A 230,686-nucleotide genomic window follows, 5' to 3' on the forward strand; every position below is an offset into this window, starting at 1 on the left:
AGTTCGTGTGACGCGTGCGAAACGAAGCTGCGCTGCGACACAAACGCATCTTCCAGCCGGAACAGCATCTGGTTAAACGTCATGGCAAGCTGGGCAATTTCGTCGCGCCGGTTGCCTTCCTGTACGCGCTTGTGGAGGTGCGTAGCGGTTATCTGCTCCACTTCGTCCACGATCTGGGAGATAGGTTTCAGCACCCGGCCCGAAAAATACCAGCCCGCCAGCACGATCAGCGCAAACCCCAGCAGATTGGCCAGCATCAGAATCTGTTGGAGCGTACCCAGCTTGGCAAAGCCGATGCGGTCGTAGCCCGACGCAAAAATATAGAACAGCTGCCCCCGGTCCCGATACGGAATCAGGATAGACTCCAGCCGACCGCTCTTGAATTCGAAGGGAACGTTGGAGGTCAACTGGTCAATCTGGCCCTTGTAGTAATCTGACCCCTTTAGATTCCGGTTGGTAAATACCAGGTTCCGGCGGCTGTCGTAAATGCTGAGCTGCTCGTCTACGATGGTGAGCAGGTCGGTGCGCACCATGTTTTCGAAGAAGTCGTCGTGCAGATGCCGGCGCGAAATCAGCACCCGGCCTGTTACCCGCGCCTTTCCTTCCAGCTTATTGTAAAACTCCTCCTGCCGGTACAGCGAATAGAAGTACCAGACCAGCAACGACAGGGTAATCTGGATGGCGGTGGCCAGTAGGGTAAAGCTGATCGTCAGTCGGTTCCGGATGAGCATGGAGGTAGTTGGGCAATGGGCAGGTCTGTGTTACGGCATACGTGTCATCACCTGTCGGCCGCCATCAGTCTTCCCGGAGAACATAGCCCATACCCACAATGGTATGCAGCAGGCGGGGCGAAAAATCTTTGTCTATCTTCTTCCGCAGATAACTGATGTACACGTCGATAACATTGGTGTTGCTATCAAAATTCAGATTCCAGACGCGCTCGCTGATATCGACCCGCGAAATGATCTTTCCTTTGTTGAGCATCAGGTACTCCATCAGGGCGTATTCGCGGGTGGTCAGGTCGATCCGTTTGCCGGCGCGCGTAACGGTTTTGGTATCCAGGTTCAGTTCGAGGTCGGCCAGCCGCAGCACTTGCTTGGGTTTGGGGCCGTTTCGGCGAGTCAGCGCCCTGAGCCGCAGCAGCAGCTCCTGAAACTCGAACGGTTTGGCCAGATAGTCATCGGCTCCGGCGTTGAACCCATCGGCTTTATCGGCCAGGCTATCCAGCGCAGTCAGCATCAGTACGGGTACGGCCTCGTTTTCGGTCCGGATCAGCCGACAGAGTTCAAACCCGTTGATCTGCGGCAGGTTGACGTCCAGGATGATGATATCGTAACTATCCTTGCGAAAGAGCGACAGGCCGGTTCGCCCGTCAAAAGCCACGTCGACGTCGTAGCCCTCGGCCGATATGCCTTTGCGGATAAACGAAACCACCCGCTCCTCGTCTTCAACCAAAAGGATTCTCATGAACGTTATTCATTGAGCCGCACAGGACCCGGTTGTTGCTGGCAACGGCTTCTCGTACAGACACGGCAAAGATACCAGTAGATTCATTCATATCCGGCGTGTATAATCCGCGCCAACGCCCCCTCCACGGCTTTATTCAGGGCTGATCGCCCACGACGCGCAGCCGGACTGACAATCAGCCCGGATGAGTTGTGTTATTCGGCGAAAGTTCTGGTATTCCGGTGAAATTAGTGGCTTGGCTAAACCAGGGCTTGCCGACTTGCGTTGGGTACGTATGTCTATTCTCCTTTCTCCCCTGCAACTCCGCAGCATTCGGCTCCGGAACCGGATCGTTGTCTCGCCCATGTGCCAGTATTCGAGCGTCGATGGGTTTGCCGACGACTGGCACCTGGTACACCTCGGCAGCCGGGCCGTGGGCGGGGCGGGTCTGATCATTACCGAAGCCGCGGCCATATCACCCGAAGGCCGCATCAGTCCCGACGATCTCGGCATCTGGTCCGACGACCACATACCTGCCCTGCAACGAATCACCCGTTTCATCAGCCAGCAGGGTGCGGTAGCCGGTATTCAGCTGGCCCACGCCGGTCGGAAGGCCAGCCATCGCCGACCCTGGGACGGCGGTACAGCCATTGCGCCCACGGAGCCACGCGGCTGGCAGACCGTAGCGCCCAGCGCCCTTCCGTTCAACAACGGCGAGCCCGAACCGACAGCCCTCGATGCCGCCGGTATCGAAACCGTACTGGCCGACTTCCAGGCCGCCACCGAGCGAGCGCTCAGGGCGGGTTTTCAGGTCGTTGAAGTACACGCGGCCCACGGGTATCTGCTTCATCAGTTTCTATCGCCGTTGAGTAACCAGCGGACCGACCACTACGGCGGCTCGTTCGAGAACCGGATTCGCCTGCTGGTTGAAGTCATCGGGCGCGTTGGGGCGGTCTGGCCGGCTGAGCTGCCTTTGCTGGTTCGTATCTCGGCAACCGACTGGACCGAGGGCGGCTGGACACCCGACGATTCGGTAGCGCTGGCGGCCGTGCTGAAACAACTCGACGTCGACCTAATCGACTGCTCAACGGGTGGTAACGTGCCGCGCGCATCGATTCCGACCGGGCCGGGCTATCAGGTATCGTTTGCCGACCGGGTCCGGAACGAGTCGGGTATACCGACCGGCGCCGTCGGGCTGATTACCTCGCCCGAGCAGGCAGAAGCCATTCTGGCCAGCGAACAGGCGGATTTGATTTTACTGGCCCGCGAGTTTCTGCGCGATCCTTATTTTCCACTTCATGCCGCCCATGCCCTGGGCGACGACATGCCCTGGCCCGTGCAGTACGAACGGGCTAAACCAAGACAGTAATCGTTATGATGACATTTGCATCCAACCAACCCGAAGATCTATTTTTCGATGCCGCCCGCCGGGGCGATGTGGCTTACCTGCGCGAACAGATCAGCGCGGGCTTCGACGTTAACCAGCAGAACGGCAAAGGTTTTACGCCCCTGACCATTGCGGCCTACGACGGACAAGTCGAAGCTACCCAGCTTCTGCTCAACGCCGGGGCCGATCCCAATATACAGGACGTGAGCGGCAACACGGCGCTGATGGGCGTAAGCTTCAAAGGCTACGCCAACATTGCTCAACTGCTGATAGCGGGTGGTGCCGATCTGAACCTACAGAATGGCAACCAGGGTACCGCGCTGATGTTTGCCACGATGTTTGGGCGCAATGCGCTGGTAAAGCTGCTGCTCGACGCGGGTGCCGACATCACCATCCGCGACGTCCGCGGCCACACGGCGCGCGACCTGGCCATTCAGCAGGGCAACGAAGAAGCCCTGGCCTTGCTGGGTTAAGGATTCATCGGCATCAATGCGGGTCCGAAAACAGGGCCATCGGCATGAATGCCGATGCTAGTCATGGATCGCCCGGGAAAGGACCCGGACCGGGGACGGATCATGCATAGGCCCGGCATTCATGCCGGGATACCAATGCGAATCGGATTCATCGGCATCAATGCCGATGCAATCCATGGGTCGTCCGGGGCGGGGTCTGAACCGGGGCGGATCATGCATAGGCCCGGCATTCATGCCGGGATATCAATGCGGGGCCGGAAACAGGGTCATCGGCATTCATGCCGATGCAATTCATGGGTCGCCCGGGAAAGGACCCGGACCGGGGACGATCTATGAATAGGCCCGGCATTCATGCCGGGATATCAATGCGAATCGGATTCATCGGCATCAATGCCGATGCAATCCATGGGTCGCCCTGAGCAGGATCCGGACTGGAGACGATCATGCATAGGCCCGGCATTCATGCCGGGATACCAATGCGAATCGGATTCATCGGCATCAATGCCGATGCAATCCATGGGTCGTCCGGGGCGGGATCCGGACTGGAGACGAATCATGAATAGGCCCGGCATTCATGCCGGGATATCAATACGGGCATACATACCGACATACAAATCCCGCGAGGCTGGCCGTTCATCAGGAGCGGAAGCCTCGCGGGAGTAAAGGGTATTGGTTTGCTTAGTTGCCTTTCTTTTTGTCGGCTGGCGGAGTCGATGACCCCATTTTGGCGGGGGCACTGGCCGGAGCGGTAGCGGTTACGATGGGTTCGCCTTCTTTGTCGAGTTCAACCAGTTCGTAGCCGAGCTTCGCCAGACCGGGCTTGATCAGCTCTTTATTGCCGACCACCGTAATGATCATGTTGTTGACCGGCAACCGTTTCTTCGCAATGGCGTCGATCTGCGCTTTGGTGATGTTACGCAGGATCTCGCTTTGCTGCTCGACGTAGTTGCGGGGCAGGTCGTAGTCGATGATCCGGCTCAGGAAATACGCTTTCTGGAGCGATGTCTCGTACCGCAGCGCGTCGACCTGGCCGAGCGAGCTTTTCACGAAGGTCAGCTCCTGGTCGGTAATGCCCGTCTTGCCGTAGTTGGTGATCTCTTTGATGAATTCAACCACCGAGCTATCGGTAGCGGCCGCTTTCACCCCCGCCTGTGCCGTAAACGGACCCGGCGTTTTGGTACTCGAGAAGCCCGATCGAGCCCCGTAGGTCCAGCCTTTATCTTCGCGCAGGTTCATGTTGATCCGGCTGCTGAACGCACCGCCCAGCATGTAGTTGGCCAGGCTCGTCTTGTAATACTCACCCGTCGCGTCGTAAGGCATGTCGGTCAAATATCCGACCCGAATCTCCGACTGAGCCGCCCGTTCCTTGTCGATCAGGTAGATCCGGGTTTTGTCGATTTTACGGCTGACGGCGGTTTTCGGCATGGCGACGGGCTTGGCCGCCCATTTGTTCAGGAACGCCAGCTTCGGCATCACCCCCGTCTGCTCGACATCGCCCACGATGATCAGGTTCGTCACCGACGGCGACAGGTACTTCTGGTAAAACGCCTTCACGTCGTCGAGTGTAATGGCCTCAACCGTTTTGGCCGTCCCGCTTACGGGCACCGACCGGATGTTGGATGCGCCATAGAGCAGTTTGTTGTAAGCCTTGTTGGCAATCACAACCGGCTGGGTGCTCTGGTTGGCAATCAGCTCCAGCTGCTGCTTCTTGAGCCGGTCAAAATCGTCGGCGGCAAACTTGGGCCGGAATAGTTTCTCTTCGACCAGCGCCAGGGTCGAGTCCAGATTTTTGGTCAGCGACTCGACCGATACGCTGATATCTTCGGTGCTGGCCCGGATGTCGATACTGGCGCCCAGCTTTTCGAGTTTGGTATTCAGCTCTTCGTTCGAGAACCGTTCGGTAGCCTCGTTCATCAACGCGGCTGTCAGTTGCGCAATACCGGCTTTCGATGGGTCATTGGCCGACAGCAGGTGACCGCCTTTAATGGTGAACAGCATCGTTACGGACGGAATCTCGTCGTTGCGCGTTCCGATCACTTTCAGGCCGTTGGGCAGTTTATCGGTCCAGAAGGGCGGCACTTTCAGCGCCGGGTTGGCGCCGGGGCCGGGTTTCACGCTCCGGTCGAAGCTATCTTTCGCTTTGGCGTAGGTCAGCGATTTGTAGCCGTAATCGGGTGCCTGATAGCCAGCCGTCGAGATCGTATAGTTGTCGGGTTTGGCCACAATATCGGCTTTGCCTTTCGGATATACCGTCAGCAGCACCGCATTCTTACCTTTCACGTACTGGTTATACACCCGCATCACGTCGGCTTTGGTAACCTCGCGGTAGCGTTTGAACTCCTGCGGCAGGTAGTTGGGCGTACCCAGATACGTCTGGAAAGCGGCCAGCTGCGACACCTTGCCCGACACGCTCGACAGGCCGTCGATAAGCTGGGCCTCGCGGGTAGCGGTGAACTGCGCAATGTCATCGTCGGTAACGCCCCGGCGCTCAAACTCGGCCAGTGTCCGCCGAACGATGGCTTCGGTACTATCGAGCCGTTTGTCGGGAAAAGGCAGGATCGTCATCGTCAGCTGACCCGCCAGTTCGGTAGCCGGATGGCCGGCGTTGGCCTGCACCGCCAGCTGCGGCTTCACCAGGTTTTTATAGAACAGGGAGTTTTTACCACCGCCCAGAATTTCGGCCAGCGCGTCGAGCGGAGCTTCGTCGGGGTGGTAGTTCGGCACCGTCGGGAAAACGATCTGCAGCATCGGGAAACGTACATTGTCCTCGTACGAAACATACCGATCTTTGTCCAGGACGGGCGTAGGCACCTTGGTTTTGGTCACTTCAGGACCACGCGGGATGGAGCCGAAATATTTCTCGGCCATAGCCACGACCTGTTTGGGCGTTACGTCACCGCCTACCGTCAGTACTGCGTTGTTGGGTCCGTACCAGCGCAGGAAGAAGTTTTTAAGATCGTTAACGTCGACCCGGTTCAGGTCTTCGATGTAGCCGATGGTCAGCCACGAGTACGGGTGGCCGTAAGGAAAGAGGTTTTTAGCCACGTATTCGCTGGCCAGGCCGTAGGGCCGGTTGTCGTAGTTCTGGCCCCGTTCGTTCTTGACGGTAGCCCGCTGAATCTCGAATTTTTTCTGGGTAACGGCATCCAGCAAAAAACCCATGCGGTCGGCTTCGAGCCAGAGCGCGCGTTCCAGCTGGTTGCTGGGCAGGGTTTCGTAGTAATTGGTCCGGTCGCGGTTGGTCGATCCGTTGAGCGTTCCGCCCGACTCGGTAACAATTTTGAAGTGTTCGTCATCGGCTACGTGGTCGGAGCCCTGAAACATCATGTGTTCGAAGAAGTGCGCAAAGCCCGACTTGCCGATCTCCTCGCGGGCCGACCCTACGTGGTAGGTAACGTCGACATGGACGATTGGGTCAGAATGGTCTTCGTGGACAACCACCGTCAGCCCGTTGGGCAGCACGTACTTTTCGTACGGAATCAGGAGTTCCTTTCCCTGCCGGGTGACTTTCTCCACGAGTTTCGTTTGCGCACTGGCTGGGTCGGTCATTAACCCAGCCAGCAGCAACGAAAGGTAAACTGTAGCTTTTTTCATGTAGAGTACTAACAGAAGTAAGCTTCTAATTTACATAGAGAAGTCAACTCGTTAGGTACTCCTGGCTATTTTTTTGTCACTTATTTGCCACCCGGTCGGGATGGGCGTACTTCTACCTTGCTGGGCAGCGTGCGGGGATGCATTTTCAGCAGATCATAGACGATGTTGCCGATATCTTCGGGCTGTATTTTCCAGGCGTCGGCATCGCTGGGCTGGTGGTCGGCAAACTCCGTGGCTACCGAACCGGGCATAATGGTCGACACCTTGATGCCTTCTCCGCGCAGATCGAGCATGATGGCTTGCGTAAAGCCCACCAGCCCGAATTTGCTGGCGTTATAGGCCGATCCTTTCTCGAAGAAATTGGCCCCGGCCAGGCTGGCAATCGAGATAAAGTAGCCCTGGGTCTTTTTCAGTTCAGCAATGGTGGCCTTGGCAGTGTTGAAGACGCCGGTCAAGTTGATATCGATGGTTTCGCGCCACTGGTCGGGCGTCAGCTCCTGAATCGGCGCAAAATGCCCTACGCCCGCGTTGGCAATGACGTAATCGAGTCGCTCCCACTGCTGAACGATCGTGTCGACCGCGCGCTGCTGCGACGCCAGGTCACGCACGTCGGCTGCCAGTCCCAGCGCGTGGCCGGGCCTGATCTCGTTCAGTTTGGCCGCTGCCAGCTCGGCCGCCACCGACGACCGGCTTGTGATGGCCACCTTGATGCCCTGTTTGATGAGTACTTCGGCCACGCCGTACCCAATACCTTTTGAACCACCCGTAATCAGCGCGGTTCTGATGTGATCTGCCATGAACTATAGAATCGAAATAATGAAAACTGTCTGTGCCGATAACCGCGTATCAAGGCCGAAGGTTTTACCGGAAAAGCCCGGCCCCGCACCGCTGACAACCGCTCGACCCACACCCGCGGGAAACATGACCCGGTCTGCCCTACCGCTTTTGCGTCAGCTGCAGCGAGCTGTCGTTGATCTCGAACTGCTGCTTTTTCAGGAGATGAATCACCTCCGCGCCGGCCAGCAGCACCGGGCCGTAGCCGTGGGCCGCGTACAGGTTGATCGGCCGGTGGTAATAAAACGCCGGATCGAAGCCCATACCCGTACCGACGCAGGTTCCCGCCACCTGCCCTTGTTCCGTCACTTTGGTCGCCACGGCGTTCCAGCCCAGCAGAACGGCCGGTGCGTAGGCCAGCGGGTCGATCCAGCCCCGGTTGATAGCCCGGGCCATCGAGTACACATAGATTGCCGTAGCCGAGGTTTCCAGATACGAGTCGGTGCGGTCGAGCAGCTGGTGCCAGAACCCCGACCCCGACTGGCAGGCGGCCAGCCCCCGTACGTGGGTCCGCAGCAGGTCGAGCACAGCCGCCCGGCCCGGGTGGTTTTCGGGTAATACATCCAGCAGTTCAACCGCCGTCATGACCGCCCAGCCGTTGGCCCGCGCCCAGTGAAACTCCGGGTGAACGCTCATGCCTTCGACCCAGCCGTGCATGTAAAGTCCTTTCTGACGGTTGAACATCCGATTTGAGAATTGCAGAACCTGCTTTACGGCTTCGTCGTAGTAGGCTCCGTTGCCCGTCAGCTTCCCCATCTGCGCCAGGGCCGGCACGCTCATGAACAGATCGTCGAGCCAGAGGGTGTTGGGTTGTGGGCGATTACGGGCCAGGGTTCCGTCGGCCAGGCGGTGTTCTCTGGTCTGGATATACGACAGATAGGTGTCGATCTGCGGGCGCAGGTCAGCTTTGACGCGACCGGTTCGGGTGGCTTTGATCATGGCCGCGGCCATGGCGCCCGCATCGTCGAGGGCATGGGGTGCCAGCATGGGCCGCAGCGAGGTGTTGGCCTGCGGGTTAGCCCGCACCTGCTCGCGGAAGTACGGAATCAGGTTGACCAGAAACGCCAGCCGCTGGTTGGTATACTCGGCATAGCGCGGATCGCCGGTGGCTTCGGAAGCCAGCAGCATACCCGCGTAGGTAACGCCCCATTCGTAGCTGGTCAGCCGGAAATCGCCGGGTTTCAGCACCGCGTTGGGGTTGAACGTACCGAAGCTGGTAATGGGCTGGCTGGTCTGCTTGTCGATGACCTCCATCGGCGTCACACCGGCCAGGTAGGTATAGACCCGATCCAGCACCTTCGTTACGTCGGCAACGGCGGGCTGACCATACGGAACGGGATAATCGGGCTGGAGCAGATGCAGGGGCGTGGTCGAGTCGTTGGCTTTGGGCGGAGTCGACTGCCCCGACGACAGCGAAGCGGTAGCGGCCCAGCATACGGTCAGGGCAGCGCGAAGAAAAGCAGGAGAGATGGGCATAGAAGTGTCTGTACGGAAAACAGGTACGCTGCCGTCAAAAGACCCCGTCGGGCCGCGGCTACTGTGCCGCCCGCTCTACGGTTTAACTCCGACAAACCGAAGCAGACTCTGGTAGATCACGTTGTTTTTCCAGTACAGCTGCGTTACCATGCCTACGTGCTTCTTACCGGGCAGGGTAGTATACTCGTGTCGGATACCCAGCGCCTGCAGCCGCTCGTGAAACCGACGGCTGCTGCTGGTAATGCTCGGATACGTTTCGCCACCCACAAACAGCAGCATGGGCGGATTGCCAGCCCGGACGTGGTACATCGGCGACACCGCCCGCCAGAAGGCCGGGTCTTTACCGAACGGGATCAGGTACTGCTCGTCGTTGGGGTACTCCAGCTTCGTCAGGTAATCAAACATATCGAGACCGGCCGGGTCATCGAGAATGGCCCCTTTAACGGGATTTGTTGACCGGCCCAGTCCGGCAAACAGCTCATCCTTTACCGCCAGCAGAGCCGCCAGCCCGGCCCCGGCTGAGTGCCCCATGGTAAACAGCCGGTTCGGGTCGCCCCCGTAATCGGCAATGTGCCGCGCAGTCCAGTCGACGGCGCGGGCACAGTCGGCGGCCATATCGGGCACCCGAACGCCGGGCGAAAGCCGGTAGTTGATCACCACCGCCACTACCCCCTGTTTAGCCAGCCGCCTACCCACGAAACTGTACAGGTTTTTGCTGCCACTGTTCCAGCTTCCGCCGTGGATGAACACCACCACCGGCCGCAAAGTCGATGATGTTGTCCTCGGCGCATACACATCGAGCCGATGCCGGGCCGCATCGAAATCAGGGGCCGTTGCGGCCACATAAGCAACATCTTTGGTTCGGCGGCTGGCGCGGGCGGTAGCGTATTCGCTGGCGACGAGCAGCACCAGCGCCAGGGTAAGCAATAGCGCCGGCACCAGCCAGAGCAAACGGGGGATCAGCATAATCCGGTGGGAGTCAGTATACGATAACAGCCGCGCTTCTGTTGTAGAAACGCGGCTGTTGTACATACGCAGTCGGGCCCGTTTGGGTTCAACCCGCTAGTAAGTGATCTTCTGTATTTTGCCGTCGGCCAGGCTGTTGATGTAGTAGGTATTGGCCGCATTTCCCAGCTCGATATCGGTTGGCAGGTTCAGGCCTTCCAGCAACGTGGTGGCCTGTCCATTCACTGACCGAATCAGTTTTCCGGTTTTGGGCGTCAGCCCCTGGGGACCAAACTGGGCAATCTCCAGAATAAGCGGGTTCTGGTCGGGCGCAAACAGCACATCGACCAGGCTCGTGAAGCCATCCTGATAGAGCGATACGTTACCGGCCACATCGATCTGGAACACACGGGCTTTACCCACCGGAAATGGAAAACCCGACAGGGTGGAGACCAGGAACCGCTTGCCATCGAACGTAATACCGGTTGGTACCGCCTGGATGACAGGAGGTCCTACCTGTGTTGGATTGGGCAGACCCGGCAGCGTAGCAAAAACGCTCAGCGCCCCGTTTTTGGCCCGGCGGATGATGGCATTGGCACCCGCATCGGCAATGAACAGGTCGCCGTCGGGTCCGAACGTCAGGTTATAAAGGTTCGAATCTTCCGTATCGTCGGTGAACTTGTAATCGAGCACAAACTGACCGATGGCTTCGCTCTTCAGCGTGTTGAACGAAACCGGTGCGTCGCCGGGTTTGAACGACCCTACATTGGCGATGTACATTTTCTCATCGATGCCATGCAGGATATACAACATCCCGTCCTTGTACAGCAGGTGGTTGAGCCCATCGGGGGTATTTTCGGGGCTGATGCTAACACTAAACCCGGTAATGACGGGGTATTTCTGGCCGCCGGGCATGATAACGGATACCATACCGGCTGCCGTCTCGGCAACCCAGATACGCCCCTGATTGTCGGCCGACATTCCGATCGGGAAAGCCAGCTGGGTGGCTACATCATCGACCCGTAACCGGCTGGGGCCGCTGGGTACCAGGTGGTCCTGACAACTGTTGAGCAGAAGTAGTGTGCATACAGAAAGAGCAGCAAGTAATGAGGTACGCATACGTTTGGTTGTTTTTGGAAGGAAAAAAAGAAGATATGAGCGTAGAACAGCGATATTGAGAATACGGGCAAAAGTTAGAAACAGCTCATTGGCGCCCTTCTTTTTAGTTAGGCAGCGGTACAACGATTTATTAATAGGTAGTTTACTGATTACCAACAAATAGATACCAGCCAGTTGGCCGCGGCCAGGCCGGATTCTGACCGCGCAGACCATCGGCTCCTTAACCTGCCGTACCTTTGTTACTTTACGACGATCAGCCCATGCAAAACCTGCAACCCACCTCCGCCAGCGGGCCTGTTACCGATGAACAGCGAGCCTACGCCCTCGACGCGCTCAACGCCACCCGCATCAGCCTGCGCCAGTCGCTGGAAGGCCTGACCGATGCGCAGCTTTCCTACAAACCGGCCCCCGATCGCTGGTCAGTAGCCGAGTGTACCGAACATATCGCGTTGGTTGAACGAGGTATCTTCGGCGGCATCCAGAAAGGGATGAGTTACCCAGCCGACCCCGCCAGGCGGGCCGAGGTGCGGCTATCCGATGTCGACGTGATCAAGGCTGTTCGCAGCCGCGCCGTAACGCTGCCGGCACCCGATCCGTTTATACCGACGGGGCGGTTTGGCTCAACCGCTGCGGCCCTGCTGGATTTTGAGCAGCAGCGCGACGTAGCCATTGCCTACGTACAGGCCCAGACAGACGACCTGCGAACGCACTACTTCCGCCATATAGCCCTGGGGTGGCTCGACATCTACCAGGCCGTTCTGCTCCTGTCGGCCCACGTGGAACGGCATCGCAAACAGATCGACGAACTCAAAAGCAGCCCCGACTTTCCGGCATGATCGATCCAGCCAGCCGGGCGCTGCTGCCCGTTCTGTACCAGTCCAGCGAGCTGGTAGCTATCAATAAACCGCATGGGCTGCTGGTCCACCGGTCGCCCATTGCCAGCGACGCCAGCGAGTTTGCGGTACAGCTGCTACGCGACCAGCTGGGGCAGCGCGTCTACCCGGTGCATCGGCTCGATCGGAAAACGGGGGGCGTCTTGTTGTTTGCGCTGGATGAGGCCATGAACGCGGCCATGCAGCAACGGTTTATGGACGGGCTTATGGACAAAACCTACGTTGCTATTGTGCGGGGCTTTACCGACGATGCGCAAACCATCGACTACCCGCTCCGGCGCGACGATGGGGTGGTGCAGGAAGCTGTCACGCACCTGAAAACGATTCGTCGAACGGAGATCCCGCTGGCCGCCGGGAAACATGCCACATCGCGGTATTCGCTGGTCGAGCTAACCCCCACCACCGGCCGGATGCATCAGCTGCGCAAGCATATGGCGCACATTCTTCACCCCATCATCGGTGATCGGCCCCATGGCTGCAACAAGCAGAACAAGCTTTTTCTGGAACATTTTGCGATGAATACGATGCTGCTGCACGCCCGGCAGCTCCGGTTTGAGCACCCCATCACCGCCGAACCCATCGACATCACCGCCCCTTTCCAAACCGAGTTCACCCGTATGCTGGCCACCTTGTTTGGCCGTACGGAATGACCTGCCTGAATAGCATAGCTGACGCATGAATGGCCCGCGAGGACACGGCCCGCGATGCAGGAGTCGGACTGCGCGTCCCGGTGCAAACAGGGACTACGGTTTGGAAACGCGAGCCTTCGGACCGTAGAGACGCGACCCATCGCGTCTCAGACGCGTCAGCCAAAGTCCTATCCCAAGATCCGTGTCCCCATAGCCCCTGACCGAAGGGTCTGTTGCTGATGTCAGTCAAACGCAATGGGTTGTGTCTCTACGAACCGGTAGAGCATTACAAATTCTTCTGCCAGATCTCGCGCAGCTTCAGCTGTTCGGGCGTGGCCTGGGGATTGACCTGGAACGCGAACCGTTTAACCTCGTCGATTTCGACCATGGCGTTTTTGATGGTCAGCTCCTGCCCATTTCGGCGAATGGTCATTTCGTAACTGTCGGCCGGGGTAAGCTGGCTCATCTGTTCGACAACCGCCCCCGCGTTGCCCATCGACAGCGGCTGCCGATTGTAGCCAATCCATTCGTCGTTTTCCTGCAAACCGGCTTTGAGAGCAGCCTCGCTGAGCTTGCTGAGTATCAGCTTGCCCTCTACCGGCCGCACGCCATAGCCGCGCGACACCGTTTTGCGGCCCGTTGCCAGCGCCGGACTGTAGTTGATGCCCAGCTTACCGTAGTACTCGGTAAACGGCAGCGGCTCGGCGGCCTTGACGTAGCGGTTGAAGAAGTCGGCAATTTCGGGGTAGGTCTTCTGGGTGAAGATGGCAAAGAACTCTTTCTCCGGAAACGCTTTGTTGGGGCCATAGGTCGTAGCCAGTTCGTTGACCACCTCGCGCAGACCACGCGTTCCCTTCGATAGCTCCAGCAGCCGAATGTCGAGTAGCCCCGCTACCAGGGCGCCCCGGTTGTAGATGTTGAAATACTGTTTCTGACCTTCGTCGGTGAAGCACGTCAGGCCCAGCTGGCTCAGGGTGTAGGTCGTATCGAGCTGTTTGTCGATGCTGATTTTCTTACTCTGCTGGTCGAGGTATGTCGGCAGGTCCATGATCTGGCCGCGCAGCTGCATCGCGTTGCTGGCCCATTCGGTTACGCCTTCGTACAGCCACAGATGCTCCGATGGCGTCGGCGTCACGAAGTTGAACTGCTCGATCAGTTCGCTGTGGATGTTGAGCGGGGTTACTACGTGGAAGAACTCATGGGCCGCAATGGAGGTAACCTCCTCCCCCACCTTCTTCGAGAACTCATCTTCTTTGAGCACGTACTCCGAGCTGTACGAATGCTCCCAGGCACCCCAGCTCTCGTCTTCGAAGTGGTACAGGAACGTATATCGCTTTACGGGCAGCTGCTTCAGAAACTGACCGGCCGCGTTCAGCATAGCCTGCATACTACCCAGCAGCTGTTCCGACCTGATCTTGTCCGTCTTCGAGTAGGTATAGACGTCGATCTGCGCCCCGGCCACGGTCGTGGTAGCCTTTGTTAGCCGACCGAGCAGAATGGGCGAGTCAACGATGCGGTCGTAGCTGGCCGCTACGAAGTTACCTCTGGCATTTTTGTCCAGGGCCGTTCCTACGCTCCAGTCGGCGGGGTAGTTGAGTTTCACCTCCAGCGGAGCCGCCTGCATACCCGTCGGGAAACCGAATACGCCCTGTCCGTTGATCAGCACATGGTCATTTTCGATGGACGTGCCGCACATGTTGTACGGCTTATGCTCGGTAACCGGCGTATCCCAGGTTTCGGCAATGCTGTACTGAACGGTTCGCACGTTCTGCGGCTCGGCAAACTTCCACTGGTTGGTAGATACCTGCTCGGTTTTCAGTTCGCGGCCCTTGCTGTCGAACGCTTTGAAGGCGCGCACGTACCGGCCCATGTCCATGATCTGGTACGTGCCCGGGGCGGTGGCGGCAAACTGGTATACAGCATTGTCGGCGGTGAGGCCGTTTACGCGCAGGGTCACCTTGAACTGGTCATCGGCGCGATTGGTGAGATCGATTTCGTAGACCAGCGGAGTCGCCGGTTTAGTGGCGGCCATCGTTTCCTGGCCCAACAACAAAGCAGCCAGCAGGCCTGCCCATCCAAAACGCTTCATAGAATTTCTAGCTGGTGAAAACACGATGAAGCAAGTTACCGCAATTTGCCGACCCCGGAAACCGGGCCGTTTTTGGCGGAATGATTCGAGGATAAGCGGTTGGTTGACTACACTAGTACCCCATCAGATCCAGTTCGTCGGTGGGGCGTATCTCAACCCGCTTTCCCATCTTTTTCTGGATAATTTTGAAGTGGTGCTCATCGTCGGGGGTTATGAGCGAGATCGCTTCTCCGGAGGCTTCGGCGCGTCCCGTACGCCCGATCCGGTGGATGTAATCTTTAGGCGAGCGGGGTAGTTCGAAGTTGATCACATGGGGCAGAAACTGAATATCGATACCGCGCGCAATCAGGTCTGTAGCCACCAGCACCGTCAGCTTACCCGACTTGAACTGCCGCAGCGCTTCCGTGCGGGCACCCTGCGTTTTGTCGCCGTGGATAGCCATGGCCTGGATGCCGTTTTTGCTCAGTTTCCCGACCACGTTATCGGCCGTTCGGGTCGAGGATACGAACACGAGTACCTGCTTCATCTGGCCCGTTTTGATCAGATAGCGCAGCAGAGGCCCTTTCCGTTCGGGATCGACCCGGTACGCCAGCTGCCGGATCTGGTCGATGTCCTGCGGCTCTTCGGCAATCTCGATTTTGGTCGGGCTCCGCAGCAGGCTGGTGTTGATATCCTGAATGGCGTCGCCCAGGGTTGCCGAGAACAGGATGGTTTGCCGGTTTTTGGGCAGTCGCGCAAAAATGGCGTCCATCTCCTCCGCAAAACCCAGCTCCAGCATTTTATCGGCTTCGTCGAGCACCAGCACCTCTACCCCCGACAAACGCAGCGCATTACTGCTGAGCAGGTCGAGCAGCCGCCCCGGCGTAGCCACCACGATTTCGGCGCCGTGAACGGCAATCATCTGCGGGTTGATCGACACGCCCCCGTATACCGCTACCGTTTTCACTTTGGGAAACAGGTGGGCACCGAGCATCTCGAAGACTTCGGCCACCTGTACGGCCAGCTCGCGAGTGGGTACCAGCACGAGCACGGTAGCCGACTGGCTCTTGGCCGTTTTTGTGCGGTGAAACAGCTCCAGAATCGGCAGCACGAAACTGGCCGTTTTACCCGATCCGGTTTTGGCGATGCCCAGAATATCTTTTCCGCGCAGAATGGCCGGGATAGCTTCCTGCTGAACGGGGTAAGGTTTGGTATACTGCTGATCGGCAACGGCCTTCAGCAGGGGGTCGGACAAGCCGAGTGATGAAAATGACATAGAGGTTGCTTGATTACTTTTTCCCACTCCGCTTGATGGGTCGGCCGTATTTGATCCGTTTCTCGGCGGCATAGTCGCGCCGGACGTTCACCTTCTGATTCTTAGCCGCTTTCTCATGAAAGGCCGGGCCAACATCCTCGCGTTTGGGCGCTTTGGGCTCAACGATCTTCATGTACACCTTCGGCTGTTCGTCGTCGGTCAGCTCGTCCGAAATGGCCAGGTCGTCGGGTAAGGGCAGCATCGGAATGGTGTAGTTCATCAGCTGTTCGATAGCCGCCTGCTGGGGTTTCTCTTTCTCCGTAATGAACGTGATGGCAATACCGGTTTGGTCGGCCCGGCCGGTGCGTCCAATCCGGTGAATGTAACTCTCGGGTTCGGCCGGTACGTCGAAGTTGATCACGTGCGATACTTCGGCCACGTCGAGGCCACGCGCAATGATGTCGGTCGCAATCAGGATGCGGTAGGTTCCGGCCTTAAACCGCCTGACGGTCTCGAAGCGCTGATTCTGCGCCTTGTTGGAGTGGATAACCCCGATCTGATCCGGAAAGTCGTCGTCGATCTGGTCAAGCAGCTGATCGGCCAGGGCTTTCGTGGCCACAAAGATCATTACCCTGGTCATGTCGGCCTCCTGCCGGAGCAGATCGGTGAGCAGGTTGACCTTGGTATAAAAGTTGGGAACCAGATAGGCCGTCTGCTGAATGTTCTCCAGCGGAGTACCCACTGGAGCCGCTTCTACCCGGATGGGGTTGTTGAAATAGGTCTGGATCAGCTGTTCCACATCGCCGGTGATGGTGGCCGAGAACAGCAGGTTCTGCCGCTTGGGGGGAAGCAGGTCCAGGATATTTTTCAGCTGGGTCCGAAACCCGAGGTTCAGCATTTCATCAACCTCATCGATCACCATGCGCCGGATCGATTTGGTCTTGACGGCACCGTTCAGGAGCAGATCGGCCAGCCGACCCGGTGTGGCGACCAGCACGTCGGCGCCTTTCTGCACCTCGGCCATCTGCGGCTTCATGTTAACGCCCCCGTACACGCCTACCGTTACGACGTTCATGTAGGCGGTCAGCTTGTTGACGGTTTCTACCACCTGCACTACCAGCTCGCGGGTAGGTACCAGTATCAGCACCTGCGGCTGTTTATCCTGGGTAAACTGGAACTGACGCAGACAGGGCAGCAGATACGCCACCGTTTTACCGGTTCCGGTCTGGGCAATACCGCATACGTCGCGTCCCGACATAACCACCGAAAATACATTCTGCTGAATGGTGGTGGGCGTCGTGTAGCCGAGGTCGGCAACCGCCTGCAGCAGCGGCTTGTTCAGATTCAGTTCCTCAAACGTCATGGCTCTTGTGCTAACGAAACCACGAAGGTACGGCTAATCTGCCGAATGCCCGGCCGGCGATGAAAAAGACCCCGCTCCGGGCAGGGCGACACCGGCCCATACCCTAGGGTTCGCGGGTCCAGACCTCGTCGACTTTACCGCCGGTAGAACTCTGACCAGTATGCCGCCATTCGCTGCCGGACACGGTATCGGTGAAGGTCAGCGACCGGCCAACACGGCTGTTATCGCGGGAGAAGAAATCGATGGTTTCGGTATACTGCCCATCCGCGAAGCGATAAGTGCCGCCACCCGTCCCGGAAAACTGCCGCGTTTGCGGGTTGATGGCTGCCCACTGAAACCGGGTGCCGGTCAGCAGCTTGATGGTTTTGCGCGCACCCCGCTGCATGGTCATGATTTGTCCGGCGTCGTTGGCCCGCCCCGTAATGCGCCACAGGCCTGCCAATGGTGTTTTATCGGATGGCTGATCCAGGTTCGCGAAGGTCCGTACACCCGCCGGGCCGCTGAGCGTCAACTGCCCGTTCTTTAGCATGACTGAGTACGACTCAACCTGCCCCACCCGGCTGCTGTCGGCCGTATCGAACTCGACCGACAGGCTCAGCTTATCGCCCGACCGCTGCCAGGCTCCGCCCCGGGTACTGACAAACCGGCTGGCTTCATAAGTGGTCTGCATCAGGTAGTTGTCGACGATGGTCAGCATGACCGTTGCGTTGGCAGAGCCGGTCTGTTTCCAGGCGCCGTCCAGGTCGGTGCGGGCCGGGCGGGTGGCCAGCAGAATTCCGCTGGCCATGATGGCGAAGCTAATCAGAAGCGTTTTCATAAGAGGGTTTACTTTGTTTATTTCCTTGGCATTATTTTCCCCGGCATGAATGCCGGGGCTAGTCATGGGTCGTGCTCCATGTGAATCCGGCCCGGTTCAGTCAATGAATAGCTCCCGCATTTATGCCGGGGAATCCGAAAATCACCGGCATGAATGCCGGGGCTAGTCATAGGTCATACTCCATCCAAATCCGGCCCGGTTCAGTCAATGAATAGCTCCGGCATTTATGCCGGAGAATCCGAAAATCACCGGCATGAATGCCGGGGCTAGTCATGGGTCGTGCTCAATGGGAATCCGGCCCGGTTCGGTCAATAACTAGCTCCGGCATTTATGCCGGAGAATCCGAAAATCACCGGCATTTATGCCGGGGAAACTTCAATACCGGAGAAACCAAGAATCCCGTACCCGATTACTGCTTTTCCAGCTTTTTGAGGGCCTGCTGTAGGTAGGCTTTGGATAACCAGTTCGTGCCGATCATAACCCCTTCGATGTTGCGGGTCTGGTTGATATCGGCCAGGGGGTTACCGCTCAGCAGGACCAGGTCCGACACGTTTCCGGTTTTGATAACGCCCGAGTCCGGTTTGTTCAGGTACGAGGCCACGTTGACCGTACCCGTCCGCAGCGTCTCGTAGGGCGTAAGTCCGGCATCGACCATGTAGTTCATTTCGTGATGGATGGAGAAACCGGGCACGTTGAAAATCTGGGGCGCGTCGGATCCCAGCAACAGCTCGACCCCGTTTTTCTGGCAGGCGTAGATGAGCTTCCGGCGGATGTCGATCAGCTTTTCAGCGTGTTCTTTCGAGAAGTTCGGGTTGCTCGTATAGCTGGTCTTGGCGTTGACCCAGTTCTGCACGTCCTGGGGCTTCATGTATTTCATCTCCGGATCGCCGGTGAAAGCCTCGGCGGGCTTGGGGGAGAGCCATCGCTCGGCCAGCGCCTGCGTCGGCACCACCCTTATTTTCTGGTCACGAAGCGCACGGACGAGTTTCGGAATGCGGGCGGCATCGGCCTGCCAGGCTATCCAGGAGCCAAATAGTCCTGTTTCGGGTTCGGCCAGGGTATCGCTCCCCGGCGTGATGGCTTCAATGAATCCATCCAGATGATCGATCGAGGAGTACCGCGCGTCAATGGCCCGCCATACGCCGACATTGAACGAAACATGACCGACAAACGGAATACCCACCTCCTGCGCAGTTCGGGCAATGGCCGGAAAGGTTTCTTTGGTCAGACCGGGGTGTAGCTTCAGAAAGTCGTACCCGGCGGCTTTCTGCTCCCGTACCATTTCGGCCCCGCGCCCGGCGGTTTTTACGGCCTGTCCGTTAAACGAGGGACCTGTCGCATAGAAGTGCGGTCCCAGCACGTCACCGCTATTGATCATCCGGCGCAGTTCGAGGTGTCTGGGATGGCCGAGCATACCACGTATTGTGGTGATGCCGTTGGCCAGGTACAGCGTCAGCACCTCTTTCATCGGCTCCAGGTTATCGATCGGCGGAACGTGGGCGTGCATCTCTGCCCAGCCGGGCGTCAGGTACTTACCGGCCGCATCAATGATCAGCGCCCCGGGAGCCACCTTCACGCTGCCGTCGTTTCCCATGGCCGTGATCCGGCCGTTACGGACAACGACCGTCTGGTTAGTCAGCACCCGTTCCCGATCCATCGGAATCACATGAACTGACCTGAACACCACGTCGCGCTGGCGATTGCTGATCACCTCCTGCGCCAACCCGGCAGCAGGCAGAACCGTGAGGATAAAGAAAAGGAAGCGTAGCATAGGTATAAAGAAAAAGGACCGGACAAAAGTACCCCTGATGCCTGCCGGAATCAGGGGTTAGCGGCAATGATCAGGCTGCCAATCAGGCAACCTGAACGTTCATTCGTAGTAATCAACAACGGGCGGGCCGGCAAAATAAGCACTCCTCTCGCGTAGACTAGCCAGGAACTCGTCGAGTTGCCAGGAGATGGTCTGGGGAAGCCGGTTACCCCGCCCCCTAAGTTATCCGGCCTGCTTCCGGTAGCTAATCACGAAAAAAAAGCTTACTTCTTTCAACTCGGTTACCAAACCCTTATCCAGAGGTCTACTCGCTTGACCGCTAAAAAAATATATCCCGCGCATCAGCACGTTGCCGAACCAACCCGTCGGGTGTATGAACCTATTTGGGCCCGTTCGGATTTTGGCTAATGATACGCTGGGCCGATCAGGCTGTCCTGTCGGCCTCCATGATAGCCTGATCGGCCCGGTGCTCAATATAACTAACCCATGAAGGTAAACGCAATTATTACAGGGGCCACTGGCATGGTTGGCGAGGGCGTACTCCATGAATGTTTACAGGACGCCGATGTAGAGCAGATTCTGCTGCTGAACCGTAAACCAACCGGAATTTCGCACGCCAAAGTACGTGAACTCATTCACGACGACTTTTTCGATCTGACACCTGTGGCGGCTCAGCTGACGGGCTACAACGCCTGCTTCTTCTGCCTGGGTGTATCGTCGGTAGGCATGACTGAAGCCGATTACTATCACCTGACCTACGATCTGACCATTCATGCGGCCCAGTTGATGGCGCGGCAGAATCCAGACATGACGTTCTGCTATGTTTCGGGCAGCGGCACCGACAGTACGGCGCAGGGGCGGGTGATGTGGGCGCGGATCAAAGGGGCTACCGAGAACGCACTGCGGCTGTTGCCATTCCGGAAAACATACATGTTCCGGCCCGGTTTTCTGCTGCCGACAAAAGGACTCAAAAACGTAAAGAGTTATTACCGGTATATTGCCTGGCTGTATCCGGTATTCCGGCTGGTACTGCCGAGCTTCGTTTCTACGTTGCAGGAACTGGCCAAAGCCATGATCAAAGCCACCACCAAAGGCTACGACAAGTCGATTCTGGAAGTCAACGATATCGTGAAGCTCGCCAAGTCCTGATGCGGGTGCGACAGTCGTCTTGCTACCAGGGTCCGCGTCCGTACCGGGACGAGCAGCCGGACAACCTGTCCGGACCACTTATGCGTCAACAAAACCATCCGGTCAGGGGTCCGTGGGGACACGGACCTTGGTAGCAATGGGCACGCAGCCGCACCACGGTGGAAACGGGGGCGTATCGGTCACACATAACCATTTTACGGGCGGGGTACTTCCGCTATGTCGAGTTGCTGAATGAGCGCGGGGTTTTCGGGGGTAAGGGTGAAAAACACTTCGATGTTGGCGTTCTCGCCTTCGATGATGAAATGGCCGCGCAGCTGGTTCTCGGGTACCATCGCCCCAACCCGTTTGATTTTTCCGGCTTTGGCATACAACGTCTGCACCGCTTTCCGACGGGTATCGACCGACTGATCGGGAAAGAAATTCTCGGCGAAGATGCCGCTCGATTCAGCGTTGGTCCAGTCGGGCAGGAGTTTGACCAGTTCGGCTTTGCGCTGGTTCAGGATGGGCGAAACGGGCAGCTGCCGGGGCATCAGGCCAGCCTGCGATACCAGTGTATCGAGCACGACTGAGTTGATGGTTCCCAGCCCCGCATACGTCAGGTTTGCATAGGCAATGACAGCGATACCGTGGTTGGGTAACATGCGCCACTGACTACCGAAACCGGGCAAACCACCGCTATGGCCAACGCTCACCCGCCCCTCGCAGTTCTGCGACCAGCCGAGTCCGTAGCCATAGCTGCTGGTAACGGGACAGGGTTTACCGGCCGAGGTTTTTGCCTGGGTGGCCAGTCCCGAAAACATCCAGGGTTGCTGCATCTCCCGCACAGAACTGCGCTTCACAGGTCCGCGGTCAGCCTCGCTCCGCGGAGGCCACGCAGCCAGATGAAACGCGACGTACTTACTAAAATCTTCGATCGAGGTGATCAGACCACCCATCGCCCCGTACGAACCGTCGTGCAGCAGTGGCTCCTCAACCCATTGTCCGTCCTGAGCCCGGTAGCCGTGCGCCAGCAGGTTGGCCGGTACGCTGGTGTATTCCCAGAGCGTCTGATCCATACCGAGTGGCTTCAAAATGGCATCGGTGATGTACTGCTGATACGGCTTGCCCGACACCTTCGTGATGATGTTACCCAGCATGGCGAAACCGAGGTTACTATACTCGTAGGCCACGCCCGGCGCATTGGCACTGGTCAGCCCACCCTTAATGAGGTTGATCAGGTCGGCGTCCGAATCGGCCAGCTGGCGATCGCCCCAGGGGTTATCTTCCGGAAAGCCGGCCGAGTGGGTCATCAGGTTACGGATTGTGATCAGGGGCGCGTCGGCGGTGACGTACGCTATGGGTTTCAGTTCCGGGATGTACTGTTGCACCGGGTCGTCGAGCCGGAGTTTGCCCTGATCGCGCAGGTGGAGAATAGCCAGGGCGGTCAGACTTTTGGTCATGGACGCAATCCTGAACAGCGACTTAGGGGTGGCCGCCGTTTTCTTCGCCACATCGGTATAGCCCGTGCTGCCGGCATAAACCAGCTTTCCGTCGACCACGACACCGTAGGCCAGGGCCGGAAAATTACGTTTGACGGCATAGTCTTTATAGAGCTTATCGATCGTTGGCGCGAGGGCCTGTATCTTTTTCAGCCGGTCAGGGTCGGTGAAAACCGGGGGTTCGTAGGTCTTCACCGACGCTACAGGTGAGCCCACTGGCTGGGCATACAGGCTGGTCAGGGTAGAAAGCAGAAAACAAACAGGAATAAGTCGCTGAAGCATGGCTATGAGGGAATGAAGCCCAAGATACGGCTTATCAGAAAAAGACGAGTGTAGACTCCGAAATCACGTATCGACCACGCCCCCCCGATTCCGAGCCGCCCGAAACGAGCCGTCAGCCGACCTTTCGCAACAAATAGATACCGGCACTGTCCCTTCACGAAAAACCCGCTGGTACTCTTGGTCATTTCGGCGTACTTACCAACACGGATTTACGGGTGCGGCCGTTGGTGTGCCGTACCCGGCGAGATCGCCTGGTGATCATACCAGGTCTTCTTATCTGAACCAATACACGCGCGGTAATGCAGGCGCTTATTTCTATGGACACATCAACACTGCCGCGCTGGGCCACGGTACTGATTGGGCCCGAACTGGTATGGCTGCTGGTCTACGGAGCAATGACCTTGCTGGCCAGGGCGAACCAGCCGCCCAACCCCCGTATCGACGATTTTATCGAGAACCTATGGATACTCATCCCTGCGCTGACGGCGCTGATTTTCCTGCTCTGGTTTGTTCCTGACGTGGAAAAGCGTGGGCTCCTGCTACGGGTATGGGTGGCAGGGATAGTTGGCGCTCACCTGGCCCTCGACAAAGGAATGTCGGCCTTCAGTCAGCAGGGACCCGGTATCGGAACGGCCTACCTCGTTGGCATGATCCTGGTCTTCGTGGTGCTTGTAATCGGCAGCATAGTCGTCTTCATCCGATACCGCTGATGACCAGTCGGCAAAGACGGCAGGTCCGTTACCAGCCCAACCGGGGCCATAACGGACCTGCTCTATGTTCATGATTTGTTGTTGACTGCTATTAGCGCGGCCCCCGCGAGCCCCCACGCCCAGCCGGAAATCCGCCCTGGGGCATCTGTGGCTGGCCAGTCGGTACGGGTTGCCCCTGGCCGCGTGACTCGAACCCACCCGACCGCTGCGGCTGAACGGGGCTGTTGTCCCGTTGCGGGAACGACTCGACCCGCCCACCCCGACTCTGGGGCATCGACTCGCGCTGGGTCGGAATCTGTCCCTGACCGCGCGATTCGAAGGTGCCGCGCGACTGGCCACTCTCACGCTGCGGAAACGATTCGCGCCGACTCGGCTGCGGAAAGCCCGATCCCGTTTGTGGCGCCGGCTCAGTCGACTGAGCCTGGGGTTCATACCGGGGTGTGCGTCCCGAATAGTCGGACGACTGACCCCGTGGCGAATAGCGGGGGCTATCGTAGCGTGGTCCATCGGTACGGGATGCCCCCGAACCGCGTGACTCTACCCCTGGTATGGAGGTACCGGGAGCCTCCACACGGGGAGATTCGACACCGGTCGCACCCGTATAGGCCCCTGAATTGGTTCGATAATCGCGACGACCGTAGTCTGGCCGACTATTGGTGTAAGCCGGGCGATCGTTGGTATAAGCAGGCGCACCACCTCGCGAGCCCCGACTGGCCTCGGGCCGGTAGAAGCCGACGGTGTTGTCGCGCACAACCGTTCGTCCCGGGCGACCTGCGTTTTCGACCCGGTATACCGGCACGCTCCGTCGGGTTACGTATTCGATTTCTTCCCGGCGCGGTCCGTATGCATAGGCCCGGTTGTTAACCCGGTATACGTTATTGATAATGGTTGTATTGTGGTAGATATTCACCACACGCGGCCGGGGTACGCAGTAGTTGTACAGGCGCGGGCTGGTGATGTACACCTGCGGCACGAATACCCAGTAATCGGCTGGAATGTTGATGTTCACGTTGATGTTGATACCTGGTCCGAGCGGAGCCCAGCCGTAGTAGCCGCCCCCCGATCGCCACGATACCCAGGCCGGTCCCCAGTCGTAGCCCGGCACCCAGGCCCAGCGCCGATAGCGGTCGAGGTACCACCGTCCATAGTGAAACGGTGCCCAGCCCCAGGCGTAGTCGGACACCCAGGTGTTTCCATATTCCGTTACGACCCAATGGCCGTTGGTAGCGTAAGGCTGAAAGCCCGGCTCGACATTCGGAATCCAGACCCGGCCGTATTCGGGCGTGTTGACCCACTGCCCGTAGGGCCCCAGATCGTTATAAAAATCCTGCGACGGAACGGGACCACCCGGCTGGTTATACGGTTGACCATAGGCCTGATCATAGCCCGGCTGGTTATAATCCGGCTGTCCATAGTCCGGTTGACCATATCCGCCTTGTGCCAGCGTCGTCGTTATGCCAGCCAGGCTCAGCGCCATGCCGACAATCATTGTCCGGAAGTTCCCTGTCGTTTTCATCGCCTTGTGTTTGGCTTATAGCCATTAGATATCACTGATCGCGAAACGTTTAATCCGGGACGGATTATTTATTTCTCCGGCATGAATACGGATTAGTTACCCCGGCATAAATGCCAGGGCTAGTCATCGACCGAACCGGGCCGGATTTACATGGAGCACGACCCATGACTAGCTCTGGCGTTCATGCCAGAGGAATCCGAGATATTACATTACCCCAGCATAAATGCCGGAGCTAGTCATTGACCGAACCGGGCCGGATTTATATTGAGCACGACCTATGACTAGCTCTGGCATTCATGCCAGAGAAATCCGAGATATTACATTACCCCGGTATTCATGCCAGGGCTAGTCATCAAACGAACCGAGCCGGATTTACATGGAGCACGACCCATGACTAGGACCGGCATTCATGCCGGGAAAAATGAGGGGTATATGTATTGCCCGGTACGAATACCGGGCAATACATATACCCCATTAAAAATTCTTCCTCACGAACCTTATCCTTTCTGGCTGGTCATACCGGGCTGGCGTTTGCCTTGCAGCCTGGGCCGGGAATCTTTGGTATTGTTCAGTTTGGAGAGGCTGCTTTCGAAAGCAACAGACAGACTCCCGGCATCGTCGAACTGGCAGGTTACGGTTTCGTAATGCGCCGTTTCAATGAACCGCCACGTCATCAGGAACGTGTTGGCATCGGTCCAGGTGCCCGTACCCGCTACCCGCGTCTGGGTTTCGCCGGGAACGGGGGTGGCAACGAGTTTGAGCGGAGCCGTCGGGAAGGTCGTTTCGGACTCGACCCAGCGGTTCAGGCCGCACGTCACCTGATGGGTTCCCCGATCGTCACGCAGTTTGAAGATACAGCCATCCTTTCCAAACGTCAACGAAGCCGTAGTTGCTTTAAGGTTATTATCAGCCAGGGCAAAGGTGTGGCCACTGATGGTAGCGGCCCGTAGCGAGGTCGTATCCTGCTTCGGGAACGGCAGGGCCAGGCTTTTAAGTTTGCGGGTCAGGGGGTCGGTATCGGCTTTCCCGGCCGCCAGTCCTTCACCCCGCAGGGCAGGCAGGATATGGGTCCAGACGGCATCCAGAATAGCCTGCATATCGCCGGTTTCGGACGTGATCGCCACCACCGCATCCTCCTTCGGCAGCACGATGCAATATTGTCCGAAGGCTCCATCGCCCCGATACGCATCATGCCGACACCGCCAGAACTGGTAGCCATAGCCCTGTAGCCAGTCGTTCTCTTCGGCTTTTCGTTTCCCGCCGGCCGACATCACCTGCGAGCGGGTAGCGTCGGCAATCCAGGCTTCGCTGATGAGCCGTTTCCCGTTCCATAGGCCTTTTTGCAGGTAGAGCTGGCCAAACTTGGCAATATCTTCGGTGCGGACCCGCAGGCCCCAGCCGCCCGTATTGATCCCGTTCGGGTCCACCTCCCAGTCGGCCCCTTCGATGCCCAGCGGATCCAGCAAACGCGGTTTAAGATAAGCCAGTACCGGCTGACCGGTCAGCTTCTGCACAAGGGCCGAGAGCATGTACGTTGCCCCGCTGTTGTAGACAAAGTGCGTACCGGGCTTGTGGTCGACGGGTTGCGCCAGAAAGGTCCGAATCCAGTTCGTATTCCCGTCGGCGCGCATGGTGGCGGTCGTGTCTTTATCGTGGCCGGTCGACATGGTCAGCAGGTCTTTGACCCGCATAGCCGCCAGGTTCTCGCTGACCGTAGCCGGCAAATCGGCCTTGAAAAACGAAACCACTTTATCGTCGACAGACAGTTTCCCCTCCGCCACCGCCATACCCACGGCCGTTGAGGTAAAACTTTTGCTGAGTGAATACAGCGTATGTTTCAGCTGCGGAGCGTAGGGAGCCCACCAGCCCTCGGCCACGACCTGTCCGTGCCGAACTACCATCATGCTGTGGACATGCAGCTTCTCCGCTTCTACGGCATTGAGGAAGTTCAGCAGACCCGTGGGCGAGACGCCCTGGAGGCCAGGCAGACTACGGGGCAGTTTGAGGGTACGGGCGGGTGCGCCCCAGCCCCAGCTCGTGTGGGCAACGCTCAGGCTCACGGCACCCAGGCCCAGCTGTCTCAGAAAAAGTCGGCGAGATGATATCACAACAGTAGATGAGTAGATGTGCCTGTGAAAGAACCACCCGCCCCAATTATACTTTGGTCTGCGCATCGGCAGCCCCTTGCTTACCAGCCGGTCTACGGTCGGGCATGTCGCATTTCCAGGCCTACCGACGTGCGGGGCTTAAAGCCCGTCCAGAGCTTGGTGTTCGAGTTTTCGTTCAGCTCAAAATAGCGGGCGTAATCCTGCTTTTTGAGGTGCATACCCAGAAAAGCCGTCACGAAATGCTGGTTGATGTTGTTGATACGCCGTTCGTTCCAGGCCGGTTCGGCGTAGCGCAGGTATTCATCGAGCGGCAACCCGGGCTTCAGCGACTCGGCCGGCGGGGGATTGGGGGCTACGTTATGCCGGGCGTTGAGGTAGGTCAGCAGATACCGGTCGGCGTTGACGGCTCCGTCGTAAATTGCCTTGATTCCTTTCTCATAACCCGATATGTCGTCCTGACTACCCGCCACGAAGAGCGTTGGCCGGGTCAGTCCCGCCAGACCCTCGGCATCCCAGACGCCCCGTTCCATGCCCCAGGGCGCAAACGCAACCACGGCTTTGATGCGCGGATCCTGCGAGGCTTTGTAGGCCGGCGAGCTGGTCGTGCGCGCTTCCAGCGCCGTACTGCCACCGGCCAGCTGGCTGAAAAACTTGGCGGCCTGCGCGCTGTAACCGGCTCCGGCAGCATTGAGGGCGCCGTAGCCACCCATCGAATACCCAATCAGGGCCGTGTTGCTGGCATCGAGCAGTCCGGCCAGAAAGGTCTTGCTGGTCTTGGCACTCAGCCGGGCCATTTCGTTCAGCACAAACAGGTCATCGAGTGATCGGTTCAGCAGTGTACTCGGAAAACCGGCCGCATCGCGAAAAGTCGATTCGGCATGGTCGATCGAAACCACGACGTAGCCTTTCGAGGCCAGATTTTCGGTCAGGTAGGTGAACAGCAGGCGTGACCCCAGGTATCCGTGCGACACGATCACCAGCGGATACGCGCCCGTTCCGGGATCAGGGTCGGCATCGCGCAGAGCCCGCCCGGCAAAGGTGAACGGGATCAGCGGCCGCTTGGGATCGTTGGCACTGCCCATTACCTGCTCGTAGACCACCCGCTCGGCCTTCCCCGCCGGAATCCGGGCCGGGTACCAGATCTCGACCGTAAGCTGGCGATCATAACGGGGCGTCTGGCCTTCTTTGGTGCGCAGTACGTCGGCCTGATCGGTATTGGTTAGCGTCATGGTACGCACCCCAACCCCGTACGAACCCCGCGCAGCCAGTTCGGGCGCGTCGGGAAGCAGGTCGCCAAAGACAAAGCCATCCGGCGCGGTCTGGGCTGTCAGGCTGGATGGAACGAAGAGAAGGACAAGGAGGACAGCAGTGAGAAAACGGTACACGGATAACATACGATGGCAGGGGTTTAGGAACGGTCGGCCCCGGCACAGGCCGGCGTCGGGCGGCCAATATACAGAGAAAAGGCAGCTCCCAACCGACCTATCGGACAATCGGGGGCAGCCGCGGACGGTTTGGCGCTGGTAACGGTGTCGGCTCCGTCATTTCGGCGTACTTTTGAGGTATGCTTACTCCCGAACAGTCGGCGCAGCTCCTGGCGAACCTGGGCATCACCGCCCTCAACCCCATGCAGGAAGCTGCCCAAGCCGCCATCCAGCCCGATACCGACACCTTTCTGATTGCCCCCACCGGCTCGGGCAAAACGCTCGGGTTTCTGCTGCCCATCTGTCAGCTCCTCGACCCCGCCCGCCCCGGCGTACAGTGTCTGATTCTGGTGCCGGCCCGGGAACTAGCCCTGCAGATCGAACAGGTCTGGAAAAAGATGGGAACCGGTTTTAAGGTTAATGTCTGCTACGGCGGCCATTCGATGGAGACCGAGCTGAAAAACCTCAGCAACCCGCCGGCGCTGCTCATCGGCACCCCCGGCCGCATCAGCGACCACATCGACCGGCAAACGGTTACCCTCGACGGGATTCATACGCTGGTGCTCGATGAGTTCGACAAGTCGCTGACGCTGGGGTTTCACGAAGAGATGGCCTTTATTGTCGATAGCCTTCCCGCCCTCCGCAACCGGGTGCTGGTATCCGCTACGGCCGGCATTACCGTTCCCGATTTTGTCCGGCTCAACAACCCGACGAAGCTTAGCTTTGCCGCACCCGACGATACCGAAACAGGACTGGCGATCAAGCTCGTAAACGCCCCGGCGCGCGACAAAATCGATACGCTGTTTCGGCTGCTCTGCTCCTTCAACTCCGAAGCCGCACTTATTTTCTGTAACCACCGCGATGCCGCCGAACGAACCAGTGAGCTGCTGGCCGACAGGGGCATCTACTCGCTGGTGTACCACGGCGGTCTGGAGCAGGACGCCCGCGAACGAGCCCTCATCCAGTTCCGAAACGGCAGTGTCCGGTACCTGATCACGACCGATCTGGCGGCCCGCGGCCTCGACATTCCGGAGATGAAACACGTAGTCCATTACCACCTGCCGGCTCACCAGCACGAGTTTACCCACCGCAACGGCCGCACCGCCCGTATGCACGCGTCCGGTACGGCCTACGTCATCCTGCACCCGGCCGAAGACAGGCCTGCCTGGCTCCCCGCCGACCTGGAGGAGATGCCCCTGCCCACCGACGGCCCGCTGCCCCAGGCGCCCGAGTTTCAGACTCTGTACATCAGCGGAGGCCGCAAAAACAAGCTCAACAAAGTGGATATCGTAGGCTTCTTTTCGCAGCAGGGCAAGCTCGCCCCCGGCGACCTGGGCCTGATCGAGGTAAAAGATTTTATGTCCTTTGCCGCCGTCAAAACAGCAAAAGTCGGCGCCCTGCTGACGCAGATCCGGGACCTGAAAATGAAAGGTCGTAAATACAAAATCGAACTCGCCCGCTGATGGCCGAACACGTACCCTTTGGCGACCCTACCCTGCTGGTCGAACTGGTCGATTATAAAATGCCGTTCGGCAAATACAAGGGCGTGCTGCTTCGTCACCTGCCCATGGCGTATCTGGAGTGGTTCGCGCAGAAAGGGTTTCCGGCCGGCAAGCTGGGGCAGCTGCTCCAGACGCTGTACGAAATCCGGCTCAACGGACTCGACTATCTGCTCGACGGGCTAAAGCCAACCCGGCGGTAAGGCTGGCCCGGCTACTCGTCGGTCGGCTCGGGACGGGGTCCGTATTTGGCGTCCCGGATAGCGATCCAGTCGCGGGCGGTGCCGCCGGCCGAGAAATGATCATCTTCGTCCTGTATTTCCTGATCCCAGCTAAAATCGGCGGTAAACTGCCCCTGCGCACTCAGATCGATCTGCAGGTAGTTGGCGGGGGGCTGGCCTTCCTGCTTCCGCCGGATAAACAGCGCCTGCACGGCCTGCGTCACCTCGTCGGGCAGATCGGTGGAGAGCGGTTCTTCTTCGCCCGCCGGGGTTAGGTAGGTGCCGTCATACTCAATATCCTGCCCATCGCTCAGGGCCTGTACGTTCAGTCGGGCAATGGTCCATTCGTCAGGAATAGCGCGGCTGATGGCATCGGTCAGCAGGTCGTAAATTTCGTTGGTTGTCATAACGGAATAAATTGCGGTGCAGTTACGGCTCAGCAACGCCGAAGCGCCGGATTCAGGAGCAAAAGTAATCGGTCTGCTCCCGAACCCGGCGCTTCGGCGGTATATAAGTCGACCGGCGGTCTAGACGGCGTTCCCGATCTTCATCTTGACGGGGTCCCAGCTCACTACTTTTTTCTGGAACAGGCTCATGTTGCCACACTGGGTGGGTCCGCAGGCCCGCAGCCCGAACGTAGCATCTTCGATGTTGGGTTTCTTGTCGCGAACCGAGTTAAAGAAATTCACGAAGTGCTCGTACCGGTCGCCTTTGTAGTCTTTGGGCACCGTATACTTAAACTCCTTCGGTCCTTCCATCTCGGGCACCGACGGGTACATTTTGTTGTACTCCGCCACGAACAGCTCTTTCTGATCTTTCGGGAAGTTATCGACCGACATGCCGGGTGCTTTTGGAAACTTGTTCTTGCGAACGGTCAGGCTATCCCAGCCGATAGACAGGTCGCCCTCGGTACCGACCAGCCGCACCAGATACGCTCCACCACCGCCATCGACGAAGTTAGACCGGGTGGTCAGGTTGAACTCCGGATGTTCGGCGGTTTTGGGGTAGTCGTAGATGCTGAGCTGAATATCGGGCACGTCGCGGCCGTCTTTCCAGTAGCGCGTTCCTCCGCTCGAATACACGCGGTTGGGACCGAGCGATCCGGTAATGGTATGCAGGCTCGTGAGCAGGTGTACGTACAGGTCGCCCGCAATGCCGGTACCGTAGTCCTGGTAGTTGCGCCAGCGGAAGAACCGGAGCGGGTCCCAGGGGCGCTTGGGGGCGCTGCCCAGGTACGTATCCCAGTCAACGGTCTGGGGCGATGCATCGGGCGGAATCGAGTACTGCCAGGCGCCCATCGCGCTATGCCGGTCGTACTGGGCTTCGGCAAAAACCAGCTCGCCAATGTCGCCCGCCTTCAGCAGTTCTTTGGCTTTGCTGATGATGATCGACGACGCAAACTGGCTGCCCACCTGGAATACCTTGCCCGTATCGGCGGCTACCTTGATGAGCGTATGACCGTCTTCTACCTTCTGCACCATCGGCTTTTCGCAGTAGACGTGCTTGCCTTTCCGCATGGCGTCTGACGAAATTTTCTCGTGCCAGTGGTCGGTGGTAGCGTTGATCACCACGTCGATGTCGGAGCGGTCGAGCAGCGTGCGGTAGTCGCGGGTAACGGTCAGGCCATCGCCCCACAGTTCTTTGGCCCGGCGCAGACGGCCGTCGTAGAGATCGCAGGCGGCTACCATTTCAACCCCGTCGACCATAAGGGCGGTCTGCGTGTCGCCAATGCCCATGCCGCCCGTTCCGATCAGGGCCAGCCGGACCTTGCTGTTGGCCGAGGTGCTGGCGTGATTTTTTACCAGGTTCAGGTACTGGGTGGTGGGAGTGCTGGCCGCTTTCGTTTCAACCAGCGCCGTCGGAGCCGTTGCAGCGGCTACTCCGAGGGTCTTGAGAAATGTACGTCGGGATTTACTACCCATCGACTCCTGACTGTTGTCTTTCATCATGAATTGAGGTTAACGATTGGCTCAGGGTCGGTATGTGTTCTGGACTGCCGATCCACTGAGCGTATACAAAGTAACAAATTTTTAGAACGGTGCCGAAGCAAATGACAGGCATTATGTAGGGAACATTGCCTTTTTTACCCGATTATAAAAGGCGGGCACTTTCTGGCGCGGGTCGCCTTTGCCCAGCGTCTCGATGGGTAGATACCCTTTATAGCCGGACGCGCGAACCAGGCGGGCTATCCGGTCCAGATCGGTATCGACTTCGTTCCCGTCAACGAACAGCTTCTCCTTGATCTGCCAGGTAGCCGCCAGTGGGGCCACCCGGGCAATCTGCGCATACGGATCGCCGATGCGGAAACTGCCGATGTCCAGGTTGACGGCCAGCCAGTCGGACTTGACATGTTGCAGGATGTCGAGCAGCTGATCGGCCGTTTCGATGAAGTCAGCGTGATTTTGCAGCACCAGAATGATGCCCTGTTTCGCGCTATAGTCGACGCACTCGCCCAGGGCATCGACCAGCCAGCCCGTCACGGTTTCGCGGGTATGTCCGGCCGGCACCCCCTTCCCCGAAAAGATCCGCAGCACCGGAGCGCCGAGCCGGGCCGACACATCGACCCATTGTTTGACCAGCCCAATGTCGGCTTTTCGTTTGGCCGGGTCGGCCAGTGTAAAATCGTTGCGTACGCCCGTCCCGCTGATGTCGAGCCCCAGCCGAAACGCCCGACGCTTGATCTCGTAGAGGTAGCTGGTATCGGGTACGGCCGGATAGCCCGGAAAGTAGTAGCCGGTTGGGTCGACGGCATCGAATCCGACGGCCGAGCAGAACGCCAGCACTTCCTGGAGGGTCATCTGCCCGCTCATCAGCGGCTCGTTGAAGGAGTACAGGTTGCAGCTGAGCCGCAGCGGCCCACCGGCTTGTGGAGCAGCCACCGCCCGACCTGCCGACTCGATACCGCCTGCGGTCATCATTGGCATAGCTGCCGCTACCGCTTTGACAAACAGGCGCCGACTGGGTTGTTGATGAGCCATAAGTGAGCTGAGGGTAGGTCCTCTCCCATAAAGAAGCCGCCATGACCCGATATACCCACCCCAGGGTGCGACGACCAGCCGGGTCGAAGCCGGTAGCCAGGCCCACAAAAAGGGGAAGATGTTGGTAACACCTTCCCCAAATCAGTCATGCGCGGTATGGTACGTGATTACAACCGTACCACCTGACCCGTCCGGACGCTTTCGTCGCAGGCGAAGGCGATGCGGAGGCTGTTGACGGCGTCCTGCAGATGGTCTGTCAGGTCGAGGTTTTCCTGGATAGCACGCCGGAAATAACGCTGTTCGCGGTTGCAGAGCTCCTGATGGTCGGGTTCGTCGTGCATATCGATCCAGGTATCGGGTTGCGTAAACTGATCGTCGGCGGTGAGATCGGCCCGGTGAACGCGCAGCGATTCGGTCTTGGTGTGCGCATCGACATTGTCCGACTGCCCGGTATTGCCGGCGTTTTTGGCTACGATCGACACACAGCCTTTGGGGCCGATCACATCTTTGACGAAGAAAGCCGTTTCGCTCATCATGGGGCCCCAGCCCGCTTCGTACCAGCCTACGGACCCATCTTCGAACCGAATCTGGAGCTGGCCGTAGTTGTAGTTATCGGCCGGGATATCGTCGGTGAGCCGGGCGCCGATGGCCGTTACCTGAACCGGTTTGGAGCGGGTCATCTGGCACATGACATCGATGTAGTGAACGCCACAATCGACAATCGGGCTGAGCGACTTCATCAGGTTGCGGTGTACCGTCCACATCTGTCCGTGGCTCTGCTGGTTAAGGTTCATCCGCATCACGAGCGGTTTGCCCAGCTGCTGCGCTTCGGACACGAACCGTTCCCAGGATGGGTGAACGCGCAGGATATAACCGACTACTACTTTTTTATCGGCTTTCCGGGCCGCAGCCACCACCCGCTCAGCGCCTTCAACGGTATCGGCCAGGGGTTTTTCGATGAAAACGTGGCAGCCCTGCTCGAGCGCCATCAGCGCAAATGACTCATGCGTGTCGGGGTAGGTGGAGATGCAGACCGCATCGGGTTTGGTTTCGGCCAGGGCCGTGGCGTAATCGCTGAACAGCGGATACCCTCCGCCGAGTTTTTCGTTGAGAATGTGTTTGCTGTTCCCGGTCGAAACGATGCCGCAGATATCAAATCCGTCGAGCGTCTGGTACGCACTGGCGTGCGACGCGCCCATATTGCCACAACCGACAACCAGTACGCGAATAGAAGGAGTAGTCATCCGGCAAAGATAAAGCAAATGCCCCACCGCCCGACCGCCGTATGCGGAACGCCTGTACGGACCACGTAGAGACGCGATCCTTCGCGTCTCACGCGCGTCAGCAACAAACCATCCGGGCGGGAGACGCAAGGGCCGGGCCGCCGGGCGATTGCGTCTCTACATGCCGACAGCAAAACCATCCGGGCAGGTGGTCCGTGAGGACACGGACCATGGTGAAGTGAAGGTCCGACTGCGCATCCCGGACTACGCGTCTCGGTGAGGACACGGACCACGGTGGAAGAACGCCTGTACGGACCACGTAGAGACGCGATCCTTCGCGTCTCACGCGCGTCAGCAACAAACCATCCGGGCGGGAGACGCAAGGGATTGCGTCTCTACATGCCGACAGCAAAACCATCTAGATAAATAAATGGTCCGTGTCCTCACGGACCACGGTGCAAGGGCAACCCCCGTCTCTTACTCTCCTAATCCTTTCAGTTTCTGCTTCGTATCGGCGTCGGCGGGGTCGAGCAGCAGCGCCTGGCGGAACGCATCGACGGCCCGCTGCTTCTCGCCCCGCAGCTGGTAAAGGTCGCCCAGACGTGCGTATACGATGCCTTCTTTGGGATACTGCTCGCGGGCCAGCTCCAGGATAGTCTCGGCAGCGGGCAGATTGGCCGGTCGGCTCAGCGCAAAATCATAGGCCATGTACGTCAGCTGATACACATTGAGCTTAAGCGCCCGATAGCCGGTAACCGCATCGGCCAGGCGATTCATACGGATCAGCTCGTTGGGTAGGTAAACGTCCTCGGGTAGTCGAGGCCAGGGCTTCCGGTCCCACTCGATGCGTAGCGAATCGATACGCCCCGTCTGACCCCGGCTAAAGTAAGCTTTGGCGGTATAGTCGGTCAGGGCGATGGTATCGGGGCCCACGGGTACACAGATGATGTCGCTGCCGTTGTTGATTTTTTCGATGAGCAGGTTCCCGGCGCGCCGAATCGACACAACCTCGTCGGGACCGCGCCGGTAACGGCCTACGTAAGCATCCAGCAGGGTATCGGGCAGGACTTTGGGAACGAGCGGCTTCGGCAAAAAATCGGTCCAACGGTAGACCTGCGCCACCGCCCGCCGAATTTCTTTACCCAGTTCAGACGCGCCATTGTTGTTGTTCATCATCACCACCATGCCGTTCCCGCCTTCTACGCTGCCGATGGCGTAGGCAATAAAGCCCGCGTTGGTGCCTGTATGCTCAAAATAGCGCCCGCGTTCGTTGGTGCTCAGCGCACTTTGCAACAGAAACGCGCCCAGCCCGATCTGCTCCCGCATGAAGCCTTCACTGATCACAGCCAGCGGCTGCATCATGGCCCGCGCCGACGCCTGGCTCAGCAAACCGCCCCGACCCCGATAGCTGTTTTGCAGGTCGATCATGAGCCGGGCCAGCTCGGCCGGGGTGGCATATAGACCGGCGGCAGCCTGTTGCGGATACACGTAGGGCATCCCTTTGAACCAGCCGTTCGACGAATAAGCCCCCGAGGCATAGGGAGCCAGCGCAGGCGGCAGCGGCTGCGCGAAGGTAGTGCGGGTCAGCCCCAGCGGTTTGAACAGCAGCGTTTCGGTCAGGGTCGCAAAATCCTGCTTCATCACGTCCATCAGCGCCATCTGCACCACCAGATACCCTCCGCCCGAGTACCGAAACTCCTTACCCGGTTCGCTGTTTACGACCACCGGACGGCTTTCAGTACCCGGCTTCCCGGCCAGAATATCCGGCACGGACGGCCATGAACTCCGGTCGGGCGTATACCCGAAGTAGGACGACTGGCTCGTACCACCCCGGTGGCTCAGCAGCATACGGAGCGTGATGGGCGTTTTTCGCGTGTAGTCGCTCTCGGCCAGTTTCCAGGACGTCAGGTATTGGTTGATGGGCGTGTCGAGGTCGAGTTTGCCCTGATCGACCAGGCGCAGCGCGGCCATGGCCGTCACCAGCTTGGAAATCGACCCCGCTGAAAACATGGTTTCGGCCGTAACCGGCTTACGGGTAACCGTATCGGCCAGCCCGTACGATTTCTGCCAGTCCAGTTTATAGTCACGAATGACCGCCACCGTCAGGCCGGGTACCTGATGAAAGCGCATCCGTTCTTCGAGCGACCAGCCGTTCAGCCCGGCCACCGGCACGTAGGGAATAAGATTATTTTCGACGGCGGCAATCCGGTCGGCCAGCCGGGCGGGGGGTTGCGCCCAGGCGTTATTGACAACGGACAGGATGAGCCAAAGAGCAGGCAACAGGGTTCTGACAGTCATAGTCGGGTGATTTTTGGCTCAAACATCCGACTCCTGGAGGTCTGCGTCGTCCCGAAGTGTGATTTGGGACATCTTCAGATACGCTTTTGGGGTATATCCGGTCTGTTCTTTGAAAACTCGGTTGAAGGTTGTCTTCGACGAAAAGCCCGCGTCGAAGGCCAGCGCCAGAATAGTCAGTCGCTCGGTGTCGCCGGCGGCCAGGCGTCGTTTTACCTCACCGATCCGGTAGGTGTTGATAAACTCGTTGAACGACTGGTTGAAGCCGCCGTTGATGATGCGCGACACGGCGTTTGGCGTTTCGCCCAGGTGGCGGGCCAGCGAGGCCAGGGTCAGCTCCGGGTCTTTGTAGAGTTCCTGCTCCCGGATCGCGTCGAGCACCTGCCTGCGCTGATCGGCCGAAACGGGTAATAGCCGACCAGCTTTTTCGATCTTCTGCAACCGGTCATAGAGCAGTCCGATCAGCGCCAGTACGTACACAAAAACGGGCAGTATCTGCGAGGTCAGATAAAAGCGGGGCCACCGCGGGGGCAGGTAGGCCTGATTTACCAGCGGCTCAACAACGGCTATGCCGTAAAATACGGTCAGTCCGTTCAGCAGAATCCGCACCCACCGTTCCGATGCGTAGGGCCGACTTCGGTAGATGGCGTACAGCACCATCAGGCAGGTTCCGTAATGGTCTACGTAGCGGGTATAGGGTTTGTGGACGTTCAGCCAGAACCAGGCTTTGGTATCGAGCGACTGTACCATCAGTACCGTATAGAACAGCCCCTGCACCGCGACCGGCACCCAATACCAGCGCAGCCCCGGAACCGCCTGCCCCGCCCGGGACCGCACGTATCCGTACAGCAGCGGCCCGAAACTCCAGGAAAAGAACAGCGGGGAGAAATACAGCCAGCGGTGGTAGTAATACACGCCCGAACGGCTCAGAAAGTAATCGACGACCTGTAGGGTAAGCCCGCCAATGAGCCAGGCCAGCCAGCGGTTAGACGCCCGGTCGGACCGGACAAAGAGCAGAATGGCCGTAGTGACGCCCTGTACGATGCAGAACAGATCGAACAGGTTTCTCAGGTCCAGATAAACGGTCATACGGCGAGGGAGGATTACCGGCCTAATCTACACCGATTTTCTGATTCTGGTGTCGCCTTGTTGCTCTTAATACGTGATCTCGCTGATCTGGAGCACGTCCTCGCCCTTCATGGTCCGGACCGCCACCAGATCGCCGGTTTTCTTTCCCTGCATGGCGCGGGCAATGGGTGCGGTAAAGGCAATCAGCCCCTGGGCAGCATCGGCCTCATCCACGCCCACCAGCGTAAGCCGGCGTTCGGGCGGGGTGGTTTGGCCGGGGCGGGGTTTGAGCGTAACGGTGGCGCCGAAGCGGACCTCGTCCGTAGCCGCATGATCGTGCGGATCGACAACCCGCGCGCTGGCAATACGCTGGTTCAGCAGCCCGATGCGCCCGTTCAGTTCGGCCAGCTGGCGCGTCCGCTCGCTGTCGTCGGCCGACCGGGCGGCAACCTGAGCGCGTTCCGTTTCCAGCCCGGCCAGTTCGGCCCGGAGCAGCGCCAGGCCCCGGGGCGTAACGTAATTGGCAACACCCGGCGGCAGCGGTGCCCGCGCCGGAATCACGACCGGATCATCGGCCGACTCGTTTTTCAGGAAAGCCCGGCTCATCGCGTTGAGGTTTGTTTACAGCATAACCACCCAGACAAGCCGATGTTTGTCACAACCGGAGCTGACCCGCCGAATCAACCTTTCCGGCTTTAACGGATCAGGCCGGGCCAGTCCCCCTATGCAAACGTAGCTGGCGGGAACCGGCCGAACGCTCACAGCGGGATAGCACGCTCGGTCAGGTCTTCGACGGGGATCGTCCAGGCGCAGCGGAAATGGCCGAGGGGACAGGCCGGCCGACCGTGAATACCGCAGGGTTTACAATCGAGGAGTTCGGGCGTCTGCACAACAACGGCGTCGTTGGCCAGCGGGCCGAAGCCAAATTCAGGAACCGTTGAGCAGAAGACGGCCGTGGTGGGCGCGTTCATGGCCGAGCACAGGTGCAGCGGGGCCGAGTCGTTGACGTAATTCATGATAGCCCCTTCCACGAGGGCGGCCGACTGAAGCAGCGTCAGCGTGCCCGCCAGGTTTTTCACCCCGTTGCGCCCGCTGTCCTGCCCAATCTTCTCACAGACAGCCGCATCGGTGGGCGCGCCCAGCAGATAGACCGTCAGGTGGCGGGGCAGCGACTGAATCAGTTCGACCCACCGTTCGGCCGGGTATTGCTTGGTGAACCAGACCGAGGTGGGTGCGATACACACGTACGACTGGCGCTGCAGGGGCTGAACCGTGTCGTAGTCGACCTGCGACGGGTAGAGCCGGGGGCGGGTCCGCACGTAAGAGAGACCCAGCGGTTTCAGCATCCAGGCGTTTCGGTTTACCTCATGTACCCCCGGCATGAACTTATGGGTAATGCGGTGGGTAAAAAAGCGCGAAAACGGATTTTTATCGAAGCCTACCGTGACGCTGGCGTTCGACAGGGCCGTCAGCAGGCCGGTGGCCCCGAAGCGCTGCAGGTTCAGCACGGCATCGTACCGACGCCCGCGGATGGTCTTCAGCAACGCCCACAAGCTACCGTATTTGGCCCCTTTCTTATCCCAGATCAGTACTTCGTTGAGGAAGGGATGATTGGCCAGCAGACTCTCGTTACCTTTCCGAACCAGTACATCCAGTACCGCCTGCGGACGAGCGCGACGTAGTTGTTCCAGCAGAGCGGTTGCCAGGATTACGTCGCCGATGAACGCGGTTTGAATAATCAGGAACCGGGGCGGATTACTATCGGTTATCATGAGTACGCTGGTCTACGTCAGGTGGACGGCGTTTATGGCTTAGAATGGAAGATTACGAAGTTTATACCCTGCCCAACGGTATTCGGATTGCGCATAAGCAGATGCCCCATACGCAGATCGCTCATTGTGGTATTATGCTGGACATCGGCAGCCGCGACGAACAGCCCCATCAGCAGGGACTTGCTCACTTTTGGGAGCATATGGCTTTCAAAGGTACGGAGAAACGAAAATCCTACCACATCATTACCCGACTCGAGACCGTAGGTGGCGAACTGAATGCCTATACTACGAAAGAAAAAGTGTGTTTTCACGCGTCGGTGCTGGGTGCGCACTTCGAAAAAGCAACCGAATTGCTCGCCGACATCACCTTTCACTCGGTTTTTCCGGAAAAACAGATCGAACGGGAACGGGGCGTTATCCTCGAAGAGATGGCGATGTACTATGATTCGCCCGAAGACGCCATTCAGGATGACTTCGACGAGCTGATGTTTCCGAACCATGCGCTGGGCGGCAACATCCTCGGCACCACCGAAACGGTTGGCTCGTTCCGGCGCGAAGACCTGCAGCGGTTCATAGGCGAAAATTACGACACCCGCCGGATCGTGTTCGCATCGGTCAGTAACCTGCCTTTCAAACAGGTGGTGAAGGTGGCCGAGAAGTACCTGCGCGATGTGCCCGAACAGCACGCTATCCGCCAGCGAAAAATTCCTACCGACTACGTGCCGCGCCAGACCCGGGTTGAACGACCCATTACGCAGGCCCAGTGTGCGCTCGGACGCCCCGCCTACGGGCTGACCGATCCGCGCCGGCTGCCGTTTTTCATGCTCGTCAACCTGCTCGGCGGGCCGGGTATGAACTCGCGGCTGAACCTGAACCTGCGCGAAAAGAACGGCCTCGTTTACTCCATCGACGCCAGCTACACCCCTTTTCTGGACACGGGCTTCCTCGGTATTTACTTCGGCACCGACCCGCGCAAGGTAGACCGGGCGTGTACGCTGATCATGAAAGAGCTGAAACGACTGCGCGAACAGCCCCTCACGACCCTGCAACTGCACCAGACCAAAGAGCAGCTGGTTGGTCAGCTGGCTATGGCCGAGGAAAGCAACAATAGCTTCATGCTGATGATGGCCAAAAGCCTGCTCGACATCGACCGGGTAGAGGCTCTCAACGATATCTTTAACGACATCAAAGCGGTAACTGCCCGGGAACTACAGGACCTGGCGCAGGAAGCCTTCGTGGACGATCAGTTTTCGTCGCTCACCTTTGTTCCGGAAAAAGAGTAGTTCCTGTAGCCCTGACGGGTTTGGAGGGTGGCCGTTGGCTGCGCCGGCCTGTTTTCTACCTTGTTTTTCGGCATGGTCTTTACGAGCGTCTTCTGGCTTAAAATCACCCTGATTCCGTCTATCATTGCCCTCATCACGCTGGTTGCCCGGCGGTGGGGCAACCAGATCGGCGGGCTGATCGGGAGCATGCCGTGGGTGGCGGGCCCGATTCTGCTATTCTTCATCCTGGAGCAGGGAACGCCGTTTGGCATCCAGTCCATTCAGGGTGTCATGCTGGGTATCCTGGCCCTGATCAGTTTTTCGTTCACGTATGCCACCCTGTCGCAGCGCCGAAGCTGGCTGCCGACCCTGCTGATTTCGTACGGCATCTACGCCATTACGGCCGTGGGGTTCAACGCGCTCCGGCCCAATCTGTGGGTCGGCTACGCGCTGGTGCTGGGTAGCGTATGGCTGGCCCTGCGCTTTTTCCCGCGCCCGGCCGCACAAACGACCTCGGCCCGGCGACTGCCCTACGAGATTTCGATCCGCATGGCCGTGGCCACGGTTTTTGTGGTCGTTATTACGGGGCTGGCCAGCGTGCTGGGACCGACCTGGAGCGGTATTCTGACGCCCTTTCCGATCCTGACGTCTATTCTGGCCATTTTCTCGCATACGCTGCAAGGCAGCAACGCTACGATCTCTACCCTACGCGGGCTGGTTATGGGTCTGTTTGGCTTCAGCACGTTTCTGTTCATGCAGGCCTTCTTACTGCCTCACTTCCCGATTGCCATCTCGTTTGGCGTGGCGCTGCTGGTCAACGCCCTGATCAACCTGCTGGCCAGCCGCTACGGACAAACCGCCTTCAGCAGAGCCATGGACAAAACCGACTCATAGCAATCTGATCATCCGCAACAGAACCGTTCATACTTCCCGTTAGTACCGACTCACTTACAGCACACACTATGACCCTCGAAGCAGCCCAGCGCACCGTCGACGAATGGATAAAAACCGTTGGCGTCCGGTATTTTTCAGAACTTACGAACATGGCCATGCTGACCGAAGAAGTCGGTGAGGTAGCCCGCATCATGGCCCGTCGCTACGGCGAGCAGTCGGAGAAAGAGTCGGATAAAAACAAAGACCTCGGCGACGAGATGGCCGACGTGCTGTGGGTGTTGATCTGCCTCGCCAACCAGACCGGCGTAGACCTGACGGAGGCTTTCCGGAAAAATCTGGAGAAGAAAAACAGCCGCGACGCCACCCGCCACCTCGACAACGAGAAACTTCGGTAAACCCCCTACTACCGAGACGACTGGCTGAGATAGCCCGACCCGTAATAAAACTCCATCCGCTGCGTCTGGCCGTTTTTGTGCCGGATCAGCCGAACCGTTTCGCCGGGTTTGGCGCGGGCGGGTTTCTGAACAATACGCGGTTTCAGCAGCTGTACCGGGCCGTTGTTGTTCGACGCCAGATACCACACGGCCGACCCCGTAGACAGAGCCGCGAGCGCTTTGGCATCGCCATCGACAGCCAGACCAGCCTCGGCGGGCATTACCGCCCGGAAACCGCCCCGCCCGTTGCCCAGCAGCAGGCAGCCCCGCCCGGCATCGTACCAGCCCGTGTAGGTTTCGGGGGCGTAGGAGTTCCCAACCAGCAGCGCGTCGGGCAGGCCATCTCCGTTGAAATCGCCGGTCTGAACCCCGAATACGGGCGAGGCCTGCGCCAGCGTCGGCAGCGGATGAACCGCGAAGCCCTCTTTCCCCTTGTTTTCGAGGTAGCACGACCGCAGTTCGCTGGCCGTCAAGACGGTAGCTCCGTCGAGGTCATCGTCCGTAAACGCGTCGGCAAACGATTTGTCGGCGTACTGCTGGAAGCTAGTGAAGCGTTTCCGGGCAAAGGTCGGCATCTGGTCGTTCAGCACGTCGCGGATGGGAACGAGCTGTTCACGTCCCTGGAGATAGTACGTCAGAATGGGGTCCATCTGGCCGTTTTTGTCGAAGTCTTTGGCGTATACCCGCAGCGGCTCCTGCGCCGACACCCGGTAGCGCGTATTCAGCCCCAGATTACCGGCTATGTAGTCGATATCGCCGTCGCGGTCGAAGTCGGCGCCGGTGAGCGAGTTCCAGAGGCCGGTTGGCAGGCCGGTGTCAGCTGCCCTGAACGTTCCCTGCTGGTTCGTGTAGATCGTGATCGGCATGAATTCTCCCGCCAGCATGAGGTCGGGGTCACCGTCGTTGTCATGATCCGTCCAGAGGGCCGCGCAAACCATACCGGCCTGCCTCAGCCCGGGCGCCAGCTGGTCGGTTACATCGGTGAAGCGCGGGGGACCGCCGGGGGTTTTGTCGTTCCGCAGCAGGTAACAGCGGGCCGCCAGCGGGTACTGCCCCACCCTGACCCGACCGGCCCGGAACAGATCGAGATCGCCGTCGCCGTCAAAGTCAGCGGCCACGACGCACGCGCCCGACGAGGTCGTTGGCGGCAACACACCCTCCGACCGGGTCAGCGCCCCCCGGCCGTCGTTGAGGTAGAGCCGGTCCTGGTAGATACCGCTACTGTCGGGCTGGGCGCTGCCGCCACTGACGACGTACAGATCCTGATCGCCATCGGCGTCGACGTCGAGAAAGAGGGCGCCCATGTCTTCGAGGTCGTTGGCGCCCTGTTTGTGTTCAGCAAAGCGGCCGGGCGCGGTCTGCAGGAACAGGCTCCGCGTTTGCCCCGGATCGGCCCCGATAAATACATCGTCGAGTCCGTTGCCGTCGGCGTCGGCAATGGCAATGGCCGGGCTGTTTCGGGCGTATACCTGCGGCAACAGGGGGGTACGCTCCAGATCGTTGAGCGGGGCTTCGCTGTGCCGGAAGGTCAGTCCGGCCGTGCTGCCCGCCACAGTATCGAAGAAGGGAGAACGATCGGCCCCGGTTGCCGGACTAAAAGCCTGGGCGTTGGGCTGATAGGTGATCCGGTGCAGCCGGTCGGCGGAGAGCGCACCCAGCCGCTGAAACGTACCGTCGGCCCAGCGCACTTCTACCTCGGCGCGGGTGTGTTTGCCAACGCCCACATGCACGAACGGCTCCACCGACGATGCGTACCCACGTACCGGATGCACCACTACCGACTGGGTTTGCCCATCGGCGGTACGGACCCGCAGTTCGGCCCCCAGTCCGCGGGCATCGGCAGGCAGATGCAGCCGGAGCGCGTGACTAACAATAGGCTTACCGGGCTGGTTGGTTTCGTTGCGATACAGCCCGGCTTCGGCATCCATGTTGTTGATAACCAGGTCGAGGTCGCCGTCGTTATCCAGGTCGGCATAGGCTGCTCCGTTGGAGTAGGTCGGTTCGCCCAGGCCCCAGGCTTCGGACTTGTCTTCGAAAAGCGGAGGTCCCGATGGGCCCGCGCCCGTATTGCGGTAGAGGTAGTTATGCAGTTTGGCATCGGGCAGTTTATACAGTTCTTCGAGGGTTTTGCTGACGGAGCCGTTGCTGGCGTTGGCCATACCGAAGCTCGAAGCCTGGTTGTTGAGGTAGGCGATGTAGTCGAGGTTGGTAATGTCGCGCCGGTAGCCGTTGGTCACAAACAGATCCTTATGGCCATCGTTGTCGTAATCGGCCAGCAGGGGTGCCCAGCTCCAGTCGGTCCGGAATACGCCCGCCAGCTGACCGATTTCGCTGAAGGTGTTGTTGCCCATGTTCAGCTGCAGCGTGTTGCGCACGTACTGATCCTGATACCCCTGCTGCCGGGCCAGATGAAAAAACTCCCAGCTGGTTTTGATCAGCATCATTTTCTGCCGGGCGTTGGTCTCAGGCAGCATGTCGAGCACCATGATATCGGGTCGGGTGTCGTTGTTGACGTCCTGAATATCGACCCCCATGCTGTTATAGCTGGTGTGTTTGAAGTAGTCGGCCGCCCGATCCGTGAAGCCCCCGTTTCGGTTGTTGATGTAAACCAGATCGTTCGACAGAAAGTCGTTGGCGCAATAGACGTCCAGCCAGCCGTCCTGGTCGATGTCCGCTACGGCGAGTCCGAGTCCATACCCTTCGGCCAGGATGCCGGCCTGCCGGGAAACGTCCCTGAAAACGGGCGATTGCTGGTCCGACCCGTCCGGACGTCCGGTCGTACCGCGCTGCTGAACATTCTGGTACAGCCGATCGGTGCTGAGACCTTCGCCGTTGATCCGTTTGGGGCGGATGGAGTTTCGGCCGGTGCGCTCCATGGCGTTGTTCAGTACGTAACAGTCGAGGTCGCCGTCGCGGTCGTAATCGAAAAAGGCCGCCTGTGTGTTCATACCGCTATCGGCCAGGCCGTATTCGCTTGCCAGCTCGCGGAAGGTGGGCACCTGACCGGGCCGGGTTTGCTGATTGATGAAAAGCAGGTTATGCCGTACGGCTCGGTTCGTATCGGGACCGGCCACGCTGACATAAATATCGGGCCAGCCGTCCTGGTTGACATCGGCCACGCTGACGCCGGTACACCAGGCCCGGGTCGTGACGCCTGCCTGGGCCGTTACATCAACAAAGGTAAAGTCGCTCCGGCCCGGCTGCGTCCGGTTCATGTAGAGCCGGCAGGTTACGTTGTTGCCCGCAAAAAACAGATCCATACGCCCGTCGCGGTCGAAATCGCCGATGCCTACCCCGGCCCCGTTGTACATCGGATCGTAAGTATTGGCGTTGAGCGAGTCACTCTCGAACGGCTGCATAAGATTGTTAAACGTCACGCCCGACTCGGCCGAACGGATGGGGGTGAACAGGGCACTGGCCGGCGGGTTGGGTTTGCACCCTACGAATCCGGCCAGCAAAAACAGCAGCAGAACAACACGAACAGACATAAACTGGACCGAAACGAATCCGGCCAAAACAAGCAAAGAGTACAGACGTTTCTTCTTTATCAATAGTAGTATAAAAGGAAGAAGTAGTAAAAATACGGAGAAAAGGGCAGAAGTTTGTGCATACCTTTTTTGTAGATTTACTAGTCAATCTCCTATCGCGTAGACTGTGGACGGCTTACTCAACTATCATCAGGCGACCGATGCCCAGATCTGGGATGATTTTTTGCTGGGTAGTCAGCCGGCCTATTCGTTCATGTATGAGAAGTACGCCCGGATGCTGTACAACTACGGCTACAAGATTGCCCAGAACCGCCAGCTGACCGAAGATTGCCTGCAAGACCTGTTTCTGACAATTCTGGAAACCCGCGAACGGCTGGGCCATACCGACTCGATCAAGTTTTACCTGATGCGTTCGCTCCGGCGCGAGATTGTCCGCAAGCTCAACGCCCAGCACCGCTTTGCCGATAACGCCGAGCACGATGTCGATTTCAAAGTCGAGTTTCTGTACGAGCCGACCTGGCTCGATTCGCAGATCAGCAAAGAGCGGTCGGAGGCTGTGCTGCGCGAGTTGAACCAGTTGCCCGCCCGCCAGAAAGAAGCCCTGTTCCTGAAGTTTTTCGACAACCTCAGTTACGAAGAAATTGCGGGCATTATGGGCATCGAAACAACCTCGGCCTACAAAGTCATCTACAAAGGCATTGCCGCCCTCCAGAAACGGATGCCCGTCGACCTGCTGTCGGTTATACTGCTGTAGAGACGCGATCCTTCGCGTCTCCTGTGCGTCAGCAATGGACCATCTGCACAGGAAACAAAAAACCATCCGGACAGGAGACGCAAAGGATTGCGTCTCTACAAGCGTCAGCAGAAGACCATCCGGACTACGCGTCCCGGACTACGCGTCCCGGTGCAGACACGGACCATGGTATGGGCCTGTAGAGACGCGATCCTTCGCGTCTCTTATGCGTCAGCAACAGACCATCCTATGCGTCAGCAACAGACCATCCAGGCTGCCGTCGCGGTTGCGTCTATACATAGCATTATATCCGTAAAAATTTTCCCGATTCCGGGGGATAATTAGCCAGGAAGTGCTCTTCTGGTGGTAGTGTGTTTTGTACCGCCTGATGAAACAGCCTTACTCCGACTATACCGTCCGCGATTTTGTACTCGACGATGCGTTCCGCCGGTGGGTTTTCGAGCCCAACGAGCAGAGCATGACCTTCTGGCATACGTTTATGCTCAAACACCCTGAGCAGCAACCGGCCATCGACGAAGCCTCGTCGCTCCTGCTGCACCTGCAGGCTAACTACGACGACCTCACCGACGCCAGCCAGCAGCGAATCGGACAGGTGCTGGAACAGGCGTTTGCTCAGCGCGCCCGCCCGGAGCCGGTGGCGCCTGTTGTACGGCCCCTCTGGCAGCGAAGAACGTTCATCGGCCGAGCCGCTGCCTCACTTGCGGGGGTCATTGTGCTGGCTGGCGCGGTACTATGGTATAGCCTTCAGCCGAGTCAGCAACGCATACAGACCGCTTTTGGGGAGAACCGCACCGTTGCCCTGCCCGACGGCTCGACGGTCCTGCTCAACGGCAACTCCAGTCTGACGTTTACCGACAACTGGGATACCGAAGCCACCCGCGAAGTCTGGCTCGAAGGCGAAGGCTTTTTCAAGGTGGCTAAAAAACAGACCCCAACCGGGCGACTCAAATTCGTCACCCATACGCCCGGCCTCGACATTACGGTGCTGGGCACGCAGTTTAACGTGAACACCCGCCGGGGCAGTACCGCCGTTACGCTGGTAGAGGGTCAGGTGCGGCTTAGCAAGCCCGGAGCAGCCCGGCAACAGGTTATCGACCTCAAACCGGGCCAGTTTGCCACCACCCAGCCCAGTATCGAGAAAGTAGAGGTACGCACCGAAAAACCGCAGCTGCATACCGCCTGGACCCAGCGGCAGTTTGTCTTCGAGAACACCGCCCTGAGCGATATAGCCCAGCAACTGAACGACACCTACGGTCTGGAAGTGGTCTTTGAAGACAGCGATCTGGCCAGCCGCCGGTTTACCGGAAACCTGACCAACGAAACCCCCGAAACCCTGCTGACTACCCTTTCCCTAACTTTTGATCTAACCGTTCGGCGCGATAGTAACCGCGTTGTTCTCCAGCGAAACCCATAACCCGTACCGGTCGGCCCGATTGATTACCTCGTCGCACGAAGGCCAGCCCCTCTTTTTTTGTAAAAACCAACTTGATCGCCCGAATTACCATACATCTATTCCGCTTATGAAAAACAAGTATATAGTCCTCTCGCTGTTGCTGACGGGGGTCGGGGTGTATGCATTGCCGCAGCCAGCTGCTGCGCAACTGCTGAGCCGTGCCCACGCCAGCTATGCCGGCACGAGCTACCAGGCCCCAACGCCTGCCGAAACCACGCCCGGCCGCAACCAGGCAGGCCGCTCGCTCAAACGAGCCCTGTCTGAGCTCGAAAAACGGTTCGGTATCAGTTTTGCCTACGACGAACAGCTGCTGGCCAACCGCCGGACAGAGGTCGAGGTCGATGGCCTCTCGCTCGAACAGGCGCTCACCCAGCTCATCGACGCGCAGGGCCTACGGTACCGGAAGGTGAAAGCCAGCCTGTATGTTATTCAGCCGGCCCAGCCAAAAAACGGCGCGGCCGGCCCCACACCCCCGGCCACCGCCCTACCCGACCGCCCGGTCAATGAACTCTCGACCGGCCTGACCGAAGCCCCGCAGGTGAAACGCATCACGGGCCAGGTGACCGACGAGAACAACCAGGGCCTGCCCGGCGCCAACGTTATCGAAAAAGGAACCAGCACCGGTACCAGCACCGACGCCAACGGCAATTTCGTTCTGAACGTATCGGACGCGGCCACGACGCTCACCATTTCCAGCGTGGGCTACATCAGCCAGGACGTGCCGATCGGGAATACGGCCGTCGTGAATGTAAAGCTCGCGCCCGACGACAGAACCCTGAATGAGGTCGTCGTTATCGGCTATCAGGCGGTGCGGAAGCGGGACGTAACCGGCGCCAACGATGTCATCAGCCCCACGCAGGCCAACAAAGTGACGGCCAACTCACTGGCCGAGTCGATTCAGGGTCTCTCGCCGGGCGTCACGGTACGCAATACGGGCGTGCCAGGGCAGCAGGCGTCGATTCAGATCCGGGGGGTAGCCAGCTTCCTCAATACCGACCCGCTCTACATCATCGACGGGATGATTGCCGATGCCAACCCGACCATCAACAACGACGATATCGAGTCGATCCAGGTGCTGAAAGATGCGTCGGCAGCGGCTATTTACGGATCGCGGGCGGCCAACGGGGTCATCATCATCACCACCAAACAAGGGAAAGAAGGCCCTATCCGCGTATCGTTCTCGGGCAAATACGGCGTCCAGCAGGTTTACAGGCGCTGGGATGTGATGGATGCTGCCGGTTTCGCGGCCCTGCAACGCACACAGTACCAGAACGCCGGCCAAACGCCACCCGCCAGCGTGGCTACGGGTACGTTTAACCCCAACATCAATACCGACTGGCAGGATCAGGTGCTCCAAACGGGCAATCTTCAGGATTATAACCTGACGCTCTCAGGCGGCTCCAAAACCGGCACCTACCTGATATCGGGCAGTTACTTCGGCAACAAAGGCTACGTCATCGGCAGTGGGTTCGACCGGGCCAGCCTGCGGATCAACACCCGCAGCACCGTGGGTCGGTTCACGTTCGGCGAGAACGCGCTGCTGACCAACTCGAACATCGAGAACTTCCCGGCGGGTAATCCCATCTACGACATGGCCGGTATGCTGCCCGTCATTCCCGTACAGGACCCGCGCTATGTCAACGCCAGCAACCCCGGCGGCTACGGCATCGGCACCAACCCCGACGCGGTCACCTACGCCTTCAACCCGGTAGCGGTTCGAAACCTGGCCAGCAATAAAAGCAACTTTGCCAAGCTGGTCGGTAACGCCTACCTCGATGTAAAACTGGCCGACTGGCTGACCTACCGCGCCAACGCCGGACTGGAAGTCAGTTTCGACTACACCCAGAACCTGCGCCGGATCGGTACCTACCAGTACAGTGCCTCGCCGGTACTCAGCTCGGTTGCCGAAGACCGGTCGCGCTACCTGAGTCTGCTGTTCGAGCACACCCTGAATTTTGATCGGGTATTCGGTAAACACAGCATCAACGGGGTGGTCGGTATCAGCCAGCAAACCGCCCGGCGTGATGTCACCTCGGGTTCGCGTACCAACCTGGGCTTTGCGGGTGGTCAGTATTTCAACACCATCAACGCAGCTACCGGGGTATCGAACTCGGCGGGTGGCACGCCCGACGACTACCGGATTCTGGGCTACCTGGGTCGGGTCAATTACACCTACAACGACAAATACCTGCTGACGCTGACCGGCCGTGTCGACCAGGATTCGCGCTTCGGAGCCAACTACCGGACGGGCTTTTTCCCGTCGGTAGCCGCGGCCTGGCGCATCAGTCAGGAGAAGTTTTTTCAGGTCGACTGGATCTCCGACTTGAAGCTCAATGCCTCTTATGGCAAGCTGGGTATTGTTGTGCCGACGCTGGGGTCGTTTCCGTATACGGCTTTTATCAACAGCAACCCAAGAGCGATTTTCGGAGTCGACCAGACGGCTGTCGTAGGCGCCTACCAGGCTCAGCTGGCCAACCCCGATCTGCGCTGGGAAGAGCGGCTTCAGCAGAACTACGGCGTATCGGCCAGTTTTCTCAACAACCGCATCAGTACCGAGATCAACGTGTACAATTCGCTCTCGAACGATGCGATCCTGAATCTGGCCGTACCGGGCTACCTGGGTAACCTCCGCGGCAATCCGTATGTCAACACGGCCTCGATCCGCAACCGGGGGGTCGAATTCTCGGCTACCTACCGGAACAACAAAAACGCCCTCAAGTGGGACGTATCGGGGAACTTCACGACCATTAAGAACCAGGTCGAGAATGTGGGCAATCAGGGCCAGAACATCAACTACATCCAGAGCGGCAACACCCGCTCGCAGGTGGGGCTGGCCGTGGGGCAGTGGTACGTGCTGAAGACGGCGGGTATTTTTCAGAGTCAGGAAGAGATCAACAACTACCGGGGTCCCAACGGCCAGCTGATCCAGCCCAATGCCAAACCCGGCGACATCCGCTATGTCGATGCCAACGGCGACGGGCAGATTACGCAGAACGACGACCGCCAGTTCGTGAGTTCGCCCTGGCCCAGGCTACAGGCGGGGGCTCAGTTCAACGCATCGTACGGCCCGTTTTCGCTGAACGTGCAGCTGACCGGCGTCTTTGGCTACACCGTCTACAACGACGTACGGCGCGGGCTCGACAGCTACCAGCTGACCAATTTCCGCCGGGACATCAGCCCCTGGTCAACGACCAATACCAACACGACCGATCCGCGGCTTGGCCTCGAAGCGGGTGATCAGGGTATTATCTCGAACAACTTCCCGTATACGGACCGCTGGCTCGAAGATGCCTCCTACGTTCGGATGCGCAACGTAGAGGTCGGCTATACACTGCCTAAAGCCTTGCTCAACCAGCTCAGAATCCGCAATGCCCGCGTGTTTGTCAGTGGTCAGAACCTGTTCACGATCACCAGCTACTCCGGACTCGACCCCGACGTAACGGGAAGCGGTATTCAGGAGCGGGGTGTCGACAACGGTCACTGGCCTTCGCCCCGGGTAATTTCGGCGGGTATCAACTGTGATTTCTAAGCTAACCCAACGCGCCGGGACCGGGCCAGTCAGGATCGAGTCCTGCCAAACCCGGAACCGCTCTTTCGTTCATCCATTCTTTCGCTTTTTCTTCTACGATGAAACATAGATTCATTCTCCTCAGTCTGGCCGCCACCGTCGCCCTGACGGCCTGCGACCGGAGCCTGGACATCGTCAACCCGAACCAGGTAACGACCGAATCGTTCTGGAAAACGTCCGACGATGCGCTGGCGGGGGTCAACGCCGTCTACAGCACCACCCACCGGGGCGGTATCTCACGCTGGCTGCCCTTCTACTACATCATCCGGTCCGACGAAGGCCGTAGCCAGAGCCCGGCTACCGACATTGTCAATAACATGGATCAGTTTCTGGTGACGGACTATAACTACGGCAATGCCTACTCGATCTGGAACGACAACTACATTGGCATCAACCGCGCCAATCAGGTAATCAACAATGTTCCGACCATTCAGATGGACGCTGCGCTCCGGGACCGGTACCTGGGCGAAGCCAAGTTTATGCGGGCCCTGTTTTATTACCACCTCGTCACGCTCTGGGGTAACGTGCCCCTGGTTCTTCAACAGTCGGTGGTGGGTGATAAACCCAATTCAGCTACCAGCGCCGAGGTCTGGGCCCAGATCGAGAAAGACCTGACCGAAGCGGCAACGGTGCTTCCGACTACCTACGGTTCTACGGAGCTGGGGCGGGCCACACGGGGCGCAGCCTACGCCCTGCTGGCCAAAGCGCAGATGCAGCAACGGAAGTACACCGAAGCCCTGACGCCCCTGCAATGGCTGGCCGACGGCGAAGGCAAAAGCCTCTATGCACTCGTGCCCAACTACCGCGACAACTTCCTGATCTCGACCGAAAACAACCGTGAGTCGGTCTTTGAATGGCAGTTTGAGGAAAACCCGGCCGAGTTTACCGACGACGATACCGAAACGCCGAACCAGAACTACGGCACATCGATTGCCCAGTTCTTCGGGCCGAGCAGTATTGGCTGGTCAGATGGGGAAGCGCACCGCTGGCCTATCTACGAATTTACCGAGCGAACCACCGCCGGGGCTCGTGACCCGCGTCTCGAAGCGTCGTTCCTGTTCGACTCCACCGATGTGCGGGGGCCTAACTTCACTCAGATTTACGGCGAGACATTCACCCAGCGATACGGCACCGGCAACAAACGGGTCTGGTTCCGGAAGTTTCAGAACGACCACTGGAAAATTGAGGAAGGCTACCGCTCGCCCAACAACTGGCGCTACATTCGGTATGCCGATGTACTGCTGATGTATGCCGAAGCCCTCAACGCAACCGGCAAAACGAGCCAGGCTTATCCGTATGTCGATCAGGTACGTCGGCGGGCGGGGCTGCCCGCGCTGTCGGTAGCCAGGCCCGGCCTCAGTCAGGAGCAGTTTCTGGCTCAGCTCAAACACGAGCGGGTTACCGAACTCTCGGGCGAAGGCCACCGCTGGAACGACCTGGCCCGCTGGGGTGATCTCGGCCCCCAGCTCGCGCCCCGCGACCCGGCTTTTTCTACGTTTGTACGCGGAAAGAGTGAACTGCTCCCCATTCCGCAGCTGGATCGGGACCTGAATCCCAACCTACAGCAAAACCCGAACTACTGATCGTTCTGACAGAACTGACCCGATAAGCAGGTTTGTTATAAAGCCTGTTCATCCGGTCAGTTCTGTCAGCTTTTTACCTCAACGATGAAAAACCTCCTGTTTGTTGTCCTGTCGTTGCTACTGGCCTGCCAATCGGCCAAACAACCGGACCCCGTACCTACCCCGCCCGTAACCCCGGTCGATACCGTTGGCCGCTTCGCCAACCCGCTGCTGACAGCCGCGCCAGATCCCTGGGTGACGCAGAAAGACGGGTTCTATTATGTCATGCATACAACAGGAGCTAACCTTCGTATCTATAAGACATCGGCCATGAGCCGGCTCGGTCAGGCCCGGCCCGTTACCGTCTGGACTCCACCCGCTACGGGGCCTAACTCGCGTAATATCTGGGCACCCGAGCTGTTTAACGTCAATGGGGTCTGGTACATCTATTATGCCGCCGACGATGGTAACGACCGGAACCACCGCATGTTCGTTCTCGAAAATACGGCGGCCGACCCCACCACCGGCACCTGGACCGATCGCGGTCGGCTGAACCTGCCCGAGAACAAATGGGCTATCGACGGTACGCTGCTGCAACGAAACGGCCAGCTCTACTTTGCCTGGTCAGGTTGGGAAACGGATCTGGGCGGCTCCCAGCACCTGTACATCTGCCGGCTCACCAATCCGTATACCGCCGAGGCCGCCACCACCCGCGTTCGTCTGTCCTCGCCCGACTTTGCCTGGGAAAAAGAAGGCTTTGGTGTCAACGAAGGGCCCGAGTTTCTGACCCACGGCAACAAGGTATTTCTGGTATATTCGGCCAGCTTCTGCGGGACCGACCTCTACGCCCTGGGCCAGCTCTCGGCCGACAGCAGCGCCAACCTGCTCGATACCAGGTCGTGGACCAAATCAGCTACCCCGGTGTTTGGTCCCAATGCGGGTAATGGCACCTTCGGCGTAGGCCACAACGGCTTTTTTACGTCGCGCAATGGTCAGGAAAACTGGCTGGTTTATCACGCTAACGCGGCTCAGGGACAGGGCTGTGGTGATCTGCGTTCGATACGGATGCAGCCGTTCAGCTGGAAACCCGACGGTTCGCCCGACTTCGGCCCGCCCAAACCCCTGGCCGAACTACAGAAACGACCCGGTGGCGAATAGACCGGGCTGATTCTGCTTCGTAGTTATAAAAAATCCCCCTTGACTGCGTCGAGGGGGATTTTTTAATGTGTATTTATTGCTGACGCGGGTAGAGACGCAACCCTTTGCGTCTCTACCAAAGGCCGGGGCGATTGCGTCTCTACTTTTGGAATGATCCGAAGATGTAATCCCACATGGGGGTCGAAACGCCGTAGTTGCTCTCGGGGTTTTTGTAGTGGTGAACGCTGTGGTTTACCCAGAGTTGCTTGAAGAAATTCTTCGGGGGGGCGTAGGCATGCACAATGAAATGCACGGCCAGGTAGCCCGAGTAGCCAACCAGAAATCCGGGGAAGAACGCATAGGCCGCTTCGCCCATCATCAGGAAGAACAGGCCAAAGAAAGCACCTGCCACGACGATAGCCAGCGCGGGCGGCATGGCCAGACGGGTTTTGTCTTTCGGGTATTCGTGGTGAACGCCGTGGAATGTGTACTGGATTTTAGCCCGCTGGGGTGTGCTGGGCGCCAGGTGATATAAGTAACGGTGTAACACGTACTCGAACAGGGTGAATACAAACAGCCCCGTAAAAAAGAGGGCAGCAATCATCTGCGTACCCATGTCTGTATACGTAAAGGCATACCAGCCCAGGAATACAGACAGTACCAGCCACATCGAGATCGGGATCATGATATGCGTCCGCGAGAGCGCTTCCAGGATTGGGTTATCGAACAGTTTTTTCGTACCGCTGTTTTTGGGGCGCGTTCTGCCGTGACCGGCCATTGTTTGTAATGTATCGTTCGGCTTTTCCATAATAAGCTTCATTCGGTTGATGAGGCAAAAATACAACGAAATCCGGGTTTATAGACCTCATGTAGTAAACCCTCTTTACTATATCCAATTAGGTTTTGCTTACTTCCAACTGGTCGGACAGCTTTTCCTGCATGGCCGAGAAATCACCCTTCGGCATCTTCTGCCGGATGATCAGCCGTAACGAATTATTATACGTCAGGTAATTGAACATCCAGTTGATAAAGATAGCCAGTCGATTCTTAACGCCAACAATGGCCATTAAGTGCACAAACAACCAGGTTAACCACGCCAAAACGCCCTGAAATTTCAGGAAAGGCAGGTCAACCACGGCCAGTCCGCGGCCAATAGTAGCCATCGTTCCCAGATCGCGGTAGGTAAACTCCTCCGGCGCCTGGTTTTTCAGCCAGCGGGTCATGTTCTTAGCCAGCAGCCGCCCCTGCTGAATGGCGGGCTGCGCCACCTGCGGGTGACCGTTGGGCCACTTCTCTTCGCTCATCAGCGCTACATCACCAATGGCAAACACGTCTGTAAAGCCCTGAACCTGGTTGTAACGGTCAACGATGATCCGCCCCCCGCGACCGAGCACCTCGGGTGGCAGGCCCGCCAGCGGGCTGGCTTTGACCCCCGCAGCCCAGATCAGGTTGTTGGTGCGCAGGGTCGAGCCGTCGTTCATGGTAACGATACGGCCATCGAAATCCTTGACGCGGGTATTTAGCCGGACGTTTACACCCAGCTCCTGCAGATACGCCAGCGAGTGCTCCTGCGACTGTTTCGACATCGGCCCCAGTAGCTCCCCACCCGATTCGATCAGGTAGATGTCCATCTTCATGAAGTCGAGTTCCGGGTAGTCGCGGGGTAAAACCGTCCGGCGCATCTCGGCCAGCGTACCGCACAGCTCGACCCCCGTTGGCCCCCCGCCTACCACCACCACGTCCATGAACCCTTCGCGCTCATCTTCCGACTCGACACTGAGGGCATCCTCGAAGTTCTGAAGCATCCGGTTGCGGAGCGCAATGGCTTCGGCCACCGACTTCATGGGCAGCGCTTTCTCGATGATATTCTGCTGGTTGAAAAAGTTGGTATCTGCACCGGTGGCAATGACCAGCCAGTCGTAGGTGATTGGGCCCAGCTCGGTATCTACCGTTTTATCGGCCGGCCGGACGCCGGTCACGTTGGTAACCCGGATATGTACGTTTTTGCAGTTGCCAAACACCGCCCGCAGCGGAAACAGGATGGAGTTGGCCTCCAGGCCTGCTGTGGCCACCTGGTAATACAGCGGCTGAAACTCGTGGTAGTTCTGCCGATTGAGCAATACCACCTGAAAATCAGAGCGGTTGGCCAGCTTCCGGGCCAGCTTGAGCCCCCCAAAACCAGCGCCGACGATGACCACGCGTTTCCGATCCGTTTGCGGTATGTTTGGATTCATAGGATAGTTGGTTTATCAATAATGATCCGTAGCGCTCATTATTCCTGATTCCTTATTCATTATCTATTCTCAACGCGACATTGTTCAGCATCGGATGGTCATACGTTATCCATCACCTGCTGCAATACCCGTTCATAATGGGCCTCGTAGCGGGGCACGACCCTCGACAGCTCGAACTCGGTGGCGCGGGCCAGCGCATTTTCCTGAAAGGCAGGCAGGTTGGCGTCGTCGAGCACGAACAAAGCGTTGCGAACCATATCGCTGACATCGCCCACGTTGCTCAGGAAACCCGTTACGCCGTTTACGTTCAGCTCGGGCAGACCGCCCACATTAGACGAGATAACCGGCACCTGGCAGGCCATGGCTTCGAGGGCTGCCAGGCCAAAGCTTTCGTTTTCTGACGGCATCAGAAACAGATCGGCCACCGACAGTACCTCCTCTACGGCGTCCATCTTACCCAGAAAACGCACCTGGTCGTAAATGCCCAGATCGCGCACCAGTCGTTCGATACGCGCCCGTTCGGGGCCGTCGCCCACCAGCAGCAGCTTGGCAGGGACCTGTTGCTGCACATGGTAAAACACCATCACCGCATCGTCGATGCGCTTGACGCGCCGAAAGTTGGACGTATGTACAATCAGCTTTTCGCCGTTGGGGCAGATCGCTTTCTTGAAATGCTCTTTCTGCTGCCGCTTGAACCGCGACAGGTCGATGAAGTTCGGAATGACTTCGATGTCGCGGTGTACCTTGAAATGCTTATAGGTGTCCTGCCGAAGGTCTTCCGACACGGCCGTAACCCCGTCAGATTCGTTGATGCTGAAAGTAACTACGGGTTCATAGGAGGCATCTTTCCCGACGAGCGTGATGTCGGTTCCGTGTAGCGTCGTCACGACCGGCACCGACCGCCCCTGCGACCGCAGAATCATTTTAGCCATGTAGGCAGCCGACGCGTGCGGTATGGCATAATGCACATGGAGCAGATCGACATTTTCGTTCGTCACCACATTGACCATCTCGCTGGCCAGCGCCGACTCGTAGGGCGCGTACTGAAACAGCGGATAAGACGGGATGTTTACTTCGTGGTAGAAAACGTTTTCATTGAAGAAGTCGAGCCGGGGTGGCTGCTGGTAGGTAATAAAATGGATCTGGTGACCATTTTTGGCCAGTGCCTTACCAAGCTCGGTAGCCACCACACCACTGCCCCCAAAGGTTGGGTAGCACACTATGCCAATTTTCATGCGAATGGAGCCACGAAGGCCGGAAACAGTTTGTAGGTCAACAACAAAACAGGAGCAAAAGAATCCCGAAGCGGGCGGAAAGAACGAACGATGCGTATACCCTCGCTCGGACCCCCGGTTTTGGCCCCGCTTCGGCCGGCGCTTAGCCAGGCTACGATTGGCCCGGCAGCCTTACCCCTAGCCGCCCTGTTTTCCCTATTTTTCGCGTACTTTTAGGCGAAAATCGGTCATGGTCGTGCGTCAGCCTATTCCTTTCTCGGCCTTTGTGGGTGGCTTTCTGCGGCTGATCCGGGTGCAGAATCTGCTCATTGTCGTGCTGACCCAGTTCCTGGCCCGTATCGCTCTGGTGGGGCCGCGCGAGCAGTGGCTCCGGATCCTGGTCGACCCAACGATCTGGTTGCTCTCGTTCTCGACCGTCTGCATTGCGGCTGCGGGTTATATCATCAACGATTACTTCGACATCAAAATCGATCTGGTCAACAAACCCGATCGGGTCGTGATTGGCCGTTACCTGAAACGTCGGGTAGCGCTCGTCGCACACCAGAGCCTTAACGTCATTGGCTGTCTGATCGGGTTGTACCTGAGCCGCTGGGTCTTCGTGGTCGATGTGGTGAGCGTGTCGCTGCTGTGGTTTTACTCCGCCAACCTGAAGCGGCAGCCCGTAACCGGCAACGTCGTTATTTCGCTGCTGACGGCCCTGTCGCTGATTGTGCTGGCGGTCTATTATCGACAAAATGCCGATATGCTGCTCATTTACGCGCTCTTTTCGTTCGGCATTTCGCTCGTTCGTGAGATAATCAAAGACATGCAGGACATCCGGGGCGACGCCCGCTTCGGTTGCCGGACCCTGCCGATCGTCTGGGGCCTCCGCCGAACCAAATACCTGCTTTATGTCCTGATCGCATCGTTCATTACCACGCTGTTTCTGATTGCCGACTCGCTCAACAACTGGCACCTGGAGGTAATCTTCCTGATCCTGCTGGTTCCCATCACCTGGCTTACCTACCGGCTCGTCTACGCCGACAAACGCAGCGATTTCGGCTATCTCAGCACCCTCTGCAAGTTGATTATGCTGATGGGCGTGCTGAGTATGATCTGGGCCTGACGCCCATCAACAACCGTTTGCTCAAGGACTTAGCCGTCCAGTTGCCGCCATACGTACATTTGTCTTGTATTAACCTACTTGCTTCTGTTCGTATGAAACTACACGGATTTCTTTTAGTGCTGGCGGTCATGCTGTCGACCACTGTAAAGGCGCAGAACTGCCTGGGCGTTCCGCTGAAAACTGGCCAGGCGTTTGAGATGTCGATGTTCAACGCCAAAGACAAATCTACCGGCAAAGTAACCTATCAGGTAACCGACATGCGCCGGGAGGGCAGCCAGACGCTGGTCGATATGAGTGTTCAGATGACGGACGAAAAAGGTCGGCAGCAGGCTCCGTACACCGTTCGCTACACCTGCACGGGCACCGAACTCCTGGCCGATCTGTCGGGGCTGGCGCAGACCATGCAGAACGCCGGCATGAAAGACACCCAGATCAAGCTCAAAATGAATCAGCTCGTTTATCCCGGCAAGCTGACCGTTGGCCAGAAACTGTCCGATGGCCAGATGGAAGCGGATATGATCACGAATGGCAGTACCCTGATGGAAATGTCGCTGGTGATGAGCAACCGGCAGGTAGAAGCCCAGCAGCCCGTAACCACGCCCGCCGGTACCTTCGACGCCTATAAGATCAGCTCGGACCTTTCGCTCACGAACCGGGCCATGGGTATCCCGATCCGAAGCACAATGCGCGTAGTCAGCTACCGAACCACCGATCAGCTGCTGGACATCCGGTCCGAAACCTACAACAAAAGCGGCAAGCTGATGGCCTACACCCTACTGAGCCGAGTGAACTAAGGTCCTTTTTCTAATTTTTCGCAACTTTGTTGCAAGAAATCGGGTTGGATTGAAATACGGTTGCCGAACGCGTCGTATTTTTGCTCCTGCTTATGAAGACAGATCTGTTATCCAGCAAAGCCGACTACATCGGCATCACCGGCTCGGTGCTGTGTATCATCCACTGTTTAGTAACCCCTGTGCTTTTGATGACTACCGCCGTGTTTCAGGACGAGCAGCTTCGGGTTGGTTATCTAAGTCTGGATTACGTCTTTATCGGCGTTAACATCATGGCCGTTTTCTTTGCCACCCGCCATCATGTACAACCCACCACCAAACGGGCGCTGTGGGGCTTTTTGCTGCTGTTCGCAACGGGCATCATGCTCGAAGATGTCAATGAATTCTTTGAATACGTAGGCTACGCAGCCTCAGCGGGTCTGGTCATCAGCCACCTCATCAACATTCGTCAGCACCGGCTGAACCACGCTCACTAGTTGGGAGCGCTGAGCCGACGATCGGCTATGTAGTCCGTGTCGGTTAGCGTCCGCAGGAAGGCTACCAGCTGTTTTTTCTCCGTGTCGGTCAGGGGCACCCCCGGTTTGCCGTTTATCCGCAAGGCCGGGTCGAGTTCGGGCACATCCTGCATGTTGGTACTGTAGTGATTCATCACCTCTTCGAGTGTCCAGAACCGGCCGTCGTGCATGTATGGGCTGGTCCGCTCCACATTACGCAGGCTGGGCACCCGGAACCTAAACCGATCTTCGGGCCGGAGCGTAATCAGCGACCGGCCTTCATCGTTGTTATTGGCGCGGCTCAGTCCGTTGTTGCGGTACGACTGGTCGGTAAACAGCTCACCCGCGTGGCAGGTGCTGCATTTCTGTTTGAACAGCGTGAGCCCAGCCAGTTCGTCGGTCGATAGCTGCCCCCCGGCCTCGTTGCGGACGTATTTATCGTAGCGACTGTTGGCCGATACCATCGTGAGCATGAACTGCGACAACGACTTCAGAAACCGGTCGGTCGTGATGGAGTCGGTTCCGAAAGCCGCCAGGAACATGGGACGGTACCGGGGCGACTGCCGCACCGCGTTCAGCAGAGCCGGCATCGAATGGCCCATCTCGACCGGATTTTCGATCGGCGCGATGGGCAGCAGATCCAGATCCTGTACGCCCCCATCCCAGAAAAAAGATTTGTAGAACGCCATGTTCTGTAGCCCCAGGTTATTCCGGGTGCCTATTTTATCGTTAATGCCGTGGCTCAGGGCGTGGTCGGTATGGGCAAAAGCGGCCCCCTGCTGGTGGCAGAACGCGCAGCTGACCGTCCCGTTCACCGACAACATATCGTCATAGAACAGAGCCCGGCCCAGCGCTACGCCCTCCAGCGTCAGTGGATTTTTCGAGAACGCGTAGGTTGGCTCGGGGAAATTGGCCGGTTTTTTCCAGGGGTAGGGCGTGGTCTGGTACTCGATGGGTTTGGGGCCCGTCGGTTCCGGATCGGTGGTAGGGTCGGACCCGCCGGGCTGGCACGACACCACCGCCCCGAACAGGGCGACACTGATCCATACTCCAAAAAATTGCCAGCGCTGCATAGTCTTAGTTTAACGTAGCCGTTGTTTTACCCCGGTAAGCGAACATCTGTGCGTAGTTGTTCGCAATGCTGCTCGAAAAAGGCGATATCATCACTTCCGGGTTGGTCTTGATACTGAGCAGGGTTGGTCCGTCGAAGATTTTGAGCACATCGGCCTGCAGCAGCACCGTTGGTACCTTCTCCGCATCGACCTGCGCCACGTCGGTACCGAACAGGACCGGTATCGTTTTCAGGTTATTGATGGTGCGGGTATCGCGCCCGCCAAAGAACCCGATGTGGTACCGAAACGTATTGCTGCCCGTAGCATCGACGGGGGCGCTGGGCGAGGTGCCTTCCAGCTTCATGAAGATATAGCCCGAATTCCAGGACCAATACATCCCGTTCGCGCCGGTATGATCGCTGCCGGGGTCGAGCGCACCCGTTCGGCGGCTGATGTCCATCGTACTCCGCAGACTATCGACGCCCAGTACGAATGAAACCCCTTTGTAATCGCCGTAAGGCACATTTTTGAGGGTGATCCGCTGGCTGGCCGGATCGGTTTCCCGCACCAGAAAGTAGCTGCTGTCCTGCGGCACCACGTAGTCCTCACCGTTGGTGCGGATCAGCCGGATATTGCTGACGAAGTAATTGAAAGCCGTTGGCGTAAACGACTCACCCAGCGCATTGCGGTAGGTGCCGGTATTGAGCTGGAGGTTCTGATTCCCCGCCACGTTGTCCAGCTGAATCACGAACGTACCCGTAACCGCTTCGGGGTCGGGCGTATCGCAGGCCAGTAAACCGACCGTCAGGCCCAGGCCGGTGAGGAATACATACAGGAGTGAACGGTACATAGTGTCATCAATCAGTTAAATCGGTTCCGACCATATAGGGTGATGAGCGTTACAATACCCGCGCTGACCAGCAGCAGAAAGAGCCACACAACGGCATTGGTTACGCTGAATGGCTGCTGGAGAAATTCATTCACTAGCCCAGCCGCTGTTCCCAGACAGATACCGATCATGCTGACGTAGATAAACTGAACAATAGGCGGCAGTCGTCGGAACATCGGGTCGTGGGTTTATGGTAAAAGAGTAACGAACTGTTCCGGAAAATCGTTAGTCCGGTTCGGGCTTTTTTAGGGGTACCGGCGCGGTTGTGACCAAACAACCGCGCCGGTTGTTACGGTTGTTTGCCTAGAAAAGCGTTGGCGTCGGCCATACTCCGGCGCATCTGGTCGCGTACCTGGTTGACTTTGTTTTGCTGATCGCTCAGGTAGTCGAGCGCTTTGGTCTGATCGAGTTTGCCGAGCGTGTCGCCGTTGTACTGGTTCATCCAGGTCATCATCGCATCGTCGGCCTCGCCGAGCCGTCGGCTGATTTCGGTGCCCTGCCCGTTGGCAGCCGGCGCTGCGGCCTTAGCCGAAACTGCCTTTTTCAGCCGCATCAGGTCACTCATCTCGGCCATCAGGCTGTCATGAACGGCAAGGATTTCCTGTTCTTTTTTCGCCACCGGGCCGGCAGCAGCTGTTTCGGACGATTGGGCATGATCGGCATGGTCATCGCTTTTTTGGGCCTGCTGACAGGCGGCTGTGGTCAGCAAAGCACCAATCCAGATCAGGTGTATGAGTCGCATATGTGAAGGGGTTTGCCCGGTAGGTTCCGGGTCGGTTTATGGTTTATTACGTTTCTTCAGGCGGTACTGGTTCCAGTTCGTCAGTTCTGCTCCGCCGGTTTCATAACCAGACCCGTTTCGCCGGTCAGGCGCTGGAAGGCTATGGTCACATTGGCTCCTTCTTCTTTCCGTTCATAGGCCAGCAGCAACCCTTTTTTCAGCGGCAACACGACCGGATACGTAGCGAGTACGGATGCGGGCGTTATGAATGTCGTTGCTGCGTTGGCCCCTACCCGCATCGCGATCCGCTGATCATAGACTGGCATGGGTTCATCATCGGGCTGGTCGGGCTGGCGCACCGACTCGTCCCAGACCCATACCAGCTGGTCGTGCAGGGCGGTCACCTGCGGATGCCGGGCCCGGTTCGACAGCACCACTGCCACCGGAGCAGCCGCGCCGGGCTGGGCCAGCCGCAGACCAACGGCGTCTTCTTTCCCCGAAAACCAGCTCACCAGCAACGCGCTGCCTACCTCCGTTACCGACGGCCCCGCGTGTGGGCAGGCGTTGACCCGCCAGTTGTCGGCCAGTACCCGCTTGGGTGGGCCGAAACGACGCCCCCCGTCGGTCGAAACCACCTGGCTGATGTCCCGGATGCCAGTTTCACCGGCTTTGGCCGGCAGCAGATCCCGGTACGTCAGATGAATCCGCTGCTGACGATCGACAAAGATATTGGTCCGGCAGCACTGGCAGGCGTTTTCGTCGACAATCTGTTCGCGGCTGAACCCACCACCCGGCAGCGTTTGCCGAAACTTCACCGACCGACCCTCCCGGCCGGGCAGTTTATCATCGAGCCAGACCATACCGATTTCGCCGTTGGGCAGGCGGGTCAGATCCGCGAACGAATGACTTTTTCCGGGGGCGGTGTTGTCGTGAATGGCGTTCGGCTGCGTCCAGGTCCGGCCCTGATCCGTCGACATAACGTACAGCAGATCACCGGCAAAGCGCGACTCGCCGACCGGCCGGGGTACTTCAAACAAGGCCAGCAGCGTACCATCGGCTTTCTGAGCCAATTTGGGCATTCCTTCGGCATGAACCGCTACCGACGGCGGCACAGGAACCCGAATTTTTGGCCCGAACGTCTGCCCGTCATCGGTCGAGATGGCGAAGAAAAAAGCGGCCTTGTTGTCTGTTTCTTTCTCAACCCAGCTCAGCAGCGGGTTGCCGTGGCGGTCGGTGGTCAGGCGGGGCGTCGCTGCCGTGGCGCGGGGGTCCGACACAACGGTTTCCTGCACCGGGAGCGCTGGTGTAGCTGCCAGTAAAGCCAGCACAAATACGATATGTTTCATGGTATAATGTCTGAAAAGCCGAACAACGGTCTGCCCCGCGGGCAACCCAGCGGCATACGTCCCGCTGTTCGGCGCTGGTTTTCGTTTATTTTCCGGAGAAGGTGTACTGAAGCCCGACAACCAGGGTACGCGGGGCCGCTGGCGTGTAGGTAGTTCGGTCGGTCGGGTTGTTACCCCGGGTAGCGTTGGTGGCGTAGAGCGCGTTGGCCGCGTTCAGCCCGTTGACATACAGCTCGATGCCTTTCCACTCGTACCCCACCCGAACGTTGACCAGGTCGTAGCCATCGTACCGGACCGTGTTGATCTGGTTCTGGTACCAGCCCGACACATGCTGCCACTCGACCGACGTGCGGAAATTCTTCAGCCAGGCCGGATAATAGCTGACCTCGGTGTTCCAGAGCGTTCGGGGCGCCGATGGCATATCGTTACCGTCGACGTTCTGCACAACGTCAGAAACCCGCTGGCTGAGCGTAAACGCCACAAACCGATGGATGGCATGGGTACCCCCGAACCGAAACGACAGCTGCCGCGACGGTCGATAGGTCAGACCCAGTTCCACCCCCCGGTGCAGGGTCCGGCCGGCCGACTGGTAATCAAACGAGTTGTCGGGCTGGCGGATGTTGAGCAGTTCATTGGCCCCGTTCATCTGGTAGATCGCGCCGTCCAGATACAGGGTATGGTTCAGCAGCGACGCCCAGCCGCCCACTTCCATATTCTGAAACCGGGCCGGTTCGAGGTTATAATAAAACAGCTCGCCCGAGGGCGTTGGGGTGGTTCGCCGGAGAAAGATCGCTGTCAGCGCCGGGGGCGAAAAGCCGCTGGCATAGTTGGCGTAGACACCCAGGCTGGCGGGTCCGCCGGCTTTGCTGAGATCGTACGTCAGCCCGATTTTAGGCGTTGCCTGGCGGTAGTCTTTCTGGCCCGTGCTCTGACTGAGGCTGTTGGTATAATCGAACGCCATCCGGTCGAACCGCAGCCCGGCCGAAAGCCGCAGCCTGGGCAGCGGCTCCAGATCGTACTGCACATAGGCCGCCGTATTGTGGATGTCAGCCTGATAATCGGCCAGTCGAAGGTCCGGTCGTTCGCGCAGCTGCGTATACCGTAATACAGATCGTTTGTCGGGCCGTAGTTCGGCAGCCAGTTCCGTCTGGTAGGCGTAATACGTATTCGGCGACCAATCGAGCGTGGCCCCGACCATCAGCTTACTGCTCAGGAAGCGAAACCGCTGGGTATGCTGCGCAATGACGCCAAAACTCCTGAAATCGTTGCTGTTGACCTGCCCCGTGGCCGTCGGCGAACCGACCGTCCAGCGGATGGAGTAGGCCGGGTTCTGCCCCAGGCGGTTGTCGCGCACAAAGGCGGTAATGAACGACTGGGCCGATGACGTAGCGCTCCTGGTTTTCCAGTCGTGCTCAAGCGTTAGCCGACTGCGCAGGGAAGAGGTTTTGCGGTACGTAAAATCGGTCGTGCTGACGTACTGCCGCGCAAAAAAAGCCGCGCTGTCGACGCTTCCGCTGGTCTGCGAATCGTAGTTATTGTACGAAACGGTGCCGGTCAGGCGCGTCTGGGACGTAAACGCATACTCGAGCCGCGCAAAATACGACGACTTATCGTAGTCGGAGCTGGCCAGCCACGCGTTGCGCTGCCGCGAAACCAGCCCACCGACATACACACCGAATTTACCCTGCCGACCACCAGCCCCTACCTGCAGCCGCTGGTAGCCCCACTGGTCGAGGTGAACACCGGCGCGGACGGTAGGTACGGCCGTGGGGCGCTGGGTAATAAAGTTAACCGCTCCACCCACGGCTTCGGGCCCGTAGATCGACGAAACCGGTCCTTTAACGATCTCCAGCGAACTGACCGTGAACTGGTTCATCTCCAGCAGCGCATTGTGGTTAAACACGCCCATCGGCCGAATCGGCACGCCATCTTCCAGGTACAGGAAATAAGCGTTGGTCGTCATAGGCTGCCGGATCGCCATCATGTGCTGCTCGTTGTTGAGGTTCACCATCAGCACCCCCGGCGTCTTGTTGATGACCTCGTGAATGCTGGTCGGCTTTGTCTCGCTGATCAGCCGCGACGACAGTTTCGAAATGGCGATGGGTGCTTCGGTCCGCAGCTGGGCCTCCCGGCTAGCCGTTACGACTACCGTTTGCAGGTTTTGCTCGGCGGGTACCAGCGCCACCCGCACCGCCCCCGCTCCGACCGATATGGTCTGGTCGGCATAGCCCACGCTGCTCAGCCGCAGCTGACTGGCCCCCGCCGGTATACTGAACTCACCCCGTTCGTCGGTCGTCAGGCCGGTTTTTGTACCGGGGATCAGTACGGTAGCCCCGATGATTGGTTCGTTGGTTTGGGCATCGAACACACGCCCCTTTCTCAGGTCCTGTGCTGCAACGGCGTAGACACACGCCAGCCACAGACCACAAGTCCTGAGGACTGTATGGATATTCATGAAAAGTGTTTAAGTCAAGAAGTGAGCAGGACGTTCCGATTCCGGCTATAAACCGGTCTGCGTCAGCTTGCTGGGCAGGCAGCACCTGACCGTTATGCCGAACACTAGCCGGACAACAGCAGATCACTGGCCGGAACAGCCACTGCATAAAAAGAAAAACGGAAAGCGGACCCGGCTCAGACGCGGGGCGGGCGGAAGAGTTCAGACAGCGGGGCTGTCGTGGCCGCGGCCTGATACGATGGAAAGCCGGTAGTCAGGACCAGGGGCCAGGCTGAGGCAAAGGCAAAGTCAGCGACTTCGTTACAGAACAACGCAATAGTGGGCAGGTTCTGCACCCGTTCTGTCGTTTCCTTGTCCTGCCGTTCCTGCGAAGCCTTCAGCCGTTTGGCCAGGTAACAGCTTCCGTCGCAGTGGAGCTGAGGCCGGTCGCGGTTCTCGCACAGGACCCTGGCAATGTAATCCTTGTTGGCATGATAATACGCGATAACGCCCCACTGGCTGAGCGAAGGCATCAGCGTAGCAATCAGGAGCAGATAAATAACGGCGTTTCTCATGACCGCTGCAAAGGTACGAGCGCCGATGAAATGGCGCCAGCAAACACAGTAAATTAATAGGGTAGCCGTCATCGCCAGCCGGCGTAAAGTACCCCCCGTCCGGAGCCGTTGAGTATTTTTAAACCGGTTCGGGCTTGAAGCAGGTAATGAGATCGTTTACCCGTTTTGCCTTATTGCTGGTCGGTCTATGGCTGGCTATGGCTTCGTTATCCGCATCGGCTCAGTCGCCCGCCAGGTCGGCCAAACCCTCAACTACCCGACCCTGGACGTACTGGTGGTGGATGGGCAGCGCCGTCAGCGAAGCCGACATTTCGCGGCAACTCGATCAGTTTGCCAAAGCCGGACTGGGGGGCGTTCATATCATCCCGATCTATGGCGTGCGGGGCTACGAAGCGCAGTCGATTCCATTTTTGAGTCCGCGCTGGCTGAGCGTTTTTGCGCATACCGTCCGCGAAGCCCACCGGCGGGGCCTGGGCGTCGACCTGACAACCGGAACCGGCTGGCCCTTCGGTGGCCCGAATGTAACGCCCGACATGGCGGCCCGGCAATGGCAGCTACAGGCGGGGCAGCTGGTTAGTAAGCCCACCCGGCAGCAGGTCAAACGAGCCGCGCCGGGGGGCGAAGGCCCCGTTATCGATCCGTTCAGTCAATCAGCCATGCAGCAGTACCTGCGCCGGTTCGATTCTACCCTGGCGACCCTGCCAACCCAGCCCCGCGCCGTGTATAACGATTCGTATGAAGCCTACGGCGCCAACTGGACAACCGACTTCCCCGCCGAATTTCGCCAGCGCCGGGGCTACGACCTCAGCAGCCAGCTGGCGGCTTTCCTCGACAGCACCAGTACCGATGGGCTGCGGGTCCGGCAGGATTATCAGCAAACCCTGGCCGAGCTGCTGCGCGATGCATCGGCCGGCACCTGGACCCGCTGGGCGGCTCAGCGAGGTTACCAGACGCGCTACCAGGCCCACGGGTCGCCGGGCAACCTGATCGATCTCTACGCGCTGGCCAGCATTCCCGAAACCGAGTCGTTCGGCAGTAGTCGTTTCCCGATTCCCGGGCTTCGGGTTGACGAGAACTACGAAATCGATCGGTTCGGAACGCCCCACCCGCTGGCCATGAAATTTGCGTCGTCGGCCGCCAACCTGACCGGCAAACCGCTCGTCAGCTCCGAAACCGGCACCTGGCTGGCCGATCATTTCAAGGTGAGCCTGTCGCAGATCAAGCCGCAGGTCGACGAGCTGTTTACGGCCGGCATCAACCATATTTTTTACCACGGCATTACTTATTCGCCCGCTGGCCAGAACGGATCGAACCCGTCCTGGCCGGACCAATCCTGGCCGGGCTGGTTGTTTTACGCGTCGACCAACTATGGGCCGTCGTCCCATTTCTGGCCGCAACTCCCGTTGCTGAATCAGTACATCGACCGCTGTCAGAGCCGCCTACAGACATCGCACCCCGACAACGACCTGCTGGTTTATTTCCCCATGCACGACCTGTGGGCTACCCGCGCCCGATCGGCCGGGGGGCTGCATATGCTCGAGGTTCACCACGTTGACCGCTGGCTGCTGCCCCTCCCCTTCGGACAGTTATGCGACAGCCTGCGCCTGCGCGGCTATGCCTTCGATTACGTATCGGATCAGCTGCTGAGTACCCTGAAAACCGACCGGCAGGGTCGTATTATGGCCGGCAACGCCAGCTACCGCGCGGTTGTTATTCCGCGCTGTACGTACCTGCCCGAAACGACAATGGCCCAGCTCAACCGGCTGGCCCGACAGGGTGTTCGGGTCATCTTTGAAGGTGGCTTACCCGAGCAGGTACCCGGTTTTTACCAGCATCAGGCGCGCTCGCAGACCCTCCGTCAGCTGGGGGCAGGCCTGCGTCGGCTACCGGTCGTTTCGGTCAGCCGGGACGTAGTAGCTACGCTCGGCACCATCGGAATCCGGCGCGAAGCCTGGGCCAGCCGGGGTTTGTTATTCATCCGCAAGCGGCAGGGCGACAGTGTTCAGTATTTTATTACAAACCTGGGAAATCAGTTTCGGGCCGGGTGGATAACCCTGGCAGCTTCGGGCGGCCCGGTCATTCGCTACGACCCGCTGACGAACCAGCAAAGCACCCTACCCGACCGGCGTTTACAATCGACCCGCTCGGTCTGGCTCCGGCTGGAACCGGGGCAGTCGTGCTTTCTGACCGTATCGCCAGCCGCCCCCCGGCCCGATCGGTCGCCACCCGTTGCATCGGTCGGGCCCGGCCAACCGATGGCGCTGCCGATCGGTGGTCCCTGGCAGCTGACGTTTATGACCGGCCAGCCAGCGCTCAACCTCAGCCGCCAGGTTCCGGAGCTGACCTCCTGGACAACCCTGGCCGATTCGGCCGGTTACTTCTGGGGCACCGTTCGGTACGAAACCACGTTCGACCTGTCGGCCAGTATAGACCCGGCGGCTGTTTATGAACTGGACCTGGGTTCGGTACGCGAGGTAGCTGCCGTCCGGCTCAACGGCAAGCCACTCGGTACGGCCTGGTGCTTACCGTTTCGACTAACCATACCGGCCGGGCAACTGAAGCCGGGCCGCAACCGACTCGACATCGACGTAACGAACCTGTCGGCCAACTACATGCGCCTGTACGATCGGCAGCAGCCCGGCTGGAAGAAATTCCACGATATCAACATCGTCGACATTCGCTACCGGCCCTTCGATGCCAGCCGCTGGCCGGCTGAACCCTCGGGTCTGCTGGGTCCGGTACGAATTGTGTCGTACCAATAATCAGGTATTCTGGCGGGTGGGGAGTGCTTGACTATCAAAAAGTACCCAATCATCTGTGAAGCCTTCAGCCACTCACCCACCCGCAACGAGAATGTCGATTCGGTAGCGGAACCGCGATCCGTTCCGCACCTGCTTATTCCCAGACCGGGAACGGATCGCGGAAAGCGCCACCTGATTCCATATGTTTCAACTCCAGTTCGGTACAGAGGCAGTCGTTTAGTTCGGCAGTAATCTGCTGCTGATCCAGATCCTGCCCTATGATAACCAGCTCGTTTTGCCGATCGCCAAACCGTTTGTGCCAGCGCGCTTCGATCTCCGACTGATTGTCCAGAAACGACCCGTAACGCACCCGCTGCTGAAACGGCATCGAGGCCCACCAGACCCCAGCCGCTTCGGCCCGCAGGCTGCCCCCAGCCTGACTGAAATTCAGCGCGTCGGCTGGGCGCGACGCCAGCCAGAACAACCCTTTGCTCCGCAGAATCCCGGCCGGAAAATTTTCGCTCAGGTAGTCCCAGAAGCGGGCGGGATGGAAGGGCCGCCGGTCGCGAAATACAAACGATGAAATGCCGTACTCCTCGGTTTCGGGCTTGTGTGCTTTTCCGGCCTGCTGATTCTGTAACTCCTGAATCCAGCCGGCCGACTGCGAGACGACGTCGAAATCGAAACGGCGGGTGTTGAGCACCTCGGTCAGATCGACGCGGCTGAACTGACTCTCGACCAGCCTGGCCCCGGGGTTGAGCGTGTGCAGTATGGCCTTCAGCTCGCCCGTTTGCTGCCGGCTGAGCAGGTCGGTTTTGTTCAGAATCAGCACATCGGCAAACTCAATCTGATCGGTCAGCAGGTTCACGATGGTGCGCGTGTCACTGGTGTCTTCATTGAGCGCCCGGCCGTGTACGGTGTCGATACTGCCAAAATCCTTGGGAAAGTTGAGCGCATCGACCACCGTAACCAGCGTATCGAGCCGCGCGAACCGAGACAGGTCTACCCCGCCCGTCTCTGCATCGGCCGACTGGAACGTAAACGTCTGGGCCACTGGCAGCGGCTCCGAAATTCCCGACGACTCGATGATCAGGTAGTCGAACCGGCCTTCGCGGGCCAGCTTTTCGACCTCAACGATGAGGTCTTCGCGCAGTGTACAGCAAATACAGCCGTTCGACAGCTCGACCAGCTTCTCTTCCGTACGCGACAGTCCGCCTTCCTGCCTGACCAGCTCGGCATCGACGTTGATCTCGCTCATGTCGTTCACGATGACCGCTACCCGCAATCCCTGCTTATTCCGCAAAATGTGGTTCAGCAACGTTGTTTTACCCGCTCCCAGAAAGCCGCTCAGTACCGTGACCGGCAACCGCCGATCGGCCCTTATGTGCTGGCTAACAGACCCCTGTATCTCTTTTGTCGTGCTCATAGTCCGGCAAAAGTAAGATCAGATTTCATAAATGCAACAATGTTGCATAAATAAATATTGGCTATTACCGATCTGATATGGTTATTTCGGTATGCCACATACACACGCTCACGGGCCAGCGCATGATCACAGCCATGCGGGGCATTCGCACGGGCCGGTTACGCTGACGCACGTGAACCGGGCGCTGATTGTCGGCGCAGTGCTCAATACCGTTTATGTCGTTGCTGAATTTAGCCTGGGGGTCTACTACAACTCGGTAGCGCTCATTGCCGATGCGGGTCATAACCTCAGCGACGTAGCCGGGTTACTGCTCTCGCTGCTGGCGTTTCGGCTGGCGCGGGTGCGCACCTCGACCAACTTCACCTACGGGTTCCGGAAAAGTACGGTGCTGGCATCGCTCGGTAACGCCGTCATTCTGCTCGTAACGATCGGGGCTATTCTCTGGGAGAGTATTGGCCGTTTCTATCGGCCCGAACCGGTGGCGGGCGGACCGGTCGCCTGGGTAGCGGGCGTCGGTATTGTGGTCAATACGGTATCGGCGCTGTTATTTTTTCGGGATAAAGATCACGATCTGAACGTTCGGGGGGCTTACCTGCACCTGCTGGCCGATGCGCTGGTATCGGCGGGGGTTGTGGTGGCGGGGGTGCTGATCAGCTATACGGGCTGGGTCTGGCTCGATCCGGTCATTGGCATTATCGTAGCCGGGGTCATTCTGCTCTCGACCTGGCGGCTGCTGACCGAAAGTCTGCGGCTCTCGCTGGACGGGGTTCCGGCGGGGATCGATCTGGCCGAGGTGGTTCGCGATCTACAGACGGTACCGGGTATCAATGCGGTTCACCATGTGCACGTATGGGCGATGAGCACGACCGAAAACGCCCTCACTGCCCATCTGGTTCTGGAACCGGACCTCAGCGATATACAGATCACTACCCTGAAAGAAGAAGCCCGGCATCGATTGTTGCATCAGAACATCAGTCACGCCACGCTGGAAACCGAAGCCATTACCAGTCCCGGTCACGACCCGATTACCTGCTGATGCACGATGTTTACGCAATCAAATGCCCCACCCCGCCGGGGTTCGGGTGTATAGAGCAGGTATTTTGGGCTTCCAGTGGCTCGAAGGACAGGGCTTTTTACCCCCCAGCCCCCTGAAGGGGGAGCCCATTCGGCGGGGTTACCTCCGGCAGCGGCCGAACGTCCCTTCAGGGGGCTGGGGGTGTAAAATCTGACTTCCCCAAACAACCACTAAGCCCCGACGGGGCGACAGGTTCTATAACCAGCGAGACTAGTCAATTCACTTACTGACAATCGCCATCAGGTGTGCAGGTCTGACCCTGCGCCACCGCCAGGGCCGACGCGCCCGCTTCCTGTTTCCACTCGCCAAAGGAGGTTTTGATAGCCTCCAGAAACGTTTGACTTGGCTGCGCGCCCGACACGGCATACTTCCGGTCGAAGACAAAAAACGGCACGCCCTGCACGCCAAACTGCCGGGCTTCGTAGATGTCGTGCCGAACGGCATCCGTGTGCTGGTCGCTCTCCAGGACTGAACGCACCTCGGCGGGGTCGAGGCCAATGGCCTGGCCCAACTCGATCAGGGTAGCCCGATCGGCAATGTTCCGTCCCTCGGTGAAATAAGCCGCAAATAGCCGCTCCTCGGCTTCGTTCTGACGGCCATGCTGTTTGGCCAGGTGCAGCAACCGGTGCGCATCGAACGAGTTGGCCGTAACCGATTGATCGAAGTGGAAAGTAAGCCCAACCTGGCTGGCTACGTCGGTGACGTGGGCCGTCATTTGGCGAGCCTGCGCAACCGACATTCCCTTGCGTTCGGCCAGGTATTCATAAATCGTTTTGTCGGGAAGCGTCGGCTGGTCGGGGTCGAGCTGAAAACTTTTCCAGACAACTTCTACCGAATCCCGATCAGCAAACTGGTCGAGGGCCGCTTCGAATTTTCGCTTGCCGATGTAGCAGAACGGGCACATCACATCCGACCAGATCTCTACCTGCATTTTCGTTTCCTGAGCAATCATTGGCTTTTCTAGTTAGTAAAAACAATTGGTTTCGGCTCGTCAAGCGCCCCGGTTTCAATCCGTCTGGCCATGCCCGATGAGTCCGTTAGTAGAACCTTACGGCAGCAGCAGCAGCTTTCCGGTGGTGCCTCGTCCTTCCAGGTCACGGTGCGCCTGCGCGGCATCGGCCAGGGCGTAGGGCGGCTGAATACGCACGTTCAGCTGGCCCGAACGCACCCAGTTCAGCACGGCAGTAGCCCGTTCGAGCAGGGCCGCGCGGGTCAGGATATAATGGCCCAGCGAGGGACGGGTGAACATCAGCGACCCTTTTGTATTCAGGATAGCGGGCGCAAACGGTGGCACGGCCCCGCTGGCGTTCCCGAACGATACCATGGTACCCAGCGGTCGCAGACTATCGAGGCTGCCTTCAAAAGTCGATTTCCCGACCGAGTCGTAGACCGCATGAACGCCCTGCCCGCCCGTTAACCGACGTACTTCGGCGGTGAAGTCGGTCTGGGTATATAAGATAACTTCGTCGGCTCCGTTCTGGCGTGAGAGTTCGGCTTTTTCTTCAGTCGATACGGTGGTGATAACGCGGGCGCCCCGCATCCGGGCAATCTGGGTCAGCAACAGGCCAACGCCCCCGGCGCCCGCATGTACCAGCACCGTATCGCCCGGCCGGATCGGGTAGGTCGTAAAGGCCAGGTAGTGCGCCGTCATGCCCTGCAGGAGCACAGCCGCGGCCTGCTGATCAGTAATCTCTTCCGGTACGGGAACAAGCTTATCGGCCGCAACGACCACGTATTCGGCATACGAACCGGGGGCCATGCTGTAGGCTACCCGCTGCCCGACCGACAAGTCCGTTACGCCTTCGCCGACGGCCTCGATCACGCCCGCCCCTTCGGAACCGGGTATGTAGGGCAGCGGCACCGGATACAGACCGGTGCGGTGGTAGGTATCGATGTAGTTGATCCCAATAGCCGTCAGCCGGATCAGCGCTTCGCCGGGGCCGGGTGTCGGTGTCGGCCGATCGACCAGCGTCAATACGTCCGGTCCGCCGGTCTGAGTAAATTGAATGGCACGCATACAAAAGACGTTTGCCCTCCTAACCAAGCGACCACGCGTCCGCGTTCAAAAACAAATCTAAATTTCTCGATCCATCAGTCGCCCAAAAACTTGCGGCCCGGCTACCGTCCGACACAGCGGAGGAGCCAGCCAACGCTCATCGAAGCGAACCCATCCTAATAAAATAGGGCGAATTCATGGATTAGTAGTATTTATTTCTAAATAACAGACCATTTGCCACATAGTATAGGGAAAGAGGTAGCAGTCAGTTAGTTTAGCCTATCGGACCAACCGGCTGAGTATATGCTACCTTACTTCCCCTTCGGCAATGAATTTGACCATCGTATGGGTACCGCTCTCCTGCGACCCGACGAAACCCTGGTTGAAGTAGATGAACATTACCCGACCGAAATTGCCCGAAAACGAGCGCTACTCACTCAGGATCACCGGTATTACTTCCAGGCGCGGCCCGGTACCGAACAGGCGCAGTGGGATGTGCTGGAACGACTGCTGACCGAGGCCGCCACGCATTACCCGGACCACTTCAGCCTCACGCAAAACGGCCCGGACTGGCACTGGCAAAACCACCTCCTGAACGAAGACCAGCACTTCACCTTTGGTCAGCCCGATACGTTGCCGCTGGCCCCCCTCGACTGGGTTGGCCGTCAGGTACAGGAAGACCTGCTGATTCTGAGCGCCGAAGAAGGGGCCGCGCTGGTAGCGGGTCAGCTCTGTTTCCCGAACGGCTGGTGCCTCGACGACAAGTTTGGCCAGACGTTCCTAGGCATTCACAAACCCGCCCCGGACGCGGTACAACCGACCCTGCAGGCGGCTCAGAAACTCCTGGAACGCATCCCAACCCACCGACCCGTCTGGCGGGCCAGCTGGAACTTCAAGATCACCGACCAGCTGGATCTCTCGACCCGGTATTCAGCGTCCTACAACGACGACCTCAGCCAGCGCGCGCCCGATATGGCCGCCGATACCATTGGCGATCAGCTGTTTATCCGGATAGAACGCCAGACCTTTACGAAACTACCCCGCTCGGGAGCTATCCTGTTCGGCATTCACACCTACCAGAATCTGCTCGCCCACGAAGCGTTTCGATACGATCGGGCCCGGCGGATGCTCAACACCCTCCGCACAACGCCCCGCGATATGCTGACCTACAAGGCCATTGCGCCGTTCGAACGCCCGCTCCTTGAATTTCTGGAACAGCAGGTCGCCAATGGTATAGGGCTCTAATTGGGCGACGACCTACCGTTTTACGTATTTATTGAACGCAATCAGTACCGACCCGGCCACAACGACGTGCATCAGCTCCAGTACAACCACCATACCGACCGGCACGTTGGGAATGGAGAACGGTGAGGCAAACGACAGGAGCAGCACGATAGCAGCTACCCAGTTGAAAATCCGGAGCGGGTTTCGGGTAAACCGAATCAGGAGAAAAAAGACGAGTCCGGCCACCAAAGCCGGTAGTACAGAGCTGATAATGACCGGCACGATGGTAAGCGGCTGCCCGGCATTAGGAATAATCAGATCAGCCGGAACAGCCCCCGTTGCCGAGCCAATCCAGAATAGAACCGCGTTTATCACAGCTGCAACCAGGCCAGCTGCCAGGGCTGGATACAGGACTTTTTGTACACGAACAGGGGTAGTCACTTGAGATTCCATAGGACAAATTGGTTTGAGATGGATACTGGATTTGGGGTATTTGGGTAAAAGGACAAACGACTATCGACGCAGGATCAGCCAGGGGTCAGAGCTCCGCTACAACTATTCTACATCATCGATATATTTTATAACACTGTTTTAGATAAAGCAAAAAATAAAAGGCTACAAGCCTTTTATAAACCGGCTCACGGCCTCGTCGACAAGCTGTTCAAATCGATCAGCGTGGCAATCGTGCAGGGCCAGGGCCACAAACCCCTGCATCATGGCAAACCAGTGCATGAGTACTGATTCTACGTTATCGGCGGTAAGCTGCTCTACAACCGACTGAACCTGCCGCATGCTCACCAATGCTTCTTCCGACGCATCGCCATGACAAACGGCGCCGTTGAGATTGAACATCAAGGCGTACCGCTCCGGGTTTTCCTTCGCAAACCGTAACATAGCCAGCGACACGGCTTTCAGCTGTTTCTTCGGTTTTCCGTCACGAGTAGCCAGAGCCGCTTCCTGAACAGCAGCCAGCTGGCGAAATCCTTCCCGCTGCAACTCGACCAGAATAGCATCTTTGCCACCAAAATAATGGTAAATAGCCGTAGTACTGGTCTGAAGCCGATCCGCAATCTTTCGTGTCGAAACCCCCGGCCATCCTTCTTCGCTGGCCAATGTTAGCGTTTGATGAAGAATATCCTGCTTTAACGACTCCTGGTACTCCGCTTTACGTGACATATTTATCCTGTAACAGTGTTACATAAGAAAAGTTCACAGACGATCGAATGCATACGCCCGCTCTACCCGACAGATCCGAACCGTGTAGGATTCATACCAGCGCTGGCGACCCTGTTGCTGAGCCAGGCGGTGTTCGGCATGTTGCTTCCACTGACGAATCGCGTCCAGGCTATCCCAGTACGAGACCGTAATGCCTACCTCCTGCCGGGCCGACTCGACCCCCAGGAAGCCCGGCTGTTCGTAGGCCAGTTCAACCATGCGAGTTGCCGTATCGCCGTACCCATCGGTCTCACTGGTCCGAAGGGAGCTGAAAATGACGGCGTAATAAGGAGGTTGGGGCGTTTGAGCGAGCATAGAATTGTATCGATGGGCATACTATAAACTATTCCGTTGCTTCTGCAATAATACGATAGCCGTCGGAATAACCGTTTGACGCTATCGGCAGGACGTCTATCTTTAACGCCCTAAAACAACCCTGGCCGTATGCGTACTCTTTTTTTATGTCTGCTTATCGTGATAGTCAGTCTGGGGCCTTCGGTAGCCCAGTCGCCAGCCAGCCGGCCCATCGGCTCATCGGCGCGTACCTACTGTAATCCAATGGATATCAGCTACCGGTACAATTTCGAACAGCTGAACGAACGAATATCGTATCGCTCGGGAGCCGATCCGGTCATCATCAACCACAAGGGTGAGTACTACCTGTTTGTCACGATTCAGGGCGGCTGGTGGCACTCCAAAGATCTCTCGAACTGGCAATACGTGGTACCCGACAAGTGGCCGATGGAAGATATGTGCGCGCCCGCAGCGCTGTCGGTACGCGATACGCTTTATCTGTTCCAGAGCACCTTCGAGCAGCGGCCCATCTTTATCTCGACCGAGCCCGAGAAAGGAAAACTGAAATTCTATAACCGCTGGTTACCACGCCTGCCCAAAGACATTGGCCCCTGGGACCCGGCTCTTTTCCACGACGAGGACACCGATAAGTGGTACATGTACTGGGGATCGTCGAACGTTTATCCGCTTTTTGGCGCCGAGCTGGACAAGAATCGCAACCTGACCTACGCCGGAAACAACCCGGCCGAAGCGTACAAAGCGATGCTCTGGCTCGACCCCTACAAACACGGCTGGGAACGCTTTGGCCCGAACCATTCCGATCCGTTCAAACCCTTTGTCGAGGGGGCCTGGATGACCAAACACAACGGTAAATATTATCTGCAATACGGCGCCCCCGGCACCGAATACAACGTCTACGGCAACGGCACCTACGTGGGCAAAAGTCCGCTGGGACCCTTCGAATACGCGCCGTATAACCCCATTGCCTACAAACCGGGCGGGTTCGCAACGGGCTGTGGACACGGCAACACCTTTCAGGATGTGTATGGCAACTACTGGAATACCGGAACCACCTGGATCGGGGTCAACTGGGGTATGGAACGCCGAATCGTGATGAACCCGGCGGGCTTCGACAAGGACGATCAGCTCTACGCCGACACCCGTTTTGGGGACTATCCGCACTTCCTGCCCACCAAGAAACTGGATACCCGATCGGGGCCAGGTCGCGAAGACCTGTTCACGGGCTGGATGCTGCTCAACTATAAAAAACCCGTTACGGCCTCGTCTACGCTCGGTACCGGTCCGGCCGATACGGTCAGCGTTGATCGCGTAGCCGACGAAAATCCCCGTACGTTCTGGGTGGCCGGCCAAAACCGGGCGGGCGAAACGCTCACAACCGACCTCGGAGCAGAGCACGACATCCGGGCCGTACAGGTCAATTATTTCGACTACAAACTCGCCATTTTCGATTCTGACTCGACGGTCTACACCCAGTTCAGGATTCTGACCTCGACCGATGGGAAGAAGTTCGAGGTGGTGGCCGACCTGACCAAAGAGCCGAAAAAAGATCACGCCTGTGCCTATGTAGAGATTCCTGCCCGGGCAGACGGCAGGCCGGTTCGGGCGCGCTACGTACGGTACGAACACGTATACACCGCGGGCAAACATCTGAGCATTAACGCGTTCCGGGTATTTGGCAACGGACTGGGAAAAGCACCCGCCCCCACGACCCTGACCGCCAAACGCCAGACCGATCAGCGCAACGTTGACCTGAGCTGGAAAAAAGTGGCCAATGCTACCGGCTACAACATCCGCTGGGGCATTGCCCCCGATAAACTTTACCAGACCTACCAGTTCTGGAACGATGCGCCGGGGACCTTCGAGCTGCGGGCGCTGAACGTGGGGGTTCCCTACTACTTTGCGATCGAGTCGTTCAACGAAAACGGGGTGTCGAGTCTGAGCGAAGTGGTATCGATCAAGTAAACGGGCTGCTGCTTACAGCAAATCTTTAACGGCCTGCCGGATATTGGCCGACATCCGGTCGGTGGGCAGGTCGTTGTCATCGGTACCAAAGGGGTCCTCAATCTCTTCGGCGATCAGTTCCAGACTGGTCAGTACGTAAAACACGATCAGTACGACCGGGATGACCCAGTAATGCAGCGACAGCACGTAGCCGATGGGGAGGGTGAGGCAGTACAAGGCGACAAACTTCTTCAGAAATGAGGAGTACGAGTACGGAATCGGCGTCGTATGGATCCGTTCGCAGATGCCGCAGATGTCGGTAAACGACTGAAATTCAGCGTTCAGCACCAGCAGATGTTCGGGGCGTAACACCCCCCGCTGGTAGAGTTCGTCCATTTTGCCGAAGAGCCGGGTCGCGATCTGGTTGGGCTGGTGCCGCTTCGGGTCGACCGTAGCCGGGTCGAAGCCGGGGCAGGCTTCCCACTCTTCGGGTTGCGCTATGCCGCGCAGGTGATTCTTCAGCGCGTAGGCGTAGTTCGGAATCATAGCCTTGAAAAAGAGCCGGTCTTCTGCCTGCTCGGCCAGGATATGCGCCAGTTTGATGGCCAGGTTCCGGGAGTTGTTGGTCAGGCTCCCCCAGGCCTTACGGCCTTCCCACCAGCGGTCATAAGCGGTGTTGGTGCGGAACACCAGCAGGGTCGAGATTACGAACCCCAATAGCGAGTGCATGATCGCGATGTTCTTCAGATCGGATTCGGGACCGGGATGAACGTATTCGATGATAAAGTAGGCCACCGCGCTGCAGTACACCAGCATACCAAGGAGCGTAGGACCCAGCTTCCGGGCCGTATCGCCCCTGTGCATCGAAAAGATGGCATGAAGCCAGTCTTTGGAATTGTAATCAACCATATGGCAACCAACAAAAAGTGCCCTTAACTTGCAACTATGACCATTACCTTTCGCAACGACCGACTTGACGATTTTCTCGCCATCCTGCACGAAGTGGGCCAGTGGATCATCGATACGGGCCAGGAAATGTGGCAGTTAGACACGCTGACCATAGACAACTTAGTCGATGAGTACACTCGAGATAATTGTTACGTTCTTTACGTCGACCAAACGCCCGCGGCTACGTTTATACTGCAATGGAAAGACCCGCTCTACTACCCCGATGTACCCGACAACACGGCGGGCTTCATTCATAAGCTGGCCATCCGACGCCCGTTTGCCGGTCAGGATCTGTTCACTGCCATACTGGACTTTTGCCGGTCGCAATGCCTGGCCCGCAACATTTACGAGATTCAGCTCGAAACCGACGCCACCCGTCCTGCCCTCCTGCGTTTTTACGAGCGTCACGGATTTCAGCCCACCTATCAGAAACGCATCCACGAGTTCGGCCAGTCCTTCGACTGCCAGTATTACGTTCTGCCCCTCCCGTAGAGACGCAACCCTTTGCGTCTCCTGTGCGTCAGCAATCCCTTGCGTCTCCTGTGCATCAGCAATCCCTTGCGTCTTACTCGCGTCAGCAACCGCCCGGCGGCCCGGCCCTTGCGTCTCCTGTGCGTCAGCAATCCTTTGCCGTTAGCACGCGGTAAAGGATGTTGATATTGCTGACGCAAAATTGTTGCTGACGCGAGGGCCGGGCCGCCGGGCGGTCGCGTCTCTACCGGGGGCGTTACCCAGTTTGTCGGATGCCGTCTGTAGCCATAAACGATGCAGGAAAATCTGTTTGGCGGACGGCACCGGATCGAGTCAACTCGCCTGGCCAGCTACGATTATGGGTCGAACGGTATGTATTTCATCACCGTTTGCACCCGCGACAGAGCCTGCTGCCTGGGCGAAGTGAGCGTCAACCCAGCGGGCGAATGCGTCGTAGAACCGACTCTGCTGGGCCAGCGGGTTATTGAGGGTTGGCTGGCCATCACCCACTATCACCCCTACGTATTTCTGGATGCGTTTCAGCTCATGCCGAATCATGTACACGGTGTTTTGTGGATCTGCAAACCCGATTACACCGACTGGCAACCGAATACGTTCGGACCGCAACGCCAGAATCTGGCTTCCATAGTCCGGGGTTTTAAATCAGGCGTCAAGACGTTTGCCACCCGAAACAAGATTCCCTTCGATTGGCAGCCTCGGTATTATGACCGGGTGATCCGGAACACCAACGAACTGGATCGCATTCGCCATTACATCGAAGCCAACCCCTCGACCTGGCACCTGGACCGCGACAACCTCGAGAATCTATATATGTAGAGACGCGATCCCTCGCGTCTCCTAGGCGTCAGCAAATTAGTAAAGGTTATTGATAGTACTGTCTTGTAAGAGACGTGTAATTGCTGACGCGCAGGAGACGCGAGGGATCGCGTCTCTACAGGGTTCCCGTTGCTTTTCGTAGCTGTAGCTGGCCGCGCAGGACGTCATATACGGCGCGGAGGTAGTTGTTCTCGGCGGTTTGCAGGGCGTACTCGCTGTTACGAAAATCGGCCAGCAGCAGCGTGCCTGCGTCGAAGCGAACCCGGTCGATGGCTACGATCTGCTGCGCCTGAACGATATTTTTACGGCTCTCGTCGAGGTTTTCGCGGGCTTTTACCAAGGTGTTCTGAGCCGATCGGGTCTCGTAGTCGAAATCGTTCCGGAGTCGTTGCAGCGTATTCTGGTTGATTTGCGCCCGGCGCACGTAATCCTGTCGGTTAATACGCGTTTGCCGCCCGTCGAAGATAGGGACGCTGACCCGAACTCCTACGTAGTTGTACGGAAACCACGTACCAGCCGCAAAGGGACTGAACGCATCGGCAAACTGCTGCGCGAAGTAGGCACCGTAGGCCGTCACGACCGGTGCCAGCCGGGCCTGCTCCCGGCGCTGGTTGAGTTCGTTTACCTGCCGGTTCACCTCCTCCTGCTTTAGCTCCACCCGGTTTCCACCAGCCGGTTCCTGGGCCTGAAATGAGGTAAACAGCGCAGTCAGCGAATCGGCGGGCTCTACGGCCTGGCTGCTGCTGATCCGGTAGCGAAGGGTTTCCAGACTCAGGGCGTAGTCGCGCTGGTCGTTGCGGTAGGCTTGTTCGGCGTTGCTCAGGTCGAGCGCAAAGCGATCGAGGTCGGTCTGGAGCAGGGTACCGCTCCCGAACCGCGTACGAGCCTGGTCGAGATACCCCTGGGCCCGCAGCCGCGCCCGCTCCGACAGCCGGATTTTTTCGCGATCGAATACGGCCTGGTAATAAGCTTCCGTTACCTGCTGGCGCACGTCGACCCGCACTTTTTCGAGCAGGGCCTGCTGACCGTCTGCATTCAACTGGTTGATCTGCCGATCGATACGGCTCGTGGCGTCATAGACTTTCTGTTCGGCCTGTACGTTCAGCACGTTATTGACACGGGTGCCGAACCGAAGTACCAGATCCTGTCCATTGGCAAACGGTGCATTCTTGATCACGCTCTGCTGAATCTGCGTGTTCCACCGAAAATCACCGCTGGCGCTGACCTGCGGCTGCCAGCGGGCCCGTCGGCGGGCTTCGTCACTTTCCGTAAGCTGGGTCTGTAGCTGCTCGTTTGCCAGCTCCAGCCGGTTTGCCTGCGCCTGTTGAAGCGCCTGGGGCAGCGTAATCTTCGCGGGCGACTGAGCGAATGAGTGATTGAGTACCAGTAGCCCAATCAGTATAAACATGGATTTCATGAGCATTCGTGAGGAGGAGCAATTGAACAATCGAGTGCATAAACACCGCATCATTCAGTCACTCAATGAAACTTATCGTCTGAATACAGATGCGGGCTCCAGCGAGGTGATGCGCCGGATGGCGAACAGGCTGCCGCCCAGGGCGATGAAGAGCGTGATGCTGATGAAGCCAACCTCGAGCCAGGCCGAGAACGAGAAGTTGGAGCCGATGGACATAAGCAGCAGCCGGAAACCTTCGACAAAAATTCGCCCGATGGCGTAGCCGATAACGGCCATGAGCATCGCCTGGAGCAGAATAAGCCGGGTTATGTAGCCGTTGGCCGCGCCGATGGCCTTGAGGGTGCCATAGTCCTGAATCCGCTCGTTCGCAGCCGAGTACAGGGTCAAGCCGATGATGACGAAGCCCGCAATGATGGCGAATATGATCAGGAAACCAAACGTAGCCGCAAAGCCACCCGATACCACAGCCTGCGTAAAGGTGCTGTCGGCAAAAGCGTCGCCCGTCCAGGCCCGTACACCTGCTATCGACCCGTTGATGCGCTTGACCACGGCCGCCGGATCGGCACCAGGCTGGGCCTCGACCAGGAAGAAACTTACCTTGTTGGGCGAGAAGCCGGTCAGGCTACGGGCCCGCTCAATCGTCGTGAAGGCGTAATCGATACCCAGGCCCTGCGTACCCCGGGTCTGCCCTGCTTTATAAACCCGTTTACCGTTGAACTCGAACGTCTCCCCTGTTTTCACATCGCCGAGGTTCTCCGAAAAGACGTCCATAAACAGCGCGCCATCGGTGAGCAGCCGGGCGGGCGACACGCCCGGTTCGAGGTTCCATAGGCCAACGTAGGTCGGGGCCTGCACGCCAATGAGCGACAGCCCGGCGGTTTTGCCGTTGAGCCGCTTGACGGAACCCGCCGAGATAACCACTTCATGCACCCGCCTGACCCCGGCGATGCTGGTTACCTGCCGACCGATCCGAACATCGAGCGGCACCGTCTTGTTAGCGTCGGTGGTGCTTTCGTCAACCAGCCAGATGTACTGCTTATTGCTGTTCACGACGTTGATGATCGAGTTAGTCAGGAACAGGAACACCCCCGACTGCTGACCGACCAGAAACACCGACAGCGTAATACCAACCACGGTCCCAATCGACTTGGCCTTGTCGTATTTCAGGAATCTGTATGCCGTTCGAAACATGATGAGAAAGAGAAAAAAGATGGAGAAGCAACCGCACGGCTTACTGCCCGTTGCCGACCTGGATGATGCATTCGACCCGCGCGCCGATAATCACATTGGCCGGATTGTCGAGCTGTACCCGCACTTCGCGGACGCGCCGGTCTTCGAGGTTCGATGCGTTGTCGGAGAAGAGCGATTTTTTGCGGAGGTAAGGCGATGCCAGCACCACCGTTCCCGTAGACAGTTGCTCGTTGCTGCCCTGGGGCCGTATGTAGGCTTTCTGCCCTACCCTGACCCGAAGCGCGAATAATTCATCGATTTCGGTCAGGGCTACCAGCGGACCGGCGGGCGCAAAATCACCGATCGACTGGTTCGTAGCCAGAAACTGCCCCACCTTGGCGTCGAGGCTCAGCAGCGTTCCGTCGACCGGCGCCTTCACGGTCTTCAGGCCCGCCACGGTTGACGCGTAACGGATGTCGGCGCGGAGTTCGCCGATCCGGCCCTGGGCCTGCTTCACCTGCGCTTCTGATGCTTTGATCTGCTGCTGGAGGTTCTGAACCGCATAGCGGGCGTCGTCGAGTTCTTTTCGGGTCAGCGCATTACCGGCAAAAAGCTTGTCGCTGCGGATCAGGTCGGCTTCGGCTTTCTGGAGCTGCACCCGCAGCGTCTGCACCTGCTGACGGGCGGTTTCGATAGCGTCCTGCTGGGTGTTGATCTTGACCGCAGCCTGTCGCAGCTGGGCCGACTCCAGGGCGTTCTCCATCGTCAGGATCACCTGCCCTTTCCGGAGCTGCTCGCCAATGGTTACGTTGACCCGCTGGACAACGCCCCCCGTTTCGGCCGAGAGCTGGCTGATGCGGGCAGCCGGTTCGATGACCGCTACGCCCATCACTTCGCTGATGCGTTTCGGCGCCTGTACCGTTCGGACCGAATCGGCCTGCTGTTCAGACGTCTTTTGCTTGTTATCCGAACAGGCGTTCAGCAACACAAGAGTAAGTAGTATATATAGGGCTTTCATGGATTGGATGGTAAAATTTTTCGTGGATCGGTAAGGCCTAGGTGCAGCGCTTCGGCAATTTTCAGCGATCGGTCGATGCGCTTGTCTGTCGATTTGACCGCCGTAACCAGGTAGATAAGACTTCGCTGACGGCCGGGCGTTAACGCGTGAAAGACGTCGTTCGCTTTGGGATCGGTGGCCAGCACTTCGGCCAGTTCGTCGGGCATATCGCACCCATACCGGCTCGTATCGGGAGACAGGGTTATCGTGACCGCACTTCCTGCCGAAACACCGGCCGCATCGCGGGCTTTCTTGCCGATGATCAGCTGATAGCCGCCAAGACCATTGTGGATGAAGCCGCCGTGATACAACTCGCCGTCGAACAGTTTGTACAGGCAGCGTTTGCCGTTTACGGGCAGCCAGGCTTCGGCCACGTCGGCCGGAATCTCGACCACCTGCATGGGGCCGGGCACGGTATGAATGCGGGTTTCAAACGTGATCATACAGCGGTGTTTATATCGGTTTCGGTTACTATCCCATTGTCTACTTCCACAATGCGGTGGGCGTAGGGCTTCAGCCGCGGGTCGTGGGTAACGACGGCTACGGACTTGCCCCCGTCGGCCAGCGTCCGCAGCTCGCGCATGACGACGCCAATCGAGTCCTTATCGAGCGAGGCCGTCGGTTCGTCACACAGAACCAGCTTGGGGTTGGTTACCAGCGCGCGGGCAATGGCGATGCGCTGCTGCTGCCCACCCGACAGTTGGCGGGGCAGGTTGAGCCGGCGATCAAGCATGCCTACTGTCCTGAGCGCCTGTTCGGTACGGTCGCGGGCTTCGGTCCGGTTCACCCCCTGAAGCTGCAGCGGCATCATCACGTTCTCTTCGGCCGTGAGTGGGGCCAGCAGGTTGAAGTTCTGGAATACGAAGCCAATGGTGTTGAGCCGCAACGTAGCCAGCGCCTTCTGACTCAGCTGATTCACATGCTTCCCGTCGACCCACAGATCGCCGTAGCTGGGGTAGATGACGCAGCCCAGCAGCGACAACAGCGTTGTTTTTCCCGAGCCGGACGGCCCGATGATCAGCAGCAGTTCGCCCTCGTTGAGCCGGAGCGAGGCAGGCTGCAACGCCACAATAGTCTGATCGCCGGTTTTGTACTCTTTACCAGCTCCTTTCAATTCTGCAATCATAAGCGTCGGTGCGTGATGGGGTCTACTAAAACGATCATTTTATTATTATACCGTAATTTATTTTCTATATCGACAGCAATATTACTACGAAATCGTAATTAATGTTATGACTTGCGTAAAAAAAAGTTTAGTTTCGTAATGAGTTGCGCCAAAAAATGTGTTGATCTGTACGAAAGCACAGTAAAATGGATAGAGGAGAACAGAATCTGGTTGAGCTGGTAAACCAATGGGCGGCCTATAGTGCCAACACCCCGAATGCTGATCTGGCGGGCTTCTGCCTGCATTACCTGACCGAGCAGGCCAGCAAACCGGTCATGGCAGCCGCTGAGCCGGTTATAAACGAAAAGGGTGAGGTTAACCAGCACTGGGCCGAGAGCCTGACGGGCGACATAGACTGGACGATGGTTCCTGTCAGGCCCGAAGCAAGGCTGGGTGCGCTGGTTGGGCGACTGGCCAAGTATGCTTATTTCTACTCGAAAAAGGCCATGCAGGATCTGGCCATCAAAGGCCTCGACGACCCGCTCTATCTGCTGGTGGTCATTCAGATGGGCACGCCCAAGAAAAGCGAAGTGATTTACGAAATGATGGCCGAATTTGCCTCGGGCATCGACGTCATCAACCGGCTGATTCGCATGGAGCTGATCGAAGAGTTTCCCGATGAGCAGGATCGGCGGTCCAAGCGGCTGCGCATCACGCCGAAGGGGATCGCGCTGATTCAGGAATGCTTCCCGGTTATGAACAAAGTGGCCGATGTGGCCTACAGTTCGCTGACCGAAGGCGAGAAGACCATGCTGGTTCAGATCCTGGACAAACTCGACCGATACCACGCTGAGCACTACAAACAGAGCCGCCATTGCGAATTTGACGAGGTCTATGAACGAATGGTAGGGTAACTTTGCAGCATGTCTACCCCACCTCCCGTGCGCGACCGCCGACTCATTCATATTTACGCGATTATTTTCATCGACGTGGTGGTCGGGTCGGCAATCGGACCGGTGCTGCCCGAGTTTGTGAAAGGACGCCCGCAGCCGCAGCTCTGGCTGGCGCTCGGTACGGCGCTCTTTCTGGGCGTGCAGCTCTTTTCGGCCCCGCTGCTGGGCAAACTATCCGACGGCTACGGACGACGGCCGATCTTTATCGTGTCGGCCGTGGGTACGTTTCTGGCCGACTGTCTGCTGATTCCCATCACCCTGGGTTCTCAGCTGGCCAACCGGTTCAGCGACGGCCTGACCAACGGTATGTATGCCACGGTGCGCTCGGCCATTACGGATATTTCGCCCAAAGAAGAGCTGTTCCGGAATCTGGGCATCGAAGGAGCTATCCTGTCGCTGGGGTTCGTGATCGGGCCGGCCGCGTCGGGTCTGCTGCTGACCAGCTTCGACGTGGTCGAAGGTGATCAGGCGCGGGTGGTGGTCATCATGGCGGTCGTTCTGTCGGCGGTGAATATGCTGCTCAGCTATACCCTGCGCGAAACCCACACCAACCCATCGGGGGTATCGACCGAGGCCCTGAAAACGGAACTGATCAACTCGCTCAACGTGTGGCGCATCTGGTCGCGGCTGACGGAGAAAGACCGGAAGTACCCCGGCCTCAAGCGGCTGGTGCTGATGCAGCTGGCGCTCACCATGAGTACGGGCTACTACTTCTATTTCGTAACCTTTGCCAGCTTCGGCGCCCTCCAGCTCGATGCCAAGGGAATTTCTTATTTCTTTATGTATTTCGGCGCGCTGAGCGTGGGGATCAACTATGTGTTCTACACCTACTTCGCCGACCGCATCAACCAGCGCCGGGGCATTATCTGGTTTGCCGTGCTGGGCGCACCGGTCCTGGCCGGCTACGGCTTTATCGGCGATTCGGTATTGTGGCTCTACATCCTCGTCACGATCGACTGCCTGACGCTTTCGCTCATTCAGGGCCTGATTGAAGGGCTGATGGCGCAGCGCACAACCGACGAAGACCGGGGCGAAGTGTTCGGCATCAACCAGGCGTTGCAGGGGCTGGCCAGTTTTGGCACTACGGTAGTTTTCGGGGCGTTGTCGCTGCTCGATTTGCGGCTCCCGTTTGGCTGGTTCGCCATCTGCCTGGCGCTGGTGGCCTGGCTGGCGTGGCAAACCCGACCCACCCCGGCACCCAAAACCAGCCCAAATTAACCTTACTGCACCTGAATGAGTTGCGTAGCCGCTACCGGCCGACCGTCCTGGGTTATGCCCTGAACCGTTACCCGTACCGTTCGAACCACATCCGAGAGCGGGAACAGCAGGCGCGTTTGCCCGTTGCTGTCGGTCTGGGCAATGGGTTTCCAGTAGAGCACATCCCGCCGGTCAACGGGGCTACCCTCGGCGGGTGCGACGCCAGCCTCGTAACGCGGCACGGTAAACGCCGGCGGCACAGACGGGTAGCCGATCAGCTGGAGCGATTGCGCGGTCGTTTGCCGACCCGGCCCGCTGGGTTCCGAAGCGCTTCGTTTGGAGTAGAACGCAATGACCCCGTTGCCGCCCCGAACCCCGTACATCCCTACCGACCCCGCGTTTTTCAGTACCTCAATCCGTTCAATATCGTTCGGGCTGAAGCCAAACAGCGCAGTGGATGGGTCGCCGGTAATGGGCATGCCGTCCATCAGATAGAGCGGTTCCGTACTGCTCTGCAGGCTGTTGATACCCCGTATCGTAACGGCATACCCATTGGACGACTCGCTGGATGCCAGCTGCATGACCGACACCCCCGACACCTGGCCGCGCATCATCTCGTACAGGTTCGAAAACTGGGTAGTATTGCCCGAAAACGTAACGGTAGCGTCGGCTTTTCCGTGCAAGCTCATGCCCCGAACCGCATCGCGGGGGTCGGCCTGCTTCCGCGCGCTTACGTTCACCTCGGCCAGCTGACGGGCTGCTTTCTGCCGATACCGGCCCGGATCGGCCTCCTGCCGGAGCCGGGCCGCAGCCAGTACCGCCGACAGCCGTCCCCAGTCGACGAGCGTATCGGCGCTGGTTCGCGGCCAGATCATGCCGGGGCGCTGTAGTACCAGCCGGGTATCGGTAACGGGCAGACTTTTGAACTGCCGGTCGGTAAACTGCACCAGTACCGGCAGGGTATCTCTAACGGCCAGCCCCGCCAGCCGGAAACGCCCCTGCTGATCGGCGCCCACCGAGTTGACAAAATATTGGGCCGCACTGGTTGATGCCACGACCAGCTGTGCATCGGGTATCGGCAGACCGGCCGCATTCAGCACCTGTCCCATTATCGATACCCCGCCCAGCCAGCCGGCGTCGTGGATGCCCCCCATGCGTCGCCACTGTTGCCGCGCCAGCTGCTGGCTGAGCCGCTGGCGCAGGTCGGGCCGGTTCGTTTTCAGGTAGTCGTTGGGCAGCCGGATGGGTTCGCTCAGCTCACCGGTGAGAAACAGATGGGTGGGCAGATCGTCGGCAGCGGTATCGGGCGGAACCTGGTCGGCGTCGGTGATCGACACGGATAAAGCGGCTACGGCCGGCCGACCACCGTCGTTGAGCGAAATGGTGAGCGAAACCGACTCGCGGGGCTGGTAGCGGGCTTTTGGGGTCGTCATGGTCACGGCCACGGGCGGCAACCGATCCGGCACAACGACCAGCCGTTCGGCCTGCAGGCGGGCCACATCGTTGTACAGCCGCAGCTGAACCAGCCCCGGCGGCAACCGAAGAACGGGTATGCTCAGCTGCGCACGGCCGGCCTGTAACAGCACTTTCTGCTGATAAACAAGCTGTCCGCGTTGCTGAACGAAGAGATAGACCGAATCAGCCCGCTGTTGCGCGCCCCCGTCGATGGTAATGGCGAGTCGGCTGGTATCGGTACTGAGATCGGCCGCTAGGCTCAGTCCACTGGTTCTGGCGGGCTCGGCCGCTGCCTGTTTTGCCACCGGGGTTCCCCGGGCGGGTCCGGCCGAGCGGTCGAGCGCATTATAAATAGCGACCGAGCGCTCGAAGGCGGGCCGAAACTGCCTGTCATCTTCGTCGGTATAGACGCGCAGCCGGTACAGGCCCGACCCCAGCGTATCCGACAGCCGGAAGTTACCCACGCCCCGGCCCTCGGCTACGTGGAGCCACTGATGCTGTACGAGCTGTCCGGAAGGGGTCAGCAAATCGGCCTGAGCGGCTGTTTCGCCGGCCGGGCGTCGATGGGTGGGTGTATCGAGCAGGTAGACGCTGAACCAAAGGCGGTCGCCAGTCAGGTAAAACGGCTTGTCGATGTGGGCGTAGGTCGTCGGACCCAGCTGCGCATAGTGGCTCGTGAAGTCGGTGGCAATCCGCTCCAGTCGCTGATCAGGTGGCAGCAGCTTCCCCTGCGCGATAAAGGTCTGGCTGGCTTCATCACCTGGCTGGGTTTGGCCCGGCAGGCCGGTTGGTTTCCAGTCGGCGGGCATCTGGGTCGACAACCGATCGTCGGCGAGGGAGCCGGAGGCTTCCAGGCCATTGGGAACGGTGATCAGCCCATCGGTCGTCAGCTGGCTCCATCCCTGGGGCAGGGTCAGCTGCGAGTAGGCGTAGCGGGCATCGCGATAGGGCGAAAAGGTAGAGGTAGCCCGCGTATAAAAAACGACCAGCGGGCGGGCCGTTTCCAGCCGCCGTTCAAACGGCAGCCTGCCGGGCTGAATCAGGGTAGCCACCGTAACGGGCGTTAGCCGTTTGTATTTGTGTATGGCCTCGTACAGCAGCGGCTGCCCATTGATGGGGCCCATGGGTTTGGTAATATCTTCGTAGTAGACCTGAAAGTCGTTCTGTTCGTGCGTACCGCTGATGAGGCTGGCCATCAGATGCCGCAGCGACCCCAGGTAAGCCTGCATCCGGTTCCGGCGGTAACGCTCGGCCTGTCGGTCGTCGGCGGGGGTCAGCGGCTCGAAGCGGCTTGCGCCGGCATAATACACCTTGACCAGACTTCCGTCGAAGCGCTGAAGGTCGTAATAGAGCCGGTAGCCCAGCGCCTGGTTCTCGATGATGAGCGGTGCGGTAGCGGTAGCGATCAGGTGTCCTTTTTCTTCCGTAAACGACAGCACGAAGCTATTGGTGATCTGGCACTGGCTGCCGAACGGATCGCCCAGAAGCTGCCGCCTAAACTGGCGAAACTGCCGCTCCCAGGTCCGGTCCTTGCGGTTGGCCCGCACCGTTACATCGGCCAGCACCCGGCTGTCGGGCGTGAGCGCAAAGGCGAGGGTAGCCGGTCTGGGCTGATCGAGCCGCAGCGTTTGCCGGGCCGTCTGATAGCCCAGAAACGACGATACGACCTCAATGGTACCGAGCGGCACGTTCTGCAGATCGAACCGCCCCTGCTCGTCGGTGGTGGTGCCGCGCGTTGTTGCGTTCAGGTACACACTGGCAAACGGCAGAGGCTTGCCGGTAGCCGCATCGGTTACGCGGCCCGACAGGCTGGTTGTCTGCGCCAGTCCCGACCTGATCAGGAGCAGCAGGCTAACCGCCAGGAAAGCAATGGTTCTCAAATAAGGGTGCCCCGCCATACGAATAAACTGCTGGTAAACTGCTGGTTATTCTCAAAAGTACAGCGGGTAAGTATTTTTACTTAACACCGGATAGTCAGGGCAGTACTTCCAGCTTTTCGCCCGAAAAGGCCAGCGCTTTTTCGGCGAAGAGGGCTTTGGTAGCAGCCCAGGTCGTGCGGAACAGCTCGCTCTGCCGGTAGGCCTCCAGGGCATCGGCAGAGTCCCAGAGGCTGTAGGTCATACGCACCGCGGGATGGTCAGGGTCGCGCAGGAGCTCGAGGTGGCGGTTGCCGGGAAAAGCCCGGATGTGGTGTTTCGACCGATCGAAGATGGCGTGAAAATCGGGCAGGGCCTCTTCCCGAAAGGTCATACGGACAAAGCGAACAAGCATAGCGTATCTGTGACGACAGCCCCCCCCGTACCGGTTATTCCAGCTGGACAGTACCGGGTGGCCGTATTTTTTCAGCTTGCAAGGTAACACCTCTGTGCCAACGCTGCCAGTATTACCGGTCTGTATGTCAGCTACCGCGGCCCGGTGGCATGCGGCTGGCCAGCGCCGTTTATGGCTGTACTTCACTACCTCCGGGCGTACCCCGTTACAGGCCCGGCACTGTTTTTGTACACATCATCTTGTATCCATATAGAATAACCTCACTTCAAGCGCATCTTTTTCCGTTTCAGCCGACCAGCCATTGCCAGCGACCGGCCCGCAACGGACTTTTGCCAGCACTAACACAACCCGAAACTGACTACTACGATGCCATTCACCTACCCGCATTCCATTGAAAACAGTACTGGCGAAACGCTCATTTTTTACCAGGTCATTCCCGAACCCGATGGCGACCGCGTGGTTGGGGAGAACTTTGTAGCCCCGGGCTCCGGCCCACCTATGCATGTTCACTGGCTACAGGATGAAGGCTTTACGGTCCTTAGCGGAACCATTGGCTACCAACTGGCCGGCCAGAAAGAGCAGTATGCGCAGGCGGGTGAGACTATCGTGTTCAAACGCGGTGTGCCGCATCGATTCTGGAACGCGGGTACCGACCCACTGCACTGTAGTGCCTGGCTCAAGCCTGCCCACTCGATTGTCTTTTTTTTATCGGCCCTTTTTGCCGCCCAGAAAAAATCGGGTAACGCTCGCCCGGAAGCCTTCGACGCGGCCTATCTGCTAACCCGATACGCCGACGAATACGCCATGCCGGAGATTCCCTGGTTAGTCAGGCACGTTCTGATGCCCATTACGTACCGGCTGGGAAAACTGCTGGGCCGGTATGATCACTTTAAAGACGCCCCGGAACCGCTGAAACGGGCAACCAGTCTCCGGCAGTCGGCTGTTTCAGGCGCTGCTGTCCAGTCGGAGCAAACGCTGACGGCTACGCATTAGCATTAGTCTCTACAGGGCTGAGGCCGGGTAATGCCTGGGGCCAACCACGGCTGATGCATAATAAATAAAGCGTTTTCGGACCCACGGTGTTGTACAGGAAAACCAATCATCATGGCTCATCAGGAAAAGACCAACAAAAACAGTAAGAAAGCGGCTACCAAGCCTGCTAAAGTAGCCGGTCACCCAGTCCTGCCCAAGTATGCCCAGAACGATGCCCTTGTCGCACCGTTGGATCTTTCTCCAAAGGCCAAGAAAGGCCGGAAATAAACCCGCTTCAGTATCCCGGCCTACGGGTTATTATCCCCTCCTGAACAGGGGCTCGCTAACAGCCCGTAGGCTGATTTTTTTAACGGACAGGATCGACTCCATAGAGCGGCTCTTACGAACCTGTCCGGGCGTTTGCGAACGCCACAAGGTCATCAACCCCCGTACAATTTCTTGTACCAGCGGGAAAAATTGGTGGCTACGGAGACGTAAAGTCAACGGTCTTCCTGAATCAGGAGCCCCCTGTAAACTGGCCATACTCGTCTCAACAGACGCCGGCTTTTACAACCGATCAAACCAACCGATCATGACAAACCAACTCCCCTACACGTCCATTCCCGATACATCCGATACCATCTACTGGGAACCGAAATCGTTAAAGAATAATCTGCGGAGCACCACCTTTGTACCCCGAGACAGGGAGCTGCACCAGCAACTTCGGGTTAAAGCCTGGGCGGTTATTCAGGCTTCTCTGTCGAAGCGGAATAAAAAAGCGAAATACTAGCGGTCGGAACGGTTCCGTAAGTCTATGAAATCATAAATACCACGGCTGGTCAGTAGCGACAACGCGTCTGCCTGACCAGGAACCATACCCGCTCCTCCGGCCCGGCAAAACAGGGCCTGCTTTGGGAGAAACCGCTTTTTTTACCGGATAACCGTCAATTCGTACCAGTTCCGCAGGCTGCCCCGCCGGTAGTTTTGTCTCATCCATTTGGGACAGACATTTCCGTTTGCCCGATTGGCAACCATCGATCGACATTACTCGGAACAGGTATGGATAATCGCATTCTAGGTCTTCATCATATTACGGCCATCGCCAACAGCGCCCAGCGCAACTACGACTTTTACACCCGCGTGCTGGGCCTGCGGCTGGTCAAGAAAACGGTCAACTTCGACGATCCCGGCACTTATCATTTTTACTACGGCAACGAAGAAGGCACACCGGGCACCATCCTGACGTTCTTTCCGTGGGAGGGCATCGGGCCGGGTAAAAACGGCGTCGGCATGGCCACCGAAATCGGGTATTCGGTGCCCGTCGGGAGCCTCGACAGCTGGGCCGAGCGGTTCCGCGAAACAGGCGTCGCTGTGGGCGAGCAGGCCGAACGGTTCGGAGCACGCTACATGCCCTTTAAAGACCCCGACGGACTGGCCATCAGCCTGATCGAGCATCCCGACAGTCGGCCCGCCTGGGAAACCGAGGCCGTTCGGCAGGCTATGGCAACCCGGGGGTTTCACAGCATAACCCTGACGCTGCAAACGGTAGATGCCACGGCCCGCCTACTGACCGACCTGTTCGGCTATGAGCTACAGGCGCAGGATGGCAATCGCTATCGATTCAGTACCGATGCCATCGATACGGCGTCGATTGTCGATCTGCTCGAAGAACCCAAAGGCCCCATAGGCCGCAATGCCGCCGGCACCAATCACCACGTTGCGTTTCGGGTGGCCAATGAGTCTGTTCAGATGGCGCTCCGCGATAAAATCATGAGCCAGGGTCTGTCGATCACCCCCAAAATAGACCGCGACTATTTTTTCTCGCTCTATTTCCGCGAGCCCGGCGGGGTGCTGTTTGAGATCGCCACCGACAATCCCGGCTTCACTGTCGACGAACCCCTGTCGGCCCTCGGCACGTCGCTCCGGCTCCCGAAGCAGTACGAAGCCTCACGAGTGCACATCGAGAAGGCCCTGCCTGTACTGACCACCTGAGGGCTGGTCGACCAATTTTCTCCAGCCTCTTTACCCATCAATCACCAATCCTGACTGCGTATGGCCACGATAGCCTTATACGGATTTGGCCGCATTGGCCGACAGTTTCTGCGGATTGCCCTGCAACATGACCTGTTTACGCCGGTTGCCGTGGCCGATATCCGCGACGAATCGACGCTGGCAGCTCTGTTTGCGGTCGATACCAACTATGGGCGCTGGCCCGAACCCGTTACCGGACGGGCCGGTGCGCTACAGATCGGCCACCGCAGCCTGCCCTATATCAACTCGATGCAGGCAGTGCCGGACTGGGGTGCGCTGGGCGTCGATCTGGTCGTTGACTGTACGGGTCGGGCTACCACCCGCGCCGGTGCCCAGGTTCACCTGGATCGGGGCGCCCGCTACGTACTCATCAGCGCCCCAAGCAAGACCCTGGCCGACTGCGATGCCGTTCTGCTCAAGGGAATCAACCTGGATACGTTCGACCCGGCCAGCCATCACCTCATCAGCATGGGCAGTTGTACGACCAACGCCCTGGCTGCGGTGGTGAAGGTCATCCGGGAGCGCTTCGGGATTCAGTACGGCCTGTTTTCGACGGTCCACTCGTATACGAACACCCAGTCGCTGACCGATCAGCCGATGAAAGACCGGCGCGACTCCTGGGCCGCAGCCGAGAACATCATTCCTTCCTCGTCGGGAGCCGCCCGGGCGTTGCAGTTTATCTGGAACGATCTGAAAATTACGGGCAAAGCCTACCGCGTTCCGACCCGAACGGGCAGCATTGCCGAGCTGAATCTAATCACGGAAAAAGACTGTACGGTGCAGGACGTCAACGATGCGTTTCGCCGGGCCGCTACCGAGGGGCCGCTGAGAGGGGTTCTGGACGTACTGGATGGCGAGTGGGCCTCGTCGCGGATTGTGGCCGATCCTCACTCCTCGATCGTTGATTTACCCCTGACCGCCAAAGAAGGCAATCTGCTGTCGGTAGCCACCTGGTACGACAACGAGTGGGGCTTCGCGAACCGCCTGGCCGAAGTGGCTGCGTTTCTGGCCGACCGCATCTAGCCGACCGCAAATTTTCTAATCAACACCCGTTCACCATGGGACAACTCCATTACGATACCGTTTCGGAAGCCGTTGCTGCCTTACAGAAACAGGGATTCACGACCGATTTCCGACTCGAGCAGGACCGGCTGGTCTGCCCGGTGGCGTCCTTTGGCGCCGATGAGTTTACGATCGTCGACATCTACCGCTACGAAGGCGATACCGACCCCGCCGACGAAGCCAGCGTCTACGCCATCAAGTCCCGGTCGGGGTTGAAAGGGATACTGGTTACCGGTTACGGCGCTTCGGCCGATGCGGTATCAACTGCCCTGCTCGAAAAGCTTCATAGCCGATAAACGCCAATTCCGATTTACCCCACTACAACAACCAGGTTCTTATGAAAACAACTATTGGTATCTCGCCCGAAAACCGCGAAGTCGTTGCGCATCAGCTGGCCATACTGCTGGCCGACGAGTTTGTGCTCTACACCAAAACCCTCAATGCCCACTGGAATCTGGAGGGCATCGACTTTCACTCCGTACACCGTTACTTCGAGGAGCTCTACACGCAATCGGCCGATATGGTCGACGATGTGGCCGAGCGCATCCGGCAGCTGGGTCACTATGCTCCCGCCACCCTGAAGAATTTCCTGCAACTCACCCACCTGACCGAACAGGACGAAGATGGCAATGACAGCCGCAGCCTGATCAGAAAACTACTGGCCGATCACGAGAGCCTGATCGAGTTTATCCGGGGTACGATCAACGAGTTTCAGGAAGCCCATCACGATGCCGGCACGAGCGATTTTGTTACGGGGTTGATGGAAAAACACGAGAAAATTGCCTGGATGCTGCGGTCCCATCTGCGCTGAACAACTACGGAAACGGTCGGCAGCCTCCAGACATAGCCTCCAAAAAGAATGCGACTCTCCAGAATAACTGGAGGTTACTGCCAGACCGACAATATATTAACTGCTTAATAATCAGTACATTACCTTAAAAATAACACTCTATTTCAAACTGGCATTTTCTTGGCAATGTAGTTCGTACTGGCCGGGTCAACCTCCCCTCCGAACTCTTCGCCTTATGAAACCAAATACGCAACACGGGCTCCTCGACGTACAGCGATTCGAAACAAGTCACTGGCCGTTGGCCGGTCGGGCGCAGCGCCAGTTCAAGCTGATCCTGATCCGGGCCGGCTATGGCTATCACCGCATCAACGGCAATCAGTTTCCCTACCGGTCCGGCGATATTTTCTTCCTGGGCCCGGTAGACAGCCACTCTTTCCTGATCGATCAGCCAACCTCGTTCTGCGTGCTCACCTTTACGGAGCTGTACCTCTCTCGCCTGTCGGCAAGCGGTCAGGAGGCCTGGCCCCAACTAAGTGACCAGAGCCAGCTGGTCAGCCAGCCGTTCGTTGGCAGTATCGTCAGCAGCACGACGGAACAGCAGCACCTGAGCGCGCTGGTCGATATGGTCCAGGCGGAACAACTCAATCACGGGCATCTGCTGGCCAACCCCATTGTAGAGTCGCTGATGAAAACGATTATAAGTCTGATAGACCGTCAGCTGGCGCGGCATCCGATGCGGCTCCCGACGCCGAAGAATGCGTCTCCGTCGCTGATTCGGCGCATGGGTGCTTATATCTGCCACCATATTACCCAGCCCGATCGGCTCCGCATCGACAGGATGGCCGACGTCTTTCATTATTCGCAGAGCCACCTGAGCGCGCTCTTCAAGCAACAGGCGGGCGAGTCGATTCAGCAGTATATTATCCGGTACAAGCTCCAGCTGGTAGAAGCCCGGCTGCGGCTGAGCAACATGACCATTTCGCAGATTGCCGACGAGTTTGGCTTTACCGACATCTGTCATCTCAACAAGCTGTTCAAACAGCGGTATCAGACAACTCCTACCGCCTACCGCAGGCGGGTTCAGGTGTCGGGACTGATCGATCCTACCTACGCCCACGACGCTTTCGATGCTGTCTGACCAACTCCGCCCGGACCGCCCGACCTGATTGGTCATACGCCGACTATTGGCTGCTGCTCTATTTTTTCTTCCGCGAAGGTCAGGCTGATCGCTACGCCGTTGTCCTGGCTGATCTGGAGATTGCCGCCGAGCTGCTTGCTCAGCCCCCGAATCAGGCTCATGCCCAGCGTACGACTCCGGTTCGGATTCAGGTCGGGGGGCAGGCCGACCCCGTCGTCTGCCATCACAAGCCGGTACGTCTTTTTGTCGAGCACCACGAACTCGATGCGGATGAGCCCGCTTTGCTGACCCGGGAAGGCGTATTTGAGCGAGTTGGTGATCACCTCATTGATAATCAGCCCCAGCGGAACGGCCAGCGTAACGTCCAGATCGACCGGCGCAATGGCGAGTTGTTTCTGCACCGTATCCTGCCGCGCAAAGGTCGTCAGCAGGTACTCGACAATATCGGCGATGTAGGCCCTCATCGAGATCGTGGAGAGCCGCTCGGACTGGTATAGCTTCTGATGAATCAGAGCCATCACATGCACCCGGTTCTGGCTTTCGCGGATGGCCGACAGGGCGGCTTTGTCTTTCAGATAAACACCCTGCGAATGAAGCAGGCTGCTGATGATCTGCAGGTTGTTCTTGACCCGATGGTGAATTTCCTTGATCATCCATTCCTTCTCGTCCAGCAGGCCTTCTTTTTCGTCGAGCAGGCTGTCTTTGTCCCGGATGAGTATTTCCTTTTCGGCCAGAATCCGCTCCAGCGATTCGTTTTTTCGATTGATTTCGAGCTGCTTGGCTTCCAGCAGCTGGTTGCTGCGCCGTTTCAGCCGGTACTGGCTATAGCTGAGTCCCAGCAGGCCCAGCAGCAGAACGGTACCGGCCAGTATGCCGTTGCGGGTGGTCTGGGCGCGGGCCAGCTCGTTCTGCTGCTGCTGAATCTGCTGCACTTTTTTGGCGGTGGCATACCTGACTTCCAGCTCAGCCAGCTTCCGGGTTTTGGTAACGGTAAAAATACTATCGTTCAGCGCCTTGTGCTGCCGGAAGTGATCAATAGCCGAGAGGTAGTTGCCTTCGATAGAATCGACCTTGAAGAGCATGTAATGAATATCCTTGACGGTCGAGAGCGAGTTTTTCTGGGGGTTATACGACAGCGCCTTCCGCAGGTAAAACCCGGCCTTTTTGACATCGTTACGCGCCAGATAAAACTTGCCGACGTCCTGCTGCACCTTCTGCGACATCTCGAAGTCACCACCCGATTTTTTATAATGGGCCACCGCCTGGAGGTAGTAGCGCTCGGCCAGGTCGTATTTCTTCAGATCATCGTAGCAGTAGGCGTAGCTCTGGGCCACGCATCCGTTTTGAATATTGTTGATCGTCGGGATCTCCTGAACCAGGTTGGTGATCAGCCCCAGCGCTTCGTAGGTTTTCCGGTGCGCAATCAGATCCCGCACCAGCTGACTGGCTGCGTTATACAGCGAGAAATTAGGCAGCTTCTCCTGACGCCATTGCTCGAAGCTCTTCCTGTACCAGTAGATGCTCTCGCTCTGCTGCCCCAGCTCCATGTACATCTGCGCCAGCGTACCGTAAAAAACGGCGGCCGACAGCGTATCCTGCGTCCGGTTCATACTTTCCAGGCACTGGAGCGCGTAGAAAAGCCCTTTGTCGAAATTACCCTTCAGCCGGTTCACGCTGGCCAGACTGCTGTAGGTGTAATGCAGCTTGGGGTACTTCAGCTGTTTGTAGCGACTGAGTACGTCGGTAAAGGCCTGTTCGGCCACGTCGAGTTCGCCAAGGTCCATATGCAGCGACGCAGCCTGCTCCATCACCTGCACCTCCTTTGCCTGATTGCCAAGCTGTTTGTACAAAGCAGCGGCCTGCCGATAGTACGCAAAGGTTTCCGGGTAGTTCTTGATGATGTACCGCGTACAGGTCGCGAAACGCAGCGTAGCTTCGGCTTCGGTTTGCCGGTCGCTGGTTCGGCGGCACTCGTCGATCAGGTTGGCAAAAAGTGCCTTGCCCAGCCTGGTATTCCCCCGTTCAATGTAGGCAACGACCAGCAGGCTCTGGGCGTCATGCTGTTCGTTTACCCGATGCAGGGCGTTGCTGAGTTCGTTGGCCTGCTTCAGGTAGGTTATCGCACTGTCCAGGTCGCGGGTAACCTCGCCCGCCTTGTACACCTGAAACTTACCCAGTTCGATCAGCGCGTGGAGCCGGTTGGTGTCGGGCCCGCTGTTGTTGAGCTGAACCAGCAGCTGGCTCGCCATTTTGCGGGTAATATTCTGCGCATCGGCGGGCCGGGCCGTCAATAAAGCCAGCATAAGGCCGCCCCAAAACAGCCGCGCTCTCCGTCCCGAGCCGGGCAGTTGCACCTTGAAGCGGAAGAAAGGGACAGCAGACTCGGCCATCGGTTGTGTTTTTTTTAGCAGGGTACCGTACAGACGCACTGGACTTAGCGATCACCCGACGATGCGGTTGGAAACTGGGTGGCCAGCACTTTCCGGATGCCCAGTTTCTCCATCCGGTATTCCAGCGTTGTGGGCTTCAGATTCAGCCGTTCTGCCGCCCCCCCGCTTCCCCGGATGCGGCCGTTGGTTTGCTTCAGCACCGACAGAATATACTCCCGTTCGGTATCCTGCTGAATCTGTTTCACATCCTGTAAATCCCGGGGCGCCGACATGGCAGACTGCCCCTGAGCCGGATAGTCGCTGGCAGACGGCACCTGGGATACCGGGCAGCTCATGGCCAGCAGACTGTTGACCAGCGGCCGCCCCAGGCTGAGTGGTGTGTAGCCGTCGTTGATGATAACGGCCTGCTCGATGACGTTTTCCAGCTCACGAATATTACCCGGCCAGTTATGCCGGATCAGCTCGTTCAGCGCGGCATCGCTGATGCCGTGATAGGGTTTGCCCAGTTTGCGAGCCGATTTCTGGGCGAAGAACTGGGCCAGCAACGGTATATCACCCGGTCGTTCGCGCAGCGAGGGCAACGTAATCGGGAAGGTAGCGAGCCGGAAATACAGGTCCATCCGGAAGCGACCCTCCGCTACTTCTTTCTCCAGCTGCCGGTTCGTAGCCGCAATGACCCGCACATTGGTTCGGATGAGCGTTTTGCCGCCCAGGCGTTCAATTTCTTTCTCCTGCAACACCCGCAGCAACTTGGCCTGAAGCTCCAGCGGCATCTCACCAATTTCGTCCAGAAAGATGGTGCCGCCCTGCGCCAGTTCGAACTTCCCGATCCGCTTCTCGAAGGCCCCCGTAAACGCGCCTTTCTCGTGGCCAAACAGCTCCGATTCGATGAGGGTAGCCGGCAGCGCAGCGCAGTTGATCTTGACCAGGATTTTATCTTTCCGCGCCGACAGGTTATGCAGCGCCCGCGCAATGAGCTCTTTGCCGGTGCCGCTCTCGCCCAGAATCAGTACCGTAGTGTCGGTATTGGCTACCTGCGTAACCTGATCAAATACCTGCAGCAGCCGTTGACTGCGCCCGATGATTTCTTCGAAGTTGACCAGCGTTTTTACTTCTTCCTGCAGATAGGTGTTCTCCCGTTTGAGCTGTTCGCTGAGCCGGGCCACTTCTTCGAAGGCAAACACCCGCTCCAGCATCAGTACAATGGGCTGTTCGAGCCGCTCGAGCAGGTTATTGTGCCGCGACTGGTAGGTATCGGCAGTACGGCTCATGAACGTGATCACGAACCGGTCGATCTGCCCCACGTGGAGCGGCATGACTAGCGCCGACTCCAGCCGAAAGGCAGCCGCCAGGGCCTGCACCTGCCGATTCCGTTTGCCCAAGGCAGCAAAGGTGTCGGCGCTGTAGCGCGTCGGGCCGTCGGCAACCGAGTCGGCCGGCGCCTGGGCCAGCTCGCCGACAGTTGTGCTGGTTACCTGCCGCAGATCGTCGAGGCTAGGAATCTGGTATTCGTCGAATCCGACGCGGTAAAAGTTGAAGCTGTGCGCCGTTCCGTTTTTCTGGTAACTAACGGTCAGGAAATCGAACGGTACGTGCGGCTGAAATACCCGGGCTGCGCTCAGCAGCTTCTGTTCCCAGCTCACCGGCTCCGAAAGCGCATCCGTCAGCGCAATCTGGAGCGCCTTTTCTTCACGAAGCCTTAGTTCAGCACTATGTGCCTGGCGGTATCGGCTGATCTCCAGGGTAGTCAGAATATCTTTTTCCCGAAACGGTTTGACAATATACCCAATGGGCTGAGTGGCCTTTACGGCTTCGAGCACCCGCCGGTTGTCATTGGCCGATATATAGATAAACGGAATTCCGCGCCCCTCCAGCTGCTTGGCCAGGTCGATGCCGGTTTCGTTGCCCTTCAGGTAAATATCGAGCAGGACGATATCGGGCTGCTCCTGCTCCATAAAAGTCAGAGCTTCGGCTACCGAGTCGGCAATACCGATGATGGAGTAGCCAGCCTGTAGCAGAATGAGCTCCAGATCGTTGGCAATGATGTATTCATCTTCGACAATCAATAGTTTGCAGAACGATGTTGATGAAAGAGGAAGGCCGATTGATGGTTGCATAGTCTGAAGAGCTTTATCTGAATATCGAATACAGACCGCGTTGTCGGTTGGCTAACAAGAATTATTCCCGTTCGTGGCCCGGCTCCGTTATTGCCGAAAAACCCCGGCCAGGCCAGCCGCTTTGTGTCCGTATGTACTCATCATTGCTATAAATACGCGGCTAATCAGATCAAAAATAACAACTCTGCGCCACGTTACCGGAAATAATCGATAGATGTACCCGACTGCCGGCAGAGCACCCCCTACGGGTTGTATGGAGAACTCCAGAATGTTTGGAGTTCTCCATACAGAGCAGACCCGCTCACTGGAGTTGCAACAACGGGCCATACGCGTTATGAATTGACAATGAATAATTTATTCGTTTATACCCGTTTATGCCGGGCCTAATTACTAACCGGAGAGGTTGGCACTTGGGTTGATATAGGGTCTGGATAAAGCCCTTCCTTTTTCAGATCGTTATGCCCACCTCCAGGCAGCTTATCGAAGTCGTTTATAGTGTAGCTACAGACAGCAATCTGAGCCGAATCCTGCCGATACTGGACGAGGATATCGTCCTGTATATGCCCGATTACATGTCGATCGGTGGCGAGTACCACGGGCGGAGGGGATTCCTTACCCTTATGTCGAGGGTGTACAAACGCTGGGAGCGCATCGAGCTCAGCGCGCTGGTGTTTTTCATACCGGACCACGATCCTCTCTCGAACGCGGTTGTAACAACGGGCCTGTTCAGCGGAACCCTCCTTCCCGATAGCGAACCGGTCAGCCTGCCGTTTCTCCATTACTGGCAGCTCAAAGACGAGAAGATAATCGCGCTGCGGGCGTTTAGCTGGCATTCCGCTCCCCTGTCCAACCGGTCCCGGCAAGATCAGAACCCGCCCAACCCGTTCCTGAACGGCCCGTATGTCTGGCCGAACGGGAAGCGATCCAACGGATCAGCCCCCTGATCACAAGATCCGATCGGGTACCAGCGGTAGCCCCGTTCGGCTTCCGCATTCCGGATCACCCCGCCCCGTCAGGGCCATTACAGCGCAGCGTCGGTAGCAAGAGAATCAAATATCCGGCACCCCGGCCCGTAGGGCCACTACAGCGCAGCGTCGGTAGCAAGGGAATCAAATATCCGGCACCCCGGCCCGTCAGGGCCTCAACAGCGCAGCGTCGGTGGCAGGCGGTTCAACCGAATCAGACATTCCGGATCATCCATGGCCTGTAGGGCCATCACAGCGTAGCGTCGGTGGCAGGCGGTTCAACCGAATCAGACATTCCCGATCAGTCATGGCCCGTAGGGTCATCACAGCGCAGCGTCGGTAGCAATCCGGTTAGCCCCGTTCGATTTCTGTAAAAGCAATGTGCCGTCAGGTACATAATGGGTTTGTCTCTGTCGATGCACGGTTTTGCCGTTTGCTGCTACCGACGCTGCGCTGTAAAGGCCCTACGGGCCATGGATGATCCGGCCGTTTGCTGCTACCGACGCTGCGCTGTGATGGCCCTACAGGCCATTGTTCGGTGGGCACCTGTCAATCTTCCTACCGACGCTGCGCTGTGATGGCCCTACGGGCCATGGATAATCCGGCCGAACGGGGCCGAACCAGATGCCACCCCTACCGACGCTGCGCTGTGATGGCCCTACAGGCCATGAATGATTGGGAATGTCTGATTCTCTTGCTACCGATGCTACGCTGTAGTGGCCCTGACGGGCCAATCTGTTGTAATCAATCCCTCTTCCTTGATAATTCCTCTGCGCGGGCACGTTCTGCGTTACGTATAAGGCACGGCGTTATTGGGTTCCTATGGGCAGGCTGATGGTAAACTCGGTAAACTGGCCCTCTTCGGAGGTTACCGTAATGGTTCCGCCGTAGCCTTTGGTGATGATGTCGTAGCTCAGGGATAGGCCCAGGCCGGTGCCTTCGCCGGTGGGCTTGGTCGTAAAAAATGGCTGAAACAACTTGGGCAGCACCTCGTCCGGAATGCCGGTTCCGTTATCGCGAATCCGAATGCGGATGCAGGCGTCGTGCCGACGGGTCCTTATGTGTAGCGTAGGCTGATAGCCCGGTTCAGCCGTTTGCTGCCGTTTGTGCAGCGCGTACAAAGCGTTGCTGAACAGATTCAGCAGCACCCGGCCGATCTCCTGCGAAACCACCGGAACCAGCCCCAGGGTCGAGTCGAAATCCGTAACCAGCGCGGCCTCGAAGGTCGGCACCCGGGTTTGGAAACCCGCGTAAGCCAGTTTGCAGTTTTCGCTGGCCAGCGCGTTCAGATCGGTAAGCTGTTTCTCGCCGACGATGCTGCGGCTGTGCTCGAGCATGCCCTTCACGATCGACGAGGCCCGATTGCCGTGGTGGGTTATTTTTTGCAGGTTTTGGGTCAGGTCGGCCAGCAATTCGGCTTCCAGCGCCTGGTCGCGGGTTGGACTCTGGGCTTCCTGCGCCAGCTCCGTAACCAGTTCGGTCGATACTTCAGAAAAGTTCTTCACGAAGTTGAGCGGATTCTGGATTTCGTGGGCAATCCCCGCCGTCAGCTCACCGAGGCTGGCCAGCTTCTCCCGCTGAATCAACTGCGTCTGGGTGTCGCGAAGCTCAATCAGCGACTGGTTCAACTCTGCCGTCCGGTCGGCTACCTGCTGTTCCAGCAGCTGGTTCTGATTGGCCAGCAGGTGCTGCTTTTCCTGCTCCTGCGCCAGCGTTTGTGCCGACAGGCGCCTGACGGCCTCAAACTGCTCCCGCAGGGCCTGGTATGTACGGGCATAGTCGCTGACGAGCGAAAACGACAGGCCTATCGGGATACTGAACATCATCATCAGCCCCAAAATTGCCGTTGGCAAAACCAGCCAGAGCGAGGGCGTCACCGTATCCGACAACCCGTTCAGCAGCTGCGCCAGTATATTTATACCGATGATGGCCAGCAGTGAAAACAGCGAAAAGCGCAGCGATTTCCAGGGCAGATGGGAATCCGGGTCGGGGTTTCGACGCCGGGCCAGCCAGCTCACCCGGGTGTATTCGATCAGCACAACGATGAACGAAATCCAGGCCTTGCCATTAATAACAGAGTAGAGCACACAGCCGTAAACCACCATAAACAGCAAAATGGCACTAATTGCCCAGAAAACCACGCCCAACCGCCGGCCCAGGTAGATATAGACCGATAGCAGCAACAAACCCAGCGCCAGATTGACCATGACCCAGAAGCCCAGCAACAGCCCGGAGTCGAGGGTGAGCGTGCCAACCTGACTACTGATCTGATCGATCAGAAAAATCAGCGAGAAAGACAGCATGGTCAGGGCCAGCACCAGGTTGACCCGTTGTGATCGATTGGCCCGGTAGAACAGCAGGTGTAGCAGGCTGAGTACCCCAAAAATACCCGTCAGCAAATACTCCATAGCGGCCGACTGAGCCTGGTTGCTCATGAGTTCGACGGGGGCCCGGTCAGCCGTTTGAAACGACACCTGAAACGGCATTTTGTTCACAGAATTGCCGATGATCGAATCGCGCCGGAAGGTATAATGAACCGCGAGCGTATGTCGACTGGTATCGCTGATCGGGAGCGGCACGAAGGCAACCAATCGCTGTGAACCACCCGAATCGAACAGGGCCGGTTTTAGGCTAGCCAGCCGCTTTCCATCCAGGTAGACCTCCGATGCGCCAAACTGCCGGAACGTCATGACCAGTTCGTCTTTTTCGGGCCGCTGCAGCTGAATGATTCGGCGGAACCAGCCATGACCCGCCTGCCAGAGCTTCGTGTTTTCTGTAATACGGATTCGGGGACTGATTTTTTGCCAGTGTCCGTGATTATAGTCCGGATTAGCCCAGCCCGTACTATCACCAGCCCGAAACCGCCAGGCGTTTTTCCAGCCCACATCGACCGACGAAAAATTTTCGATCACAATCGCCTGAGCGCGGGCGTTCAGGGACCCTGATAGAACAAAAAGGCACATACCTAAGCGGTAAAGGTATCGCATCATAAGGCAAAGAAAGTAGACCCGGTCAGCAAAACATTTTTACTGTATTTAGTTGTACAGCGTAGTATCATGCAGGCGGCCTGAATCGCCAGACAGCGGCACCGCTCTGCATCTAAACCAATCCTATCGTATGCAATATCGCACATTCGGCCGCACCGGCTGGCAAGTTTCTGAAATTGGCTATGGCATGTGGGGCCTGGCGGGCTGGACCGGCTCCGAGCGCCCCCAGATCGAGCAGGCGCTCGACCGCGCCGTTGAACGCGGTTGTAACTTCTTCGATACGGCCTGGGCCTATGGCAACGGCCTGAGCGAACAGATTCTGAAAGACCTCCTGGCCCGTAACCGCGACAAACAACTGTACGTTGCCACCAAGATTCCGGGCAAAAACTTCAAATGGCCGTCCAAACCCGAATACGCCCTGGAAGACGTGTTCCCGGCCAGCCACATCATCGACTACACCGAAAAGAGTTTGAAAAACCTTGGCGTCGAGACGATAGACCTGCAGCAGTTCCACGTCTGGGAAGACGCCTGGGCTAACCAGGACGAATGGCAGCGGGCCGTAGAGCAGCTGACCCAGCAGGGCAAGGTGCGGGCGTGGGGCATTTCGGTGAACCGCTGGGAACCCGACAACTGCCTCAACAGCCTCCGCACTGGCCTTATCGACGCGGTACAGGTTATTTACAATATTTTTGACCAGAACCCCGAAGATAACCTCTTCCCACTCTGCCGCGAACTGAACCTTGGCGTTATTGCCCGCGTCCCGTTCGATGAAGGTACGCTGACCGGCACCTTTACGAAAGAAACGACCTTCCCGGCCGACGACTGGCGGTCAACCTACTTCGTGCCCGAAAACCTCAACAGCAGCGTTGACCATGCCGACGCCCTACGGCCCCTGATTCCGGCCGGTATGACGATGCCCGAAATGGCGCTTCGATTCATCCTCAGCAATCCCGATGTGCACACGACCATTCCCGGTATGCGTCAGCTCCGCAACGTAGAAGCCAACACGGGCGTCAGTGACGGACAGGCTCTACCGGCCGAGCTGGTAAACGCCCTGAAAGGCCACCGCTGGGACCGCACCCCGACCGAGTGGAGCCAGTAGGTAACGGACGCCCGTCAGTCAACAACCAGTACGGAGTGTAGCGTCAGTTGCGGAACCGTAACGGTAGCTACCCCCTGAGCATAGCGCATCGGCAGTGACCGGTTTTCCGGTTGCTGTACGATGCGCTTTGGCTTTTTGTCGGTGCGTACGCGAACGGTCAGGTTCGTCAGGGGCGGCACTTCATCATACGTAAACACCCGGGGGTCGGCATGTCGGCCACCGGTATTGATCAGATTGATAGTCAGCCGATTGGTATGCCAGCTGGGTACCACATGAACCAGGCGTGACCCACTCACCTCCACGATCGGGTTCGGCAGCAGCGGCCGGGCCAGCCCCGCCAGAAAATCGCGCAGTTTGGTCGACTGGTGGGTGCGGTAGTCGGTGCTCAGGTCGGCATACACGGCCGTTATCCGCCCCTGCCCGAACGTCGTTTCGGTAGCCGCTACGCTCGTTACCGACCCACCCGTTGCCGAGCTGTGGAGCTGTGCAACCGGCCGGGTATGGGCTCCTGTAAGCTGAACGGGCAGAAACGGACCTGCCAGCACCACCGACTGTCCGCTGGCCTCCACCCGCCGGGGTCCGTTCAGCACCGGCCCCGTTGGCAATACGCCCAGTTCAGCGGCAAACTGACGGGCATTGGTAGCGCCGATGATGAGCAGATGACCGCCCTGTTCGGCGTAGGTAAGCAGCTCGTTCCGAAACGCCGGGTCGAGCGAGTCCTGCTGCGACAGCACAATGACCGGGTACTGCTGCATACGACCGCGCAGATGATGCTCTGACAGCACCTCTACCGGTAGCTGCGCATCGAGCAGTGCCGTCAGTACGCCATTGATGCGCTGGGTCTGGCCACCAAACAGCGACTGGCTGGTGGCTCTGACCGTGGTATTCGAATACAGCAGCGCCACCTGCGGCACCGCTACGCTCCCCTGACAGAACGGTTGCCGGGCTCTGACAAACCGGCCCAGCTCAGCCATGACCGGCAGATCGCCCAGCGGCAGCGAGCCGTCGCGCTGCTGCTGGTAGTAGGCCTGAAACCCGCCCCCCAGCGACAGTACTTCGGCCGCTTCCTGCATGAGGTGAACGGCCGTTTTCTGATCACCCTGCCGGGGCGGGCCAAATTCGTACCAGAATCCCCACGACATCAGATCCCAGGGTTTCCTGTACAGCTGCCCCTGCGCGGCCAGGATACGCCCTTCGAGGGCGGCCGAGTTTACGCTGTTGCCCGGCGTCAGATCGCCCGAGAGGTAGTCGACATTGGTCGTGATGGGTTCGGGCATCATGGACGAGTAGGCCCAGTTGGAAGCAATCTGGAACGTGGGCCGATGGCGGTGTACTTCGTCGACGTAATGTCCGATGTACTGGATAAACGACTCGCGGGCCATGTTCTTAAACAGATCGTAGCCGGGGTCGTTGCTGGAACGCGGAATGGATTGCAGCCCCGTTGTGGTCCGGAACCGGTCGAGCGCAGCGGGCGAGTAATCGGGTACTGTGGCCCAGCACTCGCCATCGACCCAGACGCCATCGGCTCCGTAGTCGGCCAGTTCGCGGAGCTGCGGAATCAGTAACGAGTCGGCGTAGGGACCATAGACCGATGCTTTCGACAGGTCGGTGCTGCCGTCTGCTTTCCGGGCCGCCCAGCCGGGATACTTGGCCAGTACGGCATCGTCATAGACGCCCGAATAATGCAGATACAGGCCTACGCCGTGTTTTTTAGTGATGGCCCGGTAAAAAGCCAGCGGGTCGTTGGTAATACGGGGCGCTACCGAGGCTGTAGCCACCCGCGAGGGGTAACTGCTGATACCGGGATGCCCCTTGCAATCGACCTGGATGAAGTCAGGCTTAACGGCCGCCAACAGTGAATCGATCTTTTTTTCGGAGAGATTTCGGCCAATCAGCGAATCGCCGGAGCCGGCGTGGAAATCGAAATGAAGCCCGAAATACCGGCGTACCGGAGGCCTTTCGGAGGCTGACTGCGCCTGAAGTTGACCACAAAAAAGGGTAAGAAGCAGAACGACAATAACTCTCATTGCTGATGTATTGGTTTGTATAGACAACGCCCGGGCCGCCCGGAATCTCACACCCTCTGTCAACAATTCGCGCCTACCCGATCAGACCCGGCTGCTATTCTAAAGCAGAATCAGACCATAACTAACTATACTTCAGCCGCTTATTTTTCCCGGAAAACAGAATGACTTTTTTTGACGACTCAGCCGTAAAACGGAGCGAGGTGGCACGACCCAACGGCATGCCACCTCGCTCTGCTCCCCTGCGGATACGGTCGGTCACCTAATACTCCTGCTCCAGGGGGTGAACCATGAACTCGTCGATCACGACGTGGGCGGGGCGGCTGATGATGAATAGCATCGACTCGGCCATGTCTTCGTTTTTGAGCCAGTTGGTCGAGGTTTCGTGGCCGTGGCCTTTGGCGTGGAAGTGCGAATCGACCAGGCCCGAATATACTCCCGACACTTTGATACCAAATGGACGAACTTCCTTCCGCAGCGCACCCATGAACGCTTCCTGCGCGTATTTGCTGGCCGTATACAGCGATCCACCCGCAAAGGTCCGCTTGGCCACATCGGAAGCCACAATGACGATATGACCCGACCCCTGCGCCTTCAGCGTGGGCAGGGCCGCTTTGGTCAGTACAAACGTGCCTTTTACGTTGGTGGCCATCAGCGCATCCCACTCCTCAACCGTCAGCTCATCCACGTTTTTGAAGACGCCGTATCCGGCATTGTTGATCACCACATCGATCCGGCCGAACCGGTCGAGGGCGGTTTGTACAACGGCGGCCATGTCGGCCTCGCTGGCTACATCGCCGGCAACGGCAACAATATTGGCATGTTCGGCTTCCAGCGTTTTCAGGTCATCGGCATTGCGGGCGGTTACGACGACGTTAGCGCCGTTTTTAGCGAGCAGCAGCGCCGTGGCCCGGCCAATACCGCGCGAGGCCCCCGACAGAATGATGGTTTTGTTTTCGACAGTCATACGTTAGAATTTTAACTGCAAAGAACGCAAAGGTTGACGCAACCGTCGCAAAGAAGTTCGGGACTGACGACCTTTGTGGCCTAAACCAATCCTTGATCTGACCCTTATGCACGATTCCTTATCCGATAAACTCACGCAGCTGGAGCAAAAATTTGCGGCCATGGGGCAGGACATGAGCGCCTACCTCGAAGGCCTCCTCCAGGCCGATTACCTAACCTACTGGGATTACATCCACCTCGACACGCTGCTGTCGCTGCAAAACCCCAAAACGGCCTATCCGGATGAGCTGATCTTCGTGACCTACCACCAGATTACCGAACTGTATTTCAAGTTGATCCTGCACGAGATTGAGCAGATTGCCGATGCCGCCCCGCTGACGGCTGACTTTTTTACGGCGCGTATCCAGCGCATCAACCGCTATTTCGGCCTGCTCGAAGAATCGTTTGGGGTGATGATTACGGGCATGGAGCGCGAGCAGTTTCTGAAATTCCGCATGGCCCTGCTGCCCTCGAGCGGGTTTCAGTCGGTTCAGTTCCGCGAGATCGAGATCGTATCGACCACCTTCCCAAACCTGCTCATCGACCCACCCGCCCGCGCTACTACCATCAGCGAGCAGTATGACGCCATTTATTGGAAACGGGGCGCTACCGAACTGGCTACGCACCAAAAGACCCTGACGCTGAAACAGTTCGATCAACAGTACAGCGGTCGGCTCATCCGGCTGGCCGAGGCCTATCAGCCGAGAAACCTGAACCAGCGGCTGCTCGATCTGGAGCAGGCCGGCGGTGCCACTGACGAGCTGCGGTCGGCCCTGCGCGAGTACGACCAGCGCGTAAACGTCCGCTGGAAACTGGCTCACCTGCGGTCGGCGGTGCAGTACCTGCAGAAAGCCCCCGACGACATTCGGGCTACGGGCGGCACCAACTGGCAAACATACCTGCCACCGGCTCAGCAGCAGCGTATGTTCTTCCCGACCTTGTGGCCGGCCGATGCGCTACAGACCTGGGGTAAGCACCTCCATTGATCAGTCGTTGCGTAGCTTCTTGAAATACCGGACCATCTCGCCGTAGCCCAGCCCCATCGACAGGCCCGTTACGGCCTGGGTGATGCGTTTGGTCTTGGTATCAATAGTTTTAGCATCCTCGATCCAGTTGCTGAAATACGTCTGGTGGCCTTTGGGTAAGGTGTTGAAGAACGCCAGGGCGGCCGGCTCATCGTCCAGGCAAGCCAGCAGGTCGGGCGAGAGCGGCATCGAGTCGGTATCCAGCGCCAGCTCTACCCGTACGGTAGCGCCTTCTTCCTTTCGGATACCGCGTCGCATGTCGGCGTTGACGGGCATGATAAAGGCGCTATCGGCACCGCCGGCCTGCCCCATTGGCAGCAGGGCCACGAACTTGATGGCCAGGGCGTCGAGTGTGCCCTTCACCCGAAACGAGGTTCGCTGGCCCGGGCTGAGGGCGTCCGATACGTGGCTGGGAATCTCGATATAGGTCCAGCCGGTTTTTTCGCCTTTCTGCTCGAATCGCTGGAGCAGGGCTGTAAAGGTACAGGTCATAGGAATGAGAATAGGGTGGCAGGCGGGCACCTGCCGCAAAAATAGGTCACCAGCCCTACCACCCTACTCGCCTTAGCGTCAAAATTACAATCGGATACTCAGCGTAATAACTCCGCTACGCCCATCCGACGGCCATATACCAGGACCGGGATAAAACGTGGGCCGCTTTGTGAAGTACGCCTGATCAAGCAGGTTGTTCAGGCTACCGCGCCACGTCAGCCACGGCCGAATCCGCCAGCTGGCATTCAGATCCAGCAGGCTATAGCCCGGCACTGGGCCTCTGGCTCCGTTGGCCGAAGGTTCGGGGCTGTTCAGCGCATCGGAAAACGTAGGCCCCACGTAACTATACTGCGCTGTCAGGCTGGCCTTGCCGTAGCGAATTGTCAGCCCGTTGCGCGATGTCCAGCGGGGAGCCGACTCGACCCGGTTTCCGGTAAGGTCCCGGTTGTCGGTACCCGCACTAATAACCGCGTTCACGTAGCGGGCATCGATAAACGCCGATGCACTGAACATACTCAGGGTCAGCCGACGGCTCTGCCACAAAACCGCTTCTGCCAGCGCTTCGATACCCTGGCTGCGGCTATCGCCGATGTTTGTTCGCAGAATATACGACGCCCCATCGACACCGACCTGAACCAGACTTCCCAGCCGATTGCGGTACAACAGGTCGAACAGCGTCAGGTTTAGATGAACGTTGCTCCAGTAGCCTTCCAGCCCCAGTTCGGCCGTATGACCGAGCGCATCCTGTAGATTTTTATCGACCCGTTCGTAGACCGATGCCGGAATAATATCCTTAAAAATAACGGGTCGGTAAGCGCGCGTCCAACCACCGTAGAGCCGCAACTGCCGGGTAAGCTGGTACTGCGCACTGAAGCCCGGTAAGGCAAAGCGATGCGCAATATCGGTCGGTAGGTCGCCGGGGTCGTAATAGCTGATGGTACCGCGCATACGGGTCAGCCCCTGTTCCATACGGATACCGGGCGAGATCGTCAGCCGGGAACCCAGCCGAACCTGCGCTTCGGCAAAAAGAGCACCGTTGCGCGTACGATACCACAAGTCGCGGCCAAAGGGGGCCGTCAACGTCAAGTCATAGGCCGAGCCGGTCGTTCCTTTACCCAGCTGTTGCCGGTGCAGGTCGTTATGCATAAACTGCCCGCCCAGCACCACGGTGCTCGTTATACCCGCCACGCTCAGCTGCCGCAACAGACGAACCTCCGACGTATAGCTGTTAAACTGATCTACATCTACCTGCCGGGGTTTGTACTGTCCGGTTGCGGGATCAACGGCATCGGGCACCGTGGCAAACGCATCGAGCTGAACGCTGTTCCGCTGACCAAGAACGGCCGAGGTTGTCCACTGAAGCCGCGTCCGATTATCCAGCTGCCAGTCTACCCGTACCGACGGCACCCAGATATCGGGGTTGAAATAGTTCCGGCTACGGGTAGCCTGTCGGGGATCGGCCCTGAACATGGAGTCGGTCAGCGGACCGGGAATCTGATACACATAAGCCGAGCGGCCAGCTTCGGCGGTAATGGTCAGCCCGGGCGTCAGCTGGTAACTGAGCCGCATCAGCTGGGCCTGCGCATCTGACCGGCTGCTGGCCCGGTATCCGTCCGAATGGCGCCAGTACGCATACCCATAGTAGGTCAGCTTACCGATTCGGCCACCTACCGCGTTATAGCTACTTCGGAGGCCAAACGAGCCCAGCGACCCAATGGTCTCGAAACCGAATCGACGGGTAGTGTCGGCTTGTTTGGTCACATAGTTTAGCATACCGCCAAACTGAGCGCCGTACTGCAGCGAGGCCGATCCGCTGACCCATTCAATCTGTTCCAGGCTCTCACCGGGGGGCGAATAATGACTGGCCGGATACGCATACATATCCGAATTAGTCAGCACACCATTCTGGCGGATATTATTCTCCCACGACCGGTGGGGGTCGAGGCCACGGGTTGCTACGTTGATCTGATTACCGGTACCGTCCATATCATAGACGAACAAGCCCGGCACCCGGCCCAGCATCTGCCGGGCGTTTTTCTCAACAACGTTCACGTCCAGATGGGCAACCGGAATCAGCGCACTCCGTTTACCAGCCATCAGAAATGTGCCCTGTACGGTTGGTAAGGACCGGATCATAACAGCCCTCGATGCCCGTATATCGATCGACTGAAGCGTTCGCACGGGGAGCGAATCCGCTTCGGCGCTGTGTGTGACAGACTGCGCCGTTCCGGTGGATGGCTGCCATACAGCCATAACCACCGGAATCAGCCCCGTCAGTCGACAAAGCCAGTACGACATGTCAAGAGTATTATAGTCCTGATCCATCGGCCTTACCGCGCGATACGGCATAGGCACCGATATTTTTGCCGCAGACCAGCCCCGACTCGCAGTCGGACCGGAAATGGATCATCCCATAAATACGCGATACGGAGGCTTCCTGCGCTTTGGCCATGAACTCGTTGGTCCGCTCGGGAAATACGTACGATAGCACCGCAGCCGCAGCCCCCGAAAAGGTCGAGTGGCCCGAGGTATAGCTGGGGAAGTTGGGCAAGCCCACCGACGTTTTCACGCCAAACTGCTGCGGCCGGGGGGTATAATAATAGAACTTGGTTTCCCAGCAGCACACGCCGGCATCCTGAAGCGCCGTACTGACCAGCGCCAGCGTTCGGGCCATACGCACCTCGCTGAAGCGCGCTTCGTGGGCGGCATCGGCAGCGGTACGGGCCCAGTGGCCGGGCGGGGTATAACTCCCGGCTCCGTCGGCCCAGAAGTTGGCAATGCGGGCCTGCTCACGCGTCTGGTTTTTCTGAATAGCCTGTAGCTCGGCCAGTTCTTTCTTAAACTGGTCGCTGCCCGGCAGCGGAGCCGGGCCGGGCCGTAGCTTCACCAGTGTGGCGCGGTCAAAGTTCCAGAGCGATACCGCTCCGTAGTTAGGCAGCATGGGAGGCCGGGCCGGAGACTCCTGACTGACCCAGATGTCGGCCAGACCACGGGCTTTGGCTGCTTCGATCATCGCAGCCGTTACGGTCTGGTTATTCGACGCACTCATGCCATCGGTCCGGGCGCGGGCCATTACCTTAGCACCCACCTGGCTGCCGAGGTCAGCCCCGGCGGCCAGGTCGCTCGGTACGTTCATCCCGGCCCAGAGCCGACTCTCGCGGTGTTCGGCCAGCTTCGCGTCCAGAAACGGCCCTTCGCCCGGAAACATAGCCTTCAGAATAGTATAGGACGCCGTCGCCACAACCGCATCTTCAGACGGGTAGGTAGGCAGGGCCGATACCGGCAGGGCTACCCGCACCGAAGCGTCTGTTTTGGAGGGAGCCGCCCGTTTGAAAGCGTATTTGTAGTGCCAGGTTGCTACCAGCGCATCGTATTGGGCCACGCTCAGATACGCCAGGGCGCGGGCGGTATAGGGCGGGTTGGCAAACGGAAACTTCGGATCGGCCAGCGGATTGGCTGCGTCAGGAACGGGGTACTTACCGTCGGCGTTCGACGCAGGTGGCACGTTGTATCGGGCCGCTAGCTCGCGGGCTATCTCGTTCCAGCGGTACACCGCCCCGGCGCCCCAGTACACGACCGCTTCCTGCTGCTCGCGGGTCAGGCTGGCCGATTTGGTCTTCAGATCATTCAGCTCGGCCAGATAGGCCGCCGACGAGGTAGACGCCGGAGCTGCCACGGTAACGTCGGTCGGAGCGGTCAGGATGTATGTTTTCCAGCTACCCGCTTTGGCATCGACATCGGCCGGGCTATAGGCCACCCGCTGCGGTTCTTCAATGGTTTTATCGCAGGACGTCAGCACCGCCGACAGGCCCAGTACCGACAAAGCGGCTATCAGTATAGTACGCGTATTGAATTTCATGATGGCTACTGTTAATTACTTACCGTTCAGCTGAAAAAGGAGACCGAGCATGTAGCTGGTACTTTGGCCAGCGTTCAGCCCGTCGGTGACGTAGGCCACCCGCGCGTTCAGGCCGATGTTGCGCGGCTGAATTTTACCGTACCAGCCCACCTGCGTCATCTGCATGTTGTTGGTCGGGAAAGGCATGTCGTTCCGGCGAATATTGTCGCCATTGACACAGGCAAACCGCTCGGCAAACACCTCCGTCTGCCAGGCCCGGCGCACCACGCCCAGCCGAACAGCCGCATCGTACGCATTCGGCACGCTGACCTCGTCGGTATTGTATACCCGGTTGTCGGCCTGGTAGGCGTCGCGGTCGATCCGAATTGTGCTTCGCCAGATGTACGAGCCATGCGTGGTTACGTACAGGCCCGTATGCGGGTGGGTGTAGTTGAGCAGGAGCCGCCCCGTAACCGTACGCGCCTGCAGCCCGATCGACATCGGCAGAAAGTCGGGTACGTAGTTACCAACCGGTATTGACCCACCCACGATGGGGTTGACCGATAAGCCTTTGTAGTCGAACGCCTTCAGTTTCAGCCAGGCCGACAGATCCTGAAAACCCTTCTGGCCCATAAGGTTACCCGCGCTGGTACTGGTCCAGACGTAGGGCAGGTTCAGAATCAGGTTGACCCGGTTACTGATCCCGATAGCGGGCATGATGGCGGCCGTACGGGTGGTATGGCGACCAATATTCAGGTTTTCCCGTTTGAGCGTCCCTTCCCAGTAGTCGGTCCAGGTACTTTCTCCGTACATACCGGCAATACAAACGGTTTTCCGGGGCATGTAAATGGCATCGTGGGGCATTTGCGCCCGGAGGGGTGCGCTCAGCAGCGATAGCAAAGCGACTAGTATCAGACAAGCAATTCGTTTCATAGTACAGGCAAAGCCATAAGGCCCGTTTAGAACCAGCGGGATACGGTGAACGAAATCAGGTAATCGGCAAAGGCCGCATCGCCGTGCCGCAGACCGGTGGGGTCGAGCCGGTCGGCGTAGCTTTTGATCCGGTTGCGGTACAGCGCAACCGGCACCGTGAGGGCGGCTGACGTTTTGTGGCGCATATAGGCTAAACCCGGCTCAACGGATACGATATAACCCGGCCGCCGGAAGCCGCTGCTCCCGCCAAAAGCGTCGATAGCGGGAACGCCTTCGACCCGGCCACCCAGCATCACCGCCAGGCCCGGTATGGCTGAAACAGACTGACTCAGCCCTATGCGGGCCGCAAACTGATCGGGGACCGAAAACTCACCCGCCACGAGGTCGATGGTCGTAGCCAGCGGGTTGCGCCGAACGCCGTTGGTTTCGCGGGGGTTGAACAGGTAAAATCCGTTCCCATAGGCTGTTAGTCCGCCAGTCAGCTGCCAGTATCCCTGCAGTTCGACACTGGCGCCCACGCCCCCGTCGCCGAGTTGAATCGATTGATCGACGGGCAGGGTAATGGTATAATCCTGCCCTTCTTTGTTGAGTTTATGAAAACTATCCGTAGCGCGGTAGTTACCGGTTGGCAGCTTCACGCCCAGCCCGACGGCCAGGTTGGCTTTGGGCAGACTCGCCGGATTGGCCAGCCAGTAGCTCCCCGACAGCCGCAGATCGCCGATGCCTTTCGAGCCGGTAGCGAAGCGTTTCTGCGCCGGGTTAGCGGTCAGGCTGTTGCCGTAGTGTTCATACAGCGAGGAGCGATCGTTGGTCTGCACCGGCAGGTTGACCGATACCGACCACCGCAGCGCAGGCATGTAGGTGATGCCCAGGTCGAGGGCGTGCGATACGTTGATAACCTCGGTGCCCTGCTCAACGCGTTGCTTCTGTTCCTCGTCGCCCACAAAGTGTTTGTACGACCGAAAGAAGCGGTACCCGGCCGAGACCTGCCAGTGGCCGGTACGTTGTTTGAAGAAATCGGCGGAGTTGGTACCCGCCGGAGCCGCGCAGCTCATATGACGAACCGCCACACAGCCCTGCGCCTGGGCGATGGCAGTAGAAAATAAGGTGCAGGCAGTTGCCAACACGATGGTATAAATCGGTTTCATGGAAACGAATAGCTGAGATGGAAGAATAAACAAATGGCCTGGTCGATAGCCGTAGATCAGCAGACGCGAGCCTGGTATGTTATTGACCATGTTGTGTCTGCGTACGCGTTAGGTCGAAAAGCTGCGCTTCACGAAACGGTACGAGTCAGACAGACTGTTTATACCAGCGCTTTCCGGCTGAACAGTCAGCTCCAAAAGCCACCCGGCACGAAACAGGCGGATCAATAAAAACCAGTTCAGGCGATTGGCTGATGCACGCGGCACGAAAAGCGAGCCCGTACGGGACGCTTTACTATCGACAGGCAGTACTACAAAAGCATCTCAGCTTTCGGGCGGGGGAGAATGGATCGGCAGCGCGCGGGAGGCAAACACGAAGACCACATCGGGAATCCGGATCACATCGTGCCAGTGGGGAAGTAGAAAATTGAAACGAACCCGCGGAACGGGCGAGTATTCTTTCAGAAGAAGCTTCAGTAACTGACTGGCTTTCTGGCGGGAGTTACTGGTTCCGCTCACGTGATCGTTCAGGAACGAGAGCAGATCACTGCTCCAAAACGAACGGTTCTCGGTCTCGAGGGCGGCAATGTGAAGCCGGTCGCCCCGCACCTCCATGCTGACAACATCGTAATAATGACCTTTGTAGGTAAAGCCTTCGGAGGTGGTACGGGTCAGGGCAACCGCCTTCCGGGTGTCGCCCATCGGAACCTGGAATTCAACGATGCTGTCGACGGAGCGGTAGACGAGCAACTCTTTCGACAGATCATGCTCCGCCTGCCACCACGCCCCCACAGCCACCAGCACATAGGCCAGGGTGTGGTAGAGGAGCAAGCCGAAAAGACCGATCGATACAAGTTTCTTCACTATTCCCAGAAAAAGTAGACCTCAAAAGTAAGCATTAATGATAAACAAAAGCAAGAGTCTCGGCAGGAAACTCTCTGTCTTTTCGGTAGATTATAGATTCCGATGATCAATATCGGCCAATTACTGGAAGCTGCAATCAAAATCGGTAGCTTTGTGTTAAGCTCGTACGTATGATTGTCGATAACCATAACCGCCCCATCACCTACCTCCGGCTTGCCGTAACGGACCGCTGCAATCTGCGGTGCTTCTATTGCATGCCCGAAGAAGGGATCAGGTACCTGCCCAAACAGCAATTGCTGACCTACGAAGAAATGGAACGGCTGGTGCGGGTACTGGCTCGGCTGGGTGTCAGCAAGGTTCGGATTACGGGCGGAGAGCCGTTTGTCCGGTCGGGGCTGATGACGTTCATGCACCAGTTGGCCGAGGTGCCGGGCCTGACCGATCTGTCGATGACGACGAACGGCGTGCTTACTGCCCCGCACGTGACGGCCCTGGCTGCGCTGGGGGTGAAATCGGTCAACCTCAGTATCGATACCCTCGACCGGGAGCGGTTCCACCAGATTACCCGGCGCGATGAACTGCCCGCCGTGCTGCATACGCTGGATGCGCTGCTGGAAGCTGGTATACAAACCAAACTCAATGCGGTCGTGATGGACGGGCAAAATACGCAGGACATCATTCCCCTAGCCGAACTGACCCGTCAGCTGCCCGTCGATGTGCGGTTCATCGAAGAAATGCCGTTCAACGGCGAAGGCAGCCACTATCCGGTGCTCCACTGGACCCACCGGCGTATTGTCGATCACCTCCGGGATCATTTTCCGGACCTGCAACGCCTGCCCGATGCGCCCTTCTCAACGGCCAGCACCTACCAGATTCCCGGTCATCAGGGCACGATCGGGGTAATTGCGGCCTTTAGCCGAACGTTTTGCGGCACCTGCAACCGCATCCGCCTGACGGCCCAGGGTACGCTGAAAACCTGCCTGTACGACAATGGCGTTCTCGACGCCCGGGCTCTGCTCCGCAGCGGAGCTACCGACGCCGAACTAACGGCGGCCTTCTTACAGGCGTTCTCCCACCGCCCCGCCAACGGCTTCGAAGCCGAATCCCGGCGCGACACCGTAACGGAATCGATGTCGACCATCGGCGGGTGAGGTTACGTTCGCGACTCGTTGGTTATCAGCCAGTACGACCAGCATCCTCTAGAGCTTTACGGCTTCGGGAACGCCTTCCAGATACGCATTGGTAAACAAGGTAGCCGCATCCACGCGCTGAATCAGTTCGCCATCGGCATCGGTCAGCAGGTGGTTCCGGATGAGCCAGTTGGCAAACGAAGCCCAGACGTTGCGGTGCATATAGCCCCAGTGCCCATCGGCATCGAGATAATATCCGGAAGCCGACAGCTGGCTCTGTTCCACGAAGTTGCGATTAGTCAGGGTCGGGTGTTTCGAGCTGTCGATCAGGAGCCGGGCCGCTTCGTCGGGGTTGTCGACCGCAAACCGGAATCCGGCGGCTGTAGCCGTCAGGAACCGATGCAGCATGTCGGCGTTTTGCTCGGCCCAGTCGCGGTTAGCAGCCAGTACGGGGCTGTAGCCGTAGGGAATCTCATAGTCGTCGAGCAGGAACTGGTTCAGCTCGATACCGCGAATATCGGCCTCTACACCCTCCCAGGGCAGAAAAATCCAGGTTGCGTCGGCCTCGCCCGTCAGCAGCGAGTTCCAGATGTCGAGCCGGGCGGGCTGGTGTGAGATGAACTGGCCATTGCCGCCGTCGTTCTGAATCATCTGCCGGATAATGTCGTCTTCGTAGCGGGCAGCATAGGATGCGTAGACCTTGCCGTCGAGCTGCCGGGGGCGGGTGATACCGCTCTGGCGCAACGTAACAACGGCGCTGGCATCGCGGGCCAGCACGGCGGCTACGGCTACCAGCGGAACCCCGTTGGCCTGATAACTGAAAATACTTTCGGATGGGGTGATGGCCAGATCGGCTTCCCCCTGTGCTACCCGTTTGGCGGGAGTTGTCTGGTACTTATCCTGATCGGGGGTGCTGATCTCGACTGTCAGACCAGCCCGTTCGTAATCGCCCCGGGCCAGGGCTACGTAAAATCCGGTATGGTTGGTATTTGGTGTCCAGTCCAGGGCTAAGCGAATGTGGCTGCTCATACAATTCGATGGAGATATGGCAAGCTTAACCCACCACCGGGCCGAAAGTTTTCGGCCCGCGCCAATCGCCCCGATATTTAGAATTGACTGCAATTTCTTGCCGGAATCGTCCTAATCGGATCAGGCGGGTACACGTGCCGACGCGGGTTTACGGACGGGTTTGGCAGCCGCTTTTCGGGCCAGCTTCCGTTTGTTCCACCAGATCAGGAAGCCCGACACGGGGAGCGACGCCGAGAACAGGCTCACCATAAACGCCAGAAATTTGCCCGGCAAGCCCAACCAGCCCCCCGTATGAATATCATAAGCCGCCCCGCGCGCCCGGTCGCCCCGCGAAAAATCCTGGTACCGTTTTCCTTTCAGCACCGCGCCGGTATACTGGTCGAAGTTGTAGATGGTGTATTTCCGGTAAAATGACCCTTCGTCGTACCGGACCTGCACCCGCAACGCCCCTACCGAATCGGCCGGAAAAATGACATATGACTCAAACGCGTTCGGCTCCAGCGCCACAACCTGCGCGTAGGCCCGATCGACCGAGGCCGGACGAGCGTCGGGGCGGTAGACCGACTGTACTTTGGCACGGTCTCGGGCGGGCGAACCGGTGAGGGCATACAGGCCGTTTTCCCACCACTCGAACGACCAGATCAGCCCTGTCATAGGAATGAGAAGCAGCAGCCAGGTTAGGTAAAATCCACCCACACTGTGCCAGTCGTAGTTGACTTTAGGCCAGCGGGCGTCCCACTTTACGGTGAACTTCGACCGGATCATCCGCTTCGTCTGGGGCCACCACATAACCAGGCCCGATACCATCATGAACAGGTAGATCAGCGCGGCCGTACCGATAATGTAGCTGCCCGTTTTTCCCATCATCAGCGTCGTATGAATCTCGCGGTCGATGGCGAAAAAATCGCGTTTCAGGTCGCGTATGCCGAGTACCGAGCCGGTATAGGGATGTACACTGACGAGCCGCTTGTCTTTCAGGAGTACCTGGTAGGACCGGTCAGCCTCGTGGCGCCGGAAAATACGCTGCAGCTTCGCCTTTGGAACGTCGCGCCGGACCACATCAGCCACCTGCCCAACGGTCAGCATCGGACTGGTGCGCGGCTCCACAAACAGCTGATCCCGGTGAATCAGCGCCTGTACTTCTTCCTCAAAAACGAACAGACAACCTGTTACACTACTAACGAACACGATCAGGCCCGATACCAGTCCAAGCCACAGGTGAAGTTTGCCGAACGTTTTTCTCATAAACTATCATGCGGGTAAGCACCCGGCCTTGTCAGTAACAGGCGGGCACTTACCCGCATTACGGGCAAAGGTCTACGTACTTTAGAATTATTCCAAATTAAATCAATCAAAACTCCCGACCATATTCCGGTGCAGGGTGCGGGCGCTCCACTGTCCACCGGCAATGATCCGCCGAACGGTATAGAGCGGCATCTGATCGTCGCGTTTGTCGGCCAGGGTAAAGGCGGCTGCGTAGCCCCGCTTCTGCAGTTCGGGCAGGGCGGCTTTGTTCCAGAGCCCGAACGGGTAGGCAAAGTACCGAACGGGTTTACCCGTGATGCTTTGTAGTTTGGCATTGGGTTCGTCGATCTGGGTTTTCCAGTCGTCGCCCTGGTATTTCTTCACGTTATGGTGGTCCCAGGTATGGGCGCCGATCACGTGACCGCGATCCGACAGGTCTTTGATCTGGGTTTTGTCCATATAGGGCTGCTTACCCCGCCGGCCAATGGCTACCGTCATGATAAAGAACGTGCCTTTGAAGCCGTGTTTTTCCAGGATGGGCGTGGCCGTCTCGTACTGATCGAGGTCGCCATCGTCGAAGGTAAGCATGACCGGTTTGGGGGGCAGGGGAGCCCCCGTAGTCAGGTACGCGTAGAGCTGATCGGGCAAAATGGTATGGTAGCCACTATCGGCCAGCATCTGCATCTGCTCCCGAAAAGCCGCCGTTGGGATAATGTAATCCCGGGCCGTTTTGGAATCCTTGGGCCGCCAGTCGCGAATCTGGTGGTAGCAGAGGATAGGTACCTGAGGCCGCGCCAGAATGGTAGCCGCATCGGCAATTTTACTCGCCGGAATGGCGGTTGGGTCGGGTGCCGGACTGGCCGCAGGGGCAGCCGGTTTAGCCTCGGCTTCAGCCACCGGCCGGTCGGTTGTGGCGGCTTCGTTCGTGTCAGAGCCTTTGGACTGGCAGGCGGCCAAACCGGCAGCCACACATGCAGACAGGAAGAAATTAGTTACGAGGGGCAAGTATTGACGAGTAAGCATAGAGAATTAGTATGTTCTCAAACTTACGGAAAAGCGCCAGCCAATTACATACCTCGTCGGGTTTTTGATCAAAAATCAATCCAATGCACCAGCCTTCTCTAGCGCCGGCCTTCTTTTTCAACAATCTGATCATACAGAATCCGGGCGCGGTCGCGGGCGCGCTTGACCCGCATTTTTACCGCGCTGGCGGTGGTGTCGCGATCCAGGGCCATCTCTTTCAGTTTATTTCCCTGTTCGTACTTGATCAGCAGCAGATCGCGCTGACGCTGGTTCAGCTGGGCCAGCACCCGGTTGGCCAGCAGCACCCGCCGGTCTTCGGTATCGCCCGAAAAATCGTCCGGTTCGGCGCATTCGCGGGCGTAGTTGTGGATATGCTGGCGGATGCGCTGTTTCCGGCGGAGCTGGTCGATGCAGTAGTTGACCGTCATGGTATGGAGCCAGGTCGAGAGCAGCGCTTCACCTTTGTAGCCGTTGAGTTTACGGCTCAGGCGCATGAAAATCTCCTGGGCAAAGTCCTGCGCGTCGGCATGACTTTCGGTATACATCAGGCAGCGGTGGTAAACGCGCTGGTAATGTCGGGTATAAATTTCGGCAAAATAAAGGTTATGACCTGTTTGCAGATACAGGTCGACCAATTCCTGATCGGATACGTTTTTCATGGGTAGCGACGAGTACAAAAAAGCAGGGAAAGCAACCGGCAGCCGTCCCTAGCGGGCGGGCGCGGCCGTAAAGCGGGCAAGGAGCACCGTATCGCTGCTGAGCAGCAGGTAATTATCGGCCAGGGAGTACTTGGTAGCCTGCGCGAGGGCCTTCAGGAACTGGCTCTCGGTTTCCATATCGGGGCAGGCCATGCGGGTCGTAGCCAGCGGAGCAAACGTAATGCGGTTGCTGCCCGACAGTTCGTACGTTCCCGTAATTCGGTTGCAGCCGCCGGAGCCACTTACTTTGTTGACCTGACCCGGCGTAAACAGCAGGTGGGCCCGGCGTTCGGGTTCGGGGGGAGTAACCGCCCGGCCATTGAGTTCGGTCAGGTTCCACCGATGGGCGTACAATTCTTCACTGCCTTTCATAACGGGTTGAGCCGGCTTCTTTGTCGCACAGCCTGCGCTGACCAGTATCAGCACCACTACCAATCGGACTACGATCATGCTTGCGGATGTTGCGGTAAAACACAGTGCAAAACAATCGTATTGGTACGTACCGAATCTCAAATCAGGGACCGGGTTGGTTCCGAATTCAAAGTGTGAAACAAGAATCAGGCAACCGGGGCCGATGCGCCCCCCTGCAGCGGCTGTACGTGGCGCAGCGAATACTGGGCGGGCGTTAGTCCCATATGCTTCTGAAAAGCGCGATAGAACGTTGTTTTCGACGAAAAACCCGCCAGGGCGCTGATCCCTTCCAGCGTCAGATGGCTAAACTGATTACTCTGGATCAGCTGGCAGACGTACCGAACCCGGTACTCGTTGACATAGTCCCGAAATTCGACGTCGAGCACCCGGTTCAGCATGGACGAGAGCAGGTAGGGCGGCAGATTTACCGCCACCGACACATCGGTCAGCGACAGGCGCGGCTGCAGGTAGGGCTTGTTGGTAGTCATGTACTGCTCCAGCACCCGCAGTTTGTCCTGCACATCCTCTTCCCAGTCGTCGCGGCTGGCCGACTCTGCGGGCCGAACGCTCCTGATGGGTTCGGCCCCCGGCCGGGCTGGCGCCGGCAAAACCGGCTGACCGGCGGTCTGACTGGCAACCGGACTCAGTCGATCGGCCGGTGAGAACCAGTAAGCGCCGTAAAGCAGCGTTGGCCGCTGAATGATATACAGACAGACCGACAGCTGCGTAACGACAAACACCATATTGATAGCCTGGTTAGCCCAGGGCGTTTGCCAGACAAACAGCATAATCAGCAGCCAGACGACATTGGCCGCTACGTGAATCAGCACAAACGTGGTAATCCAGTTGGCATAGGTCGGGTTGCTGAATCGGGAAAACGTCTGGCTACGCCGGTAGCTCAGCAACAGCTGTCCGGCCAGCAGGGCGTAGATAATCCCCGACAGGGTATACCCAACCGTATTGACCATGGGCGGCAGCAGGCCTTCGGTAAATCGGGCCAGCGAGTTGCTCGTCAACGGCAGTGATTTCAGATGAGCAATCTTGTAGGCTGTACTCTGGCAATAGAAGGGAATCAGTTCAATGGCGTTGAACAGGGCGGGCGCAAACAGCCACAGAAACCGCCGGTCGAACCGCGATTCGGCCCGCAGCGATGCTCGAACGTACAGGTAAATCATGGGGCCTGTCATGTAATGCAGCGGGGCCGCCGTCCGGAACAGATGCGGAACCTGCAAAATACCGCCATTTACCAGCAGCGAGCCTATAAACCCGATGTACCCGTACATGAGCAGGAGCAATGACAGCAGCCGGTTCACGTAGGCGCTCGGCTGTTTCTTGCGCCAGAGCAAACACCCGACCAGCACCGATAGAATACTGCTGGTCAGTACGGCATACGACAGAATGATACGCCAGGGCATGAATGGATTATGGTTTAGTTGAGTAATTTTCTCTACCTAATCGAACATATAAAAACAATATACAGACAAAACCCAAAAAGAAAGCCCGGGGTTATCGTTTGTGTACAAGCGGCACAACCAACTAATTATCAGGGCTTAATCAGTATAGTGCGCTCGGCTACCGACTGAATCTTTTCCCGCGAGAAGAATACCGGAAAATACCCATTCTCGGCCCAGAGCGGAAAGAGGTCGCCATAGTGCGGGCTTTCGGGATCTCCCGACTGACCGGGGCTATTGATACCCAGCGTTTTGTCCCAATCTTCGGTATCGACCAGAATCCGGAACGAGGCTCCGTGGGTCTGGTTCAGGTCGTTGGCGGTAGCGTTGACGGTTTCGCCGTAGCCACCCCGCGCCACCGGCCCCAGGTTAATCCGCTTCTGCATGGCTTTGTCAACCAGATCGCTCAATGGGTGGGTAATGGTGATGTGCTTGTTCTTGCGCTGGCCGTAGCTCCAGTCGTCCATGTCGTTACCCAGGCGGGTGGTCAGGTCGGCCACGGCCCGGTCGAGGCTGGTCAGCAACAGACTGTCGCGGGCGGGGGTCGGCACCAGCAGCGCGTCGATGACCCGTTTCGAGGGCAGACTGCGCAGGTAAGTCCGGGCGTTCTGGGGCACCTGCGCTTCATAAACGGCTTTCTTCAGCTCCCCTTCCCAGGCCACGTAAATAGCGGCTGCCACCGACTCGGGGTTGAGTCGAAAATCCCATTTGCGGAGGTAGCTCAAGGCCTGCTCGGTGCGGTTTTCGGACGAAGCCAGATGGGTCAGCAGCGGCACCAGCGTACGGGCCGGAATGGACAGGTAATCGGCCTGGAGCGCCATGAAATCGACCAGGTTCTGCCGCTTGCCGTCGCCCAGCACCTCCTCGATCCGATGGGCGCGGCTGGGAGCGGCCCAGGTCCAGCCGATGGCGTTCCGGTTTGGAAAGCTGACCGGGGTCAGGTTGTTGTTGGCCGTTACCACATAGCCTTCGGGCGGGTTGAGTTTGTTGGGCAGTTGCTGGATGGGCAGGTACCCACCCCACTCGAACCGGCCATCGCCCGGTACGGGCACCAGCCCGCTGAAGTTTTTCCGGATGGGCGAGAGTCCGACAGCCTGCCAACCAATGGTTCCGTTGGGTTCGGCCGTTTTACCGGCCAGCGGACGACCCGCCCAGATCATGTTCTCGCCCGGAATCCGGCTGTAGGTACAGGCCTGTCGGAACTCGGCCCACGACCGGGCCTGATTCATCCGCAGACTGGCCAGGTAAGGCGCGCACCCCCGTTCGAGCCAGCCCGCCCGGATGGCGTAGGCCTTATGGGCGGCTTTGTCTTCGAACACTACCGGGCCGTGGCGTGTGTATTTCAGCTCGGCCCTAACAGGCGTACCGCCTTTGACCGGAATCGTTTCGGTCCGAACCGTCATGGGTACCCAGTTGCCTTTGTAGCGGTATTGATTGGGGTTCTTCGGATTGGTTTCGTACACCAGCAGGTCTTCGTTATCGGTTTCGAAGATGGTCAGTCCCCAGGCGCCGTAGTCGTTATGACCGATCGACACGCCCGGCAGGGTTGGCTCGCCTGCTCCGATCACGTTCCAGCCCGGCGCGTGCAGATGCACCCAGTATCGCAGCGAGGGTGTACTTTGGGCCCGGTGGGGGTCGTTGGCCAGCATGGGATACCCGCTGGACGATTTGTTGCCCGCCAGCACCCAGTTGTTCGAGCCAACGTGTTGCTTCTCGGTATCGAAATAGGCATCTGTCTGCGCTTCGTCCTCGTCGGCTTTGGTAGCCCGCCCCTGAAACTTGAGCGGCAGCCGGAACGCTTCGTACAGACCCAGTATCGGCTGAAACAGCTCATCGCCGTTCACCTGCAGCGCCAGATCAGGCTCTGCGGGGCTGGCCGCCGGATGAAACCACTGGAGACTACGCAGCTTTTCGGGCCCGATCAGTTTGACCAGCCGGCCGTAGTTCAGCTCGTCGCGAACGTTCCCCAGCAGGCCCTGGTGACGGCTGATGACCACCTCAGGCGTCCAGAAACCGGGCTTGGTATTGAGCACCCGAAACTCGAACGGCAGCTTTTCGGGCGTTTTCAGGATCTCGGTTATGTAGGCGTTGATGCCCTCAACAAACGCGCGCACAATCTGTGGGCCACGCGGGTGGTAATGGATCAGCTCCTGGTCGAGCGTACCGTTTGCTCCGCCCGTTCGATACCGAAACAGCCGCGTACCGACATCGCGCTTTACTTCCTGCGGACCAAGCAGTTCGGCCACCGTTCCCGTTGCCTGCCGACGCCACATTTCCAGCTGAAAAAGGCGATCCTGCGCGGCCAGATACCCCTGGGCAAAAAACAGATCGTGTTCGTTGCGGGCGTAGATATGGTTAACGCCCCAGCGGTCTTTGATTACCTCGACCGGTAGTTGAACCCGCTGCGCTGACAGCGAATGCAGAAAAGCCGTTGCGCAGAGAAACAGCAGTACAAATCGACGCATACGTATAGGTTTGTAAGGCAAGATACCAAATCAACTGATTACTTCAGTAACCAATATAGCAGGCCGTTGCCATACCGCACCCTACACATTCCTACGATTTCTATATTCCTGAAATAATAGTCTATAAATCAGAACAGAATCGATACCCGACCGATTGGATTGCCTTACAGATCCTCGACCGAGAAAACGTCCAGGGTTTGCTGGCGGAAGTTGCGGACGCGGGCAAATACGGCCGTCCCGTTGGGCGAACCGGTCTGGTTGGTGTTGCCCTCGACGGTCGAAAAGACGCCATCCCCCACGGCGGTGATGATACCGGTATGAAACCAGTCGGGCTTGCCCTGAACGGTTCTACGGAGCAGAAACAAATCGCCGGGGCGCACGCGGGCGGGGTTTTGCCGAACCGTCGGGCTGCTCAGTAGTCGGCCGCTGTTCTGGCCGGCCCGCGCGACCTCATCGCAGCTAAGCGAACGGGGCATCAGACTCGTAAACACCCGGCCCACAGCCGACGAGGCCTGATCGAGTATGGCTTGCGCGAACCCCATGCACCACAGTATATCGGGTCCTTCCAGCCCCTCGCAGTAGCTGCGTACCCAGGGCCCCAGATTAGTCGTGCGCGTACTGGTTTGCAGCTCGGCCGCGAACTGGCTCCGGTGCCGGGCCGCTACCGCTACGATCAGCTCCCGCACCGACTGCCCTGGCTGGGGCTCAGCCATCGTGAAAGCAGCGCTGAGTGGCCGGGTTAGCCGGTTGAATACCGCCGGGGTAACCACGCCCGTTGGCGATAGCTGTACCCGTTCCTGAAACCGTTTGACGGCCTGTTCGGTGGCGGGTCCGAAGTCATTGTCGATCTTAACGGCCAGGGCTACCGTCGGAAAAAAGGGTGCGTTCAGGCAAAGCCACTCCTGCACCCGCCGGACATCGGCCCCTGTATGGCCCCGTTTTACCGGAGCGGGCGGTATGAGCTCCGTCTGGAAATTTGTCTTCAACATGATCGGTTCGTTCTGGCTGGAAAGGAGATTACAGGAAGCGCTGGCGCGGATGATGTTACCCATACAGGAGGGGCCAGGGCGTTGGCAAGGTGCAAAAAAATAGCACACCCCTCTGCGCATCATGAGCATCCGGTAATGTGCTGTTTGTCTGACCCGGACAGGCGCTTCCCTCCGAACGATCTACTGGCAGACTACCCTGCCGGCAACCGGACTGTATACGGGGAGCAGGCGGAAAAACGTATCTTCCGGCCCGAAACCGATGCCTTTACCTATGCGATTTTTGCCCGTTCTCCTGCTTGTACTGGTAGCTGTAGCTACCCACGCTCAACCTTTTCAGGCCCTCTGGCTCACCACTTCAACGGCCGACTCGACAGCCCCCAACAGCTGGCACTGCTACCGGCAAACGGCCAGCCTGCGCGCGGTACCCAACCAGGTCATAGCCCGAATTGCGGTCGACAGTAAATACTGGCTGTGGGTCAACGGCCGGCAGGTGGTTTACGAGGGCGGACTGAAACGCGGGCCCAATCCGCGCGATACGTACTACGACGAAATCGATCTGGCCCCTTATCTGAAACCCGGCTCCAACACGATTGCGGTGCTGGTCTGGTTCTGGGGCGGTAAAGGCTTCTCCCACCGCAACAGCGGTCGCACCGGGCTGCTCTTCGACTGCGAGACCAGCGCCGGTCCTTTCCTCAACCGCTTCGGCTGGAAAGCCCAGCTCCACCCGGCCTACGAGCCTTCGCAGCTATCGAAGCCCAACTTCCGGCTGTCGGAACCCAACATCCGCTTCAACGCCCGGAATGACATAACTGGCTGGTACACAGACAACTATGACGATAGTGCATGGCCGCGTGCGTTTATCGTAGGTCGGGCGGGTAACGCGCCCTGGGGGCAGCTCACCAAACGTCCGATTCCGTTGTTTAAAGATCATGGGTTGAAGAACTACGTACGCACCCAGCGACGCATCGGCAAGGCAAACAGGCCCGACACCCTGATCGGCACGTTGCCTTACGATTGCCACGTTTCGCCCGTACTGACCGTTAAAGCCCCCGCTGGCCAGCGTATCATGATCGGCTCCGACACCTACTTCATGGGCGCATCGGGCAGCGACTCGCTGTACACCAACGGGGCCGAATATATTACCCGGGCGGGCCAGCAGACCTACGAGTCGCTCGGCTGGCTGTCGGGTCACGAAATCCGGTACGCACTCCCTAAAAGCGTAACGGTCGTGGCGGTGCAGTACCGGGAAACGGGCTACAACAGCGCCTTTGCCGGGTCGTTCCGGTGCAGCGACCCCATGCTGAATACCCTCTGGACTAAAGCGCAGCGATCGCTTTACCTCAACATGCGCGACAACTTCATGGACTGCCCCGACCGCGAACGGGCGCAGTGGGCGGGCGACGCGGCCCTGCAGATGGGCCAGACGTTCTACGCCCTGGACTCGAACAGTACGGCGCTGGGGCGTAAGTTGTTGCTGAACCTGGCCGACTGGCAGCGCCCCGACAGTATCATCTACAATCCGGTTCCCGAAACCAACTGGAAGCAGGAACTCCCGGCCCAGTCGCTGATGTCGATGGCCGAAAGCTGGCGGTACTTCCGGCACACGCACGACACCGCTACAATTCGGCATATCTACCCCGCCCTGCGCCGGTACCTGGCACTCTGGAAACCCGATTCGACCGGTCAGCTCAACTACCGCAAGGGCGGCTGGGACTGGGGCGACTGGGGTACCAACCAGGATCAGGTACTTATTCAGCACGGCTGGTACGCCATTGCCCTGCAAACGGCCATCCGCATCGCCAACCTGACCCGACAACCCGACCACGCCCGGCAGTATCAGCAGCGACTCGACAGCCTGCGTACGTTTCTCAACAGCCCCGTTTGCTGGAACGGCAGCGCCTACCGGCATGCGCAGTATACCCAGGAGACCGACGACCGGGCCAACGCGCTGATGGTACTGGCCGGTATAGCCGACTCGACCAAATACGACGCGATCGTACAGGTATTTTCGACCCAGCAGCACGCCAGTCCGTATATGGAAAAGTTTGTGCTCGAAAGCCTGATCCGGATGAATCGGCTGCCCATGGCCCTCGCCCGCATAAAAACCCGCTATCGCCCCATGATCACCAGCCGACTCTCTACGCTGTGGGAGTTGTGGGCCTACGACGATCGGCCCGGTGTGGCGCATGGCAATAGTGGCTATAACCACGGCTGGTCGGGTGGGCCGCTGCTGCTGATGGCCGAATACGTAGCAGGTATGCAACCGGGCGACCGGATGGGCCAGTACCGGATTTTTCCGCAACTGGCTTCGCTGACGAGTGTCGCAGCCTCCATGCCCACGGCGGGAGGCCCCCTGTCGGTGCAGATCGCCAAACTACCGGCGGCTCTCAACATGACCGTTACCATTCCGCCCAGGCAGTCGGCAACGGTTGGCCTGCCGCTGACCGGAACGCCGGCAAAACGGGTGCTGTGCAACGGTAAACCGGTTGCGCAGGTGAGCGGCCTTCGGTTTGTCGAAAAAAATAGCCGGTACTACGTCGTCGAAGTACCGGCCGGAACCTATCGGTTTTCGGTCAATTAATCGTCGTCGTCATCATCGCCGGCTTTGGCTACGTTCAGGAAAGCGCCCCGGCGCGGAGCGGGCATAACGGCATGTTCGCCCCTGACGGCCTTCCAGATGATTTCGTTGAACAGCCGATCGTCGATTTTATCGGCATAGCGCAAGTCGATTTTTTCCGACTGGCGGGCTGGTTCGGTCATGGCCGTGTTTTTGGCTTCGAGGTCTATGTTGGCCGGTTTGTGCTGGTAGGGCGTCAGGTTGGGGGTGTTCGTGAAGCAGGCGAACATCGGTGTTGCGGCTGCGTCGTACTGGCTCATGGGCGGCAGGCCCAGAATCAGTTCCATGGTGCGGAGCATGCCCGACGTCGAGTACATGCTGTGCTCTACGTGGTTTCGCTTCGTATAGGGGCTGATCACGAGGGCGGGAGAGCGGTGGGCGTCTACATGGTCGGCTCCGTTCTGCGCGTCGTCTTCGAGCACAAACACAGCCGACTCTTTCCAGATTGGGCTTTTGGACAGATGGTCGACAAAACGGCCCAGCGCCAGGTCGTTGTCGGCCACATGAGCCGCCGGGGTAGGCGCACCGATGCGGGCGCCACTGGTGTGGTCGTTACCGAGCCGGATGCTGCTGAAATGTGGTACCGCGTCGCGTGCGATCAGCGAATCGAGGTCGCGCTTCCAGATTTCGACCCGCTCAATGTCTTTGATCTTCAGGTCATAATCGGGATAGTTCGGCACAAACCGACCGTCCAGTGCCGACCCTTTCCGTTTGGAGTAGGCTTCAAACTCGCCGTAGCTGCGATACCGCAACCCGGCGCGCTGGCAGTAATCCCAGATAAATCCTTTTTTAGGGTACGCAATGGGGCGGCTTCCTTCGTAATCGTAGGTGCCGCCCCGCCCGCCGTAGCTGGTGGGCCAGGTCTTTTCCACGTAATCGTTGGCGTAGGCGGCCGTGCTCCAGTTATGCCCGTCGGCGCTCACCTCGGCATCGACGTAAAAGTTGTCCAGCAGCACAAACTCCCGGGCCAGCGCGTGGTGGTTAGGGGTAACTTTTTCCGGAAAGATACACAAAGACGTATCGCCATTGCCCTCGGGCATATCGCCAAATAGCTGATCGTAGGTACGGTTTTCCTTGATGATGTAGAACACGTACTTGATCTGGGCCGACTTCTCCCCTACCCGCTTCGGAATGGGTGAGTTGGCTTCGCCGGCTGCCAGCTTCTCTTTCTCTTTGGTATAGGGCGTATTCTGGTAAACCTGTTTCGACAGCGTTGCCATCTCTTTGGCAGCGGGCAGGGTAAAGATCGACAGCGTTCCTTTGAACAGACCGGCTATGTATTCGGTACCCGACTCGCGCCGTTTATACGGGTTGGGGCCGTTGGGGTTGGCCTTCGAGGAGAACCCTTTGCCATTGGCTACCAGCACTTTCTTACCCACCACCTTCACGGCCGTTGGGTACCAGCCCGTTGGGATGAAGCCCAGCGACCGGCTCCGCCCCGGCTTCGACACGTCAAACACCGCCAGGCAGTTGTTATCGGCATTGGCTACCAGCAGCGTTTTACCGTCGGGGGTCAGCGCCAGTCCGTTCGGCGTACTGCCCGCCGGCGCGTCGGGATAGAGCGCCGTCGTTACGGTTTCGAGTACCCGGCGCGTTTTCAGGTCAATGACCGATACGGCATTGTCGTTGGCGTTGGCCACAAACAGATACTTGCCGTCGCGGCTGAAGGTCAGGTCGTTCGGGCGGCTTCCTACGGCTATCTCGCCGGTTAGCTTCTGCTGGCCGGGATCGTAGATCAGCACCTTGTCGGCGCCCCAGGCCGTAATATAAAGTTCGTCCGAGACGGGAGACCGCTGGCAGGTATAGGCTTCGGCCGGCAGTTTGATGCGGCTGGTGATCTGCTTCGTGGCCAGGTTGCAGACGTACAACATGCTGTCATCTTTGGTGACGGCGTAGAGCGTTTTGCCGCTCCGATCCGTCTCGACGCCCGCCACCGAAATCCGGACCGGCCAGGGTTTCCCCAGCACGACCGAGTCGGTTTTGACGAGCTTATTGTCCGATACGTCGTAGATCAGCACCCGGTTGTCGTTCCCTCCCGAAGCCAGCAGCCGTTTGCCATCGGGGGTGAAACGCAGCCCAACCCACGACCTGGCGATCTCGACTTCGCTCAGCAGTTTTTCGCCCGCGATATCGATCAGCTGAATCGTTTGGGTACTCTGTCCGTTGTTGGTCACCGCCAGCCGTCGGCCGTCGGCCGAAACCGCCAGATTCAGCGGCAGATCGCCCAGCGGCAGTGAGCGACCATAAGGTGTGAGGCTCCAGCCGTTGGGCAGCGTCAGGCGCTGGGCTGATTGGGCAGAAGCCGCGTACATACCGAAGAGTGTACAGCCGATAAGAAGCAGAAGTCGACGCATAAGAAAGACGTTTTCGTAAAAGTAGACGCAAAAAATCACGGTCATGTTACGCTTCTGTTAAAGTCTCACCAACCGCTTATTGCTTCAGAAACATGAGCACCGCCTGCGCGAAAGCCGGGGTACTCATGGCCGTATTATGGGTACCCGGCACCGTAACCAGCCGCGCCCCCGGCACGATATCGATCAGCGACTGCGGATCGCCGTTGTCGTGGTCTTGATCGCCGTTAACGACCAGCAGCGGCACCGTAATCCGCCCCAGTTCGGCCCGACTGGCCGTCGGCTGAAACTCCTGCAGCCGGGCCAGCGCAAGGGTATCGGCTCCGCTTCGTTTGGCGTAGGCAACGGCCTCCTGCAACTCCGGATGCGAGCCGGGTTTGGTCAGGGCTTCGAAAAAGTTTTTGCGCCGGTACCAGTTAGGGTCGGTAAAGTCGGCACTCATGCCCCCCATAACCGCCCGCCGGACGGGGGCTTTCATCGTCAGCAGCTTAGCCGTCAGGATGGCCCCGCGCGAATAGCCGACCACATCGTAATTTGTCAGGCCGAGGTGTTTCATCAGCGCCATGACGTCTTTCAGTTCAGCGTCGTGCTGATAAGCCTCAGCCGTATGGGGCCGGTCGGAGCGGCCGTTACCCCGCAGGTCGAGCGTAACGACCCGAAACCCCGCGTCGGCCAGCGCCTGCCGGACGGGGGCGCGTTTCCAGCTTTCGCCATTGGTGATGAAGCCATGCAGCAGCACAACGGGCTGACCGACTCCGATCACATCGTAATGGATACGGGTCCCGTCGAACGAGGTAAACAGCGGCTCACGCTCGGCCTGGGCACACAGCCAGCCCGGCAGGAGTCCGGCAATGAGTAGAAGGAAAAATCTCATCACACGCAAGAGTCAGAAAATGAAACACATAGATCGATAAGTCTAACCTTTCCAGGTTCTACCGGGTTATTCAGCAAAGAACCATACTCAACGACCATGAATACATTAATCGATCATCTTACCCCCGGCGACGGTGATACCGAACTCATCGGCTCACGCATCGGTCGCATCGATCCCGAGAACTTCCGTAGTCAGAGTGGCGCAGCCATCGACGATGACGACGAGGGCGATACAGAAGAGGCAGCCCTGACCGACGATGAACCCGTTGACGAAGATGGCGACCCGACCGGCGAGCACGATCACCACCAGGACGACAACTACGCCCTCGGCGGCCACGTAACCCGGTCAGGTGGCGTATAGAGCCTGCACCCGGCTGGTGAATGAAGAATTTAAAAAGTTTATCCCTACCCCACTGCCGGGGTCTGCGACCACCGACAGGAAGTAGCCGATCCAAGCCCTGTCGGTGGTCGCAGACCCCGGCAGGGCTGACGATGGTAAAGTAAACGCCTGAACAAACCCCGACCAAAGCCTGCCCCACTGTCGGGGTCTATGACCACCGACAGGAGGTAATCAACCAAACCAACCACGTTATGAACCCCAACGACAACCAATCTTATAACCCTGCCGACGACGATAACCAGGGCGTGGCTCAACTGCTGGCCCAGGCGCAGGAAGCCAACACCGGAGAACCCCAGGTCGGTGGCATCAACCCCGTGCGGGACCAGGGACCGGAACCCATCAAAGAAGAAGTCAACGAGTCCGACGCCGATGCCAACGGAGTTAACGACGACCTGCTGGTCGAAGAAGATGTCGAAGCCGGGCAGGTCGACGTCGAGTACGAAGAAGGCGATAACTAAACCCGCTCCAATCCCCGACCAGACAGGCCTATCCCCATGACCAATACGCAACTTGCTCAACTTGTTATCCGATTGGGACTGGGCATCAACATGCTCATGCACGGTCTGGTACGCATTCCTAAACTCAGCGCGTTCGTCGCTAAAACCGGCGCCGGCTTTGCCAATACCATCCTGCCTGCGATACTGACCAATGTCTTCCTCTACACGCTTCCTTTCGTGGAGTTTGCCAGTGGCGTGCTGATCCTGCTGGGCGGGCAGTTTAGTCGCTGGGGCTACTTCATCGGCGGGCTTACCATCAGCGCGCTGCTCTTCGGTACCACTCTGAAAGAGGACTGGCAAAGCGCTGGTACCCAGCTCATCTACGTCATCGCCTTTTACCTGGCCCTGCGCGGCCTCGACGATCGGGGTCGACGGTAACCATATGGCCATAGCTGCGCCATAGCGGCCCCAACAGAATACTATTCCAGCGGGCTGGGTTGATCCGGATACAGGCCCGGGATCGACCCGGCCCGCTGGTTTCTGGTCACGAACGCAGCGCCGGTCCGATCGTGGGCCGGGACCGCATCGGCAATGGGCTCAACCGATTACAGAAAAGAATCGGTAAGCCACGACCTTCTTTTTTTGGCCAGACAGCAACCCGACCGACCTGGGCCGCCGGCTTACGTATCCCGTAATCAGACCGGCGTATAACGGGCTGAGTAGGCATATTCAGGGAAACTTTCCGATATTTGTTCTGTTTGCCCGGAACGCACCTACCCAACTGATTGTTAAAATTATACCGTAAGGACGCAACAAACTACGCGACCAACCGACACTATGAGCAAGGACGCTGCGATTTTAGAAAGCATCACTACTTCTGAGTATAAATACGGATTCGAGACCATCATTGAAGCCGACGAGGCTCCCGTAGGTCTTGACGAAAGTACCATCCGGTTTATCTCGGCCAAAAAGAACGAACCCGACTGGCTGCTGGAAAAGCGGCTCCAGGCGTTTCGGCTCTGGCAGGAGATGACTGAACCCCACTGGCCCAATGTCAAATACCCCAAAATCGACTATCAGGCCATTAAATACTACTCGGCTCCCAAGCAGAAGAAAACCGTAGGCAGCCTCGACGAGATCGACCCCGAACTGCTCGACACGTTTAATAAACTGGGCATTTCGCTCAGCGAACAGAAGCGGCTGGCCGGCGTCATCGACGAACCCCAGGGCGAACGGCCTCAGGTAGCGGTCGACGCCGTGATGGACTCGGTTTCGGTAGCCACCACGTTCAAGAAAGACCTGGCTGAGCGGGGCATTATTTTCTGCTCCATCTCCGAAGCGGTTCACGAGCATCCCGAGCTGGTGAAAAAATACATGGGTTCGGTAGTACCCGCCAAAGACAACTACTTCGCAGCGCTGAACGCAGCGGTGTTTACCGACGGTTCGTTCTGCTATATTCCCAAAGGGGTTCGCTGCCCGATGGAGCTGTCGACCTATTTCCGGATCAACGCAGCCGGAACGGGCCAGTTTGAACGGACGCTCATCATTGCTGACGAAGGGTCGTATGTGAGCTATCTGGAAGGCTGCACGGCACCCATGCGCGATGAAAATCAGCTCCACGCAGCCGTTGTCGAGCTGATTGCGATGGGGAACGCCGAAATCAAGTATTCGACCGTACAGAACTGGTACCCCGGCGATAAAGACGGTAAAGGCGGTATCTATAACTTCGTTACCAAACGCGGTATCTGCGACGGTCCGAACGCCAAAATCTCCTGGACTCAGGTTGAAACCGGCTCGGCCATTACCTGGAAATATCCATCGGTTATCCTGAAAGGCGATAACTCGATCGGGGAGTTTTACTCGGTAGCCGTTACCAACAACATGCAGCAGGCCGATACAGGCACCAAAATGGTCCACATCGGTAAGAATACGAAGAGCCGGATTGTATCGAAAGGCATCTCGGCCGGCAAGAGCCAGAACTCATACCGCGGGCTGGTGCAGGTACTGAAACGGGCCGAAAACGCCCGTAACTATTCGCAGTGCGACTCGCTGCTGCTGGGCGATAAATGTGGCGCGCATACGTTCCCGTATCTGGAGGTAAACAACCCATCGGCCACGGTCGAGCACGAGGCTACTACCTCAAAAATCGGTGAAGACCAGCTGTTCTATTGCAACCAGCGCGGCATTCCGACCGAGCAGGCTGTGGCGCTCATCATCAACGGGTACGCCAAAGAGGTGCTCAATCAGCTCCCCATGGAGTTTGCTGTGGAAGCACAAAAGCTGCTCGCCATCAGCCTTGAAGGCAGCGTTGGGTAAACCAATTTGACGTTTTCTTGTATCTTGAAGCCCCTGCCGAAACGCGGGGGCTTTTTTTCAGCTACGCTTATGAAACGATTCGAATACCTGACCCTTGAAGTAGACACCAGTGGTTTCTGGAACAATAAGATTGACTCCCAGCAACTGAACGACAAGCTGAACGAACTGGGTCGCGAAGGCTGGGAAGTCACCTCCACCGTCGATCTGAACCGGCCGCAGGGAGCCACCAAAGGGCTGCTGGTTATCCTGAAACGGGAGATCGGCTAAGTAGTGAGCAGACCCAGCACCGCCAGGGCAATCACCAGCCCGCCCATCATCAGGGCCACCAGTTCGCGGGGGGTAAAAGGCGGATGGTACGTGTCCGGATTGGCCTGCTCATAGATATAGTTGAGCTGCTTCACGGTAGGAACTAGCCATACAAACGGCAGCAGGAGCAGATAAATCAGCACGACGTAGTCCGGCATGGTCCGATTCAGCACCCGCTGCAGGATCTCGAAAATCACGTAACCGGTTGCGTACCCGTTACTGCTGATGCCGGGATGCCCCTTCTCCATGGCCAGATCGTTGATGTGTTCCAGCAGCGTATGGACAAAAAATACGTTGAACACAGCGCGCCAGAACGGGTAAATATCCCACTCGTAGGCATCTCTGAAAAAGCACCAGTTTCGATACAGCCAGTACATCGTGTACAGGCCAAACGTAAAAAAGGAGAGCAGGCAAAACACCCAGACTGGCTGTTTCCGTACGTATTGAACCTGCGCTCTTGGTTGATATCTATTGTCCATACCGGGGTGTGGCCATTATAAAAAAGAGCAATATAAGCCCGGGTTCACACCGAGCTATAGCTATTCCTGCAAAAATAGGGCTAAGCTGATCCCGGCACTGAAAATGCCTTTGTATCGCTTGTGGTTATTACCGGAAACAACCTTGCTATCGCGGCCGTTTTTGCGTAAATTAGCCAGATTCTACAACGCTACGAATGAACTTCGAATTAACCTCTGAATTTCAGCCCACCGGCGATCAGCCGAAGGCGATTGAGCAATTGATCAAGGGTATACAGGAGAGCGAGCCCGCACAGGTGCTACTCGGTGTTACCGGATCAGGAAAAACGTTCACTATAGCTAACCTGATTGCCCGGACCAACCGGCCGACGCTGGTGCTGAGTCACAACAAAACGCTGGCAGCCCAGCTGTATGGTGAGTTCAAGCAGTTTTTCCCTAATAACGCCGTCGAGTATTTTATCTCCTACTACGACTATTACCAGCCCGAAGCCTACATCGCCACCACCGGCACCTATATCGAGAAAGACCTGGCCATCAACGAGGAGATCGACAAGCTCCGGCTGTCGGCCACGTCGGCCCTGATGAGCGGTCGGCGCGATGTGATCGTGGTGGCTTCGGTATCGTGCATCTACGGTATGGGCAACCCCGATGAGTTTAAGCGCAACGTCGTCAACATCGGGGTTGGCGAGCAGATGAGCCGCAACGCGTTTCTCCACAAGCTGGTCGAGATTCTGTACAGCCGCACCGAAGGTGAGTTTCAGCGCGGCAACTTCCGCGTCAAAGGCGATACGGTCGATCTCTACGTGGCCTATGCCGATTTTGCCTACCGGGTCATTTTCTTCGGTGATGAGATCGAATCCATTCAGCGAATCGACCCCTCGACCGGCAAGAAAATTTCGAACGAGAGCCTGGTGACTATCTTCCCGGCCAACCTGTTCGTGACGGGTCGCGATACGCTCAACAACGCCATCTATGAAATTCAGGACGATCTGGTTTCGCAGGTACGCTACTTCGAGTCGGAGTTTCGCGAGCAGGAAGCGACCCGCATCAAGGAACGAACCGAGTTCGACCTTGAAATGATGCGCGAGCTGGGCTACTGCTCCGGTATCGAGAACTATTCGCGCTACTTCGACCGGCGCAAACCCGGCCAGCGCCCGTTCTGTCTGCTCGACTATTTCCCGGATGATTACCTGCTGGTTGTTGACGAGAGCCACGTGACGATTCCGCAGATTCGGGCCATGTGGGGGGGTGACCGATCCCGCAAAACGGCCCTGGTCGACTATGGGTTCCGACTCCCCAGCGCCATGGACAACCGGCCCCTTACCTTCCAGGAATTCGAAGACCTGTCGGGCCAGACGATCTATGTATCGGCCACGCCATCAGACTATGAACTCCGCAAAGCCGAAGGGGTTGTCGTGGAGCAGCTGATCCGGCCAACGGGTCTGCTCGACCCCGAAATTGACGTCCGGCCGAGCCTGAACCAGATCGACGACCTGCTCGAATCCATCGACGCCCGCGTCAAAGCCGGGGAGCGGGTACTGGTTACGACGCTGACCAAGCGCATGGCCGAAGAGCTGACCAAATACCTCGAACGGGTGGGCATAAAAACCCGCTACATCCACTCCGAAGTGAAAACCCTCGATCGGGTGGAGATCCTGCGCGACCTGCGGCTTGGCAACTTCGATGTGCTGGTGGGCGTGAACCTGCTTCGCGAAGGCCTCGACTTACCCGAGGTGTCGCTGGTAGCGATCATGGACGCCGACAAAGAAGGTTTTCTGCGCGACATCCGCTCGCTCATCCAGACCATCGGCCGGGCTGCCCGGAATGCCAATGGCAAGGTGATTATGTACGCCGATACCATTACGGGGTCCATGCAAAAGGCGATCGACGAGACGAACCGGCGCCGGGCCATCCAGATCGAGTACAACACCGATCACGGCATCACACCAACAACGGTGCTGAAATCGCGCGAGTCGATTATGGGGCAGACCAAAGTGGCCGACTCGAAAGTCCGTCAGTTTTATGTCGAGCCCGAAGAGATTCGGATTGCCGCCGATCCGGTGGTTCAGTACATGGGTAAAAACGATCTCGAAAAGGTCATCAACGAAACCCAGTCCAAAATGGAGCGGGCCGCCAAAGACCTCGACTTCCTCGAAGCCGCCCGGCTGCGCGACGAGCTCTTCCAGCTCCGCGACCGGCTGAAGAAAGAAATGGTTTAATGTCCTGACTGACAACGAACGAACCGACAACTACGGCTTCTTCCCGTTTGACAGACCAGAGTTGCCGTTGCTTTTCGTGTCACGCTGCCGCAGACCGTATTCCGGGCGTTCATGACCCGGATGCCTGCTGCGGCAGCGTGACAAAATCATGTACAGAAGGGGCGTCAGATCAACCTCTCTCGGAGGCCCCAGCGCCCGCCACCGGTTATATCGGCCTCAACAGCTAAACGGGGCATAGCCGGGATGATCGTGTCAAGTTAAAGATTACCACTAACTTGCGCGCATTCCGTTAAAAACCACCCTAACTATCATGAAACGCATTGGTATCATTCTGGCTATCATTGGGGCCGTGCTGATCGTAGCCTTCTTCGCCCTGCGCACCTTTACCAAATCGGCCAGCCCCGAAGCCGTCGCTCAGTTCGACCAGAACGGCTTCACGCTGAAAGTCGATTATTGCCGCCCCGCCCGCAAAGGCCGGCCAATCTTCGGCGGGCTGGTTCCCTACGGTGAGGTATGGCGCACCGGCGCAAACGAAGCAACCGTTATTCACCTGGGGCAGGACGTTATCCTGGCGGGGCAGTCACTCAAGGCCGGCGACTACTCGCTCTGGACCATTCCGTCGCCACAGGGCTGGACGGTGATCATCAATGGCGAAACCGGGCAGTGGGGCACCAACTACGACCAAAAGCAGGACGTGATGCGCGTACAGGTAAACACGCGTCCGCATACCCCGCCGATGGAGCAGTTTCTGATCAGTTTTGTACCGGCCAGCAACGGCGCCGACATGCTCCTGACCTGGGACCAGACCGAGGCTATCGTGCCCATCCGCCAGCCCTAAGGCCATAAAAAAAGGCCTCTCGTGAAGGCCTTTTCGGTGTGCAGCTCCAGATCGGCTAGTCCCGCTGAAAACTTCGCGCTATGAACGACAGGGCGTCTGGTAAACCGGTTCGCCAGTAGGTCCAGGTATGAGCTCCGTCGCGGACGCGGTATTCGTGCGGAATTTTGCGCTTGAGCAGTTCGATATGGAGTTGTGCGTTGGCCGCGCTCAGAAAGTCATCGTCGCCACAATCCATGTACCAGCGCACTTTTTTCAGATCGTTTTCGGGAGCCGACCGGGCCAGGGTAAGCGGGCTGTTGCGTTTAAAATGGGTCGTGATTCGCTCTTCGCCTTTGACCGGACCGCTAAACAGAGCCGCAAACACCTGGTCATACTGCTCGTCGGGCGTGGTGGCAATGCTTTCTTCGGTAAAGACAGCCGCGCTGAGAGCTGCACACGAGCCAAACAGATCGGGATGATGCATGGCCAGCAGCAGCGAGCCGTGCCCGCCCATTGACAGGCCCGAAACGGCCCGGTACTCGCGCTGGGTCCGGGTGCGGTACATGGAGTCGATGTGCGGAATGAACTCCTGAACAAACATATCTTCGTAGCGCACCTTGCCCAGATAGTCGTTCATGTACCAGGTTACGCCCGCGTCGGGCATGACAATAATCATGGGTGGCAGCTCGCCCGACCTGATCTTTTCGTCGACGATGCGGTTGGCTTCGCCAAATTGTACCCAGCCCGTTTCGTTATCGGTATAGCCGTGGAGCAGATAAACGACCGGGTAGCGTCGGTTGGAGACGTAATAGTCGGGTGGCAGGTAGATTGAGTATTTAACGGCCTGGTTCAGCAACGAACTGTTCAGCCGCAGACTCTCGAGCAGGTGGGCTTCCGGAGCCGACACTACCGGTACCGGACCGTTGTTCTGCGGGCCCGTCAGTTGCGACCGCCGACGCGACTGCGCCTGGGCCGTCAGTACCCAGACCAGCAGCAGGGCACTCAGAAACAGACTACGTAGTTTCATAAGTAGTGGAACGAAGTAAAATGGTTAAGTGAATATAGGGTTGCGGCTATTGGGTATCAGCCACCAGTAGCCTGTTTATTACGGGTTGACTGGCGTACCCTTGTTCTGGTAACGAAAAAACACTCCTCCTATGCACAAACGTCTGCTATTCGCGCTTGTTTTATCGATGGCTACCGCCCGCGCGGGTTGGGCACAAACCCTGCCCGACTGGGAAGACCCAGCGGTCATCAGCCGAAATACCGAGAAGCCACATGCCAACCTGATCCCGTTTGCCACCGAGCAACAGGCCCTGGCCGCCCGCGACTGGCGCAACTCTCCGTATGTCAGCCTGCTGAACGGGAGCTGGAAGTTTCGCTGGGTAAAGCACCCCAGCCAGGTACCCGCCGACTTTTATCAGCCCGCTCTGAACGACAACAGCTGGGATAACCTGCCGGTGCCCTCCAACTGGCAGGTTGTGGGGGCCCGCGAAGGCCGCCCCTACGACCGGCCCATTTTCACCAACATCAAGCACCCGTTTCCGGCAACGCCCCCGCGCATCACCGCCGATACCAATGCGACCGGCCTCTACCGACTGCGCTTTACCGTACCGGCCAACTTTCAGGGTCGGCACGTATTCCTGCACTTTGCGGGCGTACAGTCGACCTGCCGCGTATTCCTGAACGGGCAGCCGGTGGGGTATCACGAAGACAGCATGACCCCGGCCGAGTTTATGATTACCGATAAGCTGAAACCGGGCGAGAATCTGCTGGCCGTTGAGGTCATCAACTGGTCGGACGGCAGCTACCTCGAAGATCAGGATTTCTGGCGCCTGTCGGGCATTTTTCGGGATGTGTTCCTCTACGCAACGCCCAAAACGTACCTGCGCGATCTGTATGTCGTAACCGACCTCGACGAGCAGTACCGCGATGCCACCCTGAAAGTAACCGCCAACGTTCGGAACCTGTCGGGTGAATCGGCTCCGTACCGGCTCCGGCTAACGCTGTATGATCCTAAACAAACGGCGATTTTCTCGGAAACGATTGACGCCAGCGATGCCGTCGAAACCGATCAGGAACGCATCTTCCGACTCACCAAAGCCATCAAAGCCCCGGCGCTCTGGAGTGCCGAAAGCCCGGCCCTGTATACCCTGACGGCCCAGCTGCTTGGCTCCGACGGTCGGCCCACCGAGGCCATCAGCCAGCGCATTGGCTTTCGGGAGATGAACCTGACCGGTGGGCTGCTGCTGGTTAACGGGAAGCCGGTTACCTACAAAGGCGTCAACCGCCACGAGTTCGACCCGGCAACAGGCCGGGTTATTGACCGGGCCACGATGGAGAAAGACATCCGGCTCATGAAGCAGTTCAACATCAACGCGGTTCGCACGTCGCACTATCCGAACGTTACCGACTGGTACGACCTCTGCGACGAATACGGCCTCTACGTCATCGACGAAGCGAACATCGAAAGCCACGAACTCTGGCAGAAAGGCCAGACCCCGGCCGCCCGGCCCGAGTGGCGCACTGCGTTCGTAGCCCGCGGCCGGGCCATGGTTGAGCGGGACAAAAACCACCCGAGTATCGTCATCTGGTCGCTGGGCAACGAGACCGACATGGGCCAGAACTTCCTCGATATGGCCAACATCATCCGGCTTGTCGACCCAACCCGCCCTATCCATTACGAAGGCCGTAACAATTACAACACCGATTTCGCATCGGCCACACAGCCGCTTACCCAGTTCGACATCATCTCGACCATGTATCCATCCGTGGCTGGTATGGTGGCGCTCATGGAAAAAGACCCTACGCGCCCGCTCATCGTCTGTGAATACGCCCATTCGATGGGTAACAGCGTCGGCAATCTGAAAGACTATTGGGCCGCCATCGACAAATACCCCCGCATGCAGGGTGGTTTTATCTGGGACTGGGTCGATCAGGGCCTGCAGCTCCGCAACAAGGCCGGGCAGCCGTTCATGGCTCATATCAACTACATCGACGGAGCCAACGCAGGCGACGGCCTCGTCAACGCCGACCGTACGCCCCAGCCCGAGCTGAACGAGGTTAAGCTGGTGTACCAGTACGTGAAGCTGACGGTACCCACCGCGCTATCGGTAGGCAGTCCGGCCCGGGTCAACGTGCGCAATGCCTACGACTTTCAGACACTCGAACCATTCCGGCTGGTCTGGTCACTGATCCGAAACGGCGCAGTCGTTCAGCAGGGTGCGGAGACGAACCTGGTAGCCAAACCCGGCCAGACGCAGGTGCTCACCCTGCCCGTTACGTATCCTGGCTTTAACCCGGCCGACGACGCCGAGTATTTCCTGAACGTAAGCGTCCGGCTCAAACAACCGGCCAGCTGGGCAGCCGCCGGTCATGAAGTGGCCTCGGCCCAGTTTCCGATAGCCATCAGCCCAGGCGGCTCGGCAGCAGCGGGGGTACCACCGGTTCCGTCCGTTAAAGTGGCTTCTACGCCCACGGAGGTAACGATTCGCAGCAAAGACGTGGCGGTCGTTTTCGACAAACGCATCGGCGGGTTGAGCCAGCTTTTTTACCGGGGCCGCAACCTGCTGACCCAACCCCTGCAACCCAGCCTGTGGCGGGTACCGACCGACAATGACGAAGGCGGAGGGGAGCAGTCCTACGCGGCCCGCTGGCGCCAGGCCGGTCTCGATACCGCCCGGGCCCGGCCCGTCAGCCTGACGGTCAACGCCCGCCCGCAGCGCGTACTGGTCAGCTGCATCAACGAGTTAACCCTGAACGGCGGCAGCATCCGGCAGCAGACCGATTACCTCGTATACGGCACCGGCGACATTCAGGTAACGACCACCTACACGCCCAGCGGCAGTCTGCCCCCCCTGGCCCGAATCGGGCTTCAGCTGCAGCTACCCGCCAGTCTCAGGCAGCTAAAATGGTACGGCCGTGGTCCTTTCGAGAACTATGCCGACCGGAAAGATGCCGCGCAGGTTGGGCTCTACGAAGCCAGCGTGGCCGACCAGTTCTTCCCCTACCTGATGGCTCAGGAAAACGGCAACAAAACCGACGTCCGCTGGGCCGAACTGACCGATGAATCAGGCGTTGGCCTCCTCATCATTGGCGATAAAACCGCGGCTGGCCTGCTCAACATCAATGCCCGTGATTACACCGATGCCGCTTTACTAAAGGCGAAGCATCCGTATGCGCAGCAGCCCGAACACGGACAGACTACGGTTGTCAACATAGATCTGGCGCAGATGGGGCTGGGGGGCGACGACAGCTGGACACCCCGGGTTCATCCGGAGTATCAACTACCGGCTACCAGACCGTATACGTATTCGTTCCGGCTGCGACCGGTTGATGGGCGTACCGATCTCAGGCGCGTGCTGAGCCTCCGATTACCCCGTTGAAACAGCCTGTCTGTACGGCTGCTCCGACGGGGTCTGCTAAAAATTAGCGATACGTTCTTGCGGTTAGTGGTATAAAACCTCTATTTTCGCCCAGGACCAACCCTTTAGTAAAAACCCACCCTGATTGTATGGCCAAGTTGATTATCGTGGACGACGAAAAACCAATTCGGGCGGCTCTGCGCGATATCTTAGAGTACGAAGGTTATGACGTGGACGAAGCGAAAGATGGTGAAGAAGGGTTAGACATGATTATGCGAACGAGTTACGACGTAGCTCTGTGCGATATTCGAATGCCTAAGCTCAACGGGCTTGAGCTCCTTCAGAAAGCCAACGAAGCCAGTCGTAGCACTCAGTTTGTAATGATTTCGGCCTTTGGTAATGTTGAGAACGCAGTAGAAGCAACCAAACGTGGCGCGTTTGATTTTATCACCAAACCACCCGATCTGAACCGCCTGCTGATTACGGTCCGCAACGCCATCGAACGCTCCAAACTGGTTCAGGAAACCAAAACCCTGAAGAAGAGGATTTACAAACTCAACGAGATTGTAGGCGAGTCGGAGCCAATCCGTAAGGTGAAGGATACCATCAACCGCGTGGCTGCTACCGAAGCCCGGGTTCTTATTACCGGGGCCAACGGTTCCGGTAAGGAGATGGTGGCCAAACAGATTCACGAAAAAGGCAGCCGGGCTTCCATGCCACTCGTGGAAGTAAACTGCGCAGCCATTCCGAGTGAGCTGATCGAGAGCGAACTGTTCGGCCACGAAAAAGGTGCCTTCACGGGTGCTGCGGCCAAACGCGTCGGTAAGTTCGAACAGGCCGACGGCGGTACGCTCTTCCTCGACGAGATCGGCGACATGAGCCTGTCGGCCCAGGCCAAAGTGCTGCGGGCGTTACAGGAAAACAAAATTACCCGCGTTGGTGGCGACAAAGAGATTAAAGTCAACGTGCGGGTCATTGCGGCTACCAACAAAGACCTGCGCCAGGAAATTGTCAACGGCAACTTCCGCGAAGACTTGTTTCACCGGCTCAGCGTAATCGTGATTCACGTTCCGCCCCTGGCCGAACGACGTATGGACATCCCGCTCCTGACCGACAAGTTCCTGCACGACATCGCTACCGAGTACGGCTCTACGCCGAAGGAGTTTACGCCCGACGGCATGGCCTATCTGCAGTCGCTGCCCTGGACCGGTAACGTTCGGGAACTGCGCAACGTCATCGAACGCCTTATCATCATGTGTGGCGATGAGATCACGCTGGACGACGTGAAGCTGTACGCTTAAATCTGACGAAGACTATATCGAGCCAGGCGCCCCCGGGAGTTGCCTGGCTCTTTTTTATGGTCAGAGAACCATTAGATTACAGCCCCGCACGTCGGAATTGTCGAACCGGCCAATTACCCGAAAATGACCATCGGCACCGACGTACTGGCCCAGGTCCTGGGTCTCCAGAAACGAACAGGAATCGAGGTTGGCCAAATCGATGACGTTGATACCGCCCGACTGCCGCGCCCCAGGCCCGGCCGCATCTGCGGCCGGATAGATCGTGAAGGGATCGTTGATGTCGCGCAGCAGCACACGCAACGTCGGACTCGGGCTAAACACCCCCTGCCCCAGCGAGTAGGCCTGCGACAGTAGCTCGGTCATGCCATATTCGGAGTGAACGATCGGAACGCCGGTTCGGCTCGTCAGTATGTCGTGGACTTCCTCGCGCAGCAGCTCTTTCCGGCGCCCTTTCATGCCCCCTGTCTCCATCAGGATCAGATTGGGATAATCCGCCAGCGAAACATCCGTCCGCGACTCGGCCCAGTCGAGCAATCCGAACGTTACGCCGATCAGCAGGGTCTTGTGCGCAGGGCGTTGCAGCAACTGATGCAACCGGGTAGTCAGGGCGTCGAAATCATTCAGAAAAAAACCACTCTGGTCCGCGTCGGTCTGCGCCATAAATCGCTGAACCATGTACACTAATGACGAGTTATTTCGTTCAAGGTACGAGGGTAACAGGGCCAGAATAGTGACGTTCCGGAGCGGTCCGTAGAGCTGCTCGAAAATTCGGGTGCTGACGGCATCGTACAGCGCCGGATCGGGTACATAATGACGGCTGGTAGCAGCACCGGTTGTGCCGCTGCTGGCAAACGTCAGCGTATCGGCTAGCAGGTCGGGACGGGGGTCGACCCCCGTCAGAATGGTATGGTTCCTGAAAAACCCGATCGGCATGAACGGAACCTCGCGCAGGCTTGAGGTCTGCTCGGGCCGAACATGCAGATAATGCAGATATTGCCGGTAAATAGGGTTATGTTCGGCCTGGTATCGGAAAACGGCCAGTGCCAGCGACTCGAACGATGCCGGGGTTACGGTCAGGATCTGCTGCCTGAGCCTCGCGCGCCGGGCAGCCACATCGGCCGAAAGTGTTGATAAAAGAGACAAAACAAGAGCGTTTATTGCACAACGAGTACAACAGTATGCAGCGGCAACAAATTCAACCATACCTCCTCGTATTGGGCCTGGCCCTCACTCTGTCGAGTTGTTTTACCGAACCCAACTACTCCAATGTTCCCGAAATATCGTTCGACCGCGTGGACCGGTACACCATAGAAGGCGGACAGGGAGTAGGTCGCTCCAGGCGCGATTCGGTCATCGTGGTCATTAATTTCAAGGATGGCGACGGCAATCTGGGCAACGATATTCCCATCTCGAAACCAGACTCGGCCCGCTATGCGTCCAACGGCGGCTGGGGCAACTACCGCATCCGTACGTTCCGGCTCATTAACCGCCAGTACGTTGAAGTACCGCTGACCGTTAACCGGACCCTGTACTTCCCCGATCTGGCCAAAGGGAAACCCAGCGGAGCGATTGAGGGGCCGCTTGAGTTCGATCAGATATTCCAGTACGGGAACAGTTTCCAGATCTACCCGACCAAATTCCAGATTCAGATTCGCGACCGCGACCTCAACGAGAGTAATGTCATCGAAACGGATACCGTCTGGCTGCCGTACCCGAGATGATCAGCTGTTGTTGAGCACGATACGAAAGGTCGTTCCTTTGCCTACCTCCGAGCTTTTTACGTACAGGCGTCCGTTGTGATACTCTTCAACGATGCGCTTGGCCAGCGTCAGGCCCAGGCCCCAGCCGCGCTTCTTGGTGCTGAACCCGGGATTGAACACCTTCTGCATGTTCTTTTTGGAAATGCCTTTGCCCGTATCGGCAATGTCGATGGCTACGCTTCGATTGGGTAATGTCTGCATCGTGAGCCGCAGTTCGCCGGTGCCTTTCATGGCATCGACGGCGTTTTTGCAGATATTCTCGATTACCCACTCAAACAGCAGCCGGTTAATTTTAACGGTCTGCCCGGCCGGCAGCTGGCTGGCCACGCTCATTTTCACCTTCGTCGAGATGCGTTTCGAGAGATAGTCGGTAAACTGCCGAACTACCTCGTTCAGGTTTTCTTCTTTCAGCGTCGGTACCGAACCAATACTGGAAAAACGGGCCGTTATGGTTTCCAGCCGACGTACATCTTTCTCGATCTCGTCGGTTATTGATCCGTCGTACTGGTCCGGATCGGAGCGCATATACTCGACCCAGGCCATCAGCGACGACATGGGCGTACCCAGCTGGTGGGCGGTTTCCTTCGCCAGTCCAACCCACACCCGGTTCTGCTCGGCCCGGCGCGACGCACTGAACGACAGGTAGGCCAGCACCCCCAGGGCCGTCAGTATAGCCAGCAGCGCGTACGGAAAGTAGGTCAGCTGTCGCAGCAGGCTCGAGTTGGTGTAATAGACCAGCCCCCGCTCATTATTACCCAGATCAACCACCAGGGGCGGGTGCCGATCCCGCATCTCGACAATCCGCTGACGAAGTAGTTTTTCGCGTTGCTCGGCATTGTACTCTTCCGGTATGTCAACGTTGAGCGCCCCGCCCAGCTGGCCGTTCGGATCGACGTAAATGGCCGGAATTGTTTTGTTCGCTTTCAGGATTTCGTCGGTCACGAATGTCAGGTCACCCGCGTTGGCCTGGCTGCTGCCAAACAGGTAACCGATGCTTTTGGCGTAGAGCTGAACGTACTGTTCTTCGCGGGCTTCGAGCCGGGTAATTAGCCGGTTCGTGTACAGCAGAGAGCCCGTTCCAACCAGTAGCAGGTTCAGCGCTACGATAATCTTCAGAATATTATTCTGATTATATATATCGAATGACTTGAGCATGGATAATGAATTCCCCTTCGACTAAACGAAAAATTGCAAATGATGGTACAAAAGAGAACGTCTGCCGGGCCGGTTCTGTTTCTAATTAAATAGGACTGAAGAAAGAAGGCGGTCTACTTATCTGGACACATTCTAAATAAATAAACCGATTACGAAAGCTGTTTCAAGGTCCGGCGATTGTGTCGTAATTTTGTGTTGACCCGTGGTCATATAGCGTGTTTTTTCGGCAATGTTAGATACTTTCAACTCAATTAGTTTATCGCACAAAACGGCACCGCTCCATGTGCGCGAATTAATTGCACTCAGCGAAGAAGAAGCCAAGCGGCTCATGCTGCGGTTGCGCGACTTCTTCGGTTTGTCAGACCTGCTTATCATCTCAACCTGCAACCGCACCGAGGTTTACTACGCATCGGAGCAGGGCGGAGCTAACCTGAACGCCGACATTGTCAGGCTGCTCCTGATTGAGAAAGGACTGACCGATACAGATCAGTATTTGCCTTACTTCCAGTTTTTTGCCCGGCATGAGGAAGCCGTTCGGCATCTGTTCGAGGTGTGCGTAGGGCTCCACTCGCAGGTAGTGGGCGACATGCAGATTCCGAATCAGGTGAAGCAGGCGTACCAGTGGTCGGCCGATCTGGACATGGCCGGGCCTTTCCTGCACCGGCTGATGCATACCATTTTCTTCACCAACAAGCGCGTGGCGCAGGAAACGGCCTTTCGCGATGGAGCCGCTTCGGTGTCTTACGCTGCGGTTGAACTGATCGACGAACTGGTGGGCGACCGGCAGGACCCCAACGTACTCGTTATCGGTCTGGGCGAAATCGGTACCGACGTTTGCCGGAACCTGGCCGACCGGAACGTGAAGAACATCACCCTCTGCAACCGCACCCAGACTAAAACGGAAGTGCTGGCCGAACAGTACGGATTTCGCATTGCCGACTTCGCCAACCTGACCGACGAGATTCGCCAGGCCGACGTGATTATCTCATCGGTCATGCGCGACGAGCCGCTCATTACGCCCACACTGCTGCAGGGTGTAACGGTGCTCACCTACAAATACTTCCTGGATTTATCGGTTCCCCGCAGCGTCGATACCGCCGTCGAGCAGATTCCGGGTGTGCTGGTTTATAACATCGACCACATCCGCAATCGGGCCGACGAGGCTCTGAACCAGCGGCTGGCGGCCATTCCGAAAGTAGAAGCCATCATTGATCAGGCCGTCAGCGAATTCGGCGACTGGTCGAAAGAAATGATCGTTTCGCCAACGATCAACAAGCTGAAAAATGCCCTGGAGCAGATTCGCAAAGACGAAATTGCCCGTCACCTGAAGCACCTCACGCCCGACGAGTCGGAGAAGGTCGAGAAAATTACCCGGGGTATCATGCAGAAAATTATCAAGCTGCCGGTACTTCAGCTCAAAGCAGCCTGCAAACGCGGTGAGGCCGAAACCCTCATCGATGTGCTGAACGACTTGTTCGATTTGGAAAATCATACGGCCGACGAGCCGAGCCGGCTTCAGTAAGCCATATGCATCATCACACAAACTCCCAGATCGGCAACGGTTTGGGAGTTTGCTTTTTCGAGCCAGCCAGGTGCTCTTTCACTATTACAGCGTACCGGTCAGGTTACCCAAGCCGGTTCATGCGTACGCTCAACCCGCTTTACACCATGAAAACCATGCTTCGCCTGTTTGTTTTTATCCTGCTGGTAGCGGGTCTGATCGCCGTATGGGAGCAGATTCGCGGCAGTAGCGCGTTGAGTCGGTTTCGCCGGGGCGATCAGGCTACGCAAAGCATTGTCCTGAAAGAGGTAACGGCCCTCGGCAAGCTGGAGCTTGTTCGCTACACCTTCAAAGACATTATTGAATACGAGCAGCCTAATACATTTTTGCCCAACGCCAACGCGGTTTTGATCGTCGAGGGCGAAGCCGTCGGCTGCATCGACCTCAGCCGGGTGGGTCCGTCCGATATCCTGACCAGCGAAGACTCGGTAACCATCCGCTTGCCCAAACCCGAACTATGTGGCTGGAAAATCAACCACGACCGGTCGCGGGTGTACGATACCCGGTTTTCGTTTCTTGACCAGTCGCAGCTGGTGAGCGATGCGTACCGCAAAGCCGAACGGCAGATCCGGCAGTCGGCCCTCGACGGTGGTATACTGACCCAAACCCGCGAAAACGCCGACCGGATGCTGCGCCCTTTGCTCACCCAGCTGTCGGGCCGGAGCGTGGGCATTACGTTTCGCGACTAAGCCGGTCCGCTGCGGGTCGTCGGGTTGGCCCGGAGCCTGCCCTACGGTCGGTAAAAATGTTGATCGTTTTTACCCAATACGTTTATTTTTGAGTAACATAGGCCACTTTTCCGTCGTTTAGAGGATAAACCCCGTTAACGCACCAACTGCCTATGAACGCCAATATACCGTCTGTAGCCAACGGAAATCTCCTCATTGCCGAGCCTTTTATGGGCGATACAAACTTCGAGCGGAGTGTAGTACTGGTTTGCGAACACAGCCCGGCCGGTACGTTTGGTCTCGTTCTGAATCAGCCCACCGATATTCACCTCAGCGATGTAATCGAAGACATTTCGGTCGACCTGCCTTTGTTTGTCGGTGGACCTGTTCAGCATAACACCCTGCATTTCATACATCGTCGGCCCGACCTGATCGAGAATTCCATCCGGGTGCTGAGCGGCCTGTACTGGAGTGGCGACTTTGAGCAGGTGAAGCAGGCCGTTAATCTGGGTACCCTCACCGATCGAGACGCCCGTTTCTTTATTGGCTACTCGGGCTGGAGCGAAGGCCAGCTGGATGCTGAGCTGAACCAGAAAGCCTGGATCGTCAGCCGTACCGATGCCGATTTCCTCTTCGATACGCCCGCCAGCGAGTTCTGGCGGGGGGTTCTGAAACGGATGGGGGGTGAGTATAAGTCGATTGCGCACTACCCCGTTGATCCCCGTCTGAATTAAGCGGCCTGATCTTAACTTTTTTTAACCAATTTTGTGGCCTGATCAACCGTTATAGGGTGGTTATACCCCATCCTCATTCCTGTATGCGCACGTACCGATTACTTTTTTTTGCTTTTACCCTGCTCCTCCCCGCTCTTTCTCAGGCCCAAAGTAACAACCCCGTTGGCGGTCATTTCGGGCTCAAGGTAGGGGCTTCGTTAACGCGTGTCAACGTATCAGGAATTAGCGCGAATATTCCGAAGCAGGCGTTACAACCTCATTTCGGCGTTATGTATCGGTATCGGTATCAGCGCTTTGTGCTCCAGCCCGAAGCGCTGCTGGCTATAAAAGGAGGTACTTTTCAGGTTGAGCGGGTGGGCGGCCGGTCTACCAGCCGCGCCCAGTACTACTACGCCAGCGTGCCGATCCTGCTAGGGTATATCCCGACCGAAGGCCTGACGCTTCAGGCCGGTCCTGAGTTCAGCTACGCCCTCAGCACCAATACCACAACCGGCCCCGGCCCCCGCAACGACCTGGGTATCGTGGTCGGTGCTCACTACGACTTTCTCGACATGCTCGATAAGTTCAGTCTGCACGTCCGATATGTCTACGGCCTGAGTAACGTATCGCCCGAGCCCCTGGCTACGTACCGGAACCGGAATTTCCAGGTGGCTATGGTGTATAATCTCTACAAGAAGAAGAAAAAATAAGGGTCGATCATTGGCTTCGTGCCAACGGAGTCAGCCTTTCCGGCCCGAAGCCTGAATACCGCTAACCACCCGTTACTTTCCCTGCCTTATGCTCTCTGACTTCGGTGTGCTGCTGCTGTTTATCCTGGGTGCGTTTGCGTTCATAGCCGTTGTGCTGTTTGCGGCCCGGCTCCTGCGCCCGAACCGCCCGAACGTGGAGAAAAACAGCACCTACGAATCGGGCGAAGAACCCATCGGCAATGCGAATGTGCAGTTCAACATCCGGTTCTACGTGGTGGCGCTGGTTTTCGTGCTGTTCGATGTAGAGCTGGTTTTCCTGTTTCCATGGGCAACGGTATTCGGGCAGGCGAGCCTGATCCGGGCTACCAATGGACTCTGGGGATGGTTTGCACTAACCGAAGCGTTTCTGTTCGTGGCGATTCTGGGGCTGGGCCTGGCTTATGTCTGGGCAAAAGGGTATCTCGACTGGGTCAAACCCCAGCCAAAATTACCTACGGCCCCCACGCATGTACCCCCGCATCTGTACGACCGGGTGAACGACAAATACCGGTCGGCCTCGGCTCCCTCGCAGGCCTGACCGGCTTACCAACCGATCTCTAACCGATATGAGCGATAAATCCGGCGAAGCGAGTGTCATTCTGATGCACTCCGAAGAACTCCTGAACTGGTCGCGCGAGAAATCGCTCTGGCCCATGAGCTTTGGGCTGGCCTGCTGCGCCATCGAGATGATGCAGGCGTTTGCGGCCAACTACGACCTCGACCGTTTTGGCATATTTCCGCGCCCGTCTCCCCGCCAGTCTGATATCATGATCGTGTCGGGAACGGTTACCTATAAAATGGCGGATCGGATCAGGCGTCTGTACGAACAGATGCCCGAACCCCGGTATGTGCTCTCGATGGGCTCCTGCTCGAACTGTGGTGGTCCCTACTGGCAACACGGCTATCACGTCGTTAAAGGCGTAGATCGGATCATACCGGTCGATGTGTATATACCGGGCTGCCCACCCCGGCCCGAAGCACTGATCGACGGGTTTTTGAAGCTGCAGGAGAAAATCAGGACCGAGCACCCGCTGTCGGAGCCGAAATAAATGTACTTTTAGTTCAGATTAATTGCCCCCTACCGGGTTGGCCGACGAACCAATTGCGACTGGCCCGTTTACGCTTAACCTGAACCATTCGTGAACGCTTTTTTTCTGTCGCTTCGCCACCTGCTCCGGTCGACCCGGCTCATCGGGTTACTGTACGGCATCACGCTCGTGCTGGGGCTGCTGGTCGCCCTCCCGTTTTACAGCACCCTCCAGGCCGAAGATCAGGACTCGCGTGCCTTTCTAAACCTGCTCGACGGTTTCGATTATACCGTTTATGCTGATTTCATGCAGCGCAGCGAGCGGGTCATCGATCCCCTATTGAGCGTTGGCCGCTGGCTCGGGGTTCTGTTTGTCTTTCTCAGCGTTTTTCTGGCGGGTGGCATCCTGAACACCTTTGCGCAGCCCTCGCGCCGGTTCGACGCTGGTCTGTTCTGGCAGGTGTGTACGGCTTATTTTGGCCGTTTTCTACAGCTGCTGGGGGTAACAACCCTGTTTCTGCTGGTGGGGGCGGGCCTCTGGCTGATTGCCGGGCTGCTGGTTGGCATCGTGCTCAGCGATACGCTGACCGAGCGGGGCTTATTCTGGGTAGGCCTGGGGTTCTTCAGCCTGTTTGCCCTCACCGCCACCCTCCTGTTCTGCATTGGCGACTATGCCAAAGTGATTATGTTCCGCGACGACGAGTCGAACGCGTTTCGGGCGTTTGGCCGGGCGGGGCGGCTGGTCATGCGTAACCTGCCCCGTACCTACGGTTTGTACTGGCTGTTTATCGGTATAGGGACCGCGCTGTTCGGGCTCTATTTTTTGATCGATGAGCTGATTCCGATGCGGAATACCCCTACCATTCTACTGATGTTTCTGGTACAGCAGGCGCTCGTGCTGGCCCGAACCGCGCTGAAGGCCTGGGCACTCGGTACCGCTTACCAGGTGTATCTGACCCTGCCAGCACCGATACGAGCTATGCCGCCGAATCAGCCTGACATGACTCTGATCCAGCCCGATCGGCCTGATACCTACTGATACCTCGCTTCGATGTAGTTCGCTGTCCTCTGCTTAACACACTCACGGAAACGTCTTCGTCCCGCTTCCGCGCTCTCATTATCATCTATTTGCCAATCCTGCCAGCAGGCGTTAATCTTCTTTGGCCATTTCGTATTATTGCAGAATCAATCTCTCTGCTTTCGCCGTATGGCCGTCCCAACCCTTCCTAAAGAAACGCAGGCTGCTCCGGCAGGCCTCTTCAGTCTCCCTGTCATCGTAGCTGCCCTCGGCTACTTCGTCGACATCTACGATTTGTTACTCTTCGGCATTGTTCGCGTGCCCAGCCTGAAAGACCTTGGCCTGACCCCCGATGAAATCTCGACGGTTGGCGCCAGTATTCTGAACTGGCAAATGGGTGGTTTATTACTGGGTGGTATCCTGTGGGGCGTTCTGGGCGACAAACGGGGCCGACTGTCGGTATTATTCGGCAGTATCATCACCTACTCCATTGCCAACGTAGCCTGCGGGTTTGTCGATGACGTCACCTTCATGGAGCCGACGCTCTATTACGCGCTCATGCGGTTCATTGCCGGCATCGGTCTGGCGGGCGAACTGGGCGCGGGCATTACCCTGGTCAGCGAGGTCCTTCCGAAAGAAAAACGCGCGATCGGGACGTCACTGGTGGCCGGTATTGGCCTGTTTGGGGCCGTAGTAGCCTACTTTACGGTTAAACTGTTCGACTGGCAAACCGCCTTCTTCGTTGGGGGGGGCCTTGGTTTCGGGCTGCTGCTGCTGCGGGTGGGCGTTGTGGAGTCGGGTATGTTTACCAATGTTACCGAGCAGACCCACGTAAACCGGGGCGACTTTCTGTCGTTCTTCACGAACGCCGACCGGCTCAGCCGCTACCTGAAATGCATCGGCATTGGCCTGCCCACCTGGTTTGTGATCGGTATTCTGGCTACGTTTAGCAATGAGTTCGGGAAAGCATTCGGTATAGCGGAAGAAATACAGCCGGGGCTGGCCATCATGTGGTGCTATGTGGGTCTGGCGGCCGGCGACCTGGCCAGCGGCTTCATCAGTCAGGCGCTCGCATCCCGCAAAAAAGGGGTTGCGCTGCTGATGGGCGTAGCCCTGCTGTTTAGCCTGGTTTATCTCTACACCGGCATCGCGTCGGCAACGGCCCTGTATGGGCTCTGCCTGGCCATGGGTTTCGGCATTGGTTACTGGGCCATGTTCGTAACCATCGGCGCCGAACAGTTTGGTACGAACCTGCGGGCCACGGCGGCCACGACGGTTCCTAACATGGTGCGTGGTCTGGTTATTCCGATGACACTTACCTACCAGGCGCTGAAGCCTTCGCTGGAGACGATCAACGCGGGGGCCGTTGTCGGGCTGATCAGTTTCGTGATTGGTTTCTACTCCATCCTGACCATTCCGGAGACGCACGGCAAAGACCTCGACTACCTGGAGGAGTAACGGCCTGCCCGAACGACACCCACCTTATGCAAACGCTCACGCCCCTACCCGCAACGCGCCCGTCGCTGCGGCCCTTACTGGCATTGCCGGTCATTGTATCGGCCCTCGGCTTCTTCGTCGATGTCTATGACATGCTGATTTTCAGCATCGTGCGGGTGCCGAGTCTGCAATCGTTAGGGCTGACCGAGGCCGACGTATCAACGGCAGGAACGTTCATTCTCAACTGCCAGCAGGCCGGCCTGGTGCTGGGTGGTATTTTGTGGGGTGTTCTGGGCGACAAGCGGGGTCGTATGTCGGTCCTGTTTGGCAGCATTGTTACCTACTCCCTGACCAATATTGCCTGTGGGTTCGTACAGGATGTCAACACCTACGCGGTGTTGCGCTTTCTGGCGGGTATCGGCCTGTCGGGCGAGATCGGGGCGGCTATGGTCCTGGTGGCCGAAATACTGCCGAAAGAAATTCGGGGCTATGGCTCGGCGGTTGTGGCCGGTATCGGCTACCTCGGCGCGGGCGTGGCGTACCTGACCGTCGAGTACTTCAACTGGCGAACGGCCTTCTTCGTAGGGGGCGGTATGGGCCTGGCGCTACTCCTGCTGCGGGTCAGTGTTTTCGAGTCGGGGCTGTTCAGTCGCTTCAAAGCTGAGCACAAAGGCGTTAGTCGGGGCAATTTCGGGCAGTTTTTCCGAACGTGGGCCTCTACCCGCAAATACCTCCAGTGTGTAGCGGTTGGCATGCCTACCTGGTTCGTTGTTGGTATTCTGGCCACGTTTGCCAACGAATTTGGTCAGGCGCTGGGACTGACAGAACTGGTCAAGCCCGGCCGCTGTGTCATGCTGCTCTACGTAGGGCTGGCCGGTGGCGACCTGCTGAGTGGTCCGCTGAGTCAGTGGCTTCGGTCGCGCATAAAGGCCATTACAAGCCTGCTCCTGCTCAGCATGACCCTCTGCAGCATTCTGCTGTTCGGCGGCATCGACACGGCCGAGGGGGTGTATACGGTTTTTCTGCTGGCTGGCTTCTGCACCGGCTACATTGCCATGTACCTGACCACGGTAGCCGAACGGTACGGTACCAACCTCCGCAACACAGCCACGACATCGGTGCCGAGCGTAGTACGCGGTACGCTGATTCCGATGACCCTCGCGTTTCAGGCCATCAAGCCCGCCGTTGGTACGCTGGTGGGGGCTGGCCTGCTCGGCCTCGTCGTATATGGACTGGCGTTCTGGTCGCTGAGCCGTCTGGACGAAACGTTCGGCAAAGACCTCGATTTTGTCGAGTAAGCTACGCTGCTGCCATTCATCCTTTTTCTAAGCCGCTGTTCCAGAACCGCAGCGGACCGGCCGGCTGCCTGCATCATTGGGTTGATTATTCACTTAATCCATTCGACTCAATGAAAACTCGCATCACCCTGATTGTCAGCTTTATGCTGCTGACACTGACCGCATCGGTATCGCTTGCGAAAACGATCCAGACCGGCAATCCAGAGAAGAGAGCCTTCCAGGCCGCCATGTATCCGGCCGCGGCCTCCTCCAAAGTGTGGCTCGCTCTGGAAAAATCATTACCCCAGTTTAAAGTAAACGTAGAGCTGATCGATCAGAAAGGGAATGTCCTGTTTCGGGAGACCCTGCCGGGCAAGGGCGGCAAAAGCAACCGGTTCAGGCAGATGTTCGACCTGAGCGATGTAGAAGATGGAAACTACACCTTTCGGGTCTATACAGCCGGATTTCAGTCCGAGGAGTTCTCGTTCCGCCTGTCGACCCCAACCGTTACCCAGCGGCTTCCGACCCGACTTGTTTCCATGAAATAATAGTTGGTTTATCGACTTTATAGGGGCACAAAGCATGACTTTGTGCCTTTTCTGTTATTTGTGCAATGATTTTATGTAAACGATAAAGCCTATTTCAAGAATAAATTGCTTTTTTACGCGCTAATCAGCTAACCCTTTTTACTGCGTGCCGTAATGAACCAGCTAAACCAGTTAGATTACATTATCTTCCTCCTGTACTTCATTGGTGTCTCCTCCTACGGATACTGGATTTACAAGCGAAAACAAAAGACCAATCTCGACACCAAAGACTTTTTCCTGGCCGAAGGATCCCTCACCTGGTGGGCCATTGGCGCATCGTTAATCGCATCCAACATCTCGGCCGAGCAGTTTATCGGGATGTCGGGGAATGGCTTCCAGTTTGGGGTTGCCATTGCCGTGTATGAGTGGCTGGCCGCCATCTCGCTGATTATTGTGGCAGTCTGGTTTATGCCCATCTACCTCAAGAATCATATCTACACCATGCCGCAGTTTCTGAAGACGCGGTATAACGAAACGGTCTCCCTGATCATGGCCGTGTTCTGGTTGTTCCTGTACATTTTCGTTAACCTGACCTCTATCCTGTTCCTGGGCGCGCTGGCCATCAGCACGCTGGTCGGCGCCGACTACTTCCATGCCATCATTATTGGCCTGTGTTTGTTTGCGCTGGTTATCACCCTGGGTGGTATGAAGGTGATCGGGTATACCGACGTTATCCAGGTGGTGGTACTGATTATTGGCGGGCTGGTTACGACCTACCTGGCGCTGACGCTGGTAAGCCAGAAGTTTGGCCTGGGTAACGACGTGCTGGCGGGTTTCGGCGCCATGATGCGCGATGCGGATGACCACTTCCATTTGATCTTCGAGAAACCGGGCCCCAACGCGTCGCAGGTAGAGATCAACAAGTACCTGACCCTGCCGGGTATTGCTATGTATTTTGCCGGTCAGTGGATCGTGAACCTGAACTACTGGGGTTGTAACCAGTACATCACGCAGCGCGCGCTCGGTGCTGACCTGCACACCGCCCGCACCGGTATCCTGTTTGCTGCGCTGCTGAAAATTTTCATGCCGCTGATCGTTATGCTGCCCGGTATTGCGGCCTATGTCCTCTACAAGAACGGCAGTCTACAAAGCGAGATGGCGCCCGGTGGCCGGCTCCTGGCCGACAATGCGTACTCGGCTATTCTGTCTTTCCTGCCCAATGGGCTGAAAGGCCTTTCGATGGCCGCCCTGACCGCTGCTATCGTGGCTTCTCTGGCCGGTAAAGCCAACTCCATTTCGACTATTTTCACCCTGGATATCTACCAGAAGTACATTAAGAAAGACGCCAACGAAGGGCAGCTGGTCTGGGTAGGTCGTATCGCTATTTTCATGGCTATGGCGCTGGCTATTGCCCTGACCTGGCAGGATACGCTCGGTATCGGTCGTGAGGGCGGCTTTACGTTTATCCAGAAGTATACGGGCTATATCAGCCCGGGTATCTTCGCCGTATTCCTGCTGGGCTTTTTCTGGAAACGGACAACGGGGGTAGCAGCGGTGGTTGGTATCCTGCTGGGCTTTGCCCTGGCCGTATTCTTCAACCACTACGCGCCTGCGGTGTTAGGCAACGAAACGCTGATCTATACGGCTTTCCCGAACGGAAACGGCGGCTACGAGATCCCATTCCTGATCTGTATGGGCTGGTCGTTCTTCTTTACGGTAGTGGTCATGGTTGCTATCAGTCTGGCAGGTCCGGCCGTTAGTCCGAAAGCGTTCGAGATCGACTCCAAAATGTTCCGTCTGGCTCCGTCGACTACAGCCCTGATCGTGGTTATTGTGCTGCTGATTTCGGCCATTTACGTCCGGTTCTGGTAATCCTTTTCAGCAGGTAGCGTGGTCCGTCGTGACGACACAGCGAGTAAAGAGGTAACTATTGTTTTCTCTGTGCTTTTTGTGTCATCAGGACGGACCACGCTTCGTTTTGATGGCAATAGATGCTGACCCACCCTCCCCTATGACGACTGCCCCACCTTCTTCTGTTTCGCTCCGCCCCCTGTTTACCCTGCCGGTCATTGTGGCTGCGCTGGGGTATTTTGTCGATGTGTATGACCTGCTGTTGTTCAACATTGTCCGGGTGCCCAGCCTGAAGGACCTGGGGCTGTCGGAAACCGCAATTTCGCTGACGGGTGGCCAGATTCTGAACGTGCAACAGGCGGGGCTGCTGCTGGGTGGCATTCTGTGGGGTATCCTCGGCGACAAACGCGGTCGGTTGTCGGTCCTGTTCGGCAGCATCATCACTTACTCATTGGCCAACATAGCCTGCGGATTCGTTGAAAGCCCCACCACCTACGCTCTTCTCCGGTTTGTGGCGGGGCTGGGCCTGGCGGGGGAACTGGGGGCGGGCATTACGCTCGTCAGCGAAATACTGCCCAAAGAACTGCGGGGTTATGGCTCGTCGCTGGTAGCCGGTGTGGGGCTGCTGGGTGCCGTAGTCGCTTATTTCACGGTAACGCTGTTCGACTGGCGTACGACCTACTTCATTGGCGGAGGGTTAGGGCTGGGACTGTTGATTTTGCGGGTGAGTGTACTGGAGTCGGGTATGTTCCGGCGCGTGCAGCAAACGGGCGTGAGCCGTGGCAACTTCTGGGCGCTATTCAGCAACAGCGAACGGTTGTCACGCTATATCCGCTGTATGGGGCTGGCCGTACCGACCTACCTGGTCATTGGCATCCTGGCTACGTTTGCCAACGAGTTCGGGAAGGCGATGGGTATTGCCGAACCTATCCAGCCCGGTCAGTGCGTTATGTTCACCTACGTCGGTATGGTTGTGGGGGATCTGTTCAGTGGACCGCTCAGCCAGTGGCTGAAATCCCGTCGACAGGCTATCGGGCTGATGATGGGATTGAATTTTCTGTTCGTCGGCATCTATCTGTTTGGCGGGTTGAGTAGTGCTGATGCCTTTTATGCGGTTTGCGTCGGTATGGGGTTTAGCATCGGGTATATAGCCATGTTTCTGACCGTTACCGCCGAAACGTTCGGCACCAACCTCCGGGCTACGGCAACTACCTCCGTAGCCAACAACGTACGGGCCACCACGCTGCTGACCATTCCGGCTTTCCAGCTGCTGAAGCCCAGCCTGGGCGTAATTGGCTCGGCCGCCGTGGTAGCCGCCGTCTGTTTCGCCCTCGGCCTCTGGGCCGTTCTCACCATCGACGAAACATTCGGCAAAGACCTCGATTACGCCGAGTAGAGACGCAATCGCACCGGCGCCCCGGCCATTGCGTCTCACATGCGCCAGCCATTGCGTCTCATATGCGCCCCGGCCATTGCGTCTCATATGCGCCAGCCATTGCGTCTCACATGCGCCAGCCATCGCGTCTTTACAGGGGAGGCCGTTTCATGAACCAGGGCTGGGTTTGTTCCAGCTGCCCCGCCAGCCGGAACAGGGCAGCCTCGTCGCCGAGCCGGGCCGCCAGCATAACGCCGACTGGTAACCCATCGGCCGACCAGTGTAACGGCACCGACATAGACGGCTGACCGGTCATGTTCGTAATAACGGTGTACGAAATATAGCCTAGCGATCGTTCGGCGAGATCGTCGATGGTTCTGCTGCCTTTAAGGTATTTCAGCCCGCCCACCGCATCGACTAGTTTCAGCAGACGCTCCTCCGACGCCCTATTCTGAAACGTACCGATTTCGATAGGCAGCCGGGGCAGGGTTGGCGTCAGAAACAGGTCGTACGTTTCGTGCAGCTGTCCCATGGCCCGGTTCAGCGTATTCCAGCGTCGTTTCTGGTAAGCGACATCAGCGGCCGAGAACCCGTCGGCCAGGCGGGCCAGCGCCCAGGTGTTCAGCTCGACGTCACCCGACCGAACCGGCCGACCCAGGTAAACGCTCAGCTCGCGCAGGGTAGCTGCCGTCTCGCTCATCACCGACACGAAGAACGCTTCGGTCAGGATGGTTTTCTCGTACGGCAGCGGCACCTCCTCTACCGTATGGCCAAGTCGTTCGAGCAGGCGTACCGTTTCCTGAACCGCTTTGATACATTCCGGGTCAATCGTCATCGAGGGCATGAGCGAGGCTGCGGAGAACGCAATACGAAGCCGGCCCGGATCGCGGCCCACTTCGTCGGCAAACGGACGTTCGGGCGGGCTAATCAGGTACGGATCGCCCGCCATGGGGCCTGCTACCACATCCAGCAGCCCCGCACTGTCGCGCACGGAGCGGGTCAGCGCGTGCCCAACCACGGCCCCGTTCCAGAGTTCGCCGTAGCGCGGCCCGAGCGTCACGCGTCCGCGCGATGGCTTCAGTCCAAATAACCCACAGCAGGCGGCCGGAATCCGGATTGAGCCGCCCCCATCGGAGGCCGTGGCTGCCGGTACGATACCAGCCGCTACTGCTACCGCCGACCCACCGCTGCTGCCACCGGGCGAATGCGTCGGTTTCCAGGGATTACGGGCCGGGCCATACAGTTTCGATTCGGTATATGGCGTCAGGCCAAACTCCGGCGTGTTGGTTTTGCCAAAAAACACCAGCCCGGCCGCCTTCAGACGGCTAATTACTTCACTATCTATCGGGGATACGTAGCTGGCGTAGGCCCGGCAGCCCGACTTCATGGGTGTACCGGCCCACTCCAGCTCCAGATCCTTGATCAAAAACGGAACACCCCGAAACGGTCCGGCTTCGGGAAGCTGACTGGCCAGGGCGCGCCCTTGCTCATAGAGGGGCGTCACGATGGCGTTGAGCTGCGGATTGACCGCTTCGGCGCGGGCAATCGCCGTTTCCAGCAGCTCGACGGGCGACACCTCGGCGCGACGAACCAGCTCGGCCAGGCCAGTGGCATCGTATTGAGCGTAGTCGCTGAATGATAGGGGTTGGGTGGCGGGAGTGGGCATAACTTTGATTCGTTTCGTCAAATATAGCACGGTTCGGAAGCCAACCAATTCCGCTCATCCGCAAACACTTACCCCGCATGGCGGTTAGGTTTCCAGAGTACTCAACGCTATGCATCGTACCTTCCAGATTCAGCTGCCCGCCGATAAAACAACCGCCCTGATGGCCGACCTCCTCCAGTTCGATGAGGTGATCGGCGTGGCGCTCTACCCCGACAACTCCCACAAACCCGTTGGCGACGCCCTTTCCGTTCAGCTGCTCAACCGGGGGTCGGACCGGGTTTTAAAAGCCATTGCTAACCGCTGTGGCGATGCTCCCTACCTGGTCAGCACGTCGCTTACCGAGAGTATCATTGAACCTGACCAGGCCGATAAACTCGAAAACGATGCTGACGAAGCTATCTGGGAAGAAATTGAGACCGGCATGCGGCACCAGGGACGGATAACCCCCAATTTTGTCCTGCTCATGGCACTGGGGGGCGTTATGGCAACCATCGGCATCGTATCGGCACCAACGCGCCAGATCATGCCGTTTGTCGCAGCTGCCGTTATCGCCCCGGGTTTCGAGCCACTGGCCGGTATTGCCCTGTCGGTCGTGCTGCGCCGATGGCAGGTGCTCTGGCGGGCCATCCAGTCATCGGTAGTTGGCTACACAACCCTGATCCTGACGTCAGCGCTCACCTACTGGTTCCTGCAAACTACCGGCGAGATCAGTTTGACCGATTTCACCCGCAGTGAAGAGGTATATCACCTGGCGAACCCCAGCACGAGCGACACCCTGCTGTCTGTCTGCGGCACCCTGGCCGGGGCTATCATTATGTCTTCGTTCCGGAAGAGTGTCATTGCCGGCGCCCTCATCGCGATGGTCATCATCAACGCAGCCGCCATGATCGGGATCGGGCTGGCTAGTGGCCGGTATGATCTGGCGGGCCAGGGACTTCAGCGATTCGGCTTCGATATTCTGTTGATTCTACTCTCGTGCCTGCTGGTTTTCGGCAGCAAACAGCGTTTTTTCCACCACCGCCGACCGGTAGCCTGACCCGTCGGCTACTGATCCGCTACCGCCACCCCGATCTTGGAATCGGCCGTGCCGTAATACAGGAACCACCGCCCCAGAAACGGCACCATTCCTTCCAAAAAAACCACCTGATTGACCTGCCCTTCGAGTTCGTAGGGTTGATCGGGCCGGATGAAGTATGTCTCCGACCGATCGATCAGCCGGGCCGGATCCCTGGCGTCGAACAGCAGCTGACCACCGGTATAGGCATGGTCGGGCAGGTTAGGATCGCCGGTTTTGGGTTCGTTCATGCCGTTGTAGATCAGCAGAATGCCGGCGGGCGTCAGCAGGGCGTACGGGCCGGGCTCGATCAGGCGGGCATCGTAGGTACCCCGGCGCGACTCGGCGGCTGGTATCGGTTTCCCCTGCCTGTTCTCGAGCGGTGTCCAGTGAAGGAGATCCGTCGATACGGCCAGGCGCAGGTCCGGCTGGTCGCCCCAGTACATCCAGTAGGTTCCGTTGATCCGCTGGGCTACGATCCGGTCCCCTACCCGTTTGCAGACGATAGCGCCCGACTTCGACCAGGCATTGCGGTACTTTCCGTTGTCATACTGATCGAAGGCCAATCCGTGTTTTTTCCAGCTCAGCAGGTCTTTCGAGGTAGCCACGCACAGCCGCGCTTTGTCGCCGTCGTAGGCCGTATAGGTCATCACATAAACGCCATTGGGGCTTTCAACGACCCGCGGGTCTTCGCAGCCCCCCGCCCATTCGTAGGTCTTCATCGCGTCCTGATCGGGGTAAAAGACCGGCTTCGGCAGCCGTTTAAAATGCAGCCCATCCCGGCTAACGGCCAGCCCCAGCCGCGAGGTTCCGCCCACCCGCCGAACGGTATCTTCGGCCCGGTAGAGCATATACACCTGCTTGTTGCGTACGACAGTGGCCGGATTGTACACGTCTTTTTCTTCCCAACGCACCGTTTTTTGGGAGACGGGGCAGAAAAAGGTGGTAGTAGCCTGAGCATTCAGTATCGGGTTGATGGCATTCTGCTTGATAAAAGGGCCCAGCATCCACGGTTTTTCGGGTACTGGCTGCGCCCGGACCAGCGCAGGTAACACCCACAGAACGAGCACAATGGCAACAAAACGACGATAATAAGTCAACACCATAGATGAGTAGATTTTGCCCGGCAGGACAGTTTGATCAGCAATGCATATCCGGTAAAGAAAGCAGCGGGCGGTTGGTTTGTACTGACGCAGCCTGCTCACTCCATTATTCGCATGCGTATCCTGCCCCTTTCGCCTACCGCTGCCTGGTCTGACGCCATGCCCGCCCTGTTTGGTCGCATGGCAACGCTGAACGTAGGTGTCATTGGCGATTTTGCGCTCGACCTGTACTATCAGCTCAATACCGAAACAGGCGAATACTCGCTCGAAACCAACCGGCCGGTATACTGGGGCAGTCGGCCCAAAGCATCGCTCGGAGCCGCGGGCAATGTCATACAGAACCTGCTGGCACTGGGCGTTGGCCAGGTCTGGGCCATCGGTGTCGTTGGGGCCGATTTGTTTGGTCATGCCATGCGACAGCTGATGCAGGAGCAGGGTGTCCATACCAACTGCCTGCTGACGGCCCCGCCCGGCTGGGATACCTGCGTGTATACGAAGCCGATGCAGCAACAGACCGAAGCGAACCGGATCGATTTTGGCAGCCAAAACAAACTACCCGACCATAACTTCGACCAGCTGCTCGACGGCCTGGCTCAGCTCCTGCCCCAGCTTGATGTGCTGATCATCAACCAGCAGTTTCCGTGTCCGCTCCTGACCGAAGCCCGGATTCCGGCTCTGAATGAGCGCATTCGTCAGCACCCGGCGGTATGTTGTCTGGCCGACCTGCGGCATACGGGGCTGCTGATTCGGGGGGCCACGCTCAAAGTGAATACGGCCGAGCTGGCCCGTTTCCGAAACGTACCCCTCCCCAACCATCCCGACCTCGACTGGTGTATTGAACACGCCAGGCTGCTAAACCGGGCGTTGCGCAGCCCGCTGGTCGTTACGCGGGGCGAGGCCGGTATGCTCTACGTTCGGGATGACGACATCTGGGCGATCGACGGGCTGGCGGTGCCGGGCCCGCTCGATCCGGTGGGGGCGGGCGATACGGTTGTAGCGGCTCTGGCGGCCAGCCTCAGCGCCGGTGCGCCACCCCCGCAGGCCCTGACCATCGCCAATCTGGCTGCGGCCGTTACCGTACAGAAACTCGGCCAGACCGGCACCGCTACACCCGACGAAGTGTTTCAACTGGCCACGACCTACACGCTCCATGAACCTACAACTCCTTCGGCAGCACCGTCAGGAACTGCATCATCACCTGACCCATCAGCTTCTTCCGTTCTGGGTTAGCCGTAGCGCCGACCGCGTCAACGGCGGTTTTATCACCCACTTCGATCAGCATGGGCACGACACCGGCACGGACGAGAAATCGCTGATTTCGCAAACCCGTTCGATCTATACCTACGCGTCGGCCCATCGGGCGGGCTACGGTGGACCCGAACTGGCCGAGCTGGCGCGACATGGTGTCGACTACCTCATCGATCGGATGTGGGACGAGCAGTACGGTGGTTTCTACTGGATGACCAACCGGCAGGGCAAGGTGCTCAACGACCAGAAAATCGCCTATGGGCAAAGTTTCGCCATCTACTGCCTGAGCGAATACACGCTCGCTACCGGCGATCCCCGGGGACTTAACTACGCACAACGGGTGTTCGACCTGCTGCAAATCCACGCGGTCGATACACATTATGGCGGCTACTTCGAGATGTTTTCCCGCGACTGGACGCTGAAAGGCCCCGGCCCCGGCGGTGGCGACCGCAAAACCCTCGACGTACACATGCACCTGATGGAGGCTTTTACTACGCTCTACGAAGCTAGTCAGCATCCGCTGCACCGCCGAAAACTGCTCGAAGTGATCGATCTGCTCAGTCAGCGCGTCATGCACCCCGTCTATGGAACGGGTCTGCCGCAGTTCTGGGCCGACTGGCGGGTAGCGCCCCAAATTAAGTTCGACGTGATCTGGGGCTGGGACCGGTTTGCCGAAGGCGGCATTAAACCAACGGCCGACGATAACACCAGCTATGGGCATAACGGCGAGTTTGGCTGGCTGCTGCTACACGCCCTCAACGTACTGCAGTTACCCTACGATACCTACCGCGCTGCTTTCGAAAAAGCCCTGAGCCACGCCCTGAACTACGGGGTAGACTGGGAATATGGCGGTGTTTTTGTGGAAGGCTCACACAGCGGAACCGTTTATGACCGGGAAAAAGAATTCTGGCAGCAGGCCGAACTACTGATTGGGTTTCTCGACGCCTACCAGATTACGGGGAATCACGACTACTGGCGGGCCTACGAGACCGTGCATCGCTTCGTGCTCGACAAAATGGTCAATCCGGACGTGGGCGAATGGTGGCCGCTCATGACCCGCGAAGGCCAACCCATCTGGACGCACATGGGTCACTCCTGGAAAATCAACTACCATACCGTACGGGCGGTTATCCAGTCCATAGCCCGGCTCGATCGGCTGCTAGCCCAATTTACCTAACACTGTCGGTTATTCTTTTACCTGGCAGCCACGTTCTTGCCGATCGTTTTCTCGTCGATTATGCCTTCGTGCCGCTCGTCGGTCAGCGGGCCGCCAAACCAGCGGGCCCGTTGGCTGGCCCCGGCAGCATCGTCCAGCTCCATCAGCCGGATGCCGCCCGGGTGGTCGGGCAGGTCGGGCTGCCCGTCGATCAGCTGCAAACCTACCCAGGCCAGGTATTCGTTCAGCTTCGCGTCGAGCGGTTCGTTACCGAAAATGCATAAGTCGTAATACCAGTCCAGCGATTCGCCCGCCACGGCTTCGGTGATGGCCCGATAATCGGCCAGGGTATATCCCACAAACGGCCGGCCGAACCGCTCCCACAGCTGGCGCATCACGTCATCCAGCGAGCGGGCATGATCGGAAAGTCGGCGGATGTGCAAATCCAGAATCAGCGCAGCAATGGCCCCTTTGTGATAAACCGATACCTTCCGATCGGGAACTCCTTTCTCGTAACCGTCGAGCCACAAATCCCACGACGACTCGACCAGCGACTGAGCCGCCCGACCGTTGGCTTCGAAATGGCGCTTCAGTAGCACCTGCAACTCTTTCAGGTAGGCTTCGTCGTTGAACACGCCCGACCGGCGCAGCATCAGGTCGCCGTAATAGGTGGTGACGCCTTCCGCAACGAAACAGGTGGTGAAGTAGTTTTCGCGGGTAAAATCGTAGGGCAGCAGCTCGGTGGGCCGGATGCGGATGATATTCCAGGCATGAAACAACTCGTGCGAGGCTACCCCCAGCAAATCCTGGTACAACCCCTCCCCTTCGTCGTTGGGGCCGAGCACCAGCATGGTCGAGTTGCGATGCTCTACGCCGTGGTAATGCGCAACCGGTAAAACCAGGGTCAGAAAGTGATAATCGGGTTCGGGAAACTCGCCAAATAGCGTCAGCTGCACTTCCGAGAACCGGCTGAAGTCACGCACGAGCCGATCCGGATCGAACGTTGGGTTACCGTCGGTCCGGCGCCCGCCCTGTATCCAGACGTTGAACTGAACCCCACGCACCGCGTACTGAATATGCTGCATGACCGGCGCGGCCATGAGCGGTCCGTCTACCAGTTCGTAAAAATCGCGCGCGACCAGCGTTCGGGCATCGCCCCCCGCCGACGACAGGCCACAGGCTACCATCCACCGCTCCGGAATAGCCAGCTCGAGCGTACAGGGCTCATCGATCCGGCCTTCGGCATAGACGCACAGATTGACCGGATTTACGTATAGCAAGGTGTCGCTGATAAAGCTGCTGCCCGCGTTGAGCAGATTGGGCGTCGGCAGCAGGGCGTAGTAGTTGTAGAGCACCGTAAGCGCCGTAGTGCCGTTGGTCTGCACCCGCCACCGGTCTTTGGTCACTTTCTGAAACGGCAGCGGCTGCCCATCGGCATCAACCACCGTAAAGCGCTGAATATGTTTGGCAAAGGGCTGCAGTTCATACCGGCCGGGTCGCCAGGCGGGTAGCTGGAGTTCTACATAGCTGCTGGTAATATCGGCAAGATGGGCTTCAACGGCGATATAGTGCTGCGGATTGGGTGTTCCGGCGTTTTGATCGGCAGACAGGCGATAATGCATAGTTCGGCAAGTAAGTACAGTCGGTCAGGCGAGCCGAGGCAGCCCGGCTATTCTATTAACTACCAACATAAATAATGACAATTCGTTTTTCTAAATCGGGCTTGGTAAACTGTACTGGTTCCGCTATCTTTGCGGACTCATTTGGAACCAAGGGTTTTAAGGCAACATAGATCATGAAAAGAACATACCAACCATCGAACCGCAAGCGGAAAAACAAGCACGGCTTCCGCGAGCGGATGTCAACCGCCAACGGCCGCCAGGTGCTGGCCCGCCGTCGTGCCAAAGGTCGCTGGAAACTGACCGTTTCTGACGAGAAAAAAGGCGAGCGGTTCAAAGTTTAATGAGTTTGTGGTTTTCTGTCTGCTGCTTCTCGGGAGTAAACTGACAGAAACCTACAAACTATGAACCGAATGATGCAGCAAACCTTCACCAAATCCGAGCGGCTTTGCAGCAAAAAAATTCTGGGCGAATTGTTTAAGAAAGGTAGCGCGTCGGTCCAGACGTTCTACCTTTTTCCGTTTCGGGTGCTTTATCTGTCGGCGCCCGCCCCGCCCGATTCCCCCCCTCCTCTGCCGGCTATCGTCATCACCGTTCCCAAGCGCGGTTTCAAACGCGCCGTTGACCGAAACCTCATTCGACGGCGCGTCCGGGAAGCTTACCGGCTCAACAAAGAACTGCTCAGCAGCCGGGGCGACTGGTTCAGCCCGGCCCCCGGCCAGGCGCGCCCTACGGCCATTGCCTTTCTTTATACCGCCAAACAGATTATTTCGTTTGAAGAGATAGAAAAAGGTATGAAATTAGTACTACCAAAAGTCGTGAGCCGATAGCCATCAGTTAGTCCTGCTGAGTGCTGTTTCCGAACGGCTTACGACTACTGACTGTCAACTGACTTATGCGCCTTCCCAAACGCTTTACGCTCCTAGCCTCCTCGGTCCTTGTGGCAGGCGGTATCGGGTTCTTCTCGTTCAAAACTGACGACCGGTTCTTCGAGATTGCCCGTAACCTCGACATCTACGCTACGCTCTTCAAAGAGCTGAACCTGTATTACGTAGACGAGGTGAACCCTAACCGCATGGTGAAGACCAGCATCGATGCCATGCTGAAAGCCCTCGACCCGTATACCAATTTCTTCGCCGAAGACGAAATTGAAGATTACATGACCATGACAACCGGCCGATACAACGGCATCGGGGCGCTCGTTGGCCAGCGACAGGGTAAAAGCATCGTGCTGATGATCTACGAAGGCACCCCGGCCGAAAAATCGGGCCTGCAGATCGGCGACGAAATCATGAAGATCGACGGGATCGACCTCAAAAGCCGCAAAGATGCTGACCCCGGCAAACTGCTGAAAGGGCAGAACAACACGGCCGTTAAACTGACGGTTCGCCGGTTTGGCCAGAAAGACCCCGTCGACGTGAGCGTTACCCGCGATGTGGTGAAGATGACCAACGTGCCGTATTACGGTATGATCAACGACGAGGTGGGCTACATCGACCTGAAAGACTTCACCGCTACAGCCTCGCGCGAGGTAAAAACCGCGTTTCAGGAGCTGAAAGGGAAAGGCATGAAAAAGCTGATTCTCGACGTCCGCGAAAACCCCGGCGGTCTCCTGAACATGGCTATCGACATCTCGAATATCTTTATCCCGAAAGATTCGGAGGTCGTAACGACCAAAGGCAAGGTAACCGAATGGAACAAAACCTACACGGCTCTCAACCCGCCCCTCGACCTCGATATGCCCATCATCGTGCTGACCAACAGCCGCAGCGCGTCGGCCGCCGAGATTGTATCGGGTGTTATTCAGGATTACGACCGGGGCGTACTGGTCGGTCAGCGAACGTTTGGTAAAGGACTGGTACAAACCACCCGCGAGCTGTCGTTCAATACCAAGCTTAAAATCACCACAGCCAAATATTACATTCCGAGCGGGCGCTGTATCCAGGCCATCGACTACAGCCATCGCAACCCCGACGGCAGCGTTGGTAAAGTGCCCGATTCGCTCAAAACGGCGTTCAAAACCAAGGCCGGCCGGGTGGTGTACGACGGTGGCGGGGTACTGCCCGATGTGGTCGTAGAAGCCCAGACACCCACCCCCATTGCGCTGAGCTTAACCAACAAAGGACTGATTTTCGACTATGCGGTGAAGTACCGGAGCGAACATCCGACTATCAAACCGGCCCGCGAGTTTCGCCTGACCGATGCCGAGTATGCCGACTTTACCAAGTGGGTAGCCGACAAAGAATACGACTACACCACCCAGGTAGAAAAAGACCTCGGCACGCTCGAAGCCTCGGCCAAGAAAGAAAAATACTTCGATCAGATTCAGGATCAGCTCAAAGCCCTGAAAACCAAAGTGTCGCACAGCAAAGACGCCGACCTGATGACGTTCAAGAACGAACTCAAAACGCTGCTCGAACAGGAAATTGCGGGGCACTACTACCTCCAGCATGGCATCAAGGAAGCCTCTTTCGCGACTGATCCCGAACTGAAAGCCGCCCTCGACGTCTTCAAAGACATGGGTCGCTACAGCGCCATCCTCAAAGGCACCAAATCAAAATAACGATGAGCGATGAGTGCTGAGCGATGAGCAACTGACAGCACTCATCGTTCAACACTCATCGCTCAGCACTTTTTACTGAATGCTTCTCCTTTCCATTGATACGTCCACGGCGTCCTGTTCGGTAGCTGTACACGGGGGCGACGGCCCGGATGCGGGTACCTTGCTGGGCTGTTACGAACTCTTTACCGAGCGCACCTCGGCGGCTATGCTTACTACCCTGATTGGTGATGTGGTGCGGCATACGGGGCATGAACTGGCCCAGCTCGATGCGATAGCGGTCAGTAAAGGGCCCGGCTCGTATACCGGCCTGCGCATCGGCGTCTCAACGGCCAAGGGGCTGTGTTTCGCCCTCGACAAACCGCTGCTGGCCATCAATACCTTACAGGCTATGACCGAACAGGTTCGCCCGTACGCCACCCTATTCGCGGACCAGCCCATACTGTTCTGCCCCATGATCGACGCCCGGCGGATGGAAGTGTACTGCACGTTTTACGACACAACCGGCCGGGAGGTCCGACCCACGGCGGCCGAAATCATCACGCCCGACTCCTTTGCCGACTTGCTGGCCAGTAGCCGGGTGCTCTTTTTCGGCGACGGAGCCGCCAAGTGTCAGCCAGCGCTGGGTCACCACGCCAATGCCGTATTTCTCGACCAGCTCATCATCCCCTCGGCCCGGACGGTTGGCCAACTCGCCACCCAGGCCTTTGCCAGCGGGCAGTTTGAAGACCCGGCTACTTTCGAACCCTTTTATCTCAAAGAGTTCATGACCACCCAGCCCAGGCGGGCAACAGCTTGACCGCAAGCTACTTACCGGCACCAGAAACATTACATTTCCTCTACACAAGTCGCTACTGCCAGCAGGCAGAACACGCTGCGCCCATTCTGGTATCATTTTGTTGATTAGGTAACCAAATCCGGGACTTAGCATGACTTACCATGCATTGCATCGTCAGAGGATAGTTACGTGCTGTTGACGTCTCTACCCCACCCCACCGTTCATGTCCCTGATTGCTTTATGTTCCCGGCGCTTGTTAACCCTACAGATATCGGCGGCTTCGGACGCGGCTGCGTTGATCTGGCGCACTCCGCAAACCAATGCGGTTGTGTTTCGGCAACGAGTCAGTACAGAACAGCCCCGCTTCGCCTTAATCACCCAGGATTACCTGCAGGACGCTCCGCTGTTTACTGACCTGCGGGCGGGTAGCCCCGAAACGCTGCTGATCGTTTGTCTCGAAATCAGTTCGGTGATGACAAAACCGCTCTGGAAACTACTGGACAATCTGGAGTTCGATGTTCTTTGTACGGTTCCCGAACTCACCGACTGTTTAGTAACGCTAAAAGCCGGGCGGTTTTTCCAATCGACCCTGCTCCAGACGGCAGCTACCTATAGCATCAACGAGCCGTTTCCGGGCTGGCACAGTCTCTCCCCTGCCGAACGCCGGGTACTGCGCGGTATAGCAGCGGGCCAAACGGGACCGCAAATTGCCGACACCGAGTGCCTCAGCCAGAAAACGGTGAATAACCACAAACTAAAGATAAGCCAGAAGCTGGGCATATCGGGTGGCCCCGGCAGCCTGACCCGCTGGGTAATGGCCCACCGCGAAACGCTGCTACACCTGCTGGCTGACTAGGTAAGTTTTGGGTAAGTAATAGGCAAAGTTACCCACCTAAAAAAAGTAAGTTTACCCACAGAAAAGAGCAAGTTTGCTCATGCGCCAGGGTTATTCGTGTATCACTTTTGTATCGTCAAGCGCGCGACAAAGGCGGATACCGAAAAGCCTTAAATAGAGTAGGAATAAAAAAATTATATGATGAAAAAACTAGGAATGAACGCCATGCAAGAAGTTGTGGCGGGTGGTTGCATGGCTTCAGTGTTGGGGGGGGCTCTCACTCTTGGAGTATCAGTTGCTGCAGCGGCAACGGGGGTAGGAGCTGTACCTGCAGCTATGGGTGCTGTAATCGCTGCAGTCGCCATTGCTGAAGATTGTGGAGGTGGTAAGAACCGTGGACGTGGCCCTTATCCTCACTAAGTCGTTATTTATCACACATATTATCCGCACCTAACTACAGTAGTGTGGTGCGGATAATTACATCACTTGAAAATATGAAACCTATCTACAGATTTGGGTTTGGAATTTGTGCGTTAATCGTAATGATTATCAGTATTTATGATATTATTACATGTAGTGACGAAAAATGTTCGTCTACAGGTGAAGTACTTACTATTTCGTCAATGCTACTAATTGTTTATGTTGTTTATTTCAAAATGAAGAGTTCTTAATGAGTTTATTATATATCTATTACCGATGCGTAAACCAGCCTGTAAACTTGCTGAAATCATAAAAAAAAATCAATTACTGGCTTTTGTAAGCCATTATCCGTTGACCATCATCGGTTTTGTAGTGAGTTGCGCTTTGTTTGCTAAGAACTATCCGTTCAAAAGCGAATTGCATTTGTACATAATGATCTTGGCAATTATTTGTTTCTTCGTATTACTCGTAGCAGCATTGATTGCTCATTTCATTCATAAGAAACCTTTTGGTAAAAATTGGCGCAGTTAATGAAAATAACTGCAATTGTTCTCCTAATCATTATTGCTGCCGCTATTGGTAGTTATTATCGGAAGAAAAAAGAACCCTTTTCTGGCAGATGGTAATGTAAACCGACTTTTGTAGCAAAACTGTGCCCCCCAACCGGATTCACACCGCCAACGGATCGGTATACGCCCCACGAAACCAATACGCATCATTCTGGGGCTTTTGTTGGCTGCATTCTTCATTCTGGATTTCAATATCCACGATGGCGAATTGGCAACGCTTGGCTATCCGATGATAGTGATAGTCAGTTTGGCGGGCCTAATCTCGCGGAACAAAAAATCGCCCTGATTTATGAACGCACACCCAGCCACAATATCAACTTTCACAAATTCTCCGCCCAGCAAGCAGAGTGCATTGTTAGTACTGCTTATAGTAGCTTTAACTCTACTTATCGCCTTTGCCGGTCAACATTTGCTCATCTCCGACGAACTTTACTTTAACGCTCTGGCCGAGCAAATGACGTATGAGCAGATTCAGAAAGTAGTTGCTCAGAACCATACATGGTCGTGGGTTAGCTATATAATCCTGCCCATTTTCAACCTGCTCAAATTTACCCTCGTTGCTTCCTGCCTGAGTCTAGGCTATTATTTCGCTGCCAACCGCTGGGCGTTTAAGCCGTTCTTTCAGGTGGCCGTACAGGCTGAACTGGTGCTGCTGTTACCCGCTCTGGTAAAGCTACTATGGTTTCTGTTTGTACAAACTGACTATAGCTTACAGGACTTGCAGTTATTTTACCCGCTCAGTCTGCTGAATCTGCTCGATGTTCATACCGTTGAACCGTATCTATTTTATCCGTTGCAGCTGCTTAATTTATTTGAGTTGACCTACTGGCTGGTGCTGGCCTACGGTGTGGCTGAGGTGGTGGGCTGGTCATGGCAGCGCGGGCTGGGTATGGTAGCGGCTTCGTACGGCTCAGGGCTACTCGTGTGGGTAATGTTCGTCATGTTCTTAATCGTTAGCCTGTCATGAACCGCTACGTAAAATGGGCCTTACCCCTGCTGGTGCTGGGTCTAATGACCTACTTCGGTTGGGGGTTCACCAGCGCCCTAAGCCGCAAACGCGAAGCAGCCGAGCGCATTCATACACTACCCGCCTGTGCGGTTACGCCCCTATCGGGCCAATCGGTTCAGCTATTAGCTACGGGCCGACCACTAGTGCTGGTTTATTTCGACCCCGACTGCGACCATTGTCAGCGTGAAGCGAATGAACTACGGCAGAATGCCCACCAACTGGCCCATGCCGACATCTGGCTACTGTCGGCGGCTCCGTTACTGGCGCTGAACGCTTTTGCCCAAGCCCATCAACTTAACACAATCAGCAACCTGCACGTAGCACACATAACCCAACAAAAAGCTTACGATACGTTCGGGTTTACGTCTGTCCCTGACTTGCTGATCTATCACGCCGACGGGTCGCTGGCCAAACGCTTCCGGGGCGAAACCAGCGTAACGGCCATAGCAAACTATACAGCCCCTTTACCCGAATAAAAGCGGCCTGTAGTCATCACAATTCTTACTACCCACCACTATGGAACAGATTATATCGGTTCTCTGGCTACTGCTTTGCCTGCTATTTGAGCAATTGACCAAACCCTCGTTCTGACATGAAGCCGTTAAACTATCTGGAACGAACCCTGATACGCCAGCAGGGGCAGGCTGACTGCGGTGTGGCTTGCCTGGCTTCAATTATGGCGTACTACGGTGGGCATAGCCGGCTCGAACGACTACGCGAACTCAGCGGTACTGACACACAGGGAACCACTTTACTGGGACTCCATCAGGCCGCGCAGCAACTTGGTTTAGACAGCGAAGGACTACAGGCCGATTCTATCGAAAACCTGAAAACCGATGTCAGCGGGCCCGTTATTCTGAACGTATTGATAGATGACAGGCTCCAGCACTACGTGGTCTGCTACGGCTGGGATAATATAGCCGGATTTTTCAGTATCGGCGACCCGGCAAGGGGTATTGAGCACTACACCACCGAGGAGCTGACGGCTATCTGGCCCGCCAGAATATTACTGACCCTGACGCCCAACGCATCGTTCGTCAAACAAACCGACGAAAAGGTTGCCAAACGGCGGTGGCTTCTCGGATTAATTCGCGACGACATACCCTTACTGGCCATTGCCACGGGGCTGGGTATTGTCACAGCAGGACTTGGACTGTCAACCGCCATTTTCTCGCAGAAGTTGATCGATGAAATCCTGCCCCGGCATGACACAAAGCGGCTTTTACTGGGACTGGCGCTGTTGGCGTTTCTACTGGTGGCGCGGGCCATTATTGGGTATCTGCGTGGTTTCCTGCTGAACCGCCAAAGCCAGGACTTTAACAACCGCATGGTCAACCGGTTTTACGGAGCGTTGCTCTATCTGCCTAAGTCGTTTTTCGATAGCCGCAAAACCGGCGAGCTGGTAGCCCGCCTGAACGATACCAGCCGCATTCAGCGCAGCATCAATCATATCACGGGCGCGGTAGTTATCAACGCGCTGGTCCTGCTGGTGTCGGCAGGGTATCTGTTCACCTACTCGGCCTGGATTGGCCTGCTGAGTCTGGTGAGTATACCCCTGTATGGTGGGCTAGCCTGGTTCTTTCACAAACCGATTCTCGACGGTCAACGCGATGTGATGGCAGCTTCGGCCCGCACAGAAAGTAATTATGTCGATACCATTCAGGGGATCGATGTCATTAAAACCAGTAACCGGGAGCCGTTCTTTCAGGAGATAACCACTTCCGTTTACAGCTTCTTTCAGAAAAAAGCCTACTCATTGGGGCTGGTAGGTTTGCGTTTCTCGCTACTGGCAGAAGCTACCGGTGCGTTGCTGATTGTTGGCCTGATGGCTATCACGTCGCTACTGGTGGTGCAAAAAAGCCTGCAACTGGGTGAGATGATGGCCATCCTGACACTGACCGGCACCATTCTACCCGCCGTTGCCAGTCTGGCCCTGACGAATATCCAGCTGCAGGAAGCCAACGTAGCCTTCGAGCGGATGTACGAGTATGCGCAGCTTGACCCCGAGCACCCGGCAGCCATACCACAAGCCGATTTTACCTTTAGCTCATTAACGCTACATGACGTATCGTTCCGGTTTCCGGGCCGACCCACGCTTTTGGATCGCGTGTCATTGACCATTCACAGGGGTGAACAGGTGGCTTTATTAGGCGAAAGCGGTAGCGGAAAAAGCACGCTCCTGCAACTCATTCAGCGATTTTACAAGCCAGAAACAGGGCAGATAAGCGTAAACGACACCGATTGGGAAAGTATCGACACGCCAACATGGCGGCATGGACTGGGTGTAGTGCCTCAGCATATCAAGCTGTTTAGCGGCACCCTACTGGATAACATCTGCCTCGGAGACACCATCGGCGAAGCCGATGATATCATTGATTTTTGCCGAACCTATGGCTTTGCAGTCTACTTCGAGCAATTTCCACAGGGTTATTTTACCCTCCTTGGCGAAGATGGCGTAAACCTGTCGGGCGGGCAACGGCAGCTAGTCGCACTGGCCCGGGCCTTATACCGCAACCCACAACTCCTACTGCTTGATGAGCCTACATCCGCAATGGACCAGCACACCGAGCAATTTGTGATGAATCTGCTGGACAATTTACGCCCGCAGCTCGCCATTTTACTCATTACCCACAAGCCACAACTAGCAACTACGGCAAGCCGGGCTTATCGGCTCATTAACCATACCTTACACGTCTACGAAAGCGAAGTGCTGCCCATATAATGCCTGACTAGCCAGGCCAATCCACCAAACGATATATTTTTGCGTTACTTTGCGTCGGGCCATCTCCCCTTGTTTCCGTGCAGATCATTGTTGATATCGGCAATACCGACGCCGTTTTCGGTCTTTATACCCAAACCTCCTGGCAGCACATCTGGCGAACACCCGCCCGAATCGATGAACCGGCTCAATCCTACGAAGCCCGGCTGCGTCTCTGGCTCCTCGAAACCAACGTTACCCTCAGTGCCGTACAGACAACGGTCCTGAGCAGCGTGGTACCAAACCTGACGCCTACCATGCGGACCATGCTGACAGAACTGTTCGGCTTCGAGCCAATTGTGGTTGGTCCTGGCGTTTATCCGCTGCTGCCACTCGAGATTCTGCGTCCGCACGAGATCGGCACCGACCTCGTTGCCAACGCGCTGGCTGCTTACACCCGCTACCGGCAAAACTGCATCGTGGTCGATTTTGGCACCGCGCTTACCTTCACCACCGTATCGGCCGAGGGTAAAATACTGGGCGTTGCCATTGCACCCGGTTTGAAAACCGCCATCCGGTCCCTCTTTGCCAATACGGCCCAGCTGCCCGAAGTGCCAATCGAGGTACCAGCCTCGGCCCTGGGCACGAGTACCACCCACGCTATTCAGGCGGGTGTTGTGCTGGGATACGAGGGGCTGGTTCGGTCGCTGATCGAGCGGATCCGCGCTGAACTGCACAACGACTGTATAGCCGTAGCTACCGGCGGGTTGTCGGGTCGGATTCCGTCGCTGAAAGATGTGTTTACCGCCGTTATTCCCTCACTGACACTCGACGGCGTTCGGCTGATTGGCGAAACCGTAACGGCTTCACAGGCCTGACAGTCAGGCAGCTGTAGTCTTCATTTCTACAGAATTGAGGAGTCATTTACTCAAAAAATTTCGGTCCAAATGTTAGCCTACACCGAAACAAATGGAGCGGATTTGTACAGTCCGTTTTAAGTCAAAGAAATGCTTGTTAGTCCAGCGGAATAATACAATTATTGACCTACTAAGCCCGCTGCCCCGGCGGTAATCGACTGCTGATCAACCTGGCAGGGTTTTTTCTATACGCACGCTGTCTGGCCCCATACCGGGCCTTTCAATTGATAGACAGCGTTATGAAAAACTTGTTTCTTTCTGTAGTTACAGGGCTTATGCTGACCGGAGCGGGCGGCATAGCGGCCCCCGTCTGGAGTACGGGCGAGCTCCAACTGGCCAACGGCACTTTGCTCAAAGGTGAACTCAACTATAACTGGAAAGCGGAAATCGTTCGGTACCGGCAGGGCGATGTCGTTAAGGCTTACTCGGCTCTTCAGGTCAGCAATTTCCGGTATTTTGATACCAATCAGAACACGCTTCGGAAGTTTGTCTCCGTCCTGTATCCATTCAAATCGAAGCAGGTACGGCCCCAATTTGCCGAAGAGTGCACCGCCGGGCCACTAACCGTTTACCGGCAGCTTCGGCCTACGCGGGAGATGCTCAGAATTGGTAATTCCATCGCTACCGAGGCCGATCCCGAACTGGTTAAAAACATGGATAACTTCGAGTACTTCGTGGTAGACGGACAGGACGTAGTTCGTTTGCGGGATTTTAGCCGTACGCTCTGGCCCCGCATGTGCGACGAGTTTGGCCAGGCCCTGCAACAGTACGTCATCAAACGCGACCTGAACGTAAATACCACCCTGACCCGGCTGCTGCTGATCAACCACTATAACTACCTTAAGATACAGGCCGTAACGGAGCCAGACGAAGTGCCATCGCTGGGCCGATGACATACGGTGACTCGAATTTGCGCAGGAGGTAACCCACAAACGGGATACCTCTTTTTTTGTATTTTTTCAGGGCAACCCGGTTATCTCACGAATTCTTTGGACCACTTAATAAATTAACCATCTGGTTTTTAGTCTATTGTTTTTTCTACAAATACCATCAGCCCGTATATTTCTTCTATCCGTCCAATTTAGTCTGTACATTATTAAAACAAAGCGCATATAACTATTTAAAGCCCTGTTAACAAGGCACTTAGCCTGTCGTTAATTTCAATAGCTTCGTTTAGGTCAACGCAGCTCGGTAGCCACCTGCGCTGCCGCCATTCTGCAAATGGAATACAGCTATGAAACGACACTATGCATCAACTTTACTGGTACTTATTGTACTTTTCCTATCTCAGGTAACATTGGCGAAACCTCCCCTGCCTGTCTGGCGATCGGGTCAGCTTGCCTTCTGGAATGGGGCTTCAGCGCAGGGCGAGCTAGCCTACAACTGGTCGGCAGAAATGGTGCTGCTGCGGTTGCCCACCGGACAGATTCGTACGTACTCGGCTAGTCAGGTTCGGCAGTTTGGCTGGTTCGACCCTAACCAACACAAACAACGGATCTTTGTCTCGCTGGCCCGCAACCACGCCGATGAGCAAACGGCGCATGGTTTCTACGAGGTATGTCTCGACGGATCGCTAACGGTAGTTCGACAGCTTAAACGGCAACGGGGCTGGCTCAGCCGCTCGTTTCATCGGCCCGAACAGCTGATCGACACGCCCGAACTGGCCGATCTGCAGGAGCCCTTCAACTACTTCGTTTACGATGAGGGTCAGTTTCTGACGTTCGAACGGTTTTTCCCGGATATCTATCACCCGCATATGATTAGCCAGAGTCGCGAACTGGATGATTTCGTGCTCAGCCATAATCTGAACGCCCGTACCATTCTGGGCCAGTTGATCCTGGTAGACCGGTACAACAACCTGTCCAAAAACGGGCAGCAAACGGCCTCCGCCCGGACGCCCAGCCCAGGGTCGGAATAAGTCAGTCGGCACGATTGGCGGGCTCGGGCGGATCGTCAGTGCCGCCCGTTTTTTGTTTCCGGCGTTTTCGCAGCGCGTCGTTCAGCAGGTATTCGATCTGGCCGTTTACGCTCCGAAACTCCTCCTGCGCCCAGCGTTCCAGCTCCTTCAGCGTTTCTGGCTGTATCCGTAGCACAAACGCTTTTTTTTCTGATGCCATAAGGAAGCAAGAAAAAGAAACGAACCGACAGAACGGGCAGGTATGTACTACCCGCTCTGCCGGTTATCGGTTCTCTTGTTAGTTATATAATGTACCAGCATTGACAACCGGGCTGACCGATTTCTCTCCGCAAAGTACCACCAGCAGGTTACTGACCATGGCCGCTTTCCGCTCCTCGTCCAGCTGCACCACATCTTTTTCGGCCAGCCGGGCCAGCGCCATCTCAACCATACCAACGGCTCCTTCTACGATCTGCTTCCGAGCCGATACCACCGCCGTAGCCTGCTGGCGCTGGAGCATGGCTCCCGCAATTTCGGGCGCGTAGGCCAGGTGACTGATGCGGGCTTCCATAACCCGAACGCCCGCCTGGCTGAGCCGCTCGTCGAGTTCCTGCTCCAGGAATTTGTTGATCTGCCCCGTATTGTCGCGCAGGGTGACCGTCTCGTGTTCGTCTTCCATATTGTCGTAGGCGTGTGAGCTGGTCAGGAAGCGCACAGCGGCTTCGGACTGAATCTGCACAAAAGTCTGGTAATTATCGACATCGAACAGCGCCTTGGCGGTATCGGAAACCTGCCAGACCACCACAGCTGCAATTTCGATGGGGTTCCCCATTTTGTCGTTTACCTTGATGGTTTGTCCGTTGAGGTTTCGGGCCCGCAGGCTGATCTTCTTCTTGCTGTAAAGCGGGTTGACCCAGCGCAGGCCGTTCTGCTTCATGGTTCCCACATAATCGCCGAAGAACGTACAGACAACGGCTTCATTCGGGTTGATGACGGTAATACCGATGAAAAGCACAATGGCCGTCAAAAACAGGAGCGCGGCTACGAATACGTTCAGATTAGCCCAGGCAACCGCCGTTGAACTGAACAGACAGACAATAGCAACCAGCAACAATACATAGCCAGACAGGGAGGTAAGTGGTTTTTCGTTCATGAGTCAGGAATTGATAGTAGTTTGATATCACAATAATACTACACAATTCCGCTGAACCCTCTGGATTGGGACAGGCGGTCGGGGCTGGCAATCAGCGGTCAGTTATACACGCATCCTGTAAAGGCCAATCCTTTTCGCTATTTTTGCACCCTGATTTCGTAGACTGATTCCTGGAAATCATCTAAATCTGATAATCATCGTTCAGACAATGTTGAGTGAACAAGAGATAAATCGCCGACAAAAACGCGAAGAACTGATGCGAATGGGGATTGACCCCTACCCCGCTGAACTCGTTGACGTTACCACCACCGTTGCCGACATCCGGGCAGCCCATCAGCCAGGCGGGCCTGGTACCCATATCGAACCCGAGATGGATTTCTCCGGCGACGAGCGCTGGGGCAACGTTCAACTGGCTGGCCGACTAATGATCGTCCGCATCAGCGGGAGCGCATCCTTTGCCGAATTACAGGATTCAACGGGCCGCATCCAGCTGTATTTCCGGCGCGATGACCTCTGCCCGGGCGATGACAAAACGCTGTACAACACGGTCTTCAAGAAACTGCTCGACATTGGCGATATCATCTCCGTTCGGGGCCATGTGTTCTCCACGAAAACCGGCGAGCTGTCGGTATACGTAAAAGAATTCAGGCTGCTCAACAAAGCCCTGCGGCCGCTGCCGGTCGTTAAGGAGGTTATAAACGAGCAGGGCGAACGCGAAACCTACGACGCTTTTACCGATCCGGAACAGCGCTATCGGCAGCGGTACGTAGATCTGATCGTGAACCCCCAGGTGCGCGACGTCTTTGTGAAGCGGACCAAGCTGGTCAATTCGATCCGGCAGTTCCTGAGCCAGAAAGGGTATCTGGAAGTGGAAACCCCTATCCTGCAGCCCATCCACGGCGGAGCGACCGCGCGGCCATTCCGTACGCACCATAACACGCTCGATATGGCGCTGTATCTGCGGATAGCCAACGAGCTGTACCTCAAACGCCTGATTGTGGGTGGGTACGATGGCGTATTCGAGTTCGCCAAGGACTTCCGCAACGAGGGGATGGACCGCACCCACAACCCCGAGTTCACCCAGGTCGAGTTCTACGTCGCCTACAAAGACTATATCTGGATGATGGATACCATCGAAGAAATGGTCGAGAAAGTGGCGCTCGACGTAGCCGGTACCACTAAAGTGACCGTTGGGCAGAACGTCATCGATTTCAAGCGCCCCTGGAAACGCCTGACGATGTTTGAAGCCATTCAGGAATATACCGGTGTCGATGTATCGGCCATGGACGAAGCCGAGCTTCGGGAGGTTGCTGAAAGCCGCGGTATCAAGACCGATGCCAGCATGGGCAAGTCGAAACTGATCGACGAGCTGTTTGGCGATGCCTGCGAACCGAATCTGATCCAGCCAACTTTCATTACCGACTATCCGGTCGAGATGTCGCCCCTGACCAAAAAGCACCGGAGCAAACCGGGCCTGGTCGAGCGGTTCGAGGCCATCTGTAACGGTAAAGAAATTGCCAACGCCTACTCGGAGCTGAACGATCCGCTCGACCAGCGCGAACGGTTCGAAGAGCAGCTCCGACTGGCCGAACGCGGTGACGAAGAAGCCATGGCGCTCGACGAAGATTTCCTGCGCGCCCTCGAGTACGGGATGCCCCCCACGGCGGGTGTTGGGCTGGGCATTGACCGGCTCACGATGATCATGACGAATCAGCCGTCTATTCAGGACGTTCTGTTCTTCCCGCAGATGCGGCCCGAGAAAAAGCAGGAGCAGTCGGACGAGAGCGATTTTGTGGCAGCAGGTGTACCGGCCGAATGGGTACCAGCCGTACAGAAACTGGGATATATGACGGTCGATCAGCTGCGGGCCGCCAACCCGAACAAGCTCTTCAACGACCTGGGTGGTGTACGCAAGAAGCTGAAGCTGGATGTACCCATGCCGGATCTGGCTACCGTTCGGGGCTGGACCGAATAAACAGACTACCTTAAACAGCCGGGTCGCGGGTCTGATCCGGCTGTTTTATAAACAAAAAACCCCGCTCGGCAACCGGGCAGGGTTTCTTTTTAGTCGGCCATAGAGGCTTAATAGTCCGACTCTAATTTCTTTACCTTAACCGCGTTAAGTCCCTTTTTCCCGTCAACCACTTCAAACTGTACCCGGTCTTTCTCGCGGATGGTGATTCCGTTTAAACCAGTAATGTGAACGAAAATGTCCCGGTTGGTATCGTCTTCTACGATGAAGCCGTACCCTTTACTTTCATTGAAAAATTTTACTACACCTGTTTGCATAAAACTTAAACAATTAAACAATTAAACATACAAAGGGTCAGTTAGTAACAAAGACGCGAAACAGGTTCCAGAGGGTGCCTACTGGCCGGGGTACTGGGTTGAGGATCAGCGGGCTTTGTTTACGCACGAGTACCAACACTACACGTAAGTGTCGGCCCCGTTACAACACAAAGAAAATAAAAATGTTCCGACTTCAAATAGCCAGTACCTATTTTTTTGGCCTTCTTACGGGCTTCTGACGCTATTTCTGTGTTATCGGTAAACAATCTATAGCACCTTTGCGTTATTTTTGCTACGTTCGGTAAACGTATACAGGTATTACGGACTTATTTAGTCGGCATGGAAAAGATAAGATATTTCGTTGAAAAACAGGCCTTCGGTGTCTGTTCGCGCCTTGGCGAGAAGATGAATATCTCGGCCAGCAGCATCCGGCTTTATTTCATTTATACGTCATTCCTGACGCTCGGGTCGCCGGTTGTGCTGTATCTGATTCTGGCGTTCTGGCTGGAGATGAACAAGCACCTGCGCCGACACGCTCACCCCACTATCTGGGAGCTGTAGTATAGCGCCGGCCGTTCAGGCTATCACGCCCTTATTTCCTGTTATCTACAATGTCGCGGTAGGTCTTTTTGCCCTGCCCAAAATAGCTCCATACGATGCTGCGTGGAAACAGGCTGACAGCATGGGTTTGTTGCTGCCTGAGTGCCCGGCGCTGTTGGTTCAACTGCGGCAGGTGAGCATAGAACGCAAAATGGGCGCGAATGATCGCCCATACGTCACGCCATTGCCCTACTTTCACGAACAGCAGCGACGACAGACCATCCAGGACCAGCCGCAGGAATATACGTAGCCACAGCCGGCCGTCGGCAGGCCAGTTCTTGTACAGCATAAACAGGCTGTTGCGGTAATTCAGGTAGGTCTTGTGCGGGTTTGACTTAGGCAGCGTGCCGCCCCCCACGTGGTACACCACCGACTGCCCGCAGGTCCAGACTTCGTAGCCCAGCCGCTGTACGCGCCAGCACCAGTCAATCTCTTCCATGTGGGCAAAGAAGCTGGCATCGAACCCGCCAGTCTGGTGAAAAACCTTGGCCCGCACGAACAGACAGGCGCCCGTTGCCCAGAATACGGGCCGGTTATCGTCATACTGCCCCTGGTCGGCTTCGAAGGTAGCAAACACGCGCCCCCGGCAAAAAACGTAGCCCAGCCAGTCGACGAACCCACCAGCGGCTCCTGCATGCTCGAACAGGTCGCGCTGCTGGTACGATCTGATTTTAGGCTGACAGGCCGCCACCGTTGGGCTGGATGCCATTACAGACAGGATTGGGCTGAGCCAGCCGGGCGTTACGTCAATATCGGAGTTAATCAGAGCGTAATAATCGAACGGGGCCTCGTGCGTACGGATGTAGTCGAGAGCCCGGTTATACCCCCCAGCATACCCTTCGTTACGCGCCAGTTCGATAACCCGCACGGTCGGAAAGTGAGCACGAAGAAAGGCAACGGAACCGTCGGTCGAGGCACTATCGGCTACGTAAACCGGATGGCCATCGGCATGGGCAAGTACGGCAGGCAGAAACTTGGCTAAGAATGACTGACCGTTATAATTAAGAATGACGAGTGCGAGGGAATCCAAAATGGGTGGGCAGTTTGCAGCGCAATGGGCAGCAAACCGCCCATTGCGCTGCAAACTTATCAACTTTTAAGACATGAGTCCGTCTAAATTCAGACCGGGTATGTTGGGTAAAAGCCCATCTGTGGCCTGTCGCAGGTGATCGCGGGCTTTGGTCTCAACGTTCTGCATGGCTTTGTTGGTAGCCGCTACGATCAGATCCTGCAACATCTCGCGGTCGTCAGCCGACTTTAGCAGGTCGGGATCGATCTCGATGCTCAGCACGTTTTTCAGCCCGTTTACGGTTACTTTCACCAGACCAGCCCCCGACTCGCCGGTTTCGGTTACGTTCCGCAGGCCTTCCTGAGCTTCTTTCATTCGGGACTGAACTTCCTTCATCTTCCCGAACATATCCATCATATTCATAGTAGTTTCGATTCTTATGGTCAGTACTGCCTCCGCGTGAGCCCTACCACCTGGCCGGTTACCGGCCGGATGCGCCCGCTAGCGTATTAACAACAACGCACCGGGCCGAACAGTTTTCTGCCCGGTCAGGTCCTGAACCTCGATCTGGTACATATACTGCCCGGCTGCCGCCTGCTGACCGTTGACAGTACCGTCCCAGCCCTGGTTTTTATCGGTTGTACTGTAGATGACGCTACCCCAGCGGTCGTAGATCGTCATCCGGAACTGATCGACAAAAAGGCCTTTGACCACAAACGTATCGTTGGTACCATCGCCATTGGGTGTAAACGCGTCGGGCACCAGAATCCGGGCCTCGCGCCGAAGGGTGAAAAAGTTCGAATAGCTCACCAGCCCCCCGCTCGACACGGCAATAATCCGATACCGCTGCGATTGCAGGTTCGGATCATTCTGGTCCGGCTCGTAACGCGTATTCCCACTGACCGGAATTTCGCGCTTGGTACCGTTGAGCGAATCGATGACCTCTACGGTATAGTTGGCTACCGGTCCCGTCAGGAAGGGCGAATTGGCGGTCCAGTCGATGCTGGCGCTGCTGTTCGAAGCCAGGTGTACTGTACAAACCGGCTTCGACGGGGGTGAAGTGAGGCCGCAGTTGTTTCGGTAGGTAACCTCGTAGCAGTACGAACCCGCCGATGCATTGGCCGACTCGTCGACGAACGTGTTTCGATTGACCACCGACCCTACGGTCTGCATACCGCCCGATTGCCCGTCGGTCCGGTTCACCACCAGCGTATAGCTGGCCGACGTGCCGCTGACGGGCAGCGAGACCACCAGACGGGGCTGGTTGTTCTCGACCGAAACGGTTACGTTCCGAAACTCACCGGGAACGTCTCCGTTAATCCCCGTCACGCAGACCGGTGCCGATGTGATCGTTGTTGGGCCAGCGCTGGCTTCGATCGTGTAACAGTAAGCGACTCCGCATTCGATGCGATTATTGTCGACGTAGGATGACGCGGACCGGCTGGTCAGCAGGCCTCCGATCGGCGCTCCATTGCGGGTCAGACGATACGAACGGAAGGGTCTGATGGTAGTAACCGTACCTGCATAAGGCTGCCAGCTCAGGTTATTCTGCTTACTGGCAGCCTGCGCGTTAAGCACCAGACTACATACCTCGTCGGACCGGACACCGGCGCTGTTACAGGCATCCTGCGCCACCAGCTGAAAACATTGTACCTCTTTGGCATTGGTCTGCACCGTGAAGGGAGTTGACCCGTTTCCGTTCTGCCCCGTGGGCGCATACACGCCCGATGCATCTTTCTGGTACAGCTCTACCGTTGTACCCGAACTCACCTGATACTGAATAGAGATCGAGTTGTCGCTAACCGTAGTTAGTCGAGTGATCAGCGGCTGGGCTGTCGTAGCAAAGTTGATCGGAGCCGAGCGAGCGGGCACAGGCGTACAATCGGTCAAGGCGGCATACCGCCCGGTAATGATCACCGTATACGTTCCCGGATTCAGGTAGGTATGCGTCTGCTGCGTGGTTATGGAGCTCCGGGGCCGTTCCTGCCGGTTTCCATCGCCCCAATCTATGATATAACTATCATATTTATTCGAGTTTTCATCCAGCGTGACATCGACAACCGCCCGCCGGTCCGAACAGGTTCTGACAGAGAAGCTGACGGGGCCTGTGGGTAGTACGGTAACGGTTTTACAGGCAATGGTTCCGGTAGCCTGGCCCCCGCCACTACCCACCTGAAGAATTGTATAAGAGCCTGGTTTGGTATAAGTATACGTGGTAGCCGCGGTCCGGTTGGCGGGAATACCGTTGCCATCGTACTCGTAGGTGTAGGCCACGTTGGCAACCGTAGCCGGCACGCTGACGATCTGGATGGGCGTACCTACGCAGACACTAGCTTTATCGAGTGAAAAGCCGCCCTGAGCCGCACCGCCGGGGTTAACGCACACATTAGGTTCTTGACCGACCTGAGCCAGACTGGAACCAGACAGGCACATGAAGCCAGATAAAACCGCTAAAAACCAGTAAATTGTGTGAACAGTTGCCTCTACTCCGGTCAGCCACAATCGAATCATTCGCACAGAAAGTAAATTTTTATCGTTCCTATAGATGGCGCAGTGTCTAGCGTTAAAAACGTTCCGGCTTACATTTTCGCGTTGGTCGAAACGTATCTTTCCCGAAATCAGTTTTCAGAGTGACAACTGCCGATTCTGCCGTTGAGTAGATACAAAAGCAACTACCAAAGATACTTCCACTGACACGCATCAACCAAACAGATGAGCAATAATAGTACCAAGTCTGCCGAGTTCCAGAACGAACCAGCCCCTATCCGGCTCGACCGCATCGAAGAGGCTATTGCGGATATCAAAGCAGGCAAAATTGTGCTGGTGGTAGACGATGAAGACCGCGAAAACGAAGGCGATATGATCTGCGCAGCAGAAATGATTACGCCCGAGATGGTCAATTTCATGGTTCGAGAGGCTCGCGGCCTCATGTGTGCGCCCCTGACCCAGGAACGCTGCGACGAACTGGGGCTCGACATGATGGTCAGCAGCAACACGTCCGTTCATACAACCCCCTTTACCGTATCGGTCGATCTGCTGGGCCACGGCTGCACGACCGGTATTTCGGCTTCTGACCGGTCTAAAACCATTCAGGCGCTGGTCGATCCGGCCACGACTCCTGACGATCTGGGTCGGCCCGGTCATATATTCCCGCTACGGGCTGTGGAGGGGGGCGTTATTCGGCGGGCTGGCCATACCGAAGCCGCCGTCGATCTGGCCCGGCTGGCGGGGCTCTCGCCGGTGGGTGTGCTGATCGAGGTGCTCAACGAAGACGGCACTATGGCCCGCCTGCCCGAACTCCGGGTGCTGGCCGACCGGTTTGGCATGAAACTGATCAGTATTCAGGACCTGATTGAGTACCGGCTCCGGACCGAAAGCCTGATTCAGCGACAGATCGGTGTGAATATGCCCACCGAATTTGGTCATTTTGACCTGATCGCGTTCAAGCAAAGCAATACCGACGATACTCACCTGGCGCTGGTGAAGGGAACCTGGGAACCGAACGAGCCCGTGCTGGTGCGCGTTCACTCGTCCTGCGTTACCGGCGACATTTTCGGCTCATGCCGTTGCGACTGCGGACCCCAACTGCACGCATCGCTGAAGATGGTGGAGGCCGAAGGGAAAGGCGTGGTGGTCTATATGTTCCAGGAAGGGCGCGGCATCGGGCTGCTCAACAAACTGAAAGCCTACAAACTCCAGGAAATGGGCCGCGATACGGTAGAAGCCAACCTGGAACTCGGTCTGCCGATGGATGCGCGCGATTACGGCGTCGGCGCCCAGATTCTGCGCGACCTGGGCGTTCGTAAACTGCGGCTCATCTCGAACAACCCCAAAAAACGGGCGGGCCTGATGGGCTACGGACTCGAAATCGTGGAGACGGTTCCGATCGAGATTCCTGCCAACCCGCATAACGAATACTACCTCCGGACCAAACGCGACAAGATGGGTCATACCATCATGAACGAGCCGGTAAACGAAGAACAATAAGTCGATCTGCCGGTTTCGGTATAAGCCTCGTTGCAGGCAATGACCGAAACCGGCAGACATCCAGACCGCAACACCACATGAAAAAGCCATCGTTTCATGACCTTATCCACGGCGAAACGCCGGTGCTGGTCGATTTCTACGCCGACTGGTGCGGCCCCTGCAAGCAGCAGGCCCCTATTCTGAAACAGCTTACCGAGCGCGTAGGCGACAAGGTTCGCGTGGTGAAAGTTAACGTTGATCATAGCCAGGCAGCCGCCAATCAGTATCAGATCCGGAGCATTCCGACCATGATTCTGTTCAAAAACGGCAAAATTGTCTGGCGGCAGTCGGGCGTTCAGCCGCTGCATACCCTCGAGGGGCTGGTCAAGCAACACAGCGTGTAGCGGAGGTCACTGCTGCCTGTGCGCTGTTAACGCGTTTACATACGTACGCACCGGCTACGTATATCGTATAGCCAGTGCCGTGTATGATTCGCTACCTGAGTAACAGTTATCGGTTTTCCCGCTTTCGCTTGATCGACGTCCGGGCGGCTACTTCGGCCTGAAACTTAACTTTCAGTTGCCGATCGAGCTCTTTGTCACGAGGGATATAGATACTGGTCTTGCCGTCGGAGTACTTAAGCTGCCAGTAAATAGTATCGGTGGTAGGCGGAATGGACGTATACACGGGTTTACTCATGACTTAGCTGATAAGAATGAAAATGGGTGCCTTTCGGCACCGTGTCTGAATGGCCAACCCGTTATACGTCTGTTTCTGGTCAGTGAAACAGCGATACTGGTAGAGCGGTCCGGCCGGATTACGCTACGCAGTTTTTCTGACCTCAACCGCGTTGGGCCCTTTCGGTGTACGCGTCACTTCGAAGCTCACTTTATCCTGTTCATTAACCGCATCGAGCAACCCGTTCATGTGTACGAATATGCTCTCCTGGCTCTGCAGATCACGAATAAATCCGTAGCCTTTCGATGCGTTGAAGAACGTTACTATACCTTGTCTGACAGCCTCCTGAGGGGCTGCATCTTCCTGTTTGGACACACCGATCTGGATGTTCTCCACATCAATGACTCTCTTCTTACGGGGGTCGGGGGGCGTTGAGGTGATGTTGCCGTTTTCGTCAACATAAGCCATCATCTCGTCGAGACCCTGCCCTTTCTGCGCATTGGCCCGACGTTCGTCTCTTTTTTCTTCTTTGTCCTTGCGTTTCTTCTGTCTTGCTTTTTCTTTTTCTTTTTTACTAAATGTCTCCATTCTGGATGGTATTAGATGAGATTATCCGACGTGCTTCGCCGGGACTTGTTTCGGAGAGGTGAAGGTATCTGTGCGCCGATGGCCGCCAATCCGGGTGGGTTTATACCCCCCACTACTAATCAACCGTATTGTTTCGAAATAAGTTGTACATTTTAAATATTATTCACGAACACCGCAAAACCGGTTGCACTAATTGGTACCGTGATCCGCCCTGGTTACCCGTATCAGCCTAATCCGCTGTCAGAGTGTACAGATAGAGATAATACATTTATCTGAACGGATGTACATATACGTTCAACCCTAGCCTGTTCCGGGCCTAAACAAAACGCCCGACCGTAGTGGGGTCAGGCGTCTTATTTTTAATAAACGAAGCTGGCTTACGAGCCGCACATTTCGCAACCTTCGGGGTCGTCGAGTGAGCAGGTCATGGCGGCATACTGCTGTTCGAGATCGGTGACCATCGGTACCGGCATGGGCTGGGCGTTGGTCGCATGATCTTTGGCGTACTGCACGTAGTCGAGTGGCTTCTCAACGGGTGCGCTTTCGGCCATAACCGGTTCCAGCTGCGGTTCGGCCTGGGGTTGAACAACGGTGAACTTGACAGCATCGGCAGCGGCCTTCGTACGGAGGTAGTACATACCCGTTTTCAGACCCGCTTTCCAGGCGTAGAAGTGCATCGACGTCAGCTTGCCGAAGTTCGAATCCTGAATGTGAATATTCAGCGACTGCGACTGGCAGATGTACGCGCCCCGGTCGGCGGCCATGTCGATGATATGCTTCTGTTTGATCTCCCAAACTGTTTTGTAAAGATCCTTGATGTGCTGCGGAATGTTCGGAATCTGTTGTACCGATCCGTTGGCCAGAATCAGGTTATTCTTCATGGCATCGTTCCACAGGCCCAGCTTCACCAGGTCTTTGAGCAGGTGCTTGTTCACCACCACAAACTCGCCCGACAGTACGCGACGGGTGTAGATGTTGCTCGTATACGGCTCGAAGCACTCGTTGTTGCCCAGGATCTGCGAGGTCGACGCCGTTGGCATGGGAGCTAGCAGCAGCGAGTTCCGCACGCCATGTTCAACCACTTCTTTGCGCAGCCCTTCCCAATCCCAGCGGCCCGACTTGGGTTTTACGCCCCACATGTCGAACTGGAAGATCCCTTTCGAAATAGGCGAGCCTTTCCAGGTCTCGTACGGACCCGATTCTTTGGCCTGCTCCATAGACGAGGTCATGGCGCCAAAGTAGATCGTCTCGAATATATCTTCGTTCAGCCGGCGGGCTTCGTCTGACTCGAACGGCATCCGCAGCATGATGAACGCATCGGCCAGCCCCTGTACGCCAAGGCCAATGGGGCGGTGACGCATGTTGCTCCGGCGAGCCTCTTCTACCGGGTAGTAGTTGATGTCGATAATTTTGTTGAGGTTGCGCGTAGCCGTTTTGGTTACCTCATACAGCTTCTGGTGATCGAAACGCATCACGCCATCGGGATCGCGCTTGATGAATTTCGGCAGCGCAATCGAGGCCAGGTTACAGACGGCAATCTCGTCGGGAGCGGTGTACTCGATAATCTCGGTACAGAGGTTACTCGACTTGATGGTACCCAGGTTCTGCTGGTTCGACTTTTTGTTGGCCGAATCCTTGAACAGCATGTAGGGCGTACCGGTTTCGGTCTGCGACTCCAGAATTTTGTACCACAGTTCCTGGGCTTTCACCGTCCGGCGGGCACGGCCTTCGCGCTCGTAGCGCTCGTAAAGGGCTTCGAATTCTTCGCCATGGCAATCGGCCAGACCGGGGCACTCGTGCGGGCAGAACAGCGACCAGACGTCATTGTCTTCGACCCGTTTCATGAACAGATCGGGCGTCCAGAGCGCATAGAAAAGATCGCGGGCGCGGGCTTCTTCTTTCCCGGAGTTCTTCTTCATGTCCAGGAATTCGAAGATATCGGCATGCCAGGGCTCCAGGTAAATAGCGAACGAACCTTTCCGCTTACCGCCCCCCTGATCAACGTAGCGAGCCGTATCGTTGAAAACGCGGAGCATCGGTACAATACCATTCGAGGTACCGTTGGTGCCTTTGATATAGGTACCCGTAGCCCGAACGTTATGAATGCTCAGACCGATACCGCCCGCCGACTGCGAGATCTTGGCGGTTTGCTTCAGGGTGTCGTAGATGCCATCGATGCTGTCATCTTTCATCGTCAGCAGGAAGCAGCTCGACATCTGCGGTTTGGGCGTACCAGCGTTGAAGAGGGTAGGCGTAGCGTGGGTGAACCACTTCTCCGACAGCAGGTTGTAGGTTTCGATGGCGGCCTCAACGTCTTCCATATGAATACCGACGGCTACGCGCATCAGCATGTGCTGCGGGCGCTCGGCAATGCGGCCGTTGATTTTCAGCAGATACGATTTTTCGAGCGTTTTGTAGCCGAAATAGTCATAGCCGTAATCGCGGTCGTAGATGATGGTTGAGTCGAGCAGGGCTGCGTTGTTACGTACTACGTCATATACCTCACGCGAGATCAGCGACGCGTTCTCACCTGTTTTCGGGTCCTCGTAGTGATAGAGCTGCTTGATCGTTCCCGAAAATGACTTGTTGGTCTCCTTATGCAGGTTCGAGATGGCAATCCGGGCCGCCAGAATAGCGTAGTCCGGATGTTTGGTCGTCATCGACGCGGCTGTTTCAGCGGCCAGGTTATCGAGTTCGGTAGTTTTAACGCCGTCGTAGAGGCCGTTCACGACTTTCATCGCAACTTCAACCGGCTGCACATAGGCTGGGTCGAGGCCATAGCACAGCTTTTCAATGCGGGCGGTAATCTTGTCGAACTTGACCGACTCCCGGCGGCCATCGCGTTTGATTACGTACATACGTTCTAGGATTAGTGGTTATCTATAAAGAAATGATAAATGCGCGCAGTAAGCTGGTTCAGTTATGTTCAAATAGACAGAAAATCACACCTGAAGGTTCGGGTGTTTTCTGGTTTCACAGAAAGATTCAAATCTACCGCCAGGGTTAAGAAATTGTTAAGCCGTCGTTTCTAGATACTTATCAACCCGTTACGGCAGCTGCTTCTTTCCAAAACAAAATTAAGCGATTTTTTCAGGCTGGACCAGCGCCGGGGCCTGGTCTCGAGAGGAGGTATTCGGTACCGAAAGGTAGAAGAAAAGCCCGACTCAGGCAACGGTTTGTTACGCCATTATTAGGCAACGGATCAACTTTATTCGATTGATTTCTAACCCGTAAAAGAAGCCGCAAAAACGTTTGTGGGTCTACCAAAAAGACCGTACCTTTGCAATCCTTTTCGGACGGAAACCGAGAAGATGACAAGAAACTGAGAATAAATCATGAAAAAGGGCATTCACCCGGACTACCGCGATGTGGTATTCCACGACCTGTCGAGCGATTATAAATTCGTGACGCGCTCAACGGTTCAGACCAGAGACACGATCGAGTTCGAGGGCCAGACCTATCCGCTCGTTAAGATCGAAGTTAGCTCGCAGTCGCACCCGTTCTATACGGGCAAGAACGTACTGCTCGATACGGCCGGCCGTGTGGACAAGTTCCGCAAGCGTTACGGTACCAAAGCATAACGTTTATCAGCCGTTCGGCCCGAGTCATCTGCTGACCAGCCAATGTTGCTGATATACCCAGACCCCCAATCCGCCAGTCGGGTTGGGGGTTTTTCTGTGTCCGGCTCCCTACGCAACAGCTTCCCCTCCCGGGGCTACATAAAAACGGGTGCTGGCCCAGCCTTCCGGCCAGACCAGCACCCGTTCAGCACTGGTTCTATTACTCGATACCGCCCATCCACTTTTTCAGTACCCGCGAGAAGAGAAACATAACGACCCCTCCCCCCAGCGTAAACAGAGCTACACTCTGAAACAGCTCCGGCATCTGGCTCACGTTTTCTTCGTCGAATCCGCCCGCAAAGAGTCCGGCAATCAGATTACCCAGCGATGACCCAACGAACCAGATTCCCATCAGCTGGCTGGTATACCGCTTCGGCGACAGCTTGGAGAAGGCGCTCAGCCCTACCGGACTCAGGAACAGCTCGCCCAGCGTAAAGAACAGATACGTCGACGTCAGGTACAGGGGCGACGTGCGCACACCGGTCAGGGCCAGCTTTGCCGCCACAATCATGACCACGTAAGCCAGCCCCAGCAGAATCAGGCTCGTGGCAAACTTGGCCGGTACCGAGAAGTCGATCTTCCGGTTAGCCAGAAACACCCACAGCCCGGCCAGCACCGGCGAAAAAATGAGGATAAATGCCGGATTCAGATTCTGGAACCAGCTTGAGGGCATCTGCCAGCCAAACAGGTTCAGGTCCGTATAACGGCTGGCAAAAATCTGTAGCGACGAGCCCTGCTGCTCGTTACCGGCCCAGTACATGGCCGCGGCCAGAAAGAACGCAAACAGCACGACTACCCGCTTTTTCTCGGTGGCATCGAGCCCACCCGCTACCAGAATGTACGTGAAATACCCCAGTGCAATCAGCGAGATAATGGTTCCCATGGCCTTGGCCAGCCCCTGAGCCGTTGTCAGGTCCAGTACGCCCGTCAGCTGCAGGCCGGCCAGCAGGGCTACCAGCACCGCCACGAAGATCAGCATCGACCGGTTGCCACTCGACGACTGCCCTGCTTCGGTGGGTTCCTTGGCTACGTACTGGCCCCGATCGCCCAGGTAGCGCTGCCCGAATGTACGGTAGGTGATGACGCCGAGAAACATGGCTATTGCAGCCGCACCGAAGCCATAATGCCAGCCCACTTTCTCGCCCAGATACCCCACAATTGAGATGCCGAGCAGCGAGCCGGTGTTGATGCCCATGTAAAAAATAGAAAAGGCGGCATCTTTACGGGCGCCACCTTCGGGGTATAACTCCCCCACAATACTGCTGATATTCGGCTTCAGCAGACCGGTGCCGATGGCCACCGTACACAGACCGGCATAAAACAGCCCCGGGCCCGCCGGCACAGCCAGTATGATATGACCCAGCATGATAATGATACCACCGTACCAGATCGATTTCCGCTGACCCAGCAGGTTGTCGGCAATCCAGCCGCCGGGCAGCGACAGTAGATACACCGATGCGGTATAGATGCCGTAGATAGCAGCCCCTTCCGGCTCGCTCAGGCCCATGCCGCCCCGTACGTTATCGATCAGGAAGAGCAGCAGGATGGCCCGCATCCCGTAGTAGCTGAACCGCTCCCACATCTCGGTGAAAAACAAAACGAAAAGCCCCATCGGATGCCCGAAAAGGGTGGCCTGACCGGCCGTTTTATTACTTACTGCTTCCATGCAAGTGGGTCTAAAGTCGGTTGATAAACCAAATAATATAGGTATGTAAACGAAAAAAATAACTGTAAAGATACTCCCAATGCCCGAAAAGCCGTCACGATTCCACCCGCTTGCCCCATCTTTGCGCCCGGTGCGCTTTTTGGACACTTTCGCCGATACAGACCTATGCTCCTCCCCTTCGACTTCCAGACCGAGCCTTACCTGATTCTCGATCTGTCGGCCACGAACCCCGATCTGGTGCCTGACCAGCGGGCGGGCCGGCTCCCCCTCGACCTGACCGATACCGCCCGTTTCAGCGATTATGTGTTTGGCCAGCTACAGGCTGCGGGCGCGCGGGTGGGCGTGGGCGGCTACAACGAACATCGGGTCATCTACCGCCGTAGTCCTCACTTTCAACAACAAGCCGAACCCCGCGAGATTCACCTCGGTATCGATTTCTGGGCGGAGGCCGGTACGCCCGTTTTTGCCCCGCTCGACGGTATTGTGCATAGCTTCCGGGATAACGATAACTTCGGCGACTACGGCCCTACTATCATTCTCGAACATCGGGAGGTCGTTCTGCCAGCTTTCGGCAGGAAACCGCTTTACAGCCTGTACGGACACCTGACGCGGGCTTCGCTCAACGGCCTGTATGACGGGAAACCGATTCGGACCGGCGAAAAAATTGCCGAAATAGGCCCCTATCCCGAGAACGGCGACTGGCCTCCGCATCTGCATTTTCAGCTTATGACCGATATGCTCGGGCTGCGGGGCGACTTCCCCGGCGTATGTACAGAAGCCGACCGGGCAAAATTTCTGGCCCTGTGCCCAAACCCAAACCTGCTTCTGGGTATTAATGGATTGTAAGGTATCATTCGCCAACTACCATGATCGCATTTGTTTATACCAATCTCAACGAAGCCTACCGCAGCCAGCTCCGCCAACAGTTGCCCGAGGCTGTTGAGCCGATTTTCCGGAACGAGCTATCGGCCGAACAATACCAGCCGGCTTTCCGGTCGGCCGACATCGTGCTGGGCAACCCGCCGGCCGACTGGTGGACCAACCCGCCGGTCAAGTTGCAATACTGGCAGCTCGACTCTGCCGGTTTTGATGGGTATCAGGGGGTGCAGGTGAAAGCGCAGGTGGCTAATATGGGCGATTACTTTGCCTGGCCCTGCGCCGAAACGATTGTGGCGGGCATTCTGGCGCACTATCGGCATATCGATGAGCTGGCCGTTCTGCAGAGTCAGCGTCAGTGGTCGGGCTCAGCCGTACGCGCCAAACTCGGTCTGCTGCGCCGGAAGCAGGTTATTATTCTGGGGTCGGGGGCCATCGGTCAGGCCGTTCGGCAAATGCTGCTCGGCTTCGACTGTAGCGTCCGGCTGCTGGCCCGCACCGATCCGGCCGCCGAACTCCACTCGGTCGACGAGCTGAAGGCGGCTCTGCCTGCAACCGATCTGGTTGTCAGCACACTGCCGGGTTCGGCTAAAGGCTTATTCTCGGCAGAGCTGATCGGCGCCATGAAACCCGGCAGCGTTTTCGCCAATGTGGGTCGGGGCAGTACCGTCGACGAACCCGCCCTGATCGCGGCTTTACAAACCGGCCAGCTGGGGGGTGCCGTTCTGGACGTAACCGCCACCGAACCCCTCCCCACCGACAGCCCGTTCTGGACCCTACCCAACGTGGTGCTGACCCAGCACACCGCCGGTGGCCAGCCCAACGAGGATGCCGGTAAGGTCGATTTGTTTCTGCGCAACCTGTCCCGCTTTCTGGATGGTCTGCCGCTGGAGAATGCCGTGGAGCTGGGCAAGGGCTACTGAATTTGGTGAAAAACACCCGTGGCCACGATCGGTAAAGGGTCGTGGCCACGGAAAACACTTATTTCAAGCTACTCAGGTAAGTCTTGTTGCCGTTTTTATTGATGTAGTACTTACCGCCACGGGGACCGGTATAAACGGTTTCGCCGTTGGGGCCTTTGCTACTCCGATCAACCGGAGCTTTGTAATCGGCGGGCGAGGCTTTCTCTTCTCTCGGCTTAGCCCTGGACGTTTTGGGTTCGTTTTTGGCCAGTTTGCTGTCGGCTTTGGCTTCTTTCGTGACGACGTTGTCGGCTTTGGCCGCTTTATCGGCTTTCTTGTCGGCCTTGTCTTTTTTCTTGTCAGATTTGTTTTCGCTGGCGCCCAGGTCGTCGCCCTTGGTTTTCTTCCGGTCGGCTTTCGCGTCCTGTTTCTCGTCTTTTTTACTGGTTTTCTCTTTTTTAGCTTTCTCTTTCTTGGGTTTGGAGTCCTGAGCTGAACCAGGGTAAGCAACCAGGAGGCAGAGCAGCAGGCTCCAGCAGGCAAGCATCTTTTTCATACGAATGTAGTGTTACGATGGTATTGATAAGTTACGGTGGTACTCAATGCCACCGGCGCGAAAACTACCTATTATTTTCAATAAAGTATATAAACCGTGATCGACTCTCCTGATTCGCTTGTACGACTTCCGCCCTTTTTTGTGTATTTTTGATAGCTCTACGCGCCTGTTTCCTATGACACTGACCGACCAATCGCCCGTCGATTTTCTCAAACGTTATTATGGGTACGACCGCTTCCGGCCCATGCAGGAAGACATTATCCGGTCTATTCTGAGCGGGCGGGATACGGTCGTTCTTATGCCGACCGGGGGCGGCAAGTCGGTCTGCTTCCAGATTCCGGCCCTGATGCTGCCCGGCGTTACAGTGGTGGTATCGCCCCTGATTGCTCTCATGAAGGATCAGGTTGGCGCCCTGCACCTGAACGGCATCCCGGCGGCCTACATCAACAGCACCCAAACCAGCCGGGAGCAGCGCGACATTGAAGAAAACTGCCTCAGCGGTAAGCTGAAACTGCTGTACGTATCGCCCGAGAAACTCCTGACCGACGCCTTTTTCATCTTTCTGAAACGCATCCGGGTGTCGCTGTTTGCCATCGACGAAGCCCATTGTATCTCGTCGTGGGGGCATGACTTCCGACCCGAGTACACCCAGCTGAATGTACTGAAAGAACACTTCCCCGACGTACCGACCATTGCCCTTACCGCTACCGCCGACAAGCTGACCCGGCAGGATATTGCGCAACGGCTCGGCATGAACGACCCGGCCGTTTTTCTGGCTTCGTTTAACCGAACCAACCTGAGCCTGCAGGTGCTGCCCGGCCAGAACCGCCTTCAGCAGATTATACGGCTGCTCCGGCAAAAACCCGACACGTCCGGCATTATTTACTGCCTGAGCCGTAAATCGTGCGAGACCCTGGCCGGCAAGTTGCAGGAGAAAGGCTTCGGAGCGGCTTTCTACCATGCCGGCATGTCGTCCGACGAACGCGCCAAAACGCAGGATGCCTTTCTGCGCGACGACGTACGCATCATCTGCGCCACCATTGCCTTCGGTATGGGCATCGACAAATCGAACGTGCGGTGGGTGATTCATTATAACATGCCCAAGAACATCGAGGGCTTTTACCAGGAAATAGGCCGGGCCGGACGAGACGGCGCTCCGGCGCAGACCGTACTGTTTTACAGCTTTGCCGACGTTGCTACCTACAAGGACATGCTATCGGAAAACAGCCCGGCTAACCTCCACCTTCAGCTGGCCAAACTGGAGCGGATGCAGCAATATGCCGACGCCCACACCTGCCGCCGGCAGATCCTGCTCTCCTACTTTTCGGAGGAACTCCCCGAACCCTGTGGCAACTGCGACGTGTGCCGCGACCCGCGCGTAACCATCGATGGCACGGTACTGGCCCAGAAAGCACTGTCGGCGATCGTCAGAACGGGCGAACGCGTACCGATGAACCTGCTGATCGATATTCTGCGGGGGTCGCGCAGTCAGGCTATTCTGCAGGGTGGCTATGATCAGATCAAAACCTACGGCGCGGGCCGCGACCTGCGCTTCGACGAGTGGCGGAGCTACCTGCATCAGCTCATCAACATCGGTGTGATCGAGATCGCCTACGATAATCACTACGCGCTGCGCCGGGGCATTCTGGCCGACCAGGTGCTGTACGCGGGTCGCAAGATCAACCTCGTCCGGCCCGACGATGTGCCAAAGGCGGTGGTCGAAAAACCAAAGACCAAAACCGAAACCCAGCGCGACGATCTCTTCGAACAACTGCGCGCCATCCGGAAGCAACTCGCCGACCAGCAGAATGTACCGGCCTACGTCATCTTTACCGACACGACCCTCGAAGATATGGCCCGACAGCGCCCCACAACGCCCGACGCCCTGCGCAACGTGAGTGGAGTGGGTGAACGGAAGCTTCAGCTGTTTGGTCGTCAGTTTCTGGATGTCATCGTCAGCTACGTACGGGGCCGGACCGAGTCGGGCGAAAAACCCAAAGGATCGACCCAGCTATTAACGCTCGATTTGTACAACCGGGGCCTCAGTATTGATGAAATAGCCGCCGAACGCCAGCTGTCGCCGGGGTCGATTGCGAGCCATTTGATTCAGCTGTCCAGGGGGGGCTACGACATCGATCTGGACGGCCTGCTGGCCGATGCGGTAACCCCGCCGGAACAGCAGGAAATTGAGCAGGCAATTACGGCAGTTGGTATGCCCGAGGGTCGTTTAAAAGCCGTTTTCGACGCGCTTGGCGGTCGTTATACGTACACCCAACTGGCCCTGGTAGCCGGGGTTCTGAACAGATAAAATACAAATTCAGGCCGGACCGTTGGATAATTCTTAGATGACCCGTTTGGTAAGTAGCGTCCGACTAGGTATCTTCGTACATATTGAGCCGAAAAACCCGTTCTAATCACACGGGTTTTGTCGTCTCTATGTGTCACAACAAATACCGTTATTTTGATAAAAGAAGTTGGCTTTTCACTGCTCATGGCCGCCCTTAAACCGGGCGTTGGTTTGCCCCCTTTCGGGTCAGATACGAGCCGAATACTTCCGTCGTCGAACGGCCTGGACAACCCCTCGCTGCTGGTTGTCGACTCCACCAAACGCGTTTTCCCCATCTATTTCTGCGGTGAAGAAGTACCGGTCGATGAACCTCGCGTATCGCGCCGGTGGCTACAAACTCTCCGGACATACGGCGCTCAACAGGAGTGCCTGTTCGACCTTCGCAAACGGGCATCGACTTTCTTCCCCATCATCGATCCCATTCTCCGGAAGTACAAAATCCCCCGCGATTTCCGGTTCATGCCGCTGGCCGAAAGCGCCCTTGTCAATGACTGCGTATCTCCCAAAGGAGCCTCGGGCTATTGGCAGCTCATGCCCGGCACCGCCCGCGAACTCGGTCTGAAAGTTGGCAATGGCGTTGATGAACGGAACGATCTGCAAAAAGCAACCGTAGCGGTATGTCGGTACCTGCACCAGCTCTACGGCGAACTGGATTCCTGGACCCTGGTAGCCGCGGCCTATAACGGTGGTATTACCCACGTGCAGAACCGCATGGAGCAGCAGGGGCACTCCAATTTTTACCGGCTCCGGCTGCATCGCGAAACGAGCCACTACCTGTTCCGGATTCTGGCTTACAAAGAGCTGCTTAGTAACCCGCGTCAGTATACGCTCCTGCTTCGGAACTCAACCATCGCCGAGCTGACCCGTCCGCTGCCAAGCTGGAATAAACCACTCGCCACCCCGCGCAAGATCAAAGACGCCCCAACGGTGGAGCTGGTCGACGAAGACTATACGGATCCGACCTGGGGGCCACGACCCAATCGGGCGCTGACCCAGACTCCTTCTGACACCCAGCAACTCATTGCGATGGCGGCCGCGGCCAAAACCAATCCTGATGCGGGCCTCGAAGACACGAGCAACAAGTTGCCTATTAAGAAACTGATGATGGGGCTGACCGTTCTTCGCTTCCGCCGTCCCCGCTTTTTACAGTTGAAAAAAGGGGAAGGAATTCGTCCATTACACTTCTGGGACTGGCTCTAGATCCTGCTCTGATTTTATCCTGTTTGATGGTGCTGTTCCTGTATGGATGGCACCATTTTTGTTTTAATCAGTAACAAAAAAAAGTGTAACAGTATAGTGTAACCCTAGACTAAAATCTAAGTCACAACCTTAGAGCGTTACCACTTTTACCTGCCGTACGATGAACTTGTCTGCCTCTTTAGTACTGGCGACCGGACTGGTCGTGGCTAGTATATCGTCTCATCCTGGGTACGGGCCGCAGCTTTCTGGTCTGAATACGGGTGCAGACGCAAGAAATGAACTTGTACTACCTACGTTTGATCCGGGCCTGCGGTCAATGCTCCCGCCGGTGTATTTCTGCGGGGAGTCAGTGCCTTTACATGAAGAAGCCGTAGCGCGCCGACTTGTTTCGGCGCTGGTACGCAACACCGCCCAAAACCGGGCTATCTATCAGATGCGGCAGCGGGCTACCCGCTTTTTCCCAATCATCGAACCTATTCTGGCCAAGCATCGGGTACCGCTCGACTTCAAGTATCTGCCACTGGTCGAGAGTGCGCTTACGGGACTGGCCGTTTCGCCCAAAGGCGCCGTGGGGTACTGGCAGTTTATGCCGGCTACCGCCCGCGAACTGGGCCTGAAAATAGACGGCCGTGCTGACGAGCGACAGGACCTCGTCAAGTCAACCGACGCGGCCTGCCGGTACCTGCGCTTTCTGTATAACCGACTGGGTTCCTGGACGCTGGCGGCTGCGGCCTACAATAATGGCATCGGCGCCCTGCTGGGCAACATCCGCCGACAGCAGCAACGCGATTATTATTACCTCCGGCTGAACGCCGAAACGGGGAAGTACCTGTACCGGATTCTGGCGTTTAAAGAATTATTTTCCAATTACAAGGCTTACCAGGCCATCATTCCGGACCATATGATGGCCTACCTGAGCGAGGCCACTCCACCCGACACCGGCGAAGAAGAGGTGCTGATTCCGGAGGTTGTCGTTGACGAAGCCACGCGCACAGCCCTGAATACGCCCGTTCAGCCATCGACAGCCAGCTCCCGCGATATGGACATCCCGCTGCCCAACGCGGCCGACGTGTTCCGGGGTGGTATAAAGGCGCGTCTGGTCGAATCGACAGGTCTTATCAGGGGGCAAATCTGGGTGTTTCACCTGACCCGCGACGGTATGGCCGATGGCAAAGAAGTAGAAGAAGGAGACGTTTTGTACGCGGTTGTTGAGGATATAGACCCCAAAACGAACCGGCTGTACCTGCGGGCCGATAAACTGTATTCGGCCAGCGAGAAACACACCTACAACCTGGCCCTGAGCGCCGTTGATGCCTCCACCGGACGTATCGGCATTAAATTACCCGATGTCGACCAGATTAAGTCAGGCTGGATTCTGACCTGGAAAGCTTTATAGACCGGTCGAACTAAACCCCGGCTCCGCTTCGTTGTCAATGGGTTACACTATCACTCAACTGTTTTGACGCCAGCAACACAACGTATCTTTCCGGTCTTTTTCCTTATTGTGCTGTCGTTTTCGGCGGCCGTTGCCCAGAAGAAGGCGGTTACCAAAAAGGGAAGTACGACCCGAACGGCTCTTATGCAGCCTCGCCCGGCTCTGGGTCTGGTTCGGCCACACTTCTGCGGGGAAATAGTGCCTACCCAGCAGGCCGATGTGTCTGCCAAACTAGCCATTGCCCTGGCCGGTAGCTCGGGGTATGCCCGGCATCTAAGCGCCCTCAAAGCCCGCTCGGCCCCCTTCTTTGCGGTTATTGAGCCGATTTTGAAAAAGCATAGCATCCCGAACGATTTCAAGTATCTGCCGTTGATCGAGAGTGCCTGGCAGGCCAATGCAGTATCATCGGCCGGAGCGGTTGGGTACTGGCAGTTTATGGACCAGACGGCGCTGGATATGGGGCTGCGCATCGATCCGGGTAACGATGACCGTACCGACCTGCGCAAGTCGACCGAAGCGGCCTGTAAATACCTGAAATTCCTGTACCGGAAACTGGGTTCCTGGACGCTGGTCGCTGCCGCTTACAACGGGGGCGTCGGTATGGTTGAGCGCAAGATTACCCGCGTGGGGCATCGCGATTACTACTCGATGACCATGAATGCCGAAACGGGCTACTATCTGTACCGCATTCTGGCCATGAAAGAACTGTTTACCAACCCGGCCTACGGACTCGGTAACCAGGGGTTGCTGCTGGCTTCGGCCGGCAATCCCTACGACGCCGAACGCGAGCAGGCCCGGCGCATGGGCTGGCTTCGGGATAGTGACCCCGAACCGGTAGGCACTCCCATCGAAACATCGGACATAGCCCCGCCCAGTCGGAGTGAAGCCCTGGTGATGGATAGTGTGCTGGCCCAGTTACTGAAAGACAAACCCGCTACCACACCCGTATTTCTCGGCGACGTGTCGGCGAAGCTGGTTCGGGCCGGGCAGCGGAAAATAGGCCAGAGCTGGGCTTTTTCTCTACTGGATGATATCACGGTCGACGGAGACGAACTGAAAGCGGGCGACCTGCTCTACGCGGTCGTTGATGATATTGATGCCAGGGGCAATTTATTCCTGCGCGCCACCAAAGCCATTTCACCCGCCACCAGGCAACCTATTCCGCTGGTGCTGACGGCTATCAACCCCAGCACCGGGCTCGCCGGCATTCCCTGCCCCAAGGTCGTTAAACCCGGCTGGGTTGTTCAATGGAAACTGTAACCCCACGGCCCGATTCGGGTCTGGTTCAGGGGCGTGCCAACTCCCGTTTGTACGTATCGATGGCGCGCTGCCGCGCAAACGCATGATCGATCATGGGAGCCGGGTAGCCAAAGCTGTTGAATTCCGGCACCCATTTACGAATGTATTCGCCTTTGGGATCGAACTTCTGCGCCTGTAACGTGGGGTTGAACACCCGGAAATAAGGAGCCGCATCAACGCCCGACCCCGCAGCCCACTGCCACCCGCCGTTGTTGGCCGCCAGATCGAAATCGCGGAGTTTCCGGGCAAAGTACGCTTCGCCCCATCGCCAGTCGATCAGCAGATGCTTGATGCAAAAGCTGGCTACAATCATCCGGACGCGGTTGTGCATCCAGCCCGTCTCGTTAAGCTGCCGCATGCCCGCGTCGACAATGGGGTAACCCGTTTCGCCCGCACACCACCGCTCAAACTCCGCTTCGTTGTTACGGAACTGAATACGGTCGTACTCGCGCCGGAAAGCGTGTTTCTCTACGTGTGGAAAATGATCGAGTACCTGGAAATAAAAATCACGCCAGGCCAGCTCCTTCAGAAACGTCAGCGATGTTGCTTTAGCCTGCCGGGCCAGGTCACGGATGCTGATGGTGCCGAACCGCAAATGAATACCCAGCTCGCTGGTACCGGCCTGGGCCGGATAATCGCGCATTTTCTGGTAAGCCTGCAGCAACTCGGCCGAAACCGTTGGTTTAGGATACGACTCGCCCAGGGGCTTGAAATTCATCGCTTCCAGCGTCGGAATCTCGGGGGGGGCAATCCGATAAACGTGTTGGAAGTAGGACTCGGTTGGGTAAGACTGAAGCTGAAAATCGTCCAGTTTGTTCAGCCAGTTGTTGCTGTAGGGCGTAAAGACGGTATACGGCGACCCACTGCCGGTCAGCACTTCGTCATGGTCCAGCAGCGCGTGGTCTTTACTGGTATAGAACTCGATACCCCGTTCGGCCAGCCGGTCACGAACCTGGGCGTCGCGCTCTTTGGCGTATACTTCGTAGTCGTAGTTGGCGTACACCTCCGCTACGGTATATTCCTGGGTCAGCTGCTGCAACACGTCGAGCGGTTCGCCGTAGCGGGCTACCAATCCCGACCCCATCGCCATGAGCTCTTTGTTGATCCGGTGAATTTCGGTGTGAATGAACTCGACCCGCCGGTCGCGCCGGTCTTCGAGCCGATCCAAAATCAGCCGGTCAAATACGAACACGACAAGAACAGGGTAGCCACTTTTCAGCGCGTAATAGAGCGCGGCATTATCGTGCAGACGCAGGTCGCGCCGGAGCCAGCAGAGGGCAATGGGTTGGGGCATTGTACAAGACGGATTATGGCATGCCAACCGCTCGTTTTACTGAAATGTTTGACAAAAAACGGGTAGAACCCCGAGCCGTAACGCGGCCAGTATGGCCTGCGATGGGACTGGTTCTACCCGTTTCTACCAGCGCGTAACGCTGTTATTCTGGCTGGAAGCGCAGACGGACGGTATGCAGCTCGGCGGCATCGCTACCGTACCCTGCCAGCTTCTTACCGGTCAGCTGCTTCACAAGACTATTATTTATCTGCTCATTCTGGCTGAATACCTCAAGCTGACACAGCTCGTTATCGGCATTGACCCGGAATTGAATCACAACAACACCCGGCCGCTGACTTGGTCTCAGCGCGTCGGGATAAGAAATGTACTTCGCTAACTGCTGCTCCATCGTGACTTTGGGAGCTTTGGTTTTGCGGGTTTTTGTCGGCGTAGCGTAGGCTTGCGTCGCCAGGAAGCCTACCAGCGTAAGAAGAAAAAGGGACTTTTTCATGACTTCGTTATTTTATAGATGAACAATGCCCACTCGCCCAAATCCCTCTGCCGAGTCGTAAGGACTAATGTTATGTCAATATTACTCAAATATTAACCCAATGTTATCAAAATGTGAATAAAAATTTTCAGCGGTCAGTAAGCTCCTTCCTGCATCAACAGCTAAGCTACGTTTGTTCCCGTGATTTTGGGCACATACATACCCTTTAGAGGTGTTTTACGCCCATCACCCGGCTTTTACTTCCTTGTCGATCAGCTCTCCAATGTTACCCAAATGTTAACAAATTGGTCGAGTGGACTTAACATTGGGATAAAATAGACCTACGCCCGCCTGCATCAGGCAGTCACCTGAGCCGTAGTGTAGCCGGTATGGGGTAACAGCTATTCTTTATCTTTAGCGGTACCAACCCCTCCTGCATGAAAACGCCTGCCCTTTTCCTGATTTGTTACATTACCTCCATTGCTCTGTTTGCCCAGATCGATCCCGCCCGCGTAACCATTGCCCGCGACGCGTATGGGGTACCGCACATTTTTGCCCAAACCGATCCTGAAGTAGCCTATGGGCTGGCCTGGGCCCATGCGGAAGATGATTTCAAGACCATCCAGCTGCTGGTACTCCCCGCCAAAGGCATGCTGGGACGGCATCTGGGGAAACAGGGGGCCACGGCCGATTACGTAGTCGAGTTGCTCCACGCTCCCGAACTGGTAAAGGAACGGGGCGAAACTGCACTGGATCCCGACTTCACAGCCGTACTTACCGGCTACCTGCAGGGCCTGAACGATTACGCCCGGGCGCATCCGGCCGAGGTGCTGGTTCGCGGATCGTTTCCGGTCACGCTGAGCGATTACCTGAAGGTATCGGTGTTATCGCTGTCGGTTATATCGGGCGTAGACCAGGCGCTGCAGCGCATCTACGGCAATCAGGTACCGTTGGTCGACTTCATGAAGAACACCGGCTCCAACGCCATTGCTGTTCACCGGAACAAAACCACCGAAGGCCAGACCATGCTGGCTATCAACTCCCACCAGCCGCTCGAAGGGCCCGTGGCCTGGTACGAAGCCCACTTGTGCAGCGAACAGGGCTGGAACGTATTGGGAGGCCTGTTTCCGGGCGGAGCAACGATTTTCCACGGGGTCAACGAGCACCTTGGCTGGGCCCATACCGTAAACTACCAGGACAAAATCGATATCTATCAGCTCCAGACCGACAAGGCCCATCCTAACCAGTATTTCTTCGACGGGCAATGGCTGCCGCTGGAGGAGAAGCGGGTTCGCCTGCGGGTCAAAGGCATTCCCGTAGCCATCGGCCGGAAAGCTTACTGGAGCCAGTACGGCGCTACCATCAAAACCAAACGGGGCTGGTTTGCCATCCGGACCGGTGCCAATCAGGAATTGCGGGGTCTGCAGCAGTGGTACCGGATGAACAAAGCCCGTTCGTTTTCCGAGTTCCGGCAGGCGCTTACCATGACGGCTATTCCGGGCTTCAACATCGTTTATGCCGATGCCGATACGATCTATTACGTCAGCAACGGCAAGATTCCCTATCGGAACCCGGACTACGACTGGAGTGGCACCTTGCCCGGCAATACCTCACGCACCCTCTGGACCCGCTTCCGGCCGCTGGCTGACTTTCCGCAGTACCTGAACCCACCCGGCGGCTATCTCTTCAACATGAACAACACCCCTTTCAACGCTACCGCGCCGGCCGATAACCTCGACCCCGATGCGTTTGACCAGACCATGGGCTACGAGCGCTGGAATACGAACCGCAGCGTCCGGTTCGGCGAGCTAATCAGCCAGTACGACAAGCTCAGCTACGCCGACTTCAAACGCATAAAGTACGATCTGCAACTTCCCAAACGGCTCTCGTACGCCCAGGGCCCCGACGCCAATGCCCTCTTCGAGCTGGACCCCGATGCGTATCCGGATATTCGCGACCTGATCTACAACATACGCACCTGGAACCGGCAGGCTACCGTCAACAGCCAGGGCGCGGCAGCCTTCCTGGTTTTCTATCGCTACTGGCAGGATAAGCTCAGCAAACAGACAACAGAAAAAACGGTACTCACGGCCGACGACTGCGCGGCCGGACTGCGCCATGTGCAGGCCTATCTCCGGAAACACTTCGGCCGGACCGACATCGCGCTGGGCGATTACCAGAAACATGTTCGGGGCAAAACCGAGTTGCCGATCTGGGGGATACCCGATGTACTGGCCTCCATATACGCCAGCCCCTACCGGCAGGGTCAGGTTCGGAGCAGCCAGGGCGAATCGTACATTTCGCTGGTGCGGTTTCCCCGGACGGGCCTGCCGCTGATCGAAACCATCAACTGTTTCGGCGCGTCGGGCCGTCCCGATAGCCCGCACTACACGGATCAGATGGCCTTGTTTGCGGCTCAAAAAACAAAGCCAATGACGCTGGACAAGCAGGAGGTACTGCGCACGGCCAAACGCATCTATCACCCCGGCCAGTAGCGAACCATCAGACGGTAGCTACGTTTCTGCGGCTGTATTTTTTCCGGTATTCAAGTGGCGTAAGTCCGGTAATTTGCTTGAATACTTTCCGGAATGTTTTTACATCATTGTAGCCCGCGTTGTACATCAGTGAGGTTACATCATCTGCGTTTTTTTCGAGCGCTTTTTTGGCTGATTCTATTTTGACGCGCTGCAAATATTCAAGCGGTGTATTCTGCGTCGCATTTTTAAACCGGCGAATAAAATTCCGCTTGCTCATATTGGTTTGTTCGGCAATCTGATCGACGGAAATAGGCCGGTGGTAATTTTTTTCGATGAAGGTCTGCGCCTTCAGGATGGCCTCGTCTTCGTGTTGCCGCTGGCCCTGAAAAACAACAAAATAAGCCTGACTGGACCGGTCGAGATCGATGTTGAACATACGGCTCACCCCGATACTCACTTCGTGCCCGCAGAACTTCTCGATCAGGTACAGAATCAGGTTCCACGATAGTAAAGCCCCGCCACTGGTATAGATGCCATCCCGATCCGTCACGACCGCATCGGCCAGAACCTGTACATCGGTATAGCGTCGCTGCATGTCATCGATGGCCATCCAGTGCGACGTACAGGCTTTTCCGGACAGAATACCGGCTTCGGCCAGCAGATAACTACCCAGACACAGACTGGCAATCTCGATACCGGCTGCGTGTTTGGTCCGGAGCCAGTCCAGCATACCGGCTTTCCCGGCCAGGGCCAGATCGGGGCTTCCGTAGAAGGCAGGCACCAGGATAAGATCCGTATCCGTTACCTCATCCAGCGTTTTGTAGCAGATCAGTTGAGCGGGTACGTTTAATTGAATATGCTTCGATTTTTCGCTGACCAGTTCTAGACTGAATGCCGGCGATTTGCCTAATTGCTGCAAATACCCATTGGTAGCCAGCAGCAAGTCGATAGCGCCGGAAACCGACGACAAAACCGCATCTTCGTAAACAAGTAACGAAATTCGTTTCATAATTTTTTCAGGAATAGAGAAAGAAAAGGCGCTTTTCAGCTGCGCTGTACAGACACTCTAAAATACGAATTTATGCGCTACTTTCCATCCATTTTTCGGACCAGAATAACCGAAAAACGGGCCGTTGAATAGATCTTTTCCGAACGCAAAAAAGTCGTCTTCAGGCGGGCTGAAGACGACTTTTCGGAATGCATTTCTGGTATGATGAAGTCCTGATGATCAGGCGGTTTCCAACTCACGCTCGGTTTTGCGGGAACGGGAGCGGTCGTGCTGTAACCGGAGCAGGATACGCTCTTTGATCCGCATCCAGCGCTCGTACAGTTTCGACTCTTTCAGGAAGTTCCAGTTCTCGGTTTTCTGTTCCGGTTTCTTATGCTCTTCCGGATCGTAGAGCATACCGGTGCAGAGGCAGTGCTTGCGGTTGGTACGGGTCAGAATATCGAAATTGGCGCAGGTCTGGCAGCCTTTCCAGAAGGCCTCATCACCTGGCAATTCGCTGAGCGTAACCGGCTGATAACCAAGATCGGAGTTGATCTTCATTACGGCCAGGCTAGTGGTAATACCAATGATCTTGGCGTTGGGAAAGCGACTCCGCGACAGCTCGAACGCCTTGGCTTTGATGCGCGTAGCTATGCCGCTCTTCCGATGCTCGGGACGAACAATAAGGCCGGAGTTGGCTACGAACTTACCGTGTTCCCAGGTTTCGATATAGCAAAACCCAACCCATTCGCCCGCCAGCGTAGTGGCCACAATGGCCTTACCTTCGAGCATTTTTTCCATAACGTAAATGGGCGAACGCTTGGCAATACCGGTTCCCCGGGCCTTGGCGCTTTCTTCCATTTCGCGGCAGATTGTTTCGGCCAGTTGCAGGTGGTTTTCGCTGGCAACCTGCACCATGTATTGATCGTTGACTATTTCGGGCGTTATCATCGTCGTTTATCAGGCGGGTATGAGCCGCAACGCGGAGACGGTGTGATCCGTAGGGGTTACAAAAAAAGTTAGAAAAAAAGACGAGGGGAGTCCACCACGTAGGCAGACAGAGCTATATGGTCCTTTCGGACCTAAACCGAAATGGCGTAGTATGGAAGAAGGTCGGTATGAAAACGAGCTTGGCCATCGGTTGTGCGCAAATAACGCGGACAATGTTCGGGATATTATCCGGGTCGTGCAATAGATTAAACGGTTTTTTTACAGGATAGTTCGCAACTGGCAAAAACATAAGTCCACGACAGCGAGTACAGCTAGTTCGCGGCATCACGAATCATGCCGATCCGCTGTCAACGTTACGAATGGCTCCGTCTTTTACCCCGCCTGCTTATGCCCTGACACTCAGCCAGAGCCGACCGCTTCGCTACGGTGTTTTTTTCTATCTGTACGTCATGCAGGGCATTCCGTCGGGCTTCTACCTGACGGCGCTGGCCAACTATTTTACGGCCGAAGGGGTCAGCCCCGACCGGGTTGGTTCATTCATTGCCATCATCGGATTGCCATGGGCGTTTCAGTTTATCTGGGGTCCGCTCATCGACCGTTTTCAGCACTCGCCCCTGGGCCGTCGCAAGCCCTGGGTGGTGGGGTCGCAGCTGATGACCGTGCTGGCTTCCTGTAGCTTACTGGCCGTACGTAATCCGGTGGCCGACATTGGCCTGCTGGGCTGGTTGTTCTGCGCCCGGAGTGTATTTGCCGCCATTCAGGACGCCAGCGTCGATGCCATGGCCATTACCGTTATTCCTGATGACGAACGGGGCCGCGTCAATGCCTTCATGCGAGCCGGGTTTCTCATCGGTACCGGCATTGGGGCGGCCGTTTTTGCCGTACTCCTGCGCCGATACGGGTTTCATGGGGCGGCCCTGGCGCAGGTGGGCTGTTTGCTGACAGGCGTCCTGCTGATGCTGTTCATCCGCGAACGACCCGGCGATCAGCTGTTTCCATCCTGGACCCGGCGCAGCAGCCAACGCCCGCCGAAACCGGTTGTCCGCCAGGCTGAGCAGCCTGACTATACGTTCCGCTGGCTGATAACCGAGTTGTTCAGAGGACTTCTCTCCCGACAGAGTATCCTGCTGTTCGGCGCTATCCTGATGGCTTATACCAGCGTATCGCTCTTTGCCCGGGCTTATAATCACCACCTGATCGACAACCTGGGTTGGAAAGACGAAGACCTGTCGGTACTGACGGGGACGTACGGCATGGTGGTCGCTACCATGATTGCCCTGACCGGCGGGTATCTGGCCGACCGGGTCGGAGCGCGCCGACTGCTGGTGCTGATGGTATTCATGGTTGCCCTCTATCTGCTGGGGTTCAACCTGCTGTCGGCGCAGTGGATACAGCGGCCGCTGGCCCAGACGGGGCTGGTCGCCCTTTATTTCATGGACCCGGCCATCAGTGCGGCCGCCATGCCCGTTCTGATGGCCATTTGCCGGAAAGGCGTCGAAGGCTCCCAGTTTACTACCTACATGGCTTTTGTGAACCTCTGCGACATTGCGGGTACGTTTCTGGCGGGCAATGCCCTGCTGCATCTGGCGGCTCCGACCATTGGGTTGGGGGCCGGTTTACTGGCGGCAGGGGCGGCTACTATCCTGCTGCTCACAATAAGACGGGCTGGCTCCAGGTGAGTCTGGCACGTTATGAATTTGGTGCGTAGCTTGCGATAGACCAACCGTACGGCCATGCTTACCCTCCGCAAAAATCTTTACCGGATTCTGGAAACCTCGACGGGCAAACGCCGGGGTATCAGCCTGATTTTTAACAGCGTACTACTGTCGATCATTACGCTGAACGCTCTTGCCATCGTGTTGCATACGGTGCCCGATTATAACCGGCGCTACGAACGGCTTTTCTACGACTTTGAGCTGTTTTCGGTCGGGTTCTTTACAATCGAATACCTGGTTCGGCTGTGGGTATGCGTCGAGAACGAGCGGTACCATCACTGGTTCTGGGGACGGCTTCGGTACATTGTCTCGACCCGGGCTATTATCGACCTGCTGGCTATTTTCCCGTTCTACTTTACGCTGTTTGCTACCGACCTGGCCGTTGTGCGGATTCTGCGCCTGTTCCGCATTTTCCGGCTGTTTCGTATCTCGAAATACTCGCACGCCTTCCGGGTCATTGCGGCCGTCATCAACGATAAGAAAGAAGAGCTGATTCTGGTGCTCACCTTCGTGGTGTTCATGCTCATCATCGTATCGAGCGTCATGTATTATGTAGAGCACCCCATTCAGCCCGATAAATTCAGCAGCATTCCGGCTACGATGTGGTGGGGGGCCAGCGCCATGACCACCGTCGGTTACGGCGACGTTTACCCGGTGTCGCCCCTGGGCCAACTCATTGGTGGTCTGTCCGCTATGATGGGTATTATGCTGTTTGCACTACCAACCAGTATCCTGGTATCGGGTTTCTCGGAACACATGCGAACCCGCAAAGGCAGCCCCCGGCAACGCTGTCCACATTGTGGGGCGGAGATTTGAAATCCGACCCCGACCTGCTAACTTGCAGTATGGAAAATTTCGTGGTCTCGGCCCGCAAGTACCGCCCCGCTACCTTCGATACCGTCGTGGGTCAGGAGCATATTACGACTACCCTCAAGAATGCCATCAGGACCAATCATTTAGCCTCGGCGTTTCTTTTCTGCGGGCCGCGCGGGGTTGGCAAGACCACCTGCGCCCGGATTCTGGCCAAGACCATCAATTGCCAAAACCTGACGCCCGAGGGCGAGGCCTGCGACCAGTGCGAGTCGTGCGTCAGCTTTTCCCAAAATGCTTCCTTCAATATTCACGAACTCGACGCGGCCTCGAACAACTCGGTCGAGGATATCCGGAACCTGATCGATCAGGTACGCTATCCACCCCAGTCGGGCAAATACAAAATTTATATCATTGACGAGGTGCACATGCTCTCGTCGGCGGCTTTCAACGCCTTCCTGAAAACACTGGAAGAGCCGCCGGCCTACGCCATTTTCATTCTGGCCACCACCGAGAAACACAAGATTCTGCCCACGATTCTGTCGCGCTGCCAGATCTTCGATTTCAACCGGATACAGCCGGAACACATTGCCGGGCATCTGGCCAAAATAGCCAGCCAGGAAGGCATCACCGCCGAATCCGAAGCGCTGGACCTGATTGCCCAGAAAGCCGACGGCGGCCTGCGGGATGCGCTGTCGATGTTCGACCTCAACGTAACCTTCGCAGCCGACCGAATCATTCGGTACAAGGACGTGCTGGACAACCTGCACATTCTCGACTACGACTACTACTTCAAACTGACCGATCTGCTGCTGGCGGGTAACCTGCCGCAAAGCCTGCTGACGGTCGATGAGATTTTGCGCAAAGGATTTGACGGTCACCAGTTTATCGTTGGCATGTGCCGCCACTTCCGCGACCTGCTCGTCTGTAAGGATGCGGCCACGGTTCAGCTGCTTCAGGTAACGGAAAACGTTCGGCGGCAGTACCTCGACCAGGCAGCCCGCGCCCCTATGTCGTTTCTGCTGTCGGCACTCAGCCTGGGCGGTCAGTGCGACATGAACTACAAAGCGGCCAAAGACCAGCGGCTGCATACCGAACTGTGGCTGATGAAGCTGGCCAACCTGCGCAACGTACTGGACTGGGAAGCGATACCGACTCTGTCGACAAACGGATCGCACCCAACCAGCCACCCTGCCAGCGGAGACCCCGCCGGCGAAAAAAAAAACGACGGACCGACCCGCAGCCAGCTACAGCCCACGCCTGATAGCCCTGCACCCGACCCACCCGTCCTGATCGAGTCACACCCGTTTACGAGCGAACCCGTCAATGGGTACCACCCCACAACGCCCGCTAACGGCCAGCCGACCAGCCCAACCTCGTATGCGCCCCCCGTCCCTGACCGGCGACCAGTCGAGCCGGTGCCCATAGCCCCCGTTCCGGTTGCCGCTACCGCCGACCGCCCGACCAAGCCCGCCCTGGTTCCGCCCGCGCGACCCGCTACCAGCAAGCTCCGGTCGACGGTGCCGCTGACCACCACCATGGCCCGGCCAGCGACCGAAGCCGAGACCGACACTCCGGCAGCCCCCACCCGGCCTGACAAACCGTTTGATTTCGATCAGCTACGGTCAGCCTGGGTGTCGTTTGCCCGGCTTCGCCAGCAACAGAATGACTCGGCCAGCGAACAGCTGATCCTGAACCGCGACATTGAACTCGACGGCTTGACCGTTCGGCTAACGCTCGACAACACCCTGCAGGTAGGCATCCTGAACGACTTCAAAGTAGAGCTGGTCACTTACCTGCGCAACCAGCTCCAGAATAGCCAGGTACAGGTTGAACACGAAGTCAGACTTCAGGAAGTGAAGAAAATGATTTACAGCCCGCAGGATAAGTACAACTACCTGGCCGAGAAAAACCCGGCCCTGCACGACCTGCGTCAGGCCCTCAACCTGGAGGTCGACTACTAACCGGAAGCTACCGAAATCAACGCAGCAACGGGGGACCTCCGTACGAAAAGGCATTTACTTGCCCCGGGCCTCCCGGATCAGCGATTTGTACTGCGCTACGGCCAGCGCCTTTTTGTAATACAGCTTTGCCGTTTGCTGGTTGTTGCTGCGGGCCGCAATGCGGGCCAGACCGGCATATGCCATGGCCTGATACTCCTTCGTATAGGCCGCATTGACCGGTTGCCGGAGGGCGGCCTGGTACGCGCTGGCCGCTTCTTTATCGTCTCGGTCGGCCTGCTCGGCCAGTATCCCATCGAACGTATACACGGCCAGGGGCAGCAACTGCCGGTTGCTCATCTGCTTCAGGCGCTGTACATAGGGCCGCGCTTCGGCATAGCGACCAGCCAGCAACAGGGCTTCGGCGTTGATCATCCCGAACAGCGGGTTATTTGGGTATTTATCGGCCAGATATTTGGTAAACACAACCGCCCGGCCCGGCTGGGTTTCGTGTTTCAGGAGCACATGCGCCAGGTAATAGTTGGCACCGGCCCGCATGAACAGCGCCCGTTTGGCAGCAATCTCCATCTGCTTCAGGCCCAGGGCCATATCGCCGTCATCGAAAAATACCATAAACGGCCGCACAACCGGATGATCGATGGGGTAGCGCTCTACGTAATAGTTGTACAAACCCGTCGTAAAATAAAAGTCGGGGTTTTTGTCCATGAGCCGGAAACCATCTTTCAGATACCCGTACGATTTGCGCGACTCCCCAACGGCCTTAATCGTTTCATTCTGGTTGTTATACAGCGCGGCCAGGTAGCTGTGCGCCGTCAGCGCAAAGAAAATACCTTCCGGATCCTTATCGTTTCGGTCGAGCAGGCGCTTCGACAGGTCGAGACCCTGACCAACCGCTTGTATGAACTGAGCTTTAGCCGCCGGGTTCTCGTGAATGGGCACGAATTGCAGTTCCAGCTTGGTAGCCAGCAGAATAGGCCCGATCGGATGCTGCGGATAGCGGGCGCGAATCTGCCGGATCTGTTCATCAGCCTGGGTAAACTCCATGCTATAGATATTGTCCAGCACGCGCTGAACGGTTTGCTGAGCAGCCGGGTCGGTCAGCACCTGGGCCGGAGCCAGTCCGGGCAAAACCAGCAGCAGGAGCCCAATGAAGAAGCGAAAATGTACAGTGAACGGTGTCAACGTATAGCGGTTGATTCTGTACGGCCGGAACCGTACTTTTGTTGAGTGCGTATTATCTAACGAGGGCTATACGCAAAAGTTTTCATTCATGATTCAGTACGAACAGTTTACGCTGGACAACGGCCTCCGGGTGTTTGTCCATGAAGACGCCACCACTCCCCTGGCCGCGGTCAATATACTTTACAACGTCGGCTCGCGCGACGAAGATCCCGGCCGGACCGGATTTGCGCACCTGTTCGAGCACCTGATGTTCGGCGGTTCGCAACACATCCCGAGCTACGACGAGCCGCTGCAACGCGTAGGGGGCGAAAACAATGCTTTTACCAGCCCCGATATCACGAACTATTATATCACGCTGCCGGCCGCCAACCTCGAAACCGCCTTCTGGCTCGAGTCGGACCGGATGCTGAGCCTATCGTTCGACCCACAGGTGCTGGAGGTGCAACGGAAAGTAGTCATTGAAGAGTTCAAGCAACGGTATCTGAATCAACCATATGGCGATGTCTGGCTGAAGTTGCGCCCACTGGCTTATCAGCAACATCCATACCAATGGGCAACCATTGGCAAAGACATCAGCCACATCGAAAACGCGACCCTCGACGACGTACGGTCTTTTTTCTTCCGCTACTACCTGCCCAACAACGCGGTACTGGTCGTTGCCGGTAACGTAACCGTCGAAGAGGTAAAACAGCTATGCGCCCGCTGGTTTGCGCCCATCCCGGCCGGGGCTCCTTACGTCAGGCAGCTCCCGCAGGAAGCGGTGCAGCACGAAGCCCGCAAACTGGAAACCAGCGCCAAAGTTCCGCTCAACGCACTCTACAAAGCCTGGCACATGCCGGGTCGCTTCGAGCCGAACTTCCAGACGACCGACCTCCTCAGCGACATGCTGGGCCGCAGTAAATCATCGCGCCTGTATCAGCAGCTCCTGCGCGACAATCCGCTTTTCAGCAACATAGGCGCGTACATCACCTCGTCGCTCGATCCCGGCCTGCTGGTCGTACAGGGTACGCTGAACGAAGGCATCTCGCTCGAAGAAGCCGACGCAGCGGTTGAGTCGGTTATTCAGGAGTTTATCGATCAGGCTGTTCCAGACGAAGAGCTGACCAAGGTGAAAAACCAGGCCGAAGCTACGCTGGCCTTCTCGGAGGTCGAGTTGCTGAACCGCGCCATGAACCTGGCCTACGCGGCCAACGCGGGCGATCCCGAACTGGTCAACCAGGAAGCCGCCCATATTCAGGCCGTCACACCCGACGATGTGCAGCAGATGGCCCGGCAGGTACTGCGCCCCGAGAATTGTTCGACTTTATATTACCGCGTTGCATGAAAATCCGGGTCGGACAGGGCTACGACGTCCATAAACTCGTAGCAGGCCATCCGTTCTGGCTCGGCGGTATTCAGATTCCGCATACCCACGGCGCCTTTGGCCATTCAGATGCCGATGTTGTCTGCCACGTTTTGTGCGACGCCCTGCTGGGGGCCGCCAACATGCGCAACATTGGTTATCATTTTTCCGATAAAGACCCGCGCTGGAAAGGCGTCGACAGTAAAGTGCTGCTGGCCGAAGTGCTGCGGATGGTGCGGGAAGCGGGGTACGAAGTCTCGAACGTCGACGTAACGGTTGTGCTGCAGGAGCCGAAGCTAAACCCGCACATCCCGGCTATGAAGACCTGCCTGGCCGGGGTCATGCAAATTCCGGAAGACGATATATCCATCAAAGCAACCACCTCCGAGCACCTCGGCTTCGTAGGTCGGCAGGAAGGCATAGCCGCCCACTGCGTAGCGCTTATTTATAAATAGCCAGAACCCCGATAGTATGACCCATCTAACTCTACCACCGCGTTACCTGATGGCTGCCCTCGCCCTCCTTGTGCTGAACGCCCCGATTGTGCGGGCTCAGAAACCGGCCGATATGCCGCTGGGGTTCGAGGAGTACGATCCGGTATCGACGCTGAAGGTACCCGAGCATAAGCTGACCCGCGCCAAGTTTCCGTTTATCGATGTGCACAACCATCAGTTCCAGATGGACAAGGCCGACCTGCGGCCGCTGGTGGCCCAGATGGACAGCCTCAACATGCAGGTGATGGTAAACCTGAGCGGGCGCGGCTGGGGCAACGTAGCCGAAAATACCCGGTTCTTTACCGCAGCGGCCACCAATATCCAGAAAACGAATCCGAAACGGCTTATCCTGTTCTCCAACATCAACTTCGATGACATTGGCAAGGCGGGCTGGACCGATGAGGCCGTAAAAACGCTCGAGGCCGACGTGAAAGCCGGAGCCAAAGGGCTGAAGATTTACAAATCGCTGGGTTTTAGCGTGAAAGATGAAAAAGGCCAGCGCATTCGGGTCGATGATCCGCGACTGGACCCGATCTGGGCCAAATGCGGACAGCTGGGCATTCCGGTGCTGATCCATACAGCCGACCCGAAATCGTTCTGGGACCCGATGGATCGCTATAATGAGCGCTGGCTCGAACTCAAACTCCATGCCGGCCGCAAACGCTCGCCCAATGACCCCGTTCCCTGGGAGAAGCTCATTGCCGAACAGCACAACGTTTTTCGGAAGCACCCCAAAACGACCTTCATCAACGCACACATGGGCTGGTACCCCAATGACCTGGCCAAACTGGACAGTTTGATGCAGGTATTCCCGAACATGAACGTCGAGATTGGAGCTGTCATTGCCGAGCTGGGCCGTCAGCCACGGGCCTCACGCCAGTTCTTCGAGAAGTATCAGGACCGGATTCTGTTCGGTAAAGACAGCTGGGTGCCGAGCGAATACGCTACCTATTTCCGGGTGCTTGAAACCAACGACGAGTACTTTCCTTACCACAAAAAATACCACGCGTTCTGGCGTATGTACGGCATGGGACTGCCCGACGAGATTCTCAAGAAAATCTATTACAAGAATGCATTGCGGATTATTCCGGGGCTGGACAAAAGCCAGTTTCCGCAATAAGTACCATTGATGTGTTACTATAGGTCAAGTCATACCGTCGTATTCACCAAAGGAAACCCGATGACCCTGCTTCGCCACTGTTTTTTCTATCTGTTCGTCCTGATCGGCCCGTTATCCGCCCGGGCGCAGAACCTGTCGACCGACGACTTTGAGCACCAGCTGAAGAAAACGCCCGGCGCCCAGCTCCTCGACGTCAGAACCCCCGGTGAATTCGGCGGTGGCCACCTGCCGGGCGCTACGAACCTCGATTTCCGGAACCCCGCTTTCGGACAGAATCTGACAGCCCTTGACAAGACCAAACCCGTCTATGTCTACTGCCTCTCGGGCGGGCGCTCGGCCGAAGCAGCCAAACTGATGCGCGAACAGGGGTTTTCATCGGTCTATGAGTTGCAGGGCGGCTATCTGAAGTGGACCACCAAACTGAAACCGATCGAAGGGGCCAAAGCCAGCCCGACTGCCAAAGCCGTTACCCCTGCCGAGCTGAAAGCGTTATCGGCCAGCAATCGGCTCGTCCTGGTCGACTTCTACGCGCCCTGGTGTGCGCCCTGCCAGAAAATGATGCCGATCATGGAGCAGCTGCAAACCCAGTACGCGGGTAAAGTGCTGGTGGTTAAAGCCGATGCCGACGCCAGCAAAGCCCTGATGCAGGCCTATCAGGTCGACGAAATTCCGACCCTCCTCCTGCTCAAACAGGGCAAGCTGACCGAGCGGCTGATCGGCCTTCAATCGGCTGCTTACCTGACCGACCTGCTCGATAAAAACCTGTGACCCGCCGTCAATGATCATTACCCGAATCAACCTCTACGCCTACAACATCCCGCTTAAAGCCCCTATTGCTATTTCGCTGGGCACCATCGACAGCGCCCGGAATATACTGGTCGAAATTCAGACCAGCGACGGGCTGACAGGCTGGGGCGAAGGGTCGCCGTTCTGGATGATCGTTGGCGAAACGCAGGCATCGGGTATGGCGGCTGCACAGGATATGGCCCGGCTGCTGCTGAACCGCAATCCGCTCGATATTGAAGGATGCGTAACCACACTGACGCGCTATCTGCCCGGCCACGTCACCACCCGATCGGCCTTCGACATGGCCCTGTATGACCTGGCTGCTAAAGCCGCCAACATGCCGCTGTACCAATTTCTGGGTGGCTCCCGGCGCTCGCTGGTCACGGACGAAACGATCTATATCAACACCCCCGAACGCATGGTCGACGACGCGTTGCGGATTCAGGCCAATGGGGGCGAAGCAATCAAGGTCAAACTCGGTACCAGCCGGGTCGACGACATCCGTCGGGTAGAAGCCATCCGGACCGCCATTGGCGACACTACCCCCATCCGGACCGACGCCAACCAGGGCTGGGACGTGGTTACCGCCCAGGCCGTCCTGCGAGCCATCGGCGGCTGGAACGTACAATATTGCGAACAGCCCATCCGGCGACACGACATTGCAGGTCTGCGACAGATTCGGCGCTGTTCGCCGGTACCGCTCATGGCCGACGAAAGCCTGTTCGATGCTACCGACGCCATCCGGCTCGTTCGGGATGAAGCGGTCGATTATTTCAACATCAAACTGGCCAAAAGCGGAGGAATCTTTGACGCGCTGGCCATTAATGCCATTGCCGAAGCCAGCGGCATTGCCTGCATGATTGGCTGTATGTCGGAGTCACGGCTGGCGCTTACGGCCAACGCGCACTTCGCAGCAGCCCGGCAAAACGTTCGTTTCTGTGACCTCGACGCCTGTTTTGAGCATGCTATCGACCCCGTACAGGGCGGTATCGTATACCGGGGCTACCAGATCGAGCTGTCTGACGCGCCCGGTATCGGTGCAGAGGTTGACCCCGCGTTTCTGAGCAGGCTGGAAACAATCGCCATCAGCAGCAGTACGGCCTTATGAATACCATCCCGCCTGACCGCCGGTTTGCGCTGCTTTTCGCCCTCGTCACCGGGCTGGAGCTGGTGGGCGATCTGGCGCCGATCCGGTGGCTGCACTACATCAGCAAGCCGCTCATTGTTGGGCTGCTACTGGCCTGGTCATGGCGGCACCGGCGGGTTGGCGGACTACCGATGACAATCTTGCGTATTAGTCTCGTTTTTGCGTTACTGGGCGATGTGTTCCTGATGATCCGGGAAGTCGATCTGTTTGGCCTCGGGCTGGCTTCGTTTCTGATCATGCAACTCGGCTACTGCGTTGTGTTCCGAATGCGGGGAGCAGGGCAGTCCGTTTCGCTACCGACGGCTGGTCTGCTGGCGCTGCCGTTCGTCGTCTACGCAGGCATTTTTCTGCTGATTCTGCAGCCGACGTTCCGAACCACCCCCGCCCTGAACGGCCTCTGGACCCCGGTTGTTGTTTATATTGTTTGTATCAGCACCATGGGCCTGCTGGCTGCGCTACGCCGGGGACAGCCGGGCTACGGCCCCGTATTGATCGGGGCGCTGCTGTTCATGGCGTCAGACTCGGCCATTGCGGTCAATGCCTTCCTAACGCCTTTTGCCGGAGCCACTGTATTCATTATGAGTACGTACGCAGCGGCCCAATACCTGATCGTTACCCATATTCACCCCACCCAATGATTACTATTACACTAGCTCAGACAGATGACGACCTGCGCGGCATACTGGCCCTGCAACAAAAAAACCTTGTCCGCCACCTACCGGCCGATGTGCAGGCCAACCAGGGCTTCGTCACCCTTCAGTATAGCCTCGACCAGATGCAGCAGATGCACGCCGTGGCCCCGAGCGTTGTAGCCAAAGATGGCGACCAGATTGTGGGTTACGCCATTACCTCGGCGCCCGAGACACGTGCGTTCATACCGGAGCTGGGCTCTCTCTTCGACCAGATCTACTCGCTGACCTACGAGGGGCAGCTGCTGAGTCAGTACCCCTATTACGTGATGGGGCAGGTTTGCGTGGCTGACACTCACCGCGGCCAGGGTATTTTCGACCGGCTTTACGAGCACCACCGGGCTATGTACAGCCACCGCTACCGGATGCTCATTACCGACATCTCGATTCGGAATACCCGCTCCTTCCGCGCGCATGAACGTGTGGGGTTCCACCCTGTTCACCAGTTCTACGAACCCGGCGCGGGCGAAACCTGGATCGTTGTCGTGTGGGACTGGCAGTTGCCGGGCTGAGTGGGTAGAAACAAACCCGGCCCGCGTTCTTTCCTGGTAAGACCCCTTTCACCGATTTATTGGCCTGTTCCATGCGTTTCGTTCTTCCGTTCCTGCTCGTAACGACTACCCTGCTCGCTCAGACCCGACCACAGGTTTTTACCCCCGCCCGCACACCCACCGAGGCTGGTTTCTCGGCTGAGCGGCTCAAGCGGCTCGACACCTTCCTGCAAGGGTTAGTTGACCAGGGTATTGCCCCCAATGCGGTTACGTTCGTGGCCCGTCGGGGTAAAGTGGTTCATTACAAAGCGTTCGGGTACAGCAACCTGGAGAAGAAGACGCCCCTCAAACGCGACGACATCTACCGCATTGCTTCGCAGTCAAAAGCCATTACGACGGTAGCGCTGATGACACTGTTTGAAGAGGAACGGTTTCTGCTCGATGATCCCATCAGCAAGTACATACCGGCGTTTAAGAATCCTAAGGTACTGGTTCGGTACGACCGCAAAAACCCCACCGGTGGCAGCTACGAGACCCGGCCGGCCCGGAGTGAGATTACCATTCGCCAGCTGCTGAGCCACAACGCCGGTATTCCTTACGAACATCCCCTCGATCAGCGACCGGAGTTCAGGGTGCCGTTCTTCAACTCGACTGCGCCCGACAAACTCGAAGACGCCATAAACCGGCTCGCGGCCCGCCCCCTGCTCAACGACCCCGGCACCGACTCGACCGGCAAAGGCTTCGTTTACGGCCTCAACACCGACATCATTGGGCGGCTGGTTGAGGTGCTGGCCAACAAACCCCTCGATGTCGTCCTGCGCGAACGGGTACTCGACCCGCTGGGTATGACCGACACCTATTTCTACCTCCCGCCCGGCAAGAGCAGTCGCCTGGTTGAACTGTACGACAAAGGCAGTGCCGATAAACCGCTGGTGCTGCACCCAAATGAAACCTACCGGCAGTATGCCGTTTCGGGAGCTAGGACCTATTTCTCGGGTGGTGCGGGCCTGGTCAGCACCGTAGAAGACTACGCCCGGTTCTGCCAGATGCTGCTCAACGGCGGCACGTTCAACAACCGGCGCATCCTGGGTCGGAAAACCGTTGAGATGATGGTTCGTAATCAGATCGGCGCGGCCGAGGTCTGGGATCGGCGCGATAAGTTCGGGCTGGGGTTCCAGCTCATTACCGAAGGCACCCACTATGGCGATCAGTCTACGCCGGGTTCGTACACCTGGGGAGGTATGTATTGTTCGGAGTTTACCATCGACCCCAAAGAAGAACTGATTCTGCTCGTTTTCACCAACGTTCAACCCTACGCCCACTACAGCGACTTCGTCCGCAAGTTCCGCACCGCCGTTTATCAGGCCCTGGAATAGATCTGGAATAGATTTCGTATGGCCAGTTGACGGGACTTGACAGAAAAGCATTGGAGACAGGTATTTTTGCCCTTATCTTTTTCCAACCGATGCGTAAAAAAATTGCTCTTATCGTAGTGGGGGTACTGGCCGTTCTGCTGGTCTGGCAGTGGGAGTATGTCAGCTATGGCTACAGGCAGGCCAGAGGTCAGCTCCGAATCATGCTCAACACCCAACCGGTAGCGGAGGTGCTGGCCAACCCGGCCTACCCCGACTCGTTGAAACAGAAAATAGAACTTATCCGCGAAATCAAGCGTTTTGCCATTGATTCGTTGCGGCTCGATCCATCGGGCAGTTACGAATCGTTTTACGATCTGAAAGGCCAGCCGCTGATGTGGATGCTGATTGGATCTGAAAAATACAGGCTTGTACCGGTCGAATATCACATTCCGATATTGGGCACGTTTTCGTATAAAGGCTTTTTCGACCGCGACCGGCTCACAGAAGCGGATACGGCCTTACGAAAGCAAGGGTACGATACCCGAATCAGTGAAGTAGCGGCCTACTCGACATTAGGATTTTTTAAAGAACCTATCCTGTCGAATATGCTCTCCCGAACGGAAGGTAGCCTCGCTGAACTGATCATTCACGAGCTTACTCACGGCACGCTCTTTGTGAAAGATAACCTGGAGTACAACGAAAACCTGGCCGATTTTGTGGGCGAGTACGGTGCCCAGCGATTTCTGGCCCGGAAGTACGGCGTTAACTCTACTATTTATAAAGACTATCTGGCATCAAAAGTGTACTACGAGCGCTACGACGATCACGTACTGAGAGGTACCCAGGCGCTCGACAGCCTGTACGGGACGTTTAAACCCCAGACGGCCGAGACAGTCAAAGATTCATTGAAGTGGAAAATGATCCGGCAAATCGTCAGTTCGGCGGATACATTGACTGATGAGCGAAGTCTTTCAGGCGTTCGTTCAGTAAAAAAGAGACAATTGAGCAAACTAAACCTACCGAATAATGCGTATTTTATTGGCTACCTCACCTACCGGAAACAGCAGAATCGGTTCCGGCAGGAGTTTGAAAGCCAGTTCAACAGCGATTTCGGGCGGTATCTGACATACCTGAAACAAACCTATCCATCTTTGTAAGTGAGGTCCGGCCAACGGGCTGTTGTTGCTATGAAGAAGTATTTGATTGGTCTTGGTGTTATTTCGGTGCTGGCAACGGGCTTTACAGCACTGAATAGCTACCGGCGTGTGGTCAACACGAGCTTTGGGCCGGGCGAACATCTGGAGTACCGGGTTCACTACGGGTTTCTGAACGCTGCCGAAGCCATCGTAGACGTTAGTCCAACCCTGTACAAAGTAAACGACCGCGCCTGCTACCGCGTCAACGTTGACGGGCGGACCGTAGGGGCGTTTGACCTCGTTACACGGATCCGCGATACCTGGCGGTCGTATATCGATACGTCGGCCATCCTGCCCCAGAAATTCTATACCAGCCTTCAGGAAAACAGCTACCGCAAGGAAGAAAACATTACGTTCAACCACGCAGCCAATACGGTAAAAGCGGAAGAGCGGACCGAGCGCGATACCTTTAAGGTACCCGATAATGTACACGACTTCATCAGCGGCTACTATTTCCTGCGGACGATCGACTTCAACCACATGGCGAACGGGCAGGTGCTCGAAGTACCCGCTTTCTACGACGATACGGTCTATAACATGAAGGTGCGGTATCGGGGCAAAACGGTCGTTAAAACCAAACAGGGCAAAATCAACGTGATCCGGCTCAACCCGGTATTGCCCCAGAACAAGCTCTTTAAAGACGAAGAGTCGATCCGGATTTTTGTGTCCGACGATACCAACAAAGTACCTGTCAAAGTTGAGGTAGATCTGTGGGTGGGGTCTATGGTGATGGATCTGCGCCAGAACAGCGGTCTCAAACAGCCCTTACGCTTCTTCTAGGCCACTGGCAAAAGCCTGTTCCAGCTAATCTGAAAGACCGTCCAACCGTCGGAGTCGGTACGGAGCGAAAACGGAAATCCGTGGTTGAGCAGAATCTCCCGCGTGAGCGTCAGGCCAATACCCTGCCCGTCGGCTTTGGTGCTGAAAAACGGGTTGAACAGATCAGCCGCTACCGAAGCCGAAATGGGTTGCCCGTTGTTTCGAATCTGTACCTGCTGATCGGTTAGTCGCAGTTTAACGACCTGCCCCGGCTGGCAGGCTTCCAGCGCATTTTTAATCACGTTGACCAGCACCTGCTCCAGCTGTCCGACATCGATCGGCGCGTAGACCGGCCTGTCGGGTGCAACCGCCGACAGGCTAACCCCCCGTTTTTGGGCCTGTGGCTGCATCAGCCGCACCACATTCTGAACCAGTTCAGCCACGTCGGACCGCACCGGGCTGGGAACCGGCAGCCGTACTACGTCGGCAAACCGGCGCATGAACAGGTTCAGCCGGTCGTTTCGCTCGATGGCGACGCGCACCGCCTGCCGGATGTCGGCATCCGAAATTTCGGGTTCGGCAATGGTTAGAATAGAATTAACGGCGCCGATGGAGTTATTGACCTCGTGCGCCATCATGCGGATCACCTTCCCGTAGGCCTTTTTCTCGGTCTCGACGATCTCGGCCGTTAGTTCTTCAATGAACAGAAACTGCCGCTCGAACCCCCGGTCGATGAACTTCCCGCGCATGGCCCGGTAGGTTTCTACTCCGGCCAGTTTGATCGTATGCGGCTGATCGGGAGGCAGGGCGCCCAGTTGGGTCAGCAACGGATGGCCCGTGGCCGACAGCGGTTTAGCCAGCAGGTCGTAATCCGATACCTTCAGCAGCTGACGGGCCTTCGGGTTGAGGGCCGATACGCGTTCATCGAAGTCGAAAATAAGTAGGGCAATCGGCGACGCGTCGATCAGTTTGTTCAGGAAGAACTGCTGCTCGGCCTGCCGCGTCCGTTCGTGACGCAGTTGATCGATCATCAGGTTATACACCTGGATGAGCTCATCGACCTCTTCATTGCCCGTCGGAACGAACTTGATGGTAAAGTCTTTTTCACGAATGGCCTCGATACCCGACGCGATAAAAGCCGATGGTTGCTGGAAGGTGCGATACAGGCGAATGGCCACGTAGAGCGACAGGATAATGAATACTTCGGACGCAATGAACAGGATTTTATGCTCTTTCAGCAACTGAAATACCAGCCCGACCAGCACCGCATGAACGGCCAGCATATAAAGCAGGTAACGCGTTTGAAAATTGAGGTGCATATCGTCTAAACGAGCCAGGGCGGGCAATATACCCGGTACCAGCCCGGATCGGTACGGGCCCGACTGCCGCTGGTTATGGCCTTTAATCGTCGGTATTGTAGGCAATGCCGTACTTTTCGAGTCGGCGGTAGAGAGCAAACCGGGTGATACCCAGCGCCCGGGCCACGTTGGCGACCCGGTTATTATGAAAAGCCATAGCCCGCTGAATCATCTGAAACTCCATCTCCTCGAGTGTCATCGTTCCTACGGCCGGCATGCCAGCATTCGCTGCCAGACCCGCCGGGCGCGAACCCAGCGGGGTAACGTGCTTCTCGAAATCAGCTACGGTCAGGGTGTCGGCGGGGGCCAGGAGCACTGCCCGTTCCACAATGTTTTTCAACTGGCGGATGTTGCCGGGCAACGACAAGCCTTTCAGCCACTGCAGCGTGTCCTTGCCGACCTGTAAGGCGGGTCGGTTATAGAGCGTTTTCAGGTTGTTGATAAAGAACGCCACCAGTTTTGGAATATCGGCCGGGCGCTCACGCAGGGCCGGAAGCCGTACGGTAATCAGGTTGATCCGGTAGTACAGATCCTCACGAAACAGGCCCTGGCTGACCATTTCTTCGAGGTTACGGTTGGTGGCGCAGATGACGCGCACGTCAACGGTTCGGGTCTTGCTGCTGCCAAGCGGTTCAAATGTCCGGTCCTGCAATACCCGCAACAGCTTGACCTGGGCGGCCGGGTCGAGGTCGCCGATCTCATCCAGAAAAATGCTGCCTTTGTGGGCCAGCTCGAACCGACCCACCCGGTCGGACCGTGCATCGGTGAAGGCACCCCGCACATGACCGAATAGTTCGCTCTCGAACAGGGTGCTCGATATACCGCCCAGGTTGACTTTAATGAACGGCTGTCGCTTTCGCCGGCTGTTCTGATGGATAGCTTCGGCGATCAGTTCCTTGCCCGTACCGCTCTCGCCCGTGATCAGGACCGGCGCATCCGTTGGGGCTACCCGCCCAATGGTCTCCAGCACCTCGAGCAGCCGGGGGTCTTCACCCACAATCGTATCGAACTGAAACCGCTCGTCCAGCTGACGCCGGCCCGCCGAGACCGGCTCGCCCCCAGAACGACCGGTACCGGCCAGCTGCAGCGACGTCTGAACAGACTGAAGCAGGTGGTCATTTTGCCACGGCTTGGTAATAAAATCGCTGGCCCCGGCTTTCATACCGGCTACGGCCAGGTCGATACTGCCCCAGCCCGTAATCAGGATGACCGGCACGCCCGGTACGCGCTCCCGGATGTACCGCAGGAGCCGCAGCCCATCATCGCCCGACGTATCGACCGAAAAATTCATGTCGAGCAGAATCGCTTCGGGAACCTCCTGCTCCAGCACCTCCCGCGTTTCGAACGGGCCATCGGCCACGCGCACAGCGAAGCCTGCCTTGCGAAACAACAAAGACAAAGACGTTTGAACAGCGCTATCGTCGTCGATAATGAGGAG

196 protein-coding genes (2 of these 196 cut by a window edge) are annotated in these 230,686 nt (G+C 57.3%); 101 read left to right on the forward strand and 95 right to left on the reverse strand.

Features of this window, described 5'->3' with window-relative positions:
• Both EQG79_RS06195 and EQG79_RS06200 read right to left on the reverse strand, forming a co-directional pair.
• Window positions 1-731: the 5' portion of a sensor histidine kinase gene (locus EQG79_RS06195; RefSeq protein WP_129600659.1), read on the reverse strand. The gene continues 625 nt to the left of window position 1, outside the view; the window shows 731 of its 1,356 coding nt (coding positions 1-731); the start codon lies at window positions 729-731; its stop codon lies off the left edge, out of view.
• Window positions 732-795: 64 nt separating this feature from the next.
• Window positions 796-1,467 carry a response regulator gene (locus tag EQG79_RS06200; protein ID WP_077924004.1) on the reverse strand — a complete coding sequence of 224 codons (672 nt, stop codon included), beginning with the start codon at window positions 1,465-1,467 and terminating at the stop codon, window positions 796-798.
• A gap of 274 nt (window positions 1,468-1,741) precedes the next feature.
• Between EQG79_RS06200 and EQG79_RS06205 the strand changes: the two genes are divergently transcribed.
• Both EQG79_RS06205 and EQG79_RS06210 read left to right on the forward strand, forming a co-directional pair.
• Window positions 1,742-2,815, forward strand: coding sequence for an NADH:flavin oxidoreductase/NADH oxidase (locus EQG79_RS06205; RefSeq protein WP_129600663.1), 1,074 nt, complete (start codon window positions 1,742-1,744; stop codon window positions 2,813-2,815).
• Window positions 2,816-2,823: 8 nt separating this feature from the next.
• Window positions 2,824-3,306, forward strand: a complete 483-nt coding sequence (locus EQG79_RS06210; protein WP_077924134.1) for an ankyrin repeat domain-containing protein — start codon at window positions 2,824-2,826, stop codon at window positions 3,304-3,306.
• A gap of 678 nt (window positions 3,307-3,984) precedes the next feature.
• On the opposite strand, the gene EQG79_RS06215 is transcribed toward EQG79_RS06210, so the two are convergent.
• The 5 genes from EQG79_RS06215 to EQG79_RS06235 all read right to left on the reverse strand — a co-directional run bounded on the left by EQG79_RS06215 (window position 3,985) and on the right by EQG79_RS06235 (window position 11,274).
• Window positions 3,985-6,900 carry a M16 family metallopeptidase gene (locus tag EQG79_RS06215; RefSeq protein WP_129600667.1) on the reverse strand — a complete coding sequence of 972 codons (2,916 nt, stop codon included), beginning with the start codon at window positions 6,898-6,900 and terminating at the stop codon, window positions 3,985-3,987.
• 80 nt (window positions 6,901-6,980) lie between these two features.
• A complete protein-coding gene (locus EQG79_RS06220; RefSeq protein WP_129600669.1) occupies window positions 6,981-7,697 on the reverse strand; it encodes an SDR family oxidoreductase in 717 nt (238 codons plus the stop codon).
• A 139-nt stretch (window positions 7,698-7,836) separates the two neighbouring features.
• Window positions 7,837-9,210, reverse strand: coding sequence for a glycoside hydrolase family 88/105 protein (locus EQG79_RS06225; RefSeq protein ID WP_129600673.1), 1,374 nt, complete (start codon window positions 9,208-9,210; stop codon window positions 7,837-7,839).
• Window positions 9,211-9,285: 75 nt separating this feature from the next.
• Window positions 9,286-10,176, reverse strand: a complete 891-nt coding sequence (locus tag EQG79_RS06230) for an alpha/beta hydrolase (protein WP_129600676.1) — start codon at window positions 10,174-10,176, stop codon at window positions 9,286-9,288.
• Between the two features lie 96 nt (window positions 10,177-10,272).
• Window positions 10,273-11,274, reverse strand: a complete 1,002-nt coding sequence (locus tag EQG79_RS06235; protein ID WP_077923999.1) for a ScyD/ScyE family protein — start codon at window positions 11,272-11,274, stop codon at window positions 10,273-10,275.
• A gap of 260 nt (window positions 11,275-11,534) precedes the next feature.
• Here EQG79_RS06235 and EQG79_RS06240 point away from each other — a divergent pair, with 260 nt between their 5' ends.
• Both EQG79_RS06240 and EQG79_RS06245 read left to right on the forward strand, forming a co-directional pair.
• Window positions 11,535-12,110: a DinB family protein gene (locus EQG79_RS06240; RefSeq protein WP_129601150.1), complete on the forward strand. Its 576-nt coding sequence runs from the start codon at window positions 11,535-11,537 to the stop codon at window positions 12,108-12,110.
• A complete protein-coding gene (locus EQG79_RS06245) occupies window positions 12,107-12,817 on the forward strand; it encodes a pseudouridine synthase (protein ID WP_170315642.1) in 711 nt (236 codons plus the stop codon). Before EQG79_RS06240 ends, EQG79_RS06245 begins: the two co-directional genes overlap by 4 nt.
• A 265-nt stretch (window positions 12,818-13,082) precedes the next feature.
• Here EQG79_RS06245 and EQG79_RS06250 read toward each other — a convergent pair whose 3' ends face one another.
• The 5 genes from EQG79_RS06250 to EQG79_RS06270 all read right to left on the reverse strand — a co-directional run bounded on the left by EQG79_RS06250 (window position 13,083) and on the right by EQG79_RS06270 (window position 20,070).
• Window positions 13,083-14,885: a M61 family metallopeptidase gene (locus tag EQG79_RS06250; protein WP_240699284.1), complete on the reverse strand. Its 1,803-nt coding sequence runs from the start codon at window positions 14,883-14,885 to the stop codon at window positions 13,083-13,085.
• A 112-nt stretch (window positions 14,886-14,997) separates the two neighbouring features.
• Window positions 14,998-16,140, reverse strand: coding sequence for a DEAD/DEAH box helicase (locus EQG79_RS06255; RefSeq protein ID WP_129600683.1), 1,143 nt, complete (start codon window positions 16,138-16,140; stop codon window positions 14,998-15,000).
• 13 nt (window positions 16,141-16,153) lie between these two features.
• Window positions 16,154-17,482: a DEAD/DEAH box helicase gene (locus EQG79_RS06260; RefSeq protein ID WP_129600687.1), complete on the reverse strand. Its 1,329-nt coding sequence runs from the start codon at window positions 17,480-17,482 to the stop codon at window positions 16,154-16,156.
• 103 nt (window positions 17,483-17,585) lie between these two features.
• Window positions 17,586-18,299: a membrane or secreted protein gene (locus EQG79_RS06265; protein ID WP_129600690.1), complete on the reverse strand. Its 714-nt coding sequence runs from the start codon at window positions 18,297-18,299 to the stop codon at window positions 17,586-17,588.
• 409 nt (window positions 18,300-18,708) lie between these two features.
• A complete protein-coding gene (locus EQG79_RS06270; RefSeq protein WP_129600693.1) occupies window positions 18,709-20,070 on the reverse strand; it encodes an amidohydrolase family protein in 1,362 nt (453 codons plus the stop codon).
• Window positions 20,071-20,556: 486 nt separating this feature from the next.
• Between EQG79_RS06270 and EQG79_RS06275 the strand changes: the two genes are divergently transcribed.
• Entirely contained in the window at window positions 20,557-21,219 is a 663-nt protein-coding gene (locus EQG79_RS06275; RefSeq protein WP_077923993.1) for an NAD-dependent epimerase/dehydratase family protein, read from the forward strand.
• A gap of 194 nt (window positions 21,220-21,413) precedes the next feature.
• On the opposite strand, the gene EQG79_RS06280 is transcribed toward EQG79_RS06275, so the two are convergent.
• On the reverse strand, window positions 21,414-22,979 hold the full coding sequence (locus tag EQG79_RS06280) for a serine hydrolase domain-containing protein (RefSeq protein WP_129600695.1): 1,566 nt from the start codon (window positions 22,977-22,979) through the stop codon (window positions 21,414-21,416).
• A 317-nt stretch (window positions 22,980-23,296) separates the two neighbouring features.
• On the opposite strand from EQG79_RS06280, the gene EQG79_RS06285 reads away from it, so the two are divergent.
• Window positions 23,297-23,689, forward strand: coding sequence for a hypothetical protein (locus EQG79_RS06285; protein WP_129600697.1), 393 nt, complete (start codon window positions 23,297-23,299; stop codon window positions 23,687-23,689).
• Between the two features lie 91 nt (window positions 23,690-23,780).
• Here the strand turns inward: EQG79_RS06285 and EQG79_RS06290 are convergent, their stop codons facing one another.
• The 3 genes from EQG79_RS06290 to EQG79_RS06300 form a co-directional block, all read right to left on the reverse strand.
• Window positions 23,781-25,205, reverse strand: coding sequence for a DUF6600 domain-containing protein (locus EQG79_RS06290; protein ID WP_129600699.1), 1,425 nt, complete (start codon window positions 25,203-25,205; stop codon window positions 23,781-23,783).
• A 497-nt stretch (window positions 25,206-25,702) separates the two neighbouring features.
• On the reverse strand, window positions 25,703-27,313 hold the full coding sequence (locus tag EQG79_RS06295) for a serine hydrolase domain-containing protein (protein WP_165358842.1): 1,611 nt from the start codon (window positions 27,311-27,313) through the stop codon (window positions 25,703-25,705).
• 92 nt (window positions 27,314-27,405) lie between these two features.
• Complete coding sequence (locus EQG79_RS06300; protein WP_129600703.1) at window positions 27,406-28,707, reverse strand: alpha/beta hydrolase family protein; 1,302 nt, start codon at window positions 28,705-28,707, stop codon at window positions 27,406-27,408.
• A 170-nt stretch (window positions 28,708-28,877) separates the two neighbouring features.
• Between EQG79_RS06300 and EQG79_RS06305 the strand changes: the two genes are divergently transcribed.
• Both EQG79_RS06305 and EQG79_RS06310 read left to right on the forward strand, forming a co-directional pair.
• The gene (locus tag EQG79_RS06305; protein ID WP_129600705.1) at window positions 28,878-30,200 is read left to right on the forward strand and encodes a DEAD/DEAH box helicase; all 1,323 of its coding nucleotides are present in this window, start codon (window positions 28,878-28,880) and stop codon (window positions 30,198-30,200) included.
• Window positions 30,200-30,439, forward strand: coding sequence for a DUF3820 family protein (locus tag EQG79_RS06310; protein WP_077923986.1), 240 nt, complete (start codon window positions 30,200-30,202; stop codon window positions 30,437-30,439). The genes EQG79_RS06305 and EQG79_RS06310 overlap by 1 nt, the downstream gene beginning before the upstream one ends.
• Window positions 30,440-30,450: 11 nt before the next feature.
• Here the strand turns inward: EQG79_RS06310 and EQG79_RS06315 are convergent, their stop codons facing one another.
• The 8 genes from EQG79_RS06315 to EQG79_RS06350 form a co-directional block, all read right to left on the reverse strand.
• Window positions 30,451-30,864, reverse strand: a complete 414-nt coding sequence (locus EQG79_RS06315) for an antitoxin YezG family protein (RefSeq protein WP_129600707.1) — start codon at window positions 30,862-30,864, stop codon at window positions 30,451-30,453.
• 120 nt (window positions 30,865-30,984) lie between these two features.
• The gene (locus EQG79_RS06320; RefSeq protein ID WP_129600709.1) at window positions 30,985-32,406 is read right to left on the reverse strand and encodes a Gfo/Idh/MocA family oxidoreductase; all 1,422 of its coding nucleotides are present in this window, start codon (window positions 32,404-32,406) and stop codon (window positions 30,985-30,987) included.
• A 111-nt stretch (window positions 32,407-32,517) separates the two neighbouring features.
• Window positions 32,518-33,435, reverse strand: coding sequence for a sugar phosphate isomerase/epimerase family protein (locus EQG79_RS06325; protein ID WP_129600711.1), 918 nt, complete (start codon window positions 33,433-33,435; stop codon window positions 32,518-32,520).
• Between the two features lie 167 nt (window positions 33,436-33,602).
• Window positions 33,603-34,679: a Gfo/Idh/MocA family protein gene (locus tag EQG79_RS06330; RefSeq protein WP_129600713.1), complete on the reverse strand. Its 1,077-nt coding sequence runs from the start codon at window positions 34,677-34,679 to the stop codon at window positions 33,603-33,605.
• A gap of 456 nt (window positions 34,680-35,135) precedes the next feature.
• The gene (locus tag EQG79_RS06335; protein WP_129600715.1) at window positions 35,136-36,956 is read right to left on the reverse strand and encodes a serine hydrolase domain-containing protein; all 1,821 of its coding nucleotides are present in this window, start codon (window positions 36,954-36,956) and stop codon (window positions 35,136-35,138) included.
• A gap of 18 nt (window positions 36,957-36,974) precedes the next feature.
• Window positions 36,975-38,042, reverse strand: a complete 1,068-nt coding sequence (locus EQG79_RS06340) for a helix-turn-helix domain-containing protein (protein ID WP_129600717.1) — start codon at window positions 38,040-38,042, stop codon at window positions 36,975-36,977.
• Window positions 38,043-38,108: 66 nt separating this feature from the next.
• Complete coding sequence (locus tag EQG79_RS06345; protein WP_077923981.1) at window positions 38,109-38,627, reverse strand: GreA/GreB family elongation factor; 519 nt, start codon at window positions 38,625-38,627, stop codon at window positions 38,109-38,111.
• A gap of 152 nt (window positions 38,628-38,779) precedes the next feature.
• Window positions 38,780-39,793 (reverse strand): glycosyltransferase family 9 protein, encoded by a 1,014-nt coding sequence (locus tag EQG79_RS06350; RefSeq protein WP_129600719.1) that lies wholly within the window; start codon window positions 39,791-39,793, stop codon window positions 38,780-38,782.
• A 44-nt stretch (window positions 39,794-39,837) separates the two neighbouring features.
• Here EQG79_RS06350 and EQG79_RS06355 point away from each other — a divergent pair, with 44 nt between their 5' ends.
• The 3 genes from EQG79_RS06355 (at window position 39,838) to EQG79_RS06365 (ending at window position 42,344) form a co-directional block, all read left to right on the forward strand.
• Entirely contained in the window at window positions 39,838-41,076 is a 1,239-nt protein-coding gene (locus EQG79_RS06355; RefSeq protein ID WP_077923979.1) for a M16 family metallopeptidase, read from the forward strand.
• 72 nt (window positions 41,077-41,148) lie between these two features.
• Window positions 41,149-41,949 (forward strand): hypothetical protein, encoded by an 801-nt coding sequence (locus EQG79_RS06360; RefSeq protein ID WP_129600721.1) that lies wholly within the window; start codon window positions 41,149-41,151, stop codon window positions 41,947-41,949.
• 68 nt (window positions 41,950-42,017) lie between these two features.
• Window positions 42,018-42,344: a nucleotide pyrophosphohydrolase gene (locus EQG79_RS06365; protein WP_077923978.1), complete on the forward strand. Its 327-nt coding sequence runs from the start codon at window positions 42,018-42,020 to the stop codon at window positions 42,342-42,344.
• 8 nt (window positions 42,345-42,352) lie between these two features.
• Here EQG79_RS06365 and EQG79_RS06370 read toward each other — a convergent pair whose 3' ends face one another.
• Entirely contained in the window at window positions 42,353-45,871 is a 3,519-nt protein-coding gene (locus EQG79_RS06370) for a VCBS repeat-containing protein (protein ID WP_129600723.1), read from the reverse strand.
• Between the two features lie 166 nt (window positions 45,872-46,037).
• Here EQG79_RS06370 and EQG79_RS06375 point away from each other — a divergent pair, with 166 nt between their 5' ends.
• The 5 genes from EQG79_RS06375 to EQG79_RS06395 all read left to right on the forward strand — a co-directional run bounded on the left by EQG79_RS06375 (window position 46,038) and on the right by EQG79_RS06395 (window position 54,366).
• The gene (locus EQG79_RS06375; protein ID WP_129600725.1) at window positions 46,038-46,625 is read left to right on the forward strand and encodes an RNA polymerase sigma factor; all 588 of its coding nucleotides are present in this window, start codon (window positions 46,038-46,040) and stop codon (window positions 46,623-46,625) included.
• A 367-nt stretch (window positions 46,626-46,992) separates the two neighbouring features.
• Complete coding sequence (locus tag EQG79_RS06380; RefSeq protein WP_129600727.1) at window positions 46,993-48,039, forward strand: FecR family protein; 1,047 nt, start codon at window positions 46,993-46,995, stop codon at window positions 48,037-48,039.
• 106 nt (window positions 48,040-48,145) lie between these two features.
• The gene (locus EQG79_RS06385) at window positions 48,146-51,607 is read left to right on the forward strand and encodes a SusC/RagA family TonB-linked outer membrane protein (protein ID WP_077924126.1); all 3,462 of its coding nucleotides are present in this window, start codon (window positions 48,146-48,148) and stop codon (window positions 51,605-51,607) included.
• Between the two features lie 98 nt (window positions 51,608-51,705).
• Window positions 51,706-53,229: a RagB/SusD family nutrient uptake outer membrane protein gene (locus EQG79_RS06390; protein WP_077923975.1), complete on the forward strand. Its 1,524-nt coding sequence runs from the start codon at window positions 51,706-51,708 to the stop codon at window positions 53,227-53,229.
• Between the two features lie 84 nt (window positions 53,230-53,313).
• Window positions 53,314-54,366, forward strand: a complete 1,053-nt coding sequence (locus EQG79_RS06395; protein WP_129600729.1) for a glycoside hydrolase family 43 protein — start codon at window positions 53,314-53,316, stop codon at window positions 54,364-54,366.
• A gap of 139 nt (window positions 54,367-54,505) precedes the next feature.
• On the opposite strand, the gene EQG79_RS06400 is transcribed toward EQG79_RS06395, so the two are convergent.
• From EQG79_RS06400 to bshA, 3 genes are all read right to left on the reverse strand, one after another.
• Window positions 54,506-55,153 (reverse strand): sterol desaturase family protein, encoded by a 648-nt coding sequence (locus tag EQG79_RS06400; RefSeq protein WP_077924125.1) that lies wholly within the window; start codon window positions 55,151-55,153, stop codon window positions 54,506-54,508.
• Window positions 55,154-55,241: 88 nt separating this feature from the next.
• The gene (locus tag EQG79_RS06405; protein ID WP_129600731.1) at window positions 55,242-56,579 is read right to left on the reverse strand and encodes an NAD(P)/FAD-dependent oxidoreductase; all 1,338 of its coding nucleotides are present in this window, start codon (window positions 56,577-56,579) and stop codon (window positions 55,242-55,244) included.
• 98 nt (window positions 56,580-56,677) lie between these two features.
• Window positions 56,678-57,814 carry an N-acetyl-alpha-D-glucosaminyl L-malate synthase BshA gene (bshA, locus tag EQG79_RS06410; RefSeq protein WP_077923972.1) on the reverse strand — a complete coding sequence of 379 codons (1,137 nt, stop codon included), beginning with the start codon at window positions 57,812-57,814 and terminating at the stop codon, window positions 56,678-56,680.
• A 229-nt stretch (window positions 57,815-58,043) separates the two neighbouring features.
• On the opposite strand from bshA, the gene EQG79_RS06415 reads away from it, so the two are divergent.
• The 3 genes from EQG79_RS06415 to EQG79_RS06425 all read left to right on the forward strand — a co-directional run bounded on the left by EQG79_RS06415 (window position 58,044) and on the right by EQG79_RS06425 (window position 60,186).
• Entirely contained in the window at window positions 58,044-58,919 is an 876-nt protein-coding gene (locus EQG79_RS06415; protein ID WP_129600733.1) for a geranylgeranylglycerol-phosphate geranylgeranyltransferase, read from the forward strand.
• A 92-nt stretch (window positions 58,920-59,011) separates the two neighbouring features.
• Window positions 59,012-59,713, forward strand: coding sequence for a TapB family protein (locus EQG79_RS06420; protein WP_129600735.1), 702 nt, complete (start codon window positions 59,012-59,014; stop codon window positions 59,711-59,713).
• Window positions 59,714-59,805: 92 nt separating this feature from the next.
• Window positions 59,806-60,186 (forward strand): MerC domain-containing protein, encoded by a 381-nt coding sequence (locus EQG79_RS06425; RefSeq protein WP_129600737.1) that lies wholly within the window; start codon window positions 59,806-59,808, stop codon window positions 60,184-60,186.
• Here EQG79_RS06425 and EQG79_RS06430 read toward each other — a convergent pair.
• The 7 genes from EQG79_RS06430 to EQG79_RS06460 form a co-directional block, all read right to left on the reverse strand.
• Window positions 60,183-61,277 carry a cytochrome-c peroxidase gene (locus tag EQG79_RS06430; protein ID WP_129600738.1) on the reverse strand — a complete coding sequence of 365 codons (1,095 nt, stop codon included), beginning with the start codon at window positions 61,275-61,277 and terminating at the stop codon, window positions 60,183-60,185. The genes EQG79_RS06425 and EQG79_RS06430 overlap by 4 nt on opposite strands.
• A 4-nt stretch (window positions 61,278-61,281) precedes the next feature.
• Window positions 61,282-62,106, reverse strand: coding sequence for an MbnP family protein (locus EQG79_RS06435; RefSeq protein WP_077923967.1), 825 nt, complete (start codon window positions 62,104-62,106; stop codon window positions 61,282-61,284).
• A gap of 11 nt (window positions 62,107-62,117) precedes the next feature.
• Window positions 62,118-62,321, reverse strand: a complete 204-nt coding sequence (locus EQG79_RS06440; RefSeq protein WP_077923966.1) for a hypothetical protein — start codon at window positions 62,319-62,321, stop codon at window positions 62,118-62,120.
• 113 nt (window positions 62,322-62,434) lie between these two features.
• Window positions 62,435-62,887, reverse strand: a complete 453-nt coding sequence (locus EQG79_RS06445; protein ID WP_129600740.1) for a hypothetical protein — start codon at window positions 62,885-62,887, stop codon at window positions 62,435-62,437.
• Between the two features lie 80 nt (window positions 62,888-62,967).
• Window positions 62,968-64,212: a sialidase family protein gene (locus tag EQG79_RS06450; protein ID WP_129600742.1), complete on the reverse strand. Its 1,245-nt coding sequence runs from the start codon at window positions 64,210-64,212 to the stop codon at window positions 62,968-62,970.
• 85 nt (window positions 64,213-64,297) lie between these two features.
• Window positions 64,298-66,667 carry a TonB-dependent receptor gene (locus EQG79_RS06455; protein ID WP_129600744.1) on the reverse strand — a complete coding sequence of 790 codons (2,370 nt, stop codon included), beginning with the start codon at window positions 66,665-66,667 and terminating at the stop codon, window positions 64,298-64,300.
• A 176-nt stretch (window positions 66,668-66,843) separates the two neighbouring features.
• Window positions 66,844-67,221, reverse strand: a complete 378-nt coding sequence (locus tag EQG79_RS06460; protein WP_129600746.1) for a hypothetical protein — start codon at window positions 67,219-67,221, stop codon at window positions 66,844-66,846.
• A gap of 146 nt (window positions 67,222-67,367) precedes the next feature.
• On the opposite strand from EQG79_RS06460, the gene EQG79_RS06465 reads away from it, so the two are divergent.
• A complete protein-coding gene (locus tag EQG79_RS06465) occupies window positions 67,368-69,983 on the forward strand; it encodes a glycosyl hydrolase (RefSeq protein ID WP_262708608.1) in 2,616 nt (871 codons plus the stop codon).
• Between the two features lie 133 nt (window positions 69,984-70,116).
• On the opposite strand, the gene EQG79_RS06470 is transcribed toward EQG79_RS06465, so the two are convergent.
• Complete coding sequence (locus tag EQG79_RS06470) at window positions 70,117-71,388, reverse strand: GTP-binding protein (RefSeq protein ID WP_129600748.1); 1,272 nt, start codon at window positions 71,386-71,388, stop codon at window positions 70,117-70,119.
• Between the two features lie 91 nt (window positions 71,389-71,479).
• On the opposite strand from EQG79_RS06470, the gene EQG79_RS06475 reads away from it, so the two are divergent.
• Complete coding sequence (locus tag EQG79_RS06475; protein WP_129600750.1) at window positions 71,480-72,424, forward strand: cation diffusion facilitator family transporter; 945 nt, start codon at window positions 71,480-71,482, stop codon at window positions 72,422-72,424.
• A 262-nt stretch (window positions 72,425-72,686) separates the two neighbouring features.
• Here EQG79_RS06475 and EQG79_RS06480 read toward each other — a convergent pair whose 3' ends face one another.
• Both EQG79_RS06480 and EQG79_RS06485 read right to left on the reverse strand, forming a co-directional pair.
• On the reverse strand, window positions 72,687-73,415 hold the full coding sequence (locus EQG79_RS06480) for a DsbA family oxidoreductase (RefSeq protein ID WP_240699285.1): 729 nt from the start codon (window positions 73,413-73,415) through the stop codon (window positions 72,687-72,689).
• A gap of 96 nt (window positions 73,416-73,511) precedes the next feature.
• Entirely contained in the window at window positions 73,512-74,480 is a 969-nt protein-coding gene (locus tag EQG79_RS06485) for a quinone oxidoreductase family protein (protein ID WP_129600752.1), read from the reverse strand.
• A gap of 282 nt (window positions 74,481-74,762) precedes the next feature.
• On the opposite strand from EQG79_RS06485, the gene EQG79_RS06490 reads away from it, so the two are divergent.
• The gene (locus tag EQG79_RS06490; protein ID WP_129600754.1) at window positions 74,763-75,704 is read left to right on the forward strand and encodes a heme-dependent oxidative N-demethylase family protein; all 942 of its coding nucleotides are present in this window, start codon (window positions 74,763-74,765) and stop codon (window positions 75,702-75,704) included.
• A 12-nt stretch (window positions 75,705-75,716) separates the two neighbouring features.
• Here the strand turns inward: EQG79_RS06490 and EQG79_RS06495 are convergent, their stop codons facing one another.
• The 3 genes from EQG79_RS06495 to EQG79_RS06505 form a co-directional block, all read right to left on the reverse strand.
• Window positions 75,717-76,136 carry a DUF6069 family protein gene (locus tag EQG79_RS06495; protein WP_129600756.1) on the reverse strand — a complete coding sequence of 140 codons (420 nt, stop codon included), beginning with the start codon at window positions 76,134-76,136 and terminating at the stop codon, window positions 75,717-75,719.
• A 162-nt stretch (window positions 76,137-76,298) separates the two neighbouring features.
• Window positions 76,299-76,859, reverse strand: coding sequence for a TetR/AcrR family transcriptional regulator (locus tag EQG79_RS06500; RefSeq protein ID WP_129600758.1), 561 nt, complete (start codon window positions 76,857-76,859; stop codon window positions 76,299-76,301).
• A gap of 33 nt (window positions 76,860-76,892) precedes the next feature.
• The gene (locus tag EQG79_RS06505; RefSeq protein WP_129600760.1) at window positions 76,893-77,213 is read right to left on the reverse strand and encodes an antibiotic biosynthesis monooxygenase family protein; all 321 of its coding nucleotides are present in this window, start codon (window positions 77,211-77,213) and stop codon (window positions 76,893-76,895) included.
• A gap of 129 nt (window positions 77,214-77,342) precedes the next feature.
• Here EQG79_RS06505 and EQG79_RS06510 point away from each other — a divergent pair, with 129 nt between their 5' ends.
• Entirely contained in the window at window positions 77,343-79,175 is a 1,833-nt protein-coding gene (locus EQG79_RS06510) for a family 43 glycosylhydrolase (protein WP_129600762.1), read from the forward strand.
• Between the two features lie 12 nt (window positions 79,176-79,187).
• On the opposite strand, the gene EQG79_RS06515 is transcribed toward EQG79_RS06510, so the two are convergent.
• Window positions 79,188-80,063, reverse strand: a complete 876-nt coding sequence (locus tag EQG79_RS06515; RefSeq protein ID WP_077923954.1) for a bestrophin family protein — start codon at window positions 80,061-80,063, stop codon at window positions 79,188-79,190.
• Window positions 80,064-80,099: 36 nt separating this feature from the next.
• Here EQG79_RS06515 and EQG79_RS06520 point away from each other — a divergent pair, with 36 nt between their 5' ends.
• Window positions 80,100-80,594, forward strand: a complete 495-nt coding sequence (locus tag EQG79_RS06520) for a GNAT family N-acetyltransferase (RefSeq protein ID WP_129600764.1) — start codon at window positions 80,100-80,102, stop codon at window positions 80,592-80,594.
• Window positions 80,595-80,867: 273 nt separating this feature from the next.
• Window positions 80,868-81,410 (forward strand): transposase, encoded by a 543-nt coding sequence (locus EQG79_RS06525; RefSeq protein WP_129600766.1) that lies wholly within the window; start codon window positions 80,868-80,870, stop codon window positions 81,408-81,410.
• A 115-nt stretch (window positions 81,411-81,525) separates the two neighbouring features.
• Here EQG79_RS06525 and EQG79_RS06530 read toward each other — a convergent pair whose 3' ends face one another.
• From EQG79_RS06530 to EQG79_RS06550, 5 genes are all read right to left on the reverse strand, one after another.
• Complete coding sequence (locus EQG79_RS06530) at window positions 81,526-82,827, reverse strand: TolC family protein (RefSeq protein WP_240699286.1); 1,302 nt, start codon at window positions 82,825-82,827, stop codon at window positions 81,526-81,528.
• Window positions 82,828-82,899: 72 nt separating this feature from the next.
• Window positions 82,900-84,018, reverse strand: a complete 1,119-nt coding sequence (locus EQG79_RS06535) for an ABC transporter permease (RefSeq protein ID WP_129600768.1) — start codon at window positions 84,016-84,018, stop codon at window positions 82,900-82,902.
• Window positions 84,019-84,058: 40 nt separating this feature from the next.
• On the reverse strand, window positions 84,059-85,015 hold the full coding sequence (locus EQG79_RS06540; RefSeq protein ID WP_129600770.1) for an HlyD family secretion protein: 957 nt from the start codon (window positions 85,013-85,015) through the stop codon (window positions 84,059-84,061).
• A complete protein-coding gene (locus tag EQG79_RS06545) occupies window positions 85,012-85,497 on the reverse strand; it encodes a YdeI/OmpD-associated family protein (protein ID WP_129600772.1) in 486 nt (161 codons plus the stop codon). Before EQG79_RS06545 ends, EQG79_RS06540 begins: the two co-directional genes overlap by 4 nt.
• Window positions 85,494-86,180 carry an ABC transporter ATP-binding protein gene (locus tag EQG79_RS06550; protein ID WP_129600775.1) on the reverse strand — a complete coding sequence of 229 codons (687 nt, stop codon included), beginning with the start codon at window positions 86,178-86,180 and terminating at the stop codon, window positions 85,494-85,496. Before EQG79_RS06550 ends, EQG79_RS06545 begins: the two co-directional genes overlap by 4 nt.
• Before the next feature lie 185 nt (window positions 86,181-86,365).
• On the opposite strand from EQG79_RS06550, the gene EQG79_RS06555 reads away from it, so the two are divergent.
• Complete coding sequence (locus EQG79_RS06555) at window positions 86,366-87,073, forward strand: MarR family winged helix-turn-helix transcriptional regulator (RefSeq protein WP_129600779.1); 708 nt, start codon at window positions 86,366-86,368, stop codon at window positions 87,071-87,073.
• 9 nt (window positions 87,074-87,082) lie between these two features.
• Window positions 87,083-88,330, forward strand: a complete 1,248-nt coding sequence (locus EQG79_RS06560) for an MFS transporter (protein ID WP_129600782.1) — start codon at window positions 87,083-87,085, stop codon at window positions 88,328-88,330.
• A gap of 2 nt (window positions 88,331-88,332) precedes the next feature.
• Here the strand turns inward: EQG79_RS06560 and EQG79_RS06565 are convergent, their stop codons facing one another.
• Together EQG79_RS06565 and EQG79_RS06570 are read right to left on the reverse strand one after the other, a co-directional pair.
• On the reverse strand, window positions 88,333-91,644 hold the full coding sequence (locus EQG79_RS06565; RefSeq protein WP_240699287.1) for a carboxypeptidase regulatory-like domain-containing protein: 3,312 nt from the start codon (window positions 91,642-91,644) through the stop codon (window positions 88,333-88,335).
• A 94-nt stretch (window positions 91,645-91,738) separates the two neighbouring features.
• Window positions 91,739-92,035: a putative quinol monooxygenase gene (locus EQG79_RS06570; RefSeq protein WP_077920884.1), complete on the reverse strand. Its 297-nt coding sequence runs from the start codon at window positions 92,033-92,035 to the stop codon at window positions 91,739-91,741.
• A gap of 366 nt (window positions 92,036-92,401) precedes the next feature.
• Between EQG79_RS06570 and EQG79_RS06575 the strand changes: the two genes are divergently transcribed.
• The 8 genes from EQG79_RS06575 (at window position 92,402) to EQG79_RS06605 (ending at window position 98,028) form a co-directional block, all read left to right on the forward strand.
• Complete coding sequence (locus tag EQG79_RS06575) at window positions 92,402-93,028, forward strand: cupin domain-containing protein (RefSeq protein WP_077920883.1); 627 nt, start codon at window positions 92,402-92,404, stop codon at window positions 93,026-93,028.
• A gap of 111 nt (window positions 93,029-93,139) precedes the next feature.
• Window positions 93,140-93,295, forward strand: a complete 156-nt coding sequence (locus EQG79_RS30930; RefSeq protein WP_165358843.1) for a hypothetical protein — start codon at window positions 93,140-93,142, stop codon at window positions 93,293-93,295.
• A gap of 304 nt (window positions 93,296-93,599) precedes the next feature.
• Entirely contained in the window at window positions 93,600-93,797 is a 198-nt protein-coding gene (locus EQG79_RS06580; protein WP_077920882.1) for a hypothetical protein, read from the forward strand.
• Between the two features lie 269 nt (window positions 93,798-94,066).
• Window positions 94,067-94,999: a ring-cleaving dioxygenase gene (locus tag EQG79_RS06585; RefSeq protein ID WP_077920881.1), complete on the forward strand. Its 933-nt coding sequence runs from the start codon at window positions 94,067-94,069 to the stop codon at window positions 94,997-94,999.
• Between the two features lie 60 nt (window positions 95,000-95,059).
• A complete protein-coding gene (locus EQG79_RS06590; protein WP_077920880.1) occupies window positions 95,060-96,061 on the forward strand; it encodes a type I glyceraldehyde-3-phosphate dehydrogenase in 1,002 nt (333 codons plus the stop codon).
• Between the two features lie 35 nt (window positions 96,062-96,096).
• Window positions 96,097-96,396, forward strand: coding sequence for a hypothetical protein (locus tag EQG79_RS06595; RefSeq protein WP_077920879.1), 300 nt, complete (start codon window positions 96,097-96,099; stop codon window positions 96,394-96,396).
• A 41-nt stretch (window positions 96,397-96,437) separates the two neighbouring features.
• Window positions 96,438-96,911: a Dps family protein gene (locus tag EQG79_RS06600; protein WP_129600788.1), complete on the forward strand. Its 474-nt coding sequence runs from the start codon at window positions 96,438-96,440 to the stop codon at window positions 96,909-96,911.
• Window positions 96,912-97,125: 214 nt separating this feature from the next.
• Window positions 97,126-98,028 carry a helix-turn-helix transcriptional regulator gene (locus EQG79_RS06605; RefSeq protein ID WP_129600791.1) on the forward strand — a complete coding sequence of 301 codons (903 nt, stop codon included), beginning with the start codon at window positions 97,126-97,128 and terminating at the stop codon, window positions 98,026-98,028.
• A gap of 32 nt (window positions 98,029-98,060) precedes the next feature.
• Here the strand turns inward: EQG79_RS06605 and EQG79_RS06610 are convergent, their stop codons facing one another.
• Both EQG79_RS06610 and EQG79_RS06615 read right to left on the reverse strand, forming a co-directional pair.
• Window positions 98,061-100,418: a tetratricopeptide repeat-containing sensor histidine kinase gene (locus EQG79_RS06610; RefSeq protein WP_077920876.1), complete on the reverse strand. Its 2,358-nt coding sequence runs from the start codon at window positions 100,416-100,418 to the stop codon at window positions 98,061-98,063.
• A 44-nt stretch (window positions 100,419-100,462) separates the two neighbouring features.
• Window positions 100,463-102,535 (reverse strand): sigma 54-interacting transcriptional regulator, encoded by a 2,073-nt coding sequence (locus EQG79_RS06615; protein ID WP_129600794.1) that lies wholly within the window; start codon window positions 102,533-102,535, stop codon window positions 100,463-100,465.
• 458 nt (window positions 102,536-102,993) lie between these two features.
• Here EQG79_RS06615 and EQG79_RS06620 point away from each other — a divergent pair, with 458 nt between their 5' ends.
• Window positions 102,994-103,479 carry a nuclear transport factor 2 family protein gene (locus EQG79_RS06620; RefSeq protein ID WP_129600797.1) on the forward strand — a complete coding sequence of 162 codons (486 nt, stop codon included), beginning with the start codon at window positions 102,994-102,996 and terminating at the stop codon, window positions 103,477-103,479.
• 830 nt (window positions 103,480-104,309) lie between these two features.
• Here EQG79_RS06620 and EQG79_RS06625 read toward each other — a convergent pair.
• Window positions 104,310-106,463 carry a sensor histidine kinase gene (locus EQG79_RS06625; protein ID WP_240699288.1) on the reverse strand — a complete coding sequence of 718 codons (2,154 nt, stop codon included), beginning with the start codon at window positions 106,461-106,463 and terminating at the stop codon, window positions 104,310-104,312.
• A gap of 154 nt (window positions 106,464-106,617) precedes the next feature.
• On the opposite strand from EQG79_RS06625, the gene EQG79_RS06630 reads away from it, so the two are divergent.
• Window positions 106,618-107,589 carry an aldo/keto reductase gene (locus EQG79_RS06630; RefSeq protein ID WP_129600803.1) on the forward strand — a complete coding sequence of 324 codons (972 nt, stop codon included), beginning with the start codon at window positions 106,618-106,620 and terminating at the stop codon, window positions 107,587-107,589.
• Window positions 107,590-107,603: 14 nt separating this feature from the next.
• Here the strand turns inward: EQG79_RS06630 and EQG79_RS06635 are convergent, their stop codons facing one another.
• Both EQG79_RS06635 and EQG79_RS06640 read right to left on the reverse strand, forming a co-directional pair.
• Entirely contained in the window at window positions 107,604-109,616 is a 2,013-nt protein-coding gene (locus tag EQG79_RS06635) for a type 1 glutamine amidotransferase family protein (RefSeq protein ID WP_129600806.1), read from the reverse strand.
• A gap of 259 nt (window positions 109,617-109,875) precedes the next feature.
• The gene (locus EQG79_RS06640) at window positions 109,876-110,580 is read right to left on the reverse strand and encodes an SDR family oxidoreductase (protein ID WP_077920871.1); all 705 of its coding nucleotides are present in this window, start codon (window positions 110,578-110,580) and stop codon (window positions 109,876-109,878) included.
• Window positions 110,581-110,686: 106 nt separating this feature from the next.
• Between EQG79_RS06640 and EQG79_RS06645 the strand changes: the two genes are divergently transcribed.
• On the forward strand, window positions 110,687-111,604 hold the full coding sequence (locus EQG79_RS06645) for a tryptophan 2,3-dioxygenase family protein (RefSeq protein WP_129600808.1): 918 nt from the start codon (window positions 110,687-110,689) through the stop codon (window positions 111,602-111,604).
• Here the strand turns inward: EQG79_RS06645 and EQG79_RS06650 are convergent, their stop codons facing one another.
• The 6 genes from EQG79_RS06650 to EQG79_RS06675 all read right to left on the reverse strand — a co-directional run bounded on the left by EQG79_RS06650 (window position 111,605) and on the right by EQG79_RS06675 (window position 118,915).
• Window positions 111,605-112,135 carry a YdeI/OmpD-associated family protein gene (locus tag EQG79_RS06650; RefSeq protein WP_077920869.1) on the reverse strand — a complete coding sequence of 177 codons (531 nt, stop codon included), beginning with the start codon at window positions 112,133-112,135 and terminating at the stop codon, window positions 111,605-111,607.
• A gap of 84 nt (window positions 112,136-112,219) precedes the next feature.
• The gene (locus EQG79_RS06655; RefSeq protein ID WP_129600811.1) at window positions 112,220-114,433 is read right to left on the reverse strand and encodes a TonB-dependent receptor family protein; all 2,214 of its coding nucleotides are present in this window, start codon (window positions 114,431-114,433) and stop codon (window positions 112,220-112,222) included.
• Window positions 114,434-114,443: 10 nt separating this feature from the next.
• Window positions 114,444-115,994, reverse strand: coding sequence for a phosphatase PAP2 family protein (locus EQG79_RS06660; protein WP_129600813.1), 1,551 nt, complete (start codon window positions 115,992-115,994; stop codon window positions 114,444-114,446).
• A gap of 15 nt (window positions 115,995-116,009) precedes the next feature.
• Window positions 116,010-116,906 carry a hypothetical protein gene (locus tag EQG79_RS06665; RefSeq protein ID WP_077920867.1) on the reverse strand — a complete coding sequence of 299 codons (897 nt, stop codon included), beginning with the start codon at window positions 116,904-116,906 and terminating at the stop codon, window positions 116,010-116,012.
• A 26-nt stretch (window positions 116,907-116,932) separates the two neighbouring features.
• Window positions 116,933-118,054, reverse strand: a complete 1,122-nt coding sequence (locus EQG79_RS06670; RefSeq protein ID WP_129600815.1) for a hypothetical protein — start codon at window positions 118,052-118,054, stop codon at window positions 116,933-116,935.
• Between the two features lie 321 nt (window positions 118,055-118,375).
• Window positions 118,376-118,915: a hypothetical protein gene (locus tag EQG79_RS06675; protein ID WP_077920866.1), complete on the reverse strand. Its 540-nt coding sequence runs from the start codon at window positions 118,913-118,915 to the stop codon at window positions 118,376-118,378.
• 170 nt (window positions 118,916-119,085) lie between these two features.
• Between EQG79_RS06675 and moaA the strand changes: the two genes are divergently transcribed.
• Window positions 119,086-120,066 (forward strand): GTP 3',8-cyclase MoaA, encoded by a 981-nt coding sequence (gene moaA / locus EQG79_RS06680; RefSeq protein ID WP_129600817.1) that lies wholly within the window; start codon window positions 119,086-119,088, stop codon window positions 120,064-120,066.
• Between the two features lie 48 nt (window positions 120,067-120,114).
• On the opposite strand, the gene EQG79_RS06685 is transcribed toward moaA, so the two are convergent.
• The 8 genes from EQG79_RS06685 to EQG79_RS06720 all read right to left on the reverse strand — a co-directional run bounded on the left by EQG79_RS06685 (window position 120,115) and on the right by EQG79_RS06720 (window position 129,356).
• A complete protein-coding gene (locus EQG79_RS06685; protein WP_129600819.1) occupies window positions 120,115-121,074 on the reverse strand; it encodes an ABC transporter substrate-binding protein in 960 nt (319 codons plus the stop codon).
• A gap of 120 nt (window positions 121,075-121,194) precedes the next feature.
• On the reverse strand, window positions 121,195-122,319 hold the full coding sequence (locus tag EQG79_RS06690) for a PepSY-associated TM helix domain-containing protein (RefSeq protein WP_129600821.1): 1,125 nt from the start codon (window positions 122,317-122,319) through the stop codon (window positions 121,195-121,197).
• Window positions 122,320-122,421: 102 nt separating this feature from the next.
• A complete protein-coding gene (locus EQG79_RS06695; RefSeq protein WP_077920862.1) occupies window positions 122,422-123,342 on the reverse strand; it encodes a polysaccharide deacetylase family protein in 921 nt (306 codons plus the stop codon).
• 98 nt (window positions 123,343-123,440) lie between these two features.
• Window positions 123,441-124,001: an RNA polymerase sigma factor gene (locus tag EQG79_RS06700; protein ID WP_129600823.1), complete on the reverse strand. Its 561-nt coding sequence runs from the start codon at window positions 123,999-124,001 to the stop codon at window positions 123,441-123,443.
• A 48-nt stretch (window positions 124,002-124,049) separates the two neighbouring features.
• On the reverse strand, window positions 124,050-124,490 hold the full coding sequence (locus tag EQG79_RS06705) for an META domain-containing protein (protein WP_077920860.1): 441 nt from the start codon (window positions 124,488-124,490) through the stop codon (window positions 124,050-124,052).
• 107 nt (window positions 124,491-124,597) lie between these two features.
• Complete coding sequence (locus tag EQG79_RS06710) at window positions 124,598-125,866, reverse strand: helix-turn-helix transcriptional regulator (RefSeq protein ID WP_129600825.1); 1,269 nt, start codon at window positions 125,864-125,866, stop codon at window positions 124,598-124,600.
• 128 nt (window positions 125,867-125,994) lie between these two features.
• Complete coding sequence (locus EQG79_RS06715) at window positions 125,995-128,367, reverse strand: penicillin acylase family protein (RefSeq protein ID WP_129600827.1); 2,373 nt, start codon at window positions 128,365-128,367, stop codon at window positions 125,995-125,997.
• A 164-nt stretch (window positions 128,368-128,531) separates the two neighbouring features.
• Window positions 128,532-129,356: a peptidoglycan-binding protein gene (locus EQG79_RS06720; RefSeq protein WP_129600829.1), complete on the reverse strand. Its 825-nt coding sequence runs from the start codon at window positions 129,354-129,356 to the stop codon at window positions 128,532-128,534.
• Window positions 129,357-129,627: 271 nt separating this feature from the next.
• Between EQG79_RS06720 and EQG79_RS06725 the strand changes: the two genes are divergently transcribed.
• Window positions 129,628-131,937: an alpha-L-rhamnosidase-related protein gene (locus EQG79_RS06725; RefSeq protein WP_165358844.1), complete on the forward strand. Its 2,310-nt coding sequence runs from the start codon at window positions 129,628-129,630 to the stop codon at window positions 131,935-131,937.
• On the opposite strand, the gene EQG79_RS06730 is transcribed toward EQG79_RS06725, so the two are convergent.
• Together EQG79_RS06730 and EQG79_RS06735 are read right to left on the reverse strand one after the other, a co-directional pair.
• Window positions 131,934-134,327, reverse strand: a complete 2,394-nt coding sequence (locus EQG79_RS06730; protein WP_170315643.1) for a beta-propeller fold lactonase family protein — start codon at window positions 134,325-134,327, stop codon at window positions 131,934-131,936. The two genes, EQG79_RS06725 and EQG79_RS06730, sit on opposite strands and share 4 nt — an antisense overlap.
• 76 nt (window positions 134,328-134,403) lie before the next feature.
• Window positions 134,404-135,198 (reverse strand): alpha/beta fold hydrolase, encoded by a 795-nt coding sequence (locus tag EQG79_RS06735; protein ID WP_077920856.1) that lies wholly within the window; start codon window positions 135,196-135,198, stop codon window positions 134,404-134,406.
• Window positions 135,199-135,294: 96 nt separating this feature from the next.
• Between EQG79_RS06735 and EQG79_RS06740 the strand changes: the two genes are divergently transcribed.
• From EQG79_RS06740 to EQG79_RS06760, 5 genes are all read left to right on the forward strand, one after another.
• Window positions 135,295-135,558, forward strand: a complete 264-nt coding sequence (locus EQG79_RS06740) for a hypothetical protein (RefSeq protein WP_077920855.1) — start codon at window positions 135,295-135,297, stop codon at window positions 135,556-135,558.
• 230 nt (window positions 135,559-135,788) lie between these two features.
• On the forward strand, window positions 135,789-136,055 hold the full coding sequence (locus EQG79_RS06745) for a hypothetical protein (protein WP_077920854.1): 267 nt from the start codon (window positions 135,789-135,791) through the stop codon (window positions 136,053-136,055).
• A gap of 36 nt (window positions 136,056-136,091) precedes the next feature.
• A complete protein-coding gene (locus EQG79_RS06750) occupies window positions 136,092-136,472 on the forward strand; it encodes a DoxX family protein (protein WP_077920853.1) in 381 nt (126 codons plus the stop codon).
• Between the two features lie 399 nt (window positions 136,473-136,871).
• Entirely contained in the window at window positions 136,872-138,350 is a 1,479-nt protein-coding gene (gene sufB / locus EQG79_RS06755; protein ID WP_077920852.1) for a Fe-S cluster assembly protein SufB, read from the forward strand.
• Window positions 138,351-138,419: 69 nt separating this feature from the next.
• Window positions 138,420-138,617, forward strand: a complete 198-nt coding sequence (locus EQG79_RS06760; RefSeq protein WP_077920925.1) for a DUF4177 domain-containing protein — start codon at window positions 138,420-138,422, stop codon at window positions 138,615-138,617.
• On the opposite strand, the gene EQG79_RS06765 is transcribed toward EQG79_RS06760, so the two are convergent.
• A complete protein-coding gene (locus EQG79_RS06765) occupies window positions 138,614-139,135 on the reverse strand; it encodes a hypothetical protein (protein WP_129600835.1) in 522 nt (173 codons plus the stop codon). The two genes, EQG79_RS06760 and EQG79_RS06765, sit on opposite strands and share 4 nt — an antisense overlap.
• A gap of 194 nt (window positions 139,136-139,329) precedes the next feature.
• Between EQG79_RS06765 and uvrB the strand changes: the two genes are divergently transcribed.
• A complete protein-coding gene (gene uvrB, locus EQG79_RS06770) occupies window positions 139,330-141,351 on the forward strand; it encodes an excinuclease ABC subunit UvrB (RefSeq protein WP_077920850.1) in 2,022 nt (673 codons plus the stop codon).
• Window positions 141,352-141,661: 310 nt separating this feature from the next.
• Window positions 141,662-142,189: a DUF2911 domain-containing protein gene (locus tag EQG79_RS06775; protein ID WP_077920849.1), complete on the forward strand. Its 528-nt coding sequence runs from the start codon at window positions 141,662-141,664 to the stop codon at window positions 142,187-142,189.
• 55 nt (window positions 142,190-142,244) lie between these two features.
• Here EQG79_RS06775 and EQG79_RS06780 read toward each other — a convergent pair whose 3' ends face one another.
• Window positions 142,245-143,195 (reverse strand): alpha/beta hydrolase, encoded by a 951-nt coding sequence (locus EQG79_RS06780; protein WP_077920848.1) that lies wholly within the window; start codon window positions 143,193-143,195, stop codon window positions 142,245-142,247.
• Window positions 143,196-143,325: 130 nt separating this feature from the next.
• Here EQG79_RS06780 and EQG79_RS06785 point away from each other — a divergent pair, with 130 nt between their 5' ends.
• Both EQG79_RS06785 and EQG79_RS06790 read left to right on the forward strand, forming a co-directional pair.
• The gene (locus EQG79_RS06785; RefSeq protein ID WP_129600837.1) at window positions 143,326-146,553 is read left to right on the forward strand and encodes a glycoside hydrolase family 2 TIM barrel-domain containing protein; all 3,228 of its coding nucleotides are present in this window, start codon (window positions 143,326-143,328) and stop codon (window positions 146,551-146,553) included.
• Between the two features lie 128 nt (window positions 146,554-146,681).
• Window positions 146,682-147,833 (forward strand): sigma-54-dependent transcriptional regulator, encoded by a 1,152-nt coding sequence (locus tag EQG79_RS06790; RefSeq protein WP_077920846.1) that lies wholly within the window; start codon window positions 146,682-146,684, stop codon window positions 147,831-147,833.
• A 60-nt stretch (window positions 147,834-147,893) separates the two neighbouring features.
• Here EQG79_RS06790 and EQG79_RS06795 read toward each other — a convergent pair whose 3' ends face one another.
• Window positions 147,894-148,976 carry an acyl transferase gene (locus tag EQG79_RS06795; protein ID WP_129600840.1) on the reverse strand — a complete coding sequence of 361 codons (1,083 nt, stop codon included), beginning with the start codon at window positions 148,974-148,976 and terminating at the stop codon, window positions 147,894-147,896.
• A 35-nt stretch (window positions 148,977-149,011) separates the two neighbouring features.
• On the opposite strand from EQG79_RS06795, the gene EQG79_RS06800 reads away from it, so the two are divergent.
• Window positions 149,012-149,554 (forward strand): hypothetical protein, encoded by a 543-nt coding sequence (locus EQG79_RS06800; RefSeq protein ID WP_129600842.1) that lies wholly within the window; start codon window positions 149,012-149,014, stop codon window positions 149,552-149,554.
• On the opposite strand, the gene EQG79_RS06805 is transcribed toward EQG79_RS06800, so the two are convergent.
• Window positions 149,555-150,748, reverse strand: a complete 1,194-nt coding sequence (locus tag EQG79_RS06805; protein WP_077920844.1) for a sensor histidine kinase — start codon at window positions 150,746-150,748, stop codon at window positions 149,555-149,557.
• A gap of 229 nt (window positions 150,749-150,977) precedes the next feature.
• On the opposite strand from EQG79_RS06805, the gene hemA reads away from it, so the two are divergent.
• The 12 genes from hemA (at window position 150,978) to EQG79_RS06865 (ending at window position 162,972) form a co-directional block, all read left to right on the forward strand.
• A complete protein-coding gene (gene hemA, locus EQG79_RS06810; protein WP_077920843.1) occupies window positions 150,978-152,270 on the forward strand; it encodes a glutamyl-tRNA reductase in 1,293 nt (430 codons plus the stop codon).
• Between the two features lie 119 nt (window positions 152,271-152,389).
• Complete coding sequence (locus EQG79_RS06815) at window positions 152,390-152,998, forward strand: DUF4230 domain-containing protein (protein ID WP_240699289.1); 609 nt, start codon at window positions 152,390-152,392, stop codon at window positions 152,996-152,998.
• A 152-nt stretch (window positions 152,999-153,150) separates the two neighbouring features.
• Window positions 153,151-153,711 (forward strand): YqgE/AlgH family protein, encoded by a 561-nt coding sequence (locus tag EQG79_RS06820; protein WP_170315644.1) that lies wholly within the window; start codon window positions 153,151-153,153, stop codon window positions 153,709-153,711.
• Between the two features lie 83 nt (window positions 153,712-153,794).
• Complete coding sequence (locus tag EQG79_RS06825) at window positions 153,795-154,400, forward strand: outer membrane beta-barrel protein (RefSeq protein ID WP_077920842.1); 606 nt, start codon at window positions 153,795-153,797, stop codon at window positions 154,398-154,400.
• 88 nt (window positions 154,401-154,488) lie between these two features.
• Window positions 154,489-154,977 carry an NADH-quinone oxidoreductase subunit A gene (locus tag EQG79_RS06830; protein WP_077920841.1) on the forward strand — a complete coding sequence of 163 codons (489 nt, stop codon included), beginning with the start codon at window positions 154,489-154,491 and terminating at the stop codon, window positions 154,975-154,977.
• 28 nt (window positions 154,978-155,005) lie between these two features.
• The gene (locus EQG79_RS06835; protein ID WP_077920840.1) at window positions 155,006-155,488 is read left to right on the forward strand and encodes an NADH-quinone oxidoreductase subunit B; all 483 of its coding nucleotides are present in this window, start codon (window positions 155,006-155,008) and stop codon (window positions 155,486-155,488) included.
• Window positions 155,489-155,578: 90 nt separating this feature from the next.
• A complete protein-coding gene (locus EQG79_RS06840) occupies window positions 155,579-156,505 on the forward strand; it encodes a hypothetical protein (protein ID WP_129600844.1) in 927 nt (308 codons plus the stop codon).
• Window positions 156,506-156,673: 168 nt separating this feature from the next.
• Window positions 156,674-157,942: an MFS transporter gene (locus EQG79_RS06845; protein ID WP_077920839.1), complete on the forward strand. Its 1,269-nt coding sequence runs from the start codon at window positions 156,674-156,676 to the stop codon at window positions 157,940-157,942.
• Window positions 157,943-157,968: 26 nt separating this feature from the next.
• Window positions 157,969-159,219 (forward strand): MFS transporter, encoded by a 1,251-nt coding sequence (locus EQG79_RS06850; RefSeq protein ID WP_077920838.1) that lies wholly within the window; start codon window positions 157,969-157,971, stop codon window positions 159,217-159,219.
• Window positions 159,220-159,329: 110 nt separating this feature from the next.
• Window positions 159,330-159,746, forward strand: a complete 417-nt coding sequence (locus EQG79_RS06855; RefSeq protein WP_129600846.1) for a hypothetical protein — start codon at window positions 159,330-159,332, stop codon at window positions 159,744-159,746.
• A gap of 153 nt (window positions 159,747-159,899) precedes the next feature.
• Entirely contained in the window at window positions 159,900-161,597 is a 1,698-nt protein-coding gene (locus EQG79_RS06860; RefSeq protein WP_129600848.1) for a sodium:solute symporter family transporter, read from the forward strand.
• Between the two features lie 139 nt (window positions 161,598-161,736).
• Complete coding sequence (locus EQG79_RS06865; protein WP_129600851.1) at window positions 161,737-162,972, forward strand: MFS transporter; 1,236 nt, start codon at window positions 161,737-161,739, stop codon at window positions 162,970-162,972.
• Between the two features lie 130 nt (window positions 162,973-163,102).
• Here EQG79_RS06865 and EQG79_RS06870 read toward each other — a convergent pair whose 3' ends face one another.
• Entirely contained in the window at window positions 163,103-164,617 is a 1,515-nt protein-coding gene (locus EQG79_RS06870) for an amidase (protein ID WP_077920834.1), read from the reverse strand.
• 109 nt (window positions 164,618-164,726) lie between these two features.
• On the opposite strand from EQG79_RS06870, the gene EQG79_RS06875 reads away from it, so the two are divergent.
• Window positions 164,727-165,653 carry a DUF389 domain-containing protein gene (locus tag EQG79_RS06875; protein WP_077920833.1) on the forward strand — a complete coding sequence of 309 codons (927 nt, stop codon included), beginning with the start codon at window positions 164,727-164,729 and terminating at the stop codon, window positions 165,651-165,653.
• An 8-nt stretch (window positions 165,654-165,661) separates the two neighbouring features.
• Here the strand turns inward: EQG79_RS06875 and EQG79_RS06880 are convergent, their stop codons facing one another.
• Window positions 165,662-166,777 (reverse strand): glycoside hydrolase family 130 protein, encoded by a 1,116-nt coding sequence (locus EQG79_RS06880; protein ID WP_129600853.1) that lies wholly within the window; start codon window positions 166,775-166,777, stop codon window positions 165,662-165,664.
• 30 nt (window positions 166,778-166,807) lie between these two features.
• Between EQG79_RS06880 and EQG79_RS06885 the strand changes: the two genes are divergently transcribed.
• Both EQG79_RS06885 and EQG79_RS06890 read left to right on the forward strand, forming a co-directional pair.
• Complete coding sequence (locus EQG79_RS06885; protein ID WP_240699290.1) at window positions 166,808-168,004, forward strand: bifunctional heptose 7-phosphate kinase/heptose 1-phosphate adenyltransferase; 1,197 nt, start codon at window positions 166,808-166,810, stop codon at window positions 168,002-168,004.
• Window positions 167,925-169,199, forward strand: coding sequence for an AGE family epimerase/isomerase (locus EQG79_RS06890; protein ID WP_129600857.1), 1,275 nt, complete (start codon window positions 167,925-167,927; stop codon window positions 169,197-169,199). Before EQG79_RS06885 ends, EQG79_RS06890 begins: the two co-directional genes overlap by 80 nt.
• A gap of 17 nt (window positions 169,200-169,216) precedes the next feature.
• Here EQG79_RS06890 and EQG79_RS06895 read toward each other — a convergent pair whose 3' ends face one another.
• Complete coding sequence (locus tag EQG79_RS06895; RefSeq protein ID WP_129600859.1) at window positions 169,217-170,800, reverse strand: M61 family metallopeptidase; 1,584 nt, start codon at window positions 170,798-170,800, stop codon at window positions 169,217-169,219.
• Between the two features lie 173 nt (window positions 170,801-170,973).
• Here EQG79_RS06895 and rpmH point away from each other — a divergent pair, with 173 nt between their 5' ends.
• The 11 genes from rpmH (at window position 170,974) to EQG79_RS06955 (ending at window position 182,501) form a co-directional block, all read left to right on the forward strand.
• A complete protein-coding gene (rpmH, locus tag EQG79_RS06900; RefSeq protein ID WP_077920829.1) occupies window positions 170,974-171,141 on the forward strand; it encodes a 50S ribosomal protein L34 in 168 nt (55 codons plus the stop codon).
• A 72-nt stretch (window positions 171,142-171,213) separates the two neighbouring features.
• Window positions 171,214-171,627: a ribonuclease P protein component gene (locus EQG79_RS06905; RefSeq protein ID WP_077920919.1), complete on the forward strand. Its 414-nt coding sequence runs from the start codon at window positions 171,214-171,216 to the stop codon at window positions 171,625-171,627.
• Window positions 171,628-171,692: 65 nt separating this feature from the next.
• On the forward strand, window positions 171,693-173,360 hold the full coding sequence (locus tag EQG79_RS06910; RefSeq protein WP_077920828.1) for a S41 family peptidase: 1,668 nt from the start codon (window positions 171,693-171,695) through the stop codon (window positions 173,358-173,360).
• 79 nt (window positions 173,361-173,439) lie between these two features.
• Window positions 173,440-174,156: a tRNA (adenosine(37)-N6)-threonylcarbamoyltransferase complex dimerization subunit type 1 TsaB gene (gene tsaB, locus EQG79_RS06915; RefSeq protein ID WP_077920827.1), complete on the forward strand. Its 717-nt coding sequence runs from the start codon at window positions 173,440-173,442 to the stop codon at window positions 174,154-174,156.
• Between the two features lie 202 nt (window positions 174,157-174,358).
• Complete coding sequence (locus EQG79_RS06920) at window positions 174,359-174,991, forward strand: helix-turn-helix transcriptional regulator (protein WP_077920826.1); 633 nt, start codon at window positions 174,359-174,361, stop codon at window positions 174,989-174,991.
• Window positions 174,992-176,368: 1,377 nt separating this feature from the next.
• Complete coding sequence (locus EQG79_RS06930) at window positions 176,369-176,926, forward strand: hypothetical protein (RefSeq protein WP_236648700.1); 558 nt, start codon at window positions 176,369-176,371, stop codon at window positions 176,924-176,926.
• A complete protein-coding gene (locus EQG79_RS06935; RefSeq protein ID WP_129600863.1) occupies window positions 176,923-177,444 on the forward strand; it encodes a redoxin domain-containing protein in 522 nt (173 codons plus the stop codon). The genes EQG79_RS06930 and EQG79_RS06935 overlap by 4 nt, the downstream gene beginning before the upstream one ends.
• A 116-nt stretch (window positions 177,445-177,560) precedes the next feature.
• Window positions 177,561-179,690 carry a peptidase domain-containing ABC transporter gene (locus EQG79_RS06940; RefSeq protein ID WP_077920822.1) on the forward strand — a complete coding sequence of 710 codons (2,130 nt, stop codon included), beginning with the start codon at window positions 177,561-177,563 and terminating at the stop codon, window positions 179,688-179,690.
• A 77-nt stretch (window positions 179,691-179,767) separates the two neighbouring features.
• On the forward strand, window positions 179,768-180,544 hold the full coding sequence (locus tag EQG79_RS06945; protein WP_129600865.1) for a type III pantothenate kinase: 777 nt from the start codon (window positions 179,768-179,770) through the stop codon (window positions 180,542-180,544).
• A gap of 278 nt (window positions 180,545-180,822) precedes the next feature.
• Complete coding sequence (locus EQG79_RS06950; protein WP_129600867.1) at window positions 180,823-181,476, forward strand: hypothetical protein; 654 nt, start codon at window positions 180,823-180,825, stop codon at window positions 181,474-181,476.
• 404 nt (window positions 181,477-181,880) lie between these two features.
• Entirely contained in the window at window positions 181,881-182,501 is a 621-nt protein-coding gene (locus tag EQG79_RS06955; protein ID WP_077920819.1) for a hypothetical protein, read from the forward strand.
• A 1-nt stretch (window position 182,502) separates the two neighbouring features.
• Here the strand turns inward: EQG79_RS06955 and EQG79_RS06960 are convergent, their stop codons facing one another.
• Together EQG79_RS06960 and EQG79_RS06965 are read right to left on the reverse strand one after the other, a co-directional pair.
• Complete coding sequence (locus tag EQG79_RS06960; protein ID WP_077920818.1) at window positions 182,503-182,700, reverse strand: ribbon-helix-helix domain-containing protein; 198 nt, start codon at window positions 182,698-182,700, stop codon at window positions 182,503-182,505.
• A 78-nt stretch (window positions 182,701-182,778) separates the two neighbouring features.
• Window positions 182,779-183,633 carry an SPFH domain-containing protein gene (locus EQG79_RS06965; RefSeq protein ID WP_077920817.1) on the reverse strand — a complete coding sequence of 285 codons (855 nt, stop codon included), beginning with the start codon at window positions 183,631-183,633 and terminating at the stop codon, window positions 182,779-182,781.
• A 208-nt stretch (window positions 183,634-183,841) separates the two neighbouring features.
• Here EQG79_RS06965 and lysS point away from each other — a divergent pair, with 208 nt between their 5' ends.
• Window positions 183,842-185,608 (forward strand): lysine--tRNA ligase, encoded by a 1,767-nt coding sequence (gene lysS, locus EQG79_RS06970; protein WP_077920816.1) that lies wholly within the window; start codon window positions 183,842-183,844, stop codon window positions 185,606-185,608.
• 107 nt (window positions 185,609-185,715) lie between these two features.
• On the opposite strand, the gene EQG79_RS06975 is transcribed toward lysS, so the two are convergent.
• Window positions 185,716-185,922 carry a cold-shock protein gene (locus EQG79_RS06975; protein ID WP_077920815.1) on the reverse strand — a complete coding sequence of 69 codons (207 nt, stop codon included), beginning with the start codon at window positions 185,920-185,922 and terminating at the stop codon, window positions 185,716-185,718.
• A gap of 339 nt (window positions 185,923-186,261) precedes the next feature.
• Here EQG79_RS06975 and EQG79_RS06980 point away from each other — a divergent pair, with 339 nt between their 5' ends.
• Window positions 186,262-186,483, forward strand: coding sequence for a PspC domain-containing protein (locus EQG79_RS06980; protein WP_077920814.1), 222 nt, complete (start codon window positions 186,262-186,264; stop codon window positions 186,481-186,483).
• Between the two features lie 31 nt (window positions 186,484-186,514).
• Here EQG79_RS06980 and EQG79_RS06985 read toward each other — a convergent pair whose 3' ends face one another.
• The 3 genes from EQG79_RS06985 to EQG79_RS06995 all read right to left on the reverse strand — a co-directional run bounded on the left by EQG79_RS06985 (window position 186,515) and on the right by EQG79_RS06995 (window position 189,916).
• Window positions 186,515-187,552 (reverse strand): glycosyltransferase family 2 protein, encoded by a 1,038-nt coding sequence (locus tag EQG79_RS06985; RefSeq protein WP_129600869.1) that lies wholly within the window; start codon window positions 187,550-187,552, stop codon window positions 186,515-186,517.
• Between the two features lie 66 nt (window positions 187,553-187,618).
• On the reverse strand, window positions 187,619-187,954 hold the full coding sequence (locus EQG79_RS06990; protein ID WP_129600871.1) for a YbaB/EbfC family nucleoid-associated protein: 336 nt from the start codon (window positions 187,952-187,954) through the stop codon (window positions 187,619-187,621).
• Between the two features lie 78 nt (window positions 187,955-188,032).
• Window positions 188,033-189,916, reverse strand: coding sequence for a T9SS type B sorting domain-containing protein (locus EQG79_RS06995; RefSeq protein ID WP_165358845.1), 1,884 nt, complete (start codon window positions 189,914-189,916; stop codon window positions 188,033-188,035).
• Window positions 189,917-190,243: 327 nt separating this feature from the next.
• On the opposite strand from EQG79_RS06995, the gene EQG79_RS07000 reads away from it, so the two are divergent.
• Window positions 190,244-191,518, forward strand: a complete 1,275-nt coding sequence (locus EQG79_RS07000) for a bifunctional 3,4-dihydroxy-2-butanone-4-phosphate synthase/GTP cyclohydrolase II (RefSeq protein ID WP_077920810.1) — start codon at window positions 190,244-190,246, stop codon at window positions 191,516-191,518.
• Window positions 191,519-191,595: 77 nt separating this feature from the next.
• On the forward strand, window positions 191,596-191,901 hold the full coding sequence (gene trxA, locus EQG79_RS07005; RefSeq protein ID WP_077920809.1) for a thioredoxin: 306 nt from the start codon (window positions 191,596-191,598) through the stop codon (window positions 191,899-191,901).
• Window positions 191,902-192,007: 106 nt separating this feature from the next.
• Here the strand turns inward: trxA and EQG79_RS07010 are convergent, their stop codons facing one another.
• The 3 genes from EQG79_RS07010 to EQG79_RS07020 form a co-directional block, all read right to left on the reverse strand.
• A complete protein-coding gene (locus tag EQG79_RS07010) occupies window positions 192,008-192,196 on the reverse strand; it encodes a hypothetical protein (RefSeq protein WP_077920808.1) in 189 nt (62 codons plus the stop codon).
• A 123-nt stretch (window positions 192,197-192,319) separates the two neighbouring features.
• Complete coding sequence (locus EQG79_RS07015) at window positions 192,320-192,763, reverse strand: cold-shock protein (RefSeq protein WP_077920807.1); 444 nt, start codon at window positions 192,761-192,763, stop codon at window positions 192,320-192,322.
• Between the two features lie 377 nt (window positions 192,764-193,140).
• Window positions 193,141-195,621, reverse strand: a complete 2,481-nt coding sequence (locus EQG79_RS07020) for a ribonucleoside-diphosphate reductase subunit alpha (RefSeq protein WP_129600877.1) — start codon at window positions 195,619-195,621, stop codon at window positions 193,141-193,143.
• 477 nt (window positions 195,622-196,098) lie between these two features.
• On the opposite strand from EQG79_RS07020, the gene EQG79_RS07025 reads away from it, so the two are divergent.
• Window positions 196,099-196,344, forward strand: a complete 246-nt coding sequence (locus EQG79_RS07025; protein ID WP_077920805.1) for a type B 50S ribosomal protein L31 — start codon at window positions 196,099-196,101, stop codon at window positions 196,342-196,344.
• Between the two features lie 199 nt (window positions 196,345-196,543).
• Here EQG79_RS07025 and EQG79_RS07030 read toward each other — a convergent pair whose 3' ends face one another.
• Entirely contained in the window at window positions 196,544-198,049 is a 1,506-nt protein-coding gene (locus EQG79_RS07030; protein ID WP_077920804.1) for a peptide MFS transporter, read from the reverse strand.
• A 165-nt stretch (window positions 198,050-198,214) separates the two neighbouring features.
• Between EQG79_RS07030 and EQG79_RS07035 the strand changes: the two genes are divergently transcribed.
• A complete protein-coding gene (locus EQG79_RS07035; RefSeq protein ID WP_129600880.1) occupies window positions 198,215-198,895 on the forward strand; it encodes a peptidoglycan DD-metalloendopeptidase family protein in 681 nt (226 codons plus the stop codon).
• 20 nt (window positions 198,896-198,915) lie between these two features.
• The gene (locus tag EQG79_RS07040; RefSeq protein WP_129600883.1) at window positions 198,916-199,848 is read left to right on the forward strand and encodes a D-2-hydroxyacid dehydrogenase; all 933 of its coding nucleotides are present in this window, start codon (window positions 198,916-198,918) and stop codon (window positions 199,846-199,848) included.
• Window positions 199,849-199,906: 58 nt separating this feature from the next.
• On the opposite strand, the gene EQG79_RS07045 is transcribed toward EQG79_RS07040, so the two are convergent.
• Complete coding sequence (locus EQG79_RS07045) at window positions 199,907-200,383, reverse strand: hypothetical protein (RefSeq protein ID WP_129600885.1); 477 nt, start codon at window positions 200,381-200,383, stop codon at window positions 199,907-199,909.
• A gap of 175 nt (window positions 200,384-200,558) precedes the next feature.
• On the opposite strand from EQG79_RS07045, the gene recQ reads away from it, so the two are divergent.
• The 4 genes from recQ (at window position 200,559) to EQG79_RS07065 (ending at window position 206,625) form a co-directional block, all read left to right on the forward strand.
• Window positions 200,559-202,691 carry a DNA helicase RecQ gene (gene recQ, locus EQG79_RS07050; RefSeq protein WP_129600888.1) on the forward strand — a complete coding sequence of 711 codons (2,133 nt, stop codon included), beginning with the start codon at window positions 200,559-200,561 and terminating at the stop codon, window positions 202,689-202,691.
• A 183-nt stretch (window positions 202,692-202,874) separates the two neighbouring features.
• Window positions 202,875-203,930 carry a lytic transglycosylase domain-containing protein gene (locus EQG79_RS07055; RefSeq protein WP_129601156.1) on the forward strand — a complete coding sequence of 352 codons (1,056 nt, stop codon included), beginning with the start codon at window positions 202,875-202,877 and terminating at the stop codon, window positions 203,928-203,930.
• A gap of 349 nt (window positions 203,931-204,279) precedes the next feature.
• Window positions 204,280-205,326 carry a lytic transglycosylase domain-containing protein gene (locus EQG79_RS07060; protein WP_317126237.1) on the forward strand — a complete coding sequence of 349 codons (1,047 nt, stop codon included), beginning with the start codon at window positions 204,280-204,282 and terminating at the stop codon, window positions 205,324-205,326.
• A 63-nt stretch (window positions 205,327-205,389) separates the two neighbouring features.
• A complete protein-coding gene (locus tag EQG79_RS07065; RefSeq protein ID WP_240699291.1) occupies window positions 205,390-206,625 on the forward strand; it encodes a lytic transglycosylase domain-containing protein in 1,236 nt (411 codons plus the stop codon).
• A gap of 25 nt (window positions 206,626-206,650) precedes the next feature.
• On the opposite strand, the gene EQG79_RS07070 is transcribed toward EQG79_RS07065, so the two are convergent.
• Entirely contained in the window at window positions 206,651-207,958 is a 1,308-nt protein-coding gene (locus EQG79_RS07070; RefSeq protein ID WP_077920798.1) for a cryptochrome/photolyase family protein, read from the reverse strand.
• A 142-nt stretch (window positions 207,959-208,100) separates the two neighbouring features.
• Window positions 208,101-208,448, reverse strand: coding sequence for a hypothetical protein (locus tag EQG79_RS07075; protein WP_077920797.1), 348 nt, complete (start codon window positions 208,446-208,448; stop codon window positions 208,101-208,103).
• Window positions 208,449-208,864: 416 nt separating this feature from the next.
• Here EQG79_RS07075 and EQG79_RS07080 point away from each other — a divergent pair, with 416 nt between their 5' ends.
• Window positions 208,865-210,922, forward strand: a complete 2,058-nt coding sequence (locus EQG79_RS07080; protein WP_129600891.1) for a penicillin acylase family protein — start codon at window positions 208,865-208,867, stop codon at window positions 210,920-210,922.
• Window positions 210,923-210,929: 7 nt separating this feature from the next.
• Here the strand turns inward: EQG79_RS07080 and EQG79_RS07085 are convergent, their stop codons facing one another.
• Complete coding sequence (locus tag EQG79_RS07085; RefSeq protein ID WP_077920795.1) at window positions 210,930-211,913, reverse strand: GlxA family transcriptional regulator; 984 nt, start codon at window positions 211,911-211,913, stop codon at window positions 210,930-210,932.
• Between the two features lie 219 nt (window positions 211,914-212,132).
• Window positions 212,133-212,843 carry a GNAT family N-acetyltransferase gene (locus EQG79_RS07090; protein ID WP_077920794.1) on the reverse strand — a complete coding sequence of 237 codons (711 nt, stop codon included), beginning with the start codon at window positions 212,841-212,843 and terminating at the stop codon, window positions 212,133-212,135.
• A gap of 359 nt (window positions 212,844-213,202) precedes the next feature.
• Between EQG79_RS07090 and EQG79_RS07095 the strand changes: the two genes are divergently transcribed.
• The 3 genes from EQG79_RS07095 to EQG79_RS07105 are packed head-to-tail and all read left to right on the forward strand — an operon-like array spanning window position 213,203 to window position 217,332.
• Window positions 213,203-214,522: an MFS transporter gene (locus tag EQG79_RS07095; protein ID WP_129600895.1), complete on the forward strand. Its 1,320-nt coding sequence runs from the start codon at window positions 213,203-213,205 to the stop codon at window positions 214,520-214,522.
• Window positions 214,523-214,576: 54 nt separating this feature from the next.
• The gene (locus EQG79_RS07100) at window positions 214,577-215,374 is read left to right on the forward strand and encodes an ion transporter (protein WP_077920916.1); all 798 of its coding nucleotides are present in this window, start codon (window positions 214,577-214,579) and stop codon (window positions 215,372-215,374) included.
• Between the two features lie 29 nt (window positions 215,375-215,403).
• A complete protein-coding gene (locus EQG79_RS07105; protein ID WP_129600898.1) occupies window positions 215,404-217,332 on the forward strand; it encodes a DNA polymerase III subunit gamma/tau in 1,929 nt (642 codons plus the stop codon).
• A gap of 54 nt (window positions 217,333-217,386) precedes the next feature.
• On the opposite strand, the gene EQG79_RS07110 is transcribed toward EQG79_RS07105, so the two are convergent.
• The gene (locus EQG79_RS07110) at window positions 217,387-218,511 is read right to left on the reverse strand and encodes a tetratricopeptide repeat protein (RefSeq protein WP_240699292.1); all 1,125 of its coding nucleotides are present in this window, start codon (window positions 218,509-218,511) and stop codon (window positions 217,387-217,389) included.
• An 88-nt stretch (window positions 218,512-218,599) separates the two neighbouring features.
• On the opposite strand from EQG79_RS07110, the gene EQG79_RS07115 reads away from it, so the two are divergent.
• The 10 genes from EQG79_RS07115 to EQG79_RS07160 all read left to right on the forward strand — a co-directional run bounded on the left by EQG79_RS07115 (window position 218,600) and on the right by EQG79_RS07160 (window position 227,911).
• Window positions 218,600-219,835, forward strand: a complete 1,236-nt coding sequence (locus EQG79_RS07115) for a M16 family metallopeptidase (protein ID WP_129600901.1) — start codon at window positions 218,600-218,602, stop codon at window positions 219,833-219,835.
• Window positions 219,832-220,308: a 2-C-methyl-D-erythritol 2,4-cyclodiphosphate synthase gene (ispF, locus tag EQG79_RS07120; protein ID WP_077920791.1), complete on the forward strand. Its 477-nt coding sequence runs from the start codon at window positions 219,832-219,834 to the stop codon at window positions 220,306-220,308. Before EQG79_RS07115 ends, ispF begins: the two co-directional genes overlap by 4 nt.
• A gap of 49 nt (window positions 220,309-220,357) precedes the next feature.
• On the forward strand, window positions 220,358-221,467 hold the full coding sequence (locus EQG79_RS07125; protein WP_129601159.1) for an amidohydrolase family protein: 1,110 nt from the start codon (window positions 220,358-220,360) through the stop codon (window positions 221,465-221,467).
• Between the two features lie 60 nt (window positions 221,468-221,527).
• Entirely contained in the window at window positions 221,528-222,235 is a 708-nt protein-coding gene (locus EQG79_RS07130; protein ID WP_077920787.1) for a thioredoxin domain-containing protein, read from the forward strand.
• Window positions 222,236-222,245: 10 nt separating this feature from the next.
• Complete coding sequence (locus tag EQG79_RS07135; RefSeq protein WP_129600903.1) at window positions 222,246-223,361, forward strand: mandelate racemase/muconate lactonizing enzyme family protein; 1,116 nt, start codon at window positions 222,246-222,248, stop codon at window positions 223,359-223,361.
• Window positions 223,358-224,038: a lysoplasmalogenase gene (locus EQG79_RS07140; protein ID WP_129600905.1), complete on the forward strand. Its 681-nt coding sequence runs from the start codon at window positions 223,358-223,360 to the stop codon at window positions 224,036-224,038. The genes EQG79_RS07135 and EQG79_RS07140 overlap by 4 nt, the downstream gene beginning before the upstream one ends.
• Entirely contained in the window at window positions 224,035-224,601 is a 567-nt protein-coding gene (locus tag EQG79_RS07145; RefSeq protein WP_129600907.1) for a GNAT family N-acetyltransferase, read from the forward strand. Before EQG79_RS07140 ends, EQG79_RS07145 begins: the two co-directional genes overlap by 4 nt.
• A 71-nt stretch (window positions 224,602-224,672) precedes the next feature.
• The gene (locus EQG79_RS07150) at window positions 224,673-225,956 is read left to right on the forward strand and encodes a serine hydrolase domain-containing protein (protein WP_129600909.1); all 1,284 of its coding nucleotides are present in this window, start codon (window positions 224,673-224,675) and stop codon (window positions 225,954-225,956) included.
• Window positions 225,957-226,045: 89 nt separating this feature from the next.
• The gene (locus tag EQG79_RS07155) at window positions 226,046-227,092 is read left to right on the forward strand and encodes an aminopeptidase (protein ID WP_129600911.1); all 1,047 of its coding nucleotides are present in this window, start codon (window positions 226,046-226,048) and stop codon (window positions 227,090-227,092) included.
• 30 nt (window positions 227,093-227,122) lie between these two features.
• The gene (locus tag EQG79_RS07160) at window positions 227,123-227,911 is read left to right on the forward strand and encodes a DUF3108 domain-containing protein (protein WP_077920781.1); all 789 of its coding nucleotides are present in this window, start codon (window positions 227,123-227,125) and stop codon (window positions 227,909-227,911) included.
• Here EQG79_RS07160 and EQG79_RS07165 read toward each other — a convergent pair.
• Window positions 227,908-229,314 carry a sensor histidine kinase gene (locus tag EQG79_RS07165; RefSeq protein ID WP_317126238.1) on the reverse strand — a complete coding sequence of 469 codons (1,407 nt, stop codon included), beginning with the start codon at window positions 229,312-229,314 and terminating at the stop codon, window positions 227,908-227,910. The genes EQG79_RS07160 and EQG79_RS07165 overlap by 4 nt on opposite strands.
• On the reverse strand, window positions 229,292-230,686 hold the 3' portion of the coding sequence (locus EQG79_RS07170; protein ID WP_129600913.1) for a sigma-54-dependent transcriptional regulator. Its footprint extends 3 nt past the window's final position; the window shows 1,395 of its 1,398 coding nt (coding positions 4-1,398); the start codon falls outside the window, past its right edge; the stop codon is at window positions 229,292-229,294. The genes EQG79_RS07165 and EQG79_RS07170 overlap by 23 nt, the downstream gene beginning before the upstream one ends.

It is taken from the genome of Spirosoma sordidisoli (assembly GCF_004138325.1).
In the GTDB taxonomy this organism is placed as follows: Bacteria; Bacteroidota; Bacteroidia; order Cytophagales; family Spirosomataceae; genus Spirosoma; species Spirosoma sordidisoli.

Bases quoted from the DNA above. Each gene is read 5' to 3' on its own strand.
- EQG79_RS06245 (WP_170315642.1), top strand. From the start codon at position 12,107: ATGATCGATCCAGCCAGCCGGGCGCTGCTGCCCGTTCTGTACCAGTCC.
- EQG79_RS07135 (WP_129600903.1), top strand. From the start codon at position 222,246: ATGATCATTACCCGAATCAACCTCTACGCCTACAACATCCCGCTTAAA.
- EQG79_RS06860 (WP_129600848.1), top strand. From the start codon at position 159,900: ATGAACCAGCTAAACCAGTTAGATTACATTATCTTCCTCCTGTACTTC.
- EQG79_RS06495 (WP_129600756.1), bottom strand. From the start codon at position 76,136: ATGGAATCTCAAGTGACTACCCCTGTTCGTGTACAAAAAGTCCTGTAT.
- uvrB (WP_077920850.1), top strand. From the start codon at position 139,330: ATGAACTTCGAATTAACCTCTGAATTTCAGCCCACCGGCGATCAGCCG.
- EQG79_RS06835 (WP_077920840.1), top strand. From the start codon at position 155,006: ATGAGCGATAAATCCGGCGAAGCGAGTGTCATTCTGATGCACTCCGAA.
- EQG79_RS06765 (WP_129600835.1), bottom strand. From the start codon at position 139,135: ATGGACAATAGATATCAACCAAGAGCGCAGGTTCAATACGTACGGAAA.
- EQG79_RS06905 (WP_077920919.1), top strand. From the start codon at position 171,214: ATGCAGCAAACCTTCACCAAATCCGAGCGGCTTTGCAGCAAAAAAATT.
- EQG79_RS06470 (WP_129600748.1), bottom strand. From the start codon at position 71,388: ATGAGCACGACAAAAGAGATACAGGGGTCTGTTAGCCAGCACATAAGG.
- tsaB (WP_077920827.1), top strand. From the start codon at position 173,440: ATGCTTCTCCTTTCCATTGATACGTCCACGGCGTCCTGTTCGGTAGCT.
- EQG79_RS06480 (WP_240699285.1), bottom strand. From the start codon at position 73,415: ATGATTGCTCAGGAAACGAAAATGCAGGTAGAGATCTGGTCGGATGTG.
- EQG79_RS06345 (WP_077923981.1), bottom strand. From the start codon at position 38,627: ATGAGCCGGGCTTTCCTGAAAAACGAGTCGGCCGATGATCCGGTCGTG.
- EQG79_RS06620 (WP_129600797.1), top strand. From the start codon at position 102,994: ATGCCCACCTCCAGGCAGCTTATCGAAGTCGTTTATAGTGTAGCTACA.
- EQG79_RS06575 (WP_077920883.1), top strand. From the start codon at position 92,402: ATGCCATTCACCTACCCGCATTCCATTGAAAACAGTACTGGCGAAACG.
- EQG79_RS07020 (WP_129600877.1), bottom strand. From the start codon at position 195,621: ATGTACGTAATCAAACGCGATGGCCGCCGGGAGTCGGTCAAGTTCGAC.
- EQG79_RS06520 (WP_129600764.1), top strand. From the start codon at position 80,100: ATGACCATTACCTTTCGCAACGACCGACTTGACGATTTTCTCGCCATC.
- EQG79_RS06965 (WP_077920817.1), bottom strand. From the start codon at position 183,633: ATGAACGAAAAACCACTTACCTCCCTGTCTGGCTATGTATTGTTGCTG.
- EQG79_RS06740 (WP_077920855.1), top strand. From the start codon at position 135,295: ATGAATACATTAATCGATCATCTTACCCCCGGCGACGGTGATACCGAA.
- EQG79_RS06630 (WP_129600803.1), top strand. From the start codon at position 106,618: ATGCAATATCGCACATTCGGCCGCACCGGCTGGCAAGTTTCTGAAATT.
- EQG79_RS06585 (WP_077920881.1), top strand. From the start codon at position 94,067: ATGGATAATCGCATTCTAGGTCTTCATCATATTACGGCCATCGCCAAC.
- EQG79_RS06960 (WP_077920818.1), bottom strand. From the start codon at position 182,700: ATGGCATCAGAAAAAAAAGCGTTTGTGCTACGGATACAGCCAGAAACG.
- EQG79_RS06250 (WP_240699284.1), bottom strand. From the start codon at position 14,885: ATGAAGCGTTTTGGATGGGCAGGCCTGCTGGCTGCTTTGTTGTTGGGC.
- EQG79_RS06440 (WP_077923966.1), bottom strand. From the start codon at position 62,321: ATGTTCCGACGACTGCCGCCTATTGTTCAGTTTATCTACGTCAGCATG.
- EQG79_RS06280 (WP_129600695.1), bottom strand. From the start codon at position 22,979: ATGCTTCAGCGACTTATTCCTGTTTGTTTTCTGCTTTCTACCCTGACC.
- EQG79_RS06455 (WP_129600744.1), bottom strand. From the start codon at position 66,667: ATGAATATCCATACAGTCCTCAGGACTTGTGGTCTGTGGCTGGCGTGT.
- EQG79_RS06240 (WP_129601150.1), top strand. From the start codon at position 11,535: ATGCAAAACCTGCAACCCACCTCCGCCAGCGGGCCTGTTACCGATGAA.
- EQG79_RS06895 (WP_129600859.1), bottom strand. From the start codon at position 170,800: ATGCATTATCGCCTGTCTGCCGATCAAAACGCCGGAACACCCAATCCG.
- EQG79_RS06615 (WP_129600794.1), bottom strand. From the start codon at position 102,535: ATGCAACCATCAATCGGCCTTCCTCTTTCATCAACATCGTTCTGCAAA.
- EQG79_RS06825 (WP_077920842.1), top strand. From the start codon at position 153,795: ATGCGCACGTACCGATTACTTTTTTTTGCTTTTACCCTGCTCCTCCCC.
- EQG79_RS07090 (WP_077920794.1), bottom strand. From the start codon at position 212,843: ATGATAACGCCCGAAATAGTCAACGATCAATACATGGTGCAGGTTGCC.
- EQG79_RS06645 (WP_129600808.1), top strand. From the start codon at position 110,687: ATGCACGATTCCTTATCCGATAAACTCACGCAGCTGGAGCAAAAATTT.
- EQG79_RS06845 (WP_077920839.1), top strand. From the start codon at position 156,674: ATGGCCGTCCCAACCCTTCCTAAAGAAACGCAGGCTGCTCCGGCAGGC.
- EQG79_RS06590 (WP_077920880.1), top strand. From the start codon at position 95,060: ATGGCCACGATAGCCTTATACGGATTTGGCCGCATTGGCCGACAGTTT.
- EQG79_RS07140 (WP_129600905.1), top strand. From the start codon at position 223,358: ATGAATACCATCCCGCCTGACCGCCGGTTTGCGCTGCTTTTCGCCCTC.
- EQG79_RS06975 (WP_077920815.1), bottom strand. From the start codon at position 185,922: ATGCAAACAGGTGTAGTAAAATTTTTCAATGAAAGTAAAGGGTACGGC.
- EQG79_RS06635 (WP_129600806.1), bottom strand. From the start codon at position 109,616: ATGAGAGTTATTGTCGTTCTGCTTCTTACCCTTTTTTGTGGTCAACTT.
- EQG79_RS06655 (WP_129600811.1), bottom strand. From the start codon at position 114,433: ATGTCGTACTGGCTTTGTCGACTGACGGGGCTGATTCCGGTGGTTATG.
- EQG79_RS07145 (WP_129600907.1), top strand. From the start codon at position 224,035: ATGATTACTATTACACTAGCTCAGACAGATGACGACCTGCGCGGCATA.
- EQG79_RS07150 (WP_129600909.1), top strand. From the start codon at position 224,673: ATGCGTTTCGTTCTTCCGTTCCTGCTCGTAACGACTACCCTGCTCGCT.
- EQG79_RS06300 (WP_129600703.1), bottom strand. From the start codon at position 28,707: ATGTTATCCGTGTACCGTTTTCTCACTGCTGTCCTCCTTGTCCTTCTC.
- EQG79_RS06780 (WP_077920848.1), bottom strand. From the start codon at position 143,195: ATGAAACTACGTAGTCTGTTTCTGAGTGCCCTGCTGCTGGTCTGGGTA.
- EQG79_RS06720 (WP_129600829.1), bottom strand. From the start codon at position 129,356: ATGTTGAAGACAAATTTCCAGACGGAGCTCATACCGCCCGCTCCGGTA.
- EQG79_RS06750 (WP_077920853.1), top strand. From the start codon at position 136,092: ATGACCAATACGCAACTTGCTCAACTTGTTATCCGATTGGGACTGGGC.
- EQG79_RS06760 (WP_077920925.1), top strand. From the start codon at position 138,420: ATGAAACGATTCGAATACCTGACCCTTGAAGTAGACACCAGTGGTTTC.
- EQG79_RS06670 (WP_129600815.1), bottom strand. From the start codon at position 118,054: ATGAAACCGATTTATACCATCGTGTTGGCAACTGCCTGCACCTTATTT.
- EQG79_RS06485 (WP_129600752.1), bottom strand. From the start codon at position 74,480: ATGCGTGCCATTCAATTTACTCAGACCGGCGGACCGGACGTATTGACG.
- EQG79_RS06380 (WP_129600727.1), top strand. From the start codon at position 46,993: ATGAAACAGCCTTACTCCGACTATACCGTCCGCGATTTTGTACTCGAC.
- EQG79_RS07105 (WP_129600898.1), top strand. From the start codon at position 215,404: ATGGAAAATTTCGTGGTCTCGGCCCGCAAGTACCGCCCCGCTACCTTC.
- EQG79_RS06225 (WP_129600673.1), bottom strand. From the start codon at position 9,210: ATGCCCATCTCTCCTGCTTTTCTTCGCGCTGCCCTGACCGTATGCTGG.
- EQG79_RS06310 (WP_077923986.1), top strand. From the start codon at position 30,200: ATGGCCGAACACGTACCCTTTGGCGACCCTACCCTGCTGGTCGAACTG.
- EQG79_RS06805 (WP_077920844.1), bottom strand. From the start codon at position 150,748: ATGCTCAAGTCATTCGATATATATAATCAGAATAATATTCTGAAGATT.
- EQG79_RS06370 (WP_129600723.1), bottom strand. From the start codon at position 45,871: ATGTCTGTTCGTGTTGTTCTGCTGCTGTTTTTGCTGGCCGGATTCGTA.
- EQG79_RS06305 (WP_129600705.1), top strand. From the start codon at position 28,878: ATGCTTACTCCCGAACAGTCGGCGCAGCTCCTGGCGAACCTGGGCATC.
- EQG79_RS06745 (WP_077920854.1), top strand. From the start codon at position 135,789: ATGAACCCCAACGACAACCAATCTTATAACCCTGCCGACGACGATAAC.
- EQG79_RS06490 (WP_129600754.1), top strand. From the start codon at position 74,763: ATGCTACCTTACTTCCCCTTCGGCAATGAATTTGACCATCGTATGGGT.
- EQG79_RS06555 (WP_129600779.1), top strand. From the start codon at position 86,366: ATGGATAGAGGAGAACAGAATCTGGTTGAGCTGGTAAACCAATGGGCG.
- rpmH (WP_077920829.1), top strand. From the start codon at position 170,974: ATGAAAAGAACATACCAACCATCGAACCGCAAGCGGAAAAACAAGCAC.
- EQG79_RS30930 (WP_165358843.1), top strand. From the start codon at position 93,140: ATGGCTCATCAGGAAAAGACCAACAAAAACAGTAAGAAAGCGGCTACC.
- EQG79_RS06610 (WP_077920876.1), bottom strand. From the start codon at position 100,418: ATGGCCGAGTCTGCTGTCCCTTTCTTCCGCTTCAAGGTGCAACTGCCC.
- EQG79_RS07000 (WP_077920810.1), top strand. From the start codon at position 190,244: ATGAGCAATAATAGTACCAAGTCTGCCGAGTTCCAGAACGAACCAGCC.
- EQG79_RS06515 (WP_077923954.1), bottom strand. From the start codon at position 80,063: ATGGTTGATTACAATTCCAAAGACTGGCTTCATGCCATCTTTTCGATG.
- EQG79_RS06350 (WP_129600719.1), bottom strand. From the start codon at position 39,793: ATGATAACCGATAGTAATCCGCCCCGGTTCCTGATTATTCAAACCGCG.
- EQG79_RS06580 (WP_077920882.1), top strand. From the start codon at position 93,600: ATGACAAACCAACTCCCCTACACGTCCATTCCCGATACATCCGATACC.
- EQG79_RS06880 (WP_129600853.1), bottom strand. From the start codon at position 166,777: ATGGTGTTGACTTATTATCGTCGTTTTGTTGCCATTGTGCTCGTTCTG.
- EQG79_RS07160 (WP_077920781.1), top strand. From the start codon at position 227,123: ATGAAGAAGTATTTGATTGGTCTTGGTGTTATTTCGGTGCTGGCAACG.
- trxA (WP_077920809.1), top strand. From the start codon at position 191,596: ATGAAAAAGCCATCGTTTCATGACCTTATCCACGGCGAAACGCCGGTG.
- EQG79_RS07045 (WP_129600885.1), bottom strand. From the start codon at position 200,383: ATGAAAAAGATGCTTGCCTGCTGGAGCCTGCTGCTCTGCCTCCTGGTT.
- EQG79_RS06255 (WP_129600683.1), bottom strand. From the start codon at position 16,140: ATGTCATTTTCATCACTCGGCTTGTCCGACCCCCTGCTGAAGGCCGTT.
- EQG79_RS06775 (WP_077920849.1), top strand. From the start codon at position 141,662: ATGAAACGCATTGGTATCATTCTGGCTATCATTGGGGCCGTGCTGATC.
- EQG79_RS06855 (WP_129600846.1), top strand. From the start codon at position 159,330: ATGAAAACTCGCATCACCCTGATTGTCAGCTTTATGCTGCTGACACTG.
- EQG79_RS07115 (WP_129600901.1), top strand. From the start codon at position 218,600: ATGATTCAGTACGAACAGTTTACGCTGGACAACGGCCTCCGGGTGTTT.
- EQG79_RS07055 (WP_129601156.1), top strand. From the start codon at position 202,875: ATGGCCGCCCTTAAACCGGGCGTTGGTTTGCCCCCTTTCGGGTCAGAT.
- EQG79_RS06530 (WP_240699286.1), bottom strand. From the start codon at position 82,827: ATGAAATCCATGTTTATACTGATTGGGCTACTGGTACTCAATCACTCA.
- EQG79_RS06690 (WP_129600821.1), bottom strand. From the start codon at position 122,319: ATGAGAAAAACGTTCGGCAAACTTCACCTGTGGCTTGGACTGGTATCG.
- EQG79_RS06475 (WP_129600750.1), top strand. From the start codon at position 71,480: ATGCCACATACACACGCTCACGGGCCAGCGCATGATCACAGCCATGCG.
- EQG79_RS06450 (WP_129600742.1), bottom strand. From the start codon at position 64,212: ATGAAACATATCGTATTTGTGCTGGCTTTACTGGCAGCTACACCAGCG.
- EQG79_RS06600 (WP_129600788.1), top strand. From the start codon at position 96,438: ATGAAAACAACTATTGGTATCTCGCCCGAAAACCGCGAAGTCGTTGCG.
- EQG79_RS06650 (WP_077920869.1), bottom strand. From the start codon at position 112,135: ATGACCTGTACCTTTACAGCCCTGCTCCAGCGATTCGAGCAGAAAGGC.
- EQG79_RS06830 (WP_077920841.1), top strand. From the start codon at position 154,489: ATGCTCTCTGACTTCGGTGTGCTGCTGCTGTTTATCCTGGGTGCGTTT.
- EQG79_RS06340 (WP_129600717.1), bottom strand. From the start codon at position 38,042: ATGACCGTTTATCTGGACCTGAGAAACCTGTTCGATCTGTTCTGCATC.
- EQG79_RS06660 (WP_129600813.1), bottom strand. From the start codon at position 115,994: ATGAAATTCAATACGCGTACTATACTGATAGCCGCTTTGTCGGTACTG.
- EQG79_RS06460 (WP_129600746.1), bottom strand. From the start codon at position 67,221: ATGAGAAACGCCGTTATTTATCTGCTCCTGATTGCTACGCTGATGCCT.
- EQG79_RS07030 (WP_077920804.1), bottom strand. From the start codon at position 198,049: ATGGAAGCAGTAAGTAATAAAACGGCCGGTCAGGCCACCCTTTTCGGG.
- EQG79_RS06990 (WP_129600871.1), bottom strand. From the start codon at position 187,954: ATGAATATGATGGATATGTTCGGGAAGATGAAGGAAGTTCAGTCCCGA.
- EQG79_RS06710 (WP_129600825.1), bottom strand. From the start codon at position 125,866: ATGCCCTGGCGTATCATTCTGTCGTATGCCGTACTGACCAGCAGTATT.
- EQG79_RS07070 (WP_077920798.1), bottom strand. From the start codon at position 207,958: ATGCCCCAACCCATTGCCCTCTGCTGGCTCCGGCGCGACCTGCGTCTG.
- EQG79_RS06435 (WP_077923967.1), bottom strand. From the start codon at position 62,106: ATGTACCGTTCACTCCTGTATGTATTCCTCACCGGCCTGGGCCTGACG.
- EQG79_RS06595 (WP_077920879.1), top strand. From the start codon at position 96,097: ATGGGACAACTCCATTACGATACCGTTTCGGAAGCCGTTGCTGCCTTA.
- EQG79_RS06325 (WP_129600711.1), bottom strand. From the start codon at position 33,435: ATGGCTCATCAACAACCCAGTCGGCGCCTGTTTGTCAAAGCGGTAGCG.
- EQG79_RS06275 (WP_077923993.1), top strand. From the start codon at position 20,557: ATGAAGGTAAACGCAATTATTACAGGGGCCACTGGCATGGTTGGCGAG.
- hemA (WP_077920843.1), top strand. From the start codon at position 150,978: ATGTTAGATACTTTCAACTCAATTAGTTTATCGCACAAAACGGCACCG.
- EQG79_RS06715 (WP_129600827.1), bottom strand. From the start codon at position 128,367: ATGCGTCGATTTGTACTGCTGTTTCTCTGCGCAACGGCTTTTCTGCAT.
- EQG79_RS06950 (WP_129600867.1), top strand. From the start codon at position 180,823: ATGAAAAACTTGTTTCTTTCTGTAGTTACAGGGCTTATGCTGACCGGA.
- EQG79_RS06420 (WP_129600735.1), top strand. From the start codon at position 59,012: ATGAAACTACACGGATTTCTTTTAGTGCTGGCGGTCATGCTGTCGACC.
- EQG79_RS06695 (WP_077920862.1), bottom strand. From the start codon at position 123,342: ATGCTTACTCGTCAATACTTGCCCCTCGTAACTAATTTCTTCCTGTCT.
- EQG79_RS06315 (WP_129600707.1), bottom strand. From the start codon at position 30,864: ATGACAACCAACGAAATTTACGACCTGCTGACCGATGCCATCAGCCGC.
- EQG79_RS06390 (WP_077923975.1), top strand. From the start codon at position 51,706: ATGAAACATAGATTCATTCTCCTCAGTCTGGCCGCCACCGTCGCCCTG.
- EQG79_RS06220 (WP_129600669.1), bottom strand. From the start codon at position 7,697: ATGGCAGATCACATCAGAACCGCGCTGATTACGGGTGGTTCAAAAGGT.
- EQG79_RS06425 (WP_129600737.1), top strand. From the start codon at position 59,806: ATGAAGACAGATCTGTTATCCAGCAAAGCCGACTACATCGGCATCACC.
- EQG79_RS06875 (WP_077920833.1), top strand. From the start codon at position 164,727: ATGCATCGTACCTTCCAGATTCAGCTGCCCGCCGATAAAACAACCGCC.
- EQG79_RS07010 (WP_077920808.1), bottom strand. From the start codon at position 192,196: ATGAGTAAACCCGTGTATACGTCCATTCCGCCTACCACCGATACTATT.
- EQG79_RS06535 (WP_129600768.1), bottom strand. From the start codon at position 84,018: ATGTTTCGAACGGCATACAGATTCCTGAAATACGACAAGGCCAAGTCG.
- ispF (WP_077920791.1), top strand. From the start codon at position 219,832: ATGAAAATCCGGGTCGGACAGGGCTACGACGTCCATAAACTCGTAGCA.
- EQG79_RS06235 (WP_077923999.1), bottom strand. From the start codon at position 11,274: ATGCGTACCTCATTACTTGCTGCTCTTTCTGTATGCACACTACTTCTG.
- EQG79_RS06850 (WP_077920838.1), top strand. From the start codon at position 157,969: ATGCAAACGCTCACGCCCCTACCCGCAACGCGCCCGTCGCTGCGGCCC.
- EQG79_RS06685 (WP_129600819.1), bottom strand. From the start codon at position 121,074: ATGAGCAGCCACATTCGCTTAGCCCTGGACTGGACACCAAATACCAAC.
- EQG79_RS06705 (WP_077920860.1), bottom strand. From the start codon at position 124,490: ATGATCGTAGTCCGATTGGTAGTGGTGCTGATACTGGTCAGCGCAGGC.
- EQG79_RS06285 (WP_129600697.1), top strand. From the start codon at position 23,297: ATGGACACATCAACACTGCCGCGCTGGGCCACGGTACTGATTGGGCCC.
- EQG79_RS07040 (WP_129600883.1), top strand. From the start codon at position 198,916: ATGATCGCATTTGTTTATACCAATCTCAACGAAGCCTACCGCAGCCAG.
- EQG79_RS06210 (WP_077924134.1), top strand. From the start codon at position 2,824: ATGACATTTGCATCCAACCAACCCGAAGATCTATTTTTCGATGCCGCC.
- EQG79_RS06465 (WP_262708608.1), top strand. From the start codon at position 67,368: ATGAGATCGTTTACCCGTTTTGCCTTATTGCTGGTCGGTCTATGGCTG.
- EQG79_RS06405 (WP_129600731.1), bottom strand. From the start codon at position 56,579: ATGAATCCAAACATACCGCAAACGGATCGGAAACGCGTGGTCATCGTC.
- EQG79_RS06320 (WP_129600709.1), bottom strand. From the start codon at position 32,406: ATGATGAAAGACAACAGTCAGGAGTCGATGGGTAGTAAATCCCGACGT.
- EQG79_RS06820 (WP_170315644.1), top strand. From the start codon at position 153,151: ATGAACGCCAATATACCGTCTGTAGCCAACGGAAATCTCCTCATTGCC.
- EQG79_RS06800 (WP_129600842.1), top strand. From the start codon at position 149,012: ATGCAGCGGCAACAAATTCAACCATACCTCCTCGTATTGGGCCTGGCC.
- EQG79_RS07080 (WP_129600891.1), top strand. From the start codon at position 208,865: ATGAAAACGCCTGCCCTTTTCCTGATTTGTTACATTACCTCCATTGCT.
- EQG79_RS07100 (WP_077920916.1), top strand. From the start codon at position 214,577: ATGCTTACCCTCCGCAAAAATCTTTACCGGATTCTGGAAACCTCGACG.
- EQG79_RS06360 (WP_129600721.1), top strand. From the start codon at position 41,149: ATGGTCTTTACGAGCGTCTTCTGGCTTAAAATCACCCTGATTCCGTCT.
- EQG79_RS06270 (WP_129600693.1), bottom strand. From the start codon at position 20,070: ATGCTACGCTTCCTTTTCTTTATCCTCACGGTTCTGCCTGCTGCCGGG.
- EQG79_RS06260 (WP_129600687.1), bottom strand. From the start codon at position 17,482: ATGACGTTTGAGGAACTGAATCTGAACAAGCCGCTGCTGCAGGCGGTT.
- EQG79_RS06735 (WP_077920856.1), bottom strand. From the start codon at position 135,198: ATGAGATTTTTCCTTCTACTCATTGCCGGACTCCTGCCGGGCTGGCTG.
- EQG79_RS06200 (WP_077924004.1), bottom strand. From the start codon at position 1,467: ATGAGAATCCTTTTGGTTGAAGACGAGGAGCGGGTGGTTTCGTTTATC.
- EQG79_RS06265 (WP_129600690.1), bottom strand. From the start codon at position 18,299: ATGAAAACGCTTCTGATTAGCTTCGCCATCATGGCCAGCGGAATTCTG.
- EQG79_RS06935 (WP_129600863.1), top strand. From the start codon at position 176,923: ATGAACCGCTACGTAAAATGGGCCTTACCCCTGCTGGTGCTGGGTCTA.
- recQ (WP_129600888.1), top strand. From the start codon at position 200,559: ATGACACTGACCGACCAATCGCCCGTCGATTTTCTCAAACGTTATTAT.
- EQG79_RS06730 (WP_170315643.1), bottom strand. From the start codon at position 134,327: ATGCGTCGACTTCTGCTTCTTATCGGCTGTACACTCTTCGGTATGTAC.
- EQG79_RS06700 (WP_129600823.1), bottom strand. From the start codon at position 124,001: ATGAAAAACGTATCCGATCAGGAATTGGTCGACCTGTATCTGCAAACA.
- EQG79_RS07130 (WP_077920787.1), top strand. From the start codon at position 221,528: ATGACCCTGCTTCGCCACTGTTTTTTCTATCTGTTCGTCCTGATCGGC.
- EQG79_RS06870 (WP_077920834.1), bottom strand. From the start codon at position 164,617: ATGCCCACTCCCGCCACCCAACCCCTATCATTCAGCGACTACGCTCAA.
- EQG79_RS07085 (WP_077920795.1), bottom strand. From the start codon at position 211,913: ATGAAACGAATTTCGTTACTTGTTTACGAAGATGCGGTTTTGTCGTCG.
- bshA (WP_077923972.1), bottom strand. From the start codon at position 57,814: ATGAAAATTGGCATAGTGTGCTACCCAACCTTTGGGGGCAGTGGTGTG.
- lysS (WP_077920816.1), top strand. From the start codon at position 183,842: ATGTTGAGTGAACAAGAGATAAATCGCCGACAAAAACGCGAAGAACTG.
- EQG79_RS06330 (WP_129600713.1), bottom strand. From the start codon at position 34,679: ATGACTACTCCTTCTATTCGCGTACTGGTTGTCGGTTGTGGCAATATG.
- EQG79_RS06290 (WP_129600699.1), bottom strand. From the start codon at position 25,205: ATGAAAACGACAGGGAACTTCCGGACAATGATTGTCGGCATGGCGCTG.
- moaA (WP_129600817.1), top strand. From the start codon at position 119,086: ATGATTGTCGATAACCATAACCGCCCCATCACCTACCTCCGGCTTGCC.
- EQG79_RS06560 (WP_129600782.1), top strand. From the start codon at position 87,083: ATGTCTACCCCACCTCCCGTGCGCGACCGCCGACTCATTCATATTTAC.
- EQG79_RS06865 (WP_129600851.1), top strand. From the start codon at position 161,737: ATGACGACTGCCCCACCTTCTTCTGTTTCGCTCCGCCCCCTGTTTACC.
- EQG79_RS06625 (WP_240699288.1), bottom strand. From the start codon at position 106,463: ATGTGCCTTTTTGTTCTATCAGGGTCCCTGAACGCCCGCGCTCAGGCG.
- EQG79_RS06335 (WP_129600715.1), bottom strand. From the start codon at position 36,956: ATGACTGTCAGAACCCTGTTGCCTGCTCTTTGGCTCATCCTGTCCGTT.
- EQG79_RS06940 (WP_077920822.1), top strand. From the start codon at position 177,561: ATGAAGCCGTTAAACTATCTGGAACGAACCCTGATACGCCAGCAGGGG.
- EQG79_RS07025 (WP_077920805.1), top strand. From the start codon at position 196,099: ATGAAAAAGGGCATTCACCCGGACTACCGCGATGTGGTATTCCACGAC.
- EQG79_RS06430 (WP_129600738.1), bottom strand. From the start codon at position 61,277: ATGCAGCGCTGGCAATTTTTTGGAGTATGGATCAGTGTCGCCCTGTTC.
- EQG79_RS06725 (WP_165358844.1), top strand. From the start codon at position 129,628: ATGCGATTTTTGCCCGTTCTCCTGCTTGTACTGGTAGCTGTAGCTACC.
- EQG79_RS06605 (WP_129600791.1), top strand. From the start codon at position 97,126: ATGAAACCAAATACGCAACACGGGCTCCTCGACGTACAGCGATTCGAA.
- EQG79_RS06540 (WP_129600770.1), bottom strand. From the start codon at position 85,015: ATGAAAGCCCTATATATACTACTTACTCTTGTGTTGCTGAACGCCTGT.
- EQG79_RS06640 (WP_077920871.1), bottom strand. From the start codon at position 110,580: ATGACTGTCGAAAACAAAACCATCATTCTGTCGGGGGCCTCGCGCGGT.
- EQG79_RS06920 (WP_077920826.1), top strand. From the start codon at position 174,359: ATGTCCCTGATTGCTTTATGTTCCCGGCGCTTGTTAACCCTACAGATA.
- EQG79_RS06505 (WP_129600760.1), bottom strand. From the start codon at position 77,213: ATGCTCGCTCAAACGCCCCAACCTCCTTATTACGCCGTCATTTTCAGC.
- EQG79_RS06500 (WP_129600758.1), bottom strand. From the start codon at position 76,859: ATGTCACGTAAAGCGGAGTACCAGGAGTCGTTAAAGCAGGATATTCTT.
- EQG79_RS07125 (WP_129601159.1), top strand. From the start codon at position 220,358: ATGGCTGCCCTCGCCCTCCTTGTGCTGAACGCCCCGATTGTGCGGGCT.
- EQG79_RS06445 (WP_129600740.1), bottom strand. From the start codon at position 62,887: ATGCGACTCATACACCTGATCTGGATTGGTGCTTTGCTGACCACAGCC.
- EQG79_RS06205 (WP_129600663.1), top strand. From the start codon at position 1,742: ATGTCTATTCTCCTTTCTCCCCTGCAACTCCGCAGCATTCGGCTCCGG.
- EQG79_RS06385 (WP_077924126.1), top strand. From the start codon at position 48,146: ATGAAAAACAAGTATATAGTCCTCTCGCTGTTGCTGACGGGGGTCGGG.
- sufB (WP_077920852.1), top strand. From the start codon at position 136,872: ATGAGCAAGGACGCTGCGATTTTAGAAAGCATCACTACTTCTGAGTAT.
- EQG79_RS06510 (WP_129600762.1), top strand. From the start codon at position 77,343: ATGCGTACTCTTTTTTTATGTCTGCTTATCGTGATAGTCAGTCTGGGG.
- EQG79_RS06395 (WP_129600729.1), top strand. From the start codon at position 53,314: ATGAAAAACCTCCTGTTTGTTGTCCTGTCGTTGCTACTGGCCTGCCAA.
- EQG79_RS06400 (WP_077924125.1), bottom strand. From the start codon at position 55,153: ATGGAAAAGCCGAACGATACATTACAAACAATGGCCGGTCACGGCAGA.
- EQG79_RS06890 (WP_129600857.1), top strand. From the start codon at position 167,925: ATGAACCTACAACTCCTTCGGCAGCACCGTCAGGAACTGCATCATCAC.
- EQG79_RS06365 (WP_077923978.1), top strand. From the start codon at position 42,018: ATGACCCTCGAAGCAGCCCAGCGCACCGTCGACGAATGGATAAAAACC.
- EQG79_RS06980 (WP_077920814.1), top strand. From the start codon at position 186,262: ATGGAAAAGATAAGATATTTCGTTGAAAAACAGGCCTTCGGTGTCTGT.
- EQG79_RS06525 (WP_129600766.1), top strand. From the start codon at position 80,868: ATGCAGGAAAATCTGTTTGGCGGACGGCACCGGATCGAGTCAACTCGC.
- EQG79_RS07035 (WP_129600880.1), top strand. From the start codon at position 198,215: ATGCTCCTCCCCTTCGACTTCCAGACCGAGCCTTACCTGATTCTCGAT.
- EQG79_RS06550 (WP_129600775.1), bottom strand. From the start codon at position 86,180: ATGATTGCAGAATTGAAAGGAGCTGGTAAAGAGTACAAAACCGGCGAT.
- EQG79_RS07015 (WP_077920807.1), bottom strand. From the start codon at position 192,763: ATGGAGACATTTAGTAAAAAAGAAAAAGAAAAAGCAAGACAGAAGAAA.
- EQG79_RS06785 (WP_129600837.1), top strand. From the start codon at position 143,326: ATGCACAAACGTCTGCTATTCGCGCTTGTTTTATCGATGGCTACCGCC.
- EQG79_RS07155 (WP_129600911.1), top strand. From the start codon at position 226,046: ATGCGTAAAAAAATTGCTCTTATCGTAGTGGGGGTACTGGCCGTTCTG.
- EQG79_RS06215 (WP_129600667.1), bottom strand. From the start codon at position 6,900: ATGAAAAAAGCTACAGTTTACCTTTCGTTGCTGCTGGCTGGGTTAATG.
- EQG79_RS07095 (WP_129600895.1), top strand. From the start codon at position 213,203: ATGGCTCCGTCTTTTACCCCGCCTGCTTATGCCCTGACACTCAGCCAG.
- EQG79_RS06230 (WP_129600676.1), bottom strand. From the start codon at position 10,176: ATGCTGATCCCCCGTTTGCTCTGGCTGGTGCCGGCGCTATTGCTTACC.
- EQG79_RS06815 (WP_240699289.1), top strand. From the start codon at position 152,390: ATGCGTACGCTCAACCCGCTTTACACCATGAAAACCATGCTTCGCCTG.
- EQG79_RS06545 (WP_129600772.1), bottom strand. From the start codon at position 85,497: ATGATCACGTTTGAAACCCGCATTCATACCGTGCCCGGCCCCATGCAG.
- EQG79_RS06415 (WP_129600733.1), top strand. From the start codon at position 58,044: ATGGTCGTGCGTCAGCCTATTCCTTTCTCGGCCTTTGTGGGTGGCTTT.
- EQG79_RS06665 (WP_077920867.1), bottom strand. From the start codon at position 116,906: ATGAAACGAATTGCTTGTCTGATACTAGTCGCTTTGCTATCGCTGCTG.
- EQG79_RS07075 (WP_077920797.1), bottom strand. From the start codon at position 208,448: ATGAAAAAGTCCCTTTTTCTTCTTACGCTGGTAGGCTTCCTGGCGACG.
- EQG79_RS06910 (WP_077920828.1), top strand. From the start codon at position 171,693: ATGCGCCTTCCCAAACGCTTTACGCTCCTAGCCTCCTCGGTCCTTGTG.
- EQG79_RS06790 (WP_077920846.1), top strand. From the start codon at position 146,682: ATGGCCAAGTTGATTATCGTGGACGACGAAAAACCAATTCGGGCGGCT.
- EQG79_RS06570 (WP_077920884.1), bottom strand. From the start codon at position 92,035: ATGCTTGTTCGCTTTGTCCGTATGACCTTTCGGGAAGAGGCCCTGCCC.
- EQG79_RS06355 (WP_077923979.1), top strand. From the start codon at position 39,838: ATGGAAGATTACGAAGTTTATACCCTGCCCAACGGTATTCGGATTGCG.